A 230,686-nucleotide genomic window follows, 5' to 3' on the forward strand; every position below is an offset into this window, starting at 1 on the left:
CTGGGCGGCCTGTGCGAGCTGGTCCAGTGGTCGCCGACCCCGGTCGGCGAGGGCCTGGCCCTCTGCGCCGACCTGCTGGAGCGGTTCGTCGGCGACCGCGCCCTGCTGGTGCCGGTGCTGCTCACCAGGGCCCGGCTGCTGGGCCTGTCGGGCAAGCTGGCCGAAGCCAGGGAGACCCTCGACACGGCCTCCCGCTACGTCGACGAACTCGACCTGGGCCTGCCCGCCATCGCGGTCGCCCAGGTGCGCGGCCTGGTCGAGTCGCTGGCCGGCGACCACGAGCGGGCCCGCGCCCTGTTCCGCGACGCCGCCGCCGCGCTGCACGCGTCCGGCCACGGCGGCGCCGCCGGCACCCTGGAGATCTACGCCGCCCGTGAGACCCTCCGCCTGGGCGACCCCCGCATGGCCGCACAGGAGCTCGGGAGACGCGAGGGGCCCCGCCAGCTCAGAGGCGAGGTCACCGCGATGGTGCTGAGGGCCGCCATCGCGGTTCGACTGACCGACCAGGCCGCCGATCAACCCGCGCACGCGGAGGCGCTGGAGATCGCCGGCCGGGCGGCCGAGCTCGTCGAGACCACCGACGATCCCTGTCTCCGTGGCGACGTCCTCGTCGAGGTCGCCCAGATCCGGCGGGCTGCCGGGCGGGATCCGTCCGGAGCCCTCCGCGAAGCGCTCGGCGCCTATGACGACAAAGGGGCGAGCCTGCTCGCCCGCCGGACCCGCGACCTGCTGGGGGACCTGTGACCCTGACGCCGACCAACCCGCCGCTGCCGCCGTGGCGGCGGGCCCAGCGTGACCACTTCCCGGGGGTGCCGGCCTGGGGGCTGGCCACCCGCCGGGCCGCGCCGGAGCCCTTCGAGATCAGCCGCCTGGAGTCGGTCGACAAGGAGTGGGCGTACGGCGGGGCCGACGGCACCGGCGTGCGGGTCTGCGTGCTGGACACCGGCGTCCAGGCCGACCATCCGCACGTCGGCGGGCTGGAGGCGTCGTACCAGGTGGTCGCCGACGACGCCGGGAGGTTGTCGGTCGCCGAGTGCGAACCGCACGACCCGGCCGGGCACGGCACCGCCTGCGCCTCGGTGATCCGCCAGGTCGCGCCGGGCACCTCGATCAGCTCGTTGCGGGTGCTCACCGACGGCAAGAACGGCAGCGGCGACGCGCTGCTGACGGGTCTGCGGTGGGCGATCGAGGCCGGCTTCGACGTGATCAACATGAGCCTGTCGACGACGAAGTCGGACTTCCGGCACACCCTCCAGGAGCTGGCCGACCGGGCCTACTTCCGGCGCTGCCTGCTGGTCGCCGCCGCGCACAACATGCCGGTGCTCAGCTTCCCGTGGACGTTCTCCTCGGTCGTCAGCGTGGCCAGCCACGACCAGGCCGACCCGATGACCTACTTCTACAACCCCTCGCCGCCCGCCGAGTTCCACGCCCGGGGCGTCAAGGTCCCGGTGGCCTGGACGGGCGGGAAGGTGGTGCGCAGCACCGGCAACAGCTTCGCCGCCCCGCACATCGCCGGGATCTGCGCGCTCATCCTGAGCAAACACCCCTGGCTGACGCCGTTCCAGCTCAAGACCGTGCTCTATCTCGCCGCGGACAACACTGCGGACACCATCGCGCAGAACGGAGAGCCTGATGTCCTCTGAGGACTTCGACAGCACCGAACGCAAGTTGCTGCAGTCGATCGTGGAGGTGGCCCGCCACATGTTCGGCGCGGCCGCCGCGTCGATCTTCCTGGTCGACCCCGAGACCGGCGAGCTGGTCTTCGAGGCCGTCTCGGGCGAGGGCGAGAAGGAACTGGTCGGCAGCCGGTTCCCGGCCGGGACCGGCATCGCCGGCTGGGTCGCCACCAGCGGCCAGCCGATGGTCGCCGACGACCTCGCCACGACCAGGTTCGACCAGGACGCCGCCGAGTCGACCGGCTACGTGCCCGCCACGATCATGGCGGCGCCGCTGATCCGGTTCGAGGAGTGCGTCGGCGTGCTGGAGGTGCTCGACCGGGCCGAGTCGCGCAGCGACCTCGACGACATCGAGCTCCTGGGCCTGTTCGCCACCCAGGCCGCCTGCGGCCTGGAGTTCCTGCTCCGCGTCAGGCACAGCGAGCCGCGCGCCCAGATCGACCCGCAGGTGGTGCTCCGGCGGCTGAGCGACCGCCCGCCGAGCGGCGACGGCCCCCGCGACGTCGCGGCCCTGAAACTGCTGGCACTCGCCGACGAACTCCTCGCGCTCTAAATACCTTTGCCGCCGGTTCCCGGCAATGACCGAATCGCGCCAGATTTCTGACATTTCTTGACATGGCGGCAGTCAGTCAAGCTCTCGTCTACTCGAATCGTCACCGCGGCATTCGAAGGGACGAAATGGGACCGGACGCGCGCCCCACACGTTCATGGCCGCTCGTCGGACGCGCCGCCGCCCTGGGTGTCATCACCGAATCGGCGGCGCAGCCGGACGTCGAAGGCGTCGTGGTCGTCGGCCCGCCGGGGGTGGGCCGCACCCGCCTGGTGAAGGAGGCGGCGACCCGGCTGACGGCCGAGGGCCACCCCGTCGCGTCGGCGACCGGCACCCGCGCGGCCGGCACGATCCCGCTCGGCGCCCTGCTGCACCTGGCCCCGCCGGGCGACGCGCTCGGCACCTTCGCCCGGATCGTGGCGCGGTTCGGCGCCCCGGGCGGGCGGCGGCCGGTGCTGGTGGTCGACGACGCCCACCTGCTCGACTCGGCCTCGGCCGCGCTGGTGTTCCAGCTCGCCGTGCACACCCGCACGTTCGTGGTGCTGACCGTCCGGCAGGGCCAGACCGCGCCCGACGTGGTCACCGCGCTCTGGAAGGAAGGGGCCGCCCGCCGGGTCGAACTCGGGCCGCTCGGCGACGACGAGGTCGACACCGTGCTCGAACGCGGCCTCGGCGGCCCCCTCGACGCGGTCACCCGGCGCAGCCTGCGCCGCCTGTCGGCGGGCAACCCCCTGGTGCTGTACGAACTGGTGCAGTCGGCCCTGGAGGGAGGCTCCCTGCGTACCGTCGACGGCCTGTGGCACCTGGAGGGGAACCTGCGGGTCACCGGCCGGTTGGGCGACCTGGTCGAGGCCCAGATGGACGTCGACGACGCCGCCGTGCTGAGCGTTCTGGAGGTGCTGGCCTGCAAGGAGCCGCTCAGCCAGCCCGTGGTCGAGTCGATCACCGGCCACGCGGCGGTCGTCGAGGCCGAACGCCGGGGGCTGGTCCTGCTCGAACGCTCCGGCCAGCGTATCCAGACCCGGCTCGCCATCCCGGCGTACGCGGGCGTGATCCGGGCGCGCATGCCGCGCGCCCGGCACCGGGCGATCTGGGAGAGCCTGGCCGAGTCGCTCGCCAAGACCCCGCGCCGCCGCGCCGACGACGCGCTCGAACTGGCCGTCTCCCGGCAGCGGGCCGGGCTCGGCTCCTCGGTCGGGGAACTGCTCGCGGGGGCCCGCCAGGCGGCCGAGCACCTGGAGTTCGACATGGCCGAACGGCTCGCCATGGCCACCCGGGAGGCCGGCGGCGGCGTCGACGCCGACCTGACGCTGGCCGAGGTGCTGGCCTGGCAGGGCCGCTACGAGGCGGCGGCCGGGATCCTGCCCGAGCCGGAGGACTGCGCCGACGAGGAGAGCTCCGACCGCCGCGCGATGTTGCAGGAGCGCATCGACTACTGGCACCGCGAGGCCGCTCCGGCCGGCGGCCACCCGCCCGGCGAGCGCGCCGCCGAGGCGGTGTCGACGTGGATCGTCCTGCTGGAGGGCGACGTCGCCCGCTCGATCGCGGTCGGCGGCGCGCTGCTGGCCCTGCCCGAGCCGGAGCTCCCGCCCCGCGCCGTGACCTGGGCCGCGACGGCGGTCATGGTGGCCGCGGGCCTCACCGGCGACCGGCGGCTCGTCGACCAGGCCGCCGCGACCGGCCTGCACGTCGCGGTCGAATACCGCAACACCCTGCCCCGGGCCCAGGCGCAGGTGCGCACCGTGCGGTGCGTGGCGCTGGTGCTGGCCGGGGCGCTCCTCGACGCGGCCGCCGCCGTCGAGGCGGGCTACCAGGAGGCGGTGCGCACCCAGCTCCCGCAGACGGTCGGCGTCTGGACGGGCCTGCGCGGCATCGTCGCCAAGGCCCAGGGCCGGGTGACCCTGGCGCAGCAGGCGCTGCGCGAGTCGATCGTGCTGCTCGAAGGCCACGACCCGCTCCGCCTCCAGCGCCTCTACCTGTCGGAGCTGGTCGGCGCGCACGCCATGGCGGGCGACACCGCCGGGGCCGACCACTGGCTGGCCCGGATGGAGGAGACCCCGGCCCCGCCGGGCGCCCTGGTCGACCCGTGGATCAACCGCAACCGCGCCTGGGCCGCCGTCGCCGCCTCCGACCTGCCGCTCGCCGCCGAACGCGCGCTCACCGCCGCCAAGGAGGCCCGCCGGGCCGGCGCGCCCCTGCTGGAGGCGCACGCCCTGGCCGACGCCTGCCGGATGGGCGCGGCCGGGGCGGCCCGCGACCGCCTGGCCGAGTTGTCCGTCTCCACCCCGACCCCGGTGACCAGGGCGTTCGCCGCCATGGCCGCCGCCCACACGGCCGAGGACCCCGACCTGCTGCTGGAGTCGGCCGGAACGCTGGCCCGCCTCGGCCACACGCTGGCCGGGGCCGAATGCGCCGCCACGTCGTATCGGTTACTCGTGGCGGCCGGACGACGGACGGCCGCCACCAGCGCGCAGACGCTGGCCAGAGAACTGCTGACCGACTGCGGCGGGGCGAGGACGCCGCAGTCGGACCTGTCGGGCGGCGACTCCACGCTGACCCCGCGGGAGCTCCAGATCGCCAAGCTGGTGGCGTCGGGCCTGTCGGGCCGCGCGGTCGCCGACCGGCTCGACCTGTCGCTGCGCACGGTCAACAACCACCTGGGCCGGGTCTACACGAAGCTCGGGGTGTCGGGACGCCAGGCGCTGGCGCAGGTGCTCGGCTCGGCCGACCCGTAAGAGGGCCGGTAGACGTCCACGATGGGGGACCTGCGAGCATGGCCCGGGTGAAAGCGCGACCGACGGTCATGACCCCCGGCCTGACGTTCCTCTTCGCCGTCGCCGGAGGCGCGGCGGTCGGCAACCTCTACTGGGCCCAGCCCCTGCTCGACTTCATCGCCGCCGATCTGGGCGCGTCCACGGCGAGCGCCGGGTTGCTGGTGACGGCCACCCAGGTCGGCTACGCCGTCGGCATCCTGCTGTTCGTGCCGCTGGGCGACGTGCTCGACCGGCGGAAGCTGATCCCGGTGATGCTGGTGGTGTCGGCGGTGATGCTGGTGCTGTGCGCGCTGGCGCCGACGTTCGGCCTGCTGCTGGGCGCGATCACGCTGGTGGGGATCACGACCGTGGCCGGGCAGCTGCTCACCCCGCTGGCCGGCGACCTGGCCGACCCCGCGCGGCGCGGCCACGTGGTCGGGGCGGTGACGTCGGGCATCCTGACCGGCATCCTGCTCAGCCGCACGATCAGCGGCCTGGTCGCCGAGTTCGCCGGGTGGCGCACCATCTTCCTGGCGGCGTCGGTGCTGGCCCTGGTGCTGGCGCTGCTGCTCTACCGGGCGCTCCCCGAGCTGGAGCCCAAGACCCGGCTGCCCTACCACCGGCTGATCGCGTCGGTGTTCTCGACGGTCCGCCGCGAGCGGGTGGTCCGGTGGACCCTCGCCCTCTCCTGCACCGGCTTCGCGATCTTCACCATGTTCTGGACGTCGCTGACCTTCCTGCTGAGCGCGCCGCCCTTCGACTACCCGGTCTCGGTGATCGGCCTGTTCGGCCTGGCGGGCCTGGCCGGCGCGGTGGCGGCCCAGCGGGCGGGGCGGCTGCACGACCGGGGCTGGTCGATGCCCGCGACCGGGCTCGGCTGGGTGGTGGTGCTGCTGTCGTTCGGCCTGGCCGGGTTCGCGGGCCGGTCGGCGGCGCTCATCGTGCTGGTCGTGGTGCTGGTGGACGCGGGCATGCAGGCGCTCAACATCCTGAACCAGACCCGGATCTTCGCGGTGTCCCACGAGGCCCGCAGCCGGTTGAACACGGCGTTCGTCACCGGCAACTTCGTCGGCGGCGCGATCGGATCGGCGGCGGCCTCGGTGCTCTGGTCGGTCGGGCAGTGGCGGGCGGTGTGCCTGGCGGGCATGGCCGCGTCGGTCTTCGCCCTGGCGATCTGGGCCGTCGGCCGGCGCGGCGCCCTCGTCGTTACCACGGCGTGAAAGCCGCATCTCCTACGCCGCACCGGAATTCAGTGTTTCGTCCGGCGTTTCTCTCGCGCGCCCTGCACGCGAGTCAGTGAACGGCAATCCGGCCCGCCCCCAGGCCAAGCAAACCCAACATTGCCCACAACCTCCGCAAACCACCGTCAAAACAGCCCATATCGCTCGCAATTCCGGCCGAACAAGAAAAAAGTAGAAGAGTAAACCAACGTCGGGACGATCCAGAGGAGAAGCCCATGTACGGAAAGCGGCGAGTCGCGATCACGGGGGCGGGGTTCCTCGGAGCGGCGGCCCTGATCCTGACCCCGGTGTCGGTGGCGTCGGCCGCCGAGGCCGCGACCCCGGCGACCACGACGGCGGTGAGCACATCGGCGAGCGTGGCCCCGGCCCACGACCACTGGGGCAACGGCCACCACCGCCATCACCACAACAACCACTACAAGCACCACAACCACAATTACAACCATCACAACCACCACCACCACAACTACGGCTGGCGGTGAGGGTCCCGTCCACCGCCCGGGTCGCCGCCCGGGCGGTGGATCATGTCGGGGGAGGCCCGGCGGCATAAGGGACGCGTAAGTCCTTTACCGACCCGTGATCGGCCGGACCGCCGTCGCCGGAAGGCTTCCCGAACATCATCCCCATTCGTCCCCAACCGACCCCCATAAGGGCCGCACTTGGACGTAGCCCAATAAGGCGTACATAAAAGCACCCCCTCAACCGGCCACCAGAACCTCGCCCGTGTCCCGTCAAATGAACACCACGCCCTCTCGCGCCGCTTGCCGGTCGTCGGAAAGCCTGGAGGGGCAAGCCAGGCGAATCCTAGGAGGAGAAGCCATGAACGGTAAGCGAGTCGCGACGGTGGGGGCGGGGGTCCTCGGTGCGGCGGCCCTGGTCCTGGGGCCCATCTCAGCGGCGGATGCCGAGACGGCCACCACCGCGACCACTACCGCGGTGAGCACGGTCGCCCAGCCCGCGTCCACGACCTACGACGACTGGGACTGGGACGACGACTACTACTACGACGATTACTACTACGACGACTACTACTACGACGACTGGGACGACTGGGATGACGGCTACGTCGTCGAGGAGTACTACTACTGGGACTAGCCCCTAGCGGCTCCCGCCTCCACCGCCCGGGTCATCGCCCGGGCGGTGCAGGTTTCTCCGGAGGTCCTACTGGAGCGGGCCGCCCATCCCGGCCAGCAACTGCTGCATCCGGTCGATCTCGATGCGCTGGTCGGAGTCGACGTGGGTGGCGAAGACGTAGGTCTCGGTCTCCTGGCCGCCGTCGGCGGCGAACAACGTGTCCACCATCTCCAGGGCGCCCATGTGGTGGCCGATCATGAACTGGGTGAAGAGGCGGTCGAACTCGCCGTCCTTCGCCTTCTCCAGCCGGTCGAACTGGTCCTCGGTGAGCATGCCGGGCATCAGCGCGCCGGCGCCGTGCCCGTGCTCGGCCGACGGGACCTCCTGCCCGCGCGACGTCAGCCACTTGCGCATCTGGGTCATCTCGTCCTCCTGCGTGGACGAGATGCGCTGCGCGATCAGGGTCACGTCCCGGTTCTTGGTCCGGGTGGGCACGAGCGAGGTCATCCGGAGCGCCTGACCGTGGTGCGGGATCATCCCCTGGAAGAACAGGACGTCGGCGGCGGTGAACGCGGCCGGGGTGGCCGAGGGCACCGCGGTGCCCGTGAGCGTCTTGGCGGCCTGCCCTGGCGCGCCGGGCTGGACGACCACCGGCGCGTTCGGGGCCGCGGGCGGGGCCTCCTCGCTGCACCCGGCGAGGACCAGGCCGGAGACCAGCAGTGACGCGCTCAGTCGGCGCAAGTTGCTCATGGTGTGGGGCTGCTTCCGCTGTACCGTCGGCATCTGTCCGGAGAAGTAGATATGTCTACGTATAGAACATCAAGACCCTTTCAGTTACGGTACGCGGTGAAATACCACATAGGACCCCTCTGAAGGGACGGCCCCTTGCGACTACGCACCCTCGGGGTCATCGCCGCTGCCGGAGCGTTAGTGGCGGGCTTCCTGCCCACCGCCGCGCAGGCCGCCGATGACCCGCGTGTCGGCCTCGGAGCCGGCTGGCTGGACGCACAGTCCGCCGCCAGCGGCCTCGAACTGACCAAGCACAACGACAAGCCCGCCGGGTTCGTCAACCCCGACAGCCCCGGCAGCTCCTCGTTCGCCAACTCCGACCTGGCGTTCAGCGGGAACTACGCCTTCGCCGGCAACTACAACGGGTTCAACATCTACGACCTCAGCACCGGCGCCGATCCGGTCCTGAAGACGTCGGTGGTGTGCCCGGGCGGCCAGGGCGACCTCTCCGTCTACGGCAACCTGCTGTTCATGTCGGTGGAGGAGACCCGCGGCCGGATCGACTGCGGCACGCAGGGCGCCCCCGGCACCGTGAACCCCGAGCGGTTCCGCGGTGTCCGCGTCTTCGACATCAGCGACATCAACGCCCCGACGCAGGTGGCGGCCGTGCAGACCTGCCGTGGTTCGCACACCCACACGGTCGTGACCAGCCCCAAGGACAAGAAGAACGTCTACGTCTACGTTCAGGGCACCTCCAGTGTCCGGTCCGGTGACGAGCTCGCGGGCTGCGCCAACACCGCCGCGACCGACCCCAACACGTCGCTCTGGCGCATCGAGGTCATCAAGGTCCCGCTGAAGAACCCGGAGACCGCGGCGGTCGTGGCCCAGCCGCGTCTGTTCGCCAACCCGGAGACCGGCGCGATCGACGGCCTGCAGAACACCCCGCCGACGGCGCAGCACCCGTCGGGCACCAACTGGTCGCCGCGCCCGGTGACCAACCAGTGCCACGACATCACCGCCTACCCGGAGATCGGGCTCGCCGCCGGCGCGTGCGCCGGCAACGGCATCCTGATCGACATCAAGGACCCCGAGAACCCCAAGCGTCTGGACGCGGTCTCCGACCCGAACTACGCCTACTGGCACTCGGCGACCTTCAACAACGACGGCACCAAGGTCGTCTTCACCGACGAGTGGGGCGGTGGCTCCGGCGCTCGCTGCCGTGACACCGACCAGCCGTCGTGGGGCGCCAACTCCATCTACAACATCGTGAACGGCAAGCTGGTGTTCCAGAGCTACTACAAGCTCCCGGCGCCCCAGACGACGGCCGAGAACTGCGTGGCCCACAACGGCTCGCTGGTCCCGATCCCCGGTCGCGACATCATGGTCCAGGCGTGGTACCAGGGCGGCATCTCGCTCTGGGACTTCACCGACTCGGCCAACCCGAAGGAGCTCGGCTACTTCGACCGCGGCCCGGTGAACGCCTCGGCGCTCGTCCTCGGCGGCTTCTGGTCGGCGTACTGGTACAACGGCCACATCTACGGCACCGAGATCGCGCGTGGTTTCGACGCCTTCAAGCTGGTCCCGACCAGCGCCGTGGCCAACGAGGAGATCGAGGCCGCGAAGACGGTCAAGCTGAACCTGTTCAACGCGCAGGGTCAGCCGCGTCTGTCGTGGGAGTCGAGCTTCGAGCTCGTCCGCGCCTACCAGGTGCAGGCCGAGCGCGCCGGTCTGGGCAAGGTCCAGGCCAAGGCCGTCGACGCCCTCATCGACGAGGCCCAGCGGCTGAAGGACCGCCACCAGAAGCTGCTGGCTTCGGTGGCCCTGAAGACCGCCGCCGCCCTGCTGAAGAAGTCCGACCCCGCCCAGGCCCGCCTCCAGTCGGCCCTGATCGACCTGTCGAAGACCGTCCTCAAGGGTGGCCGGTAGTTCCTGAGTGAGCGGGCGGGCCTCTCCAGGGCCCGCCCGTTCACATGAAGTTTTCTTGATCGGGCCCCATCGCGCGCATACGCTCCGGACGAGCGAAGGAAAGCGTGCGGCATGGCCAAGATGTTCGACACCTCGCTGCGGATCGACGCCGCCGGCCCAGGTGGGATCCCCGTCGTCAACAACATCCGATTCCTCCGGCACTCGGCCTGGTTCGCCATGGACCGGGTGGCTGACGGTTTCCCCGGCCCTGTCGTCCCGTTGACCAGGGGGAACGCCTCGATCGTGCTGCTGCGCGGCGAGGAGGGCGCGCGGAGCTACTTCACCGGCAACGACGTCTTCGAACGGCTGAGCGACGGAGTCTTCTCCCTCCCGCAGGGGCGTCCGTGGTCGAAGATGTTCGAGGCCGTCATCACCTTCAACGGCGACCGGCACCGCCGGGCCCGCAAGCTGCTGATGCCGATCGTGCACAAGAGCGCGATGGACCACTACGCGACGGTGTTCGCGCAGACGTTCAAGCGCTCGAAGTTCGCCGTGAGCGACGGTGAGCCGTTCGACATGGCGGCCGAGTTCCTCGATGTCACCCGCGCGAACCTGCTGATCTGCCTGCTCGGCCTCGACCCCGACGAGCGGAACACCGAGCTCGCCGAGGCCGTGGCGAACCTGCTCGGGCCGATCATCAATCCGCTGGTCTTCATGTTCCAGCACGAACGCAGTTGGACCCCCTACGGCCGCTGGACCCGTGACATCGCGGCCGTCTACGACCGGCTGGCGCTGCTCATCGAACGCAAACGGGCCGACGAACCGCGCCGCGACGCCCTGTCGATCCTCTGCCACACCACCGACGAGAACGGTGACGGGCTCAGCGTCCCCGAGATCGCGGGTGAACTGCACGCCCTGTTCTCCGCCGGGTTCGAGACCACCGCCATGTCGATGACCTGGGCGCTGCTGACCATCCTCGGCACCCCCGGGCTGACCCCCGGCAACGAGGAGGAGCTCGACGCGGTGGTCCGGGAGTCGCAGCGGCTGATCCCGACCGTGCCGTTCAGCCTGCCCCGCCGGGTCGCCCGGGACGTCGAGGTGGGCGGGACGTCGATCCCGAAGGGGGCGCTGGCCTTCGCCTCACCGCTGCTCGAACAGCGCGACCCGAACTCGTTCCCCGACCCGGGAACGTTCCGCCCCGAGCGCTGGACCGGCGCCCAGGTCTCGCCCTACGCGTTCCTGCCGTACGGCGTCGGCGCGCGGCGCTGCCTGGGCGCGTCGTTCGCGGACCTGCAGATCCGGACCACCCTCGGCTTGATGGAGTGGCCGTCGCTGCTCACCACCGAGGTCGACTACGTGATCAGGCACGGCGCCACCGCGTTCCCGAGAAAGCCGATCCTGGTACGCACCGGCAAGCGCACCCCCGCCGCTCCGGTGACCGGAACGGTCCGCCGTCTCTGGGCGGCCTAGACGAAGGCGCCCTCGCCGGTGATCGCCCGGCCGACGATGAGGGTGTTGATCTCCCGGGTGCCCTCGTAGCTGTAAATGGCCTCGGAGTCGGCGACGAACCGGCCCATGCCGTAGTCGAGCACGATCCCGTTCCCGGCCATGATCTCCCGCCCCCACCCGACCGCCTCGCGCATGCGGGCCGTGCAGAACGCCTTGGCCAGCGCCGAGTGCTCGTCGCGGTAGACGTCGTCGTCCTGGAGTTGCGCCAGGCGTACCACCATGCCGAGAGAGCTGGTCACGTTGCCGAGCATGCGCACCAGCAGATCCTGCACGAGCTGGAACGACGCGATGGGCCGCCCGAACTGCTCGCGCTCCTTCGAGTACGCCAGCGCCCGCTCATAGGCGCCGATCATGCAGCCGACGGCCTGCCAGGCGACGCCGCCCCGGGTCTGCCGCAGGATGGTCGCGGTGTCCTTGAACGAGGCGGCCCCGGCCAGCCGGTTCTCCTCCGGCACCAGCACGTTCTCGAACGTGAGGTCGGCGTTCTGGACGGTCCGCAGCGCGATCTTGTTCTCGATCTTCGTGGCGGTGAACCCGGGGGAGCCCCGGTCGACCACGAACCCCTTGACCTGGCCGTCGCCCTCGTCCTTGGCCCAGACGATCACGTAGTCGGCGAACGTCGCGTTGCCGATCCAGCGTTTGGCCCCGTTGAGCACCCACGTGTCGCCCTCACGACGGGCGGTGGTGCGGAGTCCGGCGGCGACGTCAGAGCCGCCGGTCGGTTCGGTGAGCGCGAATGCGCCGATCTTCTCCATCGCGGCCATCCGCGGCAACCAGCGCTCGCGCTGCTCCTCGGAGCCCAGCCGGGCGACGCTGCCCATGGCCAGGCCCGCGTGCACCCCGAAGAAGGTGCCCCACGAGGGTCGACCCGGTTCATCTCCAGAACCACGAAACCGGTCAGCAGACTGCGCGCGCCCCGGAAGGCGAGGCCCGCGACGTCGAGCTTGGCGAACTCGGGCACGAGCTGGTGTGGGAACTCGGCCCTGGTCCACTGGTCGTCGGCGATCGGCGCGACCCGATCGGCCATGAACTCGCGTACCCGCTCGATGACCTGCTTCTCATCCCCGTCGAGCAGGTCGGCGTACGCGTAGAGATCCCCGTTCGTCATGCCTCAACCCTGCCCGGGAGGCATGGAGCGTAACGAGGGTCAGCGCGCGGCGCTGCCGTCGGGGAGCAGCAGGCCGAGGTCCTCGAACAACACGACGCCGTTGCACAGCAGGCTCCAGCCCTGTTCCGGGTGGGCCGCCACGACGTGGGCGGAAACGCGGTCGGAGGCGTCGGGGGACGGACATTGGGGCTGATGCTGACACATCATCGCGACCTCTCAGGTGGGCTCCTGGATCATCAAACGAACGAATCCGCGGATTTGCGCCCGCTCTTCCTACTTTGGACACCTAAAGAGTGACCTAAGCCACTATCACTCTGCTTTCCGTCTGCTGTACGCGGATTGCAAGCCCCACACGGGGCAGTTGCGCGCATCATGACGCGCGTCGTGGTGTTCGTCATGGCCGTCGCCATGGGGGTGTGGGGCCTCGACCGGGGCTCGATGTGGCAGGACGAGGCGACCACGTTCGCCATCGCCGGCCGTTCGCTCGGCGACCTGTTCGCCACTCTGCGGAACGTGGACGCCGTCCACGGCCTCTACTACCTGATCGTGCACGTCGTGCTGCGACTTCCGGGCGACCCGGAGGTGCTGATCCGGCTGCCGTCGGTGCTCGCCACCGGCCTGGCCGCGCTCGCCGTCGCCGGGGCCGCCAGGCGGATGGGCGGCAGCGGTCTCGCGGCGGGGGCGGCGTACGCGCTGCTGCCCGTCGTGTCCCATTACGCCCAGGAGGGCCGCTCGCCCGCCCTGGTGTGCGCCGCGGTGGCGTGGGCGGTCTACGCGCTCGTGCGCCGGTCGTGGGTCTGGTACGCCGTCGCGGTGACCCTCGCGGCCTACCTGAACCTGACGGCGCTGCTCGTGCTGGCGGCGTTCGCGGTGCCGGGGCTGCTCATCGACTGGCGGCGGTGGCTGGCGGCCTCGGCCGCCGCCGTGGCCGCGTCGGTACCGCTGATCCTGGTCGCCTATCCGCAGAGCGGGCAGGTGGCCCGGCTGACCGAGCCGACCTGGGCCGACGCCGGTCAGCTGGTGACCGGGTTCGCCGGCTGGACCGTCGTCCTGGCCCTGCTCGCGTTGTTGCGCGGCGGGCCGCTGCGGGTCGTCGCGCTGCCGCTGGCGGTCGTGCCGCCCGCGTTGCTGCTGCTGTTGTCGCAGGTCAAGCCCTACTACGAAGAGCGCTATGTGCTGTACGCCGTCATCGGCCTCGCCCTGCTGATCGGGTCGGCCGTCGACGGGATCGCCCGGCTGGCCCGCCCGGCCATGGCCGTGCCGGCCGCCGCCGCGACGCTGGCCGTCGTGCTGCTCCCGGCGCTGCCCGCGCAGGCGGAGACCCGGCGGCTCGACTCCCGCAACGACGACCCGGCCGCCGTCGCCAAGCTCATGGGACAACTGGCGCTGCCGGGGGACACGGTCGTCTACCTGCCGTCGGTCCGGCGGCTGGTCGCCGAGGCCTATCCCGAGGGCTTCCGCGAGGTGCGCGACGTCGCGCTGAAGGAGAGCGGCGCCGACTCCGGCACCCTCGCCGGGCGCGAACTGCCCAGCCACGAGATCAGGCTCGGCGACCGCGTCTGGACGGTCAGCCGCAACTACCCCAAACCCGCCGACCTCGACTCGGAGCAGGACCAGGCCAAGCAGCTCATCCTGCGTTACCACTACAAGAAGGGCCCGGTCTACCGGGTGCTCGGCTACGCGATCCGGCTATACGTGCGGCGCGAACCCGCGCAACATCATGCCCTGACCCCGTGACCGGTGCACGTCGTCGGCCGGTTCGTCCTCCGGGTCGCGGAACTGCACCAGGAACGTGGTGCGGTCGTCGCCGGAAATGTTCACCCCCGACCCGTGCACCAGCAGGTAACTGAGGAACAACACGTCACCGGCCTCGGCCTCGACGGGCACCGCCGACGACAGCGGCCACTCGTCGAGCGGCAGGTGCCAGCCGCCCTCCTCGACGTGGGGGAGCGGGCCGCCGAGGTGGCTGCCGGGCACCACGCGTACACACCCCTTCTCCTCGGGGGCGTCGTCGAAGTGGAAGATGGCGGCGGCCATCGTGTGGCGGGTGTGCGGGAAGTGCGCGGCGTCCTGGTGCATCGGGAACGGCGAGCCGCGTCCGGCCGGCTTGACGAAGATCTTCGTATGGTGCAGCTGGACGTTGGGCGAGCCCACGACCCCGGCGGCGACGTCGGTGAAGCGGGGGTCGACGATGAGCCGCGAGAACGCGCCGGCGTGGAACTGCGCGTCGTGGCAGTGCCGCAACTCGGTGGGCCGCTCGGTCAGCTTGCGCGCCACCGCCCACGTCGGGTCGACCGCCCGCAGCCGGGAGATCAGCTCGTGCGTCTCCCGGCGGTAGGCCGCCGCCTCGTCGCGGGTCAGCAGCCCCTTGACCAGCGCGTATCCGTTCTCGCGATAGAAGTCGATCACGTGAGCGCCCGCGCGGTGCGCGGCAGCAGCACGAACGCGCCCAGGTAGAGCAGTCCCGCCACGATCAGCAGCGAGTTGTAGCCGAGCACCAGGGCGGCGTACTCCAGGCAGCCGCCGACCATCGCGCCGAGCAGGTTGGCGCCGAAGGCGGTCGTCGAGTCGTCGGTGTCGGTGAACCGCTTGGCGAACACCACGTTGGCCGCGAAGATCGGCAGGAACGCGATGGCCACCGCCACCGGGATGCGCAGCGCCAGCGGCAACGACAACAACCACGAGTTCGGCACGAGCCACCCGACGACCAGGCCGACGGCGATCACGCCGTACATGACCGGCAGTGACGGGGTGCGGAAACGGCGCGTCACCTCGACCGCGGCGAGCACCGCGACCAGGACGCCCGCGAAGACGATCGCGTTCACCACCCAGGTGGTGCCGAACAGCAGCGCGAAGCCGGTGATGCTCTTGGTCTCCAGCAGCATGAAGCCGACGCCGAGCAGGAACAGGTCGGCGTAGGGCCGCATCTGCCCGAACGGCCCCGCCACGATCCGCACCGCGAAGAGGCTGACCAGCAGGATCAGGCCCAGCGCGAAGATGTAGAGCGACGGGATCGAGCTGGTGCTCAGGTAGAGGAACGGCCGGTCGTCGCTGGTCGGCGCGGGGGTGCCCGCGGCGGCGCCGCCCCACTCCCCGGCGCACGCCTGGTCGGCGGGGGTGAGCCCGGCGGTGATGACGGCCTGGCCGCCCCAGCCGGTGAAGTCGACGCACGGCTTGTGCCCGAACGCCGCCTGCGCGGTCGACGCGAGCCGGTCGATCAGCCAGGTCTCGCGGTAGTAGTTGTACATGGAGAAGGCGCCGCCCGGCTTGAGGTGCTCCTTCGCCGCCTCCATGGCCTGCTCGGTGAACAGGTAGCTCTCCAGCCGCAGCGAGCTCGCGCCCGACACCAGGGTCAGCGAGTCGGGCAGCGCGAAGAGGATCAGGTCGTACTTCTTGTCGGTCCGCTCCAGGAACGCCCGGCCGTCGTTGATGTGCGTGGTCACCCGCGGGTCGCTGTAGGGCTTGTCGGGGTGGGACGCGCCGCCGATCTCCCGCAGCTTCGGGTCGATCTCGACCGCGTCGACGCTCTTGGCGCCCTTCAGCAACGAGATCGCGACGTCGGTGCCGCTGCCCGCGCCGACGATCAGCACGTCGTCGAGCCGCTGGCTCCCGGCGGCGACGGAGCGCTGGTAGGGCATGCCGTACTGCTGCTCCCACTCCAGCCGCTTGGCGGCCGGGATGGCCTGCTGGTGGGGGATGCCGTTGACCTGGATGTCCAGGACGGGCACACCCTGCTGCTGGAACTCCTTGGTGGTGACCTTGTAGTAGGGCGACCACAGGGCCCCGGCGGAGAACGTCTCGACCGCCAGCGCCCCGATGACCAGCAGCGACGGCACCGCCAGCAGGACCCCGGTGAGGATGCGCTGGGGCCGCATCACCACGAAGTAGCCGATCGCGACCACGAGCCCCCACGCCAGCGGCGGCGCGCTCAGGAACGACAGCAGCGTGAACAGTCCGATGCCGCAGAGCGACCCGACGAGGTCCCAGCGGTAGGCCTCAAGACGGTCGAGCTTCGGGAAACACTGGCCGACCAGCTCGGCCGGTCCCATCAGCACCAGCGCGACCACCACGAAGATGACCGGCAGGATCAGCCAGGCCGGCGGCCCGCTCGTCTCCAGGCTGGTGAAGTAGAGGATGCCGGACGCCTCCCGGTTGACGTGCACCGGGAAGAAGCTGATGACCAGCACCAGCACGGCCAGCAGGACCGGCGAGTAGTAGGGCTGCCGTTTCGTGCGCCCCACCCTCAGGAACCCGAGCCCGATGCCGAGGAACGACCCCAGCAGGACGAAGTTGGTGAAGTAACTCAGGTGGACGACGTTGGATCCGGTCCACCGGATGAGCGACAACTCCAGGAAGAGCATCAACCCGCTCGCCACGACGAGGCGTGGGCGCACCGAGAGCCAGTGGCGGGGTTCGTTGTCGTCCTGACGGGCGGGGGCTTCCTGCTGGACAGTCACTTGGGGCACGTTAGCGAACCGGTCAAAGTGTGACCAGTGTCTCTGAATCGTTCAGTTGCTCTCTGAAGATTTCCCAGTTCGCGTAGCCGCGCCGGAGCATCACCGTTGTCCCTGACAACGAGTTAGGAGACGTTGGGCCCTCCCCCACACCTCTCCTAGGAGGAGCACGTGCACACGCTCTCCCGGACCCTACTCGCGGCCCTGGGCGCCTTGGCTCTCCTCGCCAGCGCACTCGTCGCGACCGCGAACGCCCACGGCTCCGTCACCGACCCGCCGAGCCGCAACTACGGCTGCTGGCAGCGCTGGGGCGGCGACTTCCAGAACCCCGCGATGGCCCAGCAGGACCCGATGTGCTGGCAGGCCTGGCAGTACGACGTCCAGGCCATGTGGAACTGGAACGGCCTCTACCGCGAGCAGGTGGCCGGCAACCACCAGGCCGCCGTGCCCGACGGCCAGCTCTGCAGCGGCGGCCGGACCTTCAACGGCCGCTACAACGCGATGGACACCCTCGGCGCGTGGAAGACCGTCGACAAGCCCACACGCTTCACCCTGAACATGTACGACCAGGCCATCCACGGCGCCGACTACATCCGCGTGTACGCCACGAAACAGGGCTTCAACGCGCTGACGACGCCCCTGAAGTGGAGCGACCTGGAACTGGTCGGCCAGGTGGGCCGGGTGCCGACCGGCGCGACCACCCCGGTCGAGGTCAACGCGGCCGGCCGGTCGGGCCGCCACATCGTGTTCACGGTCTGGCAGGCCAGCCACATGGACCAGTCGTACTACTTCTGCAGCGACGTGAACTTCGTCGGCGGCAACTCCACCCCGAGCCCCACCCCCACGCCGACCCCGACGCCCACCCCCACTCCCACGCCGACCCCCACCCCGACCCCCACTCCCACGCCGAACCCGGGCCAGGGCTGCTCGGCGGCCTACAAGGTGGCCTCGACGTGGGGCGGCGGCTTCCAGGCCGACGTGACGATCACGGCCGGTTCCTCGCCCATCTCCGGCTGGCAGGCGACCTGGACGTGGCCGAGCGGCCAGTCGGTCACCCAGGCGTGGAGCGCCACGGTGACCACCAGTGGCTCCAGCGTCACGGCCCGGCCCATGTCCTACAACAGCTCGCTGGGCGCGGGCGCGTCGACCACGTTCGGCTTCCTCGCCTCGGGCAACGCGGGCACCGCGCCCACGGTGACCTGCCGAACCGTCTGACGATGATCTGGTGAGTTCCCGGTGTTCCCGTCCGCCGCGACGGACGGGAACACCCCCGGGGCCAGGTGCATGGAGTCGGCGTTGACCCTCGGCCGGTAGGAGAACAACGGGCGTCGGTCCCGGCCGTCGAGGTCGGTCGTGTAGAACTCGCTGGTCTCCGCCCCGGGGGCCTCGTGGTCGGCGAGCTCCTGCACGTGCCGCCCCCCGGCCACGCCCCACACCCGGCCGGTCAGCTCGGGGGTGGCCCGGACCGTGCCCGCCCGGGGGTCGGCGACGAAGCGGCGGTTCAGGTCGTCGTACTCCGCGCGGTAGACCAGGTCACGATCGTCGGCCCAGGTCGCGGAGGTGGCCGAGGCGATCGTGGCGATCGGGTAGGACGCCGGCGCCGTTCCGGTGGCCGGGTCGAGCACGACCGTCGAGAGCGCGTCGTCGCCGGTGTCCGCGTCCCAGACCAGGTAGGTCACCGCGAGCAGCGCGCCGTCGGGCGACCAGCACACGCCGCACTCGAAGCCGGCCGCGCCCACCGCCGACCACAACCGCCGCCGCTCGCCGGTGGCCGGATCGAGCAGGCTCACCACCGCCCGCGCGACCTCGTCGCCGTCGTCGTGGCCGAGCACCGCGATGACCGCGCCGTCGGGGGACGGCGCCGTGTGGCGGTCGTGCTCGAACTCCGGGTCGGGGTTGCCGAACCACCGCACCGTGCCCGTCGCGAGTTCCTGCACGCCGACGCCGTCGCCGGAGACGGTGACCAGCAGGAGGAGAGTGCCGTCAGCCGAGAGGGCCCTGATTCTGGCGCCGTCGGGCGGCTCCGGCACCTGGACGAGACCGGCGCCGTCGAAAGCGAGGAACTTGCCGTTCTGCGCCTCGATCACGAGCGCCGCGCGGGGAACGCGCCGGGTCGGCAGCGAATCCAAGAGGAATTCCGCAGGATAACCCGCCAAAATCACCCTCCGTCACGGTCGTGGGCCGTTTTCGTCAACGCTGGCCCGAATGCGGCCCGTGTGATAAATCACACCTGACAGTTGTTCTACGGGGCGAAGTTTACCTTGCGGCACTGCCGCCATCTTGGGCACTTACGGTTTGGGGAAACCATGCGGCTCAAAACGGTTCAGGTTATTGTCGTTGTCTTATCCCTGCTCACGACCATGATCGTGATTCCGGGGCCATTACCTCTGGCGCCTCCGGCCATGGCCGCAGTGCCCTGTGTGAACGACAACAATTGGAATGTCCCGGCCACCCAGGGGGACCGGCGATGCGTCAATGGCACCGTCGCGAACACCAGAGCGCGCATTGAAAAGGGCACCGGCTGCCTGCTCGGCAGGCTGAACGGCCCGGTGCAGCTCTACTCGAAGAACCAGTGCGGCCAGAACGGGCCGGAAACGAATTCCGGAATCGAGTACATCGGGCAGGCGCGGGCCATCTCCCATCTGCACGAGAAGATCACCGGAAGCGCGCCCACCGACGGAATCCATCCCGACATCCAGTGGGAGACGACCTTCGGCCAGTCGCGCCCGGACATCATCTATTACGACCACACGCTGACCTCGCCGTCGGCGCAGCCCTTCGTCCAGGTCATCGAGGCCAAGGTCGCCACGAACTACAACGCGGCCGACTGGAACAAGCAGGTCAAGAAGCAGATCACCGAGATGACGTCCCGGGGCATGAGCAACGTCGGCCTCGGCAACGTGCTGCGCGACTACGTCGACTACTTCTGGGTGAGCTTCGGCTGCGGCCGGGGCGAGGTGGGTTTCCGCACCCAGACGTACGTCGTGACCTCGCCGAGCGACGGGCTGCTGCTGATCACCCAGGCGGGGGAGATCAAGGCGTGCGTCAAGAAGCCGCCGCCCGGCGGGCCGACGCCTCCGCCGCTGCCCGACCCGCTGCCCGTGCCCACGCCGGTCCCGGTTCCCGTGCCGGCTCCGCAGCCGTGGCCGGTCCCGGTGCCGAATCCGATCCCGCAGCCGGTCGAAGAGCCCGGCGTCATCACGATCGTGACCGCGACCATCGTGGCCATGGCCTACATCCAGTGGACGATGTGGTGGGGCATGCTCACCGACTTCGGCGAGTGGCTGCGCGGCCTGCGGTTCTCGAAGGTCTACGGCGAACCGCACCTGATCACGCTCGACCGGATGGCCTACGACATGCAGTCGGTCGGTGAGTTCGTGCTGGCCGAGTCGGCCAGTCACGACCTGCGCGTCCACGCCCGGTTCGTCGAGCGCCGCGACAACGTGTCGATCATCGACCGGGTGGCCATGGCCGTCGACGGCCACGTCGTCGAGATCGGGAACAACCTCGTCGTCGACGGCGAGCCGGTGACGCTCGCCAGCGGCAAGGCGATCCGGTTCGGCGAGACCACGGGCGTGCTGCGCGAGGGCAACAGCTACTACGTGTTCTGGGCCGGCATGGACGGCGGCGTGTTCCGCTGGGACGGCGACTGCTGCCACGCCGGGCTGGCCTTCGGCGCGGAGCCGCCCGCCGACCTCGTCGGCCTGCTCGGAAACGCCGACGGCAACCCGGGCAACGACCTGCGGCTGCGCGACGGCACCCAGTTGCCCGCCACCACCTCCGCCACCGTCATCCACGGCCAGTACGCCGACTCCTGGCGCATCTCCAACGAGGAGTCGCTGTTCACGTACGGGCCGGGGCAGAGCACCGCGACCTTCACCGACCTGGCCTTCCCCTCCGAGATCGTCACCATCCACGACCTGACCCCGGAGCAGATCTCGGCGGCCGGCGCGTACTGCCAGGGGCAGGACGTGCCGCCGGGCCCGGTGTTCGACGGCTGCGTGCTGGACATCGCACTCACCGCGGACGCCAGCTTCGCCGCCATGGCGGCCGAGCAGGTGACCACCGTCGTGGACCCGCTCACCGCGACCCTCGACGCGCAGGGCGGCCTGGCGGTCGACTTCCAGTCGGCCACGATGCCCAAGAACCTGCGCCCGGCCCGGGTGTCGCAGGACCCGGCGACCACCACCTTCGCCGGGCCGTTCAGCGGCACCGACGCCTACCGCTTCTACGTGCAGCGACTGCCCTCCCACCTCGGCGGCACCCTGGCCTTCGACCTGCTCACGGTGGGCGACTGGGCCTCCGACGCCGACGTGGAGACGGTGACCGTACGGACCGACCGGAAGTCGCCGGTCACCTTCCGGCCGAGTGAGCTGACCCCGGTCGCCACCGGCACGCTCGCCAGCGGCCAGCCCTACGCCAGGTACCGGGTGAGCCTGCCCTTCGAGCACCAGGACGACCAGATCGAGTTCACCGCCGACGCCACCGGGGTCGCCGGCATCTCCAACCAGGCGTTCGGCGTGGACGACGTGCGGCTCACGGTGCCGATCGTGCCGCCGCAGACGTTCCCGGTCACGGTGCCCTTCGACGTCTCCGACGGGGAGCCGGCGGCGGGCGCGGGCAACCTGGAGACGGTCGTCTCGGTGGACCAGTACACCTTCACCCTGGCCCAGCCCGGTGCGCTCTACCTGGAGGTCACCGACTGCCCCGACCTGCGGTGGACGCTGCTCAACGCGGCCGGGACGAGCGTGTCCAGCGGCTACTGCACCGACAAGGAGATCAGGAACCTGCCCGCCGGGGCCTACCGGCTGAACGTGCAGTCCCGGGGCGACGACAGCGGCGCCTACGCGCTGGCCGTCACCGAGATCCCCGCCGACGTGTCCGCGCCCGTCACCGTGGACGGCCCGCCGGTCGAGCTGGCCCTGACCGGCGCCGGGCAGAACGGCTCCTGGACCTTCACCGGGGCCGCCGGCCAGCGGGTGTTCCTCTCCTTCACCGAGGGCACGTTCGGCGGCGGCACCAACGCCGACGTCGTGCTCAGGAAGCCCGACGGGACGAACCTGAAGGGCACGACGTACTGCGGCGGCGGCTGCTTCGCCGACACGATCACACTGCCGGTCGCCGGGACGTACACGATCGCCCTCAATTCGCGCGGCACCGCCGTCGGCGAGCTGACCGCGAGGATCACCACGGTCCCCGCCGACCTGACCCAGGCGGTGCCCACCGACGGCACCGCGACCCCGCTGGCCAACCTCGCCGCCGGGCAGAACGCCCTCTGGACCTTCACCGGCACGACCGGGCAGCGCATGTCCTTCCGGTTCACGGCGGGCACGTTCGACAGCGGGCTCGACGCCTTCGTGACGGTACGCAAACCCGACGGGAGCAACCTCGCGAGCCGCACCTACTGCGGCCACGACTGCTTCATCGACGTGACCCCGCTCCCGGCGAGCGGCACGTACACGATCCTGTTCGACCCCGCCGCCGACCTGACCGGCTCGTTGTCCGCGGGCGTACTGGAGATCCCCGCCGACGCCTCGGCCGCCGTGACGGTGGGCGGCCCCGCCGTGCCGCTGACCACGACGGTGCCCGGCCAGAACGGCGCGTGGACCTTCGCCGGCCTCGCCGGTCAGAACGTGTCGTTCGGCTTCACCGGCGGCACGTTCGGGAGCATCCTCAACGCCACGGTCTCGGTGCGGAAGCCGGACGGCACGACGCTCGTCAACTCCGAGTACTGCGGCACCTCGTGCTCGCTGACCCCGGCGATCCTCCCGGCGGACGGCGCCTACACGATCGTGCTGAACCCCTCGGGCAACCGCGTCGGCACCCTCACGGCCAAGCTCGACGTCGGCGACGTGACGAAGAACGTCGCCGTGGGCGGCCCGGCCACCCAGATCACCCTGTCGTCCCCCGGCCAGAACGGCCGCTGGCGCTTCGACGGCGCCGAGGGCCAGCAGGTGTCGTTCGGGTTCTCGGGCGGCACGTTCGGGAGCGTCCTGAACGCCCGGGTGTCGGTGAAGAAGCCTGACGGGACGACGCTGGTCAGCCAGGAGTACTGCGGCACCTCGTGTTCGCTCACCCCGGCGACCCTTCCGACGGACGGGGTCTACACCGTCCTGCTGGTTCCCCAAGGCGCGTCGACGGGCTCGCTGACCGGCACGTTCGACGTCGGTTACGTCGTCAGCGACGTGACGGTGGGCGGCCCGGCCGCCACGATCACGATCGCCTCACCCGGGCAGAACGGGGTGTGGCGGTTCACCGGGCAGGAGGGCCAGCAGGTGTCGTTCGGCTTCTCCGGCGGCACGTTCGGGAGCGTCCTGAACGCCCGGGTGTCGGTGAAGAAGCCTGACGGGACGACGCTGGTCAGCCAGGAGTACTGCGGCACCTCGTGTTCGCTCACCCCGGCGACCCTCCCGGCCGACGGGGTCTACACGGTGAACCTGGTTCCGCAGGCGGCGAGCACCGGTGTGCTGACCGGGAAGTTCGACGTCGGTTACGTCGTCAGCGACGTGACCGTGGGCGGCCCGGCCTCGACGATCACCATCGCCTCGCCGGGTCAGAACGGCGTGTGGCGGTTCACCGGGACGGAGGGCCAGAAGGTGTCCTTCGGGTTCACCGGCGGCACGTTCGGGAGCGTCCTGAACGCGAGGGTGTCGGTGAAGAAGCCTGACGGGACGACGCTGATCAGCCAGGAGTACTGCGGCACCTCGTGTTCGCTCACCCCGGCGACCCTCCCGGCGGACGGGGTCTACACGGTGAACCTGGTTCCCCAGAGCGCCGCGACGGGCTCGCTGACCGGGAAGTTCGACGTCGGTCACGTCACCGCGAACGTGACCGTGGGCGGCCCGGCCTCGACGATCAGCCTCGCCTCACCCGGCCAGGACGGCGTCTGGACCTTCACCGGCACGGCCGACCAGCGGGTCTTCTTCGCCTTCACCGGCGGCACCTTCGGCAGCACCGGCGCGAAGGTGCTGGTACGCAGGCCCGACGGCACGATCCTCAAGGACGACCAGTACTGCGGCACGTCCTGCCTGTGGGACACCACGGTGCTGCCGGCGACCGGCGCATACACGATCCTGCTCGACGGGCAGTCGGCCGCCACCGGGTCGATGACCGTGCGGGTCACCGAGGTCCCGGCCGACGCCACCGCCGCCCTCACCGTCAACGGCCCGGCGGCGTCGGTCACCACGACGGCCCCCGGCCAGAACGCCACCCTGACCTTCGCCGGAACCCAGGCGCAGGTCGTCACGATCAGGCTGACCGGGAACACCTTCGGCCAGACCGCCTTCACCGTGCGGAAACCCGACGGGACGACGCTGGCCAGTTCGACCACCTCCAGCGCCACCCCGACCTTCACCAACCTCACCCTGCCGGCGACCGGCACGTACGTCGTACACGCCGACCCCCGCAACGCGGCGATCGGCTCGGTCTCGGGCACCGTCACGGGGTGAGCCACCCGGCGCCGCCGGGTCAGGCGAAGCCGACGTCGTAGTCGCCCGCGGCGCCGGGCACGTCGAACTCGGTGGTGCGCTCGCCCAGACCGGCGGCCCTGACCCGGCAGCGGTGGCGGCCCGCCGCCAGGTGCGCGACGGTGTAGCGGCCCTCGGCCGAGGTCTTCGTGGTGTGCGCGGGCGAGCCGTCCACCGGCTCGATCCGGACCCAGGCGCCGGGGACCGGGTCGCCCGCCGCGTCCCTGACGGTGCCGCCGATGATGATCAGGCCGGGTGACTCCAGACGGGTCACCTGGGTGGTGACCATCGGGCCGATCTCCTCCGGATCGAAGGCGACCGGGATCGTGACCGTGAGGTGCACCACCGGCCGCCACGGCTGGCGGCCGGTCATGGTGCCCCAGAACTCGGCGTACTTGGCGAAACCGTCGCCGGGCAACACCGCGGTGGGCAGCTCGGCGGCGGCCAGCAGGGGCGGGAAGCCCGTGGGGAGCCGGCCGCGTCCGTAGACGTCGGCCGGCCGCAGCGGCACGGCGGCCAGCAGGACGGCGGCGGCCCGGTAGAGCAGCGCGTGCTCGTCGAGGGTCGGCTCGACCGCCTGGTTCTGCGCGGCCGGGCTCCACGCGGTGACCAGGTAGTGCAGGTCGAGGCGGCGCGGCGCGGGCTCCCCCAGCACCAGGCCCGCCGCGGCGGTGCGGGTGCGCTCGTTGCCGCGCAGGCCGCGGTTCTCGCGCAGTTCCACCAGATAGACGTTGAGGGCCATGCGGTCCAGGTTGGTGACGAAGGTGCGCCAGTCCTCGTCCGGCGGCTGGAAGCCCACCCGGTTGGCGTCGCCGAGGCCGATCCGGGAGATCAGCAGGTGCCGCACCATGCGGTCGACGTGCTCGATCATCTACTGCCAGACCTTTCCGGTCGTGTCGCGGATGACGACCCGGCTCGCGCGGGCCAGCTCGATGACGCGCGCCGGGATCGGCTCGACCTGCGGCGGCACCTCGAGGATGTAACGGCCGGTCATCACCCGGCCGGCCAGCGGGCCCTCCACGATGCGCGCCCCGTTCGGGTACTTGAGGGCGAACTCCTGGAAGTGCTTCAGCATGGTGAACTCGTCGACGTGGGCGATCTGGCCGTTCGAGCCGGCCAGGCTCTTCACGGAGATGATCTCTCCGGCCGCCTCGTCGTAGTAGTCGAGCCGGTTGCGGCGGCCCCGCCGGTCGTAGATGGGCACCTGCCCCTGGCGGCGCGGCGAGGCCAGGCTCTTCTCGAATCGCACCCCCTCGCCGGCCTCCTGCCGCAACTCCTGGACCGACTTCTTCGTGCTCATGCCCTGCTGGGCCAGCACGTCGGCGTCGTCGAGCAGCAGATCGCCGCCCGGCTTCTCCGGCACGGGCCGCCGGCGCGCGGCCTTCTTCTTCGGGGCGGCGGCCGGTTCGAGGGAGCCCACGACCTCGGGCTCGCCGGTGGGTTTCTCCGTGGCGACGCGGACTTTGGGCTTCTCGGTGGCGACGCGGACCTTGGGGGCCTTGGCGGGCTTGGCGGCCGGGGCGGGCTTGACGGCCGTGGCGGCCTTCTTGGTCACGGCGGCGGCCGCGCCGGCGGCGTTCTTCTCGGCGAAGCCGAGCAGTTTCTTGAGGAAGACCTTCAGCCGGTCGAGCAACTGGAAGAGCGGTTTCATGACCGGCTCCAGCCATTTCATGGGCTTGCTCACCAGGGCGCCGATCAGGGCTTCGACGGCCGCGATGCCCTCGCCGAGCTTGACGACGAGGTTCCCGGCGCGGGCCAGCACCCCGCCCAGCTTGCCGAGCTGGGCGCCGATCGCGGCCACCGCCTCTCCGGCGCCCAGGCTGAACACGGCCAGCAGCGTGTTGCTGACGATGGCCCCGGTGTCGTATCCGACGTTGTAGCCGAGCCGGGACCACTGCGTGGAGGTCAGCTTCTTGCGGGTGTCGGTGGCCCACTGTTCGAGCTGGGCGGCCGGTCCGGCCGGGGCGGCCGCGGGCCGCATGGCCTGCTCCTCCTCCTTGCCGGAGAGGTGCAGCACCAGGGCGTGGGCGGCCCGGCCGCCCGCCGCCCCGGCCGCCTTCTCCGCGGCGGCGCTCGCCTCGCCGAGGTGGGCCAGCAGGTCGGCGGCGGTGAGGTTGGCGCGGGCGCCGGTCAGGAAGGCGCGGAAGCCGGCGGCCAGGGCCTCCGCCTCGGCGATCAGCTCCTCCGGGTGGTCCCAGACGGCGCGGCCCAGGTCGGCCGCCATCTTCTGCATCTGCTCGGCCAGCACGACCACCCCGAACAGATCGGTGACCGGGCTGACCACGCCCAGGATCCAGCCCGCCTCGTAGGCCAGCGCGAATTCGGCCATGTTCCTCGGCGAGGCCAGTTCGGTGAGCCCGGCCTTGACTCCGTCGACCGTCACCTCCTTGGCCAGGGTGAAGACGAAGCCCCGGATCGCGGCGGCGGCGATGCGCTGCTGCGGGCCCTGCCCGGTGAGCTGGCGGGTGAACAGGTCGATCGCGACGTTCGCCAGGAAGCCGACGGTTCCCGATGGTTCCGGCGCCTGGGCGACGGCCTCACCGGTGGCCTGGTTCCCGGCGGCCCGCTGGAGGTCCCGCAGGTCGCCGCCGGGACCGGGCTGCCTGACCGGTTCGGCCACCGGGGCCGTGGTGTCCTTGACCGGTTCCGCGGTCTTCACCGGGTCAGCCATCGCCCACTCCCAGCAGGTCGTCGTCGGTGAGCGCTTTGCCCAGCTTCTGGAACTCCCGGCGCACCGCGTGCCGTACGTGGGCCGCCGTCACCGGCCCGGGGCCCGCCAGGAACGCCGAGGCCAGCGCGACGTTCTTGATGTGGCCGCCGCTGAGGGTGAACCGCGCGGCCAGCGCCTCAGGGTCGACGTCCGCGGCGAGCGGGGTGCCGGCCGGCCAGACGCTGCGCCAGATCCTGGCCCGGCTGTTCTGATCGGGGAAGGGGAATCGGACGGTGAAGGCGAGCCTGCGGGTGAACGCCTCGTCCAGGTTGTGGCGCATGTTCGTGGCCAGCAGGGTCACCCCCGGGTGGGCCTCCATACGCTGGAGCAGGTGGGCGACCTCCAGGTTGGCGTACCTGTCGTGGGCGTCCCTGACCTCGCCGCGTTTGCCGAGCATGGCGTCGGCCTCGTCGAACAGCAGGATCGCGGCGGTCCGCTCGGCGGCGGCGAAGACCCGGTCGAGGTTCTTCTCGGTCTCGCCGATGTACTTGCTGACGACCCCGGCCAGGCTGATCCGGTAGAGGTCCAGGTGCAACTCGGCCGCGAGCACCTCGGCGGCCATGGTCTTGCCGGTGCCCGGCGGCCCGGCCAGCAGCACCGCCACCCCGGTGCCCCTGGCGAGCTTGCCGCCGAAACCCCAGTCGCGCAGCACCCGGCCCTGCCCGGCCACCCGCGCGCAGATCTCGTGCAGCGCGGCGAGTTCGTCGTCGGGCAGCACCAGGTCGGCCCAGCCGGCGCGGGGCTCGATGCGGTCGGCCAGGCCGGCCAGTTCGTGCCCGGCGGCGCGGCGGGCCGCCGCCGAGAGTTCGGCCAGGGTGTGCCCGCCCGCCGTGCCGGCCGCCTCGTCGATCGCGCGGGGGGTGAGCGGGAAACGTTCGGCCAGCACGTCGAGGTCGCCGGGCGGCACCGGCCGTCCGGCGAGGGCCGAGACCCAGCGGACCCGCCGCTCGCCTGCCTCCGGCGTGGTGAACTCGACGGTGCGCAGGAAGAGCGGCAGGACGGTGGACGGCCACGGCGCGGTCCCGGCCAGCACGACCGGGCCAGGCGTGTGGGCCAGCGCCATGACCGCGAGGTCGCGCCGGTGGTCGTCGAGCGAGTCGGCCCGGTCGAGGTAGGGCAGTGCGCCGTGCAGTTCGGCCTCGCGCAGGGCGCAGCGCACGGCGTCCTCGAACGTGGCCGGGCCCGAGGGCGCCAGCGCCAGATCGACGTGCAGCACCGGCCGTCCCAGCCCGGCGGCGGCGGTCCTGGCGGCCTCGGCGCGCCCGGAGCCGGGCTGGCCACGCAGGTAGAGCCGCTGCCCGGCGTCGAGCAGATCGCGCAATTCGTGCGCCCGGCCGCTGCCGGGTCCGGGACCGGAGACCAGCCGGCACCAGGAGGCCAGCCGCCGGTCCAGGCCGCCGACGCCGAGCAGCACGTCGACGATCTGCTCGTCGGGCACGACGTACCTGGCCAGCAGCGGCGGCTCCACGTGGTGCGGGTCGGCGACCAGCCGCACCAGCCGGTGCCGCAGCAGCGGAGCGTCGGCGGCGAAGTCGCAGCGCCGCCGCAGCTTCTCGGCCACGCCGTCGCAGAGCAGGTTGAGGGTCAGTTCCACGGTGGGGCGGCGGCGGGTCACGTCGTCCTGGAGGTAGCCGTACAACCGTTCGTAGCGCAGGTCGACCTCCGGGGCGACCGCCACGAGCAGCACGTTCAGCTCGAACGCCGACAGGTCGTACCGCTCGGCCAGCCACGCGGGCCCGGCGGCGTCGGCGGCGCTGCCCGGCCCGATCGGGGAGACGGCCGGGGCGCGGCGCAGCACCCGTGTCACCTCGTCGGGGCCGATGTGCAGGCCGCGGAAGGAGTCCCGGCCGGCCTCGGGACCGTACGCCGCCCCCGCCGCCGCGACCGCCTCCGCCAGCCGGACGTCGAGCCGGGCCAGCCAGTCCAGGACGCCGTCGGCAACCTCGCTCATGGCCGTTTCGTCGCCTCCGTCCAGGCCACGGCCAGGTGGGGGGCCGCGCCGTGCGGCACCGGGTGCCGGTAGCGGCCGTGTTCCTCGCCTTCCTTGTCGGTCTCGACGACCAGCGGGTTGGCTCGCGCGTACGCGTCATGCCGCACGCCGGTGACCTGCCAGCAGACCTTGGTGCCGGGCTCGCCCCCGGCGACGGCGAAGCGGTTGCCGGACACCTCGCGGGCGATGTGCAGGCCGGGCGCGGGGCGGCCGACGGGGGTGAGCTGGTAGCGGAAGCGTTCGTTGAGGGCCTCGAACCAGGCGGGCAGGGTGATCTCGGCGCTGCCGTCGGCGTCCAGGACGACCTCGCCGTCGTAGACGTTCTTCATCTCGTCGCTCTCGATGGCGGCGTGGTTCAGGTAGCGGCCGGCCGGGTCGAGCGGGTGGTCGATCTTGAACTGGAGGTTCGTCTTGGTCAGCGTGCCCTTCACGTCGACGTTGCCGTTCAGCCAGGCCGCCCACTTCTGGCCGCCGATGATCAGCGGGATGCCGCCGTGCTCGCTGAACAGGTGCAGCCCGACGCCCCGGTCCGACGACACCCGCATCGCGATGTCGTTGATGGTGGGGCCGCCGAGCACGTCCAGCCGCGCCGACGGTGACTTGTGACCCACGGCGAGGTCGCCGTTCTTGATGCTGAACGCCATGTGCCAGGTGCCGTCGAACTTGTCCCAGAACGCCGGCACGCCGCGGGCCCCCGGGGTGCCCTCGTCGTGGTCGACGCTCAGCGCGAACGCGGGCCGGCCGCTGGAGTTGACCGCGCCGAACGACGTCTGGCCGTCGGTCTTGGCGTGGGCGAGGAACGGGATGTTGCTGGCGGTGAGCACGCCGTTGGCGTCCTCGGCCTCGAAGCCGCCCTGGTCGACGGCGTGCACCAGGGCCAGCGGCCCCGGCCGTCCGAAGGCCGCCGGCCCCCGGACGAAGGCCCCGCCGTTGACGTCGAGCGTCGTCTCCGGCGCGGTGGCCTTGCCGAGGCCGAGGAAGCCCCGGATCAGGGCCGGGCCCTTCGCGTCCAACACGGGCCGCCCCGCCGCCGGTTGCGCCGATTCCAGCACGGTCTCGCCGATCACGTGCAGCGTGCCCTCCGGCGCGCTCACGCCGCCCAGCGAGCTGGTCTCGCGCAACACGGTCGCGCCGTCCACGTGCAGGGCGCACTTCGGCACGGTGGTGTTCACGCCGATGCGGCCGGCGGCGGTGTTCACGGTCAGCAGCGGATGGGCGTTGTCCCGGGTGACGATCAGGCGGGGGGTGTCCACGATGACCTGTCCGTCGCCGCCGCGCACCTCGGCCGCGCGGACGTGGGACACGCTGGTCTCGCCCTCCCGCGCGCCCAGCAACTCGACCCGCTCGACCGCGACCCCGACGCCGCGCCGCCGGTCGCGGCCCAGGCCCGTGACCGTTCCGTTCTCCAGTTCGGCCAGGCCCAGTACGATCTCCTCCCCGTCGTCGAGCCCGGAGACCGGCCGCAGCCGCAGCACCGGCGTGGTCTCGGTGTTGAACACCCCCGAGGGGACGCCGGTGAAGTCGAAGGTCTCCGCCCAGGCGATCGTGACGGCGTGGTCGCCGGTGAGCCCGGCCGTGGAGAGCTCCACCCCGGCCTCGGTCACCGGGACGAGCGACGCGCCCACTTTCGCGTGACCGCCCGCGACCAGCGGGATCAGCCGCCCCTTGACGTCGAGCGCCGTGCCGGGGTCGACCCGCAGCCCGGCCTGCCCGATCGCGGCGCGCACCGCCAGGCCGTCGGCCACCCCCCAGCCGTGCAGGTCCGCGCCGTGCATGCGGTGCAGCGGCCCGCAGTGCTCCTCCTGGTCCTGGCGGCTCTCGTGCAGCCCGGTGTCACCCTGCCGCGGCTCGGGCGGGTTGACCGTCGGGTCGACGTAGCTGGTCCTGATCAGTTTCTCCGGCATGTGTCACTCCTGTGTGGTCCCGTAACCGGGGATGAGGTCGGCGGTCAGCGCGCCGAGGGCCCGGCTGGCCGGCTCGCCGTGCGGTTCGGGATGCAGGAAGCGGCCAGCCTCCTCTCCGTCCTTGTCGGTCTCGACGACCAAGGGGTTGGCCCGCGCGTACGCGTCGTGCCGCACGCCGGTGACCTGCCAGCAGACTTCGGTGCCCGGTTCGCCCCCGGCCACGGAGAAGCGGCCGTCCGCGAGCCGCCGCGACACGTGCAGGCCGGGCGCGGGACGGCCGACGGGGGTGAGCTGGTAGCGGAGCTTCTCGTTGAGCGCCTCGAACCAGGCGGGCAGGGTGATCTCCGCGCCGCCGTCCGCGTCCAGGACGACTTCGCCGTCGTAGACGTTCTTCATCTCGTCGCTCTCGACGGCGCTGTGGTTCAGATAGCGGCCGGCCGGGTCGAGCGGGTGGTCGATCATGAACTGGAGGTTGCTCTTGGTCAGCTTCCCGATGACGTTCACGTCGCCGTAGAACTCGGCGGCCTTCTGACCCATGGCGAACAGGCCGGTGCCGGTGCCGCTCATGGCGTACACCCCGAACCGGGACGCCGACGAGGCGAACACCGCCGAGATGTCCTGCTCGGTGGTGCGCACGTCCAGCTTCGAGGTTGGCGACTGCGTGCCGATGCCGACCCAGCCGTTGCGCAGCGCCAGGCCCGGCCGCCAGGTGCCGTCGTAGCGGTCGTAGAGCGTGGGGATGCCGCGGGCCCAGGTGACGCCCTCGTTGAAGTCGATGTTGATCGCGAACGCCGGGCGCCTGTCGGCGTTGAGGATGCCGAACGCGGTGGAGTCGGCCTGGGCCAGCAGCGGCACGTTGGTGTCCACGGACCGGCCGAAGTCGTCCTCGGTGCCGAAACCGCCGACGTCGACCGCGTGCACCCGGCCGAGCGCCGGGGTGCGCCCGACGCCGAGCCGGTCGCGCACCACGGCGTGCCCGGCCACGTCCAGCGCCGCGGCCGGGGCGGCGGTGCCGACGCCGACACGTTCGCGGAAGACCGCCGTGCCCGCCGTGTCGAGGGCGGCCTCCGGTTGCCCCGTGCCGATGCCGACGCGTTCGCGGAAGACGGCCGTGCCGGCGGTGTCGAGGGCGGCCTCCGGCTGGCCGGTGCCGATGCCGACGCGGCGGGCGACCGGGTCCACCGACAACGCGGGCTCGCCCCCGCCGGGCAGCCGTACCGTCAGCCGCCGTGCCTCCAGCGCCAGGCCGCCCTCGCGCAGCGCGCGCAACTCCCCGGCCTGGGCCTCGCCGACGACGGCCAGCGCGCCCGACCTGACCGCGCCCGGCAGCACCAGCTCGATCCGGTCCTTCGCGCCGCCGACGGCGCGGCGGGTGCCCGCCGTCAGGTCGGCGACCGTGCCGTCCGCGCCGAGCCGCACCTCGGCCAGCACGACCTCCTCGGCGGAGACCTGCCCGGGGCCGCGCAGCCGCAGCACCGGCGTCGTCTCGGTGGCGAAGACGCCGGCGCCGACGCCGGTGAAGTCGAACGTCTCCGCCCACGCGATCGTGACCGTGCGCTCGCCGGCCGGCCCCTGCGTGGGCAGCACCAGGCCCTGCTCGCCCATCTCGGTCATCGTGCCGTCGCCCAGCCGGGCGTGCCCGCCGGTGGCCAGCGGGATCAGCCGTCCGCGGACGTCGAGCGCCACGCCGGGCAGCACCCGCAGCCCGGCCTGCCCGACGGTCGCGCTCACGCCCAGCCCCTCGGCCACCCCCGGCCGGTGCAGGGCGGCGCCGGCCATGCGGTGCAGCGGCCCGGCGTACCCCTCCTGGTCCTGGCGGCTCTCGTGCAGGCCGGTGTCGCCCTGCCGGGGCTCGGGCGGGTTGACCGTGGGGTCCACGTAACTCGTGCGGATCAGCCGTTCGGACATGGGGGCGCTCCTAGTCGGTGCCGATGGCGGAGAGCAGGGTGGGCAGGACGGAGGCGGGCCGTTCGCGGTCGAGGGCGTCGCCGACGCTGCGCAGGGCGACCCGCTGGTCCGCCTCGGTCGCCCCCGCGCGGGCGAAGTGCACGATCACGGCGAGCTCGTTGGCGGAGGCGCGCAGGTTGCGGCGGGGGGTGCCGTTCGGGCCGGTCTCGTTACGGCTGAGCGGCTCCCCGCCGTCGCACAGGTAGAGGACGCCCTCGTGGCGCACCATGCCGCGGGGGAAGACCAGGCCGCCGGGCTCGCTCGCCGGGGTCACCCGGGGCGGGTCGGTCCTCAGGTCCACCCGGTACAGCAGGGCCGGGCGCAGGGTGCGGCGCAGATAGGGGCGGGCGGGGTCCTGGTCGGGCTGGAGCCCGACGTCGAGGACCAGCAGGACGTGGCTGTCCTCGTGGAGCACGGCGTACGGCGCGAGCAGCGGGTTGCCGGCCACGGCCGCCAGCAGCGGCATCGGGGCGGTCGCGCCCGCGGCGTCGACCAGGAACAACTCGGCGGGGGTGTCGGGGCGGGCGTCGCCGACGACCAGGCGGCCGTCCGGGGCGACGGTCATGGAGCGGGGCGAGGTCAGTCCCGGCAGGGCGATCGTGCGCGGCGGGGCCGAGGGGGCGGCCGGGTCGACCTCGACGACGCGCCGGTCCTTCCGGTTGAGGATCAGCAGCTTCCCCTGGTGCACGACGGCCGCCGGGATGTCCACGACCGTCTGGACGGAGGCGTGCAGCGCCAGCGTCTCCTCCTGGAACGGGGCGGCCGAGGTGAGCCTCGACAACCGCAACCCGGTCTGCTGCACGTCCAGCACGTACGCCGCCCAGCCCGCCGGGGTCGCCTCGACGGCGACGGCCACCGGTGTGGTCAGGTTCCAGGCGGCGGAGCCGAGCGGGCGGGGCGCCGGCGGCGCGCCGGTGTGGTCGGCGTAGGCGCCGGTCCTGGTGACGCGCCACAGGCCGGGCGCGGGGCTGCGGCCGATGCCGCCCGCGTCGCCCACGAGCAGGTCGCCGGCCGGGGTCGTCGCGAGGCACTGCGGGCTGACCAGGCCGGAGTGGGCGAGGGTACGGTCCGGGCGCAGGTAGGGCCCTTGGGAGAGCAGCGTGTGCACCCGGGCCGGCGCCCCGGGAGCCGGGCGGGCGAACAGCACCTTGGCGCCGGCGTCGACGGTGACCCGTTGCCGACCGGCCACCGGCACGGCCAGGTCGAGCAGCTCGGCCAGGCCCTGGTGGGTGCCGCGCCGCAGGTGCAGGCCCATGACCCCGGCGACCACCCGCCGCCGCTGGGCCACGGTCCAGCCGGGCGGCAGCTCGAACCCGAGCCATCCGGCCAGCCAGGGCAGGAACTCCGGCCGGGTGCGGGCGGGGTCGTACAGGTCGGGCAGGGCCTCGATGAGCGGGGCGAGCGGCGCGCCGGGCGTGGCCACGCCGTCGTCGATGCCCGAGAGCGTCTTCTCGAAGACGTCCAGCAGGTCGGCGAGGTCCTTCGACCGCAACACGGCGGGCAGGTGGTCGAGGTAGCCGCTCACTCCTCCGCTCCCGTCACGGTGCAGGTGCCGCTGAAGCAGATCAGCTCGTAGTCGGTCACCCGGACCTGGGGGCCGAAGCCGCCCGGCAGCTCGAAGGGCCGGTGCACGTTCTGGTCCCAGGCTTCGCCCGCCGGGTGGTAGGGCGGCCGCTGGACCGGCCGCATGCGCAGGTCGGCGAGGTAGCCGATCACGCTGTCCGGCTGCACCGCCTGGTACATGTCGGGCAGGTAGAGGCTCTGGCCGACCTGCCAGCCGCGCCCGTCGGGGCCGCCGTGCACCGGGTGCAGGAAACGGGCCACCCGCTCCCTGAGCCGCACCGTCTCGGCGGCGTGGCCGCCGGGGGCGAGCTGCATGTCCACGGCCCGTTTGAAGACGCGCAGGTCCGCGGTGACCTCCACCGGGAGGTAGCGGGGCAGGTGCACCTGGAGCAGCGCGGTCACCTCACGGCGCGGGTCCAGGGCGGCGATCACGTCCTGGACGAGCGCCACCGGCGGCTTCGGCTGGGGCTCGTCCAGCCCCAGATCCGGCGCCACGATGAGGTTCACGTGCCCGGGAGCGCGGGAGATCGCCGCGAACGTCCACGGATCGCCCTTCTGCCAGGCCCCGTTGGGGTGGCGCTGGTCCTGCACGCGGGGTGCCAGGCAGCGGGCGACGGCCACCCCGGGCACCTGCCGGGCCAGGAACTCGTAGTCCGCGACGGTGATGGCCCGGTCGCGGGTGCGCAGCAGTTGCGGGGCGCGGCTCTTGGTCTCCTCGATCGGCTCCTCGTCGACGCCGCCGGCGCCGCGTACCGGGTTGCCCACCGAGACGACGCCGGGCACCCCCTCGGCGAGCGTGGTGACCGTGCCCGGCAGCACGTTGCCCGCCGCGCCCGCGCCGACATGGCGGTAGACGGCGGTGATCGCGGCGCCCTGCGGCGGCGTGGCCCCCACCTCGCCGAAGATCACCTCCCCGGTCACCGGGTCGAGCCGGACGGCCCGGTCCCGCCCGGCCGCCCGCTCCTCGGCGAGCTCCCACGGCTCGCCGTCCACCATGATCTTGACGTGGTCGTACGGCGAGAGCCCCGGCCGCCGGTACACCGGCCGGTTGCGCAGCTCGAACACCTGGCGGGGAGCGCGCCCCGCCGTGCCGACGGCCTCGGCGACGTCCCGGCCCGCCGTCGGGGCGGTGGTGGCGGGGACCGTGCCGGGCAGCAGGTGCCGCACCTCGACCAGGGCGTCGCCGGAGGGCTGGCCCGCCTCCTTCTCGTTGTGCACCTTCAGCCCGATCCACCGGCGGGGCCGCCCCGCCTCCGGCCGGGGGCCCTCCGCCGGGAAGGGCCAGCCGGCGGGGTCCACGGCGGCCCACACGGGGGTGGCGGGCAACTTCAGCCGGACCTGCCCGCCCTGGGTGAGCCCGTGGCTGCCGTCCTGTTCGACGGCCAGCACGGGCCAGGCCGCGGGATCGGCGCCGCCGGCGGAGAAGACCCAGCTCACCGTGGCCGGTTCGCCCGACGGCGGCCGGCCGGGCTCGGCGTAGAGCTCCAGGCGCTCGACGGGCTGGGTGAAGGCGGGGTCGAAGCCGAGCAGCAGGTAGCCGGTGCCGCCGTCGGCGACCCGCACCTCGACATCGCCTGGCGCGCCGGTCGTGTCGACGGCGTGGGCGGCGGCGGGCGCGGGCGGTGCGTCGTAGCGCACGGCCATCGACAGGCCCGAGGCCGGGGCCAGCAGTTCGGCCTCGGTCTGGAAGACCACCGGCGCCTGGGACTCGCCGCCGCCGGTCTGCACCCACGTCCCCGCGGGCACCAGCGCGCTCTGCCCGGCCTGGGCGGTGAAGGTCAGCAGCGTGCGCGCGGGCGTGGCCGGCCGCCGGGTGACGCCGAGCAGGTTCAGGAAGGCGACGTAGTTCTTCTCCGGCACCTGGTTGAGCCGGTAGATGAGGCCCTCGACAAGCCAGGCGAACAGCTCGACCAGGGCGATGCCGGGATCGCCGGGTCCCCGGTCGGTCCACTGCGGCGCGTAGTGGCCGATCAGCTCCTTGGCCTCCTCGACCAGGTCCGCCCAGCGGCGGTCGTCCAGGTCGGGCGGTAGCGGGCGGCCGCGGTGCGCGCTCATGACGGCTGCTCCAGCGAGAACGGCAGGGTGAGGACGCGTTCGTCGCCGGCGCCCCGGATTCGGTAGCCGACCGTGATCACCAGCGATCCCGCCCGGAGGTCGTTGGCCACGTTCACCCCGGCGACCTCGATTCTCGGCTCCCACCGGGCCAGCGCCGACTCGACGTAGTGCCGGGCCAGGTTCGCGGTGGCGGGGGTGTTGGGCGCGAAGGCCAGGCTGTGCAGCTCGCAGCCGAAATCCGGGCGCATGACCCGCTCTCCCGGCCGGGTGCCCAGGATGACCTGGATCGACTGCCGGATGCGTTCCCCTCCTGCGGATTCGGCGATGCCGCCGGTGGCGTCCACGCGCACCGGGAACGCCACGCCTCTGCTCTCCACGTTCACTCTCCCCTCAGCCGGAGCTGACCGGCCGTCGCCGTCAGGCGCGGGGACAACGGCGTGCCCGGCGGGACGGGTGGCGGCACGTGCGGCGGCACGGCCGGCTGGGCGTTCTGGCCGTCGGTCAGCGCGGCGAAGCCGGTGGCGGTGAGCACGGGCACGCCGCCGACGGTCAGCCGGAGCGCGTGCCCGGCGTTCACCTGGAGCACGGCCCGGCACGTCCTGGTGAGGGGAGGCCCCGCCTGGTCCGGCTGGACGCACGCCGACACCGCGGCGCCCGTCAGGTCGGCCCCGGTCAGCACCGGTGCGCCGCCCACGGTCAGCCGGTGCGCGGACACGGGGGCCGCCGTGCCCTGGTGGTCGCAGGTGAAGACGCCCGCCGTGGTCAGCACCGCGCCGCTCATACCGGCCCGCCGACGTCCATCGTGCCCATCACCTTGACCTTGACGTTGTTGGCGACGATCTCGATGTCGCCCGTGGCGGTGAAGGTGAGCGAGCTGCCCGTCTTGTGCTCCAAAACGATCTTCTCCAGGCCCGGCGTGTCGTCGAACGTGATGTGGTGCCCGCCGGGCGTGGTGAGGGTGCGCACGGTGTTGACCCCCGGCGGGGCGATCACCGGCTTGGGGGTGGTGGTGCTCCACAACGAGCCGATCACGTACGGCCGGTTGAAGTCGCCGTGCTCGAAGGCCACCAGCACCTGGTCGCCGGCGTCGGGCAGGCAGAACAGGCCGGCGGCGACCCCGGCCATCGGCGTGGCCACCGGCGCGGTCACCACGTCGGGGATGTCGGAGAACCAGGGGAAACGCAGCGCCACCTCGTACCGGAGCGGGTCGGCGGCGACCACCTCGGCCACCACGACGCCCTGCGGGGACTCGCCGCGGTCGGGCGGCGGGTCCTCGGACAGCGCTTTGCGCAGCAGTTGCACGACGTGCGCCCCGGCCTTCTGGGTGACCTCGAACTCGGTGCGGTAACCGCGCCCGTCCAGCGTGTGCACGACCCGCTTGAGCCGGTAGACCCCGCTGAAGCGGCGGCCCACCCCGCGCACCGAGACGAACCGGCCGGCGCGCAGGTCCGGCAGGCCCATGCAGGCGCCGGTGGCCTCGTACATGCCCTCCAGGAGTTGCTGGAGGAGGGACTTGGCGAGCGCGACCGCGTCCAGCGGGGTGGAGACCGGGCGTCCGCGCACCACACGGCGGCCCAGCCCGGTGAGCGCGCCGAGCGCGGCGCTGCCCAGCCGCTCCAGGATCGAGTCGAGGTCGAGCGCGGTGGCGCTCATCACGCCGACGATGCTCTGCGCCAGCTCCTGGCTGTAGCCGCGCACCACCTGGAGGCCGGCCATGCCCGCGTTGCTGACCCGGGGGCTGAAGGACGACAGGTTCGTGCCCCACTCCAGGACCAGCGCCTCGGTCTGCGGGCGGGGGAACCGGAAGTAGAGCTTGTCCCACCAGACGTACACGTCGAAGAAGTTCACGGCGGCGCGCTCCTTGAGCAGCGCCATGTCGGTGGAGGCCCGGTGCAGCACCTTGTGCGGGAAGGGCGCCGGGTCCACCACCGGGATCAGCCCGGCCTCCAGGGCGATCTGCGCGGCGATCGCGCTGTCGTTGGTGAAGCGGAAGGCCGGCCGGTCGGGCATCTCGTGCCGCAGCCGGTGCGACTTGTCGTAGCCGCGGATGGTGAAGGTGGGCGCGCCCGACTCGGGGAAGTCGGGTTCGATCGAGGCGATCTCGCCGAGCATCATCGGGGTGAGCCGGTCGCCGTAGCCGATGTGGATCTCGACGTTCTTGCCGAGCTCGAACAGCGGGGAGTCGGTGAAGCGGTTGCCGCTGTTGTCCAGCACGACGGTGAACATGTCGGCCAGTTCCAGCGAGTTGTCGTAGCGCACGCTGAGCAGATGGCGGCTGACGTCGGCCGACAGCGTGACGCCACTGACGCGGACGTCCGCCCGGGGGGCCAGGGTGTCCACGGCTCACCGTTCCGGGATGACGAGGGGCCGGCCGGACGGCAGGCGCAGCGGGTCGAGCAGGTCGTTGGCGCCGGCGATCTCACGCCACCGGCCCGGGTCGCCGAGGTAGGCGGCGGCCAGGCCGGGCAGGGTGTCCCTGTCGGTGACCGTGTGCAGCGCCGGAGCCCCGGCGAACAGGCCGCGCCGCGTCTCGAACTCCACCTCGGTGTACTCGCGGAAGGTGACCGACACCCGGGCCCGGACCGGCGTGCCGTCCGGCAGGAACATGGTGAAGCGCTGGTCGGCCTGGGCCAGCACGCACCGGAAGGAGAAGCGGCCCATCACGAACAGCAACACCGGCGGGGCGAACGTGCGCGGCGCCGGGTGCAGCAGCCGCACCAGGCCGTTGGTGTGCGCCCTGACGTCGCTCTGCTGCTCGTAGGTGTCGAAGTACAGGTCCATGGTCAGGGTGCGGGTCCGGCCGCGCACGTACTGGACGGGCGAGGCGGCCAGGCCGGGCACGCCGATCTCGGCCAGCTCGTTGCCCTGCTCGATCCGGTACTCCTCCGGGTTGTACATGACCTGCAGCCGTTCGCCGCTCCCGGTGTCGACGACGAGCGCCTTGGCGAGTTGCGCGGCCATCCTCAGGCCCCCCGTTCCAGCTCGATCGCGAGGTCGGCGCGGAGCTGGCGGGAGCCCTGCTCGCGCAGTTCGCCGCGCAGCACCTCACGCACCATCGCGCGCAGCGTGCCCGGGTCGAGCGTGGCGGCGGCGGAGGAGGCGGGCACCACGCCGGGCCGGTCGGTGCGCGCCGTCATCGGCCGGGCGGCGGGGGAGGAGGCCGCCGGGGACGGCGTGGCCGCGGCCGTCCAGCCTGCCGTGCCGGCTCCGGACGCCGGGGCGGGCGGCGACCAGCCGGGGAGGGCCGGGGACCTCGGTGACGCCGGGGCGTGGTGGGCGTGCTCGACGGCGAGCGCGGCCCGCTCCTCCCCGGCCCTTCCCTCGGCGGTGGCCCGGTGCGGCGCGCCGCCGGTGCGGTCCGGCTCGGTGGCGTGCCAGACCTCGTGCGCGAGCAGCGCCAGGCTCTCGGGCCGGGCCGACTCGGGGCGGCCGAGGAAGATCTCCGTGCCGAGGGTGACCGCGTCCGCGGCGTGCGCCGCCGCGACCCGCGCCGCGTGCGCGTCGTCGTGCACGCGGACCCGATCGATCGCGGGCCCCACGACGGGGAGCAGCCGTTCGCGCACATCCCCCCGCAGCGGGCGGCCCGGCCGGCCGGGAGCCGGGTCCCGCACCGGCCACTCCGGCCACTCCGGCGTCGACGGCGCGGGGTCGTGGCCGAGCGGCGGCACCCGGACCTCGGTCCGGCGGCGCGGGCTGTCGCCGGGCACCGGAAACGCGCGCTCCCGGTCCAGCACCCGCGCGAGCGGGCCCAGCCAGCCCGGCGCGGCGGTCCGGCGGGCCCGCAGCGCGCCGGCCTGAACGGCCAGCCGCTGCCCGGCGGTCTTCTCGTGGTCCATGCGTCGCTCACCCCCTCTCGGCCTGGTCGAGCACCGTGCGCAACCAGCGGCGGCGCTCGGCGTGGTCGAGGTTCATCAGCTCGGTGTGGGTCCAGTGGACGTGACGTCCGAGTCGGGCGACCTCCTGGTAGACCCGGTCCAGGGGGTAGCCGCGGATTCCCCCGGCAGGGGAGCCTCCATCTCGAACCCCGCCTCGCAGTGCGGGCAGCTCACCGCCACCAGCGGCGACGTCAGCCCGTTGAGGCGGTTGTAGAGCTCCTGGAGATAGGTGAGGTCCTGCGAGAACAACCCTTCGACGACGGCGGGGTTGACCTCGGTCAGGCTGCCGAGCCGCACCACCACCCGGGCCAGCAGGATCACGATCAGGTACGTCGGCAGCGCCCGCACCCTCGGGTCCTTCATCGGCAGGATCTCGTCGGCGGCCGTGGCCAGCCGCATGACCCCGTCGCGGTGCAGGGTGCCCTCGGCGTCGAGGTAGCCCAGCGGCAGCGTGAACGCGTACTCCGTGCTGAAGGCCGACACGCTCACACCGCCCGCACGATGCCCTCGTGCACCAGGACCAGGGTCTCCACCGCGATCTCGTGGCCGGTGGCGTTGAAGGCCGGGCCCTCCCACTTGGTCGGCCAGGCGTTGACGAAGTTCCAGCGCACCACCTCGGTGCGGTTGGCCAGGTCGTACACGACGATCGAGCCGTTCTTGCGCCGCACCCGGCCCTCGATGATCGACTGCCGCCACTCCCACAACTCGGTGGAGTCGGTCAGCCCCCACTTGAGGGTGATGTCGGAGTAGGTGGTCTTGCCGGGGGCCTTGCGCACGGTCGTGTTGTGGCCGCCCTCCCGGTTCTCGACCACCTCGGTGACCGACTCGATGCCACTGCACTCGGTGAAGCTGGCCTGGGCGATGCCGTCCAGCTCGACGAGGAAGTTGAAGTTCACGTACGGGTCGACCCGTACCCCTGTCTGCGCCATCGCGGCCTAGCCCTCCTGCACCTGGGAACCGCCCTGCGACATGCCGATCCGCACCACCACGAACTCCGCGGGCCGGACCGGCGCGACCCCGATGTCCACCACGAGCCGCCCGAGGTCGCGTACGGCGGGTGGGTTGTTCTCGTCGTCGATCTTCACGTGGAAGGCCTCGGCCGCGGTGGCGCCGAACAGCGCGCCGTCCGTCCACACGCGGGTGAGGAACTCGCTGACCGTGCGCTCGACCCGTTTGCGGAGCGACAGGTCGTTGGGCTGGAAGACGGCCCAGCGCAGCCCCTCCTGGAGCGACTCCTCGATGAACAGGAACAACCGCCGCACGTTGACGTAGCGCCAGGCCGTCTCGTGCCGGGGCGCGGTGGTCCTGGCGCCCCACACCATTGGGCGGGCGTTGCCGGCGAAGGCCTGGATCACGTTGACCCCCGCGTCGTTCAGCTCGCCGAGCTCGGCCGCGTCCAGTGCGCGCGTCACGCCGAACGCCCCGGCGACCGGTTCGTTGGCCGGCGCCTTGTGCACTCCGTGCCGGGCGTCGCTGCGCGCGTAGACCCCGGCCAGGTGACCCGAGGGGGGCACCGCGAAGGTGCCGCGCCCCGCCGGGTCGGAGATCACCAGCCACGGGTAGTAGAGGGCGGCGTAGCCGCGTTCCGAGGTCAGCTGTTCCCTGACTCCCAGCACCCCGCCGTCGGCCAGCGGGGAGAGGGCGTCGGGGGCGTCCAGCACGGCGAAGCGGTCGCCCATCCTCTCGCAGTGCTCGACCACTTTCTGCTGCACGGTGACCAGGTTCACCGCGTCGGGCACGCAGACCACGGTGACGTCGTCGACCCGTTCCAGCGCGGTCAGCGCCGCCTCGTAGGAGGCGGCGTCGACCCCGTCGAGCCGGTCGGCGGTGCCGCCGGCCAGCGGGGTGGCCGTCAGGGCGGCGGGCAGGTTGGATGGCGCGGCGTGCGTGCCGGGTTCGTCCGGCAGCACCACCTCGACCAGAGGCGAGGACAGCACCCCGGCGAAGTGGCGGCTGTGGCGGGGGTCCATCGACAGGTTCTCGAACGTCTGCACCCCGCCGGGGCCCGTGACGTCCAGGGTGAACTCCGCCGAGGTCACCGAGGGTGTCCCGGGGTAGGAGTTGGCCAGCGCGGCGCCGATCTCGACGACGTCGCCGGCGGCCCGCTCGACCACCACCGACTCGGTCGTGGCGCCCTGCTGGAGGGTGAGCACGGTGCCCCGTTCGACGCCCTGCGGCTTGTCCACCCGGAACCGCCGCTGGCCCGCCGCGAGGTCGGCGGTGCGCACCGTCTTGTCCTGGACGGCGGTGGCCAGCGGCGCGGTCAGGACGAGCTGCTCGCCCCTGATCCGCTCGACCTCCGCGACCGTGCCGTCGATGTCCACCAGGTCGCCGGGCGTGAACCGCCGGGCCTCCTGCGCCGACGGCAGCGTCACGAGGTTCCCGGCGGCCGAGGCGTGCTCCACCCTGACCTGGAGCACCTTGGCGCCGGTCACGATCTGGGTGGCCCGGACGGCGACCCTGATCGTGTTGCCCGCGGGGCCGTCGTCCCGCGCCCGCACCACCAGGGTGACGGCCGAAGGGGTGCCCCGGTCCCGCAGTTCCAGGGCCGCCCGGGTGGCCGTGCCGACGCGCACCACGTAGGCGACCGAGCCGCCGTTGTCGAAGAAGCCGCGCACGGCGTGGGCCAGGTAGCGGCGCGGGGCGGTGACGTACTCGCCGAACTGGGCGGTGAACTGCGTCCAGTTGGTGATCTTCACGGCTCGTCCGGTGGGCCCGCGCAGGGCCGGGCCGATGAACGCCGCCGTGCTCGTGCCGACCCCGGAGACGGGGCCGGTGGCGGTCGTCTCCTCGACGTAAACGCCTGGTGCTCGATATTCCGGCATGCAAGTCCTCCCGGCGTGCCCTGAGCTTCGGCACATCTCACCATGGGGTGGCGGGAGGCGCTTGAGTACCCCCGTACTCATATCGTCGCTTTAACCAGATGAGAAATTCGCCGGGCCGATATCGCAGGTCAGGCCCTATTTGATGACCTGTGGAGAATGGCGGTTACGGCCCGGAACCTCGCTGCCGGTAGAGATATCCGATAAACACTCAGAGCTGGATCGACTTGACCTCCAGGAACTCCTCCAGCCCGAACCTGCCGAACTCGCGCCCGTTGCCCGACTGGCGGTAGCCGCCGAACGGGGCCAGGGCGTTCCAGTGGCCGCCGTTGACGTCGACCTGCCCGGCCCTGATCCGCCGGGCGACCGCGCGGGCCTCCTCGTCGGGGCCGAAGACGCCGCTGGTCAGGCCGTAGCTGGTGCCGTTGGCGATGGCGACGGCCTCCTCGGCGTCGTGGTAGGGGATGACCGTCATCACCGGCCCGAAGATCTCCTCCTGGGCGATCGCCGAGGCGGGGTCGACGTCGGCGAAGATCGTGGGGTGGACGTAGGCGCCCGTGTCGTAGGGGCGTCCGGGGCCGCCGAAGACCAGGCGGGCGCCGTCGGCGACGCCCCGCTCGATGTAGCCGTGGACCTTGTCGCGGTGCTGCTCCGACGCCATCGGGCCGATCATCGTGGTCTCCAGGAGAGGGTCGCCGACGGTGTACGTCTCGGCGATCGCCACCGCCCGCGCGACGACCTCCTCCTGGAGGTGGGCGGGCACCAGCAGCCGGGGCCACGAGCCGCAGACCTGGCCGCCGTTGGTGAAGGACATGGCCACGCCGTGGGCGACGGCCGTGTCGAGGTCGGCGCCGTCGAGGATCACGTTGGCGCCCTTGCCGCCCAGTTCCAGGGCGACCCGCTTGACCGTCTCGGCGGCCACCGCGCCGATCCGGCGGCCGGCCCGGGTCGAGCCGGTGAAGGAGATCATGTCGATGCCGGGGTGGGCCGAGATGGCTTCGCCGACGACGTCGCCGGTGCCGTACACGACCGTGAAGACGCCGGCCGGCAGGCCGGCCTCGGCGGTGATCTCGGCCAGCACCCGCGCCGTGAGCGGCGCGATCTCCGACGGCTTCCAGACCACCGTGTCGCCGGCGACCAGCGCGGGAGCGAGCTTGGAGACGATCTGCTGGAGCGGGAAGTTCCACGGGGTGATCGCGCCGACGACGCCGATCGGCTCCCGGACGACCAGCGAGGTGCCGATGGTCTCGGTCCAGGCGAAGGTCTCCGCGAGGGCGGCGAACGACTGGGCGACGGCCACCGGGAACTGGATCTGCGCCGTGCGCGCCAGGCTGATCGGCGCGCCCATCTCGGCGGTGATGAGGGCGGCCAGCTCGTCGGCACGGGCGGCGATGCCCGCCCCGACGCGGCCGACGATCGCCGCCCGGTCGAGGGGGTCGGTCGCGGCCCAGGCGGGGAGGGCGGCGCGGGCGGCGGCCACCGCCCGGTCGACGTCGGCGGCGGTGCCGGCGGGCACCTCGGCGACCACGTCGCCGGTGGCGGGGTTGAACACGGGGATGTTTGTCATGTCATCGAAGCTGCCGGGCGCGGCGATCCGCATCCAGGGACGAAGTGTCCGTGCCTGAGCGGAATCAGCCCAGGTCCGGAGCGTGTTGACCTGGACATGCAACGGGCCAGACTCGCCGACTTCCTGCGCACCCGGCGCGCGGCGCTCCAGCCCGAGGACGTGGGCCTGCCGAGAGGCTCCCGCCGCCGGACGGGCGGGCTGCGCCGTGAGGAGGTCGCGGCCCTGTCGGCCATGTCGACCGACTACTACAGCCGGATCGAGCAGCAGCGCGGCCCGCAGCCGTCGGAGCAGCTGCTCGCCGCCATCGCCCGCGCCCTGCGGCTCACCGACCAGGAGCGCGACCACCTGTTCCGCCTCGGCGGATACCCCGTCAAGCCGCGGGCGAAGCCCGCGCGCAGCGTCAATCCGGGCATGGCGCGGATCTTCGACAACCTCCCGCCCGACGCCGCCGCGCTCGTGGTCACCGACCTGGGCGAGACCCTCCGCCAGACCCCGCTGGCGCGCGAGCTCCTCGGCGACGGCCTCGCCTACGAGGGCCTCTCGGCCAGCCTCCACTACCGGTGGTTCGACGATCCGGCGGTACGAAAGATTCATCCGCCCGAAGACCACGCCACGGTGGGCCGGGAACTGGTCGCCGACCTTCTCCGCATCCACACGCGTGACGGCGAGAGCTCCCGCGCGGGGGAGATCGTCCGGGCGCTGCTGGCCCGCAGCCCCGAGTTCGCCGCGCTCTGGCGTGCGCACCCGGTGCCCGGCCCGGTGTGCGCCAGGAAGCGGTTCGTGCACGTCACGACGGGTGCGCTCGACCTCGACTGCCAGATTCTGGTCGATCCCGACCAGAGCCAGTCACTGCTGGTCTACACCGCCACAGCAGACTCACCGGCCGCCGCCAAGCTCAGGCGGATTGGTTTGAACGGGTAGCCAAACTAAAGGGTTGCGCGGCCACCGATGCTGAACGCCTCATTTTGTAACGGTCCAGTTACGCGGTGCACAACGCTGTGACCTGCGTCTTTTCGTCGATGTCAACTCGTTATCCGTTCACACGGTGCGCTCCAGACACGTGCGTGTTACAAACCTCATTAATTGATTGCCGAGACAAATGAAAGGCGGTGACCGCGTGACGCATCCACACCGCAGCGCCCGCGCGGCCGGCACCGCCCTGCCGAGCAGCGCACCGATGCTCCGGCAGACCAACCTTTCCCTCGTCTTACGCCACCTGCGCGATCACCCGGCGCAATCCCGGGCCGACATCGCGGAGGCCACCGGTTTGCACCGGGCCACGGTCTCCAACCTGGTGGCCGAACTCCTCGACCGGCGACTCGTCCGGGAGACCGGCACCGAGCACGCCGGCGCGATCGGCCGCCCCCGGCGGCCGGTGACACTGCACGGCGCCCACGTCGGCGCGCTGGGTTTGGAGATAAATGTCGACTACATCTCCGCGCACGGGTCCGACCTCAGCGGCCAGGTCCTCGTCGAACGGCGCATCGCCTTCGACGCCATGGCCGGCGGCCCCGATCTCTCCCTGCGCCAGCTCGGCCGCGTGGCTCTGGAGGCCGTCGAGGCGATGAAGACGGCGGGGGCCACCCCCGCCGGGCTGAGCGTGGCGGTCCCCGGTCTGGTCGACGTGGCGAATGGCGTCGTCACCCTCGCCCCGAACCTGGGCTGGCACGATCTCCCCCTGGCCGCACGGCTCTCGGCGGCCCTCGGACCGTGGCGCGTTCCCGTCACGGTCGACAACGACGCGAATCTCGCGGCACTGGCCGAACACACGTCCGGTGTCGCCGCGGGCACGTCCCACCTCGTCTACCTGACGGGCGAGGTCGGCGTGGGCGGCGGCATCGTCCTGGAAGGGAAGCTGCTCCGCGGCGCGGACGGCTTCTCCGGCGAGATCGGCCACCTGCCGGTCGACCCGGGCGGCTCCCGCTGTGGTTGCGGGAGGCACGGCTGCCTGGAGACCAAGGTGGGCCTCGCCGCCCTCATGAAAGCGGCACACCCGGAGACCTCGCTCCCGGCCTCCGACCCGGAGGAGCGGGCGATCGAGATCGCCAGAGGACTGACCGCGGGCGACAGCCGGATGGCTGCGGCGGTCGCACAGGTGGGCAAGTGGCTCGGGCTCGGCGGCTCGATCCTCGCCAACCTGTTCAACCCGCGTGTCATCGTCGTCGGCGGTTACTTCGCCACGCTCGCCGAATGGCTGCTGCCGCCCGCGCAGGCCGAACTGGAACGGCTGGTGGTGGCCCGATCAGCCAGCCAGTGCCGGTTCGTCGCCTCCGACCTCGGTTTCGGGGCCGCCGCGCGCGGCGCCGCGAGCGTGGTCGTCAATCGGCTCATCGACCATCCGACCATGATCCCTGATCCGATTCCCCGGCTGGCGCCTCACTGACGGCGCCGGCCCCACAAGCCTGGAGGTGGCACCCTCCAGCCCGTGCAGTACCGCAACACCCCCCATGTAACACAAGTGGCACCAGCGAGGCGGCGCTCGCTTGCCTGACATCCCCAGTCAGGAAAGGGATTCCCCATGTCACCACGTTCTCGAACGTGGGCCAGGCTCTCCGAGATCCTGCCTTTCAAGAGAAAAGTCTCTCTGCGCCGGACCGTGGCGGTCGCGTCGGCAGCCCTCATGCTGCCCATGCCCGTCCTGGCCTTCTCCGCTGCTCCGGCCAGCGCAGCCGCTGAACCCGAGTTCAAGGTCCTCGTCTTCTCGAAGACGACCGGCTTCCGGCACGACGCGATCCCCGACGGCATCGCGGCCATCCAGAAGCTCGGCACCGAGAACAACTTCGCGGTCGACGTGACCGAGGACAGCGCCCAGTTCACTGACGCCAACCTGGCGCAGTACAAGGCCGTCATCTTCAACTCGACCACCGGCGACCCGGTGAGCACGGCGGACCAGAAGGCCGCCTTCGAGCGTTACATCAAGGCCGGCGGCGGCTTCGTGGGCATCCACGCCGCCTCCGACGGCGGTTACAGCTGGGACTGGTACCGGCAGCTGGTCGGCGCGTACTTCAAGTCGCACCCCGCCATCCAGCAGGCCACGATCGTCAACGAGGACAAGGCGCACCCGTCGACCTCGCACCTGCCGACCTCGTGGACCCGGACCGACGAGTGGTATGACTTCCAGGCGAACCCGCGCAACGCGGTGCACGTCCTGCAGTCGCTGAACCAGAAGTCGTACACCGGCTCCACCCAGGGCATCGACCACCCGATCTCCTGGTGTCAGGACTTCGACGGCGGCCGTTCCTGGTACACCGGCCTTGGTCACACCAAGGAAAGCTACGTCGAGGCCAACTTCACCAAGATGCTGCTCGGTGGTATCCGTACCGCCGCCGGCGTCGAGAAGGCCGACTGCTCCGCCTCCCTGACCGGGAGCTACGAGAAGGTCGCCCTCGACACCAACACGTCGAACCCGATGATGACCGACATCGCCAAGGACGGGCGGGTCTTCTACATCGACCGTCTCGGTGACGTCAAGATCATCAAGCCCTCCGGTGGCACTGTCACCGCCGGCAAGATGAACGTCTTCACCGCGAACGAGTCGGGCCTCCTCGGTCTGGCGCTCGACCGGAACTTCGACACCACCAGCTGGCTGTACCTGTTCTACTCGCCGGCCAGCGGCGGCAACGTCGACCGGCTGAGCCGCTTCACCATCGTGGGCGACGCGATCGACTTCTCCTCCGAGAAGGTCATCCTCAACGTCCCGGTCCAGCGGGCCGAGTGCTGCCACCACGGCGGCGGCATGCTCATGGACCACAAGACGGGCGACCTGTGGCTGGGCACCGGTGACAACACCAACCCGTTCGCCTCGGACGGCTTCACGCCGATCGACGAGGGCAGCGGCCGTTCCTCCTGGGACGCCCAGCGTTCCTCGGGCAACACCAACGACCTGAGCGGCAAGGTGCTGCGCATCACCCCGCAGGCCGACGGCACCTACACCATCCCCGCGGGCAACCTGTTCCCGCCGGGCACCGAGAAGACCAAGCCCGAGATCTACGGCATGGGCTTCCGCAACCCGTTCCGCATCGGCATCGACCCGAAGACCGGCAACGTCATGGTCGCCGACTACGGACCCGACTCCGGTTCCGCCAGCGCCACCCGTGGCCCGCGCGGCACGGTCGAGTGGAACGCGCTCTCCGCGCCCGGCAACTACGGCTGGCCGTACTGCGTGGGCAACAACACGCCGTACATCGACTACAACTTCCAGACCCGGACCTCGGGCTCGGCGTTCAACTGCGCCGCGCCGGTCAACGAGTCGCCGAACAACACCGGTCTGACCAACCTCCCGGCCGCCAAGGCCGCGAGCATCTGGTACACCAGCGCGGTCGACCAGAACAACTTCCCCGAGCTCAACGGCGGCGCGCCGATGGCCGGTCCGGTCTACCGCTACGACGAGGCGCTCGCCTCGCCGGTGAAGTGGCCGGCTTACTGGGATGGCAAGGCCATCTTCGGTGAGTGGAACAACAACACGCTGTTCTCGTTCCAGATGAACGACGCCGGCACCCAGCAGATCAAGATCAACCGTATCCTGCGTGACATGGGCTTCATCCGGCCCATGGACATCAAGTTCGGTTACGACGGCGCGATGTACCTGGTCGAGTGGGGCTCGGGCTTCGGCGGCGACAACGCCGACTCCGGCATCTACCGCATCGAGTACGTCAAGGGCGCCCGCCCGCCGATCGCGAAGATCACCGCTGACAAGACCGACGGCCCGGCTCCGCTGACCGTCAACTTCTCCAGCGAGGGTTCGCGCGACCCCGACGGCAACCCCATCACCATCGAGTGGGACTTCAACGACGACGGCACGGTCGACTCGACCGCCGCCAACCCCTCGTACACCTACACCCAGGCCGGCAACTACAGCGCGGTCCTCACGGTGAAGAACGCCGAGGGCGTCGCCGCGCACGCCAACGTCCCGATCGTGGTCGGCAACACCCGCCCGGTCGTGAACATCACCCTGCCCCCGGCAGGTGGGTTCTTCGAGTTCGGCGACCAGGTGAAGTACACCATCACCGCCACCGACGCCGAAGACGGCACGATCGACTGCACCAAGGTGCAGCTGCAGGCCTACCTGGGCCACGACAGCCACGGCCACCCGCTCGACCAGAAGACCGGTTGCTCGGGCACCATCCAGACGCTGTCGGACAGCGGCCACGGCATCAACGACAACCTGTACTACATCCTTGAGGCGACCTACGCCGACCAGGGTGGCGCGGGTGGCGCCGGTTCGCTGACCGGCCGTTCGGAGGTCATCCTCCAGCCGAAGCGCAAGCAGGCCGAGCACTTCACCGAGACCGGCCGGGTTCAGGGCGGCACCGGCACGGACACCCCCGGTGTCCAGCTGGAGACCACCACCGACCCGCTGGGCGGAAACCAGAACATCGGTTTCACCAACGACGGTGACTTCTGGGCCTACAACCCGGTGAACCTGTCGGGCATCGACTCGGTGAGCCTCCGCGTCTCGTCCGCCGGCCCCGGCGGCACGGTGCAGATCAAGACCGGCAACCCCAACACGGGCACGCTGGTCGGCTCGGTCGACATCACCCCCACGGGTGGCTGGCAGACCTTCAAGGACGTCTCGGTCCCGCTGACGAACGTCCCGACGACCACCGCTCCGCTGTACTTCATCGTCCGCAAGCCGGCCTCCGCCGGTAACGGCGACTACCTGCTCAACTTCAACTGGGTCGACTTCGTCGGCAAGGGCGTCACCGACAACCAGCGCCCGACGATCACCGCGACCGGCACCCCGCTGACGGGCACCGCGCCGCTGAAGGTGGACTTCACCTCCACCGCGACCGACCCCGACGGCGACACCCCGCTCACGTACAAGTGGAACTTCGGCGTCACCGGCGCCGCTCAGCCCACCACGGCGAACGCGAGCTACACCTACAACGCGCCGGGCACCTACGTCGCCACCGTCACGGTGACCGACGCCAAGGGCTCGTCGAACTCCGCCTCGGTCAACGTCAAGGTCGAAGCTCCGAACGTCACCTGCTTCTCGGGCCGCTCGGACGACTTCCTCGGCAGCACCCTCGACCGCAACCGCTGGTCGGTTCTCCGTGAGAACCAGGACCTGCGCGTGGCCGACGGTTCGCTGGTCATCCCGACCTCCGCGACCGAGATCTACAACACCGGCAACACCCAGCCGGTGAGCAACATCGTGCTCCAGCCCCTCCCGCAGGGCGCCTGGACCGCGACCGCCAAGGTCACCATGCGCGCCGACCAGCAGTACCAGCAGGCCGGTCTGGTCGTGTACGGCGACGACGACAACTACGCCAAGATGGTCATCCAGGGCCGCGCCGCCACGGCGACGCCCGACCACGCGCAGCGCATCTTCCAGTTCATCCGCGAAGAGGCCGGCGCGCCCAACGAGGTCTCGGCGAGCAACACCTCCAACCTCGGAGACGCCTTCCCGGACACGTTCTACGTCCGGTTCTCCAGCAACGGCAGCAACCTGAACGCCTCCTACTCGGCCGACGGCACCACCTTCACGGCGATGTCCGAGACCAAGCAGCTGGCCGGGATCACGAACCCGCGCATCGGCCTCATCTCGTTCGCGAGCACCGGCCAGCGCACGGTCGTGGACGCCAAGTTTGACTGGTTCAGCATCACCCCGGACGACACCGCCACCGGTTCGACCGACCCGAACGACGACTTCAACGGCACCACGATCGACCCGTGCCGCTGGAACGCCATCGTCCGTCCGGACTCCACCACCGCCACGGTCACCGGCGGCAACCTGGAGCTCACCACCACCACCGGCGACATCTACGGCACCGGCAACTCCGGTCCGAAGAACTTCATCCTCCAGACCGCGCCCTCGGGCGACTGGACCCTGGAGACGAAGGTCGACGCCTCCACGCTGAGCGAGCAGTACCAGCAGGGCGGCCTGATGGTGTACACCGACGACGACAACTACGTGAAGTTCGACCTGCTCACCACCAACGCGCCCGGCGCGACCGTGGTGCGTGGCGTCGAGCTGCGTAGCGAGGTCGCCGGCACCGTCCAGAACCCGCAGCCCAACGCCAACCCGGGCACCGGTGTGGTGTGGCTGCGCCTGAAGAAGACCGGCACGGTCTTCCAGGGTTCGTACTCGACCAACGGCACCACCTGGACCGACATGTCGGCGACCGTCAGCAACACCGCGGTCGGCACTCCGAAGATCGGTGTCTACACCATCGGCACCAACCAGCAGGCCGCCAAGACGGTCAAGTTCGACTACTTCAAGCTGACCAAGGCCGGCGCGGTGGACACCACCGCTCCGACCACGACCGCCACGACCACCCCGACGGCTCCGGCCGCCAGCGGCTGGTTCACCTCGGCGGTTCTGGTCAACCTCGCCGCCACCGACAACTCGGGTGGCAGCGGCGTCGACAAGACCGAGTACCAGATCGACGGCGGCGCCTGGACCACGTACACCACCGCGTTCTCGGTCGCCGGCGACGGCAATCACACCGTGAACTACCGGTCGGTGGACAAGGCCGCCAACACCGAGGCGACCAAGTCGCTCGCGCTGAAGCTCGACGTGACCGCTCCCGTCACCACCGCGGACTTCCTCCCGGTGGGCCAGGGCACGGTTCCGGTGGCTCTCGCGGCGACCGACGCCACCTCGGGTGTCGAGAAGATCGAGTACGCCCTGGACGGCGGCGCCTGGACGACCTACACCGCGGCGGTCAACGTCACCGGTGTCGGCGACCACACCCTGCAGTACCGCGCCACCGACAAGGCGGGCAACGTCGAGACGGCCAAGGCCGCCACGATCAAGATCGAGGAGACTCCCACGGAGCCCACGATCCTGATCTCGGGCGTGTCCGAGGGCGCCTCGTACGGTGACAGCACCAACGTCACCCTCGCCTGGGAGGTCGCGGGCACCGGCATCAAGACCGTCGTGGGCACCCTCGACGGCCAGCCGGTCACGTCCGGTGCGGTCCAGGAGCTCTACCGTCTCGGCCTCGGCGAGCACACGCTCACCGTGACCGTCACCACCAACTCGGGTGGCACCTACTCGCAGTCCGTCACGTTCAAGACGACCACCTCGACCGATGACATCTCGGCCCTGATCTCGCGCTTCAAGGACGCCGGTCAGCTGACCGCGACCGCGGCCGCGAAGCTTCAGGACGACATCAACAAGGTCATGGTGTCGGAGAACAAGGAGCGCGAGCGGGACCAGAAGAAGATCGTCAAGAAGCTCACGCGCTTCATCGAGGCGGTCAACGACCCGAAGAACGTGACCAACGTCGTCGTGAAGGCCACGCTCATCCGTGACGCCAACGCGCTCATCGTTGAGAACGGCGGCAACCCGGTCTAACCGGTAGTCGCAGTACAACCTGGATAGAGGGTGCCCCGCGCGCCGTTGTGCGCGCGGGGCACCCGCCTGTTTTCAAGGCAGATTCACTAGCGCGAGCCACGGCCGGCCTCCGGCCGACCGCGACTCGCTTTGAAGGGACCCCCACGAATGAACAAGGCACTGAGGTACGCCCTGGCCGTCGTGCTGGCCGGTCTCGGCCTGCTGCTCGGCGCGCAGCAGGCCATGGCCGCGGCGGACGGCCCGATCAAGCTCGAGGTCGCCGGCGACGGCGGCCGTAACGTGAACGTCCTGGCGACCTGGAAGAAGGACGGCTCGCCCGTCACCGAGGTCCTGACCGCGACCCTGTTCGCGGAGAGCGCCGACGGGAGCCGCACGTTCGGCCCGGTGCCGCTGATGTCGGCCCCCGAGGGCCAGAACCTCTACAACCCGTCCGAGCTGCTGCCGGACGGCGAGTGGAAGGTCACCGTGAAGGCCACCAAGCCGAGCAAGGCGCAGGCCTCCGTCAAGGTGACCTCGGGCGAGGTCGCCAACGTGCCCACGACCCAACCGCTGACGACGGCCAAGATGGCCGAGCGCGCGGTGGCGGCCGAGGAGAGCTCCTCGGAACTGCCGCTGCTCCAGATCGGCATCATCGGCGGCGCGGTCGTCGCCGCGGTCGTGGTGTTCTTCGTGCTGGTCCGGAGCCGGCGCGCACCGGTGCGGTAGAACCGGGCGCAGATCGGCAAGTTCTCGGCGGAACCTCCGGAATGTGATGCTTCGTCTTCCAGGCATGGGGCGTTACTCCGGAGGTCACGTCGTCGCCGTCGGCGTGACCGTCATGACGCTGTGCCTCGGCGGCGCGATCCTCGCGCTCGACCACCTGATCGCCCGGGAACCCGCCTATTTCGGGATCTCCGGGACGGTCTCCCGCATCGACCAGGACACCGACCAGATCGACGTGGCCTACCGCGACGGACAGGGCGCGCAGCGGTCCGTCCGCTTCGCCGTCCGCGACCCGGCGCTGTTCAAGCCCGGCGACCGCTTCGGCCTGCTCCTCCTCACCCCGGCCGGCACGATCTATCCGGAAGAGGTGTACGGCCAGTATGTGAGCGGCCACCCCAGCCCTCCGGCACTCGAGATCGCCCCGCGAGAGGTCCGGAGCGTCCTGCTCCCCGTCGCGATCTTCCTGCTGGCCTGCTGGACGGTCCGCGCCTACTTCACCGCCTCGGCCACCGACGCGCCGGTGATCCGCGCCCGGGCCCGGAACCGGACCCCGATCGGCGACGTGGCCGCCGGGATGGAGAACCGGCTGCTCAGCCGGCACCTGGTGGAACTCAACACCTGGGACACCGGGCACCCCGAGACGCTGCTCCAGCCCGTCTTGTGGAGCCCTGACCTGGAACGGCTGGTCGACGGCACCATCGTGCGCATCCGTCTCGGCCGCGGTCCGCTGCGCCGGGCCGTCATCGACCTCCCCGACGGCGGCCGGTTGTGGCCGGCGGGCCGCGCCCGGCGCGTGCACGAGGGAGAACGGGTCTCGGCCGTGCCCCCGGAGTCCACGTGGCCGTCGTTGCTGCTCGCCGTGGTGAGCCTGGGCTCCGGCGCCGTGCTGGCCTTCGTCCTCAAGGGCGCCTTCGGCGCGATGGCGCTCCCGGTGGGGCTCGCCGTGGGCGTCGGCCTCGGCGCGCACCTGTGGGCCTGGTCGGGCGGTTTCGCCGGCCGCCCTCCCGATCACTAGCGCGTCACGGCAGGTGGTGGCCGACGCCCCGCCGGTAGGACTCCTGGTCGCCGAAGTCGCCGGCCGTCAGCCACTCGCCGCCCGACAGGTCGACGGGGCAACCCGCCAGCTTGAGCCGGTGCGCCAGCCGGGTCCGGAACAGCACGTCGTCGGCGACGGCCACCACGTCGCGGCCGTCGATGCCGCTGATCGGCCGCATCGCGCCGAACGTCAGCACGACCAGGTTCTTCGGCCGCAGCGCGAACGCCATGCCGAGCTCGACGAGCACGTTGGGCCGCGCCTGGGACACCTCGCGTTCGGGCCCGAAGTCGGGGTGCAGGCGGACCAGGTCGTCGGGCGTCATCAGCACCACGATCGCCTGGACGTACGGCAGCGCCTCCAGCAACACGGCGCCCGTCCGGGCGACCAGTGTCTCCCCCTCCAGCGGACGCAGGTCGAGCGCCCGCAGCAGCGTGAAGACGGCGTCGCGGGCCTGGAGGTCGCGGCCGTGCACGACGAACACGTCGCGGCCCCGCACCTCGGGCACGACGACGGCCGGGTCGATCGCGTCGTGCAGGTAACGCGCGTCGTCGTCGAGCCGTTCGGTCAGCGATCGGGCCAGGTCGGCGTCGTCGGCGAACGGGCCGCCCTGGAGCAGCAGCGGCGGCAGGTCGACCGACCGGAGCATGTTGCCGACGGCCGTCTCCACGGTGTGCCGCATCCGGCGGACGTCGGCGATGCGCCGCCCGGCGTCGAAGGTGCCGGGGATCGGCCGGCCGCCGCCCTCGCGGAGCCAGACGCCGAGCTCGTAGCGCATCTTGGCGGCGTGCAGGAGATAGCGGGCCAGCGGCGGGATCTCGTGCACGCCCCGGCCCCGGACGAAGGCGTCGGCGATCGGGGCGTCCTCGAAGGCGATGAGGAACCGGCGGGTCCGGCGGTAGTCGACATCTCCGCCGCGTTCCCAGACGGCCAGCCCGTCGGCGGTCGTCACCGGCCCGAGCCAGTGGGGCTCCGACTGGACGCCGCCGCCGTGGGCCAGGAAGAGCCGGGCCTCGCCGAGGAAGTCGCGGTGCGCGACCACCGCCGACCAGGTGGCGTCCCAGCTCTGCCAGTCGCCGCCGGTCAGCCCGAGCGACAACACCAGCACGTCGTGGTGGACCCGCACGATCGCCTGGCAGTCGCCGCGCCCCGCGCCGGCGAGCGCGGCCTCGGCCCCGGGCGGGTAGCCCCGCGACGCGGGCACCTCGACGGGCAGGTCGAGGATCTTCTCGGTGAGGCCGAACGCCTTGCGGCACTCGGCCCACAGTTGGCGGAAGGCGGGGGCGCCTTCGAGGGTGGCGTACAGATGGACCACGAACTGCTGTTCGAGGGGCACCCGCCGGCGGGCGAAGTCGGTCACAGTCTTTCGATCGGCGTGGGGCTACCCGGCGTTTCGCAGGGCCGCCTCGACCGCCTCCCGCACGCGGGCGTCCTCGCGCTCCCTGCGCCGCGTCTTCCGCCCGCGCATCAGCACGAACCAGCCGGCCACGATCGCGATCAGCGCGATCAGGAGGGCGAGCTGCGTCCACGGCAGCGCCCACGCGTCGGCGGTGGCCCGCACCGGGTCGAGCGAGGTGGTCGCGCCGGAGGCGTCGGTCAGCAGCGGCATCACGACCGTCGTCGCGGCCAGCCGGAACGCCGGCGCCACGCTCTTCACCGGGACCGACACCTGCCAGCTCTCGCCGGGCAGCAGTTCCGGCGAGCCCGCGATGTCGCCCGCGTCGGAGGACAACCAGCCGAACGGGCCGGCCACCGACATGGTCTGCTTGGCCGACAGGACCGCGTTGCCGGTGTTGTGGAGCGTGTAGCTGATGGTCGCGTCGCCCGCGCCGAACGGGTTGAAGGTGCCGGAGTAGCGCATCTTCACGTTCTCGACGGTCAGAGTGGGCTTGAGCGCGCCGCTGACGCGCAGCTTGACGCGGATGCCGAGCCGCCGGTCGACGTTGATGCCCTCGGCGGTGGACGCCTGGGTCAACGAGGTCAGGATGCCGCCCACGTAGTCGCCGGGCGGGGCGTTGCTGGGCACGTTCACCGAGAACGGCACCTTGGCCGACGCGCCGGGGGCGATCGTGACGGAGGCGCGGCCGGCGTGCACCCACGCGCCGACGCCGATCGACTTCTGGCCCTTGGCCAGCAGGTCGAGCCGGCCGGTGTCGGTGGTGTAGCCGTCGGCGGCGTACACGGTCAGGGTCAGCGGGGCCGTGCCGCGGTTGGCGACGAGCAGGCCGTCGTCCAGGCGGGCGCCGGGGTTGATCGAGTACGTGTAGCTGGAGCGGTCGGCGCCGAAGGCGTTGGCGTCGGTCCGGACCGTCCAGGCGACGTCGCCGTCGTCGGCGAGCGCGGGGGCGGCCGGCAGCACGATGATCGCGCAGGCGGAGAACAGGGCCAGGGCGGTACGGAACAGGCGCATCTCGAATCCTCGGACGAAAAGACGGGGTGAGCGCCCACCGGCGCCCACCCCGCGACTGCGACTAGCTGGACAACGCGGTGATGGTCAGGGTGGCGCGGTAGCCACCGTTCTCCACGTCGCCGGGGATCTTCAGGGTCAGGTCGGCGCCGAGCTTGGCGACGCCCTTCGGGTGACCCTGGTCGGCCGAGCCGAGGCCGCGCGACTTCGCGAGGCCCTGGCCGTTGTCGTCGAACCCGGAGACGACCGGGTTGCCGGCGCGGGCGCCGGCGCCCGCCTCGACGACCTTCGGAGCCCAGCCCAGGTAGGAGCCGGCGAAGGTCTTGGCGCCGTCGCTGAAGTCGCTGACGCTGGCCGAGATCGACCAGGGGGCCTGCGAGCGGCGGTTGTCGGAGACGACGATCGGGTTGATCGAACCGGCGGCCTCGAAGTGGTCGCCGTTCTTCTCCTCGGCGGTGCCGAGGTCGACCAGGCCGTTGTAGCCGTCGATGGTCCAGCCGAACTCACCCGGGGCGGCGTTCGGCACGTCGACCGAGAGGGCCTGGCCCTCGCCGTTGTAGGGGTGCACGGTGACCTTGTCGACGGTGGAGCCGACCGGCTTGGCGGCCGGGTCGTTGTCGCAGGACACGCCCTTCTCGACGGCCGCGTTCGGGGCCGCGCAGGTGCCGCTGCGGAGGTTCTCCACGACGAGCTTGTCCTTGCGGACGCCGACCTTGACGTAGGTCCGGACGTGCTCCTGGTTCTGCACGGAGTTGTACCAGTACGTCGAGGGGTTCAGCGGGTCGGGGCCGTTGCCGGCGCCCGAGCTGGGCTGGTCGGTCTTCGGCGCGGAGATGTCGTAGTACTTCGACCCGGAAGCGGAGTTCGAGGTGATGTACAGCACTCCGCCGGGGCCGGCCGTGACGTCGGCCGCGCCGGGCTGCTCGTCGGGGTTGGCCTTCTCGCTGTTCTTGATCAGGTACGACCGCGAGTAGCTGTGGTCGTGACCCTGCAGCACCAGGTCCACGCCGAGGCTGGAGAATGCGGTCGGGAAGTCGACCCGCCGCACCTTGGCGTCTCCGTCCTGGGCGTGCGCGGCCGGCGAGTAGATCGCGTGGTGGAAGACGAGCACCTTCCACTTCGCCTCGTTGCCGTGCTGGTTGATGACGTCGGTCACGTACTTCACGTGGGCCGCGTCACCGCCGCCGCCCTGGGAGGTGGCGTAGCTGTTGCTGTTGATGTCGATGAACAGGACGTCCTTGTAGACGAACCAGTAGTTCCCGCCGGACGTGTTCGACGCGGGGTTGCCGTTGCCGTAGAGCGGGCCCGAGCGGTCCGTGTTGGGCACGGTGAAGTGCTGCTCGTACGCCTTGCTGCCGACGTCGTGGTTGCCGATGGTGGCCACCCACGGGTACTGGCGCAGACCGTCGGGCGCGAGGAACGCGTCCCACTGGGTCTCGGTGCCGGCGGTCTCGACCTGGTCGCCGCCCGAGACGAGGAGCTCGGCGTCGGGGTTGGCGGCGGTCGCGACGTTCACGGTGTCGACCCAGCCGGCCTGGTCCTTGGCGACGTCGCCGGAGGAGCCGATCTGCGGGTCGCCGAAGAACAGGAAGTCGTAGTCGCCCTCGAAACTCTGCGTCTTGAACGCGTAGACGGGCGACCAGTTGTCGTCGGTGCCCACCCGGTACGAGTAGGCGGTCGACTCCCGCAGGTTGGTGATGGTGGCGTGCCGGTTGAACTTGCCACCCGAAATGTTCGCCCCGCCGACGGCGTCGAAGGTGGCGGGGTTGGCCGGGAACTCGCCGTTGACGACCTGCTCGGTCGGCACGACCTGCACCTTCTGCGCAGTGTCGGCCGAGGAGTACCAGGTCACGGTCCGCTGGGCCTGGTCGGCGCCGACGCCCAGCACGATGCCGGTGAGCGTGGCGGCGTCCGCGGCGGCCGCGGGCACCGTGGCGCTGCTCAGGGCCACAGCCAGGCCCAGGAGCGCCGCGGTGGCGCCAGTGGCCACTCGTGTCACTAATGTCATTGCTTGTTCCTTATGTCGCAAAATGTTGCACAAGCGGCAAGAATGGTGCCGCTGTCCGGTTAACCGATCATTACGGCTGACTTGCGGGGTTATGGACTGTTCCAGAAGGTCCGCTCGACGAACCAGATCAGGCCCATGACCGCCACGCCCGCCGCGACCAGCCCCGTCGTCCAGCGCTCGGCCACCGGCGACCGGCGGCGCAGCAGGGCGAGCGCGGGGAAGATCAGCACGATGAGGCCCAGCTGAACGGCCTCGATGCCGACGTTGAAGACCAGCAGCGACCAGAGCAGCGTCCACGACCACGCCTCCTGGATGCCGAGCGCGCCGGCGAACCCGAGCCCGTGCACCAGCCCGAACAGGAACACCACGGCGAGTCGGGTGGCCCCGGAACGATCCAGGCGGTCGCCGAGCACGGCCGGACGCCGGAGCTGCCACAGGTGCCAGGCCGCGACGACGGCGATCGACAGGGCGATGACCGGCTCGACCAGGCTCGCCGGAACCGACACGAGCCCGAGGGCGGCCAGCAGGAACGTCACCGAGTGGGCCAGCGTGAAGCTGGTCGCGACCAGCACGACCTCGCGCAGCCGCCGCGACCCGGCGATCAGGGCCAGCAGGAACAGCACGTGGTCGAGGCCGAACAGCAGATGCTCGGCGCCCAGCAGGAAGAACTCCGCGAACCGCGCGTACCAGGGCAGCGCCGTCGAGAACGACGGGTTGGCCGCGTCGAGGGCCGCGCTGCCGGAGATGCCGCCGAGCTCGTAGGTGACGATCGTCTTGGTGTCCTTGACGAAAGTCTCCGCGTCGGGGAACAGGGTGCTGCGCACCTCGTGCTCGCCCGCCTCGGGGCAGGCCCAGTCGAGCAGCAGGGCCGCGTACGGCACCCCCTCGCGCCCGCCGATCGAGAAGCCGCCCGACCTGGCCGGTGCGCAGGGCGCGCCCTCGGCGGTGACCGCGAAGCGTTTGGTCACGTAGGCGACGGCGGTGTCGGCGAACCGGTCGAGCGCCGCGGCCTGGGCCGCCCCGTCGTGCGATTCGAAGGCGGCGGTGCCGTCCTGGAACAGGGCGTCGTTCCGCTCCGCGTCGGCGGCGGAGACGACGAAGAGGTCGTACTCGAGCTCCAGCTTGGTGCGGATGTGGCCGGCCTCCCCGGCGGTGACGTCGACGTAGACGGTCGAGGTGAACCCGTGGGCGGCGGCCGGAGCGACGCAGCTCAGCAGGGTGAGGGCCGCCGCGACGAGCCCGAGGGCGATCCGGCGGACGGGATGGGACATGGGACTCCTAACGTGACGAGAGAGCACATTCCTCGCCATGTGTGAACAGGAGTCGAACGGATCGCTAAATAACCGCAGAACCACCCTGACAACTACAAAACGGAAAAACGGGATAGCAGGATGTACGCGCACCACCCGTACCACCCCGGAGGACGATCGTCTTGCTCCGCATCGCCGCCCTGGCGGCCGTACTGCTGCTGCTGACCGGATGCGGCGCAGACTGGTCCGAACCCCACCCCGCGCCCAGCGCGATCGGCGCGCTGGGCCCGGGGTTCTTCTCCGCGCACCCCCGCCCCGAGGCGACCATCACCCCGTCGCCCGGCTCGTGGGACGCCGTCCGCCCCTCCGACGGCTACCGCGTCGTCCTGGTCGCCTCCGGCTCCGACGCCCCCACGAAGAACCTGGTCGCGGCCGTCGAGGACTGGGCCGGCGAGGTGGACGCCGACCTGCGGACCGTCGAGATCACCCATCCGCACGACCTGGTCCCCGGCCTCACCCGGGCGCTCGACCTGAAGCCCGACCTCATCGTCAGCGCGGGCAACGACCTCATCGACCCGATGGCCCTGGTGACCGCGAGCCACCTGTCGCAGCAGTTCCTCGTCATCGGCGCCGAACTCGCCGAGCCCACCCACAACGTGACCTCGGTCGACTGGCCGGGGGCCTCGTTCCGCGGGGAGGGGCTGGGGGCGTCGTCGACGTACGACCCGGGGTCGTTCACCCCGGAGAGGTGCGCGTCGGCGATCAGGGCGGGCGTGGCGGCCGTGCTCAACGGGCTGACGGGAATCGTCGTCTGGCTCTGAATCACATGGGGGGTTAACTCCCTGTCGGCCGAATCGGCGCCGGAAATAATCTCTGGTTCTGTCAGCGATTCAGCCGATTAACGGGAGGAAGCATGGAGTTCGTCCTCGGCCTTCTCCAGGCGATGATCCTCATCGGCGTCGAAGAACTACGGAACCGCTATTTCGCGGACACCTCCGAGCCCATCGACCTTTCCACCGGCCCGGTGCACGGTGAGCTGCACGCCACATTCGTGGCGGCCAGGGAACAACGGCCGTTGATGGTGATGGTCGGCCTCGTCCGCGGGGACTCGTGGCGGTTCAGCGTGCCGATGAAATACGGCGACCGGCTGCGGCTGCGGCTGGAAAGAGGCGTTTACCAGGTCACCGCTCTGTTCTTCGCGGAGGCGCCCGAGAACAGGGCGCTCACGCTGGTGGCCATCGCCCGCCACGAGATCAGGATCCTCTCCGACGGGCCGGAGAAGTTCGTGGTCAGAGGGCAGGCGGTCGACGACGCGGAGCGGGCCGAGATCGAGAGCGCGGTGCGATCCCCGGCGGAACCCGCCCGCCTGCCCGTGGTGACGGCGCGCGCCTCGTTCGCGCCGTCGATCGAAATCCTGAGCGCGCCGATCTGCGATTTCCGAGCGGAATCCGGAGAACGTTGCGCCGTGCCCGTTCAGGAATCGCGAACCAATGGCCGGAGATGCCCCCGTCACGCCGACGGAGACGCCGAATTCGGCATCATCGCCTGGGCCGGACACCACCCGTCCGACAATCTCTCATTGGAAGAACGATGGACGACAAGATCCTGGTGAACCTCATCCACCCGACGGATGCGACGCAGATCCTCTCGGTGAAGGTGCCCCGCGGTTCCACGACCACGTGGCTCGTCGCCCAGATGATCGACGCGGGATTCATTCCGCCGCCCGGCCAGTCGGGTCAGTACAAACTCATGGACACCCGGTCGTCCCTCCAGATGAACGACGGCCAGACCCTCGGCGCCGCCGGCGTCGTCGACGGCGGGAACATCCGGGTGATGCACTCGACGAGCGGGGCGGCGTCATGAAGCCCGCCGAACTGGTCGAGCGCAGGCGCTTCGACCACCGGGTCGTCTCCGGCATGAGCGGCGACCTGTTCGACTTCGCGGCCTACCGCACCTCCGCCGACCTCCAGGCGTCCCGTGATCCGGTCGTCACGACCGAGGACGCCGGGGAGGCCAGCAAGTACCGCATGACCCTGCGGGTGCCCACCCTCATCGCCGCCGGGGAGTTCCGCGCCGAGACCGTCTTCGGGGTCGACCTCGACGTCCGCGACTACCCGCTCGCCGAGCCGCTCACCTGGGTCATCTCCGACCCCGTGCCGTGGTCGCCGCACTTCCAGAAGGGCAGCCCGATCTGCATCGGGGCGGAGTTCTGGACCGCGCGCAAAGGGCACGTGACCCTCGGCGACCTGGTCGTCCACGTCGCCCGGCTGCTCAACTGGGACGAGAAGGGCCGAGGCGGCGGCTACGTCGGCTGGAACGGCGAGGCGATCAAGTACCACGCCGCCCACTACCGGGGCCGGCCGCTGAACCCCGGCCTCCGCTACCCGGCGCTGCCCGCCTGGTTGCTGGGGGCCCCGGCCGAGCCGGCCCCGGCGTTCGAGATCGTCGAGCGCCGCCGGCTGGATCGGTAGGGCGCCATGGCCGGGAACGACTTCGAGATAGTGGCGCACCGCGTCGACGCGCCCTTCCGCCCCCGCACCGCCTACGCGGGCCACCTCCGCTTCACGGTCGACCGGCACTTCAGCGTGTACGTCGCCCCCGCGGTCGCCGCCCGCCTGCGCCGCCTCGCGCGGGAGGCCGCGCCCCTGGAGACCGGAGGGCTGCTCGCCGGCCGGGCCTTCCGGGACGACCACGGCTCCTACCTGCTCGTGACCGCGATGGCCGCGGCGCCGCCGGTCGCGGGTGGTCACAGCACCTTCCACCTCACCCCCGAGGGCACCGAGAACCTGCGGGCCGACCTCGCCGCCCACGACCCCAACGCCGACGTGACGGGCTGGTGGCACTCCCACCTGGCCCCGAGTTCGTACAGCTCCGTCGACCGCGCCAACCAGTCGATGTGGGCCAACCCCGCCCACGTCGGCCTGCTGGTCTTCGCCCAGGGTTCGCCCTGGGCCGCCCTGTACGTCGGCCCCGGCTCCCGGGGCGCCTTCCACTCCGAACCCTCCGACGTCGTGCACGACCCGGCCCCGCCGTCGCCCCCGCCCCCGCTCCCGCCTCCGCCTCCGCCGAAGCGGCGCCACCCCCTCCTCGTGGCCGCCTGCGCCGTCGGCGCGCTGGTGCTGATCGTGGAACTGCTGCACGTCCTGGCGGCCCTGCGCGGCGGCGATCCGCCCCCGCACGTGGCCTGGCGGTGCGTCGTCGACGGCGGCGGGACGTCCGCCACGTGCGCCGCCGACCTCGGGGCGCTGACCCGGCCCGAGTGGTTCGTGCGGGGCGGGAAGCCGGTCACGGCCCACGAGATCACGTTCCCGCTCCTCCCCGGCCCGAACGTGGTCCGGTTGCGGGTCGGCGGCGAGCGCGGCGACTACGACGTCGGCCAGACCGAACTGATCGGACGGTAGGCCGATGGAGCTCCTCATCATCGCCGTCGTCGTCGCGATCGTCGTCGGCCTCATGGCCGGCGGCGGCCGCCTCCGACGCAGACGAGACGCCGCGGACCCCGAGTTCGACATCGTCGCCTGGCACGGGCGGGGGCGGCCCTCGGGCGACGGCTTCGCCAACGCCACCACGTGGGTCAAACGCGACGCGATCTGCCACCTGACCGGCCGTACGGCCGCCGACTGCGCCTGCGACCGGCACCGGGCGATCACATGACCGCCGACGCGCTCCATTCGCGATCACGCCTGGCGGGCTACGACCCCGCCCGGCTCGCCCGGGCCCGGGTCCTGGTGGTCGGCCTGGGCGCGCTGGGCCAGAACATCGTCCAGACGCTCGCGCTGAGCGGCGTGGGCCGGTTCGTGCTCGTCGACTTCGACGAGTTCGAGGACCACAACGCCACCCGCTCGCCCTTCTTCCCCGACGCCGAAGAACGGGCGCGCCTCGGCGGGCGCAAGGCCGCCTGCGTCGCCCACCGGGTGGCCGCGATCAGCACCGCCGCCGCCCCGGAACCGCTCTACGGCGAGACCACGGTGCAGCTGGCCGGCGACGGCTGCGTGCGCTGGGCCGACGTCGTCGTCTCCGCCGTCGACGGCATCGGCGCGCGGGCGTGGCTGGCCGAACGGGCGCGGCTGCACGGCCGGCCGATGGTCGAAGGCGGGTTCTCCGGCCCGGAGTACAACTACTCCGTGTTCTCCGGCGCGGCCGGGGCCAACTGCTACCGCTGCTTCAACCCCGTCACGTTCTCGTCGATGTCGTGCCGCGAGTACGCCCGCGAGGCGGCCCGGCAGCAGATCGTGCCGGCGATCCAGGCCACCGCCGCCGTCCTGGCCGGGATGATGGCCGAGCAGGTGATGAACGTCCTGCACGGCGACCACGGCGCCGACGGCCTGCGCTTCTACGGCGACATCCGGCGCGCCACCTTCGACCGGGTCACCCTGGCGGTCAACCCCGACTGCCCGGGGGAGCACGACCCCCTGCCGGTCCGGCGGGCCCCGGCCGGGTCGGCGCGGCCGCGTACGGTGGCCGACCTGCTGGAGATCGTCCGGCGGGAGACCCCCGACGGCTGGATCACCCCGTCGGAGCCGCTCGTCCGGACCGCCTTCTGCACCCGGTGCGGTGTGGTCTGCCGGGTCAGGGCGGTGGAGTCGTCGTGGGCGCGGGTGCCGCGTTGTTCAGACTGCGGCGGTCCGTGGCCCCCGGCGCCGGCCCTTCATCCCGGGCTGACCCTGATGATCCCGATCGCCGGGGCGCCCGATCCCGACGTGGCGGCCACCGAACTGGCCGATCTCGGCATCCTCCCCGGCGGGCACGCCGTCGTGGTGCCGACCGAGGGTGAGCGCCACCTCCTGGAGTTGCCCGGCGACCCATTGAGCACGTTCTCGCGCGCTTAATGGTTTATATCGTGATATGGCGGGCGCATGGAATGACCATTGCGTGACCGTGGGGTGGCCTTTAGTATTGGCGGCGAGACGGGGGATCGCTTTTCTTTTCGGGGGCCTCATTGCGCATTCTCTTGCCTATGGAAGACGTGCCGAATAGTGAATTCGGCGAATTCCAGGAGGGGGCTTGATGCCTGAGACGGGCGAAACTCCATTGAGCCGGTTGCCGGGCCCCACCGGGCTCGGCACCTCCGCGCTCCGGGTCCCCGCCGCCGACCCGCCCGAGATCCCGGCGATCGTCGACGGCCACCAGCCGCCCACGCCCGTGCTCGATCCGACCCTCGTCGTCCGGCGCGGCGTGACCCCGCTGGCCTACGGGCCGCGCGACTGGGGCGACGGCAGCTATCCGCCGCTCTACGTCCCCGAGACGGTGCGGGTGAACGACGCCCTCGGCGACGAGGTCAACCGCCGCCTGGTCGCCTGGGCCGAGAGCGTCGGCCTCCACGAGGGACGCATCGACACCTTCCGCGACACCGGCTTCGGCCGCCTGGCCGCCCTGGCCCACGCCGACACCGACGAACCCGACCTGATCCTCATCGCCGCCCAGATGAACGCCGCCTGGTGGGCCGCCGACGACTACTACGCCGACGAGACCGACCTGGGGGCCACCCCGACCGAGCTGCCGCCCCGATTGGCCCTGGTCACCTCGGCGATGGACCCGCCGCCTCCGGCCGGCGCCTACACCGTCCAGCTCGAAGAGGCGATCGCCGCCGACCCGGTGCTGCGGGCGCTGCGGTCGGCCACGGCCCACCTGAACCGCCACGCCACCCCGTCGCAGGTGATGCGGGCGTGCAACATCACCTCGCAGATGTTCGTGAGCTGGACCGCCTACGCCGCCTGGCGCTACTTCGAGGCGCCACCCCCGGTGTGGCGCTACCTGGCCGCCCGCCAGCACGACAGCTTCTACACGTCGATGGTGCTCATCGACGTCGTGGGCGAATACCAGCTCCCCGCAGACCTCTTCGCCGACCGGCGGTTCCACACGGCGCTCATGCAGGCCGGCACCGCCAGCGTCCTCGTCAACGACCTCTACTCGGCGGAGAAGGAGGCCGCCGACGAACTGCCCGACTCCAACGTGGTGCTGCTCATCGCCGCCGAGGAGAAATGCTCCATCCGCGAGGCCACCGAACGGACCGTTGCCCTCCACAACGACTTCGTCCGGGGTTTCGAAGCCAGCCAGAAATCATTGGCCGCCGTTCCCTCCACGGAACTCCAGCGTTTCCTGCGCGGCGCCCAGGCATGGATGGCCGGCTGTCTCGAATGGCACGGATCCAGCGACAGGTACAGATAGCGAAAGGAAATTCGTTCGGTGACCATCACCCAAAGCGATTACCAGCGCTCCGTGGCTGATTATTGGAACACCGAGAAGAACCCAGTGAATCTCCGCCTGGGTGAGGTCGACGGCATCTACCACCACCACTACGGCATCGGCGACGTCGACTGGTCGGTCTTGGAGGGACCGAGGGAGACCCGCGACGAGCGCATGACGAGGGAGCTCCACCGCCTGGAGTCGGCCCAGTCCGACTTCCTGCTGAGCCACCTCGGCGACATCAAGCCCCACCACCGGCTGCTCGACGCGGGTTCGGGCCGCGGCGGCTCGTCGCTGGTCGCCAATCTCCGGTTCGGCTCCCACGTCGACGGCATCTCCATCTCCGAGTCGCAGGTCGACTTCGCCAACGAACAGGCGAAACTGCGCGGCGTCGACGACCGGGTGCGCTTCCACCTGCGCAACATGCTCGACACCGGCTTCGAGACGGGCGCCTACCAGGCGATCTGGAACAACGAGAGCACCATGTACGTCGAACTCGCCCTCCTGTTCAAGGAGCACTCGCGCCTGCTGGCGCGCGGCGGGCGCTACGTCACGATCACCGGCTGCTACAACGACGCCTACGGCCTGCCGTCGAAGGCGATCAGCCAGATCAACGCCCACTACATCTGCGACATCCATCCGCGCAGCCAGTACTTCCGGGAGATGGCCAACAACCGGCTGGTGCCGGTGAGCGTCGTCGACCTGACGGCGGCCACCATCCCCTACTGGGAGCTGCGGGCCAAGTCCCACCTGGTGACGGGGATCGAGGAGGCGTTCCTGAACGCGTACAAGAACGGCAGTTTCCAATACCTGCTGATCGCCGCCGACCGCGTCTGACCTGAGGCGCCGAGGGCTCCGGATCCCCCTGCCGGAGCCCTTAGTGTTGCCCGGATGAACTCCTGGCGCGAGGCCCGCCGTCACCTCAACGCGAACCGGCACGCCCTGGCCCGGCGGGCCGACCTGCTCTATCCCGATCTGCCCCGGGTGGGCTCCACCCACCTGCTGACCCGCCCCGCCTGGGCGCTGCCCGAGCCGCTCGACCTGCACGAGGTCGTGTTGCGCTGGACCGACGAGACGCCGCCGGTGCCGACACCGGACGGGATGACCTACGCCGAGGCGATGATCGCCCACGACCCGCCGAAGTTGTTCGAGAACCGCACCTGCTACCGCCTCCTCGACGTGACCTGGCCCGAGCTGACCTTCACGCGCGGCATGTACTTCGACGCCGTCAACGTGGGCGAGGCCGTCGGCCACGAGTTCGCCGCCGCCGACCTCGCCGCGGGCGACGACCTGCCCCTTCGTGGGCGGGTGCCCGATCCGACCGATCTGCGGGCCCGGCCGGCCCATCCGGCGATCTCGATGCTGACCCTGCGGCACGACCGCGAGAGCGGCGAGCTCACCTTCGTGCTCCACTGGCGCGACCCCGCGCTGGTCGCCCACGGAGGAGGGTTGTTCCAGGTCATGCCGGTCGGGGTGTTCCAGCCGTCGGAGGAGAGCCCGCAGGCGGAGCGGGCCGACTTCGACCTGTGGAAGTGTGTGGTCCGCGAGTACGCCGAGGAGTTCCTCGGGCGCTCCGAGCACTACGGCCCGGCGTTCGACTACGAGACCTGGCCGCTCTACCGGCGGCTGACCGACGCCCGCGAGAGCGGCGACCTGCGGTCGCTGGTGCTCGGCGTCGGCGTCGACCCGCTCACCTTCGCCACCGACCTGCTCGCCGTCACCGTCGTCGAGGCGCGCACCTTCGACGCCGTCTTCGGCGCGATGACCGGCGCGAACGACGAGGGCCACGCGACGGTGGGGGTCCCGTTCGACGCCGGGTCGGTCGATCGGCACGTCACCCGCGAGCCCATGCAGGCGGCTGGCGCGGCCGTGCTCCAACTCGCCTGGGAACAACTCTTGCGCGATCCCATCACAATGTTACGTTCATCGCGTCAGTAGTTTTCGGCAGCACGCCAAGAAGGGAACAACGTTGCTGCGTAAGCGCATCGCCGCCGTGACGGGAGCGGTCGCGGCCGCCGCCGCCGTCCCGCTCATCCTGTTCGCCGGGCCGGCCCAGGCGAACCCGACCACCCCCTACATGTGCCCGTGGTCGATCGTCGACGCCACCGGCACCGCCCGCTACATCCACTCCTGGGTGCAGGGCTACGGCCAGATCATCTGCCACTACAACGCCACCGCGACCATCAGCTGCCGCTGGAACGCCTACAACGGCGACCAGTGGTGGGGCTGGACCAACCCGTCGTTCTGCCCGCCCCGCGCCATCCCGACCACGCCCTGACATCCGCACCTGAGTGACGCTCCCGGACCGAGAGCGTCCCCGCCGGTTGGCCGGCGGCCGGTCCGGGCCTCCTGGACGTCACGGCACGACGGTGAAGGAGAGCAGCGAGAGCGCCTCCCGGGCGTTGCACGCCACGTGAGCGGCCAGCGCCGCGACGTCGGCCGGCAGCGGGTCGCCGTGGCGGGGGATCGCCAGCACCGTCAGCCCGGCGGCGTGCGCCGAACGGATGCCGTGGGGCGAGTCCTCGACCGCCAGGCAGTCGGCGGCGTCGAGGCCGAGTTCCTGCACCGCCAGCAGGTAGGGGTCGGGCGCGGGTTTGGGGCGGTCGACGTCCTCGCCGCACACGACCACCTGGAACCGGCAGGCCAGTCCGACGTGGACGAGCACCTTCTCGACGAACCGGCGCGGGCTGGCCGAGACGAGCGCCAGCGGGCCGAAGCGGGCCGCCTCCTCCGTCAGTTCGGCCGCTCCCGGCAGCAGGTCGATGGTCTCGATCGTGTCGAGCATGTTCGCGAGGCAGCCGTCGAGCACCCGCTGGACGGGCAGCCCGCCGCAGAGGCCGGAGACGTAGGCCGTCCAGCCGCCGTTGCCGTGCAGGGCCGCCGAGTCGGCCGCCGACCAGGCGTGACCGTGATCGGCGGTGAAGGCGGCGCAGGCCGCCGACCAGGCGCGGCCGCTGTCGATGAGGGTGTCGTCGAGGTCGAAGACGGTCGCGCCCATGTCAGATCGCGGCCAGCTGGGGGATGGACACGAGCGTCAGCCCGTGGATGTCGGCGAAGGCCCGCAACTGGGGCAGCCGGGCCACCGACCCGTCGTCGTTGCAGACCTCGCTGAGCACGCCCACCGGCGACAACCCGGCCAGGCGCAGTAGGTCGACCGCGGCCTCGGTGTGCCCGCGCTGTTCGGCGATGCCCCCGGGACGGGCCCGCAGCGGGAACACGTGCCCCGGACGCACGAGCTGGTCGGGCCGGGTGGCGGGGTCGGCCAGCAGCCGCAACGTGCGGGCGCGGTCGGCCGCGGAGATGCCCGACTCGATGCCCTCCCTGGCGTCGGCCGAGACCGTGTAGGCCGTCTGCTCCGGATCCTCGCCGGCCGCCACCATCGGGGGCAACTGGAGCCGCTCGGCCACCTCGGGCGCCATCGGCGCGCAGATCAGCCCGCTGGTCCAGCGGACGAAGAACGCGACGGCCTCGGCGGTCGCGAACTCGGCGGCCAGCACCAGGTCGCCCTCGTTCTCACGGGAGACGTCGTCGGCGACGACGACCGGACGCCCAGCACGGAGATCGGCCACGGCCGCGCCGACCTCGTCGAGCCGGACGCGCAGCGCAGGCGAATGATCACTCAGAGTCACGACACGGAAGCTAGCACGCCGTGAGTGTCATGGCTTGCACATGACGCTTGTCACGTATCGCTGGTGTTAATCAGTTCTGGTGACGACGGTCGAACATGGCGAATCTGGACACGTGACGAAATGGCAGCGAGTAGTCCAGATACCCGCTGCCGAACCCCGCCGGAAACCGGTTATGCGCCGAGGCAGAAGGAGTTCCCCCAATGGCCGAAAGCATTTACGTTCTTGGTGACGAAGACCGTCAGAAGTTCGCCCGCCTGATCGCCGCCGCATGGTCGGACGAAGACGTCAAGACCCGTTTCGAGGCCGAGCCCCGCACGGTGCTCGCCGAGTACGGCGTCGTGATTCCCGAGGGCATCCCGACCCCGCCGCTGCCCGCCCGCCCCGAGGGCGAGTTCAGCGTCGAGGAGCTGGAGATGGCGGCCGGCGCGCAGGCCGAGGGCACCGCCGGCACCGCGGGCACGCTGGGCACCATCGGCGGCTGCTTCGGCACCGCCGGGACCTACGGCTCGGCCGCCGCCGCCATGTAGTCACGCCTGCCTGATCTGCCCCGGGGGCGCGGTTTCCGCCGCGCCTCCGGGGCATTTCGCATTTCGTGTCATCGATTCCATATGACGGTCATCACATCGGTCCGGTGTTAATCGTTTCTGGCGGCGGTGGCGTTTCCTTGCGAATCTGAGAAAGACAGAAGCGCAGCGAGCAGTCCAGATGCCCGCTGCCACTCCCGTCGAATCTCGGCCGCGTGCCGAGGCGAATAAGGAGAGTGCCCCGATGGCCGAAAGCATCTACATTCTCGGTGACGAGGACCGCGCGAAGTTCGCCCGCCTGATCGCCGCCGCGTGGGCGGACGAGGACGTCAAGGCCCGCTTCGACCAGGAGCCCCGCGAACTGCTCGCCGAGTACGGCGTCGTGATCCCCGAGGGCGTGCCCACGCCGCTGCTGCCCGCGCGTCCCGAGGGCGAGTTCAGCGTCGAGGACCTGCAGGTGGCGGCCGGCGCCCAGGTCGAGGGCTGCGTCGGCACCGCCGGCACGCTCGGCACCATCGGCGGCTGCGCCGGCACCGCAGGCACCTACGGCTGCGCCTGACCCCGTCGAGGTGAACCGTCCCGGCGGCGTGGATCCCGCCTGCGCGCCCCGGGACGTTCACCGGCCGCCCCGTTGCCTAAGCGGCACCGGGGGGTCATGATCCGTTTGTGAGCAGACCGGGAGAGTCCGGGCAGCGGACGTCCGTTCGCGCACCCCTCGAGGTGCGGGTCGGGCGGGCCGCCATTGTCGCGTTCGCGCTGTTCCTCATCAGCCAGACCTTCGCCCACTACATCCAGAACGACCCCGGCAGGGCCGGGCCCGCCGTGATCCTGGGCGCCGCCGTGGTCGCCCTCTACGCCTGGGCCGCCATGGGCGCCCGGGGCCGGAGACGCTGGTGGATCGCCGGGGCGATGTCCGTGCTGGTCTACGCGCCGCTGCCGCTGCTGGGCGAGTGGTGGGCCATCTCGGGCGTCTTCCTCGCCGCGACGGCGCTGGGTTTCCTGTCGCGGAGGTGGGCGCTGCCCGCGTTCGTGCTGGTGCTCGTCGTGGAGCTGCTCAAGTCGCTGGCCCTCGGCGACACCATGGCGATGGCCATGTCGTGGATTCTGCTCGTCGCGGTGGCGTCGTTCCTGCTCGCGGCGCTCACCCGGTTCGCCGAGACGGCGCGGGTGCTCTACGAGACCCGGGCCGAACTCGCCGCCGCCGAGGTGGCCGCGCAGCGGGTGCGGGCCATGGGCGAGCTGGAGGGCATTCTCGGCAGCCGGCTCGACACCATCGCCCGGCAGGGCGTCGCGGTGCTCGGCAACGCCGACGGCGACGCCGAGACGGTCCGCGGGCAGTTGCGCGGCATGCTCGACGTGGCGCTGGAGGCCCAGCGCGAGATGCGCGAGTTCGCGCACCGGGGTCAGCACCTCACGTAACGCGCCCCATCCATGATGAATATCACTTGATGTCCGTGATGGTCGTTTCTGGTTCGTGCCCAGGCCGATGACAAAACTGATGGCACAGGCGGTCCCCTTCCCCACCTCCGGAGGACGTGCGAAACGCCCGACCCGGAGCCGCCGAATGAGGTGACTTCATGCCGGAAGACTCGACCCTGCCCCCCGAACTCCGCACCCGGTTCGCCCGGTTCTCCGCTCTCGCCTGGTCAGACGAGACGCTCAGGGAGGACTTCGAACAGGACCCCCGCGCCGCGCTCGCCGCGGCGGGCATCGACTGGCCGGGCGACCTGCCGGTGCCGCCGCTGCCCGCACGGCCCGAGAACGCCATCGACCTGGAGAGCCTGGAGGCGTCGGCCGGCGCCGCACTCAGCACGATCGGCACCGTGAGCTGCCCCACCGGGTGTTTCTCCCGTCAGAACAGCTGATCACGTCTGTCATCCGGCGCCGGGTGGTGGGCAGTCCAGATGCCCACCACCCCGCCGTCGAAGCATCTCATACCACGCTGCGGGGAGACCTGTGATGACCCTAGACACCAACGGCCTGGACACCGCCCAGCGCAGAGTGTTCGGCGAGCTGACCGCCCGCTCCTGGTCCGACGCCGGTCTCCGGCTCCGCTACGAACGCGAGCCCGTCGCCGTCCTGGCCGAATACGACATCCACCTGGCCGAGGGCATGCCCGCGCCGGCGCTGCCCCCGCGGCCCGCCGCCGAGGTCGTGGTCGAGACCCTCAGCGACCCGGTGGCCGTCACACCGCCGTGCCTCGACTTCTGCTTCTGCTGGATGCAGGTCTCCAAATGACGACGACCGCCGTCGAGACGTCCGGGGGCGAGCGCATCGAGCAGCTCGTCTCCACAGTGCGGACCAAGGCGTGGCTCGCCGCGGTCGCCCTCGTCGTGGTCGCGGGCAGCGGGGCCGGCTGGGCCTGGCTCGGGCAGGTCCGCGACGTCGTCCTCGCCTCCGGCGTGCTGGTGACGGGCGGCGGCCCCGCTCCCGTCGCCGCGCCGGTCGCGGGCAGCCTGGCCGAGGTGCTCGTCACGGCCGGGCAGGAGGTGGCCCCCGGCACGTCGCTGGCGGTGCTGGCCGGCGCCGACGGCACCCGGCGCGTCGTCGCCGCCGCGTCGGCGGGCCGGGTGATCCGCACCGCCGTGCCGGGCACGGCCCTGGCCGCGGGCGCCCCCGTCGCGGTCGTCGACCCGGCCGCCGGGCCGCTGAAGGCCGTGCTCCTGGTGGGCCCCGACCGGATCGGCGCGCTCACCGCGGGACAGCCGGTCACGGTCACCGGCGCGGGCCCCGGCAGGGTCAGCGCCGTCGACCCCTATCCCGCCTCGACCGACCAGCTGCGGCCCGTCTACGGCGACGCGCTCAAGGCCGACGGCCGTTATCTGGTGACCGTCGACCTCGACCGCCCGGCCTGGCCCGGCGCCACGCTGACCCCCGTCGCCGGGGAGATCACCGTCGCCACCGTCCGCCCGGTGGACGCGCTGTTCCACGGAGGCCCCCGTGGCTAGGACCGCGACCCGCCCGGTCCGCACCGAGCGCCGCCCGCAGATGGAGGACGCCGACTGCGGGCCCGCCTGCCTCAGCATGGTCTTCGCCTACCACGGCCTGCGGGTCCCCCTCCACGAGATCAGGGAGCGGTCGGGCGTCGGGCGCGACGGCCTGTCGGGGGCGGGGCTCAAGAAGGCGGCCGAGGAGTACGGCTTCGACATCACCGGCTTCCGCCTGGACGCCGACGAACTGGCCGACTACCCCGTCCCCTCGATGATCTTCGTCGACCAGCGCCACTTCGTGGTGCTGGAGGGCATGCGCAAGAAGTGGGCGTACGTCAACGACCCCGCGATCGGCCGGATCCGGCTCAGCCGGCCCGACTTCCGCAAGCGGTTCAGCGGGATCGTGCTGGTGCCGCGGCCCGGCGAGGGCTTCACGCCCGGCGGGAAACGGTTCCCGCTGGTGCGCTCCGCGCTCGGGAAGGTCCGGCCCTACCTCTCCACGCTGCTCGCCATCGCCGTGATGGCCTTCATGCTCGCGCTGCCCGCCGTGGCCACCGCGCTGCTCACCCGGCTGCTGCTGGGGGAGGTGCTGATCGCAGGGGAGGCCACCTGGTCGGCGCCCGTGCTGCTCGGCCTGCTGGCCTGCGCGGCGTTCACCCTGGTCGGGACCTGGTCGCAGCAGCGGCTGCTCGGCGCGGTGCAGACCGCGATGGCGGCCGACCTGTCGGGCCGGTACATGTGGCGGCTGCTCCGGCTGCCGGGCGACTTCTTCCACCGCCGGATGACCGGCGGCCTGGTGATGAAGACCTCGTTCGGCGCGGGCCTGGCCATCCTGCTGTCCGACCGGGCCGCCGCCGCGGTGGCGGCCGTCCTGACGATGGTGCTGCACTCGGCGATCCTGTACGCCTTCCACCCGGCCTTCGCCCTGGTCGCCGGGGCCCTGGCGGCGGTCAACCTGCTGGCGATGCGCGCGGTCAGCCGGGCCGCCGCCCCGCACCAGCAGAAGCTGCTCTTCGACGAGCACCGCCGCGACGGCATGGCCTTCAACGGCATCTCGATGGCCGAGTCGCTCAAGGCCGACGGCGCCGAGGGCTGGTTCTTCCAGAAGTGGGCGGGCCTGTCGGCCAAGGCGCTGGCGACCACCCAGGACCTCATGCGGACCACACAGGCGCTCCTGGCGGTGCCGGCCGCCCTCGGCTCGCTCGCCGGCGCGACCATGGTGATCACCGGCGCGGTCCTGATGGCCAACGGCGAGGTCACCCTGGCCACGGTCATCGCCGCCCAGTTGCTCGTCGGCGCGTTCCTGGTGCCGGTCACCGCGCTGGTCGGCATCGGCGCCGAGGCCCAGATCGCGGTCGCCCAGACCAGCATGTACGACGACGCGATCAGCGCCGAACCCGATCCCCAGTACGCCGCCCTCCCCGGCGCCCCCGAGACCGACGGCGGCCTGCGCGGCGCGGTCGAGTTCCACGACGTCAGCTTCGGCTACGACCGCCAGCGCGGCCCGGTCATCAGCGGCCTGTCGTTCCGGGTCGAACCCGGCCAGCGGGTCTCCGTCGTGGGGCGTACCGGCAGCGGGAAGTCGACCGTCGCCCGGTTGCTCACCGGCGCGGTCAAGCCGTGGTCGGGCCAGATCCTCCTCGACGGCATCCCCCGCGAGCACTGGCCCCGGGAGACGCTCACCACGTCGATCGGCTACGTCGAGCAGAACCTCCAGGTCTTCGAGGGCACCGTCGCCGACAACCTGACGCTCTGGGACCCGACCATCCCGCAGTACCGGCTGCACCGGGCGTTGTCGGACGCCGGCCTCGCCGACGTCGTCGCCCGCCGAGGCGGCCTGTCGGGCGGCTGGATCCAGGAGCGGGGCCGCAACCTGTCGGGCGGCGAGCGGCAGCGGCTGGAGATCGCCCGGGCGCTCGTGTTGTCGCCTTCGGTGCTGGTGCTCGACGAGGCGACCAGCGCCCTCGACGCCGAGACCGAGGCGTTCGTCGACGCCAACGTGAAGTCGCGCGGCTGCACCAGCGTGGTGATCGCGCACCGGCTCAGCACCGTGCGCGAGAGCGACCTCATCCTCGTGCTCGACCGGGGGAAGGTCGTCCAGCGCGGCACCCACGCCGAGCTCATCGCCGTCCCGGGCCACTACCGCACGCTGGTCGAGGAAGCCTCATGAGCGGATACCCCGTCAGCGAGATCGAGCTGATCGACCCCTACGCCTGCTGGACCGTCGTCAGCGGTTCGGTCGACGTGATGCTCTCGCCCGTCGACGGCGCCGGCCCCCGCCACCGCGTGGTCCGGGTGGAGAGCGGCGAGCTCATGCACGGGTTCGCCGCCACCGACCTGCCCGGCGGCTACACCGTCGTGGCCTCGCCCGCCGAGGGGACCGCCGTCCGCCGCGTCCGCCGCGACGCCGACGCCGTCTCCTCCTGGGTACGCCGCCTCAACGGCCCCACCGGCGCGGACGCCGCCCCCAGCCTCCGCGACCTGCACCGGGGCACCCTCACGCGGGTGCTCATGCTGGCCGAGGCGGAGGAGGCCGACCGCGACCACTGGCGGGCGGCCCGCGCCCAGGCCGCCGACGACATGCTGCGCCGGTCGTTCGCCGACATCGCGGCCGCCGCCGGGGTCGCGCCGGTGCCGGGCAGCCCGCGTACGGCCGCCGACCGGGCCGTGGAGGTCGTCAAGGCGCTCGGCGACCACTGCGGCTTCGCCGCGCACGCCATCGACCCGGCGTCCACCGATCCGCTCGGCGCGGCGCTCGACCTGGCCAGGGCCCGGCACCGGAAGGTGCTGCTCGACGACGGCTGGTGGCGCGAGGCGACCGTGCCGCTGGTCGGCTTCCTCAAGGCCGGCGGGCGGCCGGTGGCGCTGCTGCCGCACAAGGGCGGCTACCTGATCGCCGACCCGTCGGAGGAGCGGCGCCGCGTCACCGACGAGGTGGCCGCGGCCCTCGACGCGCACGCCTGGCAGATCTATCCGCCGCTCGACGAGGGCCTCACCTCGCCACTCGCGCTGCTCCGCTACGGCCTGCGCGGCGCGGGCCGCGAACTGGCCTGGTTGCTGGCGGCCGGCGGCGGGGCCGCTCTGCTCGCGCTCGGCGTGCCGATGCTCACCTTCGTGCTGCTGACCGCCGCGCAGCACCCGGCCGACCAGCCGGCCATGATCTGGATCGCGGTCGTCATCGCGGGCGCGGTCACCGCCAGCACCCTGCTCCTGGCCGTGCGGAACGCGGTGCTGGTGAGGGTGCAGGGGCGGTTGCAGGAACGCCTCGAACCGGCCATCTGGAGCCATCTCGTCTCGCTCGACCTGCCGTTCTACTCCCAATACAGCACCGGCAACCTGGTCCACCGGGCCAACGCCGTGGCCGACATGCGCAAGGCGCTCGGCGAGGCGGCGGTCAACTCGCTGCTCGGCGGCGTGTTCTCGCTGCTGGGCCTGCTGATCCTGGTCACTGTCGACTGGCGGCTCGCGCTGGTCGTGCTCGGCGGGGTGCTGGTGCTGCTGGCCGTGCTGGCCGCGCTCGCCGTGCGGCAGCAGAAGCACGAGCTGGTCATGCACGAGGAGTACGGCCGCATCTACTCCCTCCTGTACGCCTGCCTCAGCGCCATCGACAAGATCCACGTCGCCGGGCGGGAGGCGCAGGTCTTCGGCCTGTGGTCACGGGCGTTCTCCGCCCAGCAGGGCGCGGCCTCGGCGGCCCGGCGCGAACGGGCCGTGTCGGCGGCGATCGGCGCGGCGGCCCAGCCGCTGCTGCTGCTCCTGCTCGCCTTCACCGGGTTGTCGCTGGACGTGCCGGCGGCCTCGTTCGTGGTCGCGGCCGTGGCGCTGGGCCAGTTCGTCCTGGCGCTCGGCCAGGTCAGCCGGGCGGTGGAGGCGGCCTTCGCGCTGCTGCCCCGGTTCGAGCGGCTGAAGCCGCTGCTGGAACGCGCGCCCGAGACGCCTCCCGGGGCCAAGGACCCGGGCGAGCTGGCCGGGCTGGTCCGGCTGCACGACGTGTCGTTCGCCTACCCGGGCACCGCCAAGCAGATCCTCGAAGAGGTGTCGATGGTGTTCCGGCCCGGCGAGTTCGTCGCCGTCACCGGCCACTCGGGGGCGGGCAAGTCGACGCTCGTACGCCTGCTGCTCGGCTTCGAGCCGCCGCGTACCGGACAGGTCCTCTACGACGGCGGTGACCTGCGCGACCTCGACCTGCGGCGGGTCCGCACCCAGGTCGGCGTGGTGATGCAGCAGGCCAGAGTGCTACGCGGCTCGGTGCTGGAGAACATCATCGGCGACGTGCCCGGGGCCCGCGAGGAGGACGCCTGGCGGGCGGCCCGGCTGGCCGACCTCGACGGCGACATCGCCCGGTTGCCCATGGGCATGCACACCATCATCAGCGAGGACAACGCCTCCTTCTCCGGCGGCGAGCTGCAACGGCTGCTCATCGCCCGCGCGCTGGTGAAACGGCCCCGGGTGCTCATCCTCGACGAGGCCACCAGCGCCCTCGACAACGTCACCCAGGCGCTGGTCAGCCGCCGGATCGCCGAGCTCGACATCACCCGGATCGTGATCGCCCACCGGCTGAGCACCATCAGGTCGGCCGATCGGATCTACGTACTCGACCAGGGCAGGGTCGTCGCCAACGGCACCTTCGAGGAGCTGATGGAGGACAACGAGCTGTTCGCCCGGATGGTCCGCCGACAGGAGGTCTGAAATGCCGGTCACCATCCCCCAGCACGAGGGACTGCTGTCGGTACCCGGCGGGGACGCCCGGCTGATGGCGGTGATCGCCGCCGCCGCGCCGTTCCACGAGCGGGTGGCGGGCGACCACTTCGTGCCCGTCGCGGGGCGGTCGCGGCGGCAGGCGTCCGAGCGCACCCAGCGCTGGCTCCGAGCGGCGGTCGGCGACGACGAGGACGCCAAACGCGCCGTGCTGCACCACCGCAACCGGTCGGGCCGCGACCTCGGCGCCGGGCTCGTCGACGTCCAGCTCGCCGACCCGCGACGGCTGCCCGACTGGGGATACGCCCTGGTGGACTTCCTGCTCGCGCAGCCGCCCACGGCCGCGGCCGACCCGGCGACCGGACGTCCCGGAGCCCCTTTCGTGGCGTTTCGGCGCGCCATGAACCGGCTCGTGGACGTCAAGGACGGGTCGGTCCGCGGCGTGCCCGTGACGGCGGAGGCCCGGGAGGACATCGCGGGCCAGCTGATCGAGCGGCTGACCCAGGCGTGCTGGGCCGGGTTCGCGTTCGAGGCCCAGCTCGCCGGGACGTCCAACGACCTGTCGTCGTGGTTGCAGAGCCCCGGCCTGGACGTCAGCCAGTCGGGCTGGCTCGACCGGCTGGAGACGCTGCCCGGCCTCGCCTACGTCATGGGCACGACCTGCCTGCAGTGGCGGCGGGTCGTGCACGAGCTGTTCGACCGGCTCCGCGCCGACCTGCCGCGGCTGCGCCGCACGTTGTGGGGCTGGGCCGCGCCCGGCCCGGTCACCGGCTACTCGGGTGACTCGGGCGACCTGCACAATCACGGCCGGGTGGTCACCCTGCTCACCTTCGCCTCGGGCGAGCGGGTCGTCTACAAGCCGAAGGACCTGCGGTCGGTCGCCGGGCTGATGGACGTCTGCACCCTGCTCAACAACCACGGCCTGCCGCTGGCCCTGCACACCCGCGAGGTCGTGCTGCGCGACGGCTACGGCTGGGAGGAGTACGTCGTCGCCGAGCCCAGCACCGACGAGGAGAGCGTGCGGCGCTTCTACACCCGGCTCGGCATGTTCGCCCGGCTGGCCCAGTTCCTCGAATGCCGCGACCTGTGGGCCGACAACCTCGTCGCGATCGGCGAGACGCCGGCCTTCATCGACCTGGAGAACGTCCTGCAGGGGCGCATCAGCCAGCCGGCCGTCATCGGCGAGCGCATCGAGGCGTTGTGGGGCAAGGTCGAGGACACGGTGGTCAAGACGGCCGTGGTCTCCTTCCCCCGGCCGATCGCGGGCGGCGTCCAGGCGCAGGACGTCGGCTGCCTGGCCGCGCTGCGCGAGCAGATCGCGGAGAACTCCGCCGGGTTCCCGGCCGGGTGGGAGGAGCCGCCCTACCGGCCGACCTGGGGCGACGGCCGCCTGGCCGACCCGCGCCACTACGCCGACGAGGTGGCCGAGGGCTACCGGCAGATGCAGGCGTGCCTGGAGCGCAACCAGGAGCTGCTCGCCGACGACTACGGCCCGCTGGCCCTCCTCGAAGAGGCGCCGGTGCGCTACATCTGGCGCAGCACCTTCGACTGCGGCGACATGCTGCGCCTGAGCGTCAGCCCGGGGGCGCTGGTCGACGGCGTGGCCCGCGAGGTGTGCCTGGCCCACCTGTTCCGCAGCGCGATGGGCACGCTCCGGGTCGACCCGGGCCGCACCGACATCCTGGAGATCATCGAGCAGGAGATCGACGCGTTCCGCCGGATGGACATCCCGCTGTTCCTGTCGAAGCCCGCCTCCGACTCGGCGTTCACCCCCGACGGCGTCGAGATCCCCGGCCACTTCACCGGCACCGCCTGGCAGCGCCTCCAGGACCGGGTCGCCGACCTCGCCGGGTTCCCGCTGGAGGAGCACCTCGGCGTGCTGCAGACCTGCCTCGACATCACCGGCGCGGCCGAGGTGCCCGTGGAGTTCCCGGGCGCGGCCCCCCGGCCCAAGACGATCCGCGAGATCGGCCTGCACGCGTATGAGCAGGCGTCCCGGGGCGACGAGCCGCCGGTCGAGGAGCTGCTCGTCCGCGCGGGCGACCTGGCGAACGAGATCCTGGCGGCCGCCGTGCCGGTCGGGGGCGACCGGTCGGCCTGGCTCGGCGTGGTCACCTACCCCGCCCACGGCCTCGACCAGGTCGAACCTCTCCACGGCGACCTGCTGACCGGCACCGCGGGCCTGGCCGTCTTCCTCTCGGAGCTGTACGCCAACACCGGCGCCCCCGGCCACTGGACCGCCGCCCAGGAGGCCCTCGACGCCTCGGTCGAGTTCGCCACCCTGTCGGCGCAGTCGGCCGTCTACCGCCGGATGTGCGGCGGCCTGTCACCGGTCGGCGCGTTCGTCGGCGTCGGCTCGGCCGTCTACGCGCTGAGCCGCTGCGGCGAGGCGCTGGGCGACACCCGGCTCATCGAGCGGGCCGCCGAGCTGCTCCCGCTGGCCGAGGCGCAACTGGCCGGGACCACCTCGGCCGAGCCGGTGCTCGGGCGGGCCGGCCTGCTGCTGGCCGTCCACAAACTCAGAGAGGCGTCGGCCACGGCGGTGCCGGCGGCCGACGCGCTGGCCCGGCGGCTGCACGACGAACTGAACGAGGAGCTGCTCGCCGGGCCGCCCGCCCGGTTGCCCCACCCGCCCGGCGTGGCCGCCCTCGCCGGGGTGCCCACCGGCGCCGACGGGCTCACGTGGGCGCTCGCGAGCAGCACCGCCGCGTTCGGCGAGACCCCGGCCGAGTCGCTGACCGCGCACCGGTTCGCTCTCGACACCCCCGGCTCGCTGCTCGCCGCGGTCGCCACGGCCCACGCCCTCACCGGCGAGGTCCCGGCCGAGCTGCGCGACCGCGTCGCCCGGCAGTGCGCCCCCGCGCCCGCCCGCACCTGCGCCGGGCTCGTGGTCGACGCCGAGATCGCCCTGCACACCGCCCGCCTGACCGGCGACCAGGGGCTCGCGCGCACCGCCCGCGACCTGACCGCCGAACTGCTGCTCCGCCGTGACCACACCGGCCGCTGGTTCGCCGACCGGCGCCGGGCCGACCGGCTCTCCCTGTCCGCCGTCAACGGACTGGCCGCCGCCGGTCTCACCCTCCTGCGGCTGGCCGACGACGAGGTCGCCTCCATCCGGCTCGTGCACTGAAAGGAACACCATGGACGCCAGGCCAGGATTTCGCCGGCACTTCCGCGTGGAGGTCATCGAGGGCGAAGGGGTCTTCCTCGTCTCCGAGCGCGACCTGCACCTGCTCACCGGACGCTCCATCGAGGCGGTGGCCGGCCTGCTCGACGGCAAGCACACCGTCTCCGACATCCTGGGCGCCGTCGAGGCCGACATCCCGCCGGAGCACGTCTACTTCGCGCTCCACCAGCTGAAGGAGCGCCGCCTCCTGGTCGACGTCACCCAGGACCTCGACCGGGGTGCCGCCGCCTACTGGGAGATGGCCGGGCTCCAGGGTGAGGAGGCGGCCGAGGGCGTGCGGACCGGGCGGGCCGAGGTGGTCACCGTGGGCGACGTCCAGGGAGAGGACCTGCGGGCGCTGCTGGCCGCCGAGGGCGTCGAGCCCGGCGAGGGCGCGCTGACCGTCGTGCTGACCGACGACTACCTCCGCGAGGAGCTCGCCGAGATCAACCGGGCGCACCTGAAGGAGGGACGGCCCTGGTTGCTGGCCCGGCCGGTCGGCCCGGTGCTCTGGCTCGGGCCCGTCTTCCAGCCGGGCGAGGGCGGCTGCTGGCGCTGCCTGACGCAGCGGCTCGAAGGGCACCGGCAGTCGATCTCGTACCTGGAGAACCGGCTGCGCAGCAACCGGCCGCTGGCCCTGCCCACCGCCGACCTGGCGCTCACCCGCGACGCGGCGCTGCGCCTGGTCGCGGCCGAGGTGGTGAAGTGGCTGGCCGGGGCGCGCAGCCCGCAGCAGGGCGACGTGATCACCCTGGACACCCAGCGGCTCGGCACCGACCGCCACCGGCTCCGCGCCCGTCCGCAGTGCCCCGAGTGCGGCGACCCGGGCCTGATGGCCGCCCAGGCGGAACGGCCGCTCGCGCTGGAGCCGCGGCCCAAGTCGTTCACCGCCGACGGCGGCCACCGCTCCCGCCACCCCGAGGACACCTTCGAGCGGTACGGCCACCTGATCAGCCCCGTCACCGGCGTCGTCAAGGAGCTCATCAAGATTGAAACGGGCAACCCGTTCGTCAAGACCTACGCGGCCGGGCACAACTTCTCCCGGCAGATCCGCGACCTGAGCGGGTTGCGGGCCGGTCTGCGCAGCCAGAGCGCCGGGAAGGGCACCACCGATCTCCAGGCCAAGGTCAGCGCCATGTGCGAGGCGATGGAGCGCTACTCGGGCATGTTCCAGGGCGACGAGTCGCGCCGCACCGCCAGCCTGCGGGAGCTCGGCGCCGACGCGCTGCACCCCAACGCCTGCTCGCTCTACAGCGCCGAGCAGTACCGCACCCGCAAGGACCGCAAGGCCACCGCCAGCTACGACTTCGTCAACGACCCCCTCGACGAGGACGCCGCGATCGACTGGACCCCGGTCTGGTCGCTCACCGAGCAGCGGCACAAGTACCTGCCGACCGGCTACCTGTACTACTACCACCAGGAGAAGGACCCCTCCGGGCCCAACTACGCCTGGGCCGACTCCAACGGCAACGCCGCGGGCTCCTCGCTGGAGGACGCCGTCGTCCAGGGCTTCATGGAGCTCGTCGAACGCGACGCCGTGGCGGTGTGGTGGTACAACCGCCTCCGGCGGCCGGCCTTCGACCTCGCCAGCTTCGGCGACCCGTGGATGAGCGAGTTCCAGGAGGTGTACGCCGGCCTCGGCCGCGACATCCAGGTCCTCGACCTCACCAACGACCTGGGCGTCCCGGTGGCCGTCTCGGTCAGCCGCCGCCTCGACGGGCCGACGGAGGACATCGTGATGGCCTTCGGCGCCCACTTCGACGCGCGCATCGCCGTCCAGCGGGCCCTCACCGAGATGAACCAGTTCATCCCGGCCGTCATCGACGTGGGCCCGGACGGCCGCACCCGCTACCGGTTCCACGAGGGCGACCAGATCAACTGGTGGAAGAACGCGCGCGTCGACGACCACCCCTACCTGGCGCCGTCGGGTGCGGCCGTGCCGGCCTCGGCGTACGACCGGCCGGCCACCGGCGACCTGCTCGACGACGTCGCCGCGGCCCGCGCGCTGGTCGAGGAGCGCGGCATGGAGATGCTCGTGCTCGACCAGACCCGGCCCGACATCGGGCTGCCCGTGGTCAAGGTCGTCGTGCCGGGCATGCGCCACTTCTGGCGGCGGCTGGCGCCCGGCCGCCTCTACGACGTGCCCGTCCAGCTCGGCTGGTTGCCCGAACCGACCCCGGAGGACCAGATGAACCCCATCACGATGTTCCTGTGATCGGCCTGCGCGCGGACGCCGTCGTCGCCTGGCAGGACGGCGTCCTGACGATCGCCCACACCTTCGGCGTCCAGGCCGCGCGCGGCCTGACCCCCCGCATCGCGGCGCTGCTCGGCGAGCTCCCCGGCGCGCTCGTGCACGAGGACGACCTGGCCGAACGCCTGCTGGAGCAGGGCGGGTCGAGCGAGGAGGTGGCCCTGCTCTACCTGGTGCTCGACCGGCTGCACCAGGTGCTCGTGCACACCGTCGACCCGCTGCTCCGGGTCGTCCCGATCGCCCGCGACGCGACGTTCCGGCTGCCGAAGCTGGCGCCCGACGACACCGTGCGGTTGTCGCGGTTCGCGCTGGTCCGCCTCGCGGACGACGGCCTGATCCTGGAGTCGCCGTTGTCGCGGCACCGGGTCACCCTGACCGAGGAGGCCATGCCGCTGATCGCGGCGCTGGCCCGCGGGGTGCTGGTGAAGGAGGCGCCCGAGGCGCTGGCCCATCTCGTCGCGGCCGGCCTGGCGGGCGACGAGCTGATCGAGGACGACCACCCCGCGCTGCGCGCCTGGGAGTTCCACGACCTGCTCTTCCACAGCAGGTCCCGGGTCGGCCGGCACGACCAGCCCGTCGGCGCGACCTTCCGGTTCCGCGGCGAGACGCCGCCGGAACCGGCGCTCAAACCGCTGCCGGAGGGCCCGGTCACCGACTTGTTCCGGCCCTCGCTCGACGAGCCGAGCCCGGCCTTCACGACGGTGCTCGAAGGCCGCCGGTCGGTGCGCTCCTACGCGTCGGCCCTCACGGCCCGCCAGCTCGGCGAGCTGCTCTACCGGACCGCCCGGGTCAGGGCCGTCTTCAGCCCGACCGAAGGCGCGCCGTACGAGACCAGCAGCCGCCCCTACCCCGGCGGCGGGGCCTGCCACGAGCTGGAGCTCTACCTGACCGTGCGCGAGTGCGAGGGGCTGGAGAGCGGCGTCTACTACTACGACCCGCTCGGCCACCGCCTCGTCCGGTTGGCGGCCAGGGCCGAGGACCAGCGGGCGATGCTGGCCGTCGCGAGCATGTCGACCGGCTACACCGCGCAGCCCGACGTCCTGGTCACCATCACCTCGCGTTTCCAGCGCATGTCGTGGAAGTACGCCGGGCTGGCCTACGCCGCGTCGCTGAAGAACGTCGGCGTGCTCTACCAGACCTTCTATCTCGTGGCCACCGCGATGGGCCTGTCGCCGTGCGGCCTCGGCGCGGGCGACGCCGAACTGGCGGCCCGCACCTTCGGGCTCGACTGGGCCGCCGAGTCGTCGGTCGGCGAGTTCCTCATCGGCGGTACGCCCGGCTTGTGATGTCCGTCATGGGTGACAAATGTCGTCTGCATCTGCCGACCACCCGCCGAATTCCGGATCGTTGCAGGTGAGAGAGCTACGTACCGACACGATGAGGAGCGTCTGATGGCCGAGAGCATGTACGTGCTCGGAGAAGACGACCGCAAGAAGCTGGCCCGCCTGATCGCCGCGGCGTGGTCGGACGCCGAACTGCAGGCGCGCTACGCCACCGAGCCCCGGGTCGTGCTGCGTGAGTTCGGCATCGTCTATCCGGCCGGTGTGCCCACCCCGCCGCTGCCGGCCAAGCCCGAGGGCGAGTTCGAGATCGCCGACCTGGAGAGCGCGGCCGGGGCGGCCGGCCTCACGACCGGCAGCGTCGGGGAGCCGTGCGCGTCGTGCTACTCGCAGGGCGCGACGTGGATCACCGGCAACCACTGAGCGATGCCCGGTTTGTGATGTCCGTCATGGGCGGCCGGTGTCGTCTGCATCTGCCCCCCGTCGCCAAGATTCCGGATCGTTGCACGTATCGAAGGAATGAGAGTGCCCGATGGCCGAGTACCTGTACATCTTCGGAGATGAGGACCGCAAGAAGTTCGCCCGGTTGATCGCGGTCTCCTGGTCGGACGGCGAGCTGCTGGCCCGCTACGAGGCCGAACCCCGGGTCGTGCTCGGCGAGTACGGCATCGCCTACCCCGAGGGCCTGGCCACCCCGCCGCTGCCGGCCCGGCCGCGCGGCGAGTTCGACATCACCGAGATGGAGTTCGCGGCCGGCGCGGAGAACGGCGCGCTGGCCACGATCAGCACGGTCGGCTGCATCGCCCTGTGCCACTCGGACCCGCGATGAACGACCCGGTGATCGAGGTCGTCGACCTCAGGAAACGCTACGGGGACTTCACCGCGGTCGACGGGATCTCGTTCGACGTCCACGCGGGCGAGGTGTTCGCCCTGCTCGGCACCAACGGGGCCGGCAAGACCACCACGATCGAGATCCTGGAGGGCTACCTGCGGCCCACCGGCGGCACGGCGCGGGTCTTCGGCCACGCCCCCGCCGACCGCGGCCCGTTCCGGTCGCGGATCGGGGTGGTCCTCCAGGAGTCCGGCCTGTTCGGCGACCTGTCGGCGGCCGAGACCGTGACCGCCTGGCGCCGGTTCACCACCGGCGCCCGGACCGTCGCCGAGGCCCTCGACCTGGTGGGCCTGTCGGACCAGGCCGGCACCCGGGTCAAGCAGTTGTCCGGCGGCGAACGGCGCAAGCTCGACCTCGCCCTGGCCACGCTCGGCCGTCCGGACCTGCTGTTCCTCGACGAACCGACGACGGGCCTCGACCCCGAGGCGCGCCGCCGCATCCGCGACCTGGTCGGCGATCTGGCCGCCGGGGGCACGACGGTGCTGCTCACCACCCACTACCTGGAGGAGGCCCAGGAGCTCGCCTCCCGGGTGGCCATCATGGACAGAGGCCGCGTCGTGGTGCACGGCACGATGGCCGAGGTGCTCGGCCGGGGCACCGGCCGGGTCGCCTTCGACCTGCCCGAGGGCGCGACCACCGACGGGCTGGAGGTCGGCCCGTCGGATGTGGTCACGGTGTCCGGCCGCAGCTGCCTGATCGTCACGGCCGAGCCCGAGTCGGCCGCCCACACCGTGCTCGGCTGGTCGGTCCGGCGCGGGGTGCGCATCAGCGGCCTCGACGTCCGCCAGGCCACGCTCGAAGAGGTCTTCCTGGACGTCGCCAGGGAGGTCAGGGCGTGACCACGTACACGATCGCGCACTTCCGGCTGACCCAGCGGTTGTTCTGGCGCACCCCCGTGTCGATCTGGGTGGCCCTCGGCTTCCCCGTGCTGTTCGCCTGGTTGTTGCCGCTGGCGGTGCCGAATCCCGAGCGGCTGATCGTGGGCGTCATCGTGATGGGGGCCGGGCTGCTCGGGTTCGCGACGCTGCTGGAGTCGTTCGTCGTGAAACGCCAGCAGCTGATCCTCAAGCGGCTGCGCGGCACCGAACTGCCCGAGACGGCGATCTTCGGCGGCGAGATCCTGACCGTGGTGTCGATCGGGCTGGTCCAGCTCGTGGCGATCGTCGCCGTGGCGAACGGCGTGCACGGCCTGCCCCTGCCGGCCAATCCGGCGCTGCTGCTGGTGACCATGCTGCTCGGGCTGGCGGTGTTCGCCGCGATGGGCGTCGCGGTGAGCGGCCGCACCCCCTCGACGGGGGCCATCATCGCCGTCAGCCTGCCGTTCCACCTGCTCACCATGGGCCTGTCGGGGTTCGCGATCCCGTTCTCGGCCTTCCCCGACTGGGCCCTGACCGTCAACGGCTTCCTGCCGTTCGCGCGGGTGGCCGAAGGGGTGTCCCTGTCCTACTTCGACCCCGACGCCGGAATCCCGGAGCTGGGGGCGGGGTGGCTCGTCCTGATTGTCTGGTCGGTCCTGTCGCTGCTGGCGGCGAGGAGGTGGTTCAGGTGGGAACCGCGGAGAGGCTGACCGGCGTCGGCCCCGGCACGGTCCGGCTCGCGCGCATCGCGGCGGCGGTCTTCACCGTGGGCATGGCGATCTTCGCCGTGCTCCCGCTCGCGGAGGTCCTCGGGAGGTTCCCCGGCGTCCGGGGCGCCCTGGCGGTGCTGCTGCTGACCGGGCTGACCGGGGGTTACCTGTGGCTCGGCGTGCGGGCCGTGCTCGGCCGGGGCGGCCGGCCCGACCTGGTGGTGCTGGGCGCGATGACGGCGGTGGCCGTGGCGTTGCCGTTCGCCGCGGGGCCCTCCTGGCTGAGCCTCGGGTTCATGCTCCCGTACGCCTATGCGGTGACCCTGCGCGGCAGGGCGGCGTGGGCGGGCTTCTTCGCGGCGCTGATCCTGGAGGTCGGGCTGTCGGCCGGCCCGAACCCGAGCTGGGTGATGTTCAGCGGGCTGCAGAGCCTGCTCACGGCGGCCGCGCTGGCCGGCCTGACCATCTTCGCGACGCTGCTGAGCGAGCTGCAGCGCACCCGCGAGGAACTGGCCCGGCTCGCCATCACCGAGGAGCGGCTGCGGTTCGCCCGCGAGCTGCACGACGTGCTCGGGCACAACCTGTCGGTGATCGCGATGCGCACCGAACTGTCCATGCGCATCCCCGCCGACCAGCGGCCCAAGCTCAACCGGGAACTGACCGAGATCCACGACATCGCCCGGCGGTCCCTCCACGACGTGCGCGCCGTGGTCAAGGGCTACCGCGAGATGTCACTGGAGAAGGAGCTGAGCGGGGTCAGGAAGGTCCTGGAGAGCGCCGGCGTCAAATGCGACTTCGCCGCCCTGCCGGTCACGCTGTCGGCGGAGGTCCGGGTCGCGCTGGCCTGGGCGATCCGCGAGGCCGCCACCAACCTGCTGCGGCACAGCGACGCCACCGTCTGCCTGCTCGACGTCGAGGAGGACGGCGACCGGATCAGGGTCACCGTCTCCAACGACGGTGTACGCCCGTCGCCGCCCGCGAACGCCGCCGACGCCGCCGTGGGCGGGAGCGGCCTGGCCGGGCTCGACGAACGCCTCGCACAGGTCGGCGGGAACTGCGACCGGCACCTCGAAGACGGCTGGTTCACGCTGTCGCTGGACGTTCCCGGCCGCCCCACGGCGGCGGCCGCTCTCACCTCTGCCACAGGAGACCGGAAATGATCAAAGTTCTGATCGCCGAGGACCACGATCTCATCAGAGGAGCCCTGATCGCCCTGCTGTCGGAGGAGCGGGACATCCGGGTCATCGAGGAGGTCTCCCGGGGCGACGAGATCCTGCCCGCCGTCGTCGACAGCAAGCCCGACGTGGCCCTCCTCGACATCGGCCTGCCCGGCATCGACGGCCTGGAGGCGGCCGGCCTGATCAAGGAGCTGGAGCAGCCGCCGCCGGTGCTGATCCTCACCAGCGTCGGCTCGCCGGGCAACTTCGACCGGGCGATGGCCGCGGGCGTGCGCGGCTTCCTCGTCAAGGACGCGCCCGCCCACCGGCTCACCGACGCCATCCGCGCGGTGGCCAGGGGCGAGCGCTACATCGACCTCGACCTGGCCGACGACGACGGCGACGGCGGCCGGGAGCCGGAGATCACCACCAACCCGCTGACCGCGCGGGAGATCACCGTGTTGTCGGCGCTCGCGGCCGGCGGGCGCGGCAGCGATCTGCGCGGCAGCCTCGGCCTGTCGGCCCACACGATCCGCAACTACCTCGCCGCCGCCCGCCTGAAGACCGGCGCCCGCAGCGACGAGGAGGCCGTCCGCATCGCCCGTGCTAACGGGTGGTTAAACGACAATGCCGACTGTTGATCGCGAACCGCTTAAGCGTCACGATCAGTAGGAAACTTGACGCCTCGGACACGTAGCGGAGACCACTCGTGGCGCAGCAGAACGAAGCGCAGGTCAGGGGGCTGTCGATAGGTGTCGTCGTGCCGACGGGCGCGCTCTGGGGCCTCACCCCCATCGCGTTCCTGCTCAGCGGCGACCCGCTCCGGGCACTGCTGTCGGGCGTCCTGCTCGCCGGCCTCCTCGTCGTGTACTGGAAGGTCGTCGTCGGCCACATCGCCGGAACCGGCCCCGGGCCGCACGCCGGGCGGATCTTCGCCCTGTTCGCCGTCGTCGTCTACGGCTCGTTCCCGCTGCTCGGCCTGGCGTGGGCGTACATGCCCCTCATCGTCGGCACCGCGGCCCTGCTGCTGCTCCGCTTCCGCCTCGCCGCGCCCGTGCTGGCCGTGGTGGCCGCCGCCGAGATCCCGCTGACGGCGGCCATCGGCGAGGTCTCCCGCACCGCCGCCCTGCAGGCCGCCGCCGCGGTCTTCGTCGCCTCCGTGGTCGCCGCCGGGATGGTCCACTACGCCAGGTTCATCAGGGAGCTGCGCGAACTGCGGGCGGTCCTGGCCGAGATGGCCGTGGACGAGGACCGGGTCCGGCTGGCCGGGGAACTGCACGACCTGCTCGGCCAGACGCTGGCGTCCATCAGGCTCAAGACCGAGGTCGCCCTGGCCCTGTTCGACCGCGACCGCACCCGCGCCATGGACGAGATCGAGGCCACCATCGCCATCGCCAGCGAGGCCCGCGAGGAGATCGGCGACGTCGTCGCCGCCCGCCGCTCCCTCGACCTGGGCGCCGAACTCTCCGCCGCCGTCGCCCTGATCGAACTGACCGGCGCCCGCTGCGACCTGCGCCTCGGCATCACCGAGATCGACGAGGTCACCGGCGACGCCCTCGCCTGGATCGTCAGAGAGGCCGCCACGAACGTCGTCAGGCACAGCACCGCCCGCACCTGCGTCATCCAGCTCGACGACAAGGACGGCCGCATCCACCTGCTGATCGGCAACGACGGCGCCCGCCGCGCCACCAGGGGCGACGGCTCGGGCCTCATCGGCCTCCGGCAGCGCGTCGACCGGCTGCACGGCGAACTGCGGGCCGAAGAGACAGGCACGGACGGTTTCGAACTGCGGGTCTGGCTGCCCGCCGTCCCCGATCAGGAGAGAGTGATCACCGTTGATTCGCGTTCTGCTGGCTGAAGACCACGGTGTCGTACGCGGCGCCCTCGCCGTCCTGCTGAACCTGACCGGCGACATCGAGGTCGTGGCCGAGACCGACCGGGGCGACAAGGTCGTCGCCCAGGCCCTCGCCGCCCGCCCCGACGTGGCCGTGGTCGACATCGAGATGCCGGGAGCCGACGGGATCGAGGCGACCTGCCGCCTGCGAGCGGCCCTGCCGACCTGCCGGGTGCTCATCCTGACGGCCCTGGCCCAGACGACCCTGCTCAAACGCGCCATGGACGCCGGCGCCAGCGGCTTCCTGCTGAAGGACGCCCCGACCGAACGACTGGCCGAGAGCATCCGCCGCATCGCCGCCGGAGAACGGGTCATCGACGCCTCCCTGGCGGTGGCGGCGATGACCGCGACGGCCTCCCTGCTGACCGAACGCGAGGCCGACGTGCTGCGGCTGGTCGGCCTGGGCGCGACGACGGGGGAGATCGCGGCCGACCTCCACCTGTCGGCGGCGACGGTGCGGAACTACATCTCCAACATCATCACCAAGACGGGCGCCCGCAACCGGACCGACGCGGTGCGGATCGCGGTCGACTCGGGCTGGATCGAACGACCGAGACCTAACGCCGCGACACCGGCCCGTCGGTAGGCGCGTACGACGCCGACCGGAAGAGCACGACCATGCCCGCGATCATGAGGAGCAGCGCGCCCAGCAGCAGCCCGACACTGCCGAAGTCGACGGAGACGCCCGCTGCGGCGGCGGGAGGCGTCTCCACGGGCGCCTTCGTCGCGGCCGGCCTGACGACGGGCTTCACCAGGACGTTCGCCGACTCCCGCGCCGACTTCTCCGGATCGCCCTGGCCGGGCCCCGCCCGCCACGCCTCGATCAGCTGCGCCGAGACGCCGTCCAGGGTCGCCTCGACACCATTGGGCAGGCGCTGGCCCAGCACGTGGATCGTCCGGGTCGGCAGCACCTCGTCGAGCAGGCCGGACCGTTCGAAGGTGAGGGCCAGACCGTCCGGCAGGATCGCCATGGTGACGTCGCCCCGCTCGACCGCTTCGACGATGTCCCCGTCGGGCATGATCGACAGTTCGGGGTTGGGATGGCGCGCCTTCAGCGTCTCGGCGTCGAGGAAGTCGGCGCGGACCGCGATGACGGTCTCCTTCGAGGCGAGCGCCTCCGCGAGCTGATCCTCCTTGATCCTCTCCGGGTTGAAGATCAAGCCGTTCCGGATCGGCGGCGGGTTCAGCAGCGCGTGGTACCCGGGGTAGCTCGCGGCACTGCCGGTGATCACGATGTGCGGCCGGTCGGCGTTCAGGGTGGTGAACTCCCGCACCTCCGAGCTGTAACCCTGGTTGCGCAACATCTGGGCGTAGATGTCCGCCAGGAACCGGTCGCGCTGGTCGGCGTGAACGTTGATCGACTGCCGGACCTCCGGGACGACGGCGGTCGTGGTGTCGACGGGCGCGGCCGTCTTCTCGCCGGGGCCGGTGAAGATGCCGAGCGTCGCGAAGAAGAAGAGCACCAGGCCGATGACCAGCGCGGATCCGCTGAAGACGTACTTCGCCGCCCTGCCGGGCAGCACCCGCTGCAACCAGGGCCGGTGACCGCGCATCGCCTTGATGACGTTCGTGACCTGCTTCGGGGTGCTCGACCTGTCCAGCAACACGTCGGCGATCTCGGTCCGGCAGGTGTCGGCGGTGAAGGCGGCCCTGGCCACCCGCGCATAACGGACTTCCGGATTCTTGTACGCGCCGAACGGGGCCTCGAAGCAGTGGTGCTGGCGCATGGCCTTCTGCAGTTCCAGCCGGTCTTCATCGGTCTCGACCGCATCGAGCAGGTCCTGCAGCCGCGCGGACACCTCGGAATCCTGGCCCGCCATCTTGAGCAGCCCGACGAGTCTCACGATCGGCGGGCGGTCGTGCGGGACCGTGGGCCCGGACAGGTCGGGCAGGTCGGGCCGGCGTGGCGTCTCGGGGACCCGGGAGACCTGTTCGGCGGCCGGCAGGGCGCACTCCTCCAGGAGGATGCGCGCCTTGAGACAACCCGTCTCGTCGAACGAGATGGGCGAGGTCTTCTCCGCGAGCCGCTCCACCAGCTCCCGGGGCGGCACCCGGCGACCGCTGCTCAACAGGGCGGCGTACTCCCGGGCCAGCGGTTCGGCGACCGGCATGGGCGCACCCTGCCGCCACGTCACGACGTGGGTGCCCTCGGCGGCGTGTTTGGCGAACGACAACCTGATCTTGTGGCCGGCGGTCGCGCTGACCCAGGTGGCGGCGGTCATGCGGGTGCGCATCCCGTAGGGGAGCAGCGAGGCGACCTCGTCGACGAAGCGCAGGCGCTCGATCATCGAGACGCCGTCGGCGCCGAGCACGCACACGTGCTTGCCGGTCATCAGGAGCGCGGCGGCGCTGGCGGCGTCGCCGTAGAGTTCGTCGTCCTCGGGCAGGCGGGAGAGGGCCCTGACCGCGATCGTGGGCGGCCGTGTGTCGGCGAGGTCCTTGAAGGCGTCGTACAGAGCCTCGTAACTCACCCGCTGCCCGGCGAGCTGGTCGTAGGGGATGTAGTACCAGCGGGTGCGGTAGATCTTGCGGTTGGTGCCGTCGCGGTGGCCCGACCACTCGTTCTGCAGGGCCAGCACGACGTAGTAGGAGATGCCCTCGTCCTGCTGGCGGGTGCCCGCGAAGGCGATCGTCACCTGGGGCTGGTCGCCCGTGGCGCCCGTGGCGTAGCGGCTGCGGATCTCGTCGAAGATGCCGAGGCTGAGCCCGTCGCTGTGGCCCAGCACCTCGTAGTCGTTGTAGCTGCCCGGCGGCTTGCCCTCCAGCGCCCACTCGTAGTCGACGGTGACATGGCGGACGGTCACGGGGCTGTCGGTCATCGCGGACGCCCCGTCCGGGCCAGGCGCTCACCGAGCCACAACATCGGCTCGACCACGTTGATCGGGTAGACCGGCCCCCGGATGCGCAGCGCGGCGTGGTCGGACTCGTCGGGGATGAGGTTCAGGTAGTCGTGCCAGTCGAAGGTCTCGGTGTGCGGGTTGACGTAGAAGCCGATCGATGACGTGACGTAGAACTTGATGTGGCTCTTGTGGAAGAACTTGTCGAGCGAGTTGATCACCATGTCGGCGGTGCCGGTGGCCGAGACCCTCGACAACTGGCCGAACAGGTCGCGCGCCTCGTCGCTGCCGACGACGGGGAACCGGTGTTTGTCGTCGAGCTCGATCAGGCCCCGCTTCTCGGCCGTCTGCAGGACGCGGGGGTCGTCGAACTTGGTGATGCACACCGCGATGTGGTGGGGCAGCTTGCCGCCGTCGAACTCGTTGCTCTCCAGCATCTTCTCGGCCAGCCGGTTCAGCGGGCCGTGGAGATGGTCGTAGGCGTCGCCGACCTCGAACTCCCTGATCGGGTCGAACAGGAACACGATGCCGCGGCTCTGGGTGAGGTTGGCCATCAGCTCCTCCTGCCGCTCCTCGGCGCCCCCGGTCCGGCCGGTCCGTTTGCCGGGCGCGAAGTGGCCGCCCGGCGCGTCGACCATGGTCAGCCCGATCGTGGTGGACGCCCGCCTCGACGAGCGCCGGAACAGGCTCCGCTGCGCCGGGCCGATCAGCGCCCACTGGTAGGTCTCCAGGGCGGTGCTGGCCTCGGGGAACTCCTTGCCCGAGGTCAGCGCGCTGGTCATCTCGGTCAGGTAGGCGGTCGACTCAGGGTTCTGCCCGATGATCTTCCAGTCGTCGTCGCGGCGGTTCAGCGCGATGGACAACGCGGCCAGCAGCGTCGTCTTGCCACTACCGGGAGCCCCCCACATGGCGATGTGATGGCGGGGCGATTCGGGCTGCATGGTCAGTACTCCACGTCGATCAGGGGGAACGGGACGGGAACGGCATCGGGGACGAGCCCGAGACCGGAGACGAGCCCTCTCAGGTCGAGCGCGTCGAAGTTGGCCAGCGCCGCCGAGCCCAGCTGCCGCCACACCCGCGACAACCGGTCGCCCGACTGGTAGTCGACGATCGCGCCGAAGACGACGTGCCGCGACTGCTCCAGCCGGGTGGCGACGGCCCGCCAGTCGTGCCGGTGGGGGCAGGGCAGCACCCGCGAGGTGTCGAGCTTGGGCGGGTGCGGCGGCCGGTCGCCGATGGTCAGCAGCGCGACCGACGACGCGGGGTCGCGGGAGAGCCGCCGCTCGACGACGGCCAGCATGTCCTCCAGCTGGGCGGCGTGCGGATGGAACGGGTAGCCCTGCGTGATCGGGCCGCGTTCCTCCAGCTCGTCGAGGGTGTCCTGGGCGGCGGCGACGTCGACGCGCCAGGCGCGCACCTCGACCGGGACGTCTTTCACCGACCGGTCGAACGAGTGCGCCCCGTACGCCACCACCGAGACCGACAACCCCGGCCGGCCCGACAACGTCGAGACCACCTGACGGGCCCGGCCGACCCGCTCGGCCACCTTGAGGGCCGGCCCGCAGACCTCGATCGCGCAGATCAGGTGCCCGGCGTCGGAGGGCCGCACGGGCAGCCGGGCGGGGACGTCGGCGACCAGCTCGGCCCAGCCGCGAGGGTCGTCGGTCAGGTGGGGGAGGCCGAAGCTCACCCGGCCGGGCCGCCGGAGTTCGGCCGTGACCTCGTAGGAGCCCGGGTGCAGCGCCCCGGACACCACCGACAGCAGCTGGGGTTCCTGCCCCTGCCAGGTGACCACCGCGAAGGCGGTGCCGTTCGGGCCGCCCTGCTCGCAGTGGAGCGTCAGCGTCGTGATCGCGCCGGGCCGGGCCTGGACGGGGAACAGCGGCACCGTCGCGAGTTCGAGGGTCCCGTCGGGACGGGGGCGTAAGACCACCAGGTCGTAGGAACGGGTCAGCGGATCGTCGCGCAGCACCTCGGTGATCACGGCGGCGGCCGAGGCGTCGACCCGCAGCGTCGGCGCGTCGGGACGGGCCGCGCGCAGCCACTCGAACGCCTGGTCGGCCTGGGCGCTGCCGGGGGAGGAGCAGACGAGCAGCACGTCGTCGCCGGGGTCGAGGTCGGCCGCCCGGAGCAGGGCCGCGCGCTCCTGGCCCAGCTCGGTCCACGACGAGTGCCACCGGCGGCCGCGGGGCACCCCGTGGTCGTCGCGGACGACCTTGAACGAGGTGAGCCCGTCGGCGGCCGCCTCCACCACGCTCAGCCGGCCGATCGCGGGGAGACCCGCCACGGCCTTGGCGAGCGCCTTGCGAAGGAGATCGTTGTCGGGGTCGGGCACCGGGTGCGCCTCCGAGGGTGTCGTCAATTGCGGAGTGTCGTTAATAGGGGTGGGATGGCGCCGTAACGACTGTCAGTTCATTGGGTGAAGGTCCCGGTTTAAAGCAAAGTGCGATAATGCAGATAGGCTAGCGGGGGTTGGCCGTGACTGCGAGGATCTAGACCCAGCACAGAACGTGAAGCTTCACGGGTGGGGAAAACATGAGGCGCTTTCTGATCGCGTTATCCGGGGCGCGGCCTGATGTCCTGGCACGCTGTAAAGGCGAGACGGCGAAATTCGAAGGTGTCGGCGGAGCGGTGCTGACCACGGCGGTGATCGCCGTGATCTCGATGTGTTTCGCGCTGGTGAGCGCCCTCGACGTCAGCGTCTGGCTGGCGGTGCCGACCGCGCTGGTCTGGGGTCTGATGATCCTTAGCCTCGACCGCTGGCTGGTCACCACGATGCGGAGCGACAGCCCGCGCCGTTTCGCGCTCGCGGTGCCGCGCCTTCTCATGGCCGTCCTGCTCGGCGCGGTCATCTCCACGCCATTGGTGCTGCAAATCTTCAAATCGGAAATCGATGCACAAATCGTAGAAATCAAGCAGCAGCGTGCCGAAGCGTTCGAACGCGAGCAGTCCTCGGGCGCCGTGGGCAAGAGCGTCGACGAACTCCGTGCCGATGTGACCCGGCTTCAGCAGGTCATTTCGTCCGGTGGGGACGTTCCGGTCGACCTCTCGCAGGACGCCAAGATCAAATCACTTCAGGCCGACCGCGCGACCGCCGAGAAGCAGTCGGAAAAGCAGTACAAGGAATGGCAGTGCCAGCTCTACGGCGGCGACGGCTGCACGAAGAAGGGCGACGGCCCTCTCGCCCAGAGCAGCAAGAAGGCCTACGACCGGAGCCAGGCCCGCATCGCCGACCTGAACCGCCAGATCGAGACCCGCAAGGGCGAGCTCACCGCCGCCGGCGCCGATGCCAAGGAGAGCAGGCTCGCCAGCGCCCGCGAGGCGCTGCCCAAGGCGCAACGGCAACTCGACCTCGCGGTCGAGCGGCAGACCGACCTGCAGAACGTCTTCGACGAGGAGAACCTCGTCACCAACGGCCTGCTGATCCGGCTGCAGGCCCTCAACGAGGTCACCGGCAAGGACTCCACCCTCAGCACCGCCCGCATCGTGCTCTTCCTGCTGTTCCTGCTGATCGAGTGCCTGCCGGTGATGATCAAGCTGATGATGCGGCCCGGCAACTACGAGAAGGTGCTCGCCCTCGCCGAGAAGGACGAATACCGCAAGGCCCGCACCAGCTACAACGAGGGCGGCCCCCAGGGCGAGACCGGCGAACCCGACCCGGGCGGCTCGTGGAACGTGTGGGGTGTCTGGTCCCGCCCGTCCGACACGGGCGACGGCTGGAAGTCCCCGGGCCGGCGCGGCCCCACCGGCACCAGCGTCGAAGAACGTCCAGAACCGGTGGCCGGCCTGCGCGACGACGACGCCCTCCGCCGGATGAACGACACCCGCGCCGCGAAGCTGACGAGTATGGAACGCCCCGGCGGCGTGGAACTGCTGCCCGACGACGACCACTGACCCCAGCATGATCAACGAGAGATACGAGCTGATCCGTCAGCTCGGCGCCGGTGGCATGGGCACCGTATGGGTGGCCCGTGACACCCGGCTCGGCCGCAAGGTGGCGCTCAAGCGCATCACCCTGTCCGGCCACAAGGAGGCCGTCGAAACCCAACGCCAACGCGCCCTGCGCGAGGCCAGGGCCGCCGCGTCGGTCAACCACTCGGCGGTGGTGCCCGTCCACGACTGGTTCCTCGACGACGACGGCACCCCGTGGATCGTGATGGCCTACATCGAGGGCGCCACCCTCGAAGAGTGGATGGAACAGGGCCCCCGCACCGAACGCGAGGTCGCCACCCTGGCCCGCCAGGTGCTCGGCGGCCTGATGGCCGTCCACCGCGTGGGCGTGCTGCACCGCGACATCAAACCCGCCAACATCGTGGTCACCCGCGACGAACAGGTGTGCCTGGTCGACTTCGGCATCGCGCGCATCGCCGGCGAAACGGGCGTCACGGCCACCGGCCTGCTGCTCGGCACGGTCGAGTACATGGCCCCCGAACGCGTCAACGACCGCGCCCAGTCGCCGGCGGCCGACCTGTGGTCCTTCGGCGTGACCTTCGTCCACGCGCTGGAAGGCCAGTCCCCGTTCCGCCGCAGCAGCTTCCCGGCGACGTTCCTGGCCATCCTGAACGACCCCTTGCCCCCACCCCGCCGCCCAGGTCCTCTGTACGACGCCCTGACGGCCGTTCTGCCGAAGGATCCAGGCCGACGCCTCCCCGCCGAAGCCTTGGCCGCCCGCCTGGACAGAATCCTCGCCCCGCCCCCTCGGACCACGCCGCCCAGAGAACAGCCCCCACCCGCGAGGCGTGCTCCAACGGCACCCCGGCCGCGGGACCCGCGGGATCAGAGGCGCCCGGCTGATCCCGGGCGGGCGCAGGGCGGATCGGCTGCGCCTGCACAACCGACGCCTCGTGCACAGGGCGAGCCGCCCGCACCCAGACGACCAGACCCAAATGCCCAGCGTGGTGAGGCAGGGCCAAGACAGTCGAAGCCACAAGACCAGCGAGGCCCGGCCGCCCCCAGGCCGTCGGATCCTCGTGCCCACGGCGGGTCGGCCGCGCCGGGGGAACCGGACCATCGCGGGCAGGGCGAGTCGGCCGCATCCCGGCGGCCGGACCCGCACGCTCAGCGTGGTCAGGCGGAGCCCAGGCCGTCGGATCCTCGTGCCCACGGCGGGTCGGCCGTGCCCGGGGAGCCGGGCTTTCGCAGGCAGGGTGAGTCGGCCGCATCCCGGCGGCCGGACCCGCACGCTCAGCGTGGTCAGGCGGAGCCCAGGCCGTCGGATCCTCGTGCCCACGGCGGGTCGGCCGCGCCCGGGGAGCCAGACCATCGCGGGCAGGGCGAGTCGGCCGCATCCCGGCGGCCGGACCTCCACCCTCAGCGTGGTCAGGCCGAGCCCAGGCAGCCGGATCCTCGTGCACAGGTCTCGGGCCATCGTGGGCAGAGTGAGTCGGCCGCATCCGGACGGCCGGAGCCGCATGCCCAGCGGGGTGAGCCAGGGCGCAGGGAGTCGGATCCTCATGGGCAGGTCGAGTCGGCGGCATCCGGGCAGCCAGACCCGCACGCTCAGCGTGGTCAGGCGGATCCCCGGCGGCCAGACCCTCGTGGGCGGGGCGGCTCGGCCACGCCCATACAAGCAGGCCCCGGCCTGCAAGGTGGCTCTGCGCCCAGGCAGGGCGGTCCGGCCAGACCTGGGCAGCCGGATCCTCCCCCGCAGCGTGGGCGGGTTCCCGGGCGAGGCGACGTCGTCGACGAATCGGGTCGGCCCACCGTCTCCGTCGGGCGGATGGAGCCGCGTGGAGCGGCTCAGCGGCTCGACGACCTGGTGACGACCCGCCCCCAGGAGGTGGCCGCGACGTTGAGGGCCCTCCCGGTCGAACGGGCCGGGCGCATCCTCGGGTTGATGCGTCCCGAGGGGGCGGCGGCGGTGCTGGGCATCCTGCCCCCTGACCAGGGCGTGCGCCTTCTGCTGCACACCGGCGAGCGCATCGCCGGGACGTTGCTCGGCACCCTCGGCGTCACCTCGGCGGCGACGCGGCTCCTGGAGGCGATGACCCTGGCGCGGGCCGTCGGCGTGCTGGAGCACGTGCCGCCGGCCGTGACCGCCGGCCTGCTCAAGGCCTCCTCGGACGGCCGGTCGGGCCGCCTTCTCAAAGGTCTCAGCCCGGCCACCCGAGCACAGGTCACCGATACCTACTAATCGGCATTTTCCTGGCAAATAGGAAATGTTTTGGAACGGGCGAATTATGGCTCAGGCGTCCTATATTTTCGGGCCGTTAACAAATAGAACGTTGTAAGTGTTACCCATATGGCGCACGTGACCGGATAAGGTCACCGATGTCAGTTGCCGGCGGAGTCGGCGGGGGCCGTCATCTTTTGAGGCGGAGTCGAATGGTTCGTCGCAGGCGCAGGGTGTATGTGATCATGGCGCTCACACCCCTGTTGGCGGTGGCCGCCGGATTGTTGACGGAGGCCGCGGGCGGCGATCTGCCCGATTGGACGACGGGGTGGCGGGCCTGGCCGATGCTGGCCGTCGTGACCCTGGTCAGCAGCCTGTTCGCCCTGTACGCGTGGCGCCAGCAGGAAGCCCGTCCGCAGCCGAGAGTGTTCCCGAACGTGCGGTTGCCGGAAGAGTGGACGTGGCGCCCGGAAGCCGACATCGCGATCACGTCGCTTCTTTCCGGCATCTCTCCCGGCGTCGCCTTCCACGGGGCCGGCGGTTTCGGCAAGACGTCACTCGCCAAAGCCGTGAGCGAAGACGGCAGAATCCGCAGGCATTTCCAGGGCGGAGTCGTCTGGACGGAAGTCGGCCAGCCGCGCGGGCGAAGCGGCGCAGAAGTGCTCGCGAGCATTCACGCCGCCGAAGAGGAGCACCCGCCGAAATACGGCAACCAGCTCACCGACGTCGAGCGGCTGAGCGGCCATATCGGGGAATTGCTCGAGAAAAGCGGCCGGGTGCTGGTGGTGGTCGACGACGTCTGGAGCGAGGGCCAGCTCGAACCCTTCCTGTCTCTGGGAGACCGGGTCCGGCTCCTGGTCACCACGCAGAAACCCGGAGTGCTGCCGCGCCGGATGAAGCGGATTCCGGTCGGCGCGTTGTCCTCGGTGGTGGCCAGGAAGATGCTCACCGCGGAGTTGCCCAAACTGAGCCACGAGTTCCAGGACAAGCTGCTGCGCCTCACCCACAGGTGGCCCCAGCTGCTCAGCCTGATCATCCGCCGTCTGGTCACCGACGTCGAGCGGGGACTGAACGCGAACCGCGCCGCCCAGAAGGTGATCGACCAGTTCCGGGAGGCGGGGGTCACCGCCTGGGACATCAAGGACAGCGGCATGCGCACGACCGCCATCGGGGCGAGCGTCGAATACAGCCTGCGGGTGTTGTCCAAGGACGCCCGCGCCCGGTTCCTCGAACTGGGCATCTTCGCCCAGGACGTGGACGTCCCGCTCGACACCGTCGTCGACCTCTGGCACGTCACCGCCGGTCTCAACCAGGCCAGGTCGGAGCGCCTCTGCGACGACCTCGCGGGCCTGTCCCTGCTCACGCTGCGCTGGATCGAGGACCGGCCGGTGATCACCCTCAACAGGACGATCCGGCTGTTCTCCCTGTCGCCCACCGTGCTGAGCGCCGACAAGCGCGTCCAGCTGAACCGGTCGTTCATCGACGCGGCCCGCCGCGATCCGTGGTGGACGTTGCCCCCGGAGCACTTCCTCTGGGACCAGCTGGCCTATCACCTGGCCCAGGCCGACCGGCAGGAGGAGCTCACGGACCTGGTGACCGACCTCGACTGGGTGCTGGCCCGCCTCGAACGGTCGGGACGATGGGCGCTGGAGTCCGACCTGAGTTTCTCCACGGCCGAGGAGACGGCGGAGATCCGCCCGCTGATCGCCCGGGTCGGCCACCTCCTGGACGATCTGGGCAGCGGGGAACTGGCGCGGGCCAACCGCCGCACCCATCTCAGCGCGCTGCCCGTCTTCCGCGTCCAGGTGGAGCGCACGGCCACCGCCGACCGGCCCGACCTGCTCCCGTCGCTGCCCATCCCGGAGAGCCGCGACGCCGACTCCATCCGCACCCTGCACGCCCATCACGACGTGGTGACCGCCGTCGCGATCATGGACGGGGGCCGGCTCGTCACGGGCTACCGCGACGGCACCGTCTGCGTGTGGGACATCGACAAGGGCACCCCCATCAGGCGGTTGACCGGGCACACCGGGGCCGTCACCGCCATCGCGCCGGCCCATGAGGGGCCGTTGCTGGCGACCGCTTCGGCCGACCGGACCATCCGCCTGTGGGACTGGGAGGAAGGCAGGACACGCGCCGTCTGCGCCGGCCACGTCCGCGCGGTGACGGGGGTGGCGATCGCGGCCGACGGCACCTGGATCGCGAGTTCGTCGGACGACGGCACGGTCCGGCGCTGGGACATGAGGGGCGGCCAGCGAGCCGCCATCAAGGTCCAGGCGGCGGGCCCGGTCAACGCCGTGGCGATCTCTCCCGAGAGCTCCTGGTTCGCCACCGCGTCCATGGACAGGAAGGTGCGGTTGTGGCACTTCAACGGCACCCCGATGGTCGAACTCGCCGTGCACGAACAGGCGGCCACCGCGCTGGCCGTCAGCCCCGACGGGAAGCGGATCGTCAGCGGCTCGCGTGACGCCACCGTGCGGGTCAGCGACACGCAGGGCTCCGAGCGCAAGGTGCTCACCGGCCACACGGGCGTGGTCAACGCCGTGGCCGTCGCCCCCGACGGCACGTGGGCGGCCAGCGCCTCCGACGACGGCACGGTGCGCATGTGGTACCCCGCCGCCGGCACCCCCGGACGCATCTTCCGCGGCCACAACGGGCCCGTCACCGCGCTGGCGATCTCGCCCGACGGCGACCGGCTGGCCAGCGCATCAGGCGGGACCGTGTGCATCTGGGACACCACCGCGGCGGCGGGCATCACGGCCAGCGAGCACATCGGCACGGTCTTCGGCGTCAGCGCCGACCCGAAGGGAAGGTGGCTGGTCAGCGGCTCCGACGACGCGACGGTCCGCCTCTGGAACGTCAACGACGGCCGCCAGATAGCCGTGCTCGAAGGGCACAACGAGGCGGTCACCTCGGTGGCGGTCGCTCCCGACGGCACCTGGCTGGCCAGCGCCTCCGAAGACACGACCGTGCGGATCTGGCCGGTCGGCGACGACCGCGAGCCGCTCGTGCTCAGCGGGCACACCCGCTCGGTCAACGCGGTCGCGATCAGCCCTGACGGCACGTGGCTGGTCAGCGCCGCCGACGACGTGCACGTGCGGATGTGGAACGCCAGGCGCGGCACCGAGCGGCGGAGGATGACCGGCTACAACGGCTGGGTGCAGGCCATCGCCGTCGAACCCGACGGCAAGTGGCTGGCCAGCGCGTACATGCAGGGGCAGGGCGTGCGCCTGTGGCACACCGACGGAACCCTGAAGAGGAACGTGCTGACGCAGCACACGGGGGTGGTGACGGCGATCGCGATCGCCCCCGACGCGTCGTTCCTGGCCGCCGCCTTCCTCGACGACCACGCGGTCCGGTTCTGGAACGCCGACGGCGTCGGCAGGGGCGAGTTGCTCGGTCACGCCGACCGGATCAAGGCGGTGGCGGTCTCGCCCGACGGCTCCTGGCTGGCCACCGCCTCGCTGGACATGACCATCAGGCTGTGGACGACGGGCGAGCACGCCCGCTGCGTCGCCGTGGTGCGGTGCGGCGGCATGATGTTCGACGTCTGCTGGGGTTCGCCGCGCATGTTGATCGCCGGGGGTGCCCGTGGCCTCTACGTGTTCACGCTGTCGGGCACCCCGGAGTCCTGAGCGGTTCAGTTGCCGCGGACGACGATGTCGCCATAAGAGGTCGTGGCGCGGATGTCGACCGTGAGGTCGCCGTCGAACTTCTTGCGGAGGTCGCGCAGGGTCCCGTGACCGGTGGTCGCCTGCAGCCCGGCCGAGACCCCCGCCGCGACCCCGACCTCGATCGTGCCGTGGCTGGTCTTGAGGTCGAGCAGGCCGCTGACGGCCTCGTCGATGCGGATGTCGCCCTGCGCGGTGTCGGCGATGACGGGACCGTCGACGGTGCCGAGGGAGATGTCGCCCTTGGCGGTCTGGACCCGGCTGCCGCCGAAGCGGCCTTCGGTGCGGAAGCCGGTGGCCATGCCGCTGCCCTCGACCGCCGAGCCGGCGGGCACCTCGACGGTCACCTCGACCGAGCCGCTCTTGCCGAGGCGGGTGCCCTCGGGAGCCTTGACGTCCAGAACGCCGCCCGCGAACTCGACGGTGGTCTGCTCGGCGGCCTTGACGTCGACCGCGCCGCCGGGGTTGCTCGGCCGGACGGTCACGACGGTGTCGGCGCGGTCTCCGGCGACGACCCGGACGAGGCCCATCGGGACGGAGATCCTGGCGGTGATGGCCTGGGGGGTGTCGAACTTCTGCATGATGTGCTCCGTGGCGTTCGCTGTGTTTCTGACATTCGAAAGGCTATGTTGCGTTCGCGAATCCTTCAACTAGTTCGTTGCACATAAGTCGCATCGCAGCAGCTCATAATGATAAAATCGTTGCAATGACGACAGGTATGAATGCAATGCAACAACGATCCTTGTTGCAATGACATGAGGGTGAAGGCCATAATCGGCGACGTCGAGGCAGTCGAGGGGAAGGGGTGCGGCCCGATGCCGGGAGGAAGACTCAGCCAGCAGGAGCGGCAGCAGATCGCCGCGGGGCTCGCCGACGGGCTCGCCTACGCCGAGATCGCCCGCAACCTCGGCCGCCCCACGTCGACCGTCACCCGTGAGGTCATGCGCAACGGCGGCCCCGCCGCCTACCGCGCCGAGACCGCCCACCGGGCCACCGGACGACGGGCCCACCGGCGCAAGCGGCCACCCGCCGGGGTGCCGGCGGCCGCTCCCGACGCCTACGGCCGCGATCCCGAGGCGGTGCGCGGCTTCGAGGAGTCGTTCACGACCTCGTTCGTCGAGTCGGGGCTGCCGCACATGATGTCGCGCATCCTGGCCTGCCTCTACGTCAGCGACAGCGGCGGCATGACCGCCGCCGAGCTGGTGCAGCGGCTGCAGGTCAGCCCGGCGTCCATCTCCAAGAGCATCGCGTTCCTGGAGAGGCGGGCGCTCGTCCGGCGCGAGCGGCAGGACAACCGGCGGGAGCGCTACGTCGTCGACCTCGACCTCTGGTATCAGTCGATGCTGGCCAGCGCCCGCGCCAACGACCGTGTCGTGGCGGTCGCGCGGGAGGGGGCGCAGGTGATGGGGCCCGGCACCCCGGCGGGGCAGCGGCTCGAATCGGTGGCCCGGTTCATGGACCACGTCACCCACGACCTCATCCGGTCGACCATGCAGTGGCGGGCCGTGCTGTTTCCCGAAGACGCCTGACGCCCTGTCCGCGGAGCGCCAAGGTCAGCCCCCCGTCTGCCACCCCGTGGCATGGCGGAGGTTGCCTCGCAGGCGCTTTCGGAAGGAGTGCGACCCGTGACGACGCTAACGACCGATGAGGTTCTCGATGAAACGCCGCGATTGCGCGGCATCCAGAGCACGGGCTCTGACCTGCTCGAAGGCCGCCAGATATCGGCCGACGTCGCCGGCGCCCTCGATCACGTGGCCGCGTTCGAGCATCTCGACGTAGACCACCCGCGGATCGTCGCCGTCGAACTCGAAGATGCTGAAGGGGAAGCCCATCGCCTGATGCGGGCCGGCGCTGAAGGGCAGCACGAGCAGGGTGATGTTCTCCCGGTCGGAGTCGGACAGCAGCCGCCGGAACTGCGCGCTCATGACATCGGGACCCCCGACCGCCCGGCGCAGCGCAGCCTCGTCGAGGACGACGGTCAACGGCAGACCCGCCGGATCGTCGAGGATCCGCTGGCGCTCCATCCGCAGATCGACATGTCGTTGGACCGCCGCCAGCGTCGCATCGGTCCGGGCCAGCAGGCATTCGCGGGCGTAGTCGGGCGTCTGCAGCAGCGGGGTCACCAGGCTGTTCTCGTAAATGAGGACCCTGGCCGCCTCTTCTTCCAAGCTGAGCCTGGTCTCGGCGCCCTCCTCCAGGAGATCGGAGTAGCGGGACCACCAGCCTTTCTTCCGCGCCTCACGGACCACCTCAAGCAGTTCTTCGCGCCGTGAGCCCTGCACCCCGTAGAGGTCGAGCAGTTCCCTGGCGTCCTGGATCCGGACCGCGACCTGGTTGTTCTCGATCCGGCTGATCTTCGCCGACGAGCATTCGAGGTGCTCGGCGACCTCCTCGATGGTCCGGTGGGAGGCGGTGCGGAGCCGGTGCAGTTCCGCGGCGAGCCGACGGCGTTGCGTCACTGGACTCCTACCTCTGGCCATCGTTATCTCCCGCTTTCACGATCCTGTGCGCACATGTGCATCTCTACATAATGCAACTTGCATTCGGCAAGACCTGCATCACTTACAAGATCTACTCAGCGTAATGGAGAGTCATGCCCGCCCCGCAACGCCAGCCTTCCTGGGACCCCGACCAGATCGCCGAACGTTTGTTCACGTTAAGTGCCGCCCTCTGCCTAGCCCTGGGCTGGTCGGCGGGAGCGGTTTTCTGCTTGGCCGCCGCACTGACCAGTGTTCTTGTGACGGCGATCGGTCGATCGCGTCGACCCGACCCCACTCCGGGGCAGCTCCCCGGACAGGATGACGAAGGGGCTGGAGAGCAAGAAAACCCCTAAAGCGTTGCATGCCAGACATTCCCGAGTGGGTTGCAAGTTGCTGTTTGCAACCCACATACTGCAACTCTCCTACCGTAACGAAGGAGGGCGATGAGGCATACCCCGAACAGCCGGCATCACCAACGGGTGACGATCGGGGGGAACCTCCGAAGGCACCGCGCTGCGGCTGCCGTCCCGGTCGTGGAAGCGGCCGAGGCCCTGGGCCGCTCGCCGGAGTGGCTCGCCCAGATGGAAGACGGCCGGGCGCTCATCAGGACGCGGGAGGCGAAGGTCCTCCTCGACGTCTATGGCGTCAGCGACCCGCCCCTGCTGGAACTGACGGAACGAACCGGCTCCTGGTGGGGGGAGCACTCCGACCTCGTCGACGGGGAGATGGAGTCGCTGCTCCTGCTCGAAGACGGGGCGACGCTGGCACGCGGGTGCCAGTCCAGTCTCGTCCCCGGGCTGCTCCAGACCGCCTCGTATGCGCGGGAGCTCATGACCACCGTGACCGACCTGCCCTTGGAGGTGATCGAGCGCAAGGTGAGCCTGCGTACCGCCAGACGAACGGTGCTCGACCGCGAGCAGCCGCTCCACCTCGACGTGGTCGTCGACGAGGCCGCACTGCAGCTGCCGGTGGGCGGGCCGGCGGTCATGCGTGAGCAGTTCGAGCGGCTCGTCGAGGCCGCTGATCTGCCGAATGTGCGGCTACGGGTGCGGCTCTTCGATGCGGGGCCGCACCTCGCCGTTGCCTCCGCGTTCAACATCTTCAGCTTCGACAACGGAGATCCGCCGGTGGTGCAACTGGAACAGCTCGACCGGGAACTCCGCATCGAGCAGACCTTCGAGGTGGGCCGATACCTGCGCGCCTTCGATCACGCGGCGGAAGGCGCGCTCGACCCGGAGCGCTCGCGAGCCTTCCTCGCCGGGCTCGCGCGTGGCTGACGGCGCCGTGCCCGGGGCCACGGCGCCGTCTCCGCCTGCGTCAGCTCAGGTCGAACTCATCCGCCTTCACACCCGCCACGAACGCCGTCCACTCGTCGCGGGTGTACCGGAGAACGGCCCCCAGCCTGTCCTTGGAGTCCCTGACGAGGACTCCGTCACAGACGAAGGCCACCTCCACGCAGTTGGGGTTGGCCGCACCGGAGTACGTGCTCTTCCGGAAAACCGCACCGCTCATCTCGCTCATCTCCCTGAACTCGGGGCGTCACCGCCTGTCGCAAGCAGGCTGCGGGGAGCTGGTGGGGGGACTACTTGGGGCACAGCCGGGGTCTCAACGAACAAGGAGAAGAAGCCGATGAACGAGCAGAACCTCCCCGTGCTTTCGGCACGGGACGTGTCCTTCCGCCTGTGCGGCTCCATCGAGGTGATCGCCGACGGACGGCGGATCGACCTCGGTGAGCCCAAAGAGCGGGCGCTCCTGGGGGCCCTGCTGCTGGCGAAGTCGAAGAAGCAGCCGCAGGACGACCTCATGAAGTGGCTCTGGGACGAGCCGCTCCCAGATGGAGCGCAGGACGAGTTCTGGAGAACGGTCAGCAGGACCAGGAAACGGCTCGGAGGTCTCGGCTTCGTCCTCGACCGGGTCGGAAAGCTCTACAGCCTGGAGGTCTCCGAGGAACGTGTGGACGTGCACGTTTTCGCGGCGATGGTCCAGAAGGCGGACAGCCTTCTCCACACCGACGACAGGCAGGCCGTCGCCCTGTTCCGGCAGGCACTCGACCTGACGAGCGGGACGCTCCTGGCCGACGTCGAAGGGCGCCGGATCGACGGGCTGCGCCAGCAGTGGGCCGCGACCCGGCGGCAGGCCATGCTGAAGATGGCCAAGGCACGCCTCCGGCTGGGCGAGCACCACGAACTGATCAGCGAGTTGCTCGGTGAACACCACCGGAATCCCTACGACGAGGCGATCCTCGAACTGCTGATGATCGCGTATTACCGCGCGGGCGACGGGTTGAAGGCGCGGCAGCTCTACCGGGACCTGAAGAGACGACTGGCGAAAGTCCATTCGACCGACACCATGCGCCGCCTGGACGCTCTCTACGAGCGGATGATGAAGCGCGACCCCGACCTCGAACCTCCGGCAGAGGAGACGCCCACCACCGAGTCCGGCCCCGCCCCGGAGGAGCAGCCCAAGCAGGCGGCCTCCGCCGCCGCGGGCACGCACTACGAGTTCCACGAGAAGGTCGTGGCGCCCCACGCGGTCTTCGGTGTCTCGAACACCTACCGAAGTCGGTGAGCCCGTGACCGAGGACCAGGCAGACGCTCCCGTCCCCGACGATGACGTCGAAGACCCGGCGCCCGTTCAGCAGGTCACAACCATCGGTTCCGTGAACTACTCCTTCACGGATCTCGACGCTCGCGACGCGGTGTTCGGCGTGTCCAACAGCGTGCACGGTTCTCACCAGCCGCCCAAGGCCCACACCGGCGCCCTCTCCGCCACCGAGATCGCCGCCGCCGTCACCGACTTCGTGCAGCCGCCCCCCTACCGGACCGCCAAGTGGCGGATGAGGTCGGACCACATGGTCATCCTGGTCGGTCGTGCCGGTACCGGGAAGTACAGCGGGGGCGTCAACCTGCTCAGCGACGTCGTTGGCGGAAGAGGGCTGTACGTCCTCACTCCGTACAGCGGCCCTGACAAGCTGGCCAACCGGAAGTACAACGAGGGCTGCGGATACATCGTCGAGGGCGCGAAGGAGGATTTGGACAAGAAGCAGGCCGACTTCGAGTGGCGCCGGGTTCGGGCCAGAGTGGCGGACTGCAAGGCCTACCTGGTCGTGACGGTTGACGCCTCGATGGCTGAGGAGCATGGGCGGACCGACGCGGTGTCGCGGATCGCCTGGAGCCGCCCCGACCTGGTCGAGCTTGTCAGGGCGCGACTCACCGGCGATGCGGCGGACCCTCGTCTGGAGGGCGCCATGGCGGCCGTGCCACCAGAAGCGTCGCTCGACAGCGTCGTGAGGGTCGCCGATCTCATCAACGGCGGCATGGTGCCGGACGTCGCCGTGCAGACGGCCTTCGGCCTGGTCGCCAGGCAAGAGCTGTCGGAATGGTTCGCCCAGGATCATCCCTATGCGGATCAGGCCGAAGTGATGGTCCTCGCGCTGACCCCGGGTATCGGCGAGCCGGCGTACGAGAAGATCCTGGGCCCGTTCGAGGCGTTGCTGCAGGAACGTTTTCCGCGCGCCGGCACCATCACCGCCGAAGGAAACGACTCCCAGCCGCCGACGGACGGCCTCCGTCCCCGGCGGGCCGAACGCGGCCGTGGACTCATCACGGTCGAAGTGCAGACGGCCGACCTCGCGAGCCGCAGGTATCCCGTCTTCAGGAACGCCGCCTGTCAGGACAACGCGCTCAGCGTGATGTGGGACCGTTACGACGGGAATTTCTGGGCGATGGTCCGTTCCTGGGTCCACGAAGTGCTCGGCGATCCCGCCACCAGATTCGCGGTGTCCAAGGGTCTGGCCCGGCTCGCCTTCGACGCCTACGACCGGGAAGTGCTGCCGTCCTATTTGACCCCGTGGTCCCAGGGCGCCTTCGGACGAGACGGTCAAGAGGCCGCGATCTGGGTTCTGTCGCACATGTGCGAAGACCCGGTGCTGGCGCTCCGCGCCCTGGAGACCGCGACCCGCTGGGTCAGCTATGGCACGACCCGGCAGCGGTGGACCGGCGCGCTCGCGTTCACCGGCCAGTTGGGGATCCTCTTTCCCGAGGCCGCCGTCGAGCGCATGTGGCAACTCGTCCGGCAGGACAACGGGATCAGCGCGGAGGTCGCCGTCGGCATGGCGGACCTGTTCGCCACCCTCACCACACACGGGGAGGGGGCCGGCAAGATGCTGCGATACCTGAAGACACGGCTCGACGACTACCAGCGGGTGGGGCGCGATCGGCCCTTCTACGCGCTGACCATGAAGGCGCTGGTGTCGACGTTGTCGGTACGGGACGCGCGGTCCGGCGAGCCGGCCATCGCCCTCTACCTCATTGATCGGCCCGACCGCCGGAATCTGGTGGCGCAGATCTGGGCGGCCGTGATCGGCTACCGTCCCGTCCGCCCTGAGGCGCTCCAGTCGCTCATGATCGCGCTGAAGGCGCTGCGCCGCCTTAGCAGGAATGCCGAGGACGAGGCGATGGCCCTAGGTATGGCGTTCGCGAACGTGCTCGGCCCTGCCGCCTTCCACAGCCTGCGCGCCGGCTTGAACACGGAGATGCGGCGGCTCAACCGGTCGGACGAGGCCAACAAGAAACTCATCAGAATCCTGCTCAGCGCGATGGAACTCGCCTTTGCCATGAAAACTGGAGAAACGTCGTGACAGAGCCCACCTACCCAATCGTGGACGAGAAGGTTCTCGGTCCGGTCGCCACGCGCCGCTTCCGGACCCGGAGCCGACGGGCCGGCGAGGTTCCGGAGCGCCGCTCGTACGACGCGCTGGTCTGGCGTTCCCGCGGGCACTACCACGTCGACCTGGGCACTCTCGGCCTCGCCGACGCCACCGTGGTGAACGCCACCCATGTGAGCGTCGTCGACCTCAGTCGCAACCGGCTGGTCTCCGTCGAACTGGTGGTCCCGACGGGGGACTCGCGGGAGTTCCAGCTCGTGGTGACCTTCGCTTGTACGGTGATCGACCCGGTCGAAGTGGTCGAAGCCGGTCAGCGGGACGCCGCGGTGGCGCTCGCCGGATATCTGCGCGGCCACAGCCGGATCTTCGAGATCGGGCTGCGGCACCGGCTCGACGAAGTCAACGACTTCCGGCTCGCGGCCGTGGCGCAGATCCAGGCGTACGCCCACCATGTCTCGCCCAGGCTCCCTGGCCTGTCAGTCACGTTCATGAGCGTGGAGGTACGGACCCCCGCCGACCTCACCAAAGTGAGCGCCGCCCTGTTCGAAGGCCAGAAGAACCACGAGATCGCCACCGCCGCCCAGAAGCACGGCACCGAACTGGAGACCGACCGCGTCCGGGGACGGCAGGCCGTTGACAGCCTCCAAGCCGACTTCCAGCGGCAGTTGGCCAAGCAGCAGGAGGAGCTCCGTCAGGAACTCGCGGAGGCGAAGGCGCAGTTCGCCCGGAAGGAAGTCGAACTCGACCACGAGACGATCGACGGCGATCCGATCCGGGCGCTCGCCCTCGCCCTGCAGGCGGGCGAGATCACCGCCAAGGACTTCGCCCTCCGGCTCCAGACGGTACAGGACGAGGATCGGGCCCGCGTGGACGCCAGGGAGCAGCGCGAGCGCGAGGACCGGATCCGCCGGGAGGCCGATGAGCGGGACCGTGCGCTGCGGGAGTTCGAAGGCCGCAAGCAGCTCTACCGGGAGCTGATCGCGCAGGGCTACTTCGATGAGAACGACCCGGCTCTCCGGAAGATGGTCGACGGGCTGGTGCTCGGCGACCAGGGGCGTCCGTTGGGGAACGTGGTCGAGAACCCGGCGCTGGAGTCGTCCGCCGTCCCGGAGGACATGCGAGAAGAAGATGACGACTGACACCCGCGTGAGCGTCCAGCCGGACGCCCTGAACCTGCTCTCGGTGCCGATCCGCCCGGCCCCGCCCGTGACCGGGTGGTCGCGGACGGTCCGGCGGATCTCCGGCATCCGCGATGACGTGCTCGACTGGGTGCCGGAGGAGCGACCCCGTTACACCTGGCAGGCCATCGTCCTGTTGAACGCCGGGATGCTGGCGACCGTGTCCATGCTCATATTCCTGGGCCGGGCCTTCTCCGCTCCCTGGTGGCTCCTTCTTCCCGGCGCGGTCTTGTGGGGCTGGCTGGTGATCTCCTTCGACGCCTGGCTCATCTCCAGCACGCACGGGATGAAGCGAGGCCGTCACTTCGCTCTCCTGTCACGGCTGGTACTCGCCGGCCTGGTGGGTTTCGTGATCGCCGAACCCCTGGTGATCCGCCTTTTCGAGCCGACGATTCGCCAGCAGGTCGGAATCACGCGTCTCAGCGAAACCACCGCGTACGAAAGCCTCCTGAAGCGGTGTAACCCAGCGGATGGCGGCAGAGTGGCGGACGCGGACTGTGCCGGTCATCGGGTCGACGTCAAACGAACCGCCCCGGCCTTCGCCAAGGACCTCGAAGAGACGACCCGCGAGCGCGACAAGCTGGCCGCAAAGCTCAAAGGCCGTGAGGGCAGACTCGATCGTCTTGTCGACAGAAAGAGCGGTGAGTGTGACGGAACCAGCGGCAGCGGTCTTCCCGGCAACTTCGTGCAGTGCCAGCTGAAAACCCAGGACATAGTGGACTTCCGGACCTCGATTCAGGGCGATCGGGACCTGCTGAAGAAGCTCAATGACGACGTGACCGGGCTCATCGGCAAGCGGCGCGACGTGGAGAACGACGACCGGGCCCGGCTCAGCACCCGGCTGGACCAGATGGTCGAAGACCATAAGAACACGCAGGGTGACATCGGAATCCTGGAGGAGTTGCACGCCCTCCACGCGCTCGCGCAGCGCGACTCCGTCGTCAACGTGGCCCAATGGCTGATCCGCGCATTGCTGATCACTCTGGAGTGCTGGCCGGTGATGACCAAACTCCTGGGAGGGCGCAGCACCTACGACCGCCTGATCGCAGATCGGCTGACGCTGGCGTATTCGCTGCACGAGAGGGAGACCGAACTGCACACCCACATCAAGACGGGCCACCTGCGCGTCGTCGAGGCGACGGAGCAGGAGCAGATCGACTCCGTGCTGAAGGAGGTCGCCGAACGGAAGCGGGCTCGGCTTGAGGAGATGGACAACGCCCAGCGAGCCGTGGACGCCCAGCAGCAGGAGAACCTTCTCAGGAGCATCGACGAACTTGCCGCTCGCTACCGCGGTCAGTCGGTGTGATGCGGTTGGGTACGCCCCTCAGACGGCGTTCAGTGACAACCCGATGACGTCGAGCAGGTGGGCGACGCGTTCGCTGGGCTCCTCGAAGAGGAGGTCGTGGCCGCGGTCGCGGATGGTCGCGCGGGCGCGCATCAGGCCGAAGATCCCGGTCGAGTCCATGAACACGACCTCGGAGAGGTTCACGGTCAGCCTGCTGCGGCCCTCCGCCATGAGCAGGAGGAAGTCGTGGAGGTCGAAGATCGACGCGATGTCGATGTCGCCCCCCACGTGGACCACGATCGCGGCGCCGCGTTTGCGAACGCTGAGCCGGAGGTTCATCACTCGGTCCCGGGTCAGACGATCATCAGCGTATTGATGTGTTGGTAAAAGCCGCATACCCGCCTAAACCGCCACATAAACCCTGCGTTGATCACGGGGTGCTGGGTAAGGCGGCCACATGACGGACAAGAAGAAGGGCGACGAGGTCACCTGGAAGAGCCACGGTCAGACCGTCCACGGCAAGGTGGAGAAGAAGATCACCAAGCGGACCGAGGAGTCGGGCCGCACGGTCGACGCCTCGCCCGACGAGCCGCAGTACCGCGTGCGCAGCGACAAGAGCGGGCGGACCGCCGTACACAAGCCGGAGGCCCTCGATGACGACGGGTGACAAGGACTTCGACGAGGCGGTCAACATGACGGCCGCCGAACTGGAGAAGTGGCTGCGCACCGAGGAGTCCCAGCAGGTCGGGCAGAAGACCGCCGGCGGCGAGTCGACCGGCCACGAGTCGGGCCGCAAGATCGTCAAGATCCTGCGCAAACGCAAGGGACAGCTCACCGACGCCGACCGGGCGCACATGCGCAAGGTGACCGGCTACGTACGCCGGCACCTCGCGCAGCGCCCGAGCGGTGACGTCAGCGGCACGCCGTGGCGCTACTCGCTCATGAACTGGGGCCACGACCCGGGGAAAGAAGGATCTTGATCGCCCCGTCGCGCTTCTTCTGGAACATCTCGTAGGCCCTCGGGGCCTCCTCCAGCGGGAGCGTGTGGGTGGTCAGATCCATCACACCCAGCGGGTCGGCGTCGTCGGCGACCAGGGGCATCAGGTCGTCGATCCAGCGTTTGACGTGGGCCTGGCCCATGCGCAGGGTGACGCCCTTGTCGAACAGCTTGAGCATCGGCATCGGGTCGCTCATGCCGGCGTACACGCCGGAGATCGAGACGGTGCCGCCGCGCCGGACCGCGTCGAAGGCGGTGTAGAGGGCGCTCAGCCGGTCGACTCCGGCCGTCGACATGAGCGGGGCGGCCAGCTTGCCGGGCAGGAAGGTGGTCACGGTCTGGGCGGCCTTGGCCACGGGCGACCCGTGCGCCTCCATGCCGACCGCGTCGATCACCGAGTCGGCGCCGCGCCCGCCGGTCAGGTCGAGTATCTGCGCCTGGACGTTGTCGACCTCTGAGGCGTCGACGGTCTCGACGCCGTGGCGGCGGGCCATCTCCAGCCGGTCGCGCACCCCGTCGACGCCGATCACGCGGTGGCCGAGGTGGCGGGCGATGCGGGCGGACATCTGGCCGATCGGGCCGAGGCCGAGCACCGCCACCGAGCCGCCCTCGGGGACGTCGGCGAAGGCGACCGCCTGCCAGGCCGTGGGCAGCACGTCCGACAGGAACAGGAACCGCTCGTCGGGCGGCCCCTCGGGCACCTTGATCGGGCCGAACTGGGCCTGCGGCACGCGCAGGTACTCGGCCTGGCCGCCGGGGACCTGTCCGTAGAGCTTGGTGTAGCCGAACAGGGCGGCGCCCTTGCCCTGCTCGCGGACCTGGGTGGTCTCGCACTGGGCGTAGAGCCGCTGGTCGCAGGTGTGGCAGTGGCCGCAGGAGATGTTGAACGGGATCACCACCCGGTCGCCCGGCCTGATGTGGGTGACCTCCGGCCCGACCTCCTCGACGACGCCCATGGGCTCGTGGCCGAGGATGTCGCCCTCTTCGATGAACGGGCCGAACAGTTCGTACAGGTGCAGGTCGGAGCCGCAGATCGCGGTGCTGGTGACCCTGACGATCGCGTCGTTCGGCTCCTTGATCGCCGGGTCGGCGACCTCGTCGACGCGGACGTCGCGTTTGCCGTGCCAGGTGACTGCCTTCATGGTCTGCTCCCTCGAAATCGAAAGCCCCCCATGTTCGCCGTGCCCTCCTTCGAAAACCGCTAACGGCCTCAGCTCACCAGCGCCTGGGTCGCCGAGTCCTTGAGCCGGGCGTTGGCCCAGCGCAGCTGGCGCAAGGTCTGCGGGTGACAACGCTCGGCCAGCGACAGCAGGTCGGCCCGCCGCGCGCCCTGCGCCGCCTGGGCCAGCAGCTCCCAGTCGGCCGACACCCCGGCCGCCAGCCGGTAGAGGTAGCGGAAGTCGGCCAGCAGCAGCACCGAGGGCTCCCGGTGGCCGAGCCAGTCGCGCGTCAGGGGCGCCGGCCCGTCCGACGGCGTCAGGTCGAGGCCGAACTCCCTGCCCGCCAGGCCCAGCGCGCGCAGGTGGTCGAACGACCAGGCGGCCAGGTCGCGGGCCACGTGGAAGGTCTCGTGGTCGTTCCGGTGCCGGTCGGCCATGGTGAGCAGCGCCCGCCCGAGCTCGTCCTCCGACCGGTGCAGTTCGTCGATCAGCAGGTGGAACTTCACGGCCGGCCCTCCTTCTCCACCCGGGCGGCGGTCGTCTTGAAGATCGGCTGCTTGGACACCGGATCCCAGTCGGTGACGGTCAGCTCGTTGGCCGCCCGGTCGTGGCCGCCCCCGTCGCGGTCCCAGTAGCCGTAGTGGAAGGGCAGGAAGACCACGCCCGGCCGGATCCCGGTGACCCGCACCGGCGCGACGACCGCGCCGCGCGGCGTGGTGATCCGCGCGAGGTCGCCCTCGGCCAGGCCGAGCCGACGGGCGTCGGCGGCCGACACCTCCACCCAGACCTCCGGGTCGGCGGCCTGGAGTTCCGGGGTCCGGCCCGTCTTGGTGCGGGTGTGGAACTGGTAGAGCGAACGGCCGGTGGTCAGCCAGAACGGGAAGTCGCCGCCGGGTGACTCGTGCGGGGCGACGTACTCGGCCGTGCGCAGGATCGCCCGGCCGCCGGGGTTCATGGCGCGGTAGTCGTTCTCCTCGAACGGGGCGCCGGTGATCAGGTCGCGGCCGAAGCTCTCGCAGTAGCCGGGCGCGGCCAGGAACGCGCCGTCGGCGTAGAGGCGCTCGGTCCCGTCGGGCTTCTCCTCGGTGCAGGGCCACTGGACGCCGCCCTCGCGGAGTTTCCGGTACGTCAGCCCGCTGTAGTCGCACGGGCGGCCCCGGGAGCACTCCTTCCACGCCTCGAACGCGCCCTCGGGGTCGTGCCACGTGACCAGAGGCGCGCCGTCGCGGTCGGTGAGGCCGAGCCGGGCGGCGAAGTCGACCAGGATGTCGAGGTCCGACCGGGCCTCGCCGGGCGGGTCGACGGCCCGCTCCGACAGGTGGACGGTCCGGTCGGCGTTGGTGAACGCGCCGGTCTTCTCGCCCCAGGCGGCGGCCGGCAGCACGACGTCGGCCAGCTCGGTGGTCTCGGTCGGGAACAGGTCCTGGACGACCAGGAACAGGTCCTCCCGGGCCAGGATCTCCCTGATCCGGCGCAGGTCCGGCAGGGAGACGGCGGGGTTGGTGCCCATGACGTACAGGAACCTGATCGAGCCCTCTTCCGCGTAGCGGAAGATCTGCATGGCGTGGGTCGGCGGCGAGTAGCTCGGGATGTCGAGCGGGTCGATGTTCCAGATCCGGGCCAGGTCGGCGACGTGTTCGGGGTTCGACCAGTTGCGGAAGCCGGGCAGGTCGCCGTCGGCGCCGCACTCGCGGTTGTTCTGCGCGGTCGGCTGGCCGTTCATCTGCAACACGCCGCACCCGGGACGGCCGAGCATGCCCCGCACCAGATGGACGTTGTTGACCTGCACCGCCGCTGCGGTGGCTTGGTTGGCCTGGTAGAAGCCCTGCAGCACGGTCGACAACAACCGTTCGGCGGTGCCGATCAGGGCGGCGGCCCGGCGCAGGTCGTCCTCGGGCACCTCGCAGATCAGCGCGGCCTTCTCCAGCGGGTAGTCGGCGACCATGCGCCGCAGCTCGTCGAAGCCGACCGTGTGGGCCTCGATGTAGCCCCGGTCGATCCAGCCGTTCTCGATGATCTCGTGCAGCAGCCCGTTCATCAGCGCCACGTTGCTGCCCGGCCGGTTGGCCAGGTGCACGGTCGCGGCCTCGGCGATGGGCGTCGTGCGCGGATCGACGCAGATCAGGGCGGGTGGACGCGGCCCGGCCAGCCGGTCGAGGACGCGGCTCCAGGTGACCGTCTGGGTGGCGGCCATGTTGTGGCCGTAGAGGCAGATGACGTCGGCGTGGTCGATGTCGGCGTAGCTGCCGGGTTGCCCGTCGCAGCCGAACGACTCCTTCAGCGCCGCCGCCGCGGTCGCCGTGCACAGGCGGGTGTTGCCGTCGACGTGGTTGGTGCCCAGGCCGCCGTGGGCGATCAGGCCGAGGGTGTAGTACTCCTCCAGGAAGAGCTGGCCGCTCGAATAGAAGGCGACCGCACTCGGCCCCTGCTCGTCGAGCAGTTCCCTGACCCGGCCGGCCACCCGGCCCAGCGCGGTGTCCCAGCTCGTCTCGACCAGCCGGCCGTTCTCCCTGACCAGCGGCCGGGTGAGGCGGTCGGGGGAGTTGCCCGCCTGCCAGCCGAACAGGTCCTTCGGGTCTACTCGGCCGTGGTTGACCCGGTCGCCGGCCCGGCCGCGCACCCCGGCGATGCGGCCGTCCTTGACCGCGATCTCCAGGCCGTCGCCGTTGCTGTGCAGGATCGCCGCGCTCGGCACCCATCGATCGACGTCGTCGGGCGTCAGCCCATCGGCCAGGTGGCAGTCGACCCGCACCGGCCACGGTTCGCCCGGACCGTAGGGCGTGCGGGCGCCCCACGGGTCGGCGATCCGGCCGGTCACCACTTCCGCTGCCGGAGAGGGGCGATCTCGTCGCCGGCCTCGGCGGTCTCGGGGCTCAGCATCATCTGCCGCCGGCGGCTCAGGATGCCCTCGCGGATCGCCCACGGGCACATCTCCACCTCGTCGACGCCCAGATCGGTCATGACCGCCTCGGCCACGATCGCCCCGGCCAGCACCTCGTCGGCCCGGTCGGGCGCGACGCCCTTCAGCTTGGCCCGCTTGCGGTTGCTCATCGCGGCCAGCTTCGGCAGCCGCTTGCGCAGCCGCTTCAGCTTCAGCACCCCGTGCCCGCCGGTCAGCTTCGCCAGCTCGTGGAAGGTCTTGGACGTCGCCACCGCCCGCACCAGCTCCTTGACCGCAGCGGGCCCGATCACGCCGTCGTCGTCGGTGCCCTCGGCGAGCGGCGCGTCGTGCTTCTCGGACGCCACGGCGTGGAACGGCCCTTCACGGGTGACGTCGGAGACCGTGAGATGGGTGGTGTTCGACCCGATATCCATTACTCCGATGCGCATTCACCCGCTCTACCCGTTCTGCTCGGCTCGAAGGTCGAGAGAGCCCCTCGGCTTGGCCATGTTCGGGTGACCCCGGAATCGTTCCCGTCCGGACGGGTATGGCGGCTGGTCAGCACAACAGTCGCGCTGTCGAGCACGTCCTGTCTCTCAACAGGAGAGCTCATGAGAACTCACGCGCCATCCCGCACCACGTCACCGCTCCGGCAGGCCGCGCTGATTCTCGGCGTGGTGTTCCTGCTGGTGGGCGTGCTGGGATTCATCCCGGGCATCACCACGAACTACGGCACGATGCAGTTCGCCGGCCACCACTCCCAGGCGCTGCTCCTGGGCGTCTTCCAGGTGTCGGTGCTGCACAACATCGTCCACCTGCTCTTCGGCGTATGGGGCCTGGCGGCCTCCCGGACCTGGAACAACTCCCGCGCCTTCCTCGTCGGCGGCGGGGTGATCTACCTGATCCTGCTCGTGTACGGACTGCTCGTCGACCGTGAGAGCACTGCCAACTTTGTGCCCCTCAACACGGCCGACAACTGGCTCCACCTGGCGCTGGGGGTCGTCATGATCGCCCTCGGCCTGGGCCTGTCACGGTCGTCGCGGGCCACGACCTGAGGACGACGGACGCGTCTTCAGCTGCCGACTCGATCAGACCTCGGCGTTCCGGCGGACCTGCTCGATCTGCGCCTCGGTGACGTTGAGGGCGCCGAACTGCTTGACCGCCTGGTAGTAGGTCCAGGCCAGCCCGTTGCAGGTGTTGCGCGGCACGGTCGAGTAGCCCGCGCAGACCTGCTTCATGTCGAAGTAGAACGCGTCGTCGATCCGCGACTTGTTCGCCGGGAACTGGCCGACGGCCTTGTAGTTGCGGTAACCGAAGTCGTGCCGCCGGCACGGCATCCGGAAGTCGAAGCCGAGCGGCTGGTCGGGGCTGGTCGAGCAGAGGTCGGTCGACCAGTCGAACGCGTAGTCGGCCCAGGCGCCCTGGTTCTGCCACGCGGACCGCCAGCTGCCGGCGCTCGCGGCGGTGGGCTGGCTGAAGGTGGAAAGTGCGGAAAGCTTTTGCTGCAACGTCACCGCGTGGGCGGGAAGAGTTAATGCGATTAACGTGACGAGAGAAGGGGCGACGATCGCGACGGCTCGCTTGAGCATGAGGCCCTGCCTTTGCGCGTGAGGAGACCTGCCACTGCCCAACGATGCGGCGAAACCGCCGCCGACGCCGGAACAGATCTCCATCAAGAAGAGCCGTGACATTGACGAAACATCGCCATTTACAACCGGATGTTTCTCCTGTCACCACGCGTTGTCATAGCCAAGTCACGAAGCGGCCGCCGGGAAAATCGGCAGCACGTTGACCTGAAGGAGATTTCCCGGAATGGAGATGACGTCGTCGAAAAGCAGCCCCGGCCCGTCGGCGGCCCGGGCGGGGGCGGCGACGCCCACGGCGCCAAGTGCGAGCAGGGTCACGACGAGGGCCTTCTTCACTTCAGTCACTCTCCGCTAATCAATCGAAGCCGAATGGCTACGGAGAGTATCGGGTCCGCGGGAAGGCGGGTCAACTCGAAGCGGCCGGCCCCCACACGACCTGCTCCAGGCAGTCGCGGAACAGATCGTCGACGGTGCGGCCAGGCTCGAAGTACTCCCGCACGCCGGCCATCACGGTGGGATACGCCGCCGTGTACGCGGCCATGTCGAAGCCCTCAAGCGCCTCGGCGCTGGGCGGCCCGGTCTGCTCCTCCAACACGAAGCCGACGGTGAACCGCAACGCCGTCACCACGACCAGCCGGGCCCGTCTCAGTGGAACGCCCCGCGCGACGAGCGTGCTCATCGCCAGTTCGGAGACGCCCGCCATCGTGAGCGACAACTGGGCGGCCGAGATGACCCGCGCGCCGTCGGGATGGGCCAGCAGCGCCCGCCGCAGCCGCCCGGCCAGGCCGATCAGCCAGCCCTGCCAGCCCTCCTCCGGGCCGGGCGCCACGAACTCGGGGAACTCCTGCTCCAGAATCGCCTCGGCGATCGCGTTGACCAGCGCCGCCTTGTTCGGGATGTGCCAGTAGAGGGTCGGCGACCGCACGCCGAGCCGCGCGGCCAGCTTGCGCGTGGTCACCCCGTCGAGCCCTTCGGCGTCGAGCAGCGCGACGGCCTCGGTGACGATCCGCTGCCTGTCCAGAGCCAATTCCGGCACCTCCCTTGCGCACTCTATCGCCGATAGAGTTCTCTATCAGTGATAGAGAATCGCGTCAGAGGAGACACCGATGAGCCACCTGCTCCGCGACCTGCTGCACCGGGCGACCCACCGCATCCCGGGCGTCCCCGCACACGCCGACGGCCCCCCGCCCGGCCACCAGGGGCACCCGCGCCACGACCACACCCGCCCGCCACGCGTCCTGGTGGCCTGGCAGACCCGCATCGCCCGCCTGTTCGGCCAGGACCGGCCATGAAAGCCGCGGTCGTGTACGAGCCCGGCGGCGCCCCCCGCTACGACGACTTCCCAGACCCGGTGGCCGCCGACGGCGAGGTCGTCATCGACGTGAAGGCGGTCGCCGTCGAGAACGTCGACAAGGCGATCGCCGAGGGCACCCACTACGCCGCCGGGACGTACGCCGCCGAGTTCCCCCTGATCCCCGCCTTCGACGGCATCGGCGCCCTCCCCGACGGCACCCTCGTCGGCTTCGGCAACGTCCGCCCGCCCTACGGCGCACTGGCCGAGAAGTGCGTGGTCCCCCACGGCTCCTACGTGCCGATCCCCGATGGCGTCGACCCGTCCGTGGCGGCGGTGATGGCCTCGGCCATAACGGCGATGTCGATGAGGACGGCCGCCGGGTTCAGCCCGGGGGAGACGGTGCTGGTCCAGGGGGCCACCGGCGTCGCCGGACGGCTGGCGGTCAAGGTCGCCCGCCTGCTGGGCGCCGGCCGCATCGTCGCGACCGGCCGCGACGACGGCCAACTGCGTGAGATCCAGACGCTCGGAGCCGACGCGGTGATCAACACCGCGGTCCCCGACGAGGAACTGGCCCGCGCCTACCTTGACGCGAAGGGCGACGGCTACGACGTCGTCGTGGACTATCTGTGGGGGAGACCCACCGAGATCCTGCTGCGGGCCCTGGTGCCGACGTCCTTCGCGTTCGGCAAGCCGACCCGGGTGGTCCAGATCGGCGAGTCGGCCGGTGCGGAGCTCGCGCTGGCCGCGTCGAGCCTGCGCACCTCCGGGGTGGAGATCTACGGCGCGGCCAAGGGCCTCGACCCGCAGACGATGGAGGAGGCGTACCAGCAGATCGTGACGTGGACGCGGTCGGGCGAGCTGACCTTCGACGTGGAGAGGGTGCCGCTGAGCGACATCGAGAACGCGTGGCGGCGTACCGACCTCAAAGGCAGGCGACTCGTCGTCACGCCATGATCGGCGGCGTCCGCGAGGGCGGAACGCCGTGGAACAGGATGTCACGCCTGCTTAGAAAGAAGACTTTCCAAGTAGGTGGGCTGAATGACCAGAGCCGGAAAACTGATCGCGTCCGTCGGCGCGAGCGTCACGATGCTGGGGCTGCTGAGCGCGCCCGCGCACGCCGCCAGCCAGATGTACATCTCCCATTCGATCACGGTGACCGACGTCGTCACGCACCAGATCGACGTTCATCTCCCGATGAGCAGGCAGGACGCTGAGGGCTACATCTACTGGGGCGCCCAGATCAAGCTCCGATGTTTCGGCAGCGACGCCGTCTTCAACGAGCTGCTCGACAGAGTTCCGCAGATCGGCGACACGTTCTCGAAGGTCCCCAGAAAGGCCCCTTACCCGGCGGGATACGGCGTGCTCAGGGCCGAGGAAGACGGCCTGCATCTGACGACTTTGGACGTCTACCGCAAGCCGGGCCTGCTCAACGAGGACATCGGCGCCGAGGACGAGGTCTTCTGCGACGCCAAATGGATCGACGCCGATGGCTACATCCTCAGAGCCAAGAGCGAAGAAGTGCACGGCTACTTCTAAAGGAGAAGGCGATATGACCAGGGCCGGGAAGGCCATCGGGGCGAGCCTCGCGATGATCGTGTCGCTCGGGTTCGTCAGCACACCCGCACACGCCGCCAGCCAGATGACGATCACCCACTCGATCACGGTGACCGGCTATGTCAGGCATCAGATCGACGTCCATTTGCCCATGAACAAGGAAGACGCGGCGGGCTACATCTATTGGGGCGCGAAGATCGAGCTCGAATGCTGGGGCGAGGACGTGGGTCCTGACCAATATCTCTACGACGTTCCAGGAATCGGCCAGACATTCACCGGAACCCCCAAACGGGCTCCCTACCCGCCGGGACACGGAGTTCTCCAGGCCACCGAAGACGGCGTCCACCTGACGACTCTGGACCTGTATCCCAAAGGCGAGGACCTCAACGAGGACTACGGCCTCCAGGACGAGATCTACTGCAAGGCCAAATGGATCGACGCCGACGGCGGCACCCTCAACGCCAAGAGCAACGTCGCGAGTGGCTACTTCTGAGCCACCAGAGAAGGGAAACAGTCAATGACCATCGGCAGAAAGCCGGCCACCCGGGCGATCGTCGCCTTCGGTGCGGGCCTGGCTCTGATGCACGGCCCCGCGAGCACCCCGGCGAACGCGGCGAGTTCGATCGTCGCCACCCACACGATCACCGTGCCGGGCATGGTGAAACACATGATCACTGTCCGGCTCCCGATGAGCAGGCAGGACGCGGAAGGCTACATCTACTGGGGCGCGAAGATCAAGATCGACTGCTATGGAGAAGACGTCGTGAGCGACCCGAAGCTCACGAACGTCCCAGGGACGTTCAAGGGGGTGGCGGAGCGGAACCGGTATTTCAGCGGCGTCCCCAGACCCGATCCCTATCCGCCGGGATTCGGCGTGCTCACCGCCACCGACGAAGGTGTCGTCCTGAACACCCTGGACCTTTACGTGAAGGGCGGCGCCGGCGAACTGAACGAGGACACCGGCCTGGGCACCTTGCAGGACGAGATCTACTGCAAGGCGACCTGGATCGACGCTGACGGTTACACGCTCACCGACAAGACCAACCTGGTGACCGGATACTTCTAGGGACCGTTCCATCGCCTGGAACGGAATGTGTCACGCCTGAGTAGTGAGACCCGAGAAAACTCGAAGGAGTGACAGTAATGACCAGAATCGCGCGGATGATCGCGGTGGTCGGCGCAGGCATCACGATGTCGGCGGCGCTCGTGAGCGCCCCGGCACACGCCGCCAGCTCGATCACGATCACGCACCAGGTCACCAAACCAGGCCAATTACGGCACGAGGTCAACATCCATCTTCCGATGAACCAGGAGGACGCGGCCGGCTACATCTGGAACGGAGCGCAGATCCGAGTCACGTGCTTCGGAGACGACTGGGCCGACGACATGCTGCCCGACGTACCCGAGCCCGGGTTCAGCGGCTCTTACGTCGCGTACAAGGGAAGACCTGCGCCCGGCCAGCCGGGAGAGCTCAAAGTGCTGGTGGCCGCGGCGGACGGCGTCCGCCTGAAGATCGTGAACCTCTATGAGAGGGGCTACCGCAACCCTCTGAACGAGGACCTCCTGCCGAGCGACGACGACGAGATCTACTGCAAGGCCAAGTGGATCGACGCCGACGGGGCCACCCTGAGCGCCACCTCGAACACGGCGACCGGTGACTTCACGTAGGAAGTCGTCAGCACCCCTGGGCATGGCCGCCTCCCATGCCCCGGGTGCCTTCACCGGGGACGGCGTCGTGGCCGGCGTAGCTCGAGGCATCACTGTCGCCTGATGCCGCGGGGTTGCCCATGATGATGTCGGCCGCCGTCGGGAAGCAGCTCACGCACTGTTCGTCGATCCGGTAGAGGTTCGTCGTGCCCCGGCGTTCGACCAGGACGAAGCGCACGTCGGCGAGGATCTTCAGGTGGTGGGACACCGTCGACTGCCCCACCCCCGAAGCGGCGACGATCTCGCTCACGCTCATGGGCACACGGCGCCGGGCGATCAGCGAGATGATCTGCACGCGTGTGGCGTCGGCCAGCGCTTTGAACCAGCTCGCATACCCCTCGGCGTGAGCCCGGGAAATGGAGTTGGAGCTAGGCCACCAGCTCGGCGATGAGCTTCTCCACTCGGGTGCGGATCTCGTCGCGGATCGGGCGCACGGCCTCGATGCCCTGCCCGGCCGGGTCCTCAAGGGCCCAGTCCTCGTATCGCTTGCCGGGGAAGATCGGGCAGACGTCGCCGCAGCCCATCGTGATGACGACGTCGGAGGCCTCCACCGAGTCCACCGTGAGGATCTTGGGCTTCTGGTCGGAGATGTCGACGCCGACCTCGCGCATCGCCTCGACCGCGACCGGGTTGACGCCCTCGGCCGGCGCCGATCCGGCCGATCTGACCTCGATCCGGTCGCCCGCCAGGTGGGTCAGCCATCCGGCGGCCATCTGGGAGCGTCCGGCGTTGTGGACACAGACGAACAGGACACTGGGCTTGACGTTCATATGAGGGGTTTCCTTCTTGTGGATCCTCGATCAGCGGACGTTGCCGTCTGCCGATGCCTTTCTTTAGGCCGGCCCCGTCGGTCAGGTGACGGGCACCTGGAGCTCGGCCAGGAGGGCGCGGACGCGGCGTTCGATCTCGTCCCGGATCGGGCGTACTTCCTCGGCGCTCTTGCCGGCCGGGTCGTCCAGTTCCCAGTCCAGGTATCGCTTCCCCGGGAAGATGGGGCAGGCGTCGTCGCACCCCATGGTGACGACCACGTCGGCGGGGTTGACCTCGCTGGCGAACTCCGACCCGCCCGACCAGGCGACCGCGCGTTCTCCCGCGAGATGGGTGAAGAGGCCCATGGTCTGCGTGCTGAAGGTGCCGGTGAACTGCTCGGCGAGGTTACGGGCCGCGGTCAGCAGGGCGAGTTCGCTGGTCCACGCTCAGGTCGGTGCGTTGGTAGGTCTCGGGCATGACTCACTCCTGGGGGACAGACGGCGGGGGCCAGCCGGTCGACGCGGCTGGTGATGTCGGTGAAGGCACGCTCGAAGGCCGCGTCGGTGCCGGCTGAGACGGGGTCGGGGATCGACCAGTGCAGGCGTTCGCGATCGCCGAGTTGTTCGTGGGCGCTGTCGCAGACGGCCACGACCAGGTCGTCCGGTTGCAGTACGTCGCGCAGGTGGGTGGTGGTGGCCGTGTCCAGGTTCAGCCCGTGGCGGCGGGCGACCTCAGCCGCCCGCGGGTTGATTCGCTGGGCGGGGACCGTTCCGGCCGAGGTGACCGGCACGTGGCTGCGCTGCTGCCAGAGGGCTGCGGCGAGCTGGGACCGGGCGGAGTTGTGGGTGCACACGAACACCACGCGGGGGGCCTGCCGCAGTGGGGTGGGGAGCAGTCCGTCGAGGCTGCCGGGCAGCAGCCGCAGGTAGGTGCGGCGCCGGTCGCCTTCCGAGCGTCCCCGTTCCACCACGCCCGCCTCGTGCAGGATCTTCACGTGGTGGGCGAACAGGTTGGTGGGCAGCCCCAGTTCCTGGCCGAGCTCGCCGGGGGAGGCGTCGCTCAGTGCGAGCCGGTCGACGATCGACAACCGCGCGGGGTCGCCGAGCGCGGCGTGCACCCGGGCCCGTGCCGCCACCGTCTCACTCCAGTCAGCATTCATTGACTCAATAATTGCTGACTGGATTTACCGGCGTCAAACGACGACTGGGTGAACTGTTCAGCGACCGCCTGTCACCGGCTCGGGCACCTCACCACCCGGACGGCCGAACAATCCCTGGACCAGCAGGAAGCCGATGACCCCGCCCACCATCTGGGCGAGGACGAAGCCCGTGACCGAAGCGGGGGCGATCCCGGCGAAGGTGTCGGAGAAGGCTCGGCCGATGGTGACGGCCGGGTTGGCGAAGCTGGTGGAGGAGGTGAACCAGTAGGCGGCGCCGATGTAGGCGGCCACCGCCATAGGCGCGGCGGCGGTTCGGCCCGAACGGGTCAACGCGAAGATCACCAGGATGAGGCCCGCCGTCGCCACGACCTCACCCAGCCACAACGCCGTTCCGGACCGCACGGTCGCCGACCAGGCCAGCACCGGCTTGGCGAACATGGCGTTGGCCAGCAGCGAACCGCCGATCGCGCCCGGCACCTGGACCAGGACATAGCAGCCCAGCTCGCGCGCTGACAGCCCGTTCCCGCTCTGGCGCCCCTGCCACCAGTCGGCGGCCGAGACCACCGGGTTGAAGTGAGCCCCTGACACCGGTCCGAGCGTGAGGATCAGCACGGCCAGGCCGAACACGGTCGCCGTCGAGTTGGCCAGCAGCTGGAGGCCGACCTGGCCCGGGGCCAGGTCCTGGGCCATGATGCCCGACCCCACGACCACGGCCACCAGCAGCCCGGTGCCCAGGAACTCGGCCAGCAGCCGGCGCGGCAGCGGGCTCACCTGCCCGCCCGCCCGGATTCCGGCAGAACAGCCGGCAGCACGGCCGACAGTTCGGCGAGCGCATGGGGGACCAGGCGGTAGTACACCCAGGAGGCGCGGCGTTCGCTGGTGAGCAGGCCGACGTCCTTGAGCACTTTGAGATGGTGGCTGATGGTGGGCTGGGACAGGGTGAAGGCCGCCGTCAGGTCGCACACGCACGCCTCACCGTTCTCGTGCGCGGCCACGATCGACAGGATGCGCAGCCGGACCGGGTCGCCCAGCGCCTTGAACACCCGCGCGAGCTCGGCGGAACGCTGATCATCCAGGGGCTCGCCGGCCAGCGGAGAGCAGCACTCCAATAGGGGGAGATCCGGCACGACACGTCCTCATCGAGATCAATCGATATCAACGAGGATCTATATTGACATAGGTCGATCCTGGACGGCGGTGAGCACCCAGGACACCCTCGAAGTCGCCAGGTACAGCCGACTACAGAGACGATTACGCCAGCGGAGTGAAGATCGTTCCCAGCCGGGCGACGGTTTCGGGGATCACGCGGTAGTACACCCAGGTTCCGCGTCGTTCGCCGTCGATGAGGCCGGCGGTGCGCAGGACCTTCAGGTGGTGGGAGATCGTGGGTGCGGTGAGGTCGAAGGCGTCGGTCAGGTCGCACACGCAGGCCTCGCCGCCCTCGTGGGAGCCGATCATCGACAGCAGGCGCAGGCGGACCGGGTCGGCCACGGCCTTGAGTAGCGCCGCCAGGTCGACGGCGTCCTGCTCCGAGAGGGGTCCACGGGTGAGCGGCGGACAACACTCGATCGTCACGGCGGTCATGGCGGCTCCCTGCTTAGACGTCGTTCGAAATCATAGTCGCGCGTAGCCGAAGAGTGAGAATGCCGCGATTCCGCACAGAACCGACACCGTGACCATGATGTTCGTGTAGCCGACGGCCTGGGACAAGGAGACGGCGGCCAGGGGCGCGGTGGCTTTCGCGGTGATGGCGAAGAAGGCGATCCGGCCCGAGGTGGTGGCGTAGGCGGTGGTGCCGTACCTTTCGGCGAGCAGGTGGGGGAGGGTGATCGTGGCCACGCCGAAGCCGATGCCGAACAGCAGGACGCAGGCGATGGCCCCGGCTGGGGTGTCGCCGATCACGGGGAGCAGCAGGGCTCCGGCTGCTTGGACGGCGAACAGGGCTGCGGCGACGGGGGCCGCCGTCCATCGGCGTCGCAGGCCGGTGGTGACCAGGCGGCCGGTGACCGACAGGACGCCCAGGAGGCCGGCGACGGTGGCGGCGAAGAGTGGCTCGTGGCCGAGGCTGATCAGGTAGGTGATCAACAGGAGGCCGATCACGGCCATGGCGGCGCCGTGGGCGGTGAAGATGACGACCAGCAGCCAGAACGGGCGGCCGCGCACCGCCTCGCGCGCGATGGTGGCCCGCTCGTTTGACGGCTGTCTCCGGCTGGGGCCGTGCCGGATGACGAGGGCGTGCAAGGGGATCGCCGTCAGGCCGTACAGGACGGCGAGGATCACCAGCGCGGTGCGCCAGCCGAACTCGGACAGCAACCACGCGGTCAGCGGCATGAAGATGGACGACGCGAAACCGGCCACGATCGTCACCCCCAGCAGGGCGTTGGCGCGGGCGGAGGCCTCGAACCAGCTGACGATGACGGCGAAGGCCGGTTCGTACAGGACCATCGCCGAGGCGACGCCGACGGCCACGAAGACGGCGTAGAGCTGGGGCAGGTTCTCGACCCGCGACCAGCCGAACAGGGCCACCGCGCCGAGCACCGCGCCGCAGGTCATCAGCGCCCTACCGCCGCGCCGGTCGACGATCCGGCCGACCAGCGGGGCGCAGAGGGCGGCGACCAGGACGGAGACGGTGAGCGCCACCGTTACCTGCGGCGGGGTGACGCCCAGGTCGGTGGCCATCGGGACCAGCAGGACCGAGAAGGTGTAGTAGAGGGTGCCGAACCCGATGGTCTGGGTGACGGCGAAGGCCGCGACGATGCGCCAGCCGCGGCGGGGTGACGGGCCGCCGCCGGTCAGCGGGGCGGCGGCCAGGCGTTCTGGGCTCATGTACGGGTGCAGCCGATCAACTCGCGGCCCGCACGTGTGGTCGACCAAATTTCGGGTGAGGCCTCGCTCATGAGGTGCTGGGCGTGGAGACGCCACACGAGTGCTCCGGCCATGCGGGAGATCGCTCGCCGGTAGCCGGGGTTGGTGCTGTCGGGCCGGGCGTCGACGAGGTCGGCGGCCAGCTCCGTTGTGGACATCGGCTCGGCGGCGCAGATCAGGCGCAGCGCCTCTCGTTGCGGTTGGGTCGGGTGCCCGTCGGACATGGTCTGACTTTCTCAGCCGCAGCAGCCGCCGCCGTCGGCGGGGGTGGTGGCGAGCACGAGCGGCGTACCGAGAAGACCGCCGCTCACCCCGGTGGCCAGGCCGACGCGCTGCTCCTGGGCCTCGGCGAGGTTGGCGGAGCAGACGCCCGTCTCGGGCAGGTCGAGCTCCACCGAGCGCGCCGCGTCCCAGTCACCGGCGATGGCGGCCACCACCGAGCGCACCTGCTCGTAGCCGGTGGCCATCAGGAACGTCGGGGCGCGACCGTAGCTCTTCACACCGACCGCGTAGTAGCCCGGTTCGGGGTGGGTGAGTTCCTCGACGCCGTGACCTGGGACGGTGCCGCAGGAGTGGGCGTTGGGGTCGATCAGCGGCGCGAGGGCGCGGGTGCTGCCGAGGATGGGGTCCAGGTCCAGGCGCAGCTCTTCGGCGATCGAGTGGTCCGGGCGGTAGCCGGTGGCGCTGACGATGCGTTCGGCCACGATGGACTGCTCAACGCCGAGCGGGTCGCGGCTGACGACCTGCACGCCCTTGGTGTGGGCGGTGACGCGGTGGGTGAAGAAGCCGGTCACCAGCTGGACTCGGCCCGAGGTGACGAGGGCGTGGAGGCGGGTGCCGAGGGCGCCCCGGGCGGGCAGCGCGTCGGCTTCGCCGCCGCCGTAGGCGCGGGTGGCGTCGACGGCGCGGATCGCCCAGGTGACCGGGGTGTCGTCGAGCTGGGCCAGGGCCAGGAGGGTGGTCGCGGCCGAGTGGCCGGCGCCGACGACGAGGGTGTGCCGGCCCTCGTAGTGGTCGCGGTCGACGCCCAGGACGTCGGGGAGGGCGTGGTCGATCAGGTCGGTCACGGTCTCCTCGCCGAAGGCGCGCAGGCCGCTCGCGCCCAGGACGTTGGGGCTGGTGTACGTGCCGGAGGCGTCGATCACCGCGCGGGCCTGGAGCTCGCGGCCGTCCGACAGGCGCAGGACGAAGGGGGCCAGCTCCCTGCCGTTGGTGCGGACCTTGTCGAAGCCGAGCCTGCTGATCGCGGTGACCGTGGCGCCGACCTGGACGCGGTCGCCGAACAGCTTGCCGAGCGGGGCGAGGTAGCCGTCGACGATCTCCGCGCCGGTCGGGAGCCACTCGTTGTCGGGGGCCGTCCAGCCGTCGGCTTCCAGCAGGCGGCGGGCGGCGCCGTCGATGTTGAAGCGCCACGGGCTGAACACCCGGACGTGGCCCCACTTGGCCACCGAGGAACCGACTTTCGGGCCGCTCTCCAGGACGACGAAGTCCACCCCGCGTTCGGCGAGGTGGGCGGCGGCGGCCAGCCCGACGGGACCGGCGCCGATGACGGCCACGGGAAGGTTGCCCGAGTCGACGGACTGTTCGTCAAGCGAGGACGGGCCGCAACATGCGCTCATGATGCCCACCTTGTTTAGAGGCTTATCGAATCAGCCTCAGCTTCGCGCTTGATTAGAGGAATGTCAAATTAGACGTCCATCTACCCACCATGAGACGGGGGAGATCCAGAGGAGACCCTGGGGTTGGTCGAGCGCGGCGCAGTCCCGGCCGCGTCCCAGTGGAAGAGGCTACGAGCGGTACCTGCCTCTCGCTCGATCTCGGGGCGCCGTGCCCAATGAACCCAAACGCGTGAAGGTCGAGGACTCAGATCAGCGGATGCGGCGTCCGGTCTCGGCACAGGAGTAACCGCCCAGAGCCTCTACTTCGGCCCGGAAGCCGGGCCGGGCGAGAAGAGCCCACAACGGAGCCAGCAACTCGTCGGACAGTCCGCCCGTTCGTATCACCAGGTCATAGGGCTCTTGGGCCACCGGTACGAAGTCGAGCCCGAAGGCGCGGGCGGCGGCGAGGATCCCCATTCCGGCGTCTGCCCGTCCGGCGGCCACGGCGGCGGCCACCGCCAGGTGGGTGTGCTCCTCGCGGGAGTACCCCGGCACCTCGCCCGGGTCGATGCCGAGGCCGGCCAGCTCATGGTCGAGCAGCGCCCGCGTGCCGGCGCCGCGCTGCCGATTCACGTAGCGAAGGTCGGGCTTGGTCAGGTCTCTGATGCCGGTCAGGCCGAGCGGGTTGCCGGGAGCGACGATCAGCCCCTGGTCACGGTGGACCAGCCTGATCACGGCGATGTCGGGATCGGCGCCCATCAGCCTGTCGATGTAGGGCAGCGTGTACTTGCCGGTGGCCGGGTCGAGCAGATGCGACCCGGCGATGTGGCACAGGCCGTCGCGCAGGGCCACCAGGCCGCCCAGGGAACCAACGTTCGACGACGCCAGGGTGATCAGCGGGTCGGCCGCGCGCAGGGCCGAGGCGGCGAGGTCGAGCACCAGGTCGTGGGAGCCGATCGCGACGATGGTCCGGCCGATCTCGGACAAGCCGCGCAGCAGCTCGACGCGGACCTCCTCCCCGGCATGATGACCTTCGACGCCGGAGGGCACGACGAGCAGCCCGTCGGCGCGGACGAGCGAGGTCAGCACCCCGGCTCCCCGGGGCAGCGGGGTCGCCACAAGCCGATCCTGTACGCGGCCCAGACGCACCCGCACCCAGTCGTCCATGCCGATGGCCGAGGGCAGCTTCCTGGCCAGGTGGGCCGTGGCCGACGGGCGTTCACGCGATGCGGCGCCCTCCAGTTCGGCGAGCATCGGCGCCGCGAAGATGTCGAAGGTCAGCGCCGCTGACACGGGGTAGCCGGGGACGCCGATGACGGGTGTCGCCTCGACCGCGCCCAGGACGACGGGGTGACCGGGACGCACCGCGACCCCGTGGACGGCGACGACGCCCGCCCCGGCGACCACGCGGGCGGTGTAGTCGTCGCGTCCGGCGCTGGAGCCCGCGACGAGCAGGACCAGGTCGGCCGCGCCGGTCGCCTCGCGGAGGACGGCGGTGATGGTCTCCGGATCGTCCGGGACGATGTCGGTGACCCGGGCCTCGCAGCCCGCCTCCCTCGCCTGGGCGGCGAGCATCATCGAGTTGGTGTCGAGGATGTCGCCTGGGGCGAGCGCCGCACCGATCGGGCGGATCTCGTCACCGGTCGGCACGATCACCACGCGCGGCGCGCGGCGGACGCCGAGTTCGACGGCCCCGGCGGCGGCGCAGGCGGCGATGTCGACGGGCCGCAGCCGATGGCCCTCCGGAAGCAGGAGTTCGCCCGCGCTGATGTCCTCCCCGATGGAGCGGACGTGCTGGTAGGGCGGGACCGCCGCCCGAAGCTCCGCCTCGCCTGCGGGCGTGCGATGCACGTGCTCGCGCATGACCACGGCGTCGTATCCGTCAGGCAGCGGGTCACCGGTGTCGACGACCGCGAAGTTCTCAACGGCGAGGAACACCGGGCTGGTCTCAGACGCGCCGACGGTGTCGGCCGCGCGAACGGCGATGCCGTCCATGGCCGAGGAGTCGAAAGCAGGGGAGGAGCGCAGCGCCCACACCGGCTCGGCCGTCACCCGGCCCACGGCGGCCCCGACCGCGACCCGGACCTGGTCGACCCTCGCGGGACAGCCCGCGGCGGCGCGCGTCTCGCGCCAGACCGAGTGGGCCTGGGCCGCGGGGACGTCGGAGACGAAGGGGCTTTCGGCGCTCATCGGTACAGCACCACCTCTACCTCGGTGCCCGCGTCGAGGCCGGTGGCCGGTTCGGGCACGATCACGTATCCGTCGGCACGAGTCAACACCGACAGCAGCGCCGACGGGCCGAAGATCGGCTCTGCCACGCCCTCACGGACGACGACCTGGACCACGTCGAGCCGCCCGGCCGCCGACGCCAGGTCGCGCGACAGCCGGGCACGCGTGCCGGGCTGTGGCGGCGGCGACTCGCATCCGGAGATGCGCCACAGCAGCGGAATGCCGACCTGCCCGAACACGACCAGCGCCGAGAGCGGATTGCCGGGCAGCCCGATGACGGGGATCCCGGAGCACTCGGCCAGCAGCGTGGGCTTGCCCGGCTTGATGGCGATCCCGTGACACCAGACCTCGCCGAGAGCGGCCACCGCGCCCGCCGTCTCATCGCGCGCGCCGACCGACGACCCCGCCGACACGATCACCAGGTCGGACCCGGGCAGGATCTCGGACAGTCGCTCCTTGAGCGCGCCGGGCTCGTCGGGCACGATCCCGGCGATCACCGGCTCGCCGCCCGCGTCGGCGACCAGTCCGGCCAGGGCGGAGGCGGTGGCGTCGCGCACCTGCCCGGCGGAGAGCTCCGCGGTCTCGGGCGGCACCACCTCGTCGCCGGTGGAGACGATCGAAACTCTCGGACGCCGGTGCACAGCGACCGAGGTCACCCCCGCAGCGGCGAGGAAACCAAGGTCGGGAGCCCGCAACGGCCGGCCGGCCGGGGCCAGGACACCACCCGCCACGACGTCTTCGTCGGCACGCACGATGCCGCCGCCCGGGGCGACGGGCCGGGTGACCTCGATCGTGCCGGGCATGGTCTCGGCGGTGTACTCGACCATGACGACCGCGTCGGCGCCCTCGGGGATCACGCCCCCGGTCGGCATCGTGACACACCCGCCCGCCCGGACCGTCACGGTCGGCGCGGCGCCCATCGACACCGCGCCGAGCAGGTCGAGATAGGACGGCAGCCCGTCGGAGGCGCCGTAGGTGTCACTTGCCCGGACCGCGAAACCGTCGACGGTGGAGCGGGCGAAGCCGGGCAGGGCGGCCGGTGCGCCGATCTCCGCGGCGGGCACCCGGTGGAGCGCCTCGGACAGAGGCACCCGCTCCACCGGGGTGCGATGCGCCGGCCGGAAACCGGCCCGCACCTCGGCGAGGGTGCGGGCGGTGAAGAATTCCTTGCCGCTCAACGGTCCGGCTGCTCCTCAGTACCTTCGGGGCGGGGCTGCGGACGGGCCGCCGCGCCGCCCTTGTTCAATCCGAGCACCGACACGACCGGCCCGAGCGCCACCTGGCCGAGCCCGCAGATCGACGTCTTGCGCATCGTCTCCTCCAGTTGCAGGATCCGCCCCTTCTGCGCCTCGTCGAGGGTGGAGGAGCCCGCGTCGAGAGTCGTGCGCAGCAGGTCATGCGCCTTGGTGGAGCCGACCCGGCACGGCACGCACTTGCCGCACGACTCGTTGCGGAAGAACCGCAGCACGTTGGTCGAGGCGGCCAGCAGGTCGGTGCCCTCGGCGAGCACCACCACCGCACCGGAGCCGAGCATGGTCCCGGCCTCGGCGAGGGTGCCGAAGTCGAGCGCCAGGTCGAGCTTGTCGGGCCCGATGAAGTTGGACGACGCCCCACCCGGTTGCACCGCCCCGACCGCTGCCCCGCCGAGCACGCCCCCGGCGAGGTCGATCAGCGCGCGCACCGTCGTGCCCATCGGCACGCAGTACACCCCCGGATTCTCCACGTGCCCGGACACCGCGAAGAACTTCCAGCCGACCGACTCGCCCGCGCCCTGACCGGTCCACCAGTCGGCGCCGCGCTGGAGGATCACCGGTACGTCGGCGAAGGTCTCCACGGAGTTGATCAGTGTCGGGCGGCCGTGGAGACCGTGGTTGCCGGGGAAGGGCGGCTTGTTCCGCGGCTCGCCTCGGTGGCCCTCCATGCATTCGAGCAGCGCCGTCTCCTCGCCGAGGATGTAGCCGCCGGGCGAGACGAAGATGTCGAGGTCGAGACGCCGGCCGCTGCCGCAGGCGTCGTCGCCGATCACCCCCGCCGCACGGAGCGCCTCGATCTCGGCGTGGAGCACCCGCTCCTCGGGGCCGTATTCGTGCCGGATGAAGATCCAGCCCTGCTCGGCGCCGACCACGGCCATGCCGAGCAGGATGCCCTCGATCACCAGGTGAGGCTGGTCGGTCAGGATCTGGCGGTCCTTGAACGTGCCCGGCTCGGACTCGTCGGCGTTGCAGATGGCGTATTTGACCGTGCCCGGCTCGGCCGCGCGGACCAGACCCCACTTTCGGCCCGTCGGGAAACCGGCGCCGCCCATGCCCCGCAGCCCGGACGCCTCCAGCGTGGCCACCACGCTCTCGGCGCTCAGCTCACCCGCCAGCAGGGCCCGCAGGCTCGTGTATCGGGACGAGACGTCGGAACCGGCGGGGTAGGGGTCGTTCGGCCACGGCTCGGCGCGGCCCGTGACGGCGGCCTCGCCCAGCTCCGCGTCGCGTGCGGCGGACACGAGCACGTCGACGTCGGCGACCGGGGCCGGGAACTCGTTGACGGCCAGCGCCGGAGCGCTGTCGCAGCGGCCCAGGCAGGAGACCTCGTTGAGCTCGATCTCGGTGTCGTCGCCGTAGCGGGCGCGCACCTCGGCGATCCGGTCGTCGGCCGAGCGCAGCCAGCACGACAGGTCGTGGCAGACGTTGATCGCGACCTTGGCGGGCGGCGTCGTGCGGAAGTGGGGATAGAACGAGGTCAATCCCTCGATCTCGTAGAGCGGCCGCCGCATCGTACGGGCCAGTTCTTCGAGCTCTTCGCGCGGCAACCAGCCGAGCCGGGCCTGGATGGCGTTGAGCGCCGGGATCAGCGAGGGACCGGGGAACTTACCGGCTCGCGCTTCTACTCCGGGCACCCGGAAACCAAGGGTCATTTCGCCGCCTCGACCTGGATCGCGCAGAACTTGAACTCGGGGATCTTGCCGGTGGGGTCGATCTCGTCGATCGTCAGCAGGTTCGCCGCAGCCTCACGGAAGTGGAACGGGATGAAGCAGTTGCCCAGCTGCTCGCGGTGGGAGATGCGCACCTGCAACTCGATGGCGCCACGCCGGGACCACACCCGCGCCATCTGGCCGTGGGCCAGGCCCCGGTCGGCGGCATCCTTGGGGTTCATGTAGACCTCGGCGATCGGCGAGATCGTGTCGAGCGCGAACGACCGCCGCGTCATCGACCCGGTGTGCCAGTGTTCGAGCAGCCGCCCGGTGTTGAGCACCAGCGGATACTCCCCGTCGGGCAGCTCCTTCGCCGGAAGCCACTGCGCCGGGACGAGGTGGGCCAGGCCGTCGTCGGTGTTGAACCGCTCGTCGAACAGGACCACCGTCCCGTCGGAATGTTCGGGGTCGGCGTTGGGGTAGAGCTTCCCCGTCAGGCCGAGGTTGTCGTGGCGCAGGTTCGCGTACGACGGCATCAGCTCCACCATCTCGTCGAACACCTCACTGGGCGAGGTGTAGGACCAGTCGAGGCCGATCCGCTGCGCGATGTCCTGGACGATCTCCCAGTCGACCCGGGCCTGCCCCGGCGGGTCCATCACCTTGCGGCCGAGCTGGACCCGCCGGTCGGTGTTGGTGTAGCTGCCGTCCTTCTCCAGGTAGGACGAGGCGGGCAGGATGACGTCGGCGAACTCGGCGGTCTCGGTCATGAAGATGTCCTGGACCACCAGGAACTCCAGCTGAGACAGCGCCTTGCGCACCTTGTTGATGTTGGGGTCGGACAGGAACGGGTTCTCACCCAGCATGTACATGCCGCGCACGCCGCCCGGCTTCAGCACCGACCCGATGATCTCGGTGACGGTCAGACCCCGGTTGGGGTCGAGCGTGGTGCCCCACGCCTCCTCGAACCGCCGCCGCGCGGCGTCGAGATCGACGCCCTGGTAGTCGGGATAGAACATCGGGATCAGCCCCGCGTCGGAGGCGCCCTGCACGTTGTTCTGCCCGCGCAGCGGATGCAGGCCGGTGCCCGGCTTGCCGACGTTGCCGGTGATCGAGCACATCGCGATCAGGCAGCGGGCGTTGTCGGTGCCGGTGGTGTGCTGGGAGATGCCCATGCCCCAGTAGATGACCCCGGCCTTGGCCTCGCCCCAGACCCGCGCGACCTTCCGGATCAGCTCGGCGTCGACGCCGGTGATCTGCGCGCCGCGCTCCGGCGGGTAGTCGTTGACCGTGCGGACCAGCTCTTCGAAGTTGGAGACTCGGGCCTTGATGAATTCGAGGTCGATCAGGTTGAGCCGGATCACCTCGTGCATGACCGAGTTGTAGAACGCCACGTCGGTGCCGGGCTTCACCTGGCAGTGGAAGTCGGCGTGCTCGGAGACCGTGCTGGCGCGCGGGTCGACGTAGATGATCTTCGTGCCGCGACGGCGGGCCTGCTTGAAGAACGAGCTGGCCACGGGGTGGTTGGCCGTCGGGTTCGACCCCGTGATGATCACGACGTCGGCGTTGGCGACGTCGCCGTAGGTGGTCGAGACGGCGCCCGAGCCGACGCCCTCGAACAGCGCGGCCACCGACGAGGCGTGGCAGAGGCGGGTGCAGTGGTCGATGTTGTTGGTGCCGAACCCGGCCCGGATCAGCTTCTGGAAGAGGTAGGCCTCCTCGTTGGAGCACTTCGCCGAGCCGAACCCGGCGATGGCGCCGGCCCCCTGCCCGGTGTGGATCTCCTTCAGCCGCCGCGCGACGAGGTCGAGCGCCTCTTCCCAGGTGGCCTCGCGGAAGTGGGGCAGCACCTCGTCGTAGTCGACCAGGCCGCCGGGCTTGCGCCGCCCGTCCTTGCCGTTCTTGCTCAGCTTCCCGCCACGCCGCCCGCGCTCCCCGGCGCTGTCGCCGCGTACGTCGGCCGAGAGCGGGCCCTTGGGATAGGAGGAGTCGACGCGGATCAGGGGCACCGTCAGACGCTGGGGCGAGGCGGCGTAGTCCCAGCCGTAGCGGCCCTTGACGCACAGGCGGCCCTTGGAACCGGGCTGGTCGCGGCCCTCGGCGAAGGCGATGGCGCCGCGCGAGCGGTCGACGTAGTAGGTGAGCGCGCAGCCGACGCCGCAGTAGGGGCAGACGCTGTCGACCGCGTCGAGCTCCAGCCGGGGCCGGATCGGCACGTCGTTGATCGGCTTGTTGGTCAGCGCGCCCGTGGGACACGCCTGCACGCACTCGCCGCAGGTCACACACGAACTGGACCCCATCGGGTCGTTGAGGTCGAAGGCGATCTTCGTCGAGTAGCCCTTGCCCGACCGGCCGATGACGTCGTTGCCCTGGACGTCGTCGCACGCCCGGACACAGCGGTCACACAGGATGCACGCGTCGTGGTTGACGGCGATCACCGGGTTGGACATGTCGAGGCCACGCCCCGAGCCGCACGGCAGGTCGGTCGTCTCCTTGGCGACGTCGAACCGGTCGGCGAGGTCGAGGAGCATGTTGTCGGCAGTGGTGGTCTGCTTCGGGTCCTCCTCGCGGAGCGGCTGGTCGGAGATCAGCAGCTCGGTGAGGGTGGCCCGGCTGCGTTCCAGCTCGGGGGTGCTGGTCTTGACCTTCATGCCGTCATCGCAGGGACGCACGCACGCGGCGGCGAACGCCCGCCCGCCGGTGTCCACCACGCACATTCGGCAGACCCCTACAGGGTCATAACGCTCGTCATGACACAGCACCGGGATATCGACGCCTGCCTGCTTCGCGGCGTCATAGATGCTGGTGCCCTCCGGCACGGTCACGGCGCGGCCGTCGATCTCGACAGACACGGTCCGAATGGACGTCGCCGGCTCCTCGAGGATCGTCATCCCAACCTCATCAGTCGAGCAATATAGTGGCATACAGAATACGGCATACAATTATCGTGCGGCAATTGTCCTGCTATGGCTGCCCAGGTTACGCGTCGAGTAGCAGGTCAGGGAGGTCGGCCACGACACGACCTTCCTGATCCAAGCCGCGAGCCGCGTAATAGTCGGAGATCATCGCTCCCAGGCGGTCGGCGTCGAGCGCCGCATGACGGCCCGAACCGAGCTCCAACGGCGTCTCCAGCATCCGGGCCGGGAGCGTGTCGTCGGCGGCGGTGGCGCCCTCACGTGTGTTGAAGGCCCGCTTCGCCCGGACGATCCGCCGCGCGGTTGCGCGCAGCTCGGCCGCGTCGACCTGCCAGCCGGTGACCAGCGCGAGCAACTTGGCCCACTCGGTGAACGGGTCGTCGAAGACGCCGCGCAGGAACTTGCAGAGGATCATCGAGTCCATCACCGCGGCGCGGTCTTCGGTCTCGACGGCGGCGGCGACATGGGCGGACCCGCCGGCCAGCCGGTCGAGGTCGCCCGACAGGTCGGCCTCGTAGGCGCCCGACCGGTTGTGGTCGGCGCCTCGTGCGTTCACCGCGAGGCCGAGCGCCATCGTCTGCAGGCTCCGGGGCTCGTACCCAGGAAGTTCAAGGCCTTTGACCTGCGGCGCGAAGTCGATGGAATCCTGCCCGACCACGGCGGCGGCCCGGCGCGAGCCCTGCGCGAGCAGTTCCCCGAGGCCGGGGGACCTGGCCCCGATCAGGTCGAGCGCGCGCAGCAGCGCCGCGCCGTCGCCGAACCGCAGCCACGGCTCGTCGATCAGGCCGCGTTCGGCACACTCCATCGCCCAGGCGACCGTGCCGCCCGCCGAGATGGTGTCGATCCCCAGTTCGTCGCAGCGCGCGCTGGCGGCGAACACCTCGTCGGGGTCGGACACGCCACACAACGGGCCGAGAGCGAAGACGTTCTCGTACTCCATCCGCTGGGTGCCGCCGCCCTTGCGCGAGTAGATGTGCTCGCAGCCGATGGAGCACGACGCGCAGCTGTTGCGCGCCACCCCGCGCAGTTGGTGGAGCTCCTCGGCGGCCAGCCGGGGCGCCCCTTCGAAGGTGGCGGCGGTGAAGTTGCGGGTCGGCAGGGTGCTGACGGCGTTGAAGGCCAGCAGGTTGGCCAGCGTGCCCAGCTCCCGGTACTTCGCGGTGGCCGGGCCGAAACTGCGCCTGCGCAGGTCACGGGCGGCGGCCAGGACGCCGGGCTGGTCGGCGACCGACACCTTGGTCGCGGCTCTGACCAGGATGGCCTTGACGTTCTTGGCGCCCATCGTCGCGCCCAGACCGCCCCGGCCCGCGTGGCGGCCGTCGTGGCTGATGGTCGCGTAGCGGACCAGCCGCTCACCCGCCGGGCCGATGGCGGCGGTACGCCAGTTGCGGCCGAACCGCGCCCGAGCCGCCGACTCCGCTTCGGCCGCGGTTAGGCCGGCCAGCTCGGGGGCCGGTTCGAGGCGCACGCCGTCGCCGTCGATCAGCAGTACCGAGAGCTCGTCGGCGCGGCCCCGGATCACGAGCGCGTCGTGTCCGGTCAGCTTGCCCGCGATGGCGAACTGGCTGGAGGCGAGAGCGTCGGTCAGCAGCCCGGTCAGCGGCGACTTGGCCACGACGGCGAACTTCGCGCTAGTCGTCAGCGGGGTGCCGACCAGGGAGGAGAAGACGAAGGCCAGCGGCGCCTCGGGAGCGAGGGGGTCGACGCCGGCGGGGGCCAGACGGTGGAGCAGCCAGGTGCCGAGGCCGACGCCGCCCAGGTATGAGCGCAGCACCCGTTCGTCGAGCTCGTAGGGAGTGCTTGTCGCGCTGCTCCCGGCGACGTCGACGAGCAGGGCCCGTCCGAAGAATCCACCTGGTGCCATCTCAGCCTCCTGCGTCCGCGGAGAGGAAGGAGACCGTGTCACCCGCCACCAGGGGCAACTGTTCGTCGCGGGTGACCTGGTCACCGTTGAGCGCGGCCACCACGTGGCGGTTCAGGGTGAGCCCGGCCGCCGTGGCGGCGGCTCCGAGGATGGCGGCCCGGACCTCGCGCGGCCGGTGGCTGCCGTTCCGCGCGAGCGCGCCGAAGCACTCCACCACGATCTCCGGCGGCGTCTGGTCGCGGGCCGCCGCGTAGTCCTCGGGGGAGTTGATGTTCACGACGGATTCCAGCGTCGGGTCGCGTCGCGCGAGTTCGGCGTCGGCCAGCAGATCCTCGTCGCCGAGTTGGGCGACGTCGCAGTGCTTGAAGAGCATGCCCGGCCGGAGGTCGCCTTCGGCCAGGAGATCCTTGACCAGGCCGGCCAGTGAGGTCCGGTATCCGGCGGCCAGGGGCTGCCGGAAGCCTCGGGCCACCGGCAGCGCGACGTCGGTCCCCGCGGGCAGGGCGCGCATGACTCGGCGGACGTAGGCCGGGTGGAGGAACGGCATGTCGGTGGAGCACACGAAGGCGGTCTCGGCCCGGTCGGCCAGCGCCGCGAGCCCCACGGCCAGCCCCTGCATGGGGCCGAGACCTTCCACGGGGTCCTCGACCACCGAGACGCCCGGCGGGAGCGGAGGCAGTTCCTGATCGGGCGCGGCCACCACGATCACCGGCCCGTCGACCGTCCGGGCGAGGATCGCGGCGGCTCGGTAGAGCAGTGTCGAACCGTGCCACTCCAGCCAGGCTTTGGGCTGCCCCATACGCGTGGAACGCCCGCCCGCAAGAACAACGCCCGCAGTTGTCGGCATCTCCGCATGGTAGGTCACGCCGCCGGTTCCCTTGTGTCCGCTAGTCGTGCATGTTCCATACTGTATGCATAACCTACACCGCCGAACCCGCCGTGGAGCAGGCGGGGGGGTGCTCATGGTGCCAAGTGCGGCTGGGCCTCGCCCTCCGAGCAGTGAAGCCCACGACTTGCTGTTTGGTCGTTGAATAGAGATCTGGGGCCAGATATCGAGAGGCATCCGCTTCCTCCTGCGACGGCTGCGGCCCTCGCCATGGTACGGAGCCCGTACGCGCGCGAACGGTTGGCTGAGCTGGAGACGCGTTTCGCCGGGTTGCCGTGGACGCACCGCCTCGGTGTAGCCACAGTGCATACCGATCCGTACTTCGTGCCAGCGGTGATCCAATTCATCGACGAAGCCGGCAATTGGCGTTCAGGCGAGCAGGCTGGGCGAATCCTCGTACAGCACGCCTCATTCCTGACCATCGAGGCCTTGCGAGAGGCCTTGAACGGCTGGTGTAAGAACACGCAGTGCCGAACGGCGGCGGACGTGCCGAATCTCGCGGTGCTCCACTTCCACGGCACGTCGCACCTCGGTCCTCAGCGCGCCCCGGTGTTCAGGGAGTTTCTGGCCAACATCCGGGAGCTACAAGGCGAGGGCGACTACTACAGTTACCCGGCGCTGGAGGAGACTCTGGCTCGGTCGGGATACAATTTTTCAGTGGCTTCAGCACCCTGAGGTCCGCCTCCATCCGAGGCTGGGCCATGTTCTGGTGAGTTAGTTGATCCATACGCCTTCCGGCGAGACCCGGCGTGCGAGACGTCGGCCGGCGTCGCTGACTGGGGTCGACCAGGACGCATCGGCGACCTGGCACCCGAAGCGGTCGACGACGGCTTGTACGAGACTCGCGCCAACGCCCTTTCCGCGGTAGGAGTCCGCTACCCAGATCAGATCGATACTCGGACGTAGGGTGTCGTCTCGGTCACCGTAGTCCGACTCCTCGATCAGATCCCAACGTCGGTGGTTGCTGTCGTCGTGGGCTGCTAGGTAGCCGATGACGTATCCGTTGGCCTTGAGCAGGTATGCCCGTACGTTGTCTGAGGTCTGCTCAGGCTCGCCAAGGTAGGTCCACGAGTTGAAGTCGTAGCCGTTCTCCGTGCGGGGCATCCGTGCCACCTGATAGGTCAGCTTCCGCCAGGCGATCGGCGACTCGGTTGTTACAACGGCCAAATCGCCCGGCCACTCCAAATCTTTGGGGAGCGGGATGCCGATCGCCCACCTCGCGTGGTGGGCGGCGTGTCCTTTTCCATCGTCCCAAGAGGCTCGCCGGTCCATTCCGCATGGACATTTGCCGCCGCTGGGCGTTGGCACACGCTGGAATTGGACGGGTTGCGCGCCGTGACTGAGGTTCCGCTCTCTGCCGCCCACCCAGGGACGGAAAGGTGCGTCCTGCGGTTCGACGTATCCGGTCCATCTGTCCACCCAGCCGGGGTACTGCTCGGGAGACCGCTCCCGCTTTAGCTTTTCGGCGAGCGGCAGTGTCGGGTTAACCCACACGCTGCCCTGGGTCGCCCGGCCGTTGAGGCGCAGTCCCGACTTTTTTGCCTTGCCGCGCAGGAAGTTCAGAAACACGCCGGGGGGTACGGAGAAGTCATCACCGCGAATCAACTCCCTCTCGCCGGGAGCTAGCCAATCCTCGATGGGGAGAGCCAACTGGTCGGCGAGAGCATGAAGCCCGCTGTAGTCACGGTGGAGCTCCGCGCTGCTCAGCGCTTCGACTGCAGCTCCGACCTGGGCAAAAGGAACGGGCAGAGAGATCCAGCTTGGTCCGTCGCTCCATGTGAAGTCGCCCGGATATCCGTCGTACCAGATTCGATCCATAGATGTGCTCTGAACCCTGGCGACGGCCTCTGTGAAGGCGGTCGGTAGATCTGCGGAGTCCCCCCGCGAGGACAGATCATCAAAGTAGCCTTCGCGGTCGAGTTCGACCGCGGCGTACCACCGGTAGGCCCGGACGTGGATCTTTCGAGTACGCAGCTTGTGCCGATCGCGATCGAGATAGATCGTTCGCTCAGTCATGTGGTCTGCTCCTTGTCGGGCGCTTCTGCGCTGGAAGCGCTCTGTGCCCTTCGCGTGGGTGCGACTTAGCGGGGGCGTCGGTTTTCAAGGCTCGGAGCGGTCGTTGCCGGCGAGGGCGTCCAGCAAGGCGTTGGCGGCGTCTCGGATCGATCGATCTGGGGACTCGCTCAAGTCCATCAGAGACTCAACGAAGATCTGGCTTTGGATCTCGGCCGCTTCGGGTGAGGTTTCCATGATGGTGCGGAGCACTAGTTGAGCCGTGGTGGTGTGGTCTTGACCGGAGGTCTGGGTCAGCCCCGCGCGCAGCACCTTGTCGAAGATCAGTTCTTCCAGGATGCGGGTGCTTTCGAGTTGGGCGTCGAGATCAGACAGCGCCTTTTTTGCCAACTGTGATGGGCTGTCTGGGAGGTAACCGAGTTCGCGGGCCTTGGCCATCCACCGGCTGGCGGTGATCTTCTTAACTCCCCAGTTGTCCGCGATGGCTTGACGGGGACCGCCTGGGCGTTCGGAGAGCTCGGCGTTGATCGCGAACCAGGCGACCTGCAGGTAGTGCTCGGCAGTCCAAGACCTGCCCTGTTTGGTGGTGTGCGTGTTCATCTCCACGGCCAGCTTGGCGAACCGGTTTTCCCACTCGGTCCGCAGGGCGCCTTTGACCCAGGTCACGATCGTTCCGATCGGTATACGCCTAACGTCGTCTTTTTTGATGGGTGTGGGGCTCTCCGGGTCGCGGGGGACCATCGCGAGACGGGTTATCGAAGCTTGTCCGTTCAGCATGCGTCCCTCAACTTGATACACCCAGTACCCAGGAACGTTGGTGGCCGTGATATCGACGCCTTCTTTTCCGCTGGCGAACGCCGAAAGCCAGCTTGAGGCTCCCTGCGTGGACATGGAGATCAGCGTGTTGACTTCGTCGTCCATAGTGATAACCCCCCATCCGTAATGTCGGCCCGTATCTCTAGATCCTAGAGCCCTGAGCAGGAAAGCTGATGGAGGCAAAGCCCGCCCTTGAAGCGGTACCTGAGGGCGTTAATGAGCTGATCAGCAACACGAATGGGGAAGTGGCGCGATGAATGAGGGCAGTACAGAAACGACGGAGGCGGACGGTGCGGCCGGGTTGCCGTTGCGCTGGGTCGTCATCCTTGCGGTCGCCGCTGCGATCGGGATTGCCGTTGGGGCTGCGGCAGGAGTGAGCGCAGGGGTCATGACGGGATTCACCGTGGCGGGGTTCCTTCATCTGGCTGTCCCATAATGCGACCTTTCTGAGGCGCAATGGGAGATCCCGCCTTCGGCCTGGCCACTATGGCCAGGCCGCGGAAGAGCACGAGGTAGGCGTCGATGATGGAGAAGGAGCCGGACAGCGGGCCGCGGTTGTGCTGCCAGAACTCCAGGATGCGCCGGCGGGCACGAGCGGTCTGGCCGTCGCCGTCGCGGCTCATCGCTGGAGTTCCTCGATCAGCGAGTCGATGATCGACTCGACCGGCTGTGAGCCGTCCACCCGGATGCTCGCGTCGTCGGCGCCGGGAAGGACGGGGCGCAGGTACGCGGGACCCCTCCTTCAGCTTGCGCAGCAGTTTGCCAGGTCGCGGACCTTCGCGACGGTCAGGGCGAAGATCCCTTCCACGATGACCATGGGTGCGCCCGCGACTGCTGTTCGGCGATCGGCAGGTCGACATCGTTGATGACGGGGTGAGTGATCGCCAGGCCCAGGCGCTGGTAGGCGTCCAGGATCCGATCGCGGGTCGCCTCGTCGATCCATCCCAGCAGGGAGGCCATCGTAGAGCTGAAGGCCATCTCGATCGAGACCGCGTGTCCATGGCGCAGCCCGGCGGCCATCTCGAACGCCGGGCTCCAGGTGTGCCCGAACGCGTGGGGCCGGCCCTGGTAGATCTCGAACATGTTGGTGCCCTCGTGCCCCAGGTACGAGGGCGGCGTCCGGTAGACGATGTCGTGCACTTCGCCGAGGCTTTCGAGCGGGTGGCCGGGCCTATTTGGTATGTGCGTTCAGTCGGTGTCACGTCGCTAAGTGGCTGTGAGTTGTTGGCAGATCGGCAGGTACCTATGACCTTGTCGACTGGGGAAGCGGGACCATGAAGTCGATCGGGGCCAGGCTAGGCGAAGCCGTAAAAGAAATTGGATTGAACGAGCGAAGCGAGCAGCAGCCCGAGCGCAGCGAGGCCTGTCCAGGGTCGCGAGGGGCGGAGCCCTTCGCCGGTGAGCGCAGCGAACACCGGAGCGAAGCGACGTGAGGGCCGCGAAGCGGACCAGGGGGAGCGTGAGGGGGCGCAGCCCCCTGTCAGCGGGGGGTTCGGGGGGTCGTCCCCCCGTAGAAAGAAGGAACGGCTTGTGACAGCCGCCCCGGAGGGGCGTCAACCACAAGCCGTGACGGGGGTGGGGCGCCAGGGATTCGAACCCTGAACCTACGGATTAAAAGTTCGAGGTATTACTGTCGCCCAATGCCGCAGGATGTCAATTTCTATTGAACTGCCCGGATTTGCTGCTGTCAAAATACCCGCTGGTGGCGTGCGATGCCGCCCCGTATCGCGCACCAATGAGCAACCGCCGAGCAACCGTCAATCACCAGCCCTTGCTTTACCTGAGTGCGATTACACTCTAGATCTGCATCGAACTCGAAAATGTCGCGAGGTAGTCCATCACGGCGCCGCTGGTCAGTACTCGTCGAGTACCCGGCGCAGAGTTGGACTGACGTTGTGAAGTCTGCTGCTGTCACCCATCCCGCGGGAGACTGTCACGAGACCTCTGTCCTCCAGATCTTTGAGAAGTTGGTCGACGACGAGTCGCTCGGTGCTCGCTCGATCAGCCAGGTTGTGAATGATCTGGATACCTGTAGGCGGGTCGTTGACGAGAGCTGAGACCACGCGCTGGTGAACCTGGTCGACGTCAGGAAGGACGGCGGATATTCCGACGGAGTATCCGAACCGTGTGAGCTTCACATCATGGACGTGTTCGGCCCGGAAGGACACGTCGACATAGTCGCCCTCGCCCAGAGCGTGCATGGATTCCACGAGTGCTTCAGCGGTCACGCCGGCTGCTTGTGCGCGACTTTCGATGATGTTCCAGTCCAGGAGGAGTAAATGTCCGCTGGCGATGGCTTCCCGGATGATCTCGGTGAGTACGAAGGCGTCGGCAGGCGTCAAGCCCGGAATCCGCGGTGCGACCATTGTGTAGGTGGGCGGAGGGCCCACGCTCGGACGAGCGTCATGGCCGTGGAGGGTGTCTGCGATTTTTCGCGCCGTCGCCTGGACGCTGGCTGCTGATCGCTCTGCGTCGACCCACAGCAGGTGCTGGAGAGGGGCGGGCATGGGAACGTTGTCCAGCCTGACGGGGATGAGGCGGGTTCCTCTATTAACGCGCTGCACGGTGGCGTGGTCGAGCTCTTCACGAACCCATGGCTTGCTGACCGAATACTGGGATACGACGAGAATGACGGCATCGGCAGTGGCAAGGCCTTCGTCGAAGAGCATCTGCACGAGGCTGTCGCCCGGCCGGATTTCCCACTTGTCCAACCAGGGCTGAACGCCGAGGTTCGCGATCATGCGGGCGAGGGGTTCGGCAAAATCAGGCTTGTCCTCGCTGGCGTGCGAGACGAAAGCGACAGGGGGCCGGATCGGGTCGTCTGACTCTGGCATGGCAGCAGTATGAGCTTTCTACACGAAGGCATTGCCGGATTCGACAACCTTGCCTTGAAGGTTCAGGCACTACACTCGACGGAAAACCGGGTCGGGAACGTTAGCGGCGTTCCCGACCCGGTTAGGGCAGAACTGAACTGCTACTTCTCCCGGCGAACACCCTTGAACGGCTGGGCGTCAGCCTTGCGGTCGAGGAACTGCCCGGTCCCGCTGTCCCGCTTGACCCACCCGGTGGGGGTGAGCACCTGGGACCGGTTCTTGACCGCGCCGACGCGGTGGCCGTTGCCAGTGTTCTTGGCCATGGTCACTCCGATTCTTTCCTGCGGGCCTTTCCCGGTTGGATCGGCCTCGCACTAGAGGTGTATGTGTGGCTCGCGGGATTCCCCCCAAAAATCTTCGAGGAATTTTTGGCGGCGATCTCGGCGGCCCTCGACACGACTTTGGCCGCCGCGTCCTGAGAGACGGTCCGCCGCGCGGCCTGAGCGTTTCGGGTACCGAAAGACGACCGTTCGATCTTCCTCTCGATGTCGGTCATCTGATTCCCCTGTTCGTCATGCGGGTCCTTTCGTTGGCGATCATCCGTTCAACTGCTTTGTCTGAAATGCCTAGTTCCTCGCCGATCTCTCGATGGGGCATGCCCATGGCGTGGAGAAGGACGGCGTGACGTACCCGTGGATTGGAAATGGCCTTGATCGCCCGTTCGACCTCGGACTGCACGACCAGGCGCTGCTCCGGGCCGGTGATGAAACCGCGCTCTACGGCGTCGAGAGTGTCGTGATCGGCCAGGATGTGCTGGCGCTGTTCGGTTTTCAGCCACTGCCGGTAGACGTTGCTGAAGCGGATCAGGCACTGGCCGATGAAATAGGTGCGCAGGGAAGCCCTGCGCCGGGGGTCCCACTTGCCCTTGAGCAGGACGTCCTGCCGGAAGTGGTAGAGAGCCTTGCCGACGGTCTCGCCGGCGAGTTCTTCGACGACATCCGGGTCGTCGAAGGCGCCGAGGGGTGGTTCGGGAAGTCCTCCGAAGCCTCGCTCTCGGCAACGCGCCATGATCAGTCCGCGCCGAATCCAGCCGCTAATGACCGCCAAACCGTACTTCGCGAGTTCATGGGCGAAGAGGTCGTAGTCCGGTCCTTCGAATCTCCGCAGCGCCAGGCTGTTCACCAGGTCGAGGTCGGCAGCGAGGCGGTCGACCCGATCGGCCTCTGCCTGATTGGTGTTGTCGTGCAGCCAGATCTCGGGAACCTGGGCCTCTTCTGACTGTTGTACGGGCACGTCCGACAGCCCGGCGGGGGGCCGCTGCTCGTCGAGATCGTGCTCCATAAGGTCCTTCCTCACGGGTTGTCCGCAGAAGCGATCAGCGGGCAACCCTTCCTAAGTCTGGAAATCCGGCTTCCCCCCAACTTTTTTCAAGATCTTTTCGAGGGGGTGATCCTGAAGGTCTGTGTAAGGAAGGGAGCGGATGGAGGGGCGGTTCGTCGGCACCGTGGCCGTTCGAGCGCGGGTGGATGACTGGTGAGGCGATGACCATCAAAGTCATCGCCCGGGCTCGGACTTGGAGCCGAATCTCGCGTCGCCCAGTCGCTGTCCGGCGGCGAGCTGACTTCCGCTCGTCTCGAAGAAACTCGAGCTCAAGCCGCGAAGAGGGAACGCCCGCGACCCAGTCCTCCGCGCGGCCCGCAGAAGTCGCAGTCAGGCCGGGGCCGGTTCACAATCTGGTCGCGTTCGCCAGTACGCAGCCGGTGGATGGTCCAGGTGGGCGGGTCGCCGAGGCTTTCGTGAAGGCCGGTAGCGGAGAGCATGAAGTGGTTGACGGATTCGGCTGCGGTGAGGGCATTGAGGGCGATGACACTGGCTGCCGGGACCTCAGCGACATAGCGAGCTGCCTGCCTCTCCTGCTCGGGGAGCAGGTCGATGGCCAACTCGGTCGGGTCGATGAAACCCCTGCACCACAGGCAGCCCTCGCCGGGAAGGAGTGGTCTGCTGACCGCGTGGATCTGGCCGATGTCCCCTGTGTCCTGGCGGATTGGGATCTTCACGCCCATCTGGGTGATGGGAATCAGGTACTGGCTCCCGATCTCGGTGGAGACGTGGCGGGCTGCGGGGCTGTCGGCAGCGAGAAAGATCCAGTCGACGAACGACAGTTGCGTTTTCGCCTCGGGGTGCTCGACGCGCTGATTGACGATGGTGAGCTGGATTTCGGGATTGGCTCTGCGCGCGTTGCGGATCGCCAGTTCGGTTTTGGGCTTGCCGATGTCGGACTGTTCTGCGGCGACGAGTCGGGGGAGATTCGTCACGTCGACGATGTCGCCGTCGATGAGGACGAGGTGGCCGACACCGAGCCGAGCCAGCAGTTCGACCATGATGCTGCCGACACCGCCGAGACCCACCACGGCTACTCGGAGACGGCTCAGCGTCTCTTGTCCGGCGTCTCCGAAGAGACGGGCCGGCCGGTCAAAACGGCCGGCCTCGTGGCTGCCTGACTTCGCCGCGGGGAGAGGGCGCAAACGGAGGAGGTTGGAGGTCAGGACATTGACCTCCGCCAGATCGGCCCGGCTGCCGTCAGAGAGCCACAGGTCTCCGGCGGCAGCTTGCGGGGTGAAGACCAGGCCTCCCACGGTCTGGCCTGTGAGCTGGACCAGCGCCGGGTAACCGAGTTCATGCGAGGCCATGTCGACCTTGGAGAAGGCCACGCGATCACGGCCGTCATGGTTATGGACGGAGAGGTACACGAGTCCCTCTCGGTGGGCGCGCTCGGCCGCGTCCCGGACGAAGTCCGCGCTGAGCGCGTGGTGCCCGGAGGTGCCGGTCACGTAGTCTTCGCCGTCTTTGGCCAGGAGCAGTTCCCGCCCGAGAAGGCGGGGTCCGCGAGGGCCAGGGGCGGTCCCGGCGAGAATGACCGCGCCGTGCCCACGGTCGTCAGAGAAGAGGTGTTCGGACAGGGTGGTCCACTGGCGGTGGGTCAGCGTGAGACTCCACCCGCTGGCGGGCGGATTCATCGGTCGCGAAACCACTTGAGGACCCTCTCGGCCTTGTTGGCGGCGCTGTCGACCGTGGCGTCCCACTTGTTCGACTTGCGGGACAGCTGAAGCGCCGTACGCCGCTGATATTCACAATCGCTGATCGCCTCGCCATGAGGGGCTCCGTCCACACGGGCCACCTTTCCGACGTAGTGCGGGTAGACATCGCTGTGCGGGTAGGCGGAGTTGAGGTGGAAGCCCAGCCAGGTGACATTGGGCGTGTAGAGCGGGCCGACCTCGACCCCCTCGACGAGGACATGAGCGCCCCCGGCGCCGTCCGGGACGACCTCGACCGGCAGGCCGGCGAAGTGGGCACGAACGGCGTCGAGAGCTTCGATGACCTTGAGGTTCATCAAGATCAGGAGTTGTCGTCCGGGGCGACGGCGAGGAAGTCCTCGTTGCGGTGGACGTTGATCGCCTCGTCGTCGTCGACCGGGACGAAGTGGTTGCCCTGGCGGACCGACAGGACGAAGTTCTCCTGAATGAGAACACCCTGGCGGATCGCCTCGAGCTTGATGCCCCGGCCGGTCGTCGCGCGGTCGGGGAGAACCACCGGCTGGTGGTTCACCGTCACGTTGACCGGCTCGAGCCGCGAGCCCAGGACGGACACAGTCTGCTCAGACATCGCGCCCAGCCCCTTCCCGCTCCTCGGCGTGATCGCTGATGGTGGTGACTCTCACTGTGCTCTCCTCGTCTCCGAGGCGGGCACATCCGCTGTCGCTTGGAGGGATACTCCAGCGGCGGTAGGGTCCAAGAGCGTGGCCAAACGCGTAGGCCCCACGAACGTGCTCGACCTCAGGGTTGGGCCCGCGTGGGGCCTTCCTTTTGCCAGTAACGAGTAGAGCACGAGTCGTAGTTGGCGGCAACTCAAAACCCAACCTGTGGGTGTACGCCGCTGATTCGATCCCACATGTTGTGTCTCCCGGCGACAGTCGAGTGAACCTTCGAACCTAACACCCCGCTCCGACATTTCTTTTAGCCCGCCCATCGACCCCGCCTCCCAGCCGACCCGAAGGAGGCTGCGGTTGACTGAGTCGGTGTGGGGCGCATCTGGTTGCTTTCGGTGTCGGCGTGATGTCATCTAGTGATATGCGTCGGTGGGCAAAGCTGAACGAGCGCCAGATCGCGACCCTGCGCCGCATCGCGGACGGCGAGTCGGTCACCGCCAAGGACAGTGATCTGGCTCGTACGGTCTACGCACTCCGGGACAGGGGGTTGATTTCGATCCCCCGGACAAACGGCATATGGATCGCTGAGGTAACCGAGGCAGGCCGCTTCTATCTCGCGAATGGCTGCTACCAGGGCACTTCGGCTCTGACGTCTCCCACCGCGAGTTCCAAGAGCAAGAGCGGACGAGCTGCCGACCTCAAGCTGCAAACGCCTCATGCCCTAGCGGTTGAACTGATCAAGCGGTTGCAGAAGGGAGGGGGGACGCTGCATGTCCAAGACTTAGATGAGGCCACTAGGGCGCTTCATCGACGGGCACTGGACGCGGCCAAGCGTCATGGGCTGATCCCTGAAGGCTTCCGCCTCCTACATACCGGTCGCGACCGCGGAGATCTCATCCTCCGGCTGGAGGATGAGGCGCATCCCGACGGGACGGACTGGAACCGCGTCCGATTAAGCGCTCGTGATCTGATCACCGACCCTCAGGAGCTTGCGAACTGGCTTCGAGAAGATCGTCGCTCCATCGACGTCACCGACGCCATGATCGGCCGCGCTCTGGAAGTGGTAGGCGCCTTAGCGGAGGGGCTGCTGCCACGCGGCCACAGCGTGGGCGTATCTAGGCGGGGCAAACCACGTGGCCTCCACGCACACGCGCGTGGACACCAGTACGCGCTGAGCATCAAGGAGGAACTCGACCGTGTTCCTCGCGTCTATACCGAAGAGGACCTCCGGAGCCGAGGGCTCTACGCCTGGCAACGGGTCACGCCTGAGTACGACGAGGTCCCGTCAGGTCGGCTCAGGCTCGAACTGGGGGAAGGGAGTGGTCTGCAGTGTTGGGCGGACGACAAGCGTTCACGTCTGGAGGACAAGGTACGAACGGTCGTCAATGCGATCGAGCGCCTCTCGGAGGCTGATCAGCAGGCGCGTTTGGCGCGAGAGGAGGCACAGCGACAACGCGATGAGAAATGGCGACGCCAGGAGGAGGAACAGCGACGACAAGCGGCCGCGCGGCAAGAAGAGCGCGATAGGGAGCTTGCGCAAGCCGCCGACCAGGCGCAGGAGGAGCACAGGCGGCGAGCTTTCGGGCAAGCGCTAGAAGGATGGGCTAGCGCAGCGGCTATTCGCGAATTCTGTCTGGGACTGGAGGCACTTGCTGCGACTCTGCCCGAACAAGAGGCAACGATCGCCCAGTGGGTGACGTGGGCGCGAGAACAAGCTGATCACATGGATCCCCTGAACACGCCGAGCGTGCTGACCGAGGTGAGCTTTGACATCGAGCCGACGGCGGAAACCTTGCACCGCTACCTGCGAGAGGAGAAGCGAGGCGAACGAGATGCACGACCAGAAGAGCCCACTGAGGTCAGGTATGACGTTCTCTATCCATCAGCATGGCGATGGGGACGCCCAGGTCGTTCTCAATGGTGGCGGCGGTAGTCGTAGCCCCGCGCTTGCGTAGTGCCTCGATTGCCCGGTCGAGGAGATGGCCGAGCCGTAAAACTTCGGTGCGCAAGGCGATCAGCTCATCGAACCGCGCAACGGTCTCCTCTCCGCACCACTGCCGTACAAAGGCATGGACGGGTTCGCGTTCGTGCAGCCGGAACTGGGGTTTCTCGCGAGCATCCTGCCATGATCGCCGATAGGACATCCCATAGAGCGCCTCATCACGGAGGTCAGCCTCTCCGCTGTGAATCGCCTCCATTACCTCGTTGCAGAAGACGTTGGCGATGGTCGGCATCAGTCGTCGTGCCGCTTGCCAAGGACTGATCAGCGTCCCATGGCGATCACGAAAGGCCAGAGGGTCGTCTCCTATTTCTTCGGGGGTGAGTCCTAAGCGTTCCGCCATACGCATGGGGTTGTCGATCCGAAGGACTCCGGTCTCACTCCTACTTCGACCGAGGACCAGCTGCCGGCCAAGTCCGCAGTTCTTCACGACGAGCAACGCGGCTTCATACTCGACCGCGCCGTCAGCCATAGCGGATGCTTCTCTAACTGCCAGCAGTCGCTGTTCGTCGTTGAGCCGCGGTTTGATAGCGGCCCAGCGATCCAGTAGAGAGGTATGGGAGACCCATTCCTGTAGCCCGGAGTCGTCGCCGTCCAGACGGCGGATCCTGATCGAGCCGTCGCTGTCCCTTATTCTGATGATTGTTACGCGGTGAACCGGCTCGCCCAGCGACCTCGGCCGCTCGCGATAAGCCCACTCTTCTCCAATCTCCACGCCTGACAGTAACTCCGATTTTGTGACCATGGGGTCACTTTCGGCAACATCTGGCCAATCGCTCAGCTGGCAGCGAGTTCTCGCTGCAAGCCAGGGGATCGGTCTGGGCGTTTAAGGTCGTGCAGGACAAGGTTGACCATCCATCGGTGAAATCAGCTCGGTGGAGCCCTCCAGAAGTACTCGCATGCCGCTCGAACTGCATGGATGGGATTGTCGGCAGGTGCAAAGTGATCTGTGGCATTAGGCCGGGCGGCGTGATTCGGCGGCTACCGAATAGATGAAGTCACAGGTCGTATGGGTGGGGTGCCAGGGATTCCAGCCCGGAACCTACGATTCAAAACTATCTTTCGTCAGGGGCGGGTTCTGTGCCGAGCCCAGCCAAAACGGCCACATCGGGGTCGAGGTCGCTCACGGGAACGGAGTCCACGTCTTCGACTTCCTCCGTAAGAGTGGGCAGGACGTACTCCTGACCCAAGCCGGCCAGATGGAGGGGCAGCGGCAGGCTCAGGGCCTCCGGGTAGTCCGGCGGCTGCCGGAGTTGGTGCACGGCCAGGGCCAGTGACTCTGGGTCGTCTCCTTCTTCCGGGTGACACCCGAGAACGGCGATCTCGACGAGTCCAGGGCTCCAGCCCTGCTTGTCCGCGTCGATCGTCTGTTCTCCGGTGGCCCCCGGCCGGGGACCGAGTTTGTCCGCCGCCACTGCGGAACTCTTGAACTGCACCGGCTTCGGTGTGGTGCTGTAGAAGACCCGGCCTTCGCCGCTGTTCTCCGGCACCCACAGGTGGGTCGAAAGGCCGTTCGTCCCGCCCTTGGCGTTGACGCCCCACCACTGGGCCGTCTCTCTTCCTCGCGCCGTCCGGACCCGGATCAAGCGCAGGTCGGCGTCCAGGCGCCGGGCGGGCGCGTGCCCGTCGCGGACCTTGTCGGCCTGGACACGGCCGTCCTGCAGCCAGGTCCAGTGGGAGCGGGCGTTCTGGCCGTGGGCGAGCAGGAGCGTGGGCTTCCCACGCAGGGAACGCCGCATCTGCTGGAGCCACTCCTCCGTGTCGCGGCGCTGCTCCTCCATGTCCCGACGCCAGCTTCCTCGACGACCGGAATCGGGGTCATCTGGTGAAATCTCGGCGAGCCGCGTCAATTTCAGCAGCATCGCGGGGTACGGGATCCACGCGCCGGCCCCGTCGTCCGCGTCCGTATCCCATCCGTCGACAGAAGCGATCCCACTGCCGAAGCCCTGCGGGGTGACCAGCACGGCGACCGGGACGTGCGCGGCCCAGCGGTTGCGCGCTGTCCGGTTCTTCCGTACCAGCCAGACGGCCGCGTAGCGCAGGCCGTCGGGCAGGCGGTCACCGAGGCCGTGCTCCGGGTGCACCCGGGCACCGAGTTGACGCAGGCCGTCGTCCCACGCCATCGAGGCGCGGTAGACGACGTTCTTCAGTGTGTCGTAGCGTCCGGCCTTCTTGGGCACGGCCACGAACTGGGTTACCGCGTGGGCGTCCGCGAAGCCGAGCCGGAGCGCGAATTTGGGGTCGTGGTCGCCCGTCTCGAAGTCGTCCCGCCGGTCGATCTCCACCAGCGCCAGGGTGGGAGTCTCGTCCTCGGTGTCGCGGCCCAGCCAGGACCTCGCCGAAGCCCGGCGGCCGTGAACGGCGGCGCTGATCGTTGTTGAGCTGCGTCGCTCACCTTTCGAGGGGAGCGGCAGGCCCTCGGCCAGACCGTCGGTGAGTTTCAGGCAGCGCACCTTGACGGTGAGCTCGGGCGACTGCCATTCCAGCACTACCGGCGTCCCCGGCCGAGCGGCTTCGTACGACTCCTCCGCTACAGGTGCGCTCTCGTCCTTGAGCCCGAGAAGGCCGGTGAGTGCCGTGACGGCGGCCTCCCGCATCTCTCTGGTCTGCCACAGCAGCCGTACCTCCAGCAGCGGCAGTGCTCCCGGGCCTGCTGGTGGACGCAGCCGGGAGAGCGCGAAAGCCGCGGCGGTACGCCGTTCGGTGGCCTTACGGACGTCCTCCTGCGGCTGGTTCTCCTTCTTCACGGTAGGAGGGGCGTTGACGGGTTTCGGGCCCGCGCGCCGGGTTCGTACCAGCGGAGGGGTGGCCCGGAGTTCGGCGGGGAGGGCCTGCTCGGCCCATTCGGCCAGTTCGGAACGCTGGTGGGGCATGAGCCCCGGTTTCACGCCATGTGAACCCATGGCGGTGCTGTGGACGATCCCGGCCCGCAGGCCACCCTCCAGCCAGCCATCCGGCGCGGAAAGGATCTCATCCGGGCCGGGCAGAGAGGCCGCAAGGGAGATGCCCTGCAGGATCCGAGCGGGCCCGCCGTTCACCCAGTCGGTGACCCAGCCGCCCGTCTCCCTGTCCCAGCGGCGTTCCATCCGGGCCAGCGCGTAGCGTTCGCTGAAGGGTGCGCCGGGCAGATACGGCACCTGGGGGCGGAGGAGCACCGTCGACTTGCGCCGGAACGGGAGCCGGACCCGGCCGCTTGCGGTGCTGACCCGGGTCGCCCAGCGGCGCACGCCGGAGTGCAGGTGAAAACGGGGCAGCGGATCGAAGGGGACGGTGTGGAGCGTGATGTTGAGAACGATCGAGTACCACCACGTCCGCGTGCCCTGGGTGAAGGGCAGGGGCTGAGAGACGAGCTCGGCTCCCTGGTCCCGGGGACCACGCGGCACGGCCCGGAAGCCGAGCCTGCCCGCGGCGTGTTCGTAGGGGCCCAGGGCGAGCACACGCCTGGCCAGCCAGTCGGTGCTGAGGGTGAACTGATGTGGCAGTGGTGCGGCGCCACCACCGACGGCCGGCGGGCAGCAGATCAGCTCGGCATCAACCGGTTCCCAGGTGGGAGGGGTCGCCGCCAGCATCGCGCGGACGTCCGTCAGGACGGCCCGATGTTCCCGCTCCGGCCGAAGATCTGCCAGCCAGCGGTCGACCAGGGAACGGAGCACCGGCCCCGGCAGTGGATCTGGCACGTCATCGGGAACGTACAGCCAACCGGAGGGACTGTTCCCATCCGGTCCGGAAGGCCGGGGCATCACCAGGACGTCAGGTGCGAAAGCCTGGATCACCTGCTCAAACCGATGCGTGGGGACGGTACGGAAGGGCTCCGCACCCTCAGGTCGGGCCAGGTTGCAGAGCCCCAGGATGGACTCCCGCCAGTGTTCAGGGAAGGCGAGCGCGCGGAATCGCTGGACACGACCGGCATCGTTGGCGACGGGCTGCCAGGAGGCGGTCTGGATGGTGTCGTAATTGGCGGCCACGAGGGTCCTCAGCGGTGGTGTTCGAGAGTGGACAGAGCGTTGTGCAAGGGCGCGTACAGCAAGGTGGCCAGCGCCGGGTCCGCCGGATCGGGAAAGCCCGTGGGGTCCGCGCCGGCCTGGAAGTAGGGGTCGAGGATGAAACGGAGCGCGGCCAGCAGCCCGTCGTCCGGTGGAATCGGCTTGGTGGACGCGGGCGCGAGCGCGAGAGCCGTTCGCGGCGCGAAGCTGGCGTCGACGAACACGACCCGGGCGGGCACACCGCCACGGACGAGGCGGCCGATGACCTGCCACATGGTGACCAGCTGGTCCCAGGCGAAGGCGCGCTTCTCCCAGGGCGACAGCCGCGAGTACACATAGCGGCGGGACAGCAGCCGCCGCCACTCCTGCCTGGCCTCGTGGCGGAAGTCCAGACCCGCGCGGTCAAGCCCGGCGGCTTTGGCGACCAGTTCCGCGAACGTGGCCGGACCGTCGCGATCGTCCGCCCGTCGCTGGTTGCGTACGAACCGGCAGACCCAGTCGTTGACCGCGAAAATGGCCAGGGCCAGATCGTCGGGGCGTGGATGAGGACGGGACAGGAAGAAGGCAGTGCCGAACGCGGCGTTGCGTTCGGTGTTGAGGATGTTGTGCCCTCGCTCGACCGCCAGCAGCGGTGCGACCAGAAGTTCGGCCTCGTCATCGTCGGCGAACATGGCCAGGTCGCCTCGGCGCAGTGCGGCGGCGTGCTCCTCGTCCACCGGGCGAGAGCCACGGAGAGACTGATCGAGATCGGCGTCGTCGGACGCCAGGACGCGCACCCGGCCATGCCATCGCTCGATGCCGTGCAGTGTGTCGGCGACGATGTTCGCCTCTCTGTAACTGCCGACGAGCAAGATCGCTCGGCGCCGGCGGTCGTCCTCGATGAGGGCGAGCTCCTCCTCCAGGGGGCTGGCGTTCGCCCCACGTCCCGGGCTTCCCAGACGCATGGCGAGGGCTCTGGCCGCCGCGGGCCGGACCTTCGGGTCGGTCCCCGAGAGCTTCATCGGCTTGCCCTCGGCGTCGTACAGAAACCGGGTGGCGAAGACAGATCGCCCCACGGCCCGGAGGGAACGTTCCGACGGCATGAGCACCGCGGCGACCGGTTCGAGTACGTGCGCACGGGTCGACGTTCCGGCCCAGCTCGTGCCGGATATGAGGATCACGTGGGGGCCGGGCCGACCGGCTCCCGGATCGGCGCCGAGGTCGGCCAGGGAGAGGAGCAGCTCCCGGCCGACGCCCGCACACCGGAAGAAGCGCAGCGTGCCGCTGTTCCTGCCGTCCTCGTCTCGTTCGCGCTCGTCGGGCAGGTACTGGAACCCGAGCACGTTGCCCATCGGCGCTTCGGGGATGAGTGGCGCGTAGTCGAGTGGTGGCCGCCGGGCCAGCTCGTTTCCCGTCGCGTCCAGGCGCAGCGCCGCTTCGACCTGCGGCCAGAGGAAGGTCAGTCGCTCCAGCCGCTGGTGCAGTGCTGACAGGAGCAGCAGGAACTCCAGCCTGCGGCAGGTGATGTCGTGCCAGACGGGATCCGAAGCGGGGGCGGGGGTCCGTTCGATCAGCCGGTTCAGCAGTGCCCCGACCCGGGTGCGGGTCCGGGCGGTGGACAGGGTGTGCAGGAGGTCCCGGGTGGTGTCCACCAGATCGTCGGTGAGGGTGCCGTAAGGGCCGGCACCGCCCAGCGGATCGTCGCGGAAGGCATCCAGCAGCGCCGTCAGCTCCGCGCGCAGCGCGTCGAGCACGATGTTCGTCCTGTCGGGTTCGGCCGACTCGTCGTCGTAGGCTTCGAAGAGTTGCTCTTCGGCCGACACGCCGTCCGCCGACTGCTGTTCACCGAACCAGTCCGCGAGCAGTTTCTCCTGAAGGGTCCATGGGCTGAAGTACTCGATGTCGGCCCACTGGAGCAGTTCCCCGTCGGAGATGAGCAGCCGGTAGAGCCGGTCGGTTGCCGCAGACACGACCGTCAGCGCCGAGTTCCACCGCTCGATCTCCTGGTCGGTCAGTGGCAGGCGTCCCCGCCGCGACAGTTCTTCGATCTTGTGCGTGTGCAGCTGGTCGAGCCAGGAGTCCGGCCCCGGAGCGACGAGTGTCGCGGAGGGCGCGAAGATCTCATCGAGCTTCATCTGCACTGAATCGGCCTCGTCCACGATGACGATGTCACTGCGCAGGCAGGCCAGTTCGAGATGGCGGATCCGCTCCTCGTTCAGGTGCCGGGGGACAGCCGTCTGGACCAGGCTGGCCGGGTTGGCTACCCAGATCAGCCCCTCGACCAGATCGCGGGCCGCGCGGTGGCGGGGGCACCTGGCCCACAGCGGGCAGCCGTGTTGGCTGCCCTTGAGGTCGTCGTCGGTCGCCGGCCGCTCCAGTGACGTCTCGCCGGGCCGATAGGGCTCGGGAAGCACGATGCCGGAATGCGTGCTGCCGGGACTCGGCCGCCTTTCCGGGAAGAGGGCGGTGCAGGGTGCGTCGGCATAGCGGAGAGGCTGGATCGCCTCAGTGCTCCGTAGCGCGTCGACAGCGCAGGCCGTGCTCAGGTCGTCGAAGCCGCGCGCGTCATGGTCGAGCAGGTTGTCCAGGCCGCGGGAGGCGAGCCGGCGGTGCAGCCGTTGGACATGGGTCTCGCGTGTGGTGGGACCCAAGACCGGAACGGCCGGCAGGTCCAGATCGCGGAGGAGCTCGCACAGTCTCAACTGCTCCGCCACGTCGCCGACGACCAGGGTGATACGCAGATCGCGCCGGGCGGCCCAGACCGCCAGGAGCACCATGAGGGTGCTCTTTCCGGCGCCGACCATGCCCACCAGGTGCAGCAGCCCGTTCAGGCGGAGTTCGTCGCTTTCGCTGAAGCCGCGGCCGTCCGCGTCGCGCGGCGCGAATCTCAGCTCGTGCAGCCGAGCCTCCCAGTTGCCGGGGCGTTCCACCCCGATGGCCGATTCGTGCTCGTCCATCCATCGTGCGGTGTCGAGCAGCTCGGTCCGGGTGATCGTGCGTGGCTCACCGCCTCCCGGCCTTCCGGCGGACAGGTCATGCCCGGTGGCCGGGTCGAAGATCAGGGCTTCGGGAATGTTGACCGAGGTGGCACGGCGGCGGTCCGTGAAAGCGCTGCGTCCGGCGGGGGCGAGAGGCAGCGGCTTGCGGTCGTGCTGCGGAAGCCGGGTCAGCGCCTCGTCATAGGTCTCGACGCGGTCGACGGCATGGGTTGGGACCAGCGCAACGGCCGGGCCCCGGTCCGCCGGCACCTCGTAGGCACGCAGCCGGGAGGGCACCCGGCGGTACCAGTCCAGTGCCTGATGCCAGGACCTGCGCCGGCGCAGCGTCCACAGCAGGTGGCGTGCCGAGGCGAGCATTGTGTCGTGCTCGGCCGTGCGGGCCACTCCTGCGGCCCTGGCGAACGGGTAGCCGCCGAGAAGTGTGTACGCGCCGCCGGCCGGTTCGTGCGGTGCGAGCCGTTCCAGCAGGCGCAAAGCGAGTTCGACCTGGCAGAGATGGGATGGTCTGATCCCCTCCAGTTCCAGAGGCAGGCCGTTCCAGACCTGTTCGAGCTTCTGGCTGACTTGCCGATGCCAGCTCTCGCGGTCACGCACGTGTGGTCCCTTCACGAAGGCGGGCGGTGGCTCGGGCGACGAGTTCGCCGTCGGTGAGCAGCCGCAGGCCGCGGGCGTGCGCGGGGCGGCTTCGTTCGAAGACGGAGACGTAGCCGGGCCTGGCCGTGACCCGGTGGCGGGGGACGACCCAGAAGGCCTCGTCATAGGGCGGTTCCTGGGGGACAGGCCGGGCCGCTCTGCCGAGGAACACGGGATTGGCCCAATCCTTCACGTCGATCGCCCACCGGACCCCGTCGGGGAAGGTGACGAGAAGGTCGTATGCGTCATATCCCGGCCACATGCGCACGACCAGCCCGAGGGCGGTCAGCTTGTCCTGCAGGGCCGCTTCGGCCAGCCCCGGGCCGGTGACGAACTGCCGCAGCGGTCGCTCAAGGTGGAACACCTCGCCCACATCCTCCTGGTGGAGGCGCCGACCCAGTGGCGCGGGTCCCTGCCGGCGACAACGGTCGCGTTCGCACCACCAGTCGCCACCGCGGACCGGGGTGAGCAGAGTGCGGCAGCGTCCGCAGCAGACGTACTCGCCACGTCGGAGGTGGCTGGCGGGGGCCGTGAGGTAGATGCGCCGGATCAGCTCGTGTACCGGCTCAAGCACCAGGTCGCCGAAGACCTCGAAGCTCTCCGCCGTGGTCAGGACCGGCCGGTTGACCAGGAGCCCGCGAAAGGCGGTGTAAGCGTCCTCCTCGCCATAGTCCCGGCACAGGCGCAGGGCGGTGCTGATGATCTCCCGATCGCGTAGGGCCACTGCGGTGTCCCGGGTGCGTTCGGACCATTCGTGACACAGTTCGGTCGGTCGGCCGGAGTCCTCGTCGAGAAGCCTGTCGTCCGGACCGATCACATCGGGCGGCAGATCGAGCGGCCAGTCCACGAGAGGCGTGGACCGGCACCACGACACCAGCTCGATGAGGCTCGCCGGTGGCGTGGCTCCCTTCACCAGGCAGGCGAGCACTGTGCGATCCAACGCCCGCTGTGCCTCCTCCGGGTAGGGGAGCGTGAAGGCGGTCAGACCGGTCTTCTCGTTGAGCTGGAGCATCGCACTGGCCAGCGTGCGTACCAGAGGGACTCCCGCGTGCGTGGACCAGTCGGCGGAGTGGGCCGGCAGCCCGGTCTGCTCAGACGTCACGATGAGATCTCCAGGGCGGGATCGGTCCCGGCCGGGCACCATCGGCGAACCTCACACTTCGCGCAGTCCTTGCCGGGATCGGGTGTGTAGACCTCGTCGTCGGCCCATCCCGAAGCGAGGCCCGACACCACGTCGCGGGCCTGCTGGAGCGTGGCGGTGTCGAAGGGGTCGATCTCCTCGCACGCCGCACCGTTCTCTCTGAGGATTTCGAGTTCGATCCGGGAACGGCGCGGCTCACCACCCAGAACGCCGGCGTTCATCAGCAGGACGGCCAGGGCGAGCTGAGGGTGCCGCGACAGCAGGGGTTCACCCTCCCACGCTCGCTTCGAGGCGGTCTTGGTCTCCCGCCAGACCCAGCCACCGGCATCGGTGTAGAGGAGATCGGGATCCGCGATGACCACCACGTCGGCGACCGGGTCGTAGGCGGCCAGACGCCACTGGGGCCGGACGAGTTCCGTGGACGCAAGCCGGTCGAGTGGGCAGATGGCCCGGTGTGCCCGGATCATCTTCAGGGCCGGCTCCCACTCGACCTCTGTCAAACCGGGGAGGCCACCGGGTATGGGGCCGCTCCTGCAGGGGGTCCAGGGGTGCTGGCGGTGCCGTTCGGTCAGCCAGGCGTCGACCGCGCGACCCCGGCGGATCGCCTCGTTCTCGGTCTGCCCGTCTCGGATCATCAGCGTCCGAGTCAGATGGAAGCGCGCCGGGCATGAGTCGTAAATGCGCAGGTCGGAGGCCGAGAGGCTACGGCGCCGTCGGCCGCGGTGGGGAGCGGGGAGCCCAAGCAGGCCCGGGACCTCGGGCAAGGCGGTGCAGCCTGCGAGCCCGTCGCACCTGACACAGTCGCTTCCGGGCCGCAGATCCCGGCCGCCGAGTACGGCGGCGTAGCGATTCCTGGCGTGATCGGAGAACCGCTGTGCCGCCTCCTCTGCGGTCCAATCGGCGAGGGTCTCCGGCACGCCATCGCCGAGCCCTACGCCGATGACCCGCACTCGCTGGGGCGCGTCCGCCTCACCGCTGATCCGCTTGTATGGCTTTCCGAAGTCGGCGCGGGCCGGGACCCCGGTCGCCGCGATCGCGGCGACGGCCGCGATCTCCGCTTCGGGACGGTTCTTCTTGGCCGAGCGGATGGACGGAATCCAGATTTCCCGGATTGATCCGTCCTCAGTGGAATACCGTCTGCCCCATACGGTGCGTTCGTACTGCTTCACCCCTCGAACATCCGGCTCCCGCAACCGGTCGAGCCCCACCCATTCGGCGGCGACCGGGATGGTGGGCGGCTCTCCGGCGGCGGCGCGAGCGGCTTGGTGGTCCGCCCGCGCGGCGAGGTAGACCGGCACGACCTCAAGGGCCCAGATGCGATGCTGGGGGTGGCAGTTGCGGGTGTGCCGGAGATCGGCGAATGCGGCTTCCGGGCTGACGTTCCGGAACTCGATCGCGTCGAGCAGGTTCCCCACGGGCTGGAAGAAGAACTCCTGGAGCGGCCTTCTCCGGGAACGTTCCGGCTCCCGCTTCGTGAGCGGACGTGCCCGGAGCGCCCGACCGCCGGCGCAGGCGTCCGCTTCTTCGCGCAGCAGGGTGGTTCCGATCCTGACCACTTCTGATGGCAGTGGATGACTCATCACGGCTCGACCTCCATGGTCCAAGAGAAGCTCAATCTGTGAACTGAGTCAAGCGACTGCATTTATTATGTTGTGCACACGGTAAGGTGTGAATGCCATGGAGTGAGGCAGTGGGGGTTCGCGGTGCGGCTCGGCGAGGTGCTCGGCGGGAGATTCCGGATCACGGGTGGTCCGAAACGCGGTGGGATGGCGAGCGTGTGGCAGGCCGAGGACCTGCTCACAGGCGAAACCGTCGCGGTCAAGGTTCTCGGACGTGATCTGTGGGGCGACGATTCCGCCGCGCGCACCGGCCAGGTGGAGGCCTACGGCCGCTTCGAGCGGGAGCGTGACCTCATGGCGCGGTTATCCGGCCTTGGTGTGCCCCGCCTGATCTTCCACAACTTCCTCGGCGGCGACCCCTACCTGGTCATGGAGCACGTCTCGGGCAAGAACCTGCGTGAGTTCCTTTCCAAGAACCGCCCGCCTGTCGTCGCGTCCGCCGCGATCGGCGTGCAACTCCTGGAGACTCTCTCCCAAGTTCACCGACTGGGGATAGTCCATCGAGATCTGAAGCCGGCCAACGTGCTGCTCTCCGACGAGGGCCTCGTCTACCTCATCGATTTCGGGATCGCCCTGCCGACCGACCCCGACGCGACCCGGTACACCAAGCATGGGCCGACGCCTGGCAGCATCGGCTACAAGGCCCCCGAACTCATCCGGGGAGTCAAGCACCCGACGCCCGCAGCGGATCTGTACGGGTTCGCCTGCATGATGTTCGAGTTCGTCACCACCCGCCAAGTGTTCAGCGACCTTGCCGACCGGAGCATCGAGGATCAGCATCGCAACGATCCACCACCACGTCTCGACCCGGTCAGGCACTCCATTCCGGTCGAGCTGGCCGACCTCGTGAACGCCATGCTGGTGAAGGATCCAGCGGATCGCCCGGGCGTGGACGCTGGGCTGGAGGTTCTGCGGGGGCTGCTGCCGAAGCCGGGTGACGCGGAGCCCTCCCCACGCCTGCACCCCGATCCTACTGCGATCTTCAGACAGGGACGGCCGGAGCGTGCCCCGGCCGTCCCCGCCGCACCGGCGGACCGCCGCCGCCCTGTCGTAAGGCGTCCGCCGAGGCCGAGCCGCAGCGAGTTCGCCAGGTTGCTGTCCGCCGCCGAACGTGAGATGGCCGTGAGCGAGCCAAGCTCCGAGACCCGGCAGGTCGTGGCGGAGTTGAATACGGTGACACAGGCGTGGGGCCCGGGCGACAAGCTGGTCGTCCGAGCCCAGTTGTGCTGCGCGGACTATGCGCGGATCGAGGGCGACTGGCCTGGAGCGGGTTCGCTGTACCGCACCGTCGAACGCACGCTCCGGAACACCACGGAAGAGGAGGAGAAGGGGTTCCTCCTCGAAGCCCGGGTCGGCGTCGCCGAATGCACGCTGCCTGCGGACGACGACGTCACGGCTGCCTTCCGCACCTGGCAGGACGTCGTCACCGAGGTGTGGGCCATGCCGCGGCCGCCTGTCCGGGTGGTTCGCCGCTGCCGTGAGTTCGCGGTGGAGCTGAGTGAACGTGGGTGCGCCGCAGAGGCCGAGGCACTGCCGGCCGACGAGTGATCACGTCTGTTTCAGTCGCCCGGTGGCGAGCAGTTCGGTCAGCGTCAGGCTGAGCCCGGTGCTCGCCTCGCTCAGATCGGCGACCGTCTGTTCGAACGCCACCAGACGCCGGTGTACGTCTCCATAGCGGTGCTGTTCCTCGATGGGCAGGCGGGGAATCTGGAGACGCCGAGGGTCGACCCGCGAGGTCGTTGATGCGTGCGATGCGGCCTGCCGCGCGTTGGAGTGCGCCCGCAGACACCCCGCCAGGAACCAGGGATCGAGACGCCGGGTGTCGGGCCGCAGGCGGGTGAGATGCGAGGTCAACACGGTCGGCGCATCAACGTCGACCCATACCTTGAACTCGGCGGAGGGCGTGACCAGGACCACGTCGTGAGAGGACGTCACCGTGATGGTTCTGTCACGTTCGAGACGTTCGACATCGTCGGGGAGCATCCATAGCTGCGGGGCTTGGCCCTCACGTACATCGGCGAGAGTGAGGACCGGAACACCGCCGTCGGGTCGCTCTCCTCGTCGCATATAGTCGTCTGGAACTGGCTGCCCCGGGGTGAGCAGGAGGGCGCCGGCCCGCTCCAGTTCGGCGACCGCCACGGGGAGATCGTCCAAGGGTTCCCGATCTGCCTGGATATCGCGAAGGGTTGTGCTCAGATCGCGAGCGGCCTGAAGACCGGTATCAAAGCGAGTCCACTCCCGCCGCACCTGCATGGCCGACACGGCCAGGCTGGTCGGCACATGCCGCGCGGGTGTTAGGTCTGTCTCATCGTCCAGCAAGTCGAGTAGCGGAATCTCAACGCTCCCCGCTGTCGGCAGGCCGCTCATCGCGCCCAGCACCCGGTCGCGCACAGCGTCCCAATCGACCGGCTGGCCGCGGAGGCTGGACGTGGTCGCCCGACAATCGGTGGCGTCCACCAGGAGGACGGGCTCGCCGACCCTGTCGGGTGACGATCGCCGCAGAACCCACAACTGCATGCTGATCCCGAAGGGCGGTGCCGCACCGGGAGGAAGAGCGACCACTGCCCGCAGGCACCCGGCACGGAGCATCGCGGACCTGATCCGCCGCCCCGCCCGGCGTGATGCTACGGCGGGCGGCAGGAGAACGACGGCCACGCTGCCGTCGTCAAGCGCGGAGACGATGCGCTGGACCCACGCGAGTTCCGACTCCGTACGCGGCGGAAGGCCGAACGGCCACGGCTGATCCGTTGCCAGCTCCTCGTGGCCCCAGTCGCGTTCATTGGTTGGCGGGCTGCAGAGGATCACATCCGTCGTCGAAGGTGACTGGATGCCCTCGCGTAGCGCGTCGGCAGGCTTGATGTCGATCTCGGCTGAGGAGGTCTCAAGCGCGAGCCTGGTCGCCGCGAGCAGACTAAGGACGGGGTCTCGTTCCCGGCCGACCAGATATGGCGCTCCGCCCTGTGACCATCGTCGTGCGCCTGCCAGCAACAGGCCGCCGACCCCGCAGGCGGGATCGCACACTGTGGAGATCCGGCCGGGATGGGCTTGCGCCGCCATGTCGGCCATGAGCTCGGCGAGCGGAGCCGGTGTGGTGGTGACCTGCCGAATATGGGTGTTCAGCCAGCGGTCCAGCAGGAATTGGAAAGTCTCCCGGCCGCCTTCGCCGGCGGCGAGCGCGATTGACTCTTCCACGAGCGCCTGGTCGGCGTCGCCCACCGTCGTCAGCCACTGGGATGCGGAATCCGGCCGGACATGAGCTCCTACTGCGGCGATAATCCGCCCCATTCGCTCGCGGTCGCCGAGCGCTTCGTACTTCGGCCAGAGCCGCTCCAGCACACCCGATGACGACCTGAACTTGTCGTTCTCGCGGAGCCAGGCTTCGACCTGCGGCAATGAGAACTGAGGGCTGGTGTCTGACCCGCCCACGGGGGAGGGAAAGGTGCTGTGCCGTCTGCGCCAATTGCTGACGGCGGCCCGGCCTACACCTGCGATGCGGGCGATCTCGGCGAGGGTCACCAGCACGTTTTGATCGTCCACGAGACCCAGCCTTCCAGATAGGCCGCAGAAGGGCCAAGCAGCAGTGTTGTTGACGCAGTTTTCATCCTACCCATCGATGGCCGCTGTTAACACCTGCATTCGATATTTTGTTCGAAAAATTGAGCCCCGATGAACCCGGAAGTCGGTGGTGAGGGCCACCGTTCAGGCGGCAAGGTCCCGACGTAGATGATGTCGCTGGTTGCGACGTACAGGCGCCATCTAGCCAGTCACGGGTGGGTGAGCCAGAGGGCGAGGTCGGCGAAGTAGCCGTCTCCCGAGCCGATGGCGACCCGCTCGAAGCGGAGGTCAACGTGGTCGTCAACGGCTATCTGGACCAGTGCGCTGCGGATGAGGATCTGGGGCGCCGTGGATCACTTGGCCCACCTCCTGCGGTGAGCGGGGGTGGACGCCACGACGAAATGGTCGTGGGTCGACCAGCACCTGTCGCAGGTAGTCGGACATGGTATCCGCGATCTGCGCCGCCGTTGGTGACGGCGAGGCGGGTCAGATTCTCGATATCCGGTGAGCGGATTGCCTCCTTCTGCGGCGTCTCGCTGTTCCTGTGCCGTTTCGCCACTGCGGGCCTGTGAGGCTGTGAACCGTGTATGCAAGTACGTTGGCGACCGCGTATGCAGCGCTCCCTGCTGTGAGGACTCTTTCAGATTATCTTCATACGCAATCCGATGCTGTGCTTAGATTGCTGATGTTGCGCTGTGGTTCAGCCAGTTCGTCGGAGCCCGTGCAGTGCGAGGTTTGAGAACGCACCACGTATCCACTTGCTTGCGAGGGTGGTGCGACGGATCGAACATTCACGACAGAGAGGACATCCCGTTGCGGAGAAGTGTCCGCGTCCATCATGGCCGCCCGCGTCCGACGTGGGCCAGAAGGTTCGGCCGCGCGGTCGTTGTGATCGTTGGTCTGATCACGATCGGAGCTTCGGCCTGGTGCCGCACGTCTGAGTTTCTCTTCGCGTTGTGCACGGCCGTGGTCGGCGTGCTGCTCGAAGAGGCTGTGCGTGTGGCGCTTCGCGGTCAATCGCATCCCGCATAGCGAGAAGTAGCACGGCGGAGGAGGTGGGCCGGAGAGTTCCGTGCATCTCCTCCGCCTGGACCCTTGAGGCGATTAACGAGGTGAACGGTGAGCACTGATGTCAGCATCCCGTTGGGGGCTCTTTGCGATGTCGCCGCAGGGCCTTCGGGATCACTGCTGGAGCGTCTCAGTGTGCGCGTTGATGGGGTGCCCGTTCTCTCGCCGGCCAATGTTACGGACCGGCACGAGATCATGCTGGAAGGCCTGCGACGGTTGCCTCGGAAGGACGCGGCTCGGTTGACGCGGTTCTTGCTTCGCCCGCAAGACGTACTTTTCGTGAGGCAGGGAGCGCTAGGCAGAAGCGCCGTTGTAGGGCCAGAGCAGGATGGTTGGCTGTACGGTCCGGCTTGCCTGCGCTTGCGTCTGCGATCGAGTGAGGTCATGCCTGACTATCTGGCCCTCTATCTATCGCATCCGCCGATCGTGGCCAGGCTGATGGGGCAGGCGTCTCCTGGGACGGTTCTATGGGCCCATACTCACGAACTCCGGCAGTTGCTGGTCGCGGTGCCGTCGCTCCAGGAGCAGGCCAGGACGGTGAAGCTTGTACGCGCGATCGATGCCCGCATCACAATCGAGAGAGCGCTTGTGTCCAAGCTGGAGGAGTTCGCGGTCGGCATTATGGACGATCTTCTGTGAGTCGCGTACACAATATTATTCGCCGTTGCTGGTGACACGGCTCGACGGTAGCGTGTGGCCTGCTGCTAGGCGGAAGGGCTGCCCGTGCGCTTCCAAAGCGCTGTGTAAGTCGGTCGAAGGATGAAGAAAGAAGGAGTCGCCACGTGGCGAAGCTGACGTTGCCGCAGCTCGAACGGCATCTCTACGGGGCTGCCGACATTCTCCGCGGCAAGATGGACGCCTCGGAGTTCAAGGAGTACATCTTCGGGATGCTCTTCCTGAAGCGGGCGTCCGACCAGTTCGAGGTCATGCGCGCCGAGGTCATCGCCAAGCAGGTCGGCCTGGGCAAGACGGTCGAGGAGGCCGCACGGATCGCCGAGGCGCGCGGCTTCTATCGGGGCGACAAGTTCTACGTCCCGGCGATCGCCCGATGGGCTCACATCGAGGCCGAGTCACGCAAGAAGAACGTCGGCGACCTGCTCAACAAGGCGCTGGGTGCCCTCGAAGAGGAGAACATCGACGCACTCGAAGGGGTGCTCGAACACATCGACTTCACCCGCCGTGTCGGGGCGTCGGCCGTCCCCGACAAGCGGCTGCAGCAGCTCATCGACCACTTCTCCAGGGTGCGGCTGCAGAACGAGGACTTCGAGTTCCCCGATCTGCTGGGGGCCGCCTACGAATATCTGATCGCCCAGTTCGCCGACTCCGCCGGTAAGAAGGGTGGTGAGTTCTACACGCCGCGTGGTGTGGTCCGCATGCTGGTCCGCCTGGTCAAGCCGATGCCGGGCATGGCCGTCTACGACCCGTGTTCCGGTTCGGGCGGCATGCTCATCCACGCCAAGGAGTACATCGACGAGCACGGGTTCGACTCGCGCGACCTGACCCTGGCCGGCCAGGAGAACAACGGCAGCACCTGGGCCGTGTCGAAGATGAACATGATCCTCCACGGGGTGCTCAACGCCCTGCTGGTGCACGGCGACACGCTGACCGACCCCGGGCACTTCGACGGCGGCGAGCTCACCCGCTTCGACCGGGTGCTCACCAACCCGCCCTTCTCGCTCAACTACTCGTCAGACGAGATGAAGCACAAGGACCGGTTCGAGTTCGGCTACGCCCCGGAGACCGGGAAGAAGGCCGACCTCATGTTCGCCCAGCATGTGCTCGCCGTGCTCACCCCCGACGGGATCGGGGCGACGGTCATGCCCCACGGGGTGCTCTTCCGGGGTGGCAAGGAGCAGGAGATCCGCAAGGGGATCATCGAGGCAGACCGACTCGAAGCCGTCATCGGGCTGGCGCCGAACCTCTTCTACGGCACCGGCATCCCCGCCTGTGTGCTGATCCTGCGTGGCACCGACCCCCGGCCGGCCGACCGGCGGAAGAAGGTGCTGTTCATCAACGCCGATCGGGAGTTCACCGCCGGCCGGGCCCAGAACTTCCTCGATCCGCAGCACGCCGAGAAGATCGTCAGCGCCTTCGAAGCCTTTGAGGACATCCCCGGGTTCGCCCGTGTCGTCGACCTCGCGGAGCTGCGCGACAACGACTTCAACCTCAACATCCGGCGCTACGTCGACAACACCCCGCCACCCGAGCCGCAGGACGTGCGCGCCCACCTCCACGGCGGGGTGCCGAAGGCTGAGGTCGAAGCCAAGGCGCCGCTGTTCGACGCGTTCGCCGTCGACCCCGTGACGCTGTTCGCCGAGCGCGACGCCGACTACTTCGACTTCCTCCCCGAAGGCTGGCAGGCCACGGCCGCCCGTCTGCCGGGGCTGGCCGCGCCGGCCGAGGCGCGGCTCGGTGCCGCGTTTTCTGACTGGTGGGTACGCCACAGCAAACGCATGATCGAACTTCCCGACACCCGGAAGGTCATGGCGGTCCGCGCCGAGCTGCTCGACTCATTCGTGACCGAGCTGCTGCCGGTCGGCATGCTCGACCGGTTCGACCTGGCCGGCGTGGTAGCCGCCTGGTGGGGGGAGGCCCAATACGACATGAAGGCGCTCGGCCTCAACGGCTTCGAGGGCGTCGTCGAAGGCTGGCTCACCACCATCGAGTCGGCGTTCGCGCTCAACGAAGACGACGCCGAATACTGGGACAAACAGAAGATCGCCGCCGAGAAGCGCAAGGCACGCGACCACCGCCTCGTCCCCGCCGTTATCCCCGACTACCTGGCCGAACTCGACGAGGCCGAGGCCGCCTACGCCGAACTGAACGCCGAACTCAAAGCGGCCACCGCCAAGCCCGCCGACGACGACGAAGAGGCCGACGAGCTCGCCGAAGACCAGCTCTCCGAAGCCGACCTCAAGGCCCTGAAGTCCCGAACTGCCGCCGCCCGCAAGAAGGTCTCCGCCCTGGAAGGCCACTGCTTGCCGCGCCTGCGCATGGCTGTCGGTGCGCTCGACGAGACCGCTCGCCGCGACCTGGTGCTGGAGGTGCTCCGGCTACAGCTCTCCACCCGTTTGATCTCCCGTACGAATTCCGCTCGCCGCCTGCTGGAGGTCGCTTTCCGTGGCTGGGCTGACAAATACGCGGTGACCCTCCACGAGCTTGAAGCCCAGCGCGAAGCGGCCGCTGCCCGTCTCAACGGCTACCTGAAGGAGCTCGGTTATGCGTGACCTTCCACACGGCTGGCTGCGAGTCTTTTTGAAAGAAGTCACCGAGGAGCGGATGGAAAAAGTCGGCGCCCGTAAATCTATTACAGTTCTATCTTCGACCAAACATCACGGGCTCGTCCCGTCTGTCGAATATTTCAAGGGTCGCACCATTTATAGTGACGACCTTGCAAATTATAAGATCGTTAGACGTGGATGGTTTGCCTATGCAACCAATCATCTGGCCGAAGGATCTATTGGACTTCAGGAGAAACTTGAGGAGGCTTGCGTAAGCCCCATTTACACTGTGTTTTCGACCGGTGTGGGCGTAGATCCTTCATTTATGTTTCGAGCGCTTAAATCTCCGCGGCTCCTGGCCTCATATGCAGTGCATGAACAGGCTTCGGTTGATCGTCGAGGTGCGATCCGTTATAAAGACTTCGGGAAAATTGAGATCGATCTCCCGTCTGAATGTGAACAGCGGCGGATCGCGGATATTCTCAACACTCTTGACCGGCGCGTTACTTCTATCGACCTGTCATTGGATAAGTTCACACTCATTCATGTCGGGCTGATTGACTATCTATTGTCGTCTGTCGTTGCCGGGGAAACTCCGCTGAGGGTGCATCTGGCTCAGTCGCCCAAGAACGGGTATTCCCCTAAAGAGGTTGAGGGGTGGACCGGTCTCCTTGCGCTGGGTCTCGGATGCCTCACATCCGGTGGCTTCCAGGCCCGTCAACTAAAAAACGTTCCCATGCGCGATGGGCGCAACAGATCGGCGCTCCTGTCGGATGGCGATCTGCTGATGAGTCGTGCAAATACGAGAGACCTCGTCGGGCTTGCGGGTATTTACAGCGGTGTCGGGGTGCCGTGTATCTATCCAGATCTCATCATGAAACTCAGCCCGGGTGGGACGTGCAGGGCTGAATATTTGGAGCTTCAACTGAGGAGCCATGGCCTTCGGCGCCAGATACAGGCGATCGCACAGGGTACATCCGAAAGCATGGTAAAGATCAGCGGGTCATCGGTGCAAGATCTTATGGTCCGTATTCCATCGCTCGAAGAACAAGACCGCGTCCTGGGGGTCGCTCATGCGAGCAAGGCCGCTATCAGGCGCCTTGAAGAGGAGCGGAACCGCCTTCAGCTCCTCAAGCGAGGTCTCATGGAAGACCTGCTGACTGGCCGAGTTCGTGTAGCGCAGGCGGAAGCCATACTGGAAAGTCTTTGATTGTGCATTTAGCGAGGGGAGTCGGCCGGTGACCGACTACGAATACGCACTCGTCGAGAAGCCGTTCATCGATCAGCTCGTCTCCATGGGGTGGCACCACCTTCAGGGCGCCACCCCCGAAGCCGTCATCCCGCTCAACCCCCGCATGTCCGACCGCCGCACCTTCGACGAGACCATCCTCGAAGACCGGCTCCGTGACGCCATCGAGAAGATCAACGGCTCCTGGCTCGATGACCGCAAGCTCAGTCAGGCTGTCAACGCCCTCACGCGAATTCCCACGACCAATCTCCTCGAAGCCAACAAGAAGGTCACCGAGCTCCTCGTCAACGGCATCCCGGTCGACGACCCGGCGACGGGCAAGTCGAGGATCGTGCACTACGTCGACTGGAAGACTCCAGAGAACAACGACTTCCTGGTCGTCAACCAGTTCAGGGTCGACATTCCGGGCACGGGCGGCCACAAGCAGATCGTCCCGGACATCGTGCTGTTCGTGAACGGCATTCCGCTGGTCGTCGTGGAGTGTAAGAAGACCACGGAGAGTGGCCTCGGCAAGGCGGTCGGCCAGATCCGGAAATACCGCGACAGCCGCACCGGCCTGTTCCGCCCGGTCCAGATGACGATCGCGACCAGCGGTGAAGACGCCAGGCTCGGCACGTTCACCGCCAAGCTCGAACACTACGTGCCCTGGCGAGACCCGTACCCGCTGACGAAAGCGGCGTTAGCCGCGAAGCTCGACAAGGCCGAGGAGCAGCTCAGCAAACAGGAAGTCCTCGTCGCGGGTGTGCTGGAGCCGGTCAACCTGCTTAACATCGTCCACAACTTCGTCACGTTCATGACCACCGACGACGGCGTCAACATCAAGGCGGCGCCGCGCTACCAGCAGTTCCGCGCCGTCGAGCGGACCGTCGAACGGTTACGCACCGGCAAGCCGGGACAGCGGGGCGGCATCGTCTGGCACACCCAGGGCTCGGGCAAGAGCCTCACGATGACCTTCCTGGTCAGGCGGCTGCGCTCACTCAACGCGCTGTCGCATTACAAGGTCGTCGTGGTCACCGACCGCACCCAGCTCCAGACCCAGCTCAGCGAGACGATGGCGCTGAGCAACGAGAAGGTCGACGTCGCCAGAAACACCGCCCGCGCCCGGACGCTGCTCGGCAAGACGGGCCCCGGCCTGGTCTTCGTGATGATCCAGAAGAACCAGAGTGGCCAGCCGACAGACCGCATGGAACTGGGCGAGATCAACACCGACGACTCGATCGTGGTCCTGATCGACGAGGTGCACCGCTCCCACACCGCCGCGCTGGGCGCCAACCTGCGGCAGGCGATGCCGAACGCGGCCCGGATCGGCTTCACCGGCACCCCGATCATGACGAAGAAGGGCCGGCGCGACACCAGCGTCGAGCTGTTCGGCCCGTTCATCGACACCTACCGGCTCCGCGAGGCGGAGGAGGACCAGGTGATCGTGCCCATCCTCTACGAAGGCATCAAGGTCAAGGGCGCGCTCCAGGACGGCCAGGACATGGACGACCTCTTCGAAGAGGAGTTCGAGGAGCTGACCGACGAGGAACGCCGCACCCTCCAGACCCGCTGGGCGACCAAGGGCAACGTGTCGGCGGCCCGCAAACTGGTCGACGTCAAGGCCAAGCACATGCTGCGCCACTACGTCGACAAGGTGCTCCCCGAAGGCTTCAAGGCGCAGGTCGTGGCCCATGACCGGGAGACGACCGTGCGCTACCGGGAAGCTCTCATGGAGGCGCGCGACGAGCTCGTCCGAGACATCGAGAAGCTACCGGCCCACTTGCTCGACCGGGATCCGGCGGAGCTGCGGCCGCGCCAGGCCCAGTTGGTCAAGGCGGCCAGGCAGCTCGACCTGCTGAAGCGGATCGACTTCGTACCGGTGATCTCGAAGGGCGACACCGAGCACGAGAACCGCTACGAGGAGTGGACCGACGAGGCCAGGCAGAAGACCCGGATCGAGGGCTTCGTCAGGCCGTTCGGTGAGAACGACATCGCGTTCGTCATCGTGAAGTCGATGCTGCTCACCGGCTTCGACGCACCGATCGAGCAGGTGATGTACCTCGACCGGAAACTGGAGATGCACGACCTGCTCCAGGCCGTCGCCCGGGTCAACCGCACAGCCGACAACAAGCCGTTCGGCTACGTCGTCGACTATCGGGGCGTCGCGCAGAACCTCGTGGACGCGCTGAGGGTCTACGCCGACGAGGAGTTCGAGGCAGGCGAGGCCGCCGACGTCTCCGGCGCGCTGCGTGACCTGAAGACCGAGATCGCCAAGCTGGAGCCGCGCTGCCGTCGGCTCCGGACCATGTTCCGCGACTACACCGACATCGAGGGCTGCGTCCAGGAACTGGCCGACCCGGAGTTGCGTGACCGATTCGGTGTCGAGCTGGCCCGCTTCGTCCGGACGGTCAACACGGTGCTGCCCGAACCGGCGGCCTCGCCCTACCTGGCGGACGCCAAGCACTTCTCGGTCATCCGGCTCACCGCCGGTCGCCGCTACCGCGTTGACGGCGGCGAGTTCGATCCCGGTGCGTACGGGCAGAAGATCAAGTTATTGATCGACGAACACGTGACCTCACTCGGCGTCGAGCAGCAGTTGCCACCGATCGCACTGACGGCGGCCAACTTCGCCGCCAAGGTCGAGGCGATGACCGGCGGCTCCCGGGCGAAGGCGTCGGAGATGGAGAACGCCCTGCGCCACCACATCACCGTCAATGCTGGCCAGGACCCGGCCCGCTACCAACTGCTGAGCGAGCGGCTCGAACAGATCCTCGTCGAGCTGAAGGACGACTGGGACGCCCAGTTGCTCGCGTTCAAGGACCTGATCGCCGAGGTGGTCGACGACGGGCGCGACAACCCCCACGGGTTCAGCCCGGCCGAGTTCGCCCTCTACGGCCTGCTCCTGCAGGAGTTCGCGACCTCTGACGATGACGTACACGACCCGAAGTTCGTCGACACCGCCAGGGCGATCATCCGGCTCGCGAGCGGCACCATCCACCGGCACGGATTCTGGGACAAACGGCCCGACGTCGCCGACTTCCGCAACGAGATCTTCGAGGTCCTGGTGGCCGCCGACCTCGATGACATCGCCCGGCTGGAGACGGTGGCCGACAAAGCGCGCGATGCGGTCAGGGAGAACCGCGTGACCATTCCCAGGGCCTAACCCTGGCATGCTGATGACCGTGAGTGATATACCCGGCGTCCTGCGCGTCGGCGACCTTGAGGTCGCCGTCTCGGTGAGCGACCGGCGCAAGAGCGTCCGTCTGACCGTCGAGCGAGACTCCTCCATCACCGCGGTCGTGCCCTCACAGGTGTCGAAGGCCGAACTGGTCAAGATGGTGGAGGCCAAGCGGCCGTGGCTGTACGGAAAGCTGGCCGAGAAGCGTGACCTGGGCCGTGCGGCCCCGGCCAAGGAATATGTCACCGGCGAGGGCTTCCGTTACCTGGGGCGGTCCCATCGGCTTCGGGTGGTCGACGAGGGCGAGGTGCGGCTGATCCGGGGGAGGCTGGAGCTGCCCCGGGGCGGGGGCGCCAGGGAACTGGTCGGCTGGTATAGGCGGGTGGGGGAGCCCTGGCTGGCCAAGCGGGTGCGGCCATGGGCCGACCGCCTCGGAGTCGAGCCGAGTGGGCTGACGGTCCGGCCGCTCGGCTACCGGTGGGGGTCGTGTTCGCGCGGCGGCCGGGTGAACATCCACTGGGCGGCCATGCAGCTGCCGCCCAGTCTGATCGACTACGTGCTCGTCCATGAGCTCGCGCATCTGCGCCAGCCAGATCACAGCGCCGCGTTCTGGGAGATCGTCGAGCGGGCGATGCCGCTTCACGACGGCTACCGTGACCGGCTCCGCCGTACTGGAAATGATCTGTGGTTGCCGGAGGAGGGGCGCTAGACATGTCAGAGGACGTTCTGGTCAGCGCCGCCGACATCGCCCGGCTGGCAGACGTCGGCCGTGCTGCGGTGAGCAACTGGCGCAAGCGGTTCGACGACTTCCCGCAGCCTGCGGGTGGGACCGCCTCCAGCCCGGCCTTTCTGCTGGCCGATGTCGAATGCTGGTTGCGGGCCCATGACCGATATGTCGAGGTGTCGCCGCTGGAGCGGCTCTGGCAGCGGCTGCGCAGCAGCACCGACGATCTGCGGCTCGGCGAGGTGGTGGCCGACACCGGCGCCGTGCTCCTGGGTGAGAAGACCGAGCTCGACCTGGCCCTGGTGGCGGAGATAGAACGCGTCGGGCAGGCCGATGGGGTGCTCGCGGCCTTCGACGGGATCTGTGGACGCTACGCCGACCTGCATTCGCGCCGACTGCTCGCCACACCGTTGCCGGTGGCGCGACTGATGGCCGCGATCGGCTCTGTCGCCGGTGGCACCGTGCTGGATCCGGCGTGCGGGACTGGCACCCTCCTCCTGGCCTCACACGGTGGTGCGGTGTACGGCCAGGAGATGAACGATGGCTTTTCCCGGCTGACGGACATCCGACTCCGGCTTCACGGCTATCAGGCGCGTGTTGAGGTGGGTGACTCCCTCCGGTCCGACGCCTTCGGCGGGATACAGTTCGACGCTGTTGTCTGTAGCCCGCCGTTCAGCGAGCGGAACTGGGGATACGACGAACTGGCGAGTGATCCCCGCTGGGAGTTCGGGTTGCCGCCGAGGGGCGAGTCCGAGCTTGCCTGGGTGCAGCACTGCCTGGCCCACGTCCGGCCCGGTGGGCATGCTGTGGTCATGATGCCCGCCGCTGCCACCAGTCGGAGGCCGGGGCGGAGAGTGCGCGGAAACCTGCTCCGCGCGGGTGTGCTGCGCGCGATCATCAGCCTGTTCCCTGGCGCCGCCCCCGCCTCCAGTGCGGCGCCCGACCTGTGGGTCCTACGCCAGCCGGCCGACGCCGACGAACCCCCCTCCGATGTGCTGATGGTCGGCGCGGGCGAAGATCTGGGCCTGGCAGAGACGGCGTGGCGGGCCTACAACGCCAAGACGGAACTGCCGGAGAACAGCCGGGTCGTGCGGATCATCGATCTGCTCGACGAGGAGATCGACCTGACGACGAGCCACCGGACCGTCGTCCAGGAGCCGTCAGCGGGGTACTTCACGATGCGCGACCGGTTGGCCTCGGTCGTGGAGCGGCTGACGGTCCCGGGGGTCGTCGGAGGGCCGCGTCGGGAGCCCGTCATGACCACGCTCGGCGAGCTGACCCGGGCCGGTGTCGTCGCCGTTCTCCAGGGTCCGCTGAATCTGGCCGACGACGGTGAGCTGCCCGTGCTGACGGCCAAGGACTTCATGCACAACCGGGAGCCGACCGGCCGTACCGGAGAGTCCGCCGGGCTGGTGCGGGTGGTCGAGGGCGATGTCGTCGCCTCGCTGCTTGCGGCCAGTGGCCCGATGCCGACGGTGATGACGACCGCGGGTGCGGTGCTCGGGCCCCAACTGCTGCTTTTCCGCGCTGACCCCGACCGGCTCGACCCCCACTTCCTGGCCGGTTGCCTGCGGGCCGAATCCGGGCGTGCCGGTTCGGGCGTGCGGCTCGACCCGCGCCGGGCGTCACTGCCGAGACTGCCGATCGGAGAACAGCGCCGCTATGGCAGGGCCTTCGCCGATCTGCTCGCCCTTGAGGAAACGACAAGATCGCTGATCAAGATCAGCGATAGCCTGGTCGCCGCCGGTATCGGCGGGCTCCTCGACGGGAGCCTGATACCCGAATGACCCAGGAGGCTGTCGTGCCCGACTTCCTTGGCCGCTACCGCCTTGATCCGATCAGGCTCGGCCGGGGCGGCATGGGCGAGGTGTGGGGCGCGACGGACACTCGCCTTGATCGGCGCGTCGCCATCAAGTACGTGCTGCTCCCTGACACCGAACTCAACCAGCGTTTCATCCGGGAGGCCCGGGCGCTGTCGAAGCTGACCCATCCCGGCGTGCCGGCGCTGTATGACTTCGGTCGTGACGCCGATCGCCACTACATGATCATGCAATTCATCGACGGTAACACGCTGCGGGATGTCGTCGCCGAACACGCGCCGCTGCCGATCGGCTGGGTGGCATCCATCGGCGCCCAGATCGCGGCGGTCCTGCACGCCGCTCATTCCCACGGAATCCTGCATCGCGACCTGAAGCCGTCGAATCTCATACTCGGCCGAGACGGCTCGGTGAGCGTGTTGGACTTCGGGCTGGCGTTCCTGCACGACGCCGACACGGTCGAGCTCACCACGACGGGCCACCAACTCGGCACCGCCGCCTACATGTCTCCGGAGCAGGTCGAGGCCAAGCCCGCCTCTGAGAAGACCGACGTCTACGCCCTCGGCTGTGTTCTGTACGAAATCGCCACTGGTCTACCGCTTTTCACTGGCCCAGGCGACCACAGTGTCAAAACGCAGCACGTTACGACCCCGGCTACCCCGGCAGGTCGGTACCGCGCCGACATGCCGAGAGGACTCGACGAGCTTCTGCTGGCCATGGTGGAGAAAAACCCGGCCGACCGGCCCCGCGGCATGCGTGAGGTCCACGAAGGCTTGATGCCCTACCTGTCGGGAACCAGCCGACTCGGCGACATGACGGAGAACTCCCCGAGCCCGCTCACTCTCTATGCACAGGCTGTCAGCAGGACCGTCGCCGGGTCGGCCTCTGGAACGGCGCCGCCTGCCGAGGCGCGCCCTGCCGACTTCCACCGCACCAGACGCGACGCCCGATCCTTGATCCGGGACTCCCGATATGGTGAGGCTGTCGAACTCCTGAACGAGGCACTGGCTCGCACGCCTGACGCCCACGACCTGCGGGAACAGCTCGCCGAAGGCTACTTCTCCGCACACGACTATGAGCGGGCCGCCCGCGAATACCGGCGCCTCGCCGACGTCGGCGAGGCGGAGCAAGCCTTCCACCATCGGCTCCAGGAAGCGGTCTGCCACGTCCACCTCGGGCAACTCGACTCGGCGCTCGACCTGATGGTCGCTCTGCTGGCCGACACTCAGTCGGAAGACAACCCTCAGGCGCTTGAACTCCGGCGCCATATAGGCGAACTCGAGCGCGACGCCGGTCACCGGGATCGGGCTCGGCGCACGTTCACCGGCCTCCTCGCCGATCTACGCCGAATCTTCGGCGAGGAGCACCCCGCCACGGACCGAGTGCGGCAACTGCTTGGCGCAATTGCATAATGCGCCCAGTTGTTCCTGCCGGGATTTCTGCAGGACAGTATTGGGCCGATCACTCTGCGAGCACGTTCCGGTTATTGGCGAGCGCTATGAGTGATCGTGATCTGGCGGTACCTCGAATACCGTTCTGGCCGCCTCGATGACGGGCTGGACGGAATCGAGGATGAGCTTCCGCTGAGCGGGTGTCTGTGATCCGGCGTATCTGGCTGTCGTCTGGTAGGACTCGTGGCCGGCCACCAGTTGCATCACGCCGGGGGCGACGCCGCCGTCCCGGAGCATGGTGATCATCGTGTGCCGCAGAGTGTGCGGTGTGATGTGCTTGGACAGGCCGCGTTGGCGGGCAAGGGAACGAGCGGGCTGCAAGATGACGTTGCGCTGATTGCCGTAGTCGATGTAACTGCCTGTCGTCCCGCGGAAGATCGGCTCGTCGAGTTGCCTGCCGCGAGCGTGCTGGAGCAGCAGAGCGGCCAGCTGCGTGCCAATCGGGACCTGGCGCCGCCTCTTGCTCTTGGGGTACGGCTTGAGCTGCCATTCCTTGCGCCCAGTTCTCTCGTTCAGCAGCAGCGCCCACGTCTGGACAACATGAATGATCCCTCCGGCTGGATCGAAACCGGACACGTGAAGCCCGGCGAGTTCGCCCCAGCGAAGGCCGGTCGCCATCTGAGTCACGATGAACAGCGCGGTGGCCGGGTCGGTGTCGTAGACCGCCCGGAGGTAGATCTCAACCTCCGATCCGTACAGCACGGCCGGCGCCGTCACCGGCGCAGCAGGGAGATGGAAGCCGTCACACGGTGTGGAGAACAGCAAGGGCGGCTCGCCATCCTCGCCCTCGTGCATGGCGGCACGGAAGACGGGCTTGATGGAGCCACGGTAGATCTTGGCGACCGTGCCGGGAGAGAGCGTTCCGACCTCGCGCTCCCGTGGGAGCGGTGAACCTGCTGCCTGCCAGAGCCGCAGGATCTCGTCAGACACGCGGCCCGTCTTCTTGGCCGGGAGGCCGTTGGCATGAGCCCACAGGCGGGCGGCCTGCTCAGACGAGAGCTGCTTGTCCGGTTGATGTTCGTTGCGGGCGGAGGGTTTGGTGAGCATCCATTCGGCCCACTCGCGGAGTACACGCCGGGTCACCTTGTTGAGCGCGAGATGACCGAAGAACGGAAACACATGCCGCTCAGCCTCAACTAGATAGTCGTACCGCTGAGTTGGTGATGCGGCAGTTCGAATGGCGTAGTTTGTCCGCGCATACTTCTCGAACGTCGGCATCCCTGTCTCGACGGTGGTCTGCTCCACCCCGTGGCAGCCCTTGGGGTAGCCATCCGGCCGGTTCTCGCCACTGTGCTTAACCAGTGCCGCGAACGTCTGCGCGACCTCAGCGGTGTAGCAGGTCTCGAAATCCTCCCGGGCGTGTCGCCCACCACCGACCCTCCACTTGACCAGCCAGGACTCCGCTCCGTTCTTCGCGGTCCGCTCGACGATGCGTGCCATGCGAGCCCCCTCTTTGTGGTGCTCGCATGGTGACGGTACGACACACAGAGAAGGTAGACATGACTCGCCGACCTGGCCAAGAACGGACAGGTGCTTGGGTGCGGGAACACCGGGGGAACATGATCAAGGCGGCGCCATCGAAAATCCTGATCCATGGATCAGCTTTGAGGCTTCTACCTGCGGTTATCTGGTGGGGCGCCAGGGATTCGAACCCTGAACCTACGGATTAAAAGTCCGGAGCTCTGCCGTTGAGCTAGCACCCCTCGTCTGCAGGGTACAGCGATCGTCTCACCGGAGCGAAGCAGTTCCCTGTGATCAGCCTACCGGCCGCCTCACCGATATGCCGCCACCCCGGTCAGCGCCTCCCCGAGCACCAGCGTGTGAATTTCCTGGGTCCCCTCGTACGTCAACACCGACTCCAGGTTGTTCATGTGCCGGATGACCGGATACTCCAACGTCACCCCGTTGGCCCCGAGAACCGACCGGGCCTCCCGCGCCACGTCGAGCGCCGCCCGCACGTTGGCCAGTTTCCCGAAGGACACCTGCTGCGGCCGAAGCGCGCCGGCGTCCTTGAGGCTCCCGAGGTGCAGCGCGGTCAACCCCGCCTGCCCCAACGCCACCGCCATCCACGCCAGTTTCTCCTGCGTGAGCTGGAACCCCGCGATCGGCTTCCCGAACTGCACCCGCGTTTTGGCGTACTCGAGAGCGGCTTCGAAACAGGCCCGTCCTGCCCCGACGACCCCCCACAGGATCCCGAACCGAGCCTCCGACAGACACGAGAGTGGCCCCTTGAGCCCCACCACGTCGAGAACGGCAGAGCCAGGCAGACGGACGTCGTCGAAGTAGAGGGAGGACGTCACCGAAGCCCGGAGCGACAACTTCCGGTGGATGAGGGGAGCCGAGAACCCGGGAGAGGACGTCGGCACCACGAACCCGCGGACCCCGCCGTCGGTCTGGGCCCACACCACCGCGACGTCGGCCACCGATCCGTTGGTGATCCACATCTTCGAGCCGTTGAGGATCCAGTCGCCGGAGGGGTCCTGCTTGGCGTAGGTCTTCATGTTGCCCGGGTCGGAGCCGTGGTCGGGCTCGGTCAGCCCGAAGCACCCGATGGCCGTCCCGGCCGCCAGCGAAGGGAGCCACTCCTCTTTCAGCTCCTCGGAGCCGTACTTCCAGATCGGGAACATCGCCAGCGACCCCTGCACCGACACGAACGAGCGCAGGCCCGAGTCGCCGGCCTCCAGTTCGCGGCAGGCCACCCCGTAGGAGATCGCGTCGAGGCCGGCGCAGCCGTAGCCGGTCAGGTGCATGCCCAGCATGCCGAGTGAGCCCAGCTCAGGGCCCAGTTCGCGGGCCGGGAAGGTGCCTTCTTCGAACCAGGTCGCGACGTCGGGGAGGATGTGTTCCCTGACGAACCCCTGAGCCGTGTCCCTGACCAGTCGCTGGTCTGCGGTCAGGCGGTCGTCGAGGTTCAGAAGGTCCATGATTGCAGCGTATCCGGGCGGGGTCGGGGTAGGGCCAGGGGGAATCCCGATGTGCCATAGACGACAAAAGGGGCACGCTATGGACATGAACGAGATACAGCCCAGTGGCCACGTCAAGCAGCTTCGCCGGACTCGCAACGGCCGGATCGTCGCCGGGGTGTGCTCCGGTGTCGGCCAGTACATCGGCGTCGACCCGAACATCCTGCGGATCGTCCTCGCGGTGGCGTCGTTCTTCGGCGGCCTCGGCATCGGCGTCTACGCCGTCGCCTGGCTCCTGATCCCGAGCGAGGAGAAGAACGCCTCGATCGTGCAGGACCTGATCGAGAAGAACAAGGACAACCCGACCTGGCTCGACGTCAAGGCCAAGACGCAGGAAGGGTGGGCCAAGGCGACCAAGTCGCACAACGGTCACCAGTCGACCGCTCCGGTCGACCCGTACACCGTCCACCCCTACGCCCAGACGAAGCAGCCGAACGACTGATCACGAGGTGTGCACCTTGGCGATGATCTCCGTTCGGGATTCCGTCCACGCGATGGCCAGGATGGCCGCGGCGCTCAGCCCGGCCACCCCGGCCAGCGCCACGACCGGTTCCGGGCCGAGGATCTGCGCGAGCGCGCCGCCGATGAGGATGCCGACACCCTGTGAGGCCAGCAGGCCTGACTGCACCAGGCCGAACGCCTGACCCCGTCGTTCGGGGGGCACGCACTGGACGAAGGCGGCGTTGGCCGCCAGCTGGTATGCGCCTCCCACGCCGGACAGGATCCAGAGCACCAGCACGATCTCCAACGGCGGGCGCATGGCGCACACGACCAGCGGAGCGCAGGTCAGCATGGCCATCCAGCCCATCGTCTTGAGACGGGTGCTGGGGTTGACGAACCTGCTGAACAGGAACGCCCCAAGGACCGTGCCGGTCGGCATGGCGGCCATGAGCAGGCCCGTGATCACGGGCACCGGGAGCCCGCCGTCGTCGAGCTCGGCCGCGTAGGGGACCGCGATCCCCTCGGGCAGCACGTAGAAGCCGCACAACCAGGCGAACAGCACGAGCGTGCGCAGCCGCCGGTCGCCGAAGACCAGCCGGGCGCCCGCGGCGGTCATCGTCCACATCGAGGGTTTTCCGCCGTCGGCCGACACGGTGGCCGATCTGCGGCTCACCCCGGCGACGATGATGAGGGCCGAGGCCAGGAACGTGGCGCAGTCGAGCGCCAGCGCCCGATAGGGGCCCAGACCGGCGATGACGGCTCCGCCGGCCGCGAATCCGAGCATCTGGACGGCCTGGTTCGTCATGTTCTGCAGGGCGCTGCCGGCGACGTACCGGTCGCCTTCGAGGATCTCGGGCAGCAGCGCGGCGCGCGCGGCCGAGAACGGCGCGCTGAGCAGCACCACCAGGAAGACCAGCACGCACAACACCGGGAACGGCACGCCGGGGACCGCCATGATCGCGACCATCAGGGCCCGCAGGACGTCGCAGACGAGCATGACCTGGCGGCGCGGGTAGCGGTCGGCGAGACCGGCCAGCAGCGGGCCGCCCAGGATCGGCGGCAGATAGGTCAGCGCGTAGACGGCCGCCGTGGCGAGCGCCGACTGGGTGCGGTTGTATACGAGCACCGCGAGGGCGACCTGCGCGAGCTGGTCGCCGAGCAGGGACAACCCCTGGCCGAGCCACAGGGCCCGGAACTCCTTGATCGCGATGACTTCGCCGTATGTCGCTTGGCGCTCCGCTGGTCGGCGGTGTCTCCCCGGCAGTTTTCCGGGCTTCGTGGCCGCCATTTCTCTCCGCTGAGCTCAGGCCGTAGCTGACAGGCTGTGTTCAGTATGTCACCTACAGTGCCTATAGCGCTCGCGAATCGCAACCCTGCGATTACCGGGCGACTACCATCCGAGTTCGTGCAGGCGGTCGTCGTCGATGCCGAAGTGGTGGGCGATCTCGTGGACGACCGTGATCTGAACCTCTTCAACGACGTCAGCCTCGGTTTCACAGATTGCCAAGGTCGGATTTCGGTAGATCTCGATGCGGTCGGGAAGCACTCCTGAGTACCACTCGCCCCGCTCCGTGAGCGGAACGCCGGTGTAGAGACCGAGGAGGTCAGGTTCGGGCGGATCGTCCACGACCACGACGACGACGTTGTCCATGACTTTGGCCAGATCGGGCGGGATCAGGTCGAGGGCCTCGGCCACGAGCTCCTCGAACTTGCTCCTCGAGACGTCGATCACACGTCAAATCTACTTCCCCGTGGTTTTCGGGTAGACAGGAAGGAACGTGGATTTGCCGAAGTGGGGGGAATCCGTGATCCGGTTTCTTCGGGGCCGGTTCATGCGGTTTCTGACAGTCGTCGTGGTCGCCCTGGCCGGAGCCTGGCTGGGGCTTTTGTTCGGCGCGTCCGTGCAGACCCCGATCGGCCCCGCCGACATCAACATGGCGCTGCGGCCCTCCTTCGACGGGGGCACGGTCGTCGACGTGCGGCCCCTGGGAACGCTCCGGTTCGACACCCACTCGGGGCCGGTGCAGCTCAACCTGAGCATCGAGGCGGTCCACCCCGAGGCGGCCGAGGAGATCCTGCAGAACCCCCGATGGGCCGACCGGCTGCCCGAGACCATCGAGACCGACCTCATGGGCGGCGTCCAAGACCTGCTCGTCAGGGCCGCGGTCGGCGCGGTGCTGGCCGGCTTCCTCGGCGGGCTGATCGTCTTCCGCGACGTCTTCCGCGGCCTGTGGAGCGGCCTGGGCTCGATCCTGCTGGTCGGCGCGATGGCCGTCACGGCCGCGCTGAGCTTCAACCCCCAGGCGATCGCCGAACCCCGCTACACGGGCCTGCTGACAGGCGTGCCGTCACTGGTGGGCAACGCCCAGTCGATCGTCACCAAGTTCTCCGAATACCGGGGCCAGCTGGCCAAACTCGTCACGAACATCAGCCGTCTGTACGAAGCCGGCTCGACCCTCCCCATCTACGATCCCGACCCCGACACGATCAGGGTCCTGCACATCTCCGACCTGCACATCTACCCGCCGGGCTGGAACGTGGTGCGATCTCTGATCGACCAGTTCAAGATCAACCTGGTCATCGACACCGGCGACATCAGCGACCACGGCACCAAGATCGAGAACTCCTTCGTCGAGGAGATCGGCGACCTGGGCATCCCCTACGTGTTCGTCCGGGGCAACCACGACTCGATGGAGACCCAGAAGGCGGTGGCGAAGCAGAAGAACGCGATCGTCCTCGACGACCGGGTCGCCGAGGTCGAGGGTCTGCGCATCTACGGCATCGGCGACCCCCGCTTCACCCCCGACAAATCGGTCGAGGTCGACGAGAACCCCGAGTCGCTGGCCGCCCTGGGCCGTGAGAAGGCCGCCGGCGTCGCGCCGCCCGAATGGCCGCGTTCGTCGTCGACCACCGCGCCGCAGCGCTCTCCGGTCGATCTGGTGGCCGTCCACGACCCGACGATCGGGCGGGCCTTCTACGGGTCGGTGTCGCTGGTGCTGGCGGGGCACGTCCACGCCCGCTCGACCGAGTTGTCGCCCACCGGCACCCGGCTGATGGTCCAGGGATCGACCGGCGGAGCGGGGCTGCGGGGCCTCGAACACGACGAGCCCACCCCTCTCCAGGCGTCGGTTCTCTACTTCAGCAAGGACACTCACAGGCTCCAGGCCTGGGACGACATCACCGTCGGGGGGCTGGGAGAGCAACGTATCGCCGTGGAGCGTCAAATCGAGGCCGCGCCAGGTCGTACAATTTTCCCTGTGCCAGGGAACGCCCCGTCCCCGACGGGAACGATCTCTGACACACCGTCGCCGGTCGCTTTGGCACAGAGGGCAAACGTCCCCTATGCTTCAGAGGTCCCCGACGGAGCGCGGTAAGGACAGAGAGAAATCTCTGCGCCCCCATCGTCTAGCGGCCTAGGACACCGCCCTTTCAAGGCGGCGGCACGGGTTCGAATCCCGTTGGGGGCACGGAAGGGCCAGGAAAACGGCAGGTCGAAGACCTCCGAAGAACTGGTAAGCTACAAAAGCCGAAAGCGAAACGCCGGAAGCGAAAGTAGCGAAGCAAGGTCCTGTAGAGCAGTTTGGAGTGCTCGCCACCCTGTCAAGGTGGAGGTCGCGGGTTCAAGTCCCGTCAGGACCGCTTGGGTCAGGTAGCTCAGTTGGTACGAGCGACCGCCTGAAAAGCGGTAGGTCGGCGGTTCGACCCCGCCCCTGACCACATCTCTTAAGCAGCAGCAACGCCCAATCCAAGATCTTTGGATTGGGCGTTCGTCGTTTCTGCGTGACAAGGGGTCGTGCAGACGCTTGGGAAGGTGCGCGGGCCGGGTGTGGCCGTGGACGAGCCCGGCGATGTTCTCCAGAGGCATTCCGGAGCCGGAGGGCAGGGAGACGACGGTGCCGCGCGGCTCACGGGGGTCCACTTGCCTCCGCGGTGTCCCGCTCTGTTGAAGAAGATGCTCGACGTTGTTCGGGCACCCCGTCTTCTTCCTCGGTGTCCCGGCGCGCCAGAGGGGGCATGGCCGGCGTACACGAGGGAATGCCGCACATGAGCACGTCATGTGCGGCATTCTTCGCGGCTCTCGCTCACACGATGTTGATGTACGTGTCGGTCTTCTTATTCTTCTTATCGTACTTGTCCCACTTGCCGTGCTTCTTGTCCTTTTTCTTGTCGTACTTCTCCCACTTGCCCTTCTTGTTGTGCTTATTCCACTTACCCTTCTTCTTGTCCTTCTTTTTGTCTTTCTTCTTGTCGTGAGGGGGATCCTTCTTGGCGGGCGACGGGCTCGTCGGTGTCATCGTCGAGGCACTCGCCGCATACTGAGCGGTCGAGGCAGGAGACGACGAGACACCGGCCGTGTGCTGGGCGGCCGTGGCCGTCGATACGGGCGCGAGCAGTATGGCCGACCCCCCGAGGACTCCCGCGCTCCATCGCGCGATTCGTGCACCGTCCATAACCGTCTCCTCCTGTGTTCGCCTGACGCTCGTGATACACCTCCATCGTTTGCACCGCCGAAGAACAGCGTCCAGGCACTGCGAGGGAGATTTGCCCAAGCGCGGGCGCGCGCTAGGCGCGGGCGTTTGCGCGCGCATTCGAAGTGCCGATCAGGCATACCGGCGTTTGGAGCACCCAGTGCTCCGCCCTCAGGAAAACGGCCGGGAACTGCCGCACGTCGTACTTTTGCGGACATGCCGACGGTGACATAGGTAAAGGACGGCCGCTTTGGAAGAGACGTGAGCAGCGGCCCGGGCGGCGTAGATCAGCCGACTCTCGGCTCGTTCGCGCTGAAGGTGTTGCACGTCCTGGCGTCCCGCGACTCGAAACCACGCGTGAACCACGACTTCCGGTTGCGCGGGGAGCCGTGGCTGCCGTTGATGCCGCCCCCGTCGTCGTCGACGGTCATCATGCGCCGCAGCTCCCGCAGGTCGGCGGAGGGCCGGTTCAGCGATCTCCACGCGCTGCCCATGAACACCCCGGCCAGGCACTCGGCCTGCAGTTCGATGCGCCGGGAGCGCTCCAGTTCCTCGGCCTGGCCGAAGGTCGGGAGGTTGACCTCGGCCCACAGGATGCCCGTCATGTGCTGGACGTGGTGGCCGTACTCGTGGGCGGTCAGCAGGAAGGTGCTGAGGTCGCGGGGGGTGGCCAGCAGGCGCTGGTCGAGCAGGACGTCGAAGCGGCGGTCGGCGGGGCAGTACTGGCCCTGGATGCCCTGCCGCCACGTCACCCCGCACCGCACCTGGGGGCGGTTGACGAAACCCGCGGTCGCCGGGGGCATCGGCACCCCGACCCGGCCCATGAGGTCGGACCACGCGGTGTTCATGCAGTCGACGATCGACCGGACGTACTTCCTGGTCAGGTCGCGGTTGCCGACGGCGACGGGTTTCTCCGGGCAGTCGACGTCGGCCATCGGGCCGGCCCGGTAGAGCAGGTTGCCGGTCAGGACGGGGTCGTCGACGGGGTAGGCGGTGCCGCCGACCAGGAGCAGGGAGAGTAAGAGTGCGCGCATCTCATCCAGTTCGTCAGGCGACTTTGGCGGTTTTGGCGGTCCAGGTGTTGCAGGCCCCCGGCTTGCGGGTCGCGAAGCCCCGGTCGAGCCAGCCCAGCACGTTCTTGCCCCGGCCGTGGGTGCGGCTGTGGCCGGTGCCGTCGAGCTCGCGCAGGTACTGCCAGTCGGCGTCGCTGCGGCCGAGCGTCGGCCAGACCGCGCCGAAGAACACCCCTGCCAGGCATTCGGCCTGGAGTTCGTTGCGGCGGATCTGCTGGTAGAGCTCGGCTTTGGAGTGGTAGGGGTGGGTGCGGTAGGCGTCGGCCATGCCCGTGAGGTTCTGGATGTGGTGGCCGAACTCGTGGGCGATCACGAGGTAGAGGTAGAGGTTCGACGAGTCGACCAGGGCGTCGCGGTCGAGCAGCACCATGAAGCGCCGCTGCGAGTCGCAGTAGCGGCCGGCGGCGTCGCCCCACTTGCGTCCGCAGAACGCTTTCGGCCTCGTCTGGAAGCTGATCTTCACGGGGGTGAAGGGCAGGCCGTTCTTGCGGAAGTGCGCACCCCACGCTTCGTTGAGGCAGCTCGCCACCGTGATCGCGTAGGTGCGGGCCGAGGCCGCGTCGCCGTCGCGTAACGGGGGTTCGGGGCAGTCGACCGGTGCGAGCCGGCCCGTTCGATAGAGCGCGTTCTGGGTCAGGGCGCGGTCGTCGATCGGGTAGGCGTTCGCCGGGGCCGCTCCCACGACCAGCAGTGAGGCGAGGACGGTGACGAATGGGGTTAAACGCACAAAGGCGATCCTAGGTGGGCGACACATTCTGGTTGAGGTGGAATATGTTCTCGGGATCCCATTTGCGCTTCAGTTCGGTCAGCCACGGCAGGTTGTCGCCGTACGCCAGCCGCACGTCCTCCTCGGCCAGATGGTTGACCTCGGCCCCCACCGGCTGGCCGCGCGTCGCCTGCCAGAGGTCGTCTGCCCAGGTCACGGGGGCTGTGCCCGAAGCGCCGGCCGGCCAGGCTCGAGTTGCCGCCGCCCAGGGTCGGCCCGCCCACGCCGCCGCCTCTGACCGCGACCTCCAGGTCGTGTGACCGGGCGTGGGCGATCGCGGCCGGACGTCGGTCGACGCCCGGTTCCACACTCTTCTCGTTGCGTTGTAGTCGTCATGAGTGGGGGTGATGAGCTCGTACATCAACCGAGTTCGAACCCTCAGGAGCGGTTGATGAAGTCGGCCACCTCCTTCGGGTGGCTCAGCATCGGCATGTGGCCGGCCGGCACCTCTCCCGTGACCGCGTTCGGCAGCCGGTCGGCGACCATGCGGCGCATGAAGTCGATGGGGAAGAAGCGGTCCTCCGTACAGAACAGGAACCTGACCGGCACGTCGGGCCACGCCTGGCCGACGGCGTCGAACGGGGTGAACGACTGGTCGCGGACGGCGGCGTCGCCGATCGCGATGCCCTCGGGGTCGACGCCGTTGTAGAAGACGGCCTTCTCGTCGGAGGAGTCGATGCCGAGGGCGTTGTGGCCGGTGTTCTCCCACCATTCGCCGCCGGTCTCGCCGGGTCTGGTGACGATCGCGGTGAGCAGCACGATCGCGCGCGCCGGGACGCGGGCGGCGACCAGGGGGGCGGTCAGGCCGCCCAGCGAGTGGGCCACCACGACGACGTCGTCTCGGTCGCCGACGGCCTCGACGGCGAGGTCGGCGTATTCGGGCACGCCCGCCGCCGGGTCGGCGGTCGGCAGGTCGAGGGCGATCACCTCGCCGTCGAGCAGGGGCGCCAGCCGGCTCCAGTAGCCGGGCCCGGCGCCGCCGCCGGGTATTAGAACGTAAGTGCGCATGCTTCTACCCTAAGGTGGAGCGCATGCTCTCGCGGCGCGGCTTCCTGGCCGGGGTTCTGCTGCCGGCGACCGGGGGCCGCGAGGCCGCCTGGCCGACGCTGGAGCGCAACTGGCTGGCCGTCTCGTCGCGGGGCGAGCCGTCGTCGCCGGAGCACGCCATGGCCCGGGAGTTCCGCCTGACGGGCGATCCGGCGCTCAAGAGGAAGGTCGCCGATTCGATCGACCGGGCGGTCGGCGAGGTCTACCACGCCGGTGCGGTCAAGACCGGGAACTGGTGGAACTGGGAGATCGGGGCGCCCAAGCTGCTGCTCGACCTGGCGATCCTCGTCGGCCACCGCCACGACGACCTGATCGCGGCGGTCGACCACTTCGTGCGGCCGTGGCGGCTGCAGTTCTACCGGGGCACCAGCACCGCCGCCAACCGCACCGACCTGTGCCTGGTCACGCTGCTCAACGGCATCCTGGCGGGCGACCCGCGAAAGATCTCCCGCGCCGCCGGGGCGCTCTCTCCGGTCTTCCGGTACGTCACCGGCGGCGACGGCCTCTACCGCGACGGGTCGTTCATCCAGCACTCGACCGTCCCCTACCAGGGCACCTACGGGGCGTCGATGCTCCACGGGATCGGCGCGATCCTCAGAACGTTGCGCGGCACCCCGTGGGAGATCACCGACCCGGCCCTCCAGAACGTCTTCGAGAGCGTCGAACACTCCTTCCTGCCCTTCCTCCACGAGGGCCGGATGATGGACCTGGTCAGCGGGCGGGCGATCGCGCGCAGGCCGTACGGAGACCGGAGAAGGGCCCGCGCGTTCACCGACGCGCTCGACCTGCTCGGCGAGTCGGCGCCCGCGACCCGACGGGATCGCTGGCGGGAGCTGATCGCGAAACCGCCCGCCGGCCACCGGCTGATGCCGGCGAGCGCCCGCGCGGTGCACCGGCGCGAGGGCTGGGTGGCCGCGCTCAGCATGGCCTCCCACCGGGTCGCCCACTACGAGCACGGCAACGGCGAGAACCTGCGCGGCTGGCACACCGGGGCCGGAATGCTCTATTGGTGGGGCGAGGGCCACGGCGACCACTACTCGGGCGACTTCTGGCACACCGTCGACCCCTACCGCCTGCCCGGCACCACGGTCTCCACCAAACGGCTGCCCGACGGCGCGGGCGGCGCCTGGGGCGAGAACTGCCCGCCCGCGCGGTGGGTCGGCGGGGCGTCCGACGGTGTGCACGCCACCGTCGGACAGCACCTCTTCGGCCTGGAGAGCACCCTGGAGGCCCGCAAGTCGTGGATCTTCCTCGACGACATGGTGGTCTGCCTGGGCGCAGGAATCACCTGCCGTGACGGCGTGCCGGTCGAGACGATCGTCGACAACCGCCGCACCCGCGCCCGGCTGACCGTCGGCGACGGCTGGGCCCACCTGGAGGGGCACGGCGGCTACCTGTTCGACGGCTCACTCCGCGTCCACCAGGGCGAATACACCACGCTCTGGTTCGACCACGGCACCGACCCGACCGACGCCGCCTACTTCTACACACTGCTGCCCAACGCCGACCTGGCCGCCACGATGGCGGCCCGGGTCACCGTCGTGGCCAACACGCCGGCGTGGCAGGCCGTCACCGCCGGCGACCTGACCGCCGTGAACTTCTGGCGGCCCGGCACGGTCGCCGGCATCACGGTCACCGAGCCGTCGGCGATCCTCTACCGGCCGGGCCGCTCACTGGTCGCCGAGCCGCAGGGCTAACGCACCTTCTTGGGCTTGCCGAGCTGTTTGATCGTCTTCGGATCGGCCCCCTTGGGCAGGTCGGCCACCGTGATGGGCCCCTTGCCGTGGGCGACCTTCATGTTGGGGGAGCACAGGTTCGTGCTCAGCCGGCCCTCCCACTTGTAGGCGAACACCAGATACCGCGCGCCCCGCGAGAAGTGGGTGCCACAGGCGGCCGACTGCGTGTGCGTGCTGACCGTGACGACGGCCTTCGGCTTTCCCTTGTACGCATGGTCGACCCGGAAGGTGTACACGACCGGCTTCACCGGGTCCCACCGGTCCTTCGGCCGTTTCACCGCCTTGGCGGTGCCGGTGAACACCAGCGCCGAGTCCTTCAGGTGCCGGGGCACCTCGGGGGGCATGCAACTGCAGGCGTAGGACGGCGTCGCCCCGAAGACGAGGGCGCCCAGGACGAGGGTGAGAGAGATCACTATTCGACGCAACATGCCCCTGAAACGCACACCGATGCCGAACGGTTCGGGCGAAAAACCTGAGTTGGGCTAGTCGCGATCAAGAGAGGCCACTACGCTTGGCCAGCAGTGAATCCGCCGTGTGTCCGCGGGCCTTTTCTCATTTCATTGGGGTGGCTACGTGTCGGGGCCCGGCGTTGAGTTCCTGCTCGCCAATGTGCTGCAAGGTGTCGCCGACCTGTCCGGGGTCGACGGGGCCGCCCTTCGCCTGCTCGACGACTCCGATCGGCTCCGCATGATCGGAGCCACCGACGAAGACGGCTGGGTGCTTGAACGCGCGGGCTGCTCGGCCCTGTCCGTTCCCCTGGTCGAGGGCCGAGAAGTCATCGGGGAGCTCACTCTCTACACGCACGAGCGTCACGAGTGGAGCCGTTCCGAGGTGGAAAAAGGCGCGCGTCTGGGCGAGCTCGTCGTCGTCGCTCTGGAAGCCATGGCCGGGGGCAGGACTGAGTCCTCCGCCTCTGGGCAGGTGAGATGACCACGAAGCTACCTCTCCACGACCGCGCCGGCGCACAGGTGAGGTTCACGGGAGGATACGGAATGACCCATATCGATCCAGAAGCGCTCGTCGCGAGCCTGCGGCGAATGCAGAAGGCCGCTCCGGCGACCGGGATCGTGTACCACCTTGAGCGGATCGTCCAGGTCGTCGACCGGATCTTCGGATATTCCGGGGCCGGCCTGATGTTCGCCGACCCCGATCGCACCCTGCGATACCTGTTCGCCACCGACGAGGCGGGACGCAGCCTCGAACACGCCCAGGCGACCGTCCAGGCGGGGCCCTGTGTGGCCGCGTACACGACGGACGACGCCGTGACCACGTACGACGTCCGGAAGGACGACCGCTGGCCCGATCTCGCGGCGCTGCTGCACCCCGATGTGCGGGCCGTCGCGGGGGTGCCGGTGCGTCTCGGCGGAGAGCCCGTCGGAACGCTCAACGTCTACCAGGACACCACCCACGACTGGGAGGAGTCCGACACCGAGGCGTTGCACGCCTACGCCCATGTGATCGAGCAGGTCATCGCCGCCGCCGTCGAGGCGGAGGAGAAGTCCCAGCTCGCCGACCAGCTCCAATACGCGCTCGACTACCGAGTGGTCATCGAACGGGCCATCGGCTACCTGATGGGAAAGCATGACCTGACCGCCAGCCAGGCCTTCACGGGCCTGCGCAAACAGGCCAGGGACAGTCGCCGGAGGGTTGCCGATCTGGCCGCCGAACTGCTCGGGGAACAGGGTCGTGGAGATCCGGACCACGCGATCTGACCTGATGACCACGATCATCCTGCAAGGTGATCTCGACGTCTTCGGCGCCGTGGAACTCCGCCGCGCCGTCTGGAGGGCCGGGCGGGCCGCGCATCTGCGGCTCGACCTGGCCAAGGTGACGTTCATCGACGTCGCGGGCGCCCGGACCCTGCTCTGGGCGCACCGCAGGGCCCGCGGGCGGGTCTCCATCGCGAACCCGCCCGAGGGGGTGCTCCGGTTGTTGCGGCTGCTCGACTTCGACCGGTACGTCGAAGTGGATACGCTGGCCGGTGATGTCGTACCGAATGTTCTTCACGTGGGTCCTGCGCCGCACCGACGCGGAGAAGATCCACCATCTGACGATCCGACTGCTCGCGACCCTGTCGGTCCTGCCGGTCGTGAAGCGGATCCTCCACGCCGTTCTGGCCCCCCGTGACGAGTCCCTCCGGGTCCGGGCGTTCGGGGTGCACTTCCCGACGCCGTTCGGGCTCGCGGCCGGGTTCGACAAGAACGCCGAGTGTGTCCCGGCGCTGAGCGCGCTGGGCTTCGGCCACGTCGAGGTCGGCACGATCACGGCTCACGCCCAGCCCGGCAACGCCCGCCCGCGCCTGTTCCGGCTGGTCCCGGAGAAGGCGATCATCAACCGGATGGGCTTCAACAACGAGGGCGCCAAGATGGCCGCCCGGCGGTTGAAGCGGGTCCGCGGGGTGCCCGCGGTGGTCGGGGTGAACATCGGCAAGACCAAGGTCGTGCCCGAGGAGGAGGCGACCCGCGACTACGTCGCCAGCGCCCGGGTGCTCGCCGGGCTGGCCGACTACCTGGTCGTCAACGTCTCCTCGCCCAACACGCCGGGGCTGCGCAACCTGCAGGCGGTCGACCTGCTGCGCCCGCTGCTGACCGAGGTCAAGGCGGTCGCCGGCCGCACCCCGCTGCTGGTGAAGATCGCCCCCGACCTGGCCGACGAGGACATCGACGAGGTCGCCGAACTCGCCGCCGAGCTGGGCCTGGCCGGCATCATCGCGACCAACACCACGATCAGCCGCGCGGGCGTCTCCAGCACCGAGACCGGCGGCCTGTCCGGCCGTCCGCTGAAAGACCGGTCACTCGAGGTGCTGCGCCGCCTCCACGCCAAGGTCGGCGACCGCCTGGTGCTGGTCTCGGTGGGCGGCGTCGAGGACGTCGACGACGTCTGGGAGCGCCTGCTGGCCGGCGCCACGCTGGTCCAGGGCTACACCGGCCTGATCTACGGCGGCCCGCTGTGGGCCTGGGACATCAACCGGCAGTTGTCCCGCCGGCTGCGTCGCCACGGTCTCTCTTCGGTACGCGACCTACATGCTCGGGCGGGTCGAGTCGGCTGACAACGTCAGCCGGTCGAGATGGCGCATGACGGCGGCCACGTCGTTCCGGCCCGGGGTGTGGGGGCGTGAGCGCTGCCACGGCTTCGGGCCGTCGAGCGGGCGGTAGTTGACGCCCACGGCGTCGAGGCGGCCGAGATGGTGTTCCAGGCGGCCCGGGAAGTCAGGGGCGGCCGGGCGGCCCGTCCAGGCGATCTCGGCCATCGCGCAGCCCCGGGGCCACGCCTTGTAGTCGAGGGTGCGGCCGTCGGGGATGTGCTCCGACCACAACTGGAACTGCGCGCCCAGGTGGCCCGAGACGTCGAAGGCGGCGACGTCGGCCACGGTGATGGTCTCGCCCAGCGCGGCCGGTTCGTCGGCCGAGGCGGCCTCGGCGTAGTCGAAGTAGAGCGGGAACACCGGCGTGAGCACCACGTCATGGCCTGCGGCGGCGGCCCGCCGGGCGACGTTCATGCCCCGCCAGGGCATCACGATCGTGTCCTCGCGCAACCTGCCGCTGACGAACGCCTCGTCCCACACCACCGCCCGGCTGCCCCGCTCGGCCAGCAGGTCGGCCAGCCGCCGCAGGAACCAGGCGTGCAGGTCGGCGGGCGTGGCCAGGCCCTGCTCCCGCTGGAAGGCCGTGATCTCGGTGGACGCGGCCCAGGCGTCCAGCACGCACTCGTCGCCGCCGATGTGGAAGAACGGGGTGTCGCCGAGCGCGCCGAGGATCTCGTCGACGACCGTGGCCAGGAAGTCGATCGTCTTCGGCAGCGGGGCGAGGATCGCGGGGGAGATGCCCCACCGCTCCAGGACCCGGTGCCGCTGCGCCGGGTCGGCGCCGAACTCCGGGTAGGCGGCCAGGATCGCCGACGCGTGGCCCGGAACGTCGATCTCCGGCACGACCGTGACCGCCCGATCCCGGGCATAGGCCGCGATCTCCCGCAGATCGTCGAGCGTGTAGAAGCCGCCGTGGGGGGTCGCGTCGTAGGTCTCGGGCTCGCCCTTGCGCGAGGTGATCGTCTGGGCGCGGTGGGAGCCGATCTCGTGCAGGCGCGGATAGGCCCGCGACTCGACCCGCCAGCCCTGGTCGTCGGCCAGGTGCAGGTGCAGCCGGTTGAGCTTGTGCATCGCCAGCAGGTCGATCATCCGCAGCACGTCGTGCTTGGGCAGGAAGTGCCGGGAGACGTCCAGGTGCGCGCCGCGCCACGAGAGCGCCGGAGCGTCCTCGACCCGGACGCACGGCACGTCGTATGCGGAAAGCGGCGAAACGGCGCGGAAGGCGTCGTGGGGGAGCAGCTGGCGCAACGTCTGCGCGGCGTAGAAGGCGCCCGCGGCGTCGCCCGCGACGATCTCGACGCCGTCGGCCGTCACGGTCAGCGTGCACGACTCGGGGGCGCCGTGGCGGCGTACCGAGACCGGGTGGTCGCCGGCGACGGGGCCGAGGGTCGCGAGCGCCCGCCTGACCGGGTCGGCGAGGTCTCCGGCGACGCCGAAACCGGGCGCGAGCCGGAACGCGCCCGGGAGGAGATCGACGGACCGGGGGGCAGGCAGGAAGTGGCGCATGCCCTCGATCATGGGCTACTTCAGGTAGGTCTGGAAGCTGCCCGCCAGCGCCTCGGCGAGCTCCTGCCGCCACGAGGAGCTCTTCATCTTGGCGGCGTCGCCGGCGTTGCGCATGTTGCCCGACTCGATGAAGACCTTCGGCACCGTCGACAGGTTCAGCCCGCCCAGGTCGGAGCGGTAGTCGAGGGCGTTCTTGCCGATGTAGTTGGCGTAGGGCATGCCGGTCTGCTTCTTCACGGCGTTGCGCACGGCGAGGCCGAGCTTGGCCGACTTGGCGACCACCGGGTCGACCGGGCCGTTGATCTTCTTCGGCATGATGACGTGGAAGCCGTGGCTGGTCGAGCCCGCGCCGTCGGCGTGGATCGAGATCGCCAGGTCGGCCTTGGCCTTGTTGCCGATCGCGGCGCGCTGGGTGATGCACGGCCCGACGCCGGTGTTGTTCTCGCGGGTCATCTTGACCGTGGCGCCCTCGGCCCGCAGCAGCTTGGCGAGGCGGACCGAGACGTCCCAGGTGAACGCGGCCTCCGAGTAGCCGTCGTTGGTCGCGGTGCCGGTCGTGTCGCAGGCCTTCTTCTGCGTCAGCACGTCGACCTGCTTGTTGATGACGTCGGGGCGCTTGTAGTTGCCGCCGTTGTGGCCCGGGTCGATCACGATGACCTTGCCCTTGAGCGCCTTGGCCGGCGCCTGCGCCTGGGCGGGCGCGGCGACCGCCTCAGAGGCCGTGGTCTTGGCGACGGCGGCCGGGGCAGACTCGGCACCCGCGGCCACCCCGCCACCGCACGCGGCGGTCCCCAGACCGATCACGGCCAGAGCGGCGGCGGCGAGCGCCGGACGAGTCTTCATCACGGTGGGTCCTCTCGCAGGCGGGCACTACAAGCACCCAACCTACGCGTTCCCTGGCCGTGACCTGGCCGTTATGTGAGTAAAGGATGCAAATCACCCAGAGCTCAGGTCCTGGACCTGCAGCAGGGCCGCCAGTTCGCGGGCCTCCTCGGCGTCGAGACCGAGCACGACCCGGGGACGGCCCCACGGGTGGTCGATCGAATGCGCCACGTAGCTGGCCACGGATTCGTCGCCCGCCTCGGCGCGGCCCCGGGAGTGGCGCCAGTGGCCCCAGGCCCGTTCGAGTTCGGCCGCCGCGCGCTGGGCACAGGAGACCAACTCAGGATCACGCATTGAATTCCCCCAGATCTTCACCGTCCGGCGTCGTGGCCCGAGTCAACACGGACCGTGACCCGACGCCGGACCGGTTGACCTAGCTTTGGGAATCCTTTGGCGCGGGACCAGTGCTGCGGCGGGTGATCAGCTGCGGCGTCACCTGGCGCAGGCGGGAGTTCTTGCCGGGCTCGGAGATCCGGTCGCTGAGCAGCGCGGCGGCCGAGCGGCCCATCGCGCGGCGCGGCTGGTCGACCGAGGTCAGCGAGATGTGGTGGACGGCGGCCAGGTGGGTGTTGTCGTAGCCGACGACCGACAGGTCTTCGGGGACCCGCAGCCCGAGTTCGCTGGCGGCGGTGAGCACCCCGAGGGCGACGACGTCGTTGGCGGCGAAGATGGCGGTCGGCCGGGGGTCGCGCTCGAGCAGGGCCAGCGCCGCGCGGCGGCCGCCCTCTTCGGTGAAGTCGCCGTGCTCGACCATGATGTACGGCGCCAGCGCGTGACGGCGCATGGCCACCAGATAACCCTCGCAGCGGCAGCGGGCCGCGGAGGAGGGGGCGCCCTCGATGTGGGCGATCCGGCGGTGTCCGAGCTCGACCAGATGGTCGACCGCCAGACGCGCGCCGAGCTGGTCGTCGTCGACCACGATGTCGACGCTCTCGAGGTCGACGTCGCGTTCACCGACGACGACGGTGGGCGTGTAGGCGGCGGCCTCGGCCAGCGTGTCGCTGGACGGGGCGACACCCAGCAGCACCAGCCCGTCGACGCGCAGTTCGAGGAAGGCCTCGACGGCTTCGTCCTCGAACGCCGGGTCGAACCGGCCGGAGCCGATGAGCAACCGCAGGCCCTCACCGTGGAGGCTCTCCTGGAGGCCGTCGAGGAACTCGGCGTAGAACGGGTTGTGCAGGTCGGCGACGAGGGCCCCGACCAGATGTGTGCGGCCTTCGACGAGACTGCGGGCGACGGCGTTGGGCCGGTATCCCAGCTCCCTGGCCGCCTGCAGAACCGCCTCCCGGCGATGTTCGCTCACATGAGGTGAGCCGCGAAGGACCAGCGAGACCAGGGACTTAGAGACGCCCGCGCGCTCGGCTACGTTGCGAATCGTCGGCCGTGGCCGTGGACTGAATCCGTCGAGTCCGGTAGGTCCGGGTACCGCGATGTCGCGCCGGGCAGTGGTCTGCATGGACGGTCCTGACATGGTTCTCCCCACGATGCGCGGATGTGCACCTGCCAAGAAGAACGATCGAGAGCCGAATAAGGTACGGCCGACTTGTCTCGATCCTTGAGAAAGCTGTCAGGACGAAGCGGGAGGGGCCACGGAACCGTGAGGGTTGGCGCCGGGCGGGCGGCGCCTTTCCACACCCCTACTGCAGGTGTGCGGCTGTTGGACGCGCTCACTCACGCGAGCGCGCCATCCCCCTCGTGGTTGCGACCCCCCGCTGCGTTACTCCGAACGCTGCTGCGGAATCCCCGCCAGCAGCGCCCTCACCTCGGTCTCCCGGTAACGCCGGTGCCCACCGAGCGTGCGGATGGACGTCAACTTGCCGGCCTTCGCCCACCGCGTGACGGTCTTGGGGTCGACCCGGAACATCGTTGCGACCTCCGCCGGGGTGAGCAGTGGCTCTGCCTCGGGTGTACGAGCTGACATTTGTGCGGCCTCTCCTCCGTGTGGACCGGCGACAGCGATCCTGCGACTTATATCTGCGCTTGTCACGGGATGTCCCTCAATGATCCATAACGTGCGGTTTCACGGACCATTTGCGGCATCACCCGATGTGACCATACAGCCACGTAGCGCGATTGGCGAGCCCTCTGGGCACAACGTCTCGACCACGTGTTGATGTCACGCTCGGTGATTCTAGCGACACGTTTCGTGGTATCGCAGTGAAAACGGCAAACTACTCAGTTCGCAGTTGTGAGATCGTGCATCTCCTGACCCAATGTTGCAGGTCAGCGTCGGGTGATTACGGTCAGTTAGCCGATTCGAGGCTCTGCACCGACCGCCAGCGGAGGATCACCCGCTGGTACATGGCGAAGGCAAGTTCTTCCTGACCGTTGTCCAAACCCGTGAGAGCGGCGGCCAGCTCGGCGACCGACTGGTCGGCCTGCAGGGTCTCGTCGTCCATGAGGTGGACGATGCCGCCGTAATCGAGCTCCACCAGCGAGTGGGGGTGGAACTCCTCGAGCCAGCGGCCCACTTCCTCGACGTCGGTCAGCGTGTCGACGTCGCCCACGTGACGGCGGATGACCACCAGGGCGCGGGCCACCCGCTTCCTGGCCTGGGCCATCGAGGTGACGTAGAGCATGTTCCTGGCCGGGGCCATGGTCACGCCGGTGGACGACTCGGGCTCCTGCTCGCCGCGCAGCACCAGCCAGCGCTCGGCGGAGTCGAACGGCACGAACCAGGGGGTCGGCACGTGCCAGGTGCTGGTCATGATGTGGGTGCGCAGCGAGGGCTCGCCGCGCTTGAAGGCGTCGAACTCGTCGGCGGTGTGCTCCGCCACCGGCGGGGGCACGAACCGGTTGGCCAGCTTGGTCGGCAGGCTGCCCCGCCACGAGGCGAAGGCCAGCCACGACCGCAGCCGGGTCTGCCACGGGCAGACGTAGAGGACGCCGTCGACCCGGCGCAGATAGGCGTTGTGACTCTCCGCCGCCGGCGCCGGGGCGGGCGGGACCCGCAAGAGCCGGCGTAGTGACTCCTCGTGCTCCACCGCGAGGGCGCCCGCACGGCGGGGCCGCCGCGGATTCTGGGCATAGGCGTTCCACCGAAGGCGATCCTGCTCGGAGAAGGCGCTCAGCGGCTCATAGACGCGGAGATACGCGGCGTAGGGCAGCACAACGGCATCGTGCCATGCCACGCCGCGTCACGCATTGGGCGGCGTTCCGTAATCCATGATCGTCGCTACGCTGGAAGTGGAACCGCCGCAACGGGGCGGCGGACAGAGACGATCAGGAGTCACCAAAGTGACCGACGTCTTCGGGCTTTCCCACAAGGATCAGACCCGTCACGAACAGGTCGTGTTCTGCGCCGACGACAAGTCCGGCCTCTACGCGATCATCGCCATCCACAACACCGCCCTCGGCCCCGGCCTGGGTGGAACACGTTTCTATCCCTACCCGGACGAATCCGCCGCGCTGGCCGACGTGCTGAACCTGTCGCGGGCGATGGCGTACAAGAACGCGCTCGCCGGCCTCGACCACGGCGGCGGCAAAGCGGTGATCATCGGCGATCCCGCGACCGACAAGTCCGAGGCCCTGCTGCGCGCCTACGGCAAGTTCGTCCAGTCGCTCGGCGGGCGCTACTACACCGCCTGTGACGTGGGCACCTACAGCGAGGACATGGACGTCATCGCCCGCGAGTGCTCCTACGTCACCGGCCGCACCCCGGCCAACGGCGGCGCCGGCGACAGCTCGATCCTCACCGCCTACGGCGTCTACCAGGGCATGCGCGCCGCCGCCCGGCACGCCTTCGGCGAGACCTCCCTGCGCGGCCGCCGGGTGGGCGTCGAGGGGGTCGGCAAGGTGGGTCACCGGCTGGTGGAACACATTCTCGACGAGGGCGGCGAGGTCGTCGTCTGCGACGTCGACGAGCTCGCGGTCGGCCGCATCCGCCAGCGCCATCCCCAGGTCGAGGTCGTCGCCGACGCCGCGGCCCTGAAGCGGAGCGACCTCGACGTGTATGCCCCCTGCGCCCTCGGCGGCGCGCTCGACGACACGGCCGTGGCCGAACTCCGGGCCAAGATCGTCTGCGGCGGGGCCAACAACCAGCTCGCCCACCCCGGGGTCGAGAAGCAACTCGCCGACCGCGGCATCCTGTACGCCCCCGACTACTTGGTGAATTCGGGGGGAGTGATCCAGGTCGCTGATGAGATCGCCGGATTCGACATGGACAGGGCGAAGGCGCGGGCGGGTCAGATCTTCGACACGACCCTGAAAATCTTCGCCATCGCCGATGACGAAGGCGTTCCACCGGCCGTCGCAGCAGATAGGCTGGCGGAGCGCAGAATGTCGGAAGTCGGACGGCTTAGGGGTATTTGGCTGGGCCGGTGACCGCCGACGCGCATACGGCGTACCGAGCGGGGCGCAAAACAGGTACGGTTGTAGGCGAACGAATGGCTGACGTCCAAAGTCAGGTGGCGTCAGTGCGTGGTGCGTTAGCGACGAGGGGTCGGGCACGACCCCGCATGAGGGGGTCGAGCCAATGGGGCGCGGCCGAGCCAAGGCCAAGCAGGTCAAGGTTGCCCGCCAGCTGAAGTACAACAGCGGCGGCACCGATCTTGAGCGCCTGCGCGCGGAGCTCGGAGTCGAGGAGCATGTCGATTCCGACCGCACAGACGAACCCGACCCTTATGACGAGTTGGCCGAGCGGTACGCCGACTACGCCAACGTCGATGACGAGGATGATGAGGACGACTCCTCATCCGGGGGCCGTCGTTGAGCGGCACCTGACCCAGCGTTGATCACGCCCGGCGCGGTTCGCCACGCCGGGTGTTTTCCGCGCGACCTCGTGAGGGTCCCGCGCTCCGGGTGACCGGAGTGCATACAGCCATTTCCATACGAGACCGAAAGCGCCGCCCGGTGGCAACCAACCGCCAGGCGGCCTTTCGTGTTTCCCGAGCCCGGCGGCCGCCGCCGGGCTCTTCGCGCATGGTGATCAGCGGTATCGCGCTTCGCCCGTGCCCGGCACGATCTCGCCGAGCACCCAGGAGGGCACGCCGCGACCGGCGAGCAGTTCCAGCGCCTTGCCGGCGTCTTCCGCCGGGACGATCGCGGCCATGCCGACGCCCAGGTTGAAGGTCTTGTCGAGCTCGGCCCCCGGCACCTTCCCGGCCTCGCCGAGGACGGTGAAGACCGGCGGGACCGTCCACGACGAACGGTCGAGAACGGCGTCGACACTCCCGGGCAGCGAACGGGCCAGGTTGGCGGTCAGGCCGCCGCCGGTGATGTGGGCGTAGGCCCGCACCGGCACGTGGCGGGTCAGGGCCAGGCAGTCGAGCGAGTAGATCCGGGTGGGTTCGAGCAGTTCCTCGCCCAGGGTCCGGCCGAACTCGGCGACGTGCGACTCCAGATCGAGACCTGCCGTCTTGATGATGTGGCGGACCAGGGAGTAGCCGTTGGAGTGGACCCCGGATGACGCCATGGCCAGAACCACGTCACCCGCGCGCACCCGGTCGGGGCCGAGGAGCTCGTCGGCCTCGACCACGCCGGTGCCGGCGCCCGCGAGGTCGTATTCGTCGGCTCCCATCGCGCCCGGGTGTTCGGCGGTCTCGCCGCCGACCAGGGCGCAGCCGGCCTGGCGGCAGCCCTCGGCCACGCCGCCGACGATCTCGGCGATGCGCTCGGGCACCACCTTGCCGCAGGCGATGTAGTCGGTCATGAACAGCGGCTCGGCGCCGCAGACCACCAGGTCGTCGACGACCATGCCGACCAGGTCGATGCCGATCGTGTCGTGCTTGCCGAGCTTGGAGGCCAGCATGACCTTGGTGCCGACCCCGTCGGTCGAGGTCGCCAGCAGCGGCCGGCGGAACTTCAGCAGCGCCGACACGTCGAACAGGCCGGCGAACCCGCTGGCGTCGTCGACGACCTCGGGACGCCGGGACCGGGCCACCTTCGACTTCATCAGCTCGACGGCGCGGTCACCGGCCTCGATGTCGACACCGGCGGCGGCGTACGAGGTCATGCGCGGGCCTCCAGGACGTACTTGCCGACCTTGTCCTGGTCGATCGGGATGGGGTAGCTGCCGTCGAAGCAGGCCCGGCAGAGCTTCTGGGCCGGGATGGTGGTGGCCTCGGTGAGGCCCTCCATCGAGATGTAGCCGAGGGAGTCGGCGCCCAGGTGCTCGCGGATCTCCTCGACGTTCATCGAACCGGCCAGCAGCTCGGCGCGGGTGGCGAAGTCGATGCCGTAGAAGCAGGGCCAGGCCACCGGCGGGGCCGAGATGCGCACGTGGACCTCGGTCGCCCCGGCCTCGCGCAACATCTTCACGATCGCCCGCTGGGTGTTGCCGCGCACGATCGTGTCGTCGACCACGACCAGGCGCTTGCCCTGGACGATCTCCTTCAGCGGGTTCAGCTTCAGCCGGATGCCGAGCTGGCGGATCGTCTGGGACGGCTGGATGAAGGTCCGGCCGACGTAGGAGTTCTTCACCAGGCCCTGGCCGTAGGGGATGCCGCTCTGCTCGGCGTAGCCGATCGCGGCCGGGGTGCCCGACTCGGGGGTCGGGATCACCAGGTCGGCGTCGACCGGGTGTTCCCTGGCCAGCCGGCGGCCGACCTCGACCCGGGTCGCCTGGACGCCGCGCCCGGCGATCGTGGTGTCGGGGCGGGCCAGGTAGACGTACTCGAACAGGCAGCCCTTGGGGTCGGCCGGCGCGAACCGCTGCGACTTGACCCCGCGCTCGTCGATGGTGAGGAGCTCACCGGGCTCGACCTCGCGCAGGAACGTCGCGCCGACGATGTCGAGGGCCGCCGTCTCGGAGGCCACCACCCAGCCGCGCTCCAGACGGCCCAGGACGAGCGGACGGATGCCCTGGGGGTCGCGGGCCGCGTAGAGCGTCTTCTCGTCCATGAAGACGAGTGAGTAGGCGCCGCGCACCGCCGGGAGCAGGCGGGCCGCCGCGTCGTCGATCGGCTCGTCGCGGTCTTTGGCCAGGATGGCGGTGAGGATCTCGGTGTCGGTGGTGGCCCTGGTGGTGCCGGGGGCCACCCGCTCGGCGAGCTCGCCGGTGTTGATCAGGTTGCCGTTGTGGGCCAGCGCGAGGCCGCCCACGTCGGTCGAGCTCAGTGTGGGCTGCGCGTTCTCCCACACACTCGAACCGGTGGTGGAGTAGCGGCAGTGGCCGATGGCCAGGTGTCCCTTGAGGGTGCCGAGGATCGACTCGTCGAAGACCTGGGCCACCAGGCCCATGTCTTTGTAGACGAGGATGCGGCTGCCCTCGCTGACCGCGATGCCCGCGGACTCCTGCCCGCGGTGCTGCAACGCGTACAGCCCGTAGTAGGTGAGTTTGGAGACGTCCTCCCCCGGAGCCCAGACGCCGAAGACGCCACAGGCGTCTTTCGGGCCTTGGTCGAGGGGGTCAAGGTCATGGCTCAGATGGCCGTCGCCCTTCAGCACATGCTTGAGTCTATTTCGGCCTCTTGGCTGCTCGGACCCCCGGGTGGCCTGAACACGGCGAAACGATCACCAGCGCTTTGCCGTGTCGGCCGCCGTACCCCCGGCCCCGCAGGGGAAGTGACAGGAACATGACCACTCCTGACGAGCCGAGGGACGACCAGCCCAAGCGGCGCATGCCCTGGGACGTTCCGCCCGAACAGGCCCCGGGCAGGCCGTCGCCGGACGCCGAGGACACTGCCGTCTTCAGCGCCCAACAGCACCCGGGCGGCTCTCTCGGGCCCGACCCGGGCCGGCCGGAGAACAGGCCGGAGCACCAGCCGGAGAATCGGCCTGAACCGCCGCCCTATGGGGGACAGCCGCCTTCGCAGGCGCCTTATGGGACACCGCCGGCGGGCTCCCCCTACCAGCCGACCTCCTACCCGCAGGCGCCCTACCCGTCGGCGCCCTACGCCGACAAGCCCCCCGCCAAGGGCGGGCTGGGCACGGCCGCGCTGGTGCTGGGCATCCTGGCGATCGTGCTGCTGCTGGTCTGCGGCCTCGGGCTGCTGGCGGCGGTGGCCGGCGTGATCGTCGGCGTCATCGCGATAGCGAAGCGGTCGAACAAGGGACGCGCCGTCGTCGGCCTGATCCTGAGCATCCTGACGCTGGTGATCGGGGCGATCATCATCGGCGTGGTGGTCAACTGGGCCAACAAGAACAACCTCGCGGAGTGCTTCGACACCCGGCTGCACCCGACGCAGGAGTCGTCGCAGCAGTGCGTCCAGCGGAAGATCAACGCGCCGGTCTCGGAGGGCGGCTACTAGAAGATCGGAAGGTAGGGCGACAGGTCGGCCCGGCCGCCGCTCGCCCTGACCCGCCCGTCGGCCACCGCCGCCGGCCAGCCCTCCCGGCCGGTGGCGAGCGCGATCCAGGTGCGGGGGTCGGTCTCGACCACGTTGGGCGGGGTGCCCCGGGTGTGCCGGGGGCCCTCGACGCACTGCACGGCCGCGAACGGCGGCACCCGCACCTCGACGGTCCGGCCGGGCGCCCTGGCCACGAGCTCCTCCAGCAGGTACCGCACGGCCGCGCCCAGCGCCTCCCGCTGAGGGGCCGTCTCCCGGCCGTACGCCGCCAGCACCGCCGAGACCACGGCGGGACCCGCGGCATTGTCGGGGCCGTCGAACGGCGGCAGGCCCAGATCTGCCAACTGGGCATCGAGAGCTGCGCGAACGCGCGCGGGATCCTGGCGGCGGGGCGGCATGTGCCTATTGTGACCCCTGGGGATCGTTCACCGACCAGGCGAATGATGTTCACCGTCACTTCGGCCGCCAACAATACGGTCCGGGCGGGGACCTGCGCCGTCTGGGCCGTTCCCTCGATCCCGCGCGACCCTTTTTGGAGGAGCTGTGACGAACCCGTCACCGCGTCGATCCCTGCCGCTGCTGACCCCGGCCCACCCGGGCGGCCGCAGCGCCATGACGTGCAAATACCGCTGTGGCGACGCCTGTTTCCACGAGGTCCCCAACACGAGTGAGAACGCCTACTTCGGCGACATCGTCAGCGAGATGTCCCGCCGCGGCGCGCTGCGCGCCGGTGCGCTGGGCGCGCTGGTCCTGTCGGCCGGGGCCGTCGGCGCCGCCGCCGCGACGCCCGCCGCCGCCGACGACAAGTTCACCCTCGACTGGTGGAACAAGGGCGGCAACTGGAACAGCGGCGGCTCCCACCCCTACAAGGGCGGCCTGACCTTCACCCCGGTTGCTCCGAACACCAACGACCAGGTCACGGTGCCGAACGGCTACCAGGCCGCCGTCGTGGTCCGCTGGGGCGACCCGGTCGTCCCGGGCGCGCCGGCTTTCGACTTCGAGGCCCAGACGCCCGAGGCGCAGGCCAAGCAGTTCGGCTACAACTGCGACTTCGTGACGCTGTTCCAGCTGGGCCGCGACCGCGGCCTGCTGTGGGTGAACCACGAGTACACCAACGAAGAGCTGATGTTCCGGGGCTACACCAACGGCGACAACGCCACCGCCGAGCAGATCAACATCGCGATGAACGCCCACGGCGGCTCGGTCGTCGAGATCAAGCGGAGCGGCAACTCCGGGCGCTGGGAGCTCGTCACCTCCGGCTCGCGCCGTTACAACCGGCGCATCACCGCCCACACCCCGATGAAGTTCACCGGCCCGGCCGCCGGTTCCAGCTACCTGAAGACCGCCGCCGACCCGAGCGGCCGCGTCGTCAAGGGCATGCTGAACAACTGCGCCGGCGGCACCACCCCGTGGGGCACCGTGCTGACCGCCGAGGAGAACTTCAACCAGTACTTCGTGAACGCCGCCAAGGCGCCCGCGGAAGCGCAGGCCGGCCTGACCCGGTACGCCTTCCCCGCCGCCCTCGGCGGTCGTCGCTGGGACCGCGTCGACGAGCGTTTCGACCTGGGCAAGCACCCCAACGAGGCCAACCGCTTCGGCTGGATCGTCGAGATCGACCCGACCGACCCGACCGGCACCCCGATCAAGCGCACCGCCCTCGGCCGCATGGCCCACGAGGCGGCCACCACGACGATCAGCCGCGACGGCCGTCTGGTCGCGTACATGGGCGACGACTCGCGGTTCGAGTACATCTACAAGTTCGTCTCGCGTGACCGCTACATCCCGGGCAACGACCGGCACAACCGCACGCTGCTCGACAACGGCACCCTGTACGTCGCCAAGTTCACCGGCGACAGCCCGGCCGCCGAGATCGACGGCACCGGCAAGCTGCCCTCCGACAAGGCGTTCGACGGCGTCGGCAAGTGGATCCCGCTGGTCAGCGGCACCAAGTCCTACGTCGACGGCATGACCTACGAGCAGGTCCTGGTCTTCACCCGCCTGGCCGCCGACAAGGTCGGCGCGACCAAGATGGACCGTCCCGAGGACATGGAGCGCAACCCGGTCACCGGCACCGTGTTCGTCGCCCTGACCAACAACACCGCGCGCACCCTGCCCAGCCAGGTCGTCGACGAGGCCAACCCGCGCTTCAACAACCGGCACGGCCACATCCTCGAGATCGCCGAGAACCGCGACGACGCCGGCGCGACCACCTTCGCGTGGAACCTGCCGCTGGTCTGCGGCGACCCCACCGACCCGGGCACCTACTTCGGCGGCTTCGACAAGACCAAGGTCTCGCCGATCTCCTGCCCCGACAACGTGGCCTTCGACAACGACGGCAACCTGTGGATCTCCACCGACGGCAACGCCCTGGGGACCCACGACGGCCTGTTCGCCGTGCCGGTCCGCGGCAAGGACAAGGGCCACGTGCGTCAGTTCCTCACCATGCCCAAGGGCGCCGAGTGCTGCGGTCCGATGGTGTCGGAGGACCAGAAGTCGGTCTTCGTCGCCGTGCAGCACCCGGGTGAGGGCACCGGCGCCTCGCCGGCCGCCCCGATCTCCCACTTCCCCGACGGCGGGACCTCGCAGCCCCGTCCGTCGGTCGTGGTGGCCTGGCACAAGCAGGGCAGGAAGATCGGCAGCTAGACCAGCGCGGGGTCTCGTTCGTCCTCGGTGACCGTCGTCTCGGCGGTCCGGTCCTTGCGGAGGGCGTAGAGGGCGACCGGGACCCCGATCAGCACGATCGCCGCGGCGATGAGCAGCGTGAACTGGTAGGCGTCCAGGAACGCGGCCATCGTCGGGGCGGTCTGCCGGGCGTTCAGGATCGCGCCCAGGATGGTGATCCCGAGCAGCCCGAAGACCTCGCGGGAGACGTTGAGCGTCCCAGAGGCGATCCCGGCCCGGCCGGCGGGCACCGCGCCGATGATCACGTCGGTGAGCGGCACGAGCATGCCGCCGCCCGCGCCGAAGAGCAGGAACCAGGGCAGCAGGTCGAGGTAGCCCGAGCCGGCGCCGGTGCTCGACAGGCCCGCCATCGCGACGACCATCAGGGCCAGGCCGGCGGCGACCGAGGGGCCGGTGCCGATGCGCCGGGCCAGCTGCGGTGAGAAGACCGCGACGGCCGCCATGAGCAGCGCCATCGGCACGAAGCCGGCCCCGGCCTCGGTCGGGCTGAAGCCGAGCGCGCTCTGCAGGTAGATCGCGGTGAAGAAGTAGATCCCGAACACGCCGAACGCCCACAGGCCCATCGACAGCAGGCCGCCGCTGAACACGCGTGAGCGGAACAGGCGCAGGTCGATCATGGGCTGGCGGCTGCGCGACTCGATCACCAGGAACGCCGCGAACGCGACGGCGGCCAGCGCGAACGAGCCCAGGATCAGCCCGGAGGTCCAGCCCTCGCCCTCGCCCTCGATGAGCGCGAAGGTCAGCGCGAACAGCGCGAGCGAGGAGCTGAGCACGCCCGGCACGTCGATGCGGACCCCTCGGGCGCGCACGCTGGCGGGCAGCGCGACCGCGGCGATCACGGCCACGGCGACGCCGATGGGCAGGTTGATCAGGAAGATCCAGCCCCAGCTGATGTTCTCGCTGAGCACGCCGCCGGTCAGCGGCCCGACGGCCAGCGCCAGCGCGGAGACCGCGCCCCAGATGCCCACGGCCGTGGCGCGTTCGCGCGCGTCGACGAAGGTGGCCCTGATCAGCGCCAGCGACGTGGGCGTCACCAGGGCCGCGCCGATTCCCTGCACGACCCGCGCGGCGATCAGCGTCTCCTGCGACCCGGCCAGCCCGGCGGCGACCGAGGAGGCGGTGAACACGGCCAGCCCGATGAAGAACATGACCCGCAGGCCGAAGACGTCGGCCAGCCGTCCACCGGCGAGCAGGAGCCCGGCGAAGGCCAGGATGTAGCCGCTCACGATCCATTCGAGCCCGGCGAGCGTCAGCCCCAGGTCCTGCTCGATCGTCGGCAGGGCGACGTTGACCACGTTGTTGTCGAGGTAAGTCATGAAGGTCGCCAGCGACACGGCCGCGAGCACCCACCATCTTGATCGCATTTCCCAGGCCCCCTATACGGAGTACTTGTACGGCGTACATGTACAGTGCATAGCTCAGCTTGTACGTCGTATAGTTGTCAAGTGGCACCCGAGAAGCTGAGCCGTGAATCAGTCGTCGAACGGGCCATCGACCTGATCGACGCCGAGGGGCTCGAGACCGTCACCGTGCGGCGGCTCGCCCAGGAGCTCGGCGTCACGCCGATGGCCCTCTACTGGCATTTCAAGAACAAGGACGAACTGCTCGCGGGCGTGGCCGACCATCTGCTGGCGCAGATCCTCGCCGACGTCACCGACGAGCCCGAGTGGCACGTGCAGGTCAGGGGGGTGGTCGAGCGCCTGGTCGTGCTGCTCGACCGGCACCCGGCGCTGGCCACCCTGCTCCACACCGTCGACAAGCACCGCGTCGACAGCTTCAACGTCGCCACCAACATGGCCCTCGAACTGCTCCGGCGGGGCGGCTTCACCGTCCAGGAGGGCTTCCTGGTCTCGTCCTACCTGCTGGCGGGCGTGATCGGCCTGGTCGGCGGCGCGCCGGTGTGCCCGACGCCGCTCAGCCCCGCCGAGGCGCGCGAATGGCGGCGGCGCAAGCGCCTGGAACTGGAGAACCTGTCGGCCGAGCGGTTCCCGCTGCTGATGGAGTTCGCCAAGACCTGGGAAGACGAGACCGACGTGGCCGCCTACTACGCCTACGGCGTCGACCTGCTCATGGCCGGGGTCGAGACGATGGCCGCGCGAGCGCGGCGCACAACGCTCCGGCCAGACTGACGCAGAACAGCGCCGTGTACGTCAGCCGGAAGCCCCCCATCAGCTGCTCCACCGCCGAGGGCGACAACCGCGCCAGCGTCGCCTGGTAGACCTGCGCCCGGATCTCCGGCGTCACCGCCCCGGTCAGCAGGGTCAGCGTGGTCGCCACGCTGAGCGAGGTGCCGACGTTCTGGATCGTCAGCCGGAACCCGTTGACCACCCCGAGGCTGCCCGCCGGCAGCACGTTCATGATCTGCGTGGTGTTGCCCGTGAGGAAGGTCCCGTTCCCGCATCCGGCCAGGAACAGCCCGGCCGCGATCACCGGATAGGACGCCTCGGTCGACAGCGCCAGCACCGCCAGCCCGGCCGCCGCGAGCACCGCCCCGCCCACCGACACCGCGTAGGCCCCCAGCCGCCGCGCCAGCGCCCCGGCCAGGGGCGAGGCGAGCGCCATGCCGGCCGGCACCGGCAGGATCGCCAGCCCGGCCTGGAGCGCGTCGACCCCGCGCGCCGCCTGGAAGTAGAGCCCCGCCAGCAGGATCAGCGACGAGCGGGCCAGCGCGGCGCAGAACGCGGCCAGGTTGGAGAACACCAGCAACGGCGCCCCGAACAGGGCGCCGTTCAGGATCGGGTCGGGCGCCCGGCGTTCCACCACGAACAACACCGGCGCCAGCGCCGCCGCGACCGCGAGGCCGGCCAGCGAGCCCTCGGTCACCGCGTAGAGCGCGGCCGACAGCAGCGCGAAGATCACCAGGTTCCCGGCGGCGTCGATCGGCGCCCGCCGGCGCGGGGACCCCGGCCGCAGGATGAGCAGCCCGGCGACCAGCGCCAGCAGCCCGGCCGGCACGTTCACCCAGAAGATCCACCGCCAGCCCAGCGTGTCGGCGATCAGCCCGCCCACCGTCGGCCCGGCCAGCTGCGCGATCGAGAGCGTGCCGATGTAGACGCCCATGCCCTGGCCGAGCCGGTCGGGCGGGAAGGCGTCGGTGATGATGACCGTGCCGTTGGCCAGGATCATCGAGGCCCCGATCGCCTGCAGCGCCCGCATCGCGATCAGCACGCCCACGTCGGGGGCCAGCCCCGCCAGCGCCGAGGCGGCGGTGAAGATGGCGAACCCGGTCAGGTAGACCCCGCGCCGCCCCAGCAGGTCGGCCACCCGGCCGAAGAACACCAGCGTCGCGGTGTTTACCAGCATGAACGACAGCAGGATCCAGTTCGACGCGAACGGCGAGGCGTGGAAGTGCCGGACGACGACGGGTAACGCGACGTTCAGCGTGCTGCCCGACATGCCGATGAGGATCAGCCCGAGGCTGGTGACCAGGCAGACCCGCCAGGCGTATCTCACCGCGCTCTCTTGCGCAGCCCGTCCAGGTCGTAGATGATCACGCGGCGGCGGCCGGTCTCGATCAGGCCCCGGTCGCGCAGGCTCCTGAGAGCCTTGCTGACGGCCTCGCGCGACGCGCCGGTCCAGCCTGCCAGTTCGTCCTGGGAGAGCGGCAGCATGACTCTCACGCCCCCAGGGGTCTGCTCGCCGTAGCGTTCGGCCAGCTCGACCAGGCGGGTGGCGACCCGGCCGGTGGTGTCGAACGCGCCGTATTCGACCCGCTTGCGGTCGGCGTCGCGCAGCCGGCCGGTGATGAGCTGGAGCAGCAGGACGGCGATGCGGCCGTGCTCGCGCAGGAACGCCGCGAAGTCGCGGACCACGATGGCCTCGATGGGCTCCAGCGCGGTGACGGTGCCCGAGCGCGGGCCCCCGTCGACGGCCGACATGTCGCCCAGCAGGGCGCCGGGCCCGCGTACCGCGAGGACGACCTCGGTGCCGCCCGCCGTGTGGGACGACACCTTCACCCGCCCCGAGGTCAGCACGATCACCCAGTCGTTGGTGTCGCCCTCGGTCATGACGGTCTCGCCGCGCTCCCACTGCCGGGGCCGCCCGGCGGCCCGGAGGTCGGCGATCTCCTCGGCGGTGAGGAGGGCCAGGAACTCTCCTGGCTCCGGTGATTTCATGTCGTCCAGTTTTGGGTCAATCATGGTCGTTCGTAAAATCGATCTCCACGCCCCGCAGGACGTAGGCGTGCACGGTGTTGTCCTTGCCCTTGAGCGACAGGTCGCCCAGCGAGACGACGTCGGCCCGGCCGAGCAGGTCGTAGGTCGACTGGCCGATCACCACCGACCCGGGCTCGGCCAGCGCCTGGAGCCGGGCCGCGACGTTGACCGCGTCGCCCATCGCGTTGAAGCCGCGGAACTCGGGGCTGCCGATGTTGCCGACCAGCGCCTGCCCGGTGTTGACGCCGACCCGGAACTTGGGCCACTCGACCTCCGACAACAACCCGGCCTCCTGCTCGCGCAGCACCTCGGCCGACACCCGGGCCGCCGCCCGCTGCATCTCCAGGCCCGCCTGCGCGGCCCGCCGCGCGTGGTCGGCCTGCGGCGCGGGGGCGTTGAACAGGGCCAGCAGGGCGTCGCCGACGAACTGCACGATCGTGCCCCCGTTGCCGAGGATGCACGGCACCGCCGCGGTGTGGAAGCGGTTCAGCATGTCGACGATCTCGCCCGGCGCGACCTTCTCGGAGAACGTGGTGAATCCGCGCAGGTCGGCGAAGAGGGCGGTGACCTCGGTCAGCGAACCGCCGAGCGCGGCCTTGTTCGGGTCGGCCAGCAGGCTCTTGGCGACGTCGGGGGACATGTACGCGCGGAAGAGGGTCTCCAGCTCGGCGTACAGCCGGGCGTTCTCCAGGCTGATGGAGAGCTGGGTGGCCAGGGTGGCGGCCAGGGCGGCGTCCTGGGAGGTCTGGCCGACCGGGACGGCCAGCGCGCCCGCCAGGTGGCCCTTCACGGTCAGCGGGTGGACCACCGAACCGGACATCTCGATCGGCGACCCGCTCGTCAGCGTGGCCATCTCCCGGGTGGTCAGCGTGGGCGCGCCGCGCGGGCCGAGCGGGGTCAGCGCGCCGTCGTTCATGACGCTCACCCGCACGTCCCCGTACGCCTCCCGCACCCGCCGCAGCGACTCCGACAGCAGCTCCGACTCCGGCAGCCCGACCCGGGCCCGGCCGCCGACCTCGACGAGCGCGCCCAGCCGCTCGGACAACTCCCGCTCGTTCGCCAGCGCCGCGCCGGCCCGGTCGAGCACCGCCGCCTGGCCCTCGGTCAGCTTGAACCGCCCGGCCAGCCGCGTCGCGACCGGCACCCCCGACTCGGTCCGGCGGCGCAGGTGGGAGACGAGCTCCTCCAGGGCCTCTTCGTACTGGGCCTGGATGCGCCGGGCGGTCGCCGACAGGGTGACCGCGTCGAACAGGCCGCTGCTCGACCCCTCACGCCGGAACTGGATGTAGGCCGAGTAGGCCACGAAGAAGAACGCCAGCGTCAGCAGCACGTGCCAGAGCCACCACGACAGGGCCCAGTTCCGGTGCTCGATCCCGGCGATCATCACTTCAGCCAGCAGCGCGTAGGCGGTGATCAGGGAGATCAGCACGGCGGCCGGCCGCTTGCGGTGCAGGCGGAACATCATGACGGCGGCGGCGACGTACAGGAAGACCCCGATCAGCCCCCAGAAACCGAGGCCGATGCCGCCGGGCGGGAGCTTGTCGGTCAGCGGCGTCAGGCCCGGCACCAGCGACGCGACGCCCCAGGCGACCAGCAGCACGCCCACCGCGATGCGCAGCGGAAGCTGGAGCTTGAGCACCGTCTCGCCCTGCCGGTCGTTCAGCGGCAGGCCCGAGAGGAAGGCGAACACCGAGGCGATCATCAGGCCGACCGGGTGGGCCAGGTCGAATCCGACCGTCGCGCCCGGGAGGATGACGGCCGGGGTGCTCAGCGCGTGGAGGGTGAAGAACCCCGCGCTGCTCAGGAAGACCAGCGACACCAGGAGCAGCCGGGCGTCCCTGCGCCGCGCCGACGCCTGGCTGATCAGCACGCCGAGCACCAGGTTGATCCCGGCGACGACCAGGACCAGCCAGAAGTGGCTCGGGTTGTGCTGCCAGACGTGGTCGAGGTCGACCGTGTGCGGGTCCTCGTCCACCGGGTGGGCCAGCAGCAACCACAGGCCCAGCATCGGCACGATCATGTGAATGAACCAGACGACCCCTCGCACCGGCTGCGTCGCCGGCGGCAGGAAGGGGTCTTGGTCGTTCGAGGCCACGGAGATCCTCCGGAGGTCAGCCTTGGGCTTGAAGTGCGGGTTCCTCCCGAACGGTGCTGATTATTCCTGTGCCTGGGAGCGCGGCCAACGCGAAGAGGCCATACCAGGGATTAATACGCGTTCACCGATGCGAAGACGTGATGTTCCGCTGACATCCAACGGCACACCTGGCTCGTCTATCTCTCTGTCACCTGATGTAACAGGCGTTGGGGTCGTGGGGGCCTCGATGCTCGTACACATGACAGAGCCCCTCCGGATCGGCGCCGGAGGGGCTCTTTTTCAGTTGTACGACGTGCTCAAGACAGAGCCGCGCGCTGGATTCCGGCGCCGGAGGGGCTCTTTTTCAGTTGTACGACGTGCTCAAGACAGAGCCGCGCGCTGGATTCCGGCGCCGGAGGGGCTCTTTTTCCGGGTACGAAAAGGTCAGCCGAACACGCCCGGAAGCGTGGCCTCGTGGGACATGCGCAGTTCGGCGACCGTGGCCTCCAGCACGCCCTCGACGACCAGGCTGTCGCCGCCGGTCTCGCCCAGGCCGTAGCAGGGCACGTCGAGGCGGGCGCACAGGTCGGTCAGCGTCTCGAAGTTCTCCGGCTTGAGGCAGACCAGCGCCCGCGCCGCCGACTCGGAGAACAGGTCGACGAACGCGTCGCCGCCGGGCAGGGAGACGGTCGCGCCGACCCCCTGGGCCAGGCAGGCTTCGGCGAGCGCGATGCCCAGACCGCCGTCGGACAGGTCGTGGGACCCTTCGAGCAGGCCCTGCTTGGACGCCTCGGTGAGCACGGCCGCCAGGTCGCGCTCGGCCTCCAGGTTCACCCGGGGCGGCAGCCCGCCCAGGTGGTCGTGGGCGACGTGGGCCCACTCAGACCCGCCGAACTCGTCGTAGGTCGCGCCCAGCAGCACCACCCGCAGCCCGGCGGCGGGGAAGCCCGACCGCACGCGCTTGGCGACGTCGTCGATCACGCCCAGCACGCCCACCACGGGCGTCGGGTTGATCGCGGCCGAACCGGTCTGGTTGTAGAACGACACGTTGCCGCCGGTCACCGGCACGCCCAGGGTCTTGCACGCGTCGGCCAGGCCGCGCACGGCCTCGGCGAACTGCCACATGACCTCGGGGTCTTCGGGTGAGCCGAAGTTGAGGCAGTTGGTCACCGCGAGCGGGGTCGCCCCGGTCACGGCCACGTTCCGGTAGGCCTCCGACAGCGCCAGCTGCGCGCCCGCGTAGGGGTCGAGCTTGGCGTAACGCCCGTTGCCGTCGGTCGCCAGGGCGATGCCCCGGGTGGTCTCCTCGGCGCCCGGCATGACCTCGCTGACCCGCAGCAGGCCGGCGTCGGCCGGCTGGGCGAGCACGGTGTTGCCGCGCACGTAGCGGTCGTACTGCGAGGTCACCCACTCGCGCGACGAGAGGTTCGCCGACGCGATCAGCTGGAGCAGGGTGGTCCGCAGGTCGGACGGCCGTTCCAGCGAGTCGGGGGTGTCGAGGTTGAGGTCGTGCTGGCCCAGCGGCTCGTGGAAGGGCCGCTCGTAGACGGGGCCGTCGTCGGCGGCGGTGCCCGGCGGGATGTCGACGATCACTTCGCCGTCCCACGTCATGACCAGGCGGCCGGTGTCGGTCACCTCGCCGATGACGGTCGCCGGCACGTCCCACTTCTCGCAGATCGCCAGGAACGCGGCGATGTCGCCGGGCGTGACCACGGCCATCATGCGTTCCTGCGACTCGCTCATCAGGATCTCCTCGGGCCGCAGCGTGGGGTCGCGCAGCGGGACGAGGTTGAGGTCGACGTTCATGCCGCCGGTGCCCTTGGCCGCGAGCTCGGTGGTCGCGCAGGACACCCCGGCCGCGCCGAGGTCCTGGATGCCGACGACCACGTCGGCCTGGTAGAGCTCCAGGCAGCACTCGATCAGCAGCTTCTCCATGAACGGGTCGCCGACCTGGACGGCCGGCCGCTTGGCCTGCGACTCGTCCTCGAAGGTCGCCGAGGCGAGCACCGAGGCGCCGCCGATGCCGTCGGCGCCGGTCCGGGCGCCGAACAGGATGACCTTGTTGCCCGGCCCGGGGGCGGTGGCCAGCTTGATCTGGTCTTTCCGCAGCAGGCCCACGCACAGCGCGTTGACCAGCGGGTTGCCGATGTAGCAGGGGTCGAAGACGACCTCGCCGCCGATGTTGGGCAGGCCCAGGCAGTTGCCGTAGTGGGAGATGCCCTCGACCACGCCCGGCAGCACCCGGCGGGTGTCGCCCTGGTCGAGGCCGCCGAACCGCAGCGAGTCCATCACCGCGACCGGCCGGGCGCCCATCGACATGATGTCGCGGACGATGCCGCCGACCCCGGTGGCCGCGCCCTGGTGGGGCTCCACGTAGGAGGGGTGGTTGTGCGACTCGATCTTGAAGGTGGCCGCCCAGCCGTCGCCGATGTCGACGACGCCCGCGTTCTCACCCATGCCGACCAGCAGCGCCTCGGACTTGGGGGCCTTGGTGCCGAACTGGCGCAGGTGCACCTTGGACGACTTGTAGGAGCAGTGCTCGCTCCACATGACCGAGTAGATGGCCAGCTCAGAGCCGGTCGGGCGGCGGCCGAGGATGGTCACCACGCGGTCGTACTCGTCCTGCTTCATGCCGAGCTCGGCGAACGGCATGCGCTCGTCGGGGGTCTGCGCGGCCCGCTTGACGGTGTCGACCGACATCGCAGAAGTCGGCATGCGATGTTCCTGAGAAGCGCTCACGCGTTCACCAGCTTCCGGACGATCGAGGAGAAGAAGCCGCGCCCGTCGACGCCGGGGGCGCCGGTCAGCTCCTCGACGGCGTGCTCGGGGTGGGGCATCAGGCCCACGACGTTGCCGGCCTCGTTGGTGATGCCGGCGATGTCGTTGAGCGAGCCGTTGGGGTTGGAGCCGGCGTAGCGGAACACGACCCGGCCCGAGGCTTCGAGCTCGGCCAGCGTCTCGGCGTCGGCGACGTAGCGGCCCTCGCCGTGCTTGACCGGGAGGGTGATCTCCTGGCCTTCGGCGAAGTCGGTCGTCCAGGCGGTCGAGGCGTTGTCGACCCTGATTCGCTGGTCGCGGCAGACGTAGTGGAGGCCCGCGTTGCGGACCAGGGCGCCGGGCAGCAGGTGGGCCTCGCAGAGGATCTGGAAGCCGTTGCAGGTGCCCAGCACCGGCAGTCCCGCCTTCGCGGCGGGCACGAGTTCGGTCATCAGGGGCGCGAACCGGGAGATGGCCCCGCACCGGAGGTAGTCGCCGTAGGAGAACCCGCCGGGGAGGAAGACCGCGTCCACCCCCTTGAGGTCGTGGTCGGCGTGCCACAGGGGCACGGCCTCGGCACCGGCCAGCCGCAGCGCCCGCGCCGCGTCCTGGTCGTCGAGTGTTCCGGGAAAGGTGACGACGCCCACCCGCATGGTCCGAGATCCTCCAATGCGCACGCGAAGCCTCCGGCTCTTGTCCGGCGGTCTCTGGCGGTACGCCTCAGGTTATCGGACCACGTGGGATGGGTTAACGCGGGTCAGACAGCAGCCAGTTCGCGGTCTTTGGCCATGGATAGGGCGATGGCGTCGTGATCCCAGTCGAGTTCCTTGCAGAGGCGCACGGTGGTGCCGCTGCCAGGAGTGATGTCGAAGGAGATCTCATCGACGACGGCCTGCATGATGAGGATGCCGCGTCCGTTCTCGACCTCGCCTGAGGGGTAGCGCTGCGGGATCGCGGTGAGCCCGCGACCGCCGTCTACCACACGGAGCTCGCAGCGGCCGTCGTCTATAGCCGCTTCGACCTGGTAGCGGGCCGAAGGCCCGCCGTGCCGCACCGCGTTGGCGCACGCCTCGGAGGTGGCGAGGAGGATGTCGGACACACAGTCCTCCGTCACGCCGAGTGAACGAAGGGCGTCTCCGATCACGCGACGGACCATCGGGATGCCGACCGCATCCCTTGGCAAAGCGAGCGAGAACTCGATGTCCACGGGGTTCCCTCCCCGGTCGTCGTAGGTACCTAAGCAGAGCTTCCCTGTGTGATGAGGGCTAACCGCAAAATGACGCTCTTGTTATTTAGGTTGTCCAGGAGACCGGTTTACGGATGACAGATGAGGCCTTTATGGCGCTTTGCGTAGTTCGGGCCGACGGGAATGTGCTGTTTTACCCCTCGACGCGGACGACGAAGTCTTCGATCACCGTGTTGGCCAGCAGAGTTTCGGCCATCTTCCTGACCTCGGCGATCGCCGCGTCGTCGGCCGGGCCGTCGACTTCGACCTCGAAACGCTTGCCCTGACGGACGTCGGCGACGCCCGAGAACCCCAGCCGGGGGAGCGCGCGGGCGATGGCCTGACCCTGTGGGTCGAGGATCTCCGGCTTGAGCATGACATCGACGATCACGCGCGCCACTTGGGGTGCCTCCTGTTTGGGGACGGAGCTCGGGGATGGAGTGAGCGCGACAAGCTTATCCACAGGCTGTGGATGGTGTGGCGGCAGGTCGGAGGGGAACCGGAAAGGTGTGGAGCAGGGTGTGGAGGCCGACAGTGATGTCTGCCACTATGTCCGCATGCGCGGACGTTCCACCACCAATCGGGACGAAAGCGTCTAGACCTGGCCAAAGCGTGATGGAGACCCCATTCATGTACGGCCCCGAACGCAGGAGTGGCACATGACTGCCCCTACGGCACCCCCGGAACTCGTCCAGCTCCTCACACCCGAAGGTGAGCGGGTCGAGCATCCCGACTATGACATCGACCTGACGGCCGAGGAGATCCGGTCGCTCTACCGCGACCTCGTCCTCGTGCGCCGGGTCGACCTGGAAGCGGTCGCCCTCCAGCGGCAGGGCGAACTCGGGTTGTGGGCCTCGCTGCTCGGGCAGGAGGCGGCCCAGGTCGGATCGGGCCGCGCGCTCACCGACGCCGACATGGCCTTCCCCACCTACCGCGAACACGGCGTCGCCTGGTGCCGCGGGGTCGACCCGCTCCACCTGCTCGGCCTGTTCCGCGGCGTCAACCACGGCGGGTGGGACCCCTACGAGCACAACTTCCACCTCTACACGATCGTCATCGGCTCGCAGACCCTCCACTCGGTCGGCTACGCCATGGGCATCCAGCGCGACGGCGCCGAGGCCGCCACCATCGTCTACTTCGGCGACGGCGCCACCTCCCAGGGTGACGTGAACGAGGCGTTCATCTGGGCATCGGTCTTCAACGCGCCGGTCGTGTTCTTCTGCCAGAACAACCAGTGGGCCATCTCCGAGCCGCTGGAGAAGCAGTCGAAGATCCCCCTCTACAAGCGGGCCAGCGGTTTCGGCTTCCCCGGCATCCGGGTCGACGGCAACGACGTCTTCGCCTGCCTCGCGGTCACCCGGGCGGCGCTGCGCAACGCGCGCGAGGGCAACGGCCCGACCCTGGTTGAGGCGTTCACCTACCGCATGGGCGCCCACACCACCTCCGACGACCCCACGCGCTACCGGGTCGCCGACGAGCTGGAGGCGTGGAAGCTCAAAGACCCGATCGAGCGCGTGAAGGCCTACCTGTTCAAGAACCAGCTGGCCGACCAGGAGTTCTTCGACAAGATCGACGCCGAGGCCGACCAGCTCGGCAAGGACCTGCGGGCCCGCTGCCTCGCCCTCCCCGACCCCCAGCCCGGCGCGATGTTCGACCACGTCTACGCCGAGCCCCACGCCCTCCTCGCCGAGGAGCGCGAGCAGTTCACGACCTACCTGGCCGGCTTCGAGGGGGCCCAGTGACCACTCTGACCTTGGCGAAGGCCCTCAACGAGGGGCTTCGCGCGGCGATGGACGCCGACTCGAAGGTGCTCGTCATGGGCGAGGACGTCGGCAAGCTCGGCGGCGTGTTCCGGGTCACCGACGGCCTGCAGAAGGACTTCGGTGAAGACCGGGTCATCGACACCCCGCTCGCCGAGTCGGGCATCATCGGCACCGCGATCGGCCTGGCGCTGCGCGGCTACCGCCCGGTTTGCGAGATCCAGTTCGACGGCTTCGTCTTCCCGGCCGCCGACCAGATCATCACCCAGCTCGCCAAGATGCCGCTGCGCTCCCTGGGCAAGATCAAACTCCCCGTGGTCGTACGCATCCCCTTCGGCGGCGGCATCGGCGCGGTCGAGCACCACAGCGAGTCCCCCGAGGCCTACTTCACCCACACGGCCGGCCTGCGCGTGGTGGCCTGCTCCAACCCCGTCGACGCCTACACCATGATCCAAGACGCGGTGCGCTGCGACGACCCCGTGGTGTTCTTCGAGCCCAAGCGCCGCTACTGGGACAAGGCCGACGTCGAGTTCGGCGCCCCCGGCCTGCCGCTCGACCGGGCCCGCGTGGTCCGCGAGGGCGACGACGTCACCCTGGTCGCCTACGGCCCCATGGTGAAGACCTGCCTGGAGGCCGCCGCGGCGGCCGAAGAAGACGGGCGATCGATCGGCGTCGTCGACCTGCGCTCCCTCAACCCGCTCGACATGCCCGTCGTACGCGAGGCCGTCGAGCGCACCGGCCGGTGCGTGGTCGTCCACGAGGCGCCGATCTTCAGCGGCCTCGGCGGCGAGATCGCGGCGCGGGTGACCGAGCAGTGCTTCTACCGGCTCGAGGCGCCGGTCCTGCGGGTGGGCGGGTTCTCCACGCCCTATCCGCCGTCGCGGCTGGAAGACCACTACCTGCCCGACCTCGACCGCATCCTCGAAGCCGTCGACCGCGTCTTCGGCTACTAGGAGCGCACCAGATGAAACGTGATTTCAAGCTGCCCGACGTGGGCGAGGGCCTGGTCGAGGCCGAGATCGTCCGGTGGCACGTCGCCGTCGGCGACACCGTGAAGGTCCACCAGACCCTGGTCGAGATCGAGACCGCCAAGGCGGTCGTGGAACTCCCCTCCCCCTACGAGGGCGAGGTGGTCGCCCTCCTGGTCGCCGAGGGTGAGACGGTCGACGTCGGCCGGGTCATCATCACCGTCGACGACGCCACCGAGGAGGCGCTGACCGAGAGCCTGGTCCCCGAGGAACCCCAGAAGCGCGAACCGGTGCTGGTCGGCTACGGCGTCAAGCAGGGCCCCAGCAAGCGCCGGGCCCGCAAGGGACACACAGCCGGATCCGGGCACGTCTCCTCGGCGGCCCCGGCCGCGACCGCTCCGGCGCCGGTGAGCCCGCCGGTTCCGCCTCCCGTGAGCCCGTCCCCGGGCGGGTCCGCCCCCCGGGTGGCCGTGCTCGCCAAGCCGCCGGTCCGGAAGCTGGCCAAGGACCTGGGCGTCGACCTCACCGACGTCTCGCCCAGCGGGCCCAACGGGTCGATCACCCGTGACGACGTGCTGGCCGCGCAGGTCGCGCCCGTCGTCCCGCTGGTCGTGGAGGAGCAGGGGACCATCCCGGTGCGCGGGGTCCGCAAGGCCACCGCCGCCGCGATGGTGGCCAGCGCCTTCACCGCGCCCCACGTGACCGAGTTCCTCCAGATCGACGTCACCGAGACGATGAACGCCGTGCGCCGGCTGCGCGAGGAGCCCGACTTCGCCGGGGTCAAGGTCTCGCCGCTGCTCATGGTGGCCAAGGCGCTGGTGACCGCGATGAAGCGGCATCCGCAGGCCAACTCCACCTGGACCGACGAGGCGATCATCCTCAAGAAGTCGGTCAACCTGGGCATCGCGGCGGCCACCGAGCGCGGCCTGATCGTGCCGAACGTCAAGGACGCCCAGGCGCTCTCCCTCCCCGATCTCGCCAGGGCGCTGAGCGACCTGACCGAGCGGGCCAGGGCCGGCAAGTGCACCCCGGCCGAGATGTCCGGCGGCACCGTCACGATCACCAACATCGGCGTCTTCGGCATCGACGCGGGCACTCCGATCCTCAACCCGGGCGAGTCGGCGATCCTGGCGTTCGGCCGGATCAGAGACCTGCCGTGGGTGGTCGACGGACAGATCGCGGTCCGCAAGGTCACCACGCTCGCGTTGTCGTTCGACCACCGGGTGATCGACGGCGAACTGGGCTCCTACGTGCTCAGAGACGTCGGCGCCATGCTGGAGGACCCGCTGCGGATGCTGACCTGGGCGTAACCACAAGAGTCCTGCAAGTCGGCACCAGTGATCCTCAAGTGACGGCTTCTACCGTCGGAGGCGGGTTCCCGTCGGGGGTGTGGCCGCACATCCCCGGTGCCCCGGGAGCCCGCTGATCGTCGCGCGGCGAGGCGGCGCCGGGCCCCCTCGGAAAGGGCCTCGCCGCGCGGCACGGTTCGCCGAGAGGAGCAGAAGTCAGTGATCACGGGATCGGACGCCGACTGCCTCGTCCGGGTCGACGCGGTCCACCTGCCGATCGCCGAAGCCGTCACGATGGTCCGCCAGTTCTCCCATCGCGACCGCGCGGTGCACGACGAGATCGTCGACTACTGCCTGATCAGGGCCGAGATGCTCGCCGACGTCGAGCCGCTCACCGAAGACGACCTGCGGGCCGCCGCCGACGAGTTCCGCGACGGCGTGCCGCTGCGCGACCGGGCCGAGACCCTGGCGTGGGTGGCCGAGATGGGCATGTCGGGGGGCCAGTTCGAGGGCTTCATCACGCTGATCGCCCGTCGCCGCCGGTTCCGCCGCCGCAAGGAGGAGGAGCTGGCGCCCGCCTACCTGGCCCATCACCTCGACGATTTCGACCAGGTCAGGGCCATGTGGGTGACCAGCTCCCAGCCCGTCAACGGGGAGATCCTGCGCGGCCTGGGCGGGCTGCTCGGTTGCCCGGAGGCCGCCGTCGTGGTCGGCACCCGCCGGGCCCGCGCGCTGCCCGCCCCGCTGCGGCACGCCCCGCGCGACACCCTGATCGGACCGGTGCCCTTCGAGAACGGCTACCTGACCGGCCTGGTGCTGGAGCGCCGCCCGGCCGCCAACGACGCCGACACCCTGGCCCTGGCCGGGCGGCTGGCGTTCACCGAGTGGCTGGCGGCCCGCCGGGAGCAGGCCTCCGTCGAATGGCACTGGACGACGTCCTAGGCTGACGGCCATGTTCCGTCACATTGTGCTGCTGCGCTGGGTCGACGAGGCCACCGACGATCAGAAGGCCGCCGTCGTCGCCGGGCTGGAGACACTTCCGGCCAACATTCCAGAGATCAAGAACTACGTCATCGGCACCGATGCCAAGATCAACGAGGGCAACTCCGATCTTGGCATCGTCGCCGACTTCGACTCGCCCGACGACTACGTCGTCTACCGCGACCACCCGGTCCACCTGAAGGTGGTCGCCGACTTCATCAAGCCGATCCTGGCGGGCCGGGCGGCGGTGCAGTTCCCGCTGGGTTAAAAAGCGCTCTCCGGCAGGTCCATCAGCTCCTGCGTGGTCGCCGTGAGCATGCGCCGCTCCGACTCGATGCGGGGCAGCACGTTGGCGGCGAAGAAGGTCGCCGCGGCGACCTTGCCGGCGTAGAAGTCGTCGTCGGCGCCCTCCAGGGCCTTGAGGGCGATCTCGGCCTGCCGGAGCAGCAGCCACCCGATGAGCAGGTCGCCGAGGGCCATCAGGAACCGGGTGGTGTTGAGGCCGACCTTGTAGACCTCCTTCGGCGACTCCAGTGACGAGATCGCCCAGCCGGCCATGGTGTCGGCCATCGCCTTGACCTCGCCGGCGGCGTCGCCCAGCAGGCCGCGCTCGACCTTGAGGCGGCCGTTCCCGGCGCCGGAGTCGGCGAAGGCCGTGATCTGGCCGAGGATCTCGCCCAGCGCGGCGCCCTGGTTCCGCAGGATCTTGCGGAAGAACAGGTCCAGGCCCTGGATCGCCGTGGTGCCCTCGTAGAGGGAGTCGATCTTGGCGTCGCGGATGTACTGCTCGATCGGGTAGTCCTGCAGGAAGCCCGACCCGCCCAGGGTTTGCAGCGACCGGGCCAGCAGCTCGTAGGAGCGCTCGGACCCGACGCCCTTGACCACCGGGAGCAGCAGGTCGTTGACCGCCTCGGCCATCTCGTCGCGGCGGCCCTCGGACGTGGCGACCTGGATGGAGTCCTGGAAGGTGGCCGTGTAGAGCACCAGCGCCCGCATGCCCTCGGCGTACGCCTTCTGGAGCATCAGCTCGCGGCGGACGTCGGGGTGGGCGGTGATCGGGACGCGGGGGGCCGTCTTGTCGGCCATCTTGGTCAGGTCGGCGCCCTGGAGGCGGTTCTTGGCGTAGTCGAGGGCGTTGAGGTAGCCCGTCGAGAGCGTGGCGATGGCCTTGGTGCCGACCATCATGCGGGCGTTCTCGATCACCGTGAACATCTGCCGGATGCCCTCGTGGACCTCGCCGACCAGGTAGCCGATCGCCGGGTGCTTGTCGCCGAAGGTGAGCTCGCAGGTCGTGGAGACCTTCAGGCCCATCTTCTTCTCGACGTTGGTGACGTAGACGCCGTTGCGCTCCTTGAGCTCGCCGGTGTCGAGGTCGACCAGGAACTTGGGCACCAGGAACAGCGACAGGCCCTTGGTGCCGGGGCCGTGGCCCTCGGGGCGGGCCAGCACGAGGTGGAAGATGTTCTCCGCCATGTCGTGCTCGGCGCTGGTGATGAAACGCTTGACGCCCTCGATGTGCCAGGTGCCGTCGTCCTGCCGGGTCGCCTTGGTGCGGCCGGCGCCGACGTCGGAGCCCGCGTCGGGCTCGGTGAGCACCATGGTGGAGCCCCAGCGGCGCTCGACGGCCAGCTCGGCGAACCGCTTCTGCTCCTCGGTGCCCAGGTTGTGGAGCACGTGGGCGAACTGCGGCCCGCAGGCGAACATCCACACGGCCGGGTTGGCGCCCAGCACCAGCTCGGCGACGGCCCAGCTCAGCGAACGCGGGCCGGGGGTGCCGCCCAGCTCCGGCTGGAGCTCCAGCCGCCACCATTCGGCGTCGACCCAGGCGTTGTACGACTCCACGAAGCTCTTCGGCATCGTCACGTTCCCCGTGGCGGGGTCGAACACCGGCGGGTTGCGGTCGGCGTCGGTGAACGAGGCGGCGATCGGCCCCTCGGCCAGCCGGACTACCTCGTCGAGGATCGCGTGGGCGGTCTCCTCGTCGATCTCCGCGAACGGCCCGGTGCCGAAGAGTTCACCCCGGTTGAAGACCTCGAAGAGGTTGAACTCCAGATCGCGGATGTTGCTCTTGTAGTGGCCCATCACCGCTCCTCCGATACGAGTGCTACTGACGAGTAACTCTACCGGAATGCTACCCGTCAGTAACCCCCCAAAGCGGTTATTTCGTACTCTGAGACGGTCAGCCTCACCTGCTAGTTCTTCGCCGCCCGTCCCCGCATGGCGGTCGCGACGATGGCGGTCAGCAGGTAGATCCACGCGCCGCCCCAGACCGCGTCCCACGCCGCGCCGAAGACCCCGTCGCCGTCGAGCACCAGCTCGATCGGGTACATCAGGATCGCCGCGCCGGCCGCCGGGTAGAGCGCGAAGCGCCACGGGTGGCGCAGCGACCAGTTCCGGGCCTGCCGGGTGACCCGGTCGCCCGAGTCGGGCTTGGAGATCGCCCCGATGGCCGCGATCAGGGTGAAGAGGGTGACCCCCGCGCCCAGCGCCCAGGCCAGGTCGGCCGTTCCGGTGATGAGTCCGAGGAGGAGGCTGGCCGTCGCGACCGCTCCGCCGGTGACGGCCGCGGCCTTCCAGGGCGCGCCACGCAGGGCCGCGCCGGCGAGCGACATCTCGTCGCGTCGAGTCAGTTCGTTCATGTATTCAGAGTGCCGAATCGGGCGCTTTGCCCGCATCGGGGAAGCCCCTGACCGCCCCCTGAGGCATCCTGGAGCCCATGTCCGCCACCTTCCGCCCGGCCACCCGCGACGACGTGCCCCGCATCGTCGAGCTGCTGGCCGACGACGCGATCTCCCGGGCCCGGGGCCACGTCACCCCCGTCGGCCCCGGTCACTGGGCCGCCTACGACGCCATCGAGGCCGACCCGCGCAACGAGATCGTGGTCGCCGAGGTCGACGGCGAGGTGGTGGGGACGATGCAGCTCACGTACATCCCCGGGTTGTCGCGCGACGGGGCAGAGCGGGCCCAGGTCGAGGCGGTCCGGGTCGCCTCCGGTCACCGGGGGCGGGGGCTCGGGCGGGCCTTCATGACCTGGGCGGTGGCCAGGGCGCATGACCGGGGGTGCCGGATCGTGCAGCTGACCACCGACAAACGACGGCCCGACGCCCACCGGTTCTACGCCTCGCTCGGGTTCACCCCGAGCCACGAGGGGTTCAAGCTACTGGGCTGATCTCGACCAGGTTGTCGTGGTAGACGGGCCCCTCGCCCAGGTCGGCGTCGCGCTCCTCGACCACGGCGTTGGCGTTCGCGCCCCCGCTGAGCTTGGGCCAGTGGCCCTTCGGCGAGGCGGCCACCCCGGGGCGCACCTTGTCGGAGACCTCGACGTACGCCTCGAACGCGCCGAACCGGTTGGAGATCCGGGCCCGCGACCCCGAGACCAGGCCCCGGGGTTCGGCGTCCCGCGGGTTGACCACCACGGTCGGGCCCTTCGAGCGTCTGAGCAGCTCCGGGTTGTTGGCGAAGATCGTGTTCAGGAACGTGTGGGAGGCCGGGGTGATCAGGGTCAGCATCCCGTCCTTCTTCCGGGTGCGGGCGCTCAGGGACGGCACGTAGGTGGCGACCCTCGGCAGGCCCGCCTTCTCGGCCAGGTCGGAGACGAACTCCAGCCGGCCGCTCGGGGTGGGGAAGCCGCCGGTGAACGCGACGAAGGGCTCGGCCACGTCGAGCCGGGCCCAGCCGCGCTTGCGCAGCTCGTCGAGCTGGATCGTGGGGGTGCCCTCCAGGAGTTCGGCCGCGATCTCCAGGTCGGTGGCGTATAGGGCCGGTTCGGTCAGGCCCATGCGATGGGCCAGGCGGCGGAAGGTCTCGGTGGTCGACAGGGCCTCGCCCGCCGGCGGGACGGCAGGCTCGTTCCACATCAGGTACATGTGGCCGTAGCCCTCGTGCAGGTCGAGGTGCTCGATCTGCATCGTCGCCGGGAGCACGACGTCGGCGTAGTCGACGGTGTCGGTGGGGAACTGCTCCATGACCACGGTGAACAGGTCGTCGCGCAGGAGCTTCTCGCGGATCCGGTTCTGGTCGGAAGTGGAGCCCATCGGGTTGGCGCCGTACACCCACAGGCACTTGACCGACTCGTCGAGGCCGTCGGCGAGGCGGGTCATCGTGAGGCTGCGCACCGGGTGGGGGAGCAGCTCGGGGCGGTGGTCGACCTTCAGCGGGACGTGGGCCGAGGTCGAGAAGGCCAGCCCGCCGCCCGGGTGGCGCCAGTCGCCGGTCACACCGGGGATGCAGGCGATCAGCCGCATCGCCGAACCGCCGCCCTCGTGGCGCTGGAGGCCCATCGTGGCGCGGATGCCGGTCGGGCGGGTGTGCGCGAGGCGGCGGCCGAGGGCCCGGATGTCCTCTTCGGGCAGGCCGGTGATCTCGGCGACCCGCGACGGCGGGTACTGGAGGATCTCGGCCCGGAACTCGTCCCAGCCGAGCGTGTGGTTCTCCAGGTAGTCGGTGTCTTCCGCGCCTTCTTCGAGGACGACGTACAGGAGACCCAGCGCCAGCGCCCCGTCGGTGCCCGGCGCGATCGGGAGGTGCTCGTCGGCCTGCTCGGCGGTCCGGGTCCTGATCGGGTCGATCGCGACGACGTGCGCGCCGTTCGCGCGGGCGTCCTGGATGAACTTCCACAGGTGGTGGCCCGACGTCAGGGTGTTGGTGCCCCAGAGCAGGATCAGCTTGGAGAGCGCGAACGTCTCCGGGTCCATGCCCGCCGGGGTGCCCAGGGTCAGCCGCAGGCCCTCGTTCCCGGCCCGCGAGCAGATGTTCATGTTGTGGAAGGAGGCCCCGAGGGCGTTCCAGAACCGCCGCCCGGCCTGGCCCGACTCGCCCTGGACGAATCCGAGGGTGCCGGTGCCCTGGTAGGGCCAGATCGCCTCGCCGCCGTGGACGTCGACGATCTCCCGCAGCTTCGTGGCGAGGATGTCGAGCGCCTCGTCCCAGGTGATGCGCTCGAACTCCCCGGAGCCCTTCGGCCCCACCCGCTTCATCGGATGCAGGATCCGGTCGGGCGAGGCCGCGTGCTCCAGGTAGCGGTTCACCTTCACGCAGAGCGCGCCCCGCGTGTAGGGCTGCTCCTTGTTGCCCCGCAACGAGGTGGCTTTTCCGTCCTGTACGGTCACCACCCACGAACACGTATCCGGACAATCAAGGGGACATGCCCCCAGAACCCGCAATTCCATCCCGTCATCGTACGGGGCGGCCGGTGAAGGCGAGCTGCTCCACGATGTAGGCGACCGCGTCGGCGCTCACGTCCAGGACCTGCCGGTTCACGTTCTCGATCGTGTCGCACGCCTTGTGGTAGCACGGGTCGTACGAGCGGTCCGCCGTCCCGCCGTACATCGCCGCCTGGCCGGGGGTCTTGATGTCGTCGGCCCCGGAGAAGATGCCGCCCGCCGGGATGCCGGCCTTGACGAAGGGCCCGTAGTCCGACCGGCCGTCGAACGCGACCTCCTCCGAGGGCAGCCCGCGCAGCCGGTAGAACTCGTGGGCGGCCTCCTCGATCGCGTTGTCGCTGTCGTAGACGCCGTTGCCGTGGTTCGCGCTGGCGACCATGTCGAGGTTGACGTACCCGGCGATCTTGGCCTTCTCCTCCGCCGACAGGTTCTTCACGTAGTGCGAGGAACCGACCAGCCCGACCTCCTCGGCCCCCCAGAACGCGAACCTGACCGCCCGCTCGGGCCGCATCCGGGCCATCTGCTCGGCGATCTCCAGCACCACGCCGACACCCGAGCCGTTGTCGTTGATCCCGGGCCCGGCCTCGACCGAGTCGAGATGGGCCCCCAGGATCAGCACGTCGTCGGGGTCTCCCTGGACGGTCTGCGCGATCACGTTCCGGCTGACCTTCGTGGTGGACGTGGTGTTCGTCTCCACCGTCACCGGGCTCTCGATCTCCACGTCGGGCGCCACCCCCACGACCGGCAGCGGCAGACCCGGCTCGCCCAGCGATCCGCGCAGCTCACCGGGCTTGTCGTTGACCACGATGAGGGCGCCCGCCCCGGCCTTCACGGCCTGCTGCGCCTTCACCCGGAACGAACAACCACCACGGTCGGCCACCGCGATCGAACCCCGCCGGAACCCGGTCCAGTCGGTGGACGAGCAACCCAGGCCGATCTCCTCGGCCTCGCCCGAGGCCCGGCCCGAAGGGGAGAAGGCGAAGGTCGCCGCCTGGACGGGACCGGCGGCCGTGGCCAGCACCGCCGGGCTCACCTCGCGGTAGTGCGGCAGCGTGAACGTCTGGGAGGTCACCTGGTAGCCCGCGGCGGCCAGGGCGCGCTCGACGTACTGCGCCGAGGCCTCGTAACCGGCGGTGCCGACCGCCCGGTTGCCGTGCTGGTTGCCTATTTCGGCCAGGACCTGGACGTGGGCGAAGACGTTGGGCTCGGTGACCGCTTCGTCCAAGCCCGGATCGGCCGACATACCCGTCGTAGTCAGCACCAGAGCCGCAGATACCACAATGCGCACAGTTTCCCCCTTGATGAACGGGCCGGGGGAAGGCGGCACCAGACTGGCAGCCACACGAGGTTTCAGGCCAGGTTCGAGGGTTACGGCGCGTCGGCGCGAAACGGGCCGCGATCCATAGACTCGACCAGGAGGGGGATCGGGGGTCGGGTCGCTGTGCCGTGACTTTCGATTGTGGACACTGGCAACAAAGATCGCAGACAATCACGGTGGTGAGGGGCATCAAGGAAAAGGACGACTCGCTGACGTCCCCGGACTCCGGGGTCGTCCTCGTCGTGGAGCCCCTGCTGCCGCAGCGCATCCGGCGTCCGTCCGACCTGCTCCGGATGTTGATGACGCTGCTGGCGATCACCGCCGTGGTCCTGCTCGCCCTGGTGGCCCAGCGCACCCTCAACGGGCTGGAGACCGACGTCCAGGCCGGCACCGGCCGGGCGCCCGAATGGATCTCCTCGATCGCCGGGTTGCTGGGCGGGGTCGCGGTGCTGGCCGTGCCGGTCGCCTTCGCCGTCGAGCGGGTGTTCCACCGCGACGGCATGCGGGTCGCCCAGGGGCTGATCGCGGCGATCCTGGCGCTGCTGCTCTCGTACACCCTCGGCGAGTGGATGGTCACCTCGGGCCCCGCCGAACTGCGCACGCTCCTCACCGGCGACCGCGACGTCGAACCGCTCAACACCGTCCTCACCCCCGTGATCGCCTACGCGACGGCCGTGCGGATGTCGCGACGGCCACGCTGGCGGGCGCTGCTCTGGGTCGCGCTGATCCTCGACTTCTTCGCGCTGTTCACCTCGGCCAAGATCACCATGCTGGGCGCGATAGTGACCTACCTGGTCGGCCTCTTCGTCGGCTTCGTCACGCTCTACGGC

General features: G+C 69.7%; 198 protein-coding genes, 4 tRNA genes and 3 pseudogenes (2 of these 205 running past the window's edge). 97 read left to right on the plus strand and 108 right to left on the minus strand.

Going from position 1 to position 230,686, the window contains the following annotated elements; all coding sequences use genetic code 11:
- From AW271_RS14985 to AW271_RS15005, 5 genes are all read left to right on the plus strand, one after another.
- Positions 1-744: the 3' portion of an AAA family ATPase gene (locus tag AW271_RS14985; protein ID WP_062337143.1), read on the plus strand. 2,214 nt of this gene lie to the left of the window's left edge; 744 of the gene's 2,958 nt are visible here — the last part of the coding sequence; its start codon lies off the left edge, out of view; the stop codon is at positions 742-744.
- Positions 741-1,643, plus strand: coding sequence for a S8 family serine peptidase (locus AW271_RS14990; RefSeq protein ID WP_218008054.1), 903 nt, complete (start codon positions 741-743; stop codon positions 1,641-1,643). Before AW271_RS14985 ends, AW271_RS14990 begins: the two co-directional genes overlap by 4 nt.
- Entirely contained in the window at positions 1,633-2,229 is a 597-nt protein-coding gene (locus AW271_RS14995; protein ID WP_063817987.1) for a GAF domain-containing protein, read from the plus strand. The genes AW271_RS14990 and AW271_RS14995 overlap by 11 nt, the downstream gene beginning before the upstream one ends.
- Before the next feature lie 125 nt (positions 2,230-2,354).
- Positions 2,355-4,961 carry a helix-turn-helix transcriptional regulator gene (locus AW271_RS15000; protein ID WP_062337145.1) on the plus strand — a complete coding sequence of 869 codons (2,607 nt, stop codon included), beginning with the start codon at positions 2,355-2,357 and terminating at the stop codon, positions 4,959-4,961.
- Between the two features lie 47 nt (positions 4,962-5,008).
- Positions 5,009-6,199 (plus strand): MFS transporter, encoded by a 1,191-nt coding sequence (locus AW271_RS15005; protein ID WP_218008055.1) that lies wholly within the window; start codon positions 5,009-5,011, stop codon positions 6,197-6,199.
- Between the two features lie 146 nt (positions 6,200-6,345).
- Here the strand turns inward: AW271_RS15005 and AW271_RS43315 are convergent, their stop codons facing one another.
- Positions 6,346-6,768, minus strand: coding sequence for a DUF8143 family protein (locus AW271_RS43315; protein WP_500784374.1), 423 nt, complete (start codon positions 6,766-6,768; stop codon positions 6,346-6,348).
- Between the two features lie 271 nt (positions 6,769-7,039).
- Here AW271_RS43315 and AW271_RS15015 point away from each other — a divergent pair, with 271 nt between their 5' ends.
- Positions 7,040-7,315 carry a hypothetical protein gene (locus AW271_RS15015; protein WP_062337151.1) on the plus strand — a complete coding sequence of 92 codons (276 nt, stop codon included), beginning with the start codon at positions 7,040-7,042 and terminating at the stop codon, positions 7,313-7,315.
- A 66-nt stretch (positions 7,316-7,381) separates the two neighbouring features.
- Here AW271_RS15015 and AW271_RS15020 read toward each other — a convergent pair whose 3' ends face one another.
- Entirely contained in the window at positions 7,382-8,044 is a 663-nt protein-coding gene (locus AW271_RS15020; protein WP_062337153.1) for a DUF305 domain-containing protein, read from the minus strand.
- A 135-nt stretch (positions 8,045-8,179) separates the two neighbouring features.
- On the opposite strand from AW271_RS15020, the gene AW271_RS15025 reads away from it, so the two are divergent.
- Positions 8,180-9,949 carry an LVIVD repeat-containing protein gene (locus AW271_RS15025; RefSeq protein ID WP_083976641.1) on the plus strand — a complete coding sequence of 590 codons (1,770 nt, stop codon included), beginning with the start codon at positions 8,180-8,182 and terminating at the stop codon, positions 9,947-9,949.
- 111 nt (positions 9,950-10,060) lie between these two features.
- A complete protein-coding gene (locus tag AW271_RS15030) occupies positions 10,061-11,398 on the plus strand; it encodes a cytochrome P450 (RefSeq protein WP_062337155.1) in 1,338 nt (445 codons plus the stop codon).
- Here the strand turns inward: AW271_RS15030 and AW271_RS15035 are convergent.
- The 3 genes and pseudogenes from AW271_RS15035 to AW271_RS40705 all read right to left on the minus strand — a co-directional run bounded on the left by AW271_RS15035 (position 11,395) and on the right by AW271_RS40705 (position 12,749).
- The gene (locus tag AW271_RS15035) at positions 11,395-12,258 is read right to left on the minus strand and encodes an acyl-CoA dehydrogenase family protein (RefSeq protein WP_369408406.1); all 864 of its coding nucleotides are present in this window, start codon (positions 12,256-12,258) and stop codon (positions 11,395-11,397) included. The genes AW271_RS15030 and AW271_RS15035 overlap by 4 nt on opposite strands.
- Positions 12,247-12,545 (minus strand): annotated as a pseudogene (locus AW271_RS43115) (acyl-CoA dehydrogenase family protein); the annotation flags it as partial. The pseudogene AW271_RS43115 and the gene AW271_RS15035, both read right to left, overlap by 12 nt.
- Before the next feature lie 39 nt (positions 12,546-12,584).
- The gene (locus tag AW271_RS40705; RefSeq protein ID WP_169806334.1) at positions 12,585-12,749 is read right to left on the minus strand and encodes a DUF5999 family protein; all 165 of its coding nucleotides are present in this window, start codon (positions 12,747-12,749) and stop codon (positions 12,585-12,587) included.
- 168 nt (positions 12,750-12,917) lie between these two features.
- On the opposite strand from AW271_RS40705, the gene AW271_RS15040 reads away from it, so the two are divergent.
- Complete coding sequence (locus AW271_RS15040; protein ID WP_062337157.1) at positions 12,918-14,282, plus strand: glycosyltransferase family 39 protein; 1,365 nt, start codon at positions 12,918-12,920, stop codon at positions 14,280-14,282.
- Here the strand turns inward: AW271_RS15040 and AW271_RS15045 are convergent.
- Together AW271_RS15045 and AW271_RS15050 are read right to left on the minus strand one after the other, a co-directional pair.
- Entirely contained in the window at positions 14,235-14,954 is a 720-nt protein-coding gene (locus AW271_RS15045) for a phytanoyl-CoA dioxygenase family protein (protein WP_062337159.1), read from the minus strand. The two genes, AW271_RS15040 and AW271_RS15045, sit on opposite strands and share 48 nt — an antisense overlap.
- On the minus strand, positions 14,951-17,002 hold the full coding sequence (locus AW271_RS15050; protein ID WP_062337161.1) for a spermine/spermidine synthase domain-containing protein: 2,052 nt from the start codon (positions 17,000-17,002) through the stop codon (positions 14,951-14,953). The genes AW271_RS15045 and AW271_RS15050 overlap by 4 nt, the downstream gene beginning before the upstream one ends.
- Before the next feature lie 168 nt (positions 17,003-17,170).
- Here AW271_RS15050 and AW271_RS43120 point away from each other — a divergent pair, with 168 nt between their 5' ends.
- Positions 17,171-18,214, plus strand: a complete 1,044-nt coding sequence (locus tag AW271_RS43120) for a lytic polysaccharide monooxygenase auxiliary activity family 9 protein (RefSeq protein WP_062337164.1) — start codon at positions 17,171-17,173, stop codon at positions 18,212-18,214.
- Here the strand turns inward: AW271_RS43120 and AW271_RS15060 are convergent.
- Entirely contained in the window at positions 18,115-19,128 is a 1,014-nt protein-coding gene (locus AW271_RS15060; RefSeq protein ID WP_062337166.1) for a WD40 repeat domain-containing protein, read from the minus strand. The two genes, AW271_RS43120 and AW271_RS15060, sit on opposite strands and share 100 nt — an antisense overlap.
- A 291-nt stretch (positions 19,129-19,419) precedes the next feature.
- Between AW271_RS15060 and AW271_RS15065 the strand changes: the two genes are divergently transcribed.
- Complete coding sequence (locus AW271_RS15065; protein WP_157554172.1) at positions 19,420-24,447, plus strand: VWD domain-containing protein; 5,028 nt, start codon at positions 19,420-19,422, stop codon at positions 24,445-24,447.
- Positions 24,448-24,466: 19 nt separating this feature from the next.
- Here AW271_RS15065 and AW271_RS15070 read toward each other — a convergent pair whose 3' ends face one another.
- The 16 genes from AW271_RS15070 to AW271_RS15145 form a co-directional block, all read right to left on the minus strand.
- The gene (locus AW271_RS15070; protein ID WP_062337170.1) at positions 24,467-25,336 is read right to left on the minus strand and encodes a Pvc16 family protein; all 870 of its coding nucleotides are present in this window, start codon (positions 25,334-25,336) and stop codon (positions 24,467-24,469) included.
- Positions 25,337-27,136 (minus strand): hypothetical protein, encoded by a 1,800-nt coding sequence (locus tag AW271_RS15075; RefSeq protein WP_062337171.1) that lies wholly within the window; start codon positions 27,134-27,136, stop codon positions 25,337-25,339.
- Entirely contained in the window at positions 27,129-29,126 is a 1,998-nt protein-coding gene (locus tag AW271_RS15080; RefSeq protein WP_062337174.1) for an ATP-binding protein, read from the minus strand. The genes AW271_RS15075 and AW271_RS15080 overlap by 8 nt, the downstream gene beginning before the upstream one ends.
- Positions 29,123-31,069: a hypothetical protein gene (locus AW271_RS15085; RefSeq protein ID WP_062337176.1), complete on the minus strand. Its 1,947-nt coding sequence runs from the start codon at positions 31,067-31,069 to the stop codon at positions 29,123-29,125. Before AW271_RS15085 ends, AW271_RS15080 begins: the two co-directional genes overlap by 4 nt.
- Before the next feature lie 3 nt (positions 31,070-31,072).
- The gene (locus AW271_RS15090; RefSeq protein WP_062337178.1) at positions 31,073-32,977 is read right to left on the minus strand and encodes a hypothetical protein; all 1,905 of its coding nucleotides are present in this window, start codon (positions 32,975-32,977) and stop codon (positions 31,073-31,075) included.
- Positions 32,978-32,987: 10 nt separating this feature from the next.
- The gene (locus tag AW271_RS15095) at positions 32,988-34,541 is read right to left on the minus strand and encodes a phage tail protein (RefSeq protein ID WP_062337180.1); all 1,554 of its coding nucleotides are present in this window, start codon (positions 34,539-34,541) and stop codon (positions 32,988-32,990) included.
- Positions 34,538-36,634, minus strand: coding sequence for a baseplate J/gp47 family protein (locus AW271_RS15100; RefSeq protein ID WP_062337183.1), 2,097 nt, complete (start codon positions 36,632-36,634; stop codon positions 34,538-34,540). Before AW271_RS15100 ends, AW271_RS15095 begins: the two co-directional genes overlap by 4 nt.
- Positions 36,631-37,011: a GPW/gp25 family protein gene (locus AW271_RS15105; RefSeq protein ID WP_218008056.1), complete on the minus strand. Its 381-nt coding sequence runs from the start codon at positions 37,009-37,011 to the stop codon at positions 36,631-36,633. The genes AW271_RS15100 and AW271_RS15105 overlap by 4 nt, the downstream gene beginning before the upstream one ends.
- 2 nt (positions 37,012-37,013) lie before the next feature.
- Positions 37,014-37,415 (minus strand): hypothetical protein, encoded by a 402-nt coding sequence (locus AW271_RS15110; protein ID WP_062337187.1) that lies wholly within the window; start codon positions 37,413-37,415, stop codon positions 37,014-37,016.
- Complete coding sequence (locus AW271_RS15115; RefSeq protein ID WP_062337189.1) at positions 37,412-38,974, minus strand: phage baseplate assembly protein V; 1,563 nt, start codon at positions 38,972-38,974, stop codon at positions 37,412-37,414. Before AW271_RS15115 ends, AW271_RS15110 begins: the two co-directional genes overlap by 4 nt.
- 3 nt (positions 38,975-38,977) lie before the next feature.
- Positions 38,978-39,595: a CIS tube protein gene (locus tag AW271_RS15120; RefSeq protein WP_062337191.1), complete on the minus strand. Its 618-nt coding sequence runs from the start codon at positions 39,593-39,595 to the stop codon at positions 38,978-38,980.
- A gap of 2 nt (positions 39,596-39,597) precedes the next feature.
- On the minus strand, positions 39,598-40,470 hold the full coding sequence (locus tag AW271_RS15125; RefSeq protein ID WP_062337193.1) for an eCIS core domain-containing protein: 873 nt from the start codon (positions 40,468-40,470) through the stop codon (positions 39,598-39,600).
- Positions 40,471-40,545: 75 nt separating this feature from the next.
- On the minus strand, positions 40,546-40,992 hold the full coding sequence (locus tag AW271_RS15130; protein WP_063817988.1) for a hypothetical protein: 447 nt from the start codon (positions 40,990-40,992) through the stop codon (positions 40,546-40,548).
- Between the two features lie 2 nt (positions 40,993-40,994).
- Positions 40,995-41,438 carry a phage tail protein gene (locus AW271_RS15135; protein ID WP_062337195.1) on the minus strand — a complete coding sequence of 148 codons (444 nt, stop codon included), beginning with the start codon at positions 41,436-41,438 and terminating at the stop codon, positions 40,995-40,997.
- 6 nt (positions 41,439-41,444) lie between these two features.
- A complete protein-coding gene (locus AW271_RS15140) occupies positions 41,445-43,334 on the minus strand; it encodes a phage tail sheath subtilisin-like domain-containing protein (protein WP_169806335.1) in 1,890 nt (629 codons plus the stop codon).
- 208 nt (positions 43,335-43,542) lie between these two features.
- Complete coding sequence (locus AW271_RS15145; protein WP_304608193.1) at positions 43,543-44,898, minus strand: aldehyde dehydrogenase family protein; 1,356 nt, start codon at positions 44,896-44,898, stop codon at positions 43,543-43,545.
- 96 nt (positions 44,899-44,994) lie between these two features.
- Between AW271_RS15145 and AW271_RS15150 the strand changes: the two genes are divergently transcribed.
- The 5 genes from AW271_RS15150 (at position 44,995) to AW271_RS15170 (ending at position 54,917) form a co-directional block, all read left to right on the plus strand.
- Positions 44,995-45,819: a helix-turn-helix transcriptional regulator gene (locus tag AW271_RS15150; protein ID WP_062337201.1), complete on the plus strand. Its 825-nt coding sequence runs from the start codon at positions 44,995-44,997 to the stop codon at positions 45,817-45,819.
- A 196-nt stretch (positions 45,820-46,015) separates the two neighbouring features.
- Positions 46,016-47,281: an ROK family transcriptional regulator gene (locus AW271_RS15155; RefSeq protein WP_245653063.1), complete on the plus strand. Its 1,266-nt coding sequence runs from the start codon at positions 46,016-46,018 to the stop codon at positions 47,279-47,281.
- A gap of 246 nt (positions 47,282-47,527) precedes the next feature.
- On the plus strand, positions 47,528-53,200 hold the full coding sequence (locus tag AW271_RS15160; RefSeq protein WP_169806336.1) for a ThuA domain-containing protein: 5,673 nt from the start codon (positions 47,528-47,530) through the stop codon (positions 53,198-53,200).
- Between the two features lie 147 nt (positions 53,201-53,347).
- Entirely contained in the window at positions 53,348-53,905 is a 558-nt protein-coding gene (locus tag AW271_RS15165) for a hypothetical protein (protein WP_062337205.1), read from the plus strand.
- A gap of 64 nt (positions 53,906-53,969) precedes the next feature.
- Complete coding sequence (locus tag AW271_RS15170; protein WP_062337207.1) at positions 53,970-54,917, plus strand: hypothetical protein; 948 nt, start codon at positions 53,970-53,972, stop codon at positions 54,915-54,917.
- 4 nt (positions 54,918-54,921) lie between these two features.
- On the opposite strand, the gene AW271_RS15175 is transcribed toward AW271_RS15170, so the two are convergent.
- The 4 genes from AW271_RS15175 to AW271_RS15190 form a co-directional block, all read right to left on the minus strand.
- Positions 54,922-56,295, minus strand: coding sequence for a CATRA conflict system CASPASE/TPR repeat-associated protein (locus AW271_RS15175; protein WP_062337209.1), 1,374 nt, complete (start codon positions 56,293-56,295; stop codon positions 54,922-54,924).
- Between the two features lie 21 nt (positions 56,296-56,316).
- Positions 56,317-57,345, minus strand: coding sequence for a COG1470 family protein (locus AW271_RS15180; protein ID WP_062337211.1), 1,029 nt, complete (start codon positions 57,343-57,345; stop codon positions 56,317-56,319).
- A 61-nt stretch (positions 57,346-57,406) separates the two neighbouring features.
- Positions 57,407-59,350, minus strand: a complete 1,944-nt coding sequence (locus AW271_RS15185; RefSeq protein WP_062337213.1) for a purple acid phosphatase family protein — start codon at positions 59,348-59,350, stop codon at positions 57,407-57,409.
- Between the two features lie 89 nt (positions 59,351-59,439).
- Complete coding sequence (locus AW271_RS15190) at positions 59,440-60,621, minus strand: HupE/UreJ family protein (protein ID WP_062337216.1); 1,182 nt, start codon at positions 60,619-60,621, stop codon at positions 59,440-59,442.
- Positions 60,622-60,782: 161 nt separating this feature from the next.
- Between AW271_RS15190 and AW271_RS15195 the strand changes: the two genes are divergently transcribed.
- The 11 genes from AW271_RS15195 (at position 60,783) to AW271_RS15245 (ending at position 69,064) form a co-directional block, all read left to right on the plus strand.
- On the plus strand, positions 60,783-61,421 hold the full coding sequence (locus AW271_RS15195) for a type 1 periplasmic-binding domain-containing protein (protein ID WP_174553094.1): 639 nt from the start codon (positions 60,783-60,785) through the stop codon (positions 61,419-61,421).
- Positions 61,422-61,513: 92 nt separating this feature from the next.
- Positions 61,514-62,212: a hypothetical protein gene (locus tag AW271_RS15200; RefSeq protein WP_062337220.1), complete on the plus strand. Its 699-nt coding sequence runs from the start codon at positions 61,514-61,516 to the stop codon at positions 62,210-62,212.
- Positions 62,191-62,463: a hypothetical protein gene (locus AW271_RS15205; protein WP_062337222.1), complete on the plus strand. Its 273-nt coding sequence runs from the start codon at positions 62,191-62,193 to the stop codon at positions 62,461-62,463. Before AW271_RS15200 ends, AW271_RS15205 begins: the two co-directional genes overlap by 22 nt.
- On the plus strand, positions 62,460-63,071 hold the full coding sequence (locus tag AW271_RS15210; protein ID WP_062337224.1) for a ubiquitin-conjugating enzyme family protein: 612 nt from the start codon (positions 62,460-62,462) through the stop codon (positions 63,069-63,071). Before AW271_RS15205 ends, AW271_RS15210 begins: the two co-directional genes overlap by 4 nt.
- A gap of 6 nt (positions 63,072-63,077) precedes the next feature.
- Positions 63,078-64,001 carry a M67 family metallopeptidase gene (locus AW271_RS15215; protein WP_062337226.1) on the plus strand — a complete coding sequence of 308 codons (924 nt, stop codon included), beginning with the start codon at positions 63,078-63,080 and terminating at the stop codon, positions 63,999-64,001.
- A gap of 4 nt (positions 64,002-64,005) precedes the next feature.
- Positions 64,006-64,254, plus strand: coding sequence for a hypothetical protein (locus AW271_RS15220; RefSeq protein WP_062337228.1), 249 nt, complete (start codon positions 64,006-64,008; stop codon positions 64,252-64,254).
- The gene (locus AW271_RS15225; protein WP_062337230.1) at positions 64,251-65,429 is read left to right on the plus strand and encodes a HesA/MoeB/ThiF family protein; all 1,179 of its coding nucleotides are present in this window, start codon (positions 64,251-64,253) and stop codon (positions 65,427-65,429) included. The genes AW271_RS15220 and AW271_RS15225 overlap by 4 nt, the downstream gene beginning before the upstream one ends.
- A 178-nt stretch (positions 65,430-65,607) precedes the next feature.
- Positions 65,608-66,768 carry a family 2 encapsulin nanocompartment cargo protein terpene cyclase gene (locus AW271_RS15230; protein WP_062337233.1) on the plus strand — a complete coding sequence of 387 codons (1,161 nt, stop codon included), beginning with the start codon at positions 65,608-65,610 and terminating at the stop codon, positions 66,766-66,768.
- A gap of 9 nt (positions 66,769-66,777) precedes the next feature.
- Entirely contained in the window at positions 66,778-67,623 is an 846-nt protein-coding gene (locus AW271_RS15235) for a geranyl diphosphate 2-C-methyltransferase (RefSeq protein ID WP_062337235.1), read from the plus strand.
- Between the two features lie 54 nt (positions 67,624-67,677).
- Positions 67,678-68,724, plus strand: coding sequence for a hypothetical protein (locus tag AW271_RS15240; RefSeq protein WP_062337237.1), 1,047 nt, complete (start codon positions 67,678-67,680; stop codon positions 68,722-68,724).
- Positions 68,725-68,755: 31 nt separating this feature from the next.
- Positions 68,756-69,064: a hypothetical protein gene (locus AW271_RS15245; protein WP_062337240.1), complete on the plus strand. Its 309-nt coding sequence runs from the start codon at positions 68,756-68,758 to the stop codon at positions 69,062-69,064.
- 78 nt (positions 69,065-69,142) lie between these two features.
- Here the strand turns inward: AW271_RS15245 and AW271_RS15250 are convergent, their stop codons facing one another.
- Both AW271_RS15250 and ribB read right to left on the minus strand, forming a co-directional pair.
- Entirely contained in the window at positions 69,143-69,784 is a 642-nt protein-coding gene (locus AW271_RS15250) for an HAD family hydrolase (protein ID WP_062337242.1), read from the minus strand.
- A gap of 1 nt (position 69,785) precedes the next feature.
- Entirely contained in the window at positions 69,786-70,415 is a 630-nt protein-coding gene (gene ribB, locus AW271_RS15255) for a 3,4-dihydroxy-2-butanone-4-phosphate synthase (protein WP_062337244.1), read from the minus strand.
- 200 nt (positions 70,416-70,615) lie between these two features.
- Here ribB and AW271_RS15260 point away from each other — a divergent pair, with 200 nt between their 5' ends.
- The 19 genes from AW271_RS15260 to AW271_RS15350 all read left to right on the plus strand — a co-directional run bounded on the left by AW271_RS15260 (position 70,616) and on the right by AW271_RS15350 (position 91,360).
- Positions 70,616-70,942 (plus strand): thiocillin family RiPP, encoded by a 327-nt coding sequence (locus tag AW271_RS15260; RefSeq protein WP_062337246.1) that lies wholly within the window; start codon positions 70,616-70,618, stop codon positions 70,940-70,942.
- Positions 70,943-71,183: 241 nt separating this feature from the next.
- Positions 71,184-71,498 (plus strand): thiocillin family RiPP, encoded by a 315-nt coding sequence (locus tag AW271_RS15265; protein ID WP_062337248.1) that lies wholly within the window; start codon positions 71,184-71,186, stop codon positions 71,496-71,498.
- Between the two features lie 107 nt (positions 71,499-71,605).
- A complete protein-coding gene (locus AW271_RS15270; RefSeq protein ID WP_157554175.1) occupies positions 71,606-72,358 on the plus strand; it encodes a hypothetical protein in 753 nt (250 codons plus the stop codon).
- A 158-nt stretch (positions 72,359-72,516) separates the two neighbouring features.
- The gene (locus AW271_RS15275; RefSeq protein ID WP_062337252.1) at positions 72,517-72,804 is read left to right on the plus strand and encodes a hypothetical protein; all 288 of its coding nucleotides are present in this window, start codon (positions 72,517-72,519) and stop codon (positions 72,802-72,804) included.
- 94 nt (positions 72,805-72,898) lie between these two features.
- Positions 72,899-73,177: a hypothetical protein gene (locus AW271_RS40710; RefSeq protein ID WP_062337254.1), complete on the plus strand. Its 279-nt coding sequence runs from the start codon at positions 72,899-72,901 to the stop codon at positions 73,175-73,177.
- Positions 73,174-73,887: a biotin/lipoyl attachment domain-containing protein gene (locus tag AW271_RS39690; protein WP_062337256.1), complete on the plus strand. Its 714-nt coding sequence runs from the start codon at positions 73,174-73,176 to the stop codon at positions 73,885-73,887. Before AW271_RS40710 ends, AW271_RS39690 begins: the two co-directional genes overlap by 4 nt.
- Positions 73,880-76,039 (plus strand): cysteine peptidase family C39 domain-containing protein, encoded by a 2,160-nt coding sequence (locus tag AW271_RS15290; RefSeq protein ID WP_157554181.1) that lies wholly within the window; start codon positions 73,880-73,882, stop codon positions 76,037-76,039. The genes AW271_RS39690 and AW271_RS15290 overlap by 8 nt, the downstream gene beginning before the upstream one ends.
- Positions 76,036-78,558, plus strand: coding sequence for an ATP-binding cassette domain-containing protein (locus AW271_RS15295; RefSeq protein WP_062337258.1), 2,523 nt, complete (start codon positions 76,036-76,038; stop codon positions 78,556-78,558). The genes AW271_RS15290 and AW271_RS15295 overlap by 4 nt, the downstream gene beginning before the upstream one ends.
- Position 78,559: 1 nt before the next feature.
- A complete protein-coding gene (locus AW271_RS15300; RefSeq protein ID WP_062337260.1) occupies positions 78,560-81,697 on the plus strand; it encodes a DUF4135 domain-containing protein in 3,138 nt (1,045 codons plus the stop codon).
- Between the two features lie 10 nt (positions 81,698-81,707).
- Complete coding sequence (locus AW271_RS15305) at positions 81,708-83,948, plus strand: TOMM precursor leader peptide-binding protein (protein WP_063817990.1); 2,241 nt, start codon at positions 81,708-81,710, stop codon at positions 83,946-83,948.
- Positions 83,945-85,270: a SagB/ThcOx family dehydrogenase gene (locus AW271_RS15310; protein ID WP_062337264.1), complete on the plus strand. Its 1,326-nt coding sequence runs from the start codon at positions 83,945-83,947 to the stop codon at positions 85,268-85,270. The genes AW271_RS15305 and AW271_RS15310 overlap by 4 nt, the downstream gene beginning before the upstream one ends.
- A 105-nt stretch (positions 85,271-85,375) precedes the next feature.
- On the plus strand, positions 85,376-85,687 hold the full coding sequence (locus AW271_RS15315; protein WP_062337266.1) for a hypothetical protein: 312 nt from the start codon (positions 85,376-85,378) through the stop codon (positions 85,685-85,687).
- A 109-nt stretch (positions 85,688-85,796) separates the two neighbouring features.
- Positions 85,797-86,093, plus strand: a complete 297-nt coding sequence (locus tag AW271_RS15320; RefSeq protein WP_062337268.1) for a hypothetical protein — start codon at positions 85,797-85,799, stop codon at positions 86,091-86,093.
- Complete coding sequence (locus tag AW271_RS15325) at positions 86,090-86,995, plus strand: ABC transporter ATP-binding protein (RefSeq protein WP_062337269.1); 906 nt, start codon at positions 86,090-86,092, stop codon at positions 86,993-86,995. The genes AW271_RS15320 and AW271_RS15325 overlap by 4 nt, the downstream gene beginning before the upstream one ends.
- Positions 86,992-87,723 (plus strand): ABC transporter permease, encoded by a 732-nt coding sequence (locus tag AW271_RS15330; protein WP_062337271.1) that lies wholly within the window; start codon positions 86,992-86,994, stop codon positions 87,721-87,723. The genes AW271_RS15325 and AW271_RS15330 overlap by 4 nt, the downstream gene beginning before the upstream one ends.
- Positions 87,702-88,883: a sensor histidine kinase gene (locus tag AW271_RS15335; RefSeq protein ID WP_062337273.1), complete on the plus strand. Its 1,182-nt coding sequence runs from the start codon at positions 87,702-87,704 to the stop codon at positions 88,881-88,883. Before AW271_RS15330 ends, AW271_RS15335 begins: the two co-directional genes overlap by 22 nt.
- Positions 88,880-89,521 carry a response regulator transcription factor gene (locus AW271_RS15340; RefSeq protein ID WP_062337274.1) on the plus strand — a complete coding sequence of 214 codons (642 nt, stop codon included), beginning with the start codon at positions 88,880-88,882 and terminating at the stop codon, positions 89,519-89,521. Before AW271_RS15335 ends, AW271_RS15340 begins: the two co-directional genes overlap by 4 nt.
- A gap of 68 nt (positions 89,522-89,589) precedes the next feature.
- The gene (locus AW271_RS15345; RefSeq protein ID WP_062337277.1) at positions 89,590-90,738 is read left to right on the plus strand and encodes a sensor histidine kinase; all 1,149 of its coding nucleotides are present in this window, start codon (positions 89,590-89,592) and stop codon (positions 90,736-90,738) included.
- Positions 90,716-91,360, plus strand: coding sequence for a response regulator transcription factor (locus tag AW271_RS15350; protein WP_062337278.1), 645 nt, complete (start codon positions 90,716-90,718; stop codon positions 91,358-91,360). The genes AW271_RS15345 and AW271_RS15350 overlap by 23 nt, the downstream gene beginning before the upstream one ends.
- Here the strand turns inward: AW271_RS15350 and AW271_RS15355 are convergent.
- Genes AW271_RS15355 through AW271_RS15365 form a run of 3 tightly spaced genes read right to left on the minus strand, consistent with a single transcriptional unit; the run spans position 91,332 to position 95,973 of the window.
- Positions 91,332-93,593 carry a hypothetical protein gene (locus AW271_RS15355; protein ID WP_062337280.1) on the minus strand — a complete coding sequence of 754 codons (2,262 nt, stop codon included), beginning with the start codon at positions 93,591-93,593 and terminating at the stop codon, positions 91,332-91,334. The genes AW271_RS15350 and AW271_RS15355 overlap by 29 nt on opposite strands.
- Positions 93,590-94,552: an ATP-binding protein gene (locus tag AW271_RS15360; protein WP_062337282.1), complete on the minus strand. Its 963-nt coding sequence runs from the start codon at positions 94,550-94,552 to the stop codon at positions 93,590-93,592. The genes AW271_RS15355 and AW271_RS15360 overlap by 4 nt, the downstream gene beginning before the upstream one ends.
- Positions 94,553-94,554: 2 nt before the next feature.
- Positions 94,555-95,973, minus strand: a complete 1,419-nt coding sequence (locus AW271_RS15365) for a hypothetical protein (RefSeq protein WP_157554184.1) — start codon at positions 95,971-95,973, stop codon at positions 94,555-94,557.
- A gap of 173 nt (positions 95,974-96,146) precedes the next feature.
- Between AW271_RS15365 and AW271_RS15370 the strand changes: the two genes are divergently transcribed.
- The 4 genes and pseudogenes from AW271_RS15370 to AW271_RS15385 all read left to right on the plus strand — a co-directional run bounded on the left by AW271_RS15370 (position 96,147) and on the right by AW271_RS15385 (position 103,358).
- On the plus strand, positions 96,147-97,505 hold the full coding sequence (locus AW271_RS15370; RefSeq protein ID WP_083976657.1) for a DUF4407 domain-containing protein: 1,359 nt from the start codon (positions 96,147-96,149) through the stop codon (positions 97,503-97,505).
- A 7-nt stretch (positions 97,506-97,512) separates the two neighbouring features.
- Positions 97,513-98,271: pseudogene (locus tag AW271_RS43125) on the plus strand (serine/threonine-protein kinase); the annotation flags it as partial.
- A 1,059-nt stretch (positions 98,272-99,330) separates the two neighbouring features.
- Positions 99,331-99,744: a magnesium and cobalt transport protein CorA gene (locus tag AW271_RS42370; RefSeq protein ID WP_062337290.1), complete on the plus strand. Its 414-nt coding sequence runs from the start codon at positions 99,331-99,333 to the stop codon at positions 99,742-99,744.
- Positions 99,745-99,968: 224 nt separating this feature from the next.
- Positions 99,969-103,358, plus strand: a complete 3,390-nt coding sequence (locus AW271_RS15385) for an NB-ARC domain-containing protein (RefSeq protein ID WP_169806337.1) — start codon at positions 99,969-99,971, stop codon at positions 103,356-103,358.
- 5 nt (positions 103,359-103,363) lie between these two features.
- Here the strand turns inward: AW271_RS15385 and AW271_RS15390 are convergent, their stop codons facing one another.
- On the minus strand, positions 103,364-103,975 hold the full coding sequence (locus AW271_RS15390; protein ID WP_062337295.1) for a DUF4097 family beta strand repeat-containing protein: 612 nt from the start codon (positions 103,973-103,975) through the stop codon (positions 103,364-103,366).
- Positions 103,976-104,209: 234 nt separating this feature from the next.
- On the opposite strand from AW271_RS15390, the gene AW271_RS15395 reads away from it, so the two are divergent.
- On the plus strand, positions 104,210-104,923 hold the full coding sequence (locus AW271_RS15395) for a GbsR/MarR family transcriptional regulator (RefSeq protein WP_062337539.1): 714 nt from the start codon (positions 104,210-104,212) through the stop codon (positions 104,921-104,923).
- Between the two features lie 105 nt (positions 104,924-105,028).
- Here AW271_RS15395 and AW271_RS15400 read toward each other — a convergent pair whose 3' ends face one another.
- Positions 105,029-105,853: a helix-turn-helix domain-containing protein gene (locus AW271_RS15400; RefSeq protein ID WP_169806338.1), complete on the minus strand. Its 825-nt coding sequence runs from the start codon at positions 105,851-105,853 to the stop codon at positions 105,029-105,031.
- 464 nt (positions 105,854-106,317) lie between these two features.
- Here AW271_RS15400 and AW271_RS15405 point away from each other — a divergent pair, with 464 nt between their 5' ends.
- Positions 106,318-107,151: a DUF5753 domain-containing protein gene (locus tag AW271_RS15405; RefSeq protein ID WP_083976663.1), complete on the plus strand. Its 834-nt coding sequence runs from the start codon at positions 106,318-106,320 to the stop codon at positions 107,149-107,151.
- A 40-nt stretch (positions 107,152-107,191) separates the two neighbouring features.
- On the opposite strand, the gene AW271_RS15410 is transcribed toward AW271_RS15405, so the two are convergent.
- The gene (locus tag AW271_RS15410; RefSeq protein ID WP_062337301.1) at positions 107,192-107,395 is read right to left on the minus strand and encodes a DUF397 domain-containing protein; all 204 of its coding nucleotides are present in this window, start codon (positions 107,393-107,395) and stop codon (positions 107,192-107,194) included.
- Positions 107,396-107,503: 108 nt separating this feature from the next.
- Between AW271_RS15410 and AW271_RS15415 the strand changes: the two genes are divergently transcribed.
- The 4 genes from AW271_RS15415 to AW271_RS15430 are packed head-to-tail and all read left to right on the plus strand — an operon-like array spanning position 107,504 to position 113,024.
- Positions 107,504-108,442, plus strand: a complete 939-nt coding sequence (locus tag AW271_RS15415) for an AfsR/SARP family transcriptional regulator (protein ID WP_062337303.1) — start codon at positions 107,504-107,506, stop codon at positions 108,440-108,442.
- Positions 108,443-108,446: 4 nt separating this feature from the next.
- Positions 108,447-110,513: a hypothetical protein gene (locus tag AW271_RS15420; protein ID WP_062337304.1), complete on the plus strand. Its 2,067-nt coding sequence runs from the start codon at positions 108,447-108,449 to the stop codon at positions 110,511-110,513.
- Entirely contained in the window at positions 110,510-111,679 is a 1,170-nt protein-coding gene (locus AW271_RS40715; protein ID WP_218008057.1) for a hypothetical protein, read from the plus strand. Before AW271_RS15420 ends, AW271_RS40715 begins: the two co-directional genes overlap by 4 nt.
- Positions 111,669-113,024, plus strand: coding sequence for a DUF4407 domain-containing protein (locus tag AW271_RS15430; protein ID WP_062337308.1), 1,356 nt, complete (start codon positions 111,669-111,671; stop codon positions 113,022-113,024). Before AW271_RS40715 ends, AW271_RS15430 begins: the two co-directional genes overlap by 11 nt.
- An 18-nt stretch (positions 113,025-113,042) precedes the next feature.
- On the opposite strand, the gene AW271_RS15435 is transcribed toward AW271_RS15430, so the two are convergent.
- On the minus strand, positions 113,043-113,342 hold the full coding sequence (locus tag AW271_RS15435; RefSeq protein ID WP_062337310.1) for an STAS domain-containing protein: 300 nt from the start codon (positions 113,340-113,342) through the stop codon (positions 113,043-113,045).
- A 118-nt stretch (positions 113,343-113,460) separates the two neighbouring features.
- Here AW271_RS15435 and AW271_RS15440 point away from each other — a divergent pair, with 118 nt between their 5' ends.
- Positions 113,461-113,670: a hypervirulence associated TUDOR domain-containing protein gene (locus AW271_RS15440; RefSeq protein WP_062337312.1), complete on the plus strand. Its 210-nt coding sequence runs from the start codon at positions 113,461-113,463 to the stop codon at positions 113,668-113,670.
- Positions 113,657-113,983: a DUF3140 domain-containing protein gene (locus AW271_RS15445; RefSeq protein ID WP_062337313.1), complete on the plus strand. Its 327-nt coding sequence runs from the start codon at positions 113,657-113,659 to the stop codon at positions 113,981-113,983. The genes AW271_RS15440 and AW271_RS15445 overlap by 14 nt, the downstream gene beginning before the upstream one ends.
- Here AW271_RS15445 and AW271_RS15450 read toward each other — a convergent pair.
- The 4 genes from AW271_RS15450 to AW271_RS15465 form a co-directional block, all read right to left on the minus strand.
- Positions 113,943-115,142: a zinc-dependent alcohol dehydrogenase gene (locus tag AW271_RS15450; protein ID WP_062337315.1), complete on the minus strand. Its 1,200-nt coding sequence runs from the start codon at positions 115,140-115,142 to the stop codon at positions 113,943-113,945. The genes AW271_RS15445 and AW271_RS15450 overlap by 41 nt on opposite strands.
- A gap of 68 nt (positions 115,143-115,210) precedes the next feature.
- A complete protein-coding gene (locus AW271_RS15455; RefSeq protein ID WP_062337317.1) occupies positions 115,211-115,666 on the minus strand; it encodes a hypothetical protein in 456 nt (151 codons plus the stop codon).
- Positions 115,663-117,978, minus strand: a complete 2,316-nt coding sequence (locus AW271_RS15460; protein ID WP_218008058.1) for a molybdopterin oxidoreductase family protein — start codon at positions 117,976-117,978, stop codon at positions 115,663-115,665. The genes AW271_RS15455 and AW271_RS15460 overlap by 4 nt, the downstream gene beginning before the upstream one ends.
- Positions 117,975-118,490 carry a Ppx/GppA phosphatase family protein gene (locus AW271_RS15465; RefSeq protein ID WP_083976669.1) on the minus strand — a complete coding sequence of 172 codons (516 nt, stop codon included), beginning with the start codon at positions 118,488-118,490 and terminating at the stop codon, positions 117,975-117,977. Before AW271_RS15465 ends, AW271_RS15460 begins: the two co-directional genes overlap by 4 nt.
- A gap of 162 nt (positions 118,491-118,652) precedes the next feature.
- On the opposite strand from AW271_RS15465, the gene AW271_RS15470 reads away from it, so the two are divergent.
- On the plus strand, positions 118,653-119,096 hold the full coding sequence (locus AW271_RS15470) for a DUF4383 domain-containing protein (RefSeq protein WP_062337323.1): 444 nt from the start codon (positions 118,653-118,655) through the stop codon (positions 119,094-119,096).
- A 33-nt stretch (positions 119,097-119,129) separates the two neighbouring features.
- Here AW271_RS15470 and AW271_RS15475 read toward each other — a convergent pair whose 3' ends face one another.
- From AW271_RS15475 to AW271_RS15480, 3 genes are all read right to left on the minus strand, one after another.
- Positions 119,130-119,555, minus strand: a complete 426-nt coding sequence (locus tag AW271_RS15475) for a phospholipase (protein WP_245653064.1) — start codon at positions 119,553-119,555, stop codon at positions 119,130-119,132.
- Between the two features lie 240 nt (positions 119,556-119,795).
- Complete coding sequence (locus tag AW271_RS39695) at positions 119,796-119,963, minus strand: hypothetical protein (RefSeq protein WP_157554187.1); 168 nt, start codon at positions 119,961-119,963, stop codon at positions 119,796-119,798.
- A gap of 70 nt (positions 119,964-120,033) precedes the next feature.
- On the minus strand, positions 120,034-120,654 hold the full coding sequence (locus AW271_RS15480) for a TetR/AcrR family transcriptional regulator C-terminal domain-containing protein (RefSeq protein WP_062337326.1): 621 nt from the start codon (positions 120,652-120,654) through the stop codon (positions 120,034-120,036).
- A gap of 79 nt (positions 120,655-120,733) precedes the next feature.
- Between AW271_RS15480 and AW271_RS15485 the strand changes: the two genes are divergently transcribed.
- The 6 genes from AW271_RS15485 to AW271_RS15510 all read left to right on the plus strand — a co-directional run bounded on the left by AW271_RS15485 (position 120,734) and on the right by AW271_RS15510 (position 124,143).
- Entirely contained in the window at positions 120,734-120,919 is a 186-nt protein-coding gene (locus tag AW271_RS15485; protein WP_062337328.1) for a hypothetical protein, read from the plus strand.
- Positions 120,916-121,875 carry a quinone oxidoreductase family protein gene (locus AW271_RS15490; RefSeq protein ID WP_062337330.1) on the plus strand — a complete coding sequence of 320 codons (960 nt, stop codon included), beginning with the start codon at positions 120,916-120,918 and terminating at the stop codon, positions 121,873-121,875. Before AW271_RS15485 ends, AW271_RS15490 begins: the two co-directional genes overlap by 4 nt.
- Before the next feature lie 84 nt (positions 121,876-121,959).
- A complete protein-coding gene (locus AW271_RS15495) occupies positions 121,960-122,457 on the plus strand; it encodes a hypothetical protein (protein WP_062337332.1) in 498 nt (165 codons plus the stop codon).
- Between the two features lie 13 nt (positions 122,458-122,470).
- On the plus strand, positions 122,471-122,968 hold the full coding sequence (locus AW271_RS15500) for a hypothetical protein (protein ID WP_062337334.1): 498 nt from the start codon (positions 122,471-122,473) through the stop codon (positions 122,966-122,968).
- Positions 122,969-122,992: 24 nt separating this feature from the next.
- On the plus strand, positions 122,993-123,541 hold the full coding sequence (locus tag AW271_RS15505; protein WP_062337336.1) for a hypothetical protein: 549 nt from the start codon (positions 122,993-122,995) through the stop codon (positions 123,539-123,541).
- A 95-nt stretch (positions 123,542-123,636) separates the two neighbouring features.
- Positions 123,637-124,143, plus strand: a complete 507-nt coding sequence (locus AW271_RS15510; protein ID WP_157554190.1) for a hypothetical protein — start codon at positions 123,637-123,639, stop codon at positions 124,141-124,143.
- Positions 124,144-124,150: 7 nt separating this feature from the next.
- Here AW271_RS15510 and AW271_RS15515 read toward each other — a convergent pair whose 3' ends face one another.
- The 16 genes from AW271_RS15515 to AW271_RS15590 form a co-directional block, all read right to left on the minus strand.
- Entirely contained in the window at positions 124,151-124,648 is a 498-nt protein-coding gene (locus tag AW271_RS15515) for an ArsR/SmtB family transcription factor (protein ID WP_275935760.1), read from the minus strand.
- Positions 124,551-124,952, minus strand: a complete 402-nt coding sequence (locus AW271_RS15520) for an arsenate reductase ArsC (RefSeq protein WP_062337340.1) — start codon at positions 124,950-124,952, stop codon at positions 124,551-124,553. The genes AW271_RS15515 and AW271_RS15520 overlap by 98 nt, the downstream gene beginning before the upstream one ends.
- 81 nt (positions 124,953-125,033) lie before the next feature.
- Positions 125,034-125,297, minus strand: coding sequence for a low molecular weight phosphatase family protein (locus AW271_RS15525; protein ID WP_062337341.1), 264 nt, complete (start codon positions 125,295-125,297; stop codon positions 125,034-125,036).
- Positions 125,298-125,350: 53 nt separating this feature from the next.
- Entirely contained in the window at positions 125,351-126,091 is a 741-nt protein-coding gene (locus AW271_RS15530) for an arsenate reductase/protein-tyrosine-phosphatase family protein (RefSeq protein WP_062337343.1), read from the minus strand.
- 57 nt (positions 126,092-126,148) lie between these two features.
- Complete coding sequence (locus tag AW271_RS15535) at positions 126,149-126,862, minus strand: aquaporin (RefSeq protein WP_062337345.1); 714 nt, start codon at positions 126,860-126,862, stop codon at positions 126,149-126,151.
- Positions 126,859-127,218 carry an ArsR/SmtB family transcription factor gene (locus AW271_RS15540; RefSeq protein WP_062337347.1) on the minus strand — a complete coding sequence of 120 codons (360 nt, stop codon included), beginning with the start codon at positions 127,216-127,218 and terminating at the stop codon, positions 126,859-126,861. The genes AW271_RS15535 and AW271_RS15540 overlap by 4 nt, the downstream gene beginning before the upstream one ends.
- 124 nt (positions 127,219-127,342) lie before the next feature.
- Positions 127,343-127,675: an ArsR/SmtB family transcription factor gene (locus AW271_RS15545; RefSeq protein ID WP_062337348.1), complete on the minus strand. Its 333-nt coding sequence runs from the start codon at positions 127,673-127,675 to the stop codon at positions 127,343-127,345.
- Between the two features lie 30 nt (positions 127,676-127,705).
- Positions 127,706-128,917, minus strand: coding sequence for an MFS transporter (locus AW271_RS15550; protein WP_062337350.1), 1,212 nt, complete (start codon positions 128,915-128,917; stop codon positions 127,706-127,708).
- On the minus strand, positions 128,914-129,180 hold the full coding sequence (locus AW271_RS15555; RefSeq protein WP_062337352.1) for a hypothetical protein: 267 nt from the start codon (positions 129,178-129,180) through the stop codon (positions 128,914-128,916). The genes AW271_RS15550 and AW271_RS15555 overlap by 4 nt, the downstream gene beginning before the upstream one ends.
- Positions 129,181-129,192: 12 nt before the next feature.
- Positions 129,193-130,575 (minus strand): FAD-dependent oxidoreductase, encoded by a 1,383-nt coding sequence (locus AW271_RS15560; RefSeq protein ID WP_062337353.1) that lies wholly within the window; start codon positions 130,573-130,575, stop codon positions 129,193-129,195.
- 249 nt (positions 130,576-130,824) lie between these two features.
- Positions 130,825-132,744, minus strand: coding sequence for a molybdopterin biosynthesis protein (locus AW271_RS15565; RefSeq protein WP_062337355.1), 1,920 nt, complete (start codon positions 132,742-132,744; stop codon positions 130,825-130,827).
- On the minus strand, positions 132,741-133,961 hold the full coding sequence (locus tag AW271_RS15570; RefSeq protein WP_062337357.1) for a molybdopterin molybdotransferase MoeA: 1,221 nt from the start codon (positions 133,959-133,961) through the stop codon (positions 132,741-132,743). The genes AW271_RS15565 and AW271_RS15570 overlap by 4 nt, the downstream gene beginning before the upstream one ends.
- The gene (locus tag AW271_RS15575) at positions 133,958-135,688 is read right to left on the minus strand and encodes an NAD(P)H-dependent oxidoreductase subunit E (protein ID WP_062337359.1); all 1,731 of its coding nucleotides are present in this window, start codon (positions 135,686-135,688) and stop codon (positions 133,958-133,960) included. Before AW271_RS15575 ends, AW271_RS15570 begins: the two co-directional genes overlap by 4 nt.
- Positions 135,685-138,606 carry a formate dehydrogenase subunit alpha gene (gene fdhF, locus AW271_RS15580; protein WP_369408401.1) on the minus strand — a complete coding sequence of 974 codons (2,922 nt, stop codon included), beginning with the start codon at positions 138,604-138,606 and terminating at the stop codon, positions 135,685-135,687. Before fdhF ends, AW271_RS15575 begins: the two co-directional genes overlap by 4 nt.
- A 55-nt stretch (positions 138,607-138,661) precedes the next feature.
- Positions 138,662-140,461, minus strand: coding sequence for an aldehyde ferredoxin oxidoreductase family protein (locus AW271_RS15585; RefSeq protein ID WP_062337362.1), 1,800 nt, complete (start codon positions 140,459-140,461; stop codon positions 138,662-138,664).
- A 1-nt stretch (position 140,462) separates the two neighbouring features.
- Positions 140,463-141,656, minus strand: a complete 1,194-nt coding sequence (locus tag AW271_RS15590) for an NTP transferase domain-containing protein (RefSeq protein WP_369408407.1) — start codon at positions 141,654-141,656, stop codon at positions 140,463-140,465.
- Between AW271_RS15590 and AW271_RS41475 the strand changes: the two genes are divergently transcribed.
- Complete coding sequence (locus AW271_RS41475) at positions 141,588-142,022, plus strand: hypothetical protein (RefSeq protein ID WP_218008061.1); 435 nt, start codon at positions 141,588-141,590, stop codon at positions 142,020-142,022. The genes AW271_RS15590 and AW271_RS41475 overlap by 69 nt on opposite strands.
- Positions 142,023-142,061: 39 nt before the next feature.
- Here AW271_RS41475 and AW271_RS39700 read toward each other — a convergent pair whose 3' ends face one another.
- The 10 genes from AW271_RS39700 to AW271_RS15640 all read right to left on the minus strand — a co-directional run bounded on the left by AW271_RS39700 (position 142,062) and on the right by AW271_RS15640 (position 150,652).
- Entirely contained in the window at positions 142,062-143,363 is a 1,302-nt protein-coding gene (locus AW271_RS39700; protein WP_157554193.1) for a GNAT family N-acetyltransferase, read from the minus strand.
- Positions 143,364-143,447: 84 nt separating this feature from the next.
- Positions 143,448-144,281 carry a hypothetical protein gene (locus AW271_RS15605; protein ID WP_062337369.1) on the minus strand — a complete coding sequence of 278 codons (834 nt, stop codon included), beginning with the start codon at positions 144,279-144,281 and terminating at the stop codon, positions 143,448-143,450.
- A 293-nt stretch (positions 144,282-144,574) separates the two neighbouring features.
- Complete coding sequence (locus tag AW271_RS15610) at positions 144,575-144,799, minus strand: hypothetical protein (RefSeq protein ID WP_062337371.1); 225 nt, start codon at positions 144,797-144,799, stop codon at positions 144,575-144,577.
- 163 nt (positions 144,800-144,962) lie between these two features.
- A complete protein-coding gene (locus AW271_RS15615) occupies positions 144,963-145,316 on the minus strand; it encodes a 3-dehydroquinate synthase family protein (protein WP_062337372.1) in 354 nt (117 codons plus the stop codon).
- A gap of 713 nt (positions 145,317-146,029) precedes the next feature.
- Positions 146,030-147,010, minus strand: a complete 981-nt coding sequence (locus AW271_RS15620; RefSeq protein ID WP_062337374.1) for a toll/interleukin-1 receptor domain-containing protein — start codon at positions 147,008-147,010, stop codon at positions 146,030-146,032.
- A 140-nt stretch (positions 147,011-147,150) separates the two neighbouring features.
- A complete protein-coding gene (locus AW271_RS40720; RefSeq protein WP_169806339.1) occupies positions 147,151-147,312 on the minus strand; it encodes a hypothetical protein in 162 nt (53 codons plus the stop codon).
- A 229-nt stretch (positions 147,313-147,541) separates the two neighbouring features.
- Positions 147,542-148,330: an RNA polymerase sigma factor gene (locus tag AW271_RS15625; protein WP_157554196.1), complete on the minus strand. Its 789-nt coding sequence runs from the start codon at positions 148,328-148,330 to the stop codon at positions 147,542-147,544.
- 308 nt (positions 148,331-148,638) lie between these two features.
- Entirely contained in the window at positions 148,639-150,006 is a 1,368-nt protein-coding gene (locus AW271_RS15630; RefSeq protein WP_062337378.1) for a ThiF family adenylyltransferase, read from the minus strand.
- Complete coding sequence (locus tag AW271_RS15635; RefSeq protein WP_062337544.1) at positions 150,003-150,380, minus strand: hypothetical protein; 378 nt, start codon at positions 150,378-150,380, stop codon at positions 150,003-150,005. Before AW271_RS15635 ends, AW271_RS15630 begins: the two co-directional genes overlap by 4 nt.
- Before the next feature lie 5 nt (positions 150,381-150,385).
- Entirely contained in the window at positions 150,386-150,652 is a 267-nt protein-coding gene (locus AW271_RS15640; protein ID WP_062337380.1) for a hypothetical protein, read from the minus strand.
- A gap of 464 nt (positions 150,653-151,116) precedes the next feature.
- Here AW271_RS15640 and AW271_RS39705 point away from each other — a divergent pair, with 464 nt between their 5' ends.
- On the plus strand, positions 151,117-152,628 hold the full coding sequence (locus tag AW271_RS39705) for a hypothetical protein (protein WP_157554198.1): 1,512 nt from the start codon (positions 151,117-151,119) through the stop codon (positions 152,626-152,628).
- On the opposite strand, the gene AW271_RS39710 is transcribed toward AW271_RS39705, so the two are convergent.
- The 5 genes from AW271_RS39710 to AW271_RS15670 all read right to left on the minus strand — a co-directional run bounded on the left by AW271_RS39710 (position 152,555) and on the right by AW271_RS15670 (position 163,009).
- Positions 152,555-153,439, minus strand: a complete 885-nt coding sequence (locus AW271_RS39710; RefSeq protein ID WP_157554201.1) for a hypothetical protein — start codon at positions 153,437-153,439, stop codon at positions 152,555-152,557. The two genes, AW271_RS39705 and AW271_RS39710, sit on opposite strands and share 74 nt — an antisense overlap.
- 310 nt (positions 153,440-153,749) lie before the next feature.
- Positions 153,750-156,659 carry a pPIWI_RE module domain-containing protein gene (locus AW271_RS15655; protein ID WP_062337386.1) on the minus strand — a complete coding sequence of 970 codons (2,910 nt, stop codon included), beginning with the start codon at positions 156,657-156,659 and terminating at the stop codon, positions 153,750-153,752.
- An 8-nt stretch (positions 156,660-156,667) separates the two neighbouring features.
- Positions 156,668-160,249: a pPIWI_RE_Z domain-containing protein gene (locus tag AW271_RS15660; RefSeq protein ID WP_062337388.1), complete on the minus strand. Its 3,582-nt coding sequence runs from the start codon at positions 160,247-160,249 to the stop codon at positions 156,668-156,670.
- Positions 160,242-161,432 carry a pPIWI_RE_Y domain-containing protein gene (locus AW271_RS15665; RefSeq protein WP_169806340.1) on the minus strand — a complete coding sequence of 397 codons (1,191 nt, stop codon included), beginning with the start codon at positions 161,430-161,432 and terminating at the stop codon, positions 160,242-160,244. The genes AW271_RS15660 and AW271_RS15665 overlap by 8 nt, the downstream gene beginning before the upstream one ends.
- On the minus strand, positions 161,387-163,009 hold the full coding sequence (locus AW271_RS15670) for a PD-(D/E)XK nuclease family protein (RefSeq protein WP_157554204.1): 1,623 nt from the start codon (positions 163,007-163,009) through the stop codon (positions 161,387-161,389). Before AW271_RS15670 ends, AW271_RS15665 begins: the two co-directional genes overlap by 46 nt.
- 123 nt (positions 163,010-163,132) lie before the next feature.
- Between AW271_RS15670 and AW271_RS15675 the strand changes: the two genes are divergently transcribed.
- Positions 163,133-164,596, plus strand: a complete 1,464-nt coding sequence (locus AW271_RS15675) for a serine/threonine-protein kinase (RefSeq protein ID WP_157554207.1) — start codon at positions 163,133-163,135, stop codon at positions 164,594-164,596.
- Here AW271_RS15675 and AW271_RS15680 read toward each other — a convergent pair whose 3' ends face one another.
- A complete protein-coding gene (locus tag AW271_RS15680; RefSeq protein ID WP_063817991.1) occupies positions 164,597-166,585 on the minus strand; it encodes an SAM-dependent methyltransferase in 1,989 nt (662 codons plus the stop codon).
- A 1,470-nt stretch (positions 166,586-168,055) separates the two neighbouring features.
- Here AW271_RS15680 and AW271_RS15685 point away from each other — a divergent pair.
- The 7 genes from AW271_RS15685 (at position 168,056) to AW271_RS15710 (ending at position 179,251) form a co-directional block, all read left to right on the plus strand.
- Positions 168,056-168,310 (plus strand): restriction endonuclease subunit S domain-containing protein, encoded by a 255-nt coding sequence (locus AW271_RS15685; protein WP_062337395.1) that lies wholly within the window; start codon positions 168,056-168,058, stop codon positions 168,308-168,310.
- Between the two features lie 143 nt (positions 168,311-168,453).
- Entirely contained in the window at positions 168,454-170,898 is a 2,445-nt protein-coding gene (locus AW271_RS15690) for a type I restriction-modification system subunit M (RefSeq protein ID WP_062337396.1), read from the plus strand.
- Positions 170,891-172,102: a restriction endonuclease subunit S domain-containing protein gene (locus tag AW271_RS39715; RefSeq protein WP_157554210.1), complete on the plus strand. Its 1,212-nt coding sequence runs from the start codon at positions 170,891-170,893 to the stop codon at positions 172,100-172,102. Before AW271_RS15690 ends, AW271_RS39715 begins: the two co-directional genes overlap by 8 nt.
- 28 nt (positions 172,103-172,130) lie before the next feature.
- Complete coding sequence (locus AW271_RS15695; protein WP_062337398.1) at positions 172,131-175,283, plus strand: type I restriction endonuclease subunit R; 3,153 nt, start codon at positions 172,131-172,133, stop codon at positions 175,281-175,283.
- 19 nt (positions 175,284-175,302) lie between these two features.
- Positions 175,303-176,007 carry a M48 family metallopeptidase gene (locus AW271_RS15700; RefSeq protein WP_218008063.1) on the plus strand — a complete coding sequence of 235 codons (705 nt, stop codon included), beginning with the start codon at positions 175,303-175,305 and terminating at the stop codon, positions 176,005-176,007.
- 2 nt (positions 176,008-176,009) lie between these two features.
- Positions 176,010-177,809, plus strand: a complete 1,800-nt coding sequence (locus tag AW271_RS15705; protein WP_062337402.1) for an N-6 DNA methylase — start codon at positions 176,010-176,012, stop codon at positions 177,807-177,809.
- Positions 177,810-177,823: 14 nt separating this feature from the next.
- Positions 177,824-179,251 carry a protein kinase domain-containing protein gene (locus tag AW271_RS15710; RefSeq protein WP_169806341.1) on the plus strand — a complete coding sequence of 476 codons (1,428 nt, stop codon included), beginning with the start codon at positions 177,824-177,826 and terminating at the stop codon, positions 179,249-179,251.
- An 84-nt stretch (positions 179,252-179,335) separates the two neighbouring features.
- Here the strand turns inward: AW271_RS15710 and AW271_RS15715 are convergent, their stop codons facing one another.
- The 3 genes from AW271_RS15715 to AW271_RS15725 all read right to left on the minus strand — a co-directional run bounded on the left by AW271_RS15715 (position 179,336) and on the right by AW271_RS15725 (position 182,214).
- Positions 179,336-180,730, minus strand: coding sequence for a tyrosine-type recombinase/integrase (locus tag AW271_RS15715; protein ID WP_062337406.1), 1,395 nt, complete (start codon positions 180,728-180,730; stop codon positions 179,336-179,338).
- A 188-nt stretch (positions 180,731-180,918) separates the two neighbouring features.
- Positions 180,919-180,993: transfer RNA gene (locus tag AW271_RS15720), tRNA-Lys, on the minus strand.
- A 69-nt stretch (positions 180,994-181,062) separates the two neighbouring features.
- Positions 181,063-182,214 (minus strand): acyl-CoA dehydrogenase family protein, encoded by a 1,152-nt coding sequence (locus tag AW271_RS15725; protein WP_062337408.1) that lies wholly within the window; start codon positions 182,212-182,214, stop codon positions 181,063-181,065.
- An 85-nt stretch (positions 182,215-182,299) separates the two neighbouring features.
- Between AW271_RS15725 and AW271_RS15730 the strand changes: the two genes are divergently transcribed.
- The gene (locus AW271_RS15730; protein ID WP_245653066.1) at positions 182,300-182,695 is read left to right on the plus strand and encodes a PspC domain-containing protein; all 396 of its coding nucleotides are present in this window, start codon (positions 182,300-182,302) and stop codon (positions 182,693-182,695) included.
- Here the strand turns inward: AW271_RS15730 and AW271_RS15735 are convergent, their stop codons facing one another.
- Entirely contained in the window at positions 182,696-183,982 is a 1,287-nt protein-coding gene (locus AW271_RS15735; RefSeq protein WP_062337413.1) for an MFS transporter, read from the minus strand. It abuts the gene before it with no gap.
- Positions 183,983-184,084: 102 nt separating this feature from the next.
- Positions 184,085-184,426: a metallopeptidase family protein gene (locus AW271_RS15740; protein WP_062337415.1), complete on the minus strand. Its 342-nt coding sequence runs from the start codon at positions 184,424-184,426 to the stop codon at positions 184,085-184,087.
- A 100-nt stretch (positions 184,427-184,526) separates the two neighbouring features.
- Here AW271_RS15740 and AW271_RS15745 point away from each other — a divergent pair, with 100 nt between their 5' ends.
- From AW271_RS15745 to AW271_RS15760, 4 genes are all read left to right on the plus strand, one after another.
- On the plus strand, positions 184,527-186,068 hold the full coding sequence (locus AW271_RS15745) for a metallophosphoesterase family protein (RefSeq protein WP_083976707.1): 1,542 nt from the start codon (positions 184,527-184,529) through the stop codon (positions 186,066-186,068).
- A 20-nt stretch (positions 186,069-186,088) separates the two neighbouring features.
- Positions 186,089-186,161: transfer RNA gene (locus tag AW271_RS15750), tRNA-Glu, on the plus strand.
- A 97-nt stretch (positions 186,162-186,258) separates the two neighbouring features.
- Positions 186,259-186,333: transfer RNA gene (locus AW271_RS15755), tRNA-Asp, on the plus strand.
- 4 nt (positions 186,334-186,337) lie between these two features.
- Positions 186,338-186,411: transfer RNA gene (locus AW271_RS15760), tRNA-Phe, on the plus strand.
- 365 nt (positions 186,412-186,776) lie between these two features.
- Here the strand turns inward: AW271_RS15760 and AW271_RS39720 are convergent.
- From AW271_RS39720 to AW271_RS15785, 5 genes are all read right to left on the minus strand, one after another.
- A complete protein-coding gene (locus AW271_RS39720) occupies positions 186,777-187,145 on the minus strand; it encodes a hypothetical protein (protein ID WP_157554213.1) in 369 nt (122 codons plus the stop codon).
- A 305-nt stretch (positions 187,146-187,450) separates the two neighbouring features.
- On the minus strand, positions 187,451-188,197 hold the full coding sequence (locus AW271_RS15770) for a neutral zinc metallopeptidase (protein WP_062337418.1): 747 nt from the start codon (positions 188,195-188,197) through the stop codon (positions 187,451-187,453).
- Positions 188,198-188,210: 13 nt separating this feature from the next.
- On the minus strand, positions 188,211-188,963 hold the full coding sequence (locus AW271_RS15775; RefSeq protein WP_062337420.1) for a neutral zinc metallopeptidase: 753 nt from the start codon (positions 188,961-188,963) through the stop codon (positions 188,211-188,213).
- A 10-nt stretch (positions 188,964-188,973) separates the two neighbouring features.
- Positions 188,974-189,159 carry a BBE domain-containing protein gene (locus AW271_RS40725; RefSeq protein WP_062337422.1) on the minus strand — a complete coding sequence of 62 codons (186 nt, stop codon included), beginning with the start codon at positions 189,157-189,159 and terminating at the stop codon, positions 188,974-188,976.
- Positions 189,160-189,380: 221 nt separating this feature from the next.
- Entirely contained in the window at positions 189,381-190,010 is a 630-nt protein-coding gene (locus AW271_RS15785; RefSeq protein ID WP_062337424.1) for an alpha/beta fold hydrolase, read from the minus strand.
- Positions 190,011-190,033: 23 nt separating this feature from the next.
- On the opposite strand from AW271_RS15785, the gene AW271_RS15790 reads away from it, so the two are divergent.
- On the plus strand, positions 190,034-191,746 hold the full coding sequence (locus AW271_RS15790; RefSeq protein ID WP_062337426.1) for a polysaccharide lyase 8 family protein: 1,713 nt from the start codon (positions 190,034-190,036) through the stop codon (positions 191,744-191,746).
- On the opposite strand, the gene AW271_RS15795 is transcribed toward AW271_RS15790, so the two are convergent.
- Complete coding sequence (locus AW271_RS15795) at positions 191,743-192,198, minus strand: hypothetical protein (protein ID WP_062337428.1); 456 nt, start codon at positions 192,196-192,198, stop codon at positions 191,743-191,745. The genes AW271_RS15790 and AW271_RS15795 overlap by 4 nt on opposite strands.
- Before the next feature lie 160 nt (positions 192,199-192,358).
- On the opposite strand from AW271_RS15795, the gene AW271_RS15800 reads away from it, so the two are divergent.
- The 4 genes and pseudogenes from AW271_RS15800 to AW271_RS15810 all read left to right on the plus strand — a co-directional run bounded on the left by AW271_RS15800 (position 192,359) and on the right by AW271_RS15810 (position 194,834).
- Positions 192,359-192,715, plus strand: a complete 357-nt coding sequence (locus tag AW271_RS15800; RefSeq protein ID WP_157520885.1) for a GAF domain-containing protein — start codon at positions 192,359-192,361, stop codon at positions 192,713-192,715.
- A 62-nt stretch (positions 192,716-192,777) separates the two neighbouring features.
- Positions 192,778-193,497, plus strand: coding sequence for an ANTAR domain-containing protein (locus AW271_RS15805; RefSeq protein ID WP_063813827.1), 720 nt, complete (start codon positions 192,778-192,780; stop codon positions 193,495-193,497).
- Positions 193,498-193,501: 4 nt separating this feature from the next.
- Positions 193,502-193,693 (plus strand): annotated as a pseudogene (locus AW271_RS43265) (STAS domain-containing protein); the annotation flags it as partial.
- Between the two features lie 76 nt (positions 193,694-193,769).
- Positions 193,770-194,834: a quinone-dependent dihydroorotate dehydrogenase gene (locus AW271_RS15810; RefSeq protein WP_062337433.1), complete on the plus strand. Its 1,065-nt coding sequence runs from the start codon at positions 193,770-193,772 to the stop codon at positions 194,832-194,834.
- Here AW271_RS15810 and AW271_RS15815 read toward each other — a convergent pair.
- The 6 genes from AW271_RS15815 to AW271_RS15840 all read right to left on the minus strand — a co-directional run bounded on the left by AW271_RS15815 (position 194,805) and on the right by AW271_RS15840 (position 200,368).
- The gene (locus AW271_RS15815) at positions 194,805-196,376 is read right to left on the minus strand and encodes a beta-N-acetylhexosaminidase (protein WP_062337548.1); all 1,572 of its coding nucleotides are present in this window, start codon (positions 196,374-196,376) and stop codon (positions 194,805-194,807) included. The two genes, AW271_RS15810 and AW271_RS15815, sit on opposite strands and share 30 nt — an antisense overlap.
- Before the next feature lie 15 nt (positions 196,377-196,391).
- Positions 196,392-197,219: an N-acetylmuramoyl-L-alanine amidase gene (locus AW271_RS15820; protein WP_062337435.1), complete on the minus strand. Its 828-nt coding sequence runs from the start codon at positions 197,217-197,219 to the stop codon at positions 196,392-196,394.
- A gap of 93 nt (positions 197,220-197,312) precedes the next feature.
- The gene (locus tag AW271_RS15825; RefSeq protein ID WP_062337437.1) at positions 197,313-197,552 is read right to left on the minus strand and encodes a hypothetical protein; all 240 of its coding nucleotides are present in this window, start codon (positions 197,550-197,552) and stop codon (positions 197,313-197,315) included.
- A 79-nt stretch (positions 197,553-197,631) separates the two neighbouring features.
- Positions 197,632-198,729, minus strand: a complete 1,098-nt coding sequence (locus AW271_RS15830; protein WP_062337439.1) for a LacI family DNA-binding transcriptional regulator — start codon at positions 198,727-198,729, stop codon at positions 197,632-197,634.
- Between the two features lie 246 nt (positions 198,730-198,975).
- Positions 198,976-199,179: a developmental transcriptional regulator BldC gene (bldC, locus tag AW271_RS15835; RefSeq protein WP_013133571.1), complete on the minus strand. Its 204-nt coding sequence runs from the start codon at positions 199,177-199,179 to the stop codon at positions 198,976-198,978.
- Positions 199,180-199,501: 322 nt separating this feature from the next.
- Complete coding sequence (locus AW271_RS15840) at positions 199,502-200,368, minus strand: DUF8083 family protein (RefSeq protein WP_062337441.1); 867 nt, start codon at positions 200,366-200,368, stop codon at positions 199,502-199,504.
- A gap of 127 nt (positions 200,369-200,495) precedes the next feature.
- Here AW271_RS15840 and AW271_RS15845 point away from each other — a divergent pair, with 127 nt between their 5' ends.
- Together AW271_RS15845 and AW271_RS15850 are read left to right on the plus strand one after the other, a co-directional pair.
- Entirely contained in the window at positions 200,496-201,581 is a 1,086-nt protein-coding gene (locus AW271_RS15845) for a Leu/Phe/Val dehydrogenase (RefSeq protein WP_062337443.1), read from the plus strand.
- Positions 201,582-201,732: 151 nt separating this feature from the next.
- A complete protein-coding gene (locus AW271_RS15850; RefSeq protein ID WP_062337444.1) occupies positions 201,733-201,969 on the plus strand; it encodes a DUF3073 domain-containing protein in 237 nt (78 codons plus the stop codon).
- A 216-nt stretch (positions 201,970-202,185) separates the two neighbouring features.
- Here AW271_RS15850 and purM read toward each other — a convergent pair whose 3' ends face one another.
- Complete coding sequence (gene purM, locus AW271_RS15855) at positions 202,186-203,211, minus strand: phosphoribosylformylglycinamidine cyclo-ligase (RefSeq protein WP_062337446.1); 1,026 nt, start codon at positions 203,209-203,211, stop codon at positions 202,186-202,188.
- The gene (purF, locus tag AW271_RS15860) at positions 203,208-204,644 is read right to left on the minus strand and encodes an amidophosphoribosyltransferase (protein ID WP_062337448.1); all 1,437 of its coding nucleotides are present in this window, start codon (positions 204,642-204,644) and stop codon (positions 203,208-203,210) included. The genes purM and purF overlap by 4 nt, the downstream gene beginning before the upstream one ends.
- A gap of 128 nt (positions 204,645-204,772) precedes the next feature.
- On the opposite strand from purF, the gene AW271_RS39725 reads away from it, so the two are divergent.
- Positions 204,773-205,447, plus strand: a complete 675-nt coding sequence (locus AW271_RS39725; RefSeq protein WP_157554217.1) for a DUF4190 domain-containing protein — start codon at positions 204,773-204,775, stop codon at positions 205,445-205,447.
- On the opposite strand, the gene AW271_RS15870 is transcribed toward AW271_RS39725, so the two are convergent.
- Positions 205,444-205,884 carry a sterol carrier family protein gene (locus tag AW271_RS15870; protein ID WP_062337451.1) on the minus strand — a complete coding sequence of 147 codons (441 nt, stop codon included), beginning with the start codon at positions 205,882-205,884 and terminating at the stop codon, positions 205,444-205,446. The two genes, AW271_RS39725 and AW271_RS15870, sit on opposite strands and share 4 nt — an antisense overlap.
- A gap of 145 nt (positions 205,885-206,029) precedes the next feature.
- On the opposite strand from AW271_RS15870, the gene AW271_RS15875 reads away from it, so the two are divergent.
- Complete coding sequence (locus AW271_RS15875) at positions 206,030-208,129, plus strand: PhoX family protein (protein ID WP_062337453.1); 2,100 nt, start codon at positions 206,030-206,032, stop codon at positions 208,127-208,129.
- Here the strand turns inward: AW271_RS15875 and AW271_RS15880 are convergent.
- Entirely contained in the window at positions 208,126-209,532 is a 1,407-nt protein-coding gene (locus tag AW271_RS15880) for an MFS transporter (protein WP_062337455.1), read from the minus strand. The two genes, AW271_RS15875 and AW271_RS15880, sit on opposite strands and share 4 nt — an antisense overlap.
- A gap of 81 nt (positions 209,533-209,613) precedes the next feature.
- Between AW271_RS15880 and AW271_RS42860 the strand changes: the two genes are divergently transcribed.
- Positions 209,614-210,297 (plus strand): TetR/AcrR family transcriptional regulator, encoded by a 684-nt coding sequence (locus AW271_RS42860; protein ID WP_063817993.1) that lies wholly within the window; start codon positions 209,614-209,616, stop codon positions 210,295-210,297.
- On the opposite strand, the gene AW271_RS15890 is transcribed toward AW271_RS42860, so the two are convergent.
- The 7 genes from AW271_RS15890 to purS all read right to left on the minus strand — a co-directional run bounded on the left by AW271_RS15890 (position 210,236) and on the right by purS (position 218,778).
- Positions 210,236-211,621, minus strand: coding sequence for an MFS transporter (locus AW271_RS15890; protein WP_062337458.1), 1,386 nt, complete (start codon positions 211,619-211,621; stop codon positions 210,236-210,238). The two genes, AW271_RS42860 and AW271_RS15890, sit on opposite strands and share 62 nt — an antisense overlap.
- Entirely contained in the window at positions 211,618-212,283 is a 666-nt protein-coding gene (locus AW271_RS15895) for a Crp/Fnr family transcriptional regulator (protein ID WP_062337460.1), read from the minus strand. The genes AW271_RS15890 and AW271_RS15895 overlap by 4 nt, the downstream gene beginning before the upstream one ends.
- A 16-nt stretch (positions 212,284-212,299) precedes the next feature.
- Complete coding sequence (locus tag AW271_RS15900; RefSeq protein ID WP_245653067.1) at positions 212,300-214,417, minus strand: adenylate/guanylate cyclase domain-containing protein; 2,118 nt, start codon at positions 214,415-214,417, stop codon at positions 212,300-212,302.
- 423 nt (positions 214,418-214,840) lie between these two features.
- Positions 214,841-217,111, minus strand: a complete 2,271-nt coding sequence (purL, locus tag AW271_RS15905) for a phosphoribosylformylglycinamidine synthase subunit PurL (RefSeq protein ID WP_439648984.1) — start codon at positions 217,109-217,111, stop codon at positions 214,841-214,843.
- 20 nt (positions 217,112-217,131) lie between these two features.
- A complete protein-coding gene (gene purQ / locus AW271_RS15910; RefSeq protein ID WP_062337465.1) occupies positions 217,132-217,806 on the minus strand; it encodes a phosphoribosylformylglycinamidine synthase subunit PurQ in 675 nt (224 codons plus the stop codon).
- 104 nt (positions 217,807-217,910) lie between these two features.
- The gene (locus tag AW271_RS15915; RefSeq protein WP_030455088.1) at positions 217,911-218,360 is read right to left on the minus strand and encodes an ATP-binding protein; all 450 of its coding nucleotides are present in this window, start codon (positions 218,358-218,360) and stop codon (positions 217,911-217,913) included.
- Positions 218,361-218,532: 172 nt separating this feature from the next.
- Positions 218,533-218,778, minus strand: coding sequence for a phosphoribosylformylglycinamidine synthase subunit PurS (gene purS / locus AW271_RS15920; protein WP_062337467.1), 246 nt, complete (start codon positions 218,776-218,778; stop codon positions 218,533-218,535).
- A 259-nt stretch (positions 218,779-219,037) separates the two neighbouring features.
- On the opposite strand from purS, the gene pdhA reads away from it, so the two are divergent.
- The 5 genes from pdhA (at position 219,038) to AW271_RS15945 (ending at position 223,644) form a co-directional block, all read left to right on the plus strand.
- Positions 219,038-220,120: a pyruvate dehydrogenase (acetyl-transferring) E1 component subunit alpha gene (gene pdhA / locus AW271_RS15925; protein WP_062337469.1), complete on the plus strand. Its 1,083-nt coding sequence runs from the start codon at positions 219,038-219,040 to the stop codon at positions 220,118-220,120.
- A complete protein-coding gene (locus AW271_RS15930; RefSeq protein ID WP_083975284.1) occupies positions 220,117-221,091 on the plus strand; it encodes an alpha-ketoacid dehydrogenase subunit beta in 975 nt (324 codons plus the stop codon). The genes pdhA and AW271_RS15930 overlap by 4 nt, the downstream gene beginning before the upstream one ends.
- A gap of 11 nt (positions 221,092-221,102) precedes the next feature.
- Entirely contained in the window at positions 221,103-222,416 is a 1,314-nt protein-coding gene (locus tag AW271_RS15935; protein WP_062337473.1) for a dihydrolipoamide acetyltransferase family protein, read from the plus strand.
- A gap of 198 nt (positions 222,417-222,614) precedes the next feature.
- Complete coding sequence (locus AW271_RS15940; RefSeq protein WP_062337475.1) at positions 222,615-223,337, plus strand: hypothetical protein; 723 nt, start codon at positions 222,615-222,617, stop codon at positions 223,335-223,337.
- Positions 223,338-223,347: 10 nt separating this feature from the next.
- Positions 223,348-223,644, plus strand: coding sequence for a Dabb family protein (locus AW271_RS15945; protein ID WP_062337477.1), 297 nt, complete (start codon positions 223,348-223,350; stop codon positions 223,642-223,644).
- Here AW271_RS15945 and AW271_RS15950 read toward each other — a convergent pair.
- Positions 223,641-225,458 carry an acyl-CoA dehydrogenase gene (locus tag AW271_RS15950; protein ID WP_062337479.1) on the minus strand — a complete coding sequence of 606 codons (1,818 nt, stop codon included), beginning with the start codon at positions 225,456-225,458 and terminating at the stop codon, positions 223,641-223,643. The two genes, AW271_RS15945 and AW271_RS15950, sit on opposite strands and share 4 nt — an antisense overlap.
- A gap of 110 nt (positions 225,459-225,568) precedes the next feature.
- On the minus strand, positions 225,569-226,015 hold the full coding sequence (locus tag AW271_RS15955) for a hypothetical protein (protein WP_062337480.1): 447 nt from the start codon (positions 226,013-226,015) through the stop codon (positions 225,569-225,571).
- 77 nt (positions 226,016-226,092) lie between these two features.
- Here AW271_RS15955 and AW271_RS15960 point away from each other — a divergent pair, with 77 nt between their 5' ends.
- Complete coding sequence (locus AW271_RS15960; protein ID WP_062337483.1) at positions 226,093-226,545, plus strand: GNAT family N-acetyltransferase; 453 nt, start codon at positions 226,093-226,095, stop codon at positions 226,543-226,545.
- Here the strand turns inward: AW271_RS15960 and AW271_RS15965 are convergent.
- Both AW271_RS15965 and AW271_RS15970 read right to left on the minus strand, forming a co-directional pair.
- Complete coding sequence (locus AW271_RS15965; protein ID WP_062337485.1) at positions 226,529-228,544, minus strand: molybdopterin-containing oxidoreductase family protein; 2,016 nt, start codon at positions 228,542-228,544, stop codon at positions 226,529-226,531. The two genes, AW271_RS15960 and AW271_RS15965, sit on opposite strands and share 17 nt — an antisense overlap.
- 4 nt (positions 228,545-228,548) lie before the next feature.
- The gene (locus AW271_RS15970; RefSeq protein ID WP_169806342.1) at positions 228,549-229,763 is read right to left on the minus strand and encodes a M20/M25/M40 family metallo-hydrolase; all 1,215 of its coding nucleotides are present in this window, start codon (positions 229,761-229,763) and stop codon (positions 228,549-228,551) included.
- Positions 229,764-230,035: 272 nt separating this feature from the next.
- On the opposite strand from AW271_RS15970, the gene AW271_RS15975 reads away from it, so the two are divergent.
- Positions 230,036-230,686, plus strand: the beginning of a protein-coding gene (locus tag AW271_RS15975; protein ID WP_245653068.1) for a lysylphosphatidylglycerol synthase transmembrane domain-containing protein. The gene runs 1,755 nt beyond the window's last position; only the first 651 of its 2,406 coding nucleotides appear in the window; the start codon lies at positions 230,036-230,038; its stop codon lies beyond the right edge, outside the window.

The organism is Herbidospora sakaeratensis, from assembly GCF_001570525.1.
Lineage (GTDB): Bacteria > Actinomycetota > Actinomycetes > Streptosporangiales > Streptosporangiaceae > Herbidospora > Herbidospora sakaeratensis.

Bases quoted from the DNA above. Each gene is read 5' to 3' on its own strand.
- AW271_RS14995 (WP_063817987.1), top strand. From the start codon at position 1,633: ATGTCCTCTGAGGACTTCGACAGCACCGAACGCAAGTTGCTGCAGTCG.
- AW271_RS15000 (WP_062337145.1), top strand. From the start codon at position 2,355: ATGGGACCGGACGCGCGCCCCACACGTTCATGGCCGCTCGTCGGACGC.
- AW271_RS43315 (WP_500784374.1), bottom strand. From the start codon at position 6,768: ATGCCGCCGGGCCTCCCCCGACATGATCCACCGCCCGGGCGGCGACCC.
- AW271_RS15015 (WP_062337151.1), top strand. From the start codon at position 7,040: ATGAACGGTAAGCGAGTCGCGACGGTGGGGGCGGGGGTCCTCGGTGCG.
- AW271_RS15020 (WP_062337153.1), bottom strand. From the start codon at position 8,044: ATGAGCAACTTGCGCCGACTGAGCGCGTCACTGCTGGTCTCCGGCCTG.
- AW271_RS15030 (WP_062337155.1), top strand. From the start codon at position 10,061: ATGGCCAAGATGTTCGACACCTCGCTGCGGATCGACGCCGCCGGCCCA.
- AW271_RS15035 (WP_369408406.1), bottom strand. From the start codon at position 12,258: ATGGGCAGCGTCGCCCGGCTGGGCTCCGAGGAGCAGCGCGAGCGCTGG.
- AW271_RS40705 (WP_169806334.1), bottom strand. From the start codon at position 12,749: ATGTGTCAGCATCAGCCCCAATGTCCGTCCCCCGACGCCTCCGACCGC.
- AW271_RS15040 (WP_062337157.1), top strand. From the start codon at position 12,918: ATGACGCGCGTCGTGGTGTTCGTCATGGCCGTCGCCATGGGGGTGTGG.
- AW271_RS15070 (WP_062337170.1), bottom strand. From the start codon at position 25,336: ATGATCGAGCACGTCGACCGCATGGTGCGGCACCTGCTGATCTCCCGG.
- AW271_RS15075 (WP_062337171.1), bottom strand. From the start codon at position 27,136: ATGGCTGACCCGGTGAAGACCGCGGAACCGGTCAAGGACACCACGGCC.
- AW271_RS15080 (WP_062337174.1), bottom strand. From the start codon at position 29,126: ATGAGCGAGGTTGCCGACGGCGTCCTGGACTGGCTGGCCCGGCTCGAC.
- AW271_RS15085 (WP_062337176.1), bottom strand. From the start codon at position 31,069: ATGCCGGAGAAACTGATCAGGACCAGCTACGTCGACCCGACGGTCAAC.
- AW271_RS15090 (WP_062337178.1), bottom strand. From the start codon at position 32,977: ATGTCCGAACGGCTGATCCGCACGAGTTACGTGGACCCCACGGTCAAC.
- AW271_RS15100 (WP_062337183.1), bottom strand. From the start codon at position 36,634: ATGAGCGCGCACCGCGGCCGCCCGCTACCGCCCGACCTGGACGACCGC.
- AW271_RS15110 (WP_062337187.1), bottom strand. From the start codon at position 37,415: ATGAGCGGCGCGGTGCTGACCACGGCGGGCGTCTTCACCTGCGACCAC.
- AW271_RS15120 (WP_062337191.1), bottom strand. From the start codon at position 39,595: ATGGCCGCGCAACTCGCCAAGGCGCTCGTCGTCGACACCGGGAGCGGC.
- AW271_RS15125 (WP_062337193.1), bottom strand. From the start codon at position 40,470: ATGGACCACGAGAAGACCGCCGGGCAGCGGCTGGCCGTTCAGGCCGGC.
- AW271_RS15135 (WP_062337195.1), bottom strand. From the start codon at position 41,438: ATGGCGCAGACAGGGGTACGGGTCGACCCGTACGTGAACTTCAACTTC.
- AW271_RS15140 (WP_169806335.1), bottom strand. From the start codon at position 43,334: ATGCCGGAATATCGAGCACCAGGCGTTTACGTCGAGGAGACGACCGCC.
- AW271_RS15145 (WP_304608193.1), bottom strand. From the start codon at position 44,898: ATGACAAACATCCCCGTGTTCAACCCCGCCACCGGCGACGTGGTCGCC.
- AW271_RS15150 (WP_062337201.1), top strand. From the start codon at position 44,995: ATGCAACGGGCCAGACTCGCCGACTTCCTGCGCACCCGGCGCGCGGCG.
- AW271_RS15160 (WP_169806336.1), top strand. From the start codon at position 47,528: ATGCCCGTCCTGGCCTTCTCCGCTGCTCCGGCCAGCGCAGCCGCTGAA.
- AW271_RS15165 (WP_062337205.1), top strand. From the start codon at position 53,348: ATGAACAAGGCACTGAGGTACGCCCTGGCCGTCGTGCTGGCCGGTCTC.
- AW271_RS15170 (WP_062337207.1), top strand. From the start codon at position 53,970: ATGGGGCGTTACTCCGGAGGTCACGTCGTCGCCGTCGGCGTGACCGTC.
- AW271_RS15180 (WP_062337211.1), bottom strand. From the start codon at position 57,345: ATGCGCCTGTTCCGTACCGCCCTGGCCCTGTTCTCCGCCTGCGCGATC.
- AW271_RS15185 (WP_062337213.1), bottom strand. From the start codon at position 59,350: ATGACATTAGTGACACGAGTGGCCACTGGCGCCACCGCGGCGCTCCTG.
- AW271_RS15190 (WP_062337216.1), bottom strand. From the start codon at position 60,621: ATGTCCCATCCCGTCCGCCGGATCGCCCTCGGGCTCGTCGCGGCGGCC.
- AW271_RS15200 (WP_062337220.1), top strand. From the start codon at position 61,514: ATGGAGTTCGTCCTCGGCCTTCTCCAGGCGATGATCCTCATCGGCGTC.
- AW271_RS15205 (WP_062337222.1), top strand. From the start codon at position 62,191: ATGGACGACAAGATCCTGGTGAACCTCATCCACCCGACGGATGCGACG.
- AW271_RS15210 (WP_062337224.1), top strand. From the start codon at position 62,460: ATGAAGCCCGCCGAACTGGTCGAGCGCAGGCGCTTCGACCACCGGGTC.
- AW271_RS15215 (WP_062337226.1), top strand. From the start codon at position 63,078: ATGGCCGGGAACGACTTCGAGATAGTGGCGCACCGCGTCGACGCGCCC.
- AW271_RS15220 (WP_062337228.1), top strand. From the start codon at position 64,006: ATGGAGCTCCTCATCATCGCCGTCGTCGTCGCGATCGTCGTCGGCCTC.
- AW271_RS15225 (WP_062337230.1), top strand. From the start codon at position 64,251: ATGACCGCCGACGCGCTCCATTCGCGATCACGCCTGGCGGGCTACGAC.
- AW271_RS15230 (WP_062337233.1), top strand. From the start codon at position 65,608: ATGCCTGAGACGGGCGAAACTCCATTGAGCCGGTTGCCGGGCCCCACC.
- AW271_RS15240 (WP_062337237.1), top strand. From the start codon at position 67,678: ATGAACTCCTGGCGCGAGGCCCGCCGTCACCTCAACGCGAACCGGCAC.
- AW271_RS15250 (WP_062337242.1), bottom strand. From the start codon at position 69,784: ATGGGCGCGACCGTCTTCGACCTCGACGACACCCTCATCGACAGCGGC.
- AW271_RS15260 (WP_062337246.1), top strand. From the start codon at position 70,616: ATGGCCGAAAGCATTTACGTTCTTGGTGACGAAGACCGTCAGAAGTTC.
- AW271_RS15265 (WP_062337248.1), top strand. From the start codon at position 71,184: ATGGCCGAAAGCATCTACATTCTCGGTGACGAGGACCGCGCGAAGTTC.
- AW271_RS15275 (WP_062337252.1), top strand. From the start codon at position 72,517: ATGCCGGAAGACTCGACCCTGCCCCCCGAACTCCGCACCCGGTTCGCC.
- AW271_RS40710 (WP_062337254.1), top strand. From the start codon at position 72,899: ATGACCCTAGACACCAACGGCCTGGACACCGCCCAGCGCAGAGTGTTC.
- AW271_RS39690 (WP_062337256.1), top strand. From the start codon at position 73,174: ATGACGACGACCGCCGTCGAGACGTCCGGGGGCGAGCGCATCGAGCAG.
- AW271_RS15295 (WP_062337258.1), top strand. From the start codon at position 76,036: ATGAGCGGATACCCCGTCAGCGAGATCGAGCTGATCGACCCCTACGCC.
- AW271_RS15300 (WP_062337260.1), top strand. From the start codon at position 78,560: ATGCCGGTCACCATCCCCCAGCACGAGGGACTGCTGTCGGTACCCGGC.
- AW271_RS15305 (WP_063817990.1), top strand. From the start codon at position 81,708: ATGGACGCCAGGCCAGGATTTCGCCGGCACTTCCGCGTGGAGGTCATC.
- AW271_RS15315 (WP_062337266.1), top strand. From the start codon at position 85,376: ATGGCCGAGAGCATGTACGTGCTCGGAGAAGACGACCGCAAGAAGCTG.
- AW271_RS15320 (WP_062337268.1), top strand. From the start codon at position 85,797: ATGGCCGAGTACCTGTACATCTTCGGAGATGAGGACCGCAAGAAGTTC.
- AW271_RS15325 (WP_062337269.1), top strand. From the start codon at position 86,090: ATGAACGACCCGGTGATCGAGGTCGTCGACCTCAGGAAACGCTACGGG.
- AW271_RS15340 (WP_062337274.1), top strand. From the start codon at position 88,880: ATGATCAAAGTTCTGATCGCCGAGGACCACGATCTCATCAGAGGAGCC.
- AW271_RS15355 (WP_062337280.1), bottom strand. From the start codon at position 93,593: ATGACCGACAGCCCCGTGACCGTCCGCCATGTCACCGTCGACTACGAG.
- AW271_RS15360 (WP_062337282.1), bottom strand. From the start codon at position 94,552: ATGCAGCCCGAATCGCCCCGCCATCACATCGCCATGTGGGGGGCTCCC.
- AW271_RS15370 (WP_083976657.1), top strand. From the start codon at position 96,147: ATGAGGCGCTTTCTGATCGCGTTATCCGGGGCGCGGCCTGATGTCCTG.
- AW271_RS42370 (WP_062337290.1), top strand. From the start codon at position 99,331: ATGGAGCCGCGTGGAGCGGCTCAGCGGCTCGACGACCTGGTGACGACC.
- AW271_RS15385 (WP_169806337.1), top strand. From the start codon at position 99,969: ATGGCGCTCACACCCCTGTTGGCGGTGGCCGCCGGATTGTTGACGGAG.
- AW271_RS15390 (WP_062337295.1), bottom strand. From the start codon at position 103,975: ATGCAGAAGTTCGACACCCCCCAGGCCATCACCGCCAGGATCTCCGTC.
- AW271_RS15395 (WP_062337539.1), top strand. From the start codon at position 104,210: ATGCCGGGAGGAAGACTCAGCCAGCAGGAGCGGCAGCAGATCGCCGCG.
- AW271_RS15405 (WP_083976663.1), top strand. From the start codon at position 106,318: ATGAGGCATACCCCGAACAGCCGGCATCACCAACGGGTGACGATCGGG.
- AW271_RS15410 (WP_062337301.1), bottom strand. From the start codon at position 107,395: ATGAGCGAGATGAGCGGTGCGGTTTTCCGGAAGAGCACGTACTCCGGT.
- AW271_RS15415 (WP_062337303.1), top strand. From the start codon at position 107,504: ATGAACGAGCAGAACCTCCCCGTGCTTTCGGCACGGGACGTGTCCTTC.
- AW271_RS15430 (WP_062337308.1), top strand. From the start codon at position 111,669: ATGACGACTGACACCCGCGTGAGCGTCCAGCCGGACGCCCTGAACCTG.
- AW271_RS15435 (WP_062337310.1), bottom strand. From the start codon at position 113,342: ATGAACCTCCGGCTCAGCGTTCGCAAACGCGGCGCCGCGATCGTGGTC.
- AW271_RS15440 (WP_062337312.1), top strand. From the start codon at position 113,461: ATGACGGACAAGAAGAAGGGCGACGAGGTCACCTGGAAGAGCCACGGT.
- AW271_RS15445 (WP_062337313.1), top strand. From the start codon at position 113,657: ATGACGACGGGTGACAAGGACTTCGACGAGGCGGTCAACATGACGGCC.
- AW271_RS15450 (WP_062337315.1), bottom strand. From the start codon at position 115,142: ATGAAGGCAGTCACCTGGCACGGCAAACGCGACGTCCGCGTCGACGAG.
- AW271_RS15465 (WP_083976669.1), bottom strand. From the start codon at position 118,490: ATGCGCATCGGAGTAATGGATATCGGGTCGAACACCACCCATCTCACG.
- AW271_RS15470 (WP_062337323.1), top strand. From the start codon at position 118,653: ATGAGAACTCACGCGCCATCCCGCACCACGTCACCGCTCCGGCAGGCC.
- AW271_RS15485 (WP_062337328.1), top strand. From the start codon at position 120,734: ATGAGCCACCTGCTCCGCGACCTGCTGCACCGGGCGACCCACCGCATC.
- AW271_RS15490 (WP_062337330.1), top strand. From the start codon at position 120,916: ATGAAAGCCGCGGTCGTGTACGAGCCCGGCGGCGCCCCCCGCTACGAC.
- AW271_RS15495 (WP_062337332.1), top strand. From the start codon at position 121,960: ATGACCAGAGCCGGAAAACTGATCGCGTCCGTCGGCGCGAGCGTCACG.
- AW271_RS15500 (WP_062337334.1), top strand. From the start codon at position 122,471: ATGACCAGGGCCGGGAAGGCCATCGGGGCGAGCCTCGCGATGATCGTG.
- AW271_RS15505 (WP_062337336.1), top strand. From the start codon at position 122,993: ATGACCATCGGCAGAAAGCCGGCCACCCGGGCGATCGTCGCCTTCGGT.
- AW271_RS15510 (WP_157554190.1), top strand. From the start codon at position 123,637: ATGATCGCGGTGGTCGGCGCAGGCATCACGATGTCGGCGGCGCTCGTG.
- AW271_RS15520 (WP_062337340.1), bottom strand. From the start codon at position 124,952: ATGAACGTCAAGCCCAGTGTCCTGTTCGTCTGTGTCCACAACGCCGGA.
- AW271_RS15525 (WP_062337341.1), bottom strand. From the start codon at position 125,297: ATGGGCCTCTTCACCCATCTCGCGGGAGAACGCGCGGTCGCCTGGTCG.
- AW271_RS15530 (WP_062337343.1), bottom strand. From the start codon at position 126,091: ATGAATGCTGACTGGAGTGAGACGGTGGCGGCACGGGCCCGGGTGCAC.
- AW271_RS15545 (WP_062337348.1), bottom strand. From the start codon at position 127,675: ATGACCGCCGTGACGATCGAGTGTTGTCCGCCGCTCACCCGTGGACCC.
- AW271_RS15550 (WP_062337350.1), bottom strand. From the start codon at position 128,917: ATGAGCCCAGAACGCCTGGCCGCCGCCCCGCTGACCGGCGGCGGCCCG.
- AW271_RS15555 (WP_062337352.1), bottom strand. From the start codon at position 129,180: ATGTCCGACGGGCACCCGACCCAACCGCAACGAGAGGCGCTGCGCCTG.
- AW271_RS15560 (WP_062337353.1), bottom strand. From the start codon at position 130,575: ATGAGCGCATGTTGCGGCCCGTCCTCGCTTGACGAACAGTCCGTCGAC.
- AW271_RS15565 (WP_062337355.1), bottom strand. From the start codon at position 132,744: ATGAGCGCCGAAAGCCCCTTCGTCTCCGACGTCCCCGCGGCCCAGGCC.
- AW271_RS15575 (WP_062337359.1), bottom strand. From the start codon at position 135,688: ATGACCCTTGGTTTCCGGGTGCCCGGAGTAGAAGCGCGAGCCGGTAAG.
- fdhF (WP_369408401.1), bottom strand. From the start codon at position 138,606: ATGCCACTATATTGCTCGACTGATGAGGTTGGGATGACGATCCTCGAG.
- AW271_RS15585 (WP_062337362.1), bottom strand. From the start codon at position 140,461: ATGGCACCAGGTGGATTCTTCGGACGGGCCCTGCTCGTCGACGTCGCC.
- AW271_RS15590 (WP_369408407.1), bottom strand. From the start codon at position 141,656: ATGCACTGTGGCTACACCGAGGCGGTGCGTCCACGGCAACCCGGCGAA.
- AW271_RS39700 (WP_157554193.1), bottom strand. From the start codon at position 143,363: ATGACTGAGCGAACGATCTATCTCGATCGCGATCGGCACAAGCTGCGT.
- AW271_RS15605 (WP_062337369.1), bottom strand. From the start codon at position 144,281: ATGGACGACGAAGTCAACACGCTGATCTCCATGTCCACGCAGGGAGCC.
- AW271_RS15610 (WP_062337371.1), bottom strand. From the start codon at position 144,799: ATGAGCCGCGACGGCGACGGCCAGACCGCTCGTGCCCGCCGGCGCATC.
- AW271_RS15620 (WP_062337374.1), bottom strand. From the start codon at position 147,010: ATGCCAGAGTCAGACGACCCGATCCGGCCCCCTGTCGCTTTCGTCTCG.
- AW271_RS40720 (WP_169806339.1), bottom strand. From the start codon at position 147,312: ATGGCCAAGAACACTGGCAACGGCCACCGCGTCGGCGCGGTCAAGAAC.
- AW271_RS15625 (WP_157554196.1), bottom strand. From the start codon at position 148,330: ATGGAGCACGATCTCGACGAGCAGCGGCCCCCCGCCGGGCTGTCGGAC.
- AW271_RS15630 (WP_062337378.1), bottom strand. From the start codon at position 150,006: ATGAATCCGCCCGCCAGCGGGTGGAGTCTCACGCTGACCCACCGCCAG.
- AW271_RS15635 (WP_062337544.1), bottom strand. From the start codon at position 150,380: ATGAACCTCAAGGTCATCGAAGCTCTCGACGCCGTTCGTGCCCACTTC.
- AW271_RS15640 (WP_062337380.1), bottom strand. From the start codon at position 150,652: ATGTCTGAGCAGACTGTGTCCGTCCTGGGCTCGCGGCTCGAGCCGGTC.
- AW271_RS39705 (WP_157554198.1), top strand. From the start codon at position 151,117: ATGCGTCGGTGGGCAAAGCTGAACGAGCGCCAGATCGCGACCCTGCGC.
- AW271_RS39710 (WP_157554201.1), bottom strand. From the start codon at position 153,439: ATGGTCACAAAATCGGAGTTACTGTCAGGCGTGGAGATTGGAGAAGAG.
- AW271_RS15665 (WP_169806340.1), bottom strand. From the start codon at position 161,432: ATGGTGCCCGGCCGGGACCGATCCCGCCCTGGAGATCTCATCGTGACG.
- AW271_RS15670 (WP_157554204.1), bottom strand. From the start codon at position 163,009: ATGAGTCATCCACTGCCATCAGAAGTGGTCAGGATCGGAACCACCCTG.
- AW271_RS15685 (WP_062337395.1), top strand. From the start codon at position 168,056: ATGCCTGACTATCTGGCCCTCTATCTATCGCATCCGCCGATCGTGGCC.
- AW271_RS39715 (WP_157554210.1), top strand. From the start codon at position 170,891: ATGCGTGACCTTCCACACGGCTGGCTGCGAGTCTTTTTGAAAGAAGTC.
- AW271_RS15705 (WP_062337402.1), top strand. From the start codon at position 176,010: ATGTCAGAGGACGTTCTGGTCAGCGCCGCCGACATCGCCCGGCTGGCA.
- AW271_RS15715 (WP_062337406.1), bottom strand. From the start codon at position 180,730: ATGGCACGCATCGTCGAGCGGACCGCGAAGAACGGAGCGGAGTCCTGG.
- AW271_RS15725 (WP_062337408.1), bottom strand. From the start codon at position 182,214: ATGGACCTTCTGAACCTCGACGACCGCCTGACCGCAGACCAGCGACTG.
- AW271_RS15730 (WP_245653066.1), top strand. From the start codon at position 182,300: ATGAACGAGATACAGCCCAGTGGCCACGTCAAGCAGCTTCGCCGGACT.
- AW271_RS15735 (WP_062337413.1), bottom strand. From the start codon at position 183,982: ATGGCGGCCACGAAGCCCGGAAAACTGCCGGGGAGACACCGCCGACCA.
- AW271_RS15745 (WP_083976707.1), top strand. From the start codon at position 184,527: ATGCGGTTTCTGACAGTCGTCGTGGTCGCCCTGGCCGGAGCCTGGCTG.
- AW271_RS39720 (WP_157554213.1), bottom strand. From the start codon at position 187,145: ATGGACGGTGCACGAATCGCGCGATGGAGCGCGGGAGTCCTCGGGGGG.
- AW271_RS15770 (WP_062337418.1), bottom strand. From the start codon at position 188,197: ATGCGCGCACTCTTACTCTCCCTGCTCCTGGTCGGCGGCACCGCCTAC.
- AW271_RS15785 (WP_062337424.1), bottom strand. From the start codon at position 190,010: ATGCGCACTTACGTTCTAATACCCGGCGGCGGCGCCGGGCCCGGCTAC.
- AW271_RS15790 (WP_062337426.1), top strand. From the start codon at position 190,034: ATGCTCTCGCGGCGCGGCTTCCTGGCCGGGGTTCTGCTGCCGGCGACC.
- AW271_RS15805 (WP_063813827.1), top strand. From the start codon at position 192,778: ATGACCCATATCGATCCAGAAGCGCTCGTCGCGAGCCTGCGGCGAATG.
- AW271_RS15810 (WP_062337433.1), top strand. From the start codon at position 193,770: ATGTCGTACCGAATGTTCTTCACGTGGGTCCTGCGCCGCACCGACGCG.
- AW271_RS15815 (WP_062337548.1), bottom strand. From the start codon at position 196,376: ATGCGCCACTTCCTGCCTGCCCCCCGGTCCGTCGATCTCCTCCCGGGC.
- AW271_RS15820 (WP_062337435.1), bottom strand. From the start codon at position 197,219: ATGAAGACTCGTCCGGCGCTCGCCGCCGCCGCTCTGGCCGTGATCGGT.
- AW271_RS15825 (WP_062337437.1), bottom strand. From the start codon at position 197,552: ATGCGTGATCCTGAGTTGGTCTCCTGTGCCCAGCGCGCGGCGGCCGAA.
- AW271_RS15830 (WP_062337439.1), bottom strand. From the start codon at position 198,729: ATGTCAGGACCGTCCATGCAGACCACTGCCCGGCGCGACATCGCGGTA.
- bldC (WP_013133571.1), bottom strand. From the start codon at position 199,179: ATGTCAGCTCGTACACCCGAGGCAGAGCCACTGCTCACCCCGGCGGAG.
- AW271_RS15850 (WP_062337444.1), top strand. From the start codon at position 201,733: ATGGGGCGCGGCCGAGCCAAGGCCAAGCAGGTCAAGGTTGCCCGCCAG.
- purM (WP_062337446.1), bottom strand. From the start codon at position 203,211: ATGACCTCGTACGCCGCCGCCGGTGTCGACATCGAGGCCGGTGACCGC.
- AW271_RS39725 (WP_157554217.1), top strand. From the start codon at position 204,773: ATGACCACTCCTGACGAGCCGAGGGACGACCAGCCCAAGCGGCGCATG.
- AW271_RS15870 (WP_062337451.1), bottom strand. From the start codon at position 205,884: ATGCCGCCCCGCCGCCAGGATCCCGCGCGCGTTCGCGCAGCTCTCGAT.
- AW271_RS15880 (WP_062337455.1), bottom strand. From the start codon at position 209,532: ATGCGATCAAGATGGTGGGTGCTCGCGGCCGTGTCGCTGGCGACCTTC.
- AW271_RS15895 (WP_062337460.1), bottom strand. From the start codon at position 212,283: ATGAAATCACCGGAGCCAGGAGAGTTCCTGGCCCTCCTCACCGCCGAG.
- purL (WP_439648984.1), bottom strand. From the start codon at position 217,111: ATGCCGACTTCTGCGATGTCGGTCGACACCGTCAAGCGGGCCGCGCAG.
- purQ (WP_062337465.1), bottom strand. From the start codon at position 217,806: ATGCGGGTGGGCGTCGTCACCTTTCCCGGAACACTCGACGACCAGGAC.
- pdhA (WP_062337469.1), top strand. From the start codon at position 219,038: ATGACTGCCCCTACGGCACCCCCGGAACTCGTCCAGCTCCTCACACCC.
- AW271_RS15935 (WP_062337473.1), top strand. From the start codon at position 221,103: ATGAAACGTGATTTCAAGCTGCCCGACGTGGGCGAGGGCCTGGTCGAG.
- AW271_RS15945 (WP_062337477.1), top strand. From the start codon at position 223,348: ATGTTCCGTCACATTGTGCTGCTGCGCTGGGTCGACGAGGCCACCGAC.
- AW271_RS15950 (WP_062337479.1), bottom strand. From the start codon at position 225,458: ATGGGCCACTACAAGAGCAACATCCGCGATCTGGAGTTCAACCTCTTC.
- AW271_RS15955 (WP_062337480.1), bottom strand. From the start codon at position 226,015: ATGAACGAACTGACTCGACGCGACGAGATGTCGCTCGCCGGCGCGGCC.
- AW271_RS15960 (WP_062337483.1), top strand. From the start codon at position 226,093: ATGTCCGCCACCTTCCGCCCGGCCACCCGCGACGACGTGCCCCGCATC.
- AW271_RS15965 (WP_062337485.1), bottom strand. From the start codon at position 228,544: ATGGAATTGCGGGTTCTGGGGGCATGTCCCCTTGATTGTCCGGATACG.